The organism is Shewanella sp. 10N.286.48.B5 (assembly GCF_002874355.2).
GTDB lineage: Bacteria > Pseudomonadota > Gammaproteobacteria > Enterobacterales > Shewanellaceae > Shewanella.
In genome coordinates this window covers 1-230,686 of sequence record NZ_MCVG02000002.1, presented here as the reverse complement: position 1 = coordinate 230,686, position 230,686 = coordinate 1, and the positions used below count along the sequence as shown (strand labels likewise).

159 protein-coding genes, 1 tRNA gene, 2 rRNA genes and 1 pseudogene (1 of these 163 cut by a window edge) are annotated in these 230,686 nt (G+C 43.1%); 97 read left to right on the top strand and 66 right to left on the bottom strand.

The window, feature by feature from the left end:
* The 4 genes from BCU57_RS15805 to sfsA form a co-directional block, all read right to left on the bottom strand.
* On the bottom strand, positions 1-1,250 hold the 5' portion of the coding sequence (locus BCU57_RS15805) for a polynucleotide adenylyltransferase PcnB (RefSeq protein ID WP_241903440.1). It extends 88 nt beyond the left edge of the window; only the first 1,250 of its 1,338 coding nucleotides appear in the window; it begins with the start codon at positions 1,248-1,250; the stop codon falls past the left edge of the window.
* 167 nt (positions 1,251-1,417) lie between these two features.
* On the bottom strand, positions 1,418-2,296 hold the full coding sequence (gene gluQRS, locus BCU57_RS15800; protein ID WP_102435718.1) for a tRNA glutamyl-Q(34) synthetase GluQRS: 879 nt from the start codon (positions 2,294-2,296) through the stop codon (positions 1,418-1,420).
* 201 nt (positions 2,297-2,497) lie between these two features.
* Positions 2,498-2,941 (bottom strand): RNA polymerase-binding protein DksA, encoded by a 444-nt coding sequence (gene dksA, locus BCU57_RS15795; protein ID WP_102435720.1) that lies wholly within the window; start codon positions 2,939-2,941, stop codon positions 2,498-2,500.
* A gap of 118 nt (positions 2,942-3,059) precedes the next feature.
* On the bottom strand, positions 3,060-3,764 hold the full coding sequence (gene sfsA, locus BCU57_RS15790; RefSeq protein WP_102435722.1) for a DNA/RNA nuclease SfsA: 705 nt from the start codon (positions 3,762-3,764) through the stop codon (positions 3,060-3,062).
* A 142-nt stretch (positions 3,765-3,906) separates the two neighbouring features.
* Here sfsA and pepB point away from each other — a divergent pair, with 142 nt between their 5' ends.
* Positions 3,907-5,181 carry an aminopeptidase PepB gene (gene pepB, locus BCU57_RS15785; RefSeq protein WP_102435724.1) on the top strand — a complete coding sequence of 425 codons (1,275 nt, stop codon included), beginning with the start codon at positions 3,907-3,909 and terminating at the stop codon, positions 5,179-5,181.
* A gap of 68 nt (positions 5,182-5,249) precedes the next feature.
* On the opposite strand, the gene thpR is transcribed toward pepB, so the two are convergent.
* Positions 5,250-5,801 (bottom strand): RNA 2',3'-cyclic phosphodiesterase, encoded by a 552-nt coding sequence (gene thpR / locus BCU57_RS15780; protein ID WP_157936140.1) that lies wholly within the window; start codon positions 5,799-5,801, stop codon positions 5,250-5,252.
* A 199-nt stretch (positions 5,802-6,000) separates the two neighbouring features.
* Between thpR and BCU57_RS15775 the strand changes: the two genes are divergently transcribed.
* The 3 genes from BCU57_RS15775 (at position 6,001) to mrcB (ending at position 13,481) form a co-directional block, all read left to right on the top strand.
* On the top strand, positions 6,001-8,241 hold the full coding sequence (locus tag BCU57_RS15775; RefSeq protein WP_241903439.1) for an EAL domain-containing protein: 2,241 nt from the start codon (positions 6,001-6,003) through the stop codon (positions 8,239-8,241).
* A gap of 159 nt (positions 8,242-8,400) precedes the next feature.
* A complete protein-coding gene (hrpB, locus tag BCU57_RS15770; protein WP_102435728.1) occupies positions 8,401-11,010 on the top strand; it encodes an ATP-dependent helicase HrpB in 2,610 nt (869 codons plus the stop codon).
* 227 nt (positions 11,011-11,237) lie between these two features.
* Positions 11,238-13,481 carry a penicillin-binding protein 1B gene (gene mrcB, locus BCU57_RS15765; protein ID WP_102435754.1) on the top strand — a complete coding sequence of 748 codons (2,244 nt, stop codon included), beginning with the start codon at positions 11,238-11,240 and terminating at the stop codon, positions 13,479-13,481.
* Between the two features lie 164 nt (positions 13,482-13,645).
* On the opposite strand, the gene BCU57_RS15760 is transcribed toward mrcB, so the two are convergent.
* Positions 13,646-15,835 (bottom strand): TonB-dependent receptor family protein, encoded by a 2,190-nt coding sequence (locus BCU57_RS15760; RefSeq protein WP_102435730.1) that lies wholly within the window; start codon positions 15,833-15,835, stop codon positions 13,646-13,648.
* 312 nt (positions 15,836-16,147) lie between these two features.
* Between BCU57_RS15760 and BCU57_RS15755 the strand changes: the two genes are divergently transcribed.
* Both BCU57_RS15755 and BCU57_RS15750 read left to right on the top strand, forming a co-directional pair.
* Positions 16,148-16,846 carry a DUF3581 domain-containing protein gene (locus BCU57_RS15755; protein ID WP_102435732.1) on the top strand — a complete coding sequence of 233 codons (699 nt, stop codon included), beginning with the start codon at positions 16,148-16,150 and terminating at the stop codon, positions 16,844-16,846.
* A gap of 130 nt (positions 16,847-16,976) precedes the next feature.
* Complete coding sequence (locus BCU57_RS15750; RefSeq protein ID WP_076543163.1) at positions 16,977-17,363, top strand: RNA polymerase subunit sigma; 387 nt, start codon at positions 16,977-16,979, stop codon at positions 17,361-17,363.
* A gap of 83 nt (positions 17,364-17,446) precedes the next feature.
* Here the strand turns inward: BCU57_RS15750 and BCU57_RS15745 are convergent, their stop codons facing one another.
* Both BCU57_RS15745 and BCU57_RS15740 read right to left on the bottom strand, forming a co-directional pair.
* Positions 17,447-18,163, bottom strand: coding sequence for an MliC family protein (locus BCU57_RS15745; RefSeq protein ID WP_102435734.1), 717 nt, complete (start codon positions 18,161-18,163; stop codon positions 17,447-17,449).
* A gap of 112 nt (positions 18,164-18,275) precedes the next feature.
* Positions 18,276-18,461: a cytoplasmic protein gene (locus tag BCU57_RS15740; RefSeq protein WP_076543161.1), complete on the bottom strand. Its 186-nt coding sequence runs from the start codon at positions 18,459-18,461 to the stop codon at positions 18,276-18,278.
* 269 nt (positions 18,462-18,730) lie between these two features.
* Between BCU57_RS15740 and BCU57_RS15735 the strand changes: the two genes are divergently transcribed.
* Both BCU57_RS15735 and chrA read left to right on the top strand, forming a co-directional pair.
* The gene (locus BCU57_RS15735; RefSeq protein ID WP_102435736.1) at positions 18,731-19,174 is read left to right on the top strand and encodes a MarR family winged helix-turn-helix transcriptional regulator; all 444 of its coding nucleotides are present in this window, start codon (positions 18,731-18,733) and stop codon (positions 19,172-19,174) included.
* A 241-nt stretch (positions 19,175-19,415) separates the two neighbouring features.
* Positions 19,416-20,567: a chromate efflux transporter gene (gene chrA / locus BCU57_RS15730; RefSeq protein WP_102435738.1), complete on the top strand. Its 1,152-nt coding sequence runs from the start codon at positions 19,416-19,418 to the stop codon at positions 20,565-20,567.
* A gap of 102 nt (positions 20,568-20,669) precedes the next feature.
* On the opposite strand, the gene fdhF is transcribed toward chrA, so the two are convergent.
* Positions 20,670-24,902 (bottom strand): formate dehydrogenase subunit alpha, encoded by a 4,233-nt coding sequence (fdhF, locus tag BCU57_RS15725; RefSeq protein WP_102435740.1) that lies wholly within the window; start codon positions 24,900-24,902, stop codon positions 20,670-20,672.
* 625 nt (positions 24,903-25,527) lie between these two features.
* On the opposite strand from fdhF, the gene prfB reads away from it, so the two are divergent.
* Both prfB and lysS read left to right on the top strand, forming a co-directional pair.
* Positions 25,528-26,626 (top strand): peptide chain release factor 2 gene (gene prfB / locus BCU57_RS15720; protein WP_198589352.1). Its coding sequence is split into 2 segments (ribosomal slippage): positions 25,528-25,602 and positions 25,604-26,626, totalling 1,098 coding nucleotides; the frame shifts between segments, so codons are not numbered across the junction.
* 12 nt (positions 26,627-26,638) lie between these two features.
* Entirely contained in the window at positions 26,639-28,141 is a 1,503-nt protein-coding gene (gene lysS / locus BCU57_RS15715) for a lysine--tRNA ligase (RefSeq protein ID WP_102435746.1), read from the top strand.
* 92 nt (positions 28,142-28,233) lie between these two features.
* Here lysS and BCU57_RS15710 read toward each other — a convergent pair whose 3' ends face one another.
* Both BCU57_RS15710 and BCU57_RS15705 read right to left on the bottom strand, forming a co-directional pair.
* Complete coding sequence (locus BCU57_RS15710) at positions 28,234-28,989, bottom strand: hypothetical protein (protein WP_102435748.1); 756 nt, start codon at positions 28,987-28,989, stop codon at positions 28,234-28,236.
* Positions 28,990-29,860: 871 nt separating this feature from the next.
* Entirely contained in the window at positions 29,861-30,922 is a 1,062-nt protein-coding gene (locus tag BCU57_RS15705; protein WP_102440269.1) for a PQQ-dependent sugar dehydrogenase, read from the bottom strand.
* Between the two features lie 346 nt (positions 30,923-31,268).
* On the opposite strand from BCU57_RS15705, the gene pyrC reads away from it, so the two are divergent.
* Positions 31,269-32,306 carry a dihydroorotase gene (gene pyrC, locus BCU57_RS15700; protein WP_102440253.1) on the top strand — a complete coding sequence of 346 codons (1,038 nt, stop codon included), beginning with the start codon at positions 31,269-31,271 and terminating at the stop codon, positions 32,304-32,306.
* Positions 32,307-32,400: 94 nt separating this feature from the next.
* Here pyrC and rluF read toward each other — a convergent pair whose 3' ends face one another.
* A complete protein-coding gene (rluF, locus tag BCU57_RS15695; RefSeq protein ID WP_241903584.1) occupies positions 32,401-33,339 on the bottom strand; it encodes a 23S rRNA pseudouridine(2604) synthase RluF in 939 nt (312 codons plus the stop codon).
* Between the two features lie 146 nt (positions 33,340-33,485).
* On the opposite strand from rluF, the gene BCU57_RS15690 reads away from it, so the two are divergent.
* Together BCU57_RS15690 and BCU57_RS15685 are read left to right on the top strand one after the other, a co-directional pair.
* The gene (locus BCU57_RS15690; RefSeq protein WP_102440255.1) at positions 33,486-33,956 is read left to right on the top strand and encodes a GNAT family N-acetyltransferase; all 471 of its coding nucleotides are present in this window, start codon (positions 33,486-33,488) and stop codon (positions 33,954-33,956) included.
* A 195-nt stretch (positions 33,957-34,151) separates the two neighbouring features.
* A complete protein-coding gene (locus tag BCU57_RS15685) occupies positions 34,152-34,586 on the top strand; it encodes a hypothetical protein (RefSeq protein WP_241903585.1) in 435 nt (144 codons plus the stop codon).
* Between the two features lie 98 nt (positions 34,587-34,684).
* Here the strand turns inward: BCU57_RS15685 and BCU57_RS15680 are convergent, their stop codons facing one another.
* Entirely contained in the window at positions 34,685-35,227 is a 543-nt protein-coding gene (locus BCU57_RS15680) for a DUF4287 domain-containing protein (protein ID WP_102440257.1), read from the bottom strand.
* Between the two features lie 257 nt (positions 35,228-35,484).
* Between BCU57_RS15680 and BCU57_RS15675 the strand changes: the two genes are divergently transcribed.
* Both BCU57_RS15675 and BCU57_RS15670 read left to right on the top strand, forming a co-directional pair.
* Positions 35,485-35,628 carry a hypothetical protein gene (locus tag BCU57_RS15675; protein WP_157936457.1) on the top strand — a complete coding sequence of 48 codons (144 nt, stop codon included), beginning with the start codon at positions 35,485-35,487 and terminating at the stop codon, positions 35,626-35,628.
* A 124-nt stretch (positions 35,629-35,752) separates the two neighbouring features.
* Positions 35,753-36,760, top strand: coding sequence for a DUF4382 domain-containing protein (locus BCU57_RS15670; protein WP_102440258.1), 1,008 nt, complete (start codon positions 35,753-35,755; stop codon positions 36,758-36,760).
* Positions 36,761-37,221: 461 nt separating this feature from the next.
* Here BCU57_RS15670 and BCU57_RS15665 read toward each other — a convergent pair whose 3' ends face one another.
* The 3 genes from BCU57_RS15665 to BCU57_RS15655 form a co-directional block, all read right to left on the bottom strand.
* Positions 37,222-37,983, bottom strand: coding sequence for a hypothetical protein (locus BCU57_RS15665; RefSeq protein ID WP_241903586.1), 762 nt, complete (start codon positions 37,981-37,983; stop codon positions 37,222-37,224).
* Between the two features lie 134 nt (positions 37,984-38,117).
* Positions 38,118-40,037 (bottom strand): alkaline phosphatase, encoded by a 1,920-nt coding sequence (locus BCU57_RS15660; protein WP_102440259.1) that lies wholly within the window; start codon positions 40,035-40,037, stop codon positions 38,118-38,120.
* A gap of 12 nt (positions 40,038-40,049) precedes the next feature.
* Positions 40,050-41,633, bottom strand: coding sequence for an alkaline phosphatase (locus tag BCU57_RS15655; RefSeq protein WP_102440260.1), 1,584 nt, complete (start codon positions 41,631-41,633; stop codon positions 40,050-40,052).
* Between the two features lie 278 nt (positions 41,634-41,911).
* Between BCU57_RS15655 and BCU57_RS15650 the strand changes: the two genes are divergently transcribed.
* The 15 genes from BCU57_RS15650 to BCU57_RS15580 all read left to right on the top strand — a co-directional run bounded on the left by BCU57_RS15650 (position 41,912) and on the right by BCU57_RS15580 (position 85,455).
* Positions 41,912-43,144, top strand: a complete 1,233-nt coding sequence (locus tag BCU57_RS15650; RefSeq protein WP_102440261.1) for a DEAD/DEAH box helicase — start codon at positions 41,912-41,914, stop codon at positions 43,142-43,144.
* Positions 43,145-43,191: 47 nt separating this feature from the next.
* On the top strand, positions 43,192-43,575 hold the full coding sequence (locus BCU57_RS15645) for a VOC family protein (protein ID WP_102440262.1): 384 nt from the start codon (positions 43,192-43,194) through the stop codon (positions 43,573-43,575).
* Positions 43,576-43,718: 143 nt separating this feature from the next.
* The gene (locus BCU57_RS15640; RefSeq protein ID WP_198589978.1) at positions 43,719-44,537 is read left to right on the top strand and encodes an ion transporter; all 819 of its coding nucleotides are present in this window, start codon (positions 43,719-43,721) and stop codon (positions 44,535-44,537) included.
* 164 nt (positions 44,538-44,701) lie between these two features.
* Positions 44,702-46,090 (top strand): UDP-N-acetylmuramate:L-alanyl-gamma-D-glutamyl-meso-diaminopimelate ligase, encoded by a 1,389-nt coding sequence (mpl, locus tag BCU57_RS15635; RefSeq protein WP_102440264.1) that lies wholly within the window; start codon positions 44,702-44,704, stop codon positions 46,088-46,090.
* A gap of 88 nt (positions 46,091-46,178) precedes the next feature.
* A complete protein-coding gene (locus tag BCU57_RS15630; RefSeq protein ID WP_102440265.1) occupies positions 46,179-46,850 on the top strand; it encodes a flavin prenyltransferase UbiX in 672 nt (223 codons plus the stop codon).
* A 7-nt stretch (positions 46,851-46,857) separates the two neighbouring features.
* Positions 46,858-47,388, top strand: a complete 531-nt coding sequence (hpt, locus tag BCU57_RS15625) for a hypoxanthine phosphoribosyltransferase (RefSeq protein ID WP_102440266.1) — start codon at positions 46,858-46,860, stop codon at positions 47,386-47,388.
* Between the two features lie 162 nt (positions 47,389-47,550).
* Positions 47,551-48,486 carry an ABC transporter ATP-binding protein gene (locus BCU57_RS15620; protein ID WP_102440267.1) on the top strand — a complete coding sequence of 312 codons (936 nt, stop codon included), beginning with the start codon at positions 47,551-47,553 and terminating at the stop codon, positions 48,484-48,486.
* The gene (locus tag BCU57_RS15615; RefSeq protein WP_102440268.1) at positions 48,486-49,256 is read left to right on the top strand and encodes an ABC transporter permease; all 771 of its coding nucleotides are present in this window, start codon (positions 48,486-48,488) and stop codon (positions 49,254-49,256) included. The genes BCU57_RS15620 and BCU57_RS15615 overlap by 1 nt, the downstream gene beginning before the upstream one ends.
* A gap of 840 nt (positions 49,257-50,096) precedes the next feature.
* A complete protein-coding gene (locus BCU57_RS15610; RefSeq protein WP_413211460.1) occupies positions 50,097-76,181 on the top strand; it encodes a tandem-95 repeat protein in 26,085 nt (8,694 codons plus the stop codon).
* 184 nt (positions 76,182-76,365) lie between these two features.
* Positions 76,366-76,689 (top strand): Hpt domain-containing protein, encoded by a 324-nt coding sequence (locus BCU57_RS15605; protein WP_102438343.1) that lies wholly within the window; start codon positions 76,366-76,368, stop codon positions 76,687-76,689.
* Between the two features lie 43 nt (positions 76,690-76,732).
* Entirely contained in the window at positions 76,733-78,082 is a 1,350-nt protein-coding gene (locus BCU57_RS15600; protein ID WP_102438345.1) for an HlyD family type I secretion periplasmic adaptor subunit, read from the top strand.
* Positions 78,083-78,084: 2 nt separating this feature from the next.
* Positions 78,085-80,316: a response regulator gene (locus BCU57_RS15595; protein ID WP_102438347.1), complete on the top strand. Its 2,232-nt coding sequence runs from the start codon at positions 78,085-78,087 to the stop codon at positions 80,314-80,316.
* Entirely contained in the window at positions 80,313-81,689 is a 1,377-nt protein-coding gene (locus tag BCU57_RS15590) for a TolC family protein (protein ID WP_102438349.1), read from the top strand. Before BCU57_RS15595 ends, BCU57_RS15590 begins: the two co-directional genes overlap by 4 nt.
* Complete coding sequence (locus BCU57_RS15585; RefSeq protein ID WP_198589346.1) at positions 81,682-83,292, top strand: ABC transporter transmembrane domain-containing protein; 1,611 nt, start codon at positions 81,682-81,684, stop codon at positions 83,290-83,292. The genes BCU57_RS15590 and BCU57_RS15585 overlap by 8 nt, the downstream gene beginning before the upstream one ends.
* 3 nt (positions 83,293-83,295) lie before the next feature.
* Positions 83,296-85,455: an ATP-binding cassette domain-containing protein gene (locus BCU57_RS15580; protein ID WP_102438353.1), complete on the top strand. Its 2,160-nt coding sequence runs from the start codon at positions 83,296-83,298 to the stop codon at positions 85,453-85,455.
* A gap of 167 nt (positions 85,456-85,622) precedes the next feature.
* Here BCU57_RS15580 and BCU57_RS15575 read toward each other — a convergent pair whose 3' ends face one another.
* Complete coding sequence (locus BCU57_RS15575; RefSeq protein WP_198589930.1) at positions 85,623-88,037, bottom strand: ATP-binding protein; 2,415 nt, start codon at positions 88,035-88,037, stop codon at positions 85,623-85,625.
* 413 nt (positions 88,038-88,450) lie between these two features.
* Here BCU57_RS15575 and BCU57_RS15570 point away from each other — a divergent pair, with 413 nt between their 5' ends.
* The gene (locus BCU57_RS15570) at positions 88,451-88,900 is read left to right on the top strand and encodes an SMI1/KNR4 family protein (RefSeq protein WP_102438357.1); all 450 of its coding nucleotides are present in this window, start codon (positions 88,451-88,453) and stop codon (positions 88,898-88,900) included.
* 133 nt (positions 88,901-89,033) lie between these two features.
* On the opposite strand, the gene BCU57_RS15565 is transcribed toward BCU57_RS15570, so the two are convergent.
* Positions 89,034-89,261 (bottom strand): hypothetical protein, encoded by a 228-nt coding sequence (locus tag BCU57_RS15565; RefSeq protein WP_133126443.1) that lies wholly within the window; start codon positions 89,259-89,261, stop codon positions 89,034-89,036.
* A 281-nt stretch (positions 89,262-89,542) separates the two neighbouring features.
* Between BCU57_RS15565 and BCU57_RS15560 the strand changes: the two genes are divergently transcribed.
* The 7 genes from BCU57_RS15560 to dbpA all read left to right on the top strand — a co-directional run bounded on the left by BCU57_RS15560 (position 89,543) and on the right by dbpA (position 96,551).
* A complete protein-coding gene (locus BCU57_RS15560) occupies positions 89,543-90,265 on the top strand; it encodes a hypothetical protein (RefSeq protein ID WP_102438359.1) in 723 nt (240 codons plus the stop codon).
* A gap of 222 nt (positions 90,266-90,487) precedes the next feature.
* On the top strand, positions 90,488-91,144 hold the full coding sequence (locus tag BCU57_RS15555; RefSeq protein WP_102438362.1) for a hypothetical protein: 657 nt from the start codon (positions 90,488-90,490) through the stop codon (positions 91,142-91,144).
* Between the two features lie 413 nt (positions 91,145-91,557).
* Entirely contained in the window at positions 91,558-91,917 is a 360-nt protein-coding gene (locus tag BCU57_RS15550; protein ID WP_102438364.1) for a group I truncated hemoglobin, read from the top strand.
* 173 nt (positions 91,918-92,090) lie between these two features.
* Positions 92,091-93,503, top strand: a complete 1,413-nt coding sequence (gene fumC, locus BCU57_RS15545) for a class II fumarate hydratase (protein WP_102438366.1) — start codon at positions 92,091-92,093, stop codon at positions 93,501-93,503.
* A 52-nt stretch (positions 93,504-93,555) separates the two neighbouring features.
* Positions 93,556-93,951: a DUF2391 family protein gene (locus BCU57_RS15540; RefSeq protein WP_102438368.1), complete on the top strand. Its 396-nt coding sequence runs from the start codon at positions 93,556-93,558 to the stop codon at positions 93,949-93,951.
* A 185-nt stretch (positions 93,952-94,136) separates the two neighbouring features.
* Positions 94,137-95,018, top strand: a complete 882-nt coding sequence (locus BCU57_RS15535) for a pirin family protein (RefSeq protein ID WP_102438370.1) — start codon at positions 94,137-94,139, stop codon at positions 95,016-95,018.
* Between the two features lie 129 nt (positions 95,019-95,147).
* Positions 95,148-96,551: an ATP-dependent RNA helicase DbpA gene (dbpA, locus tag BCU57_RS15530; protein ID WP_102438372.1), complete on the top strand. Its 1,404-nt coding sequence runs from the start codon at positions 95,148-95,150 to the stop codon at positions 96,549-96,551.
* A gap of 303 nt (positions 96,552-96,854) precedes the next feature.
* On the opposite strand, the gene BCU57_RS15525 is transcribed toward dbpA, so the two are convergent.
* Entirely contained in the window at positions 96,855-98,270 is a 1,416-nt protein-coding gene (locus BCU57_RS15525; protein WP_102438374.1) for a DEAD/DEAH box helicase, read from the bottom strand.
* Positions 98,271-98,547: 277 nt separating this feature from the next.
* Between BCU57_RS15525 and BCU57_RS15520 the strand changes: the two genes are divergently transcribed.
* A complete protein-coding gene (locus BCU57_RS15520) occupies positions 98,548-99,621 on the top strand; it encodes a DUF3626 domain-containing protein (RefSeq protein ID WP_102438376.1) in 1,074 nt (357 codons plus the stop codon).
* Between the two features lie 43 nt (positions 99,622-99,664).
* Here the strand turns inward: BCU57_RS15520 and BCU57_RS15515 are convergent, their stop codons facing one another.
* Positions 99,665-100,546, bottom strand: coding sequence for a sensor domain-containing diguanylate cyclase (locus tag BCU57_RS15515; protein WP_102438378.1), 882 nt, complete (start codon positions 100,544-100,546; stop codon positions 99,665-99,667).
* Between the two features lie 350 nt (positions 100,547-100,896).
* On the opposite strand from BCU57_RS15515, the gene cydD reads away from it, so the two are divergent.
* Both cydD and cydC read left to right on the top strand, forming a co-directional pair.
* A complete protein-coding gene (gene cydD, locus BCU57_RS15510) occupies positions 100,897-102,777 on the top strand; it encodes a heme ABC transporter permease/ATP-binding protein CydD (protein WP_102438380.1) in 1,881 nt (626 codons plus the stop codon).
* Positions 102,777-104,567 (top strand): heme ABC transporter ATP-binding protein/permease CydC, encoded by a 1,791-nt coding sequence (gene cydC / locus BCU57_RS15505; protein ID WP_102438382.1) that lies wholly within the window; start codon positions 102,777-102,779, stop codon positions 104,565-104,567. Before cydD ends, cydC begins: the two co-directional genes overlap by 1 nt.
* 166 nt (positions 104,568-104,733) lie before the next feature.
* Here cydC and BCU57_RS15500 read toward each other — a convergent pair whose 3' ends face one another.
* Together BCU57_RS15500 and BCU57_RS15495 are read right to left on the bottom strand one after the other, a co-directional pair.
* Positions 104,734-105,603, bottom strand: coding sequence for a collagen-like protein (locus BCU57_RS15500; RefSeq protein WP_198589931.1), 870 nt, complete (start codon positions 105,601-105,603; stop codon positions 104,734-104,736).
* A 1,008-nt stretch (positions 105,604-106,611) separates the two neighbouring features.
* Positions 106,612-107,343, bottom strand: coding sequence for a nucleoside-diphosphate sugar epimerase (locus BCU57_RS15495; RefSeq protein WP_102438384.1), 732 nt, complete (start codon positions 107,341-107,343; stop codon positions 106,612-106,614).
* A 166-nt stretch (positions 107,344-107,509) separates the two neighbouring features.
* Here BCU57_RS15495 and BCU57_RS15490 point away from each other — a divergent pair, with 166 nt between their 5' ends.
* The 3 genes from BCU57_RS15490 to BCU57_RS15480 all read left to right on the top strand — a co-directional run bounded on the left by BCU57_RS15490 (position 107,510) and on the right by BCU57_RS15480 (position 108,947).
* Positions 107,510-107,884 (top strand): PH domain-containing protein, encoded by a 375-nt coding sequence (locus BCU57_RS15490; protein WP_102438386.1) that lies wholly within the window; start codon positions 107,510-107,512, stop codon positions 107,882-107,884.
* A 154-nt stretch (positions 107,885-108,038) separates the two neighbouring features.
* On the top strand, positions 108,039-108,212 hold the full coding sequence (locus BCU57_RS15485; RefSeq protein ID WP_102438387.1) for a YbaM family protein: 174 nt from the start codon (positions 108,039-108,041) through the stop codon (positions 108,210-108,212).
* Between the two features lie 63 nt (positions 108,213-108,275).
* Entirely contained in the window at positions 108,276-108,947 is a 672-nt protein-coding gene (locus BCU57_RS15480) for a nitroreductase family protein (protein ID WP_102438389.1), read from the top strand.
* On the opposite strand, the gene BCU57_RS15475 is transcribed toward BCU57_RS15480, so the two are convergent.
* Positions 108,948-109,163: a TIGR02450 family Trp-rich protein gene (locus BCU57_RS15475; protein ID WP_102438391.1), complete on the bottom strand. Its 216-nt coding sequence runs from the start codon at positions 109,161-109,163 to the stop codon at positions 108,948-108,950.
* 1,313 nt (positions 109,164-110,476) lie between these two features.
* Here BCU57_RS15475 and BCU57_RS15470 point away from each other — a divergent pair.
* From BCU57_RS15470 to BCU57_RS15455, 4 genes are all read left to right on the top strand, one after another.
* On the top strand, positions 110,477-111,343 hold the full coding sequence (locus BCU57_RS15470; RefSeq protein ID WP_102438393.1) for a toll/interleukin-1 receptor domain-containing protein: 867 nt from the start codon (positions 110,477-110,479) through the stop codon (positions 111,341-111,343).
* Between the two features lie 104 nt (positions 111,344-111,447).
* Entirely contained in the window at positions 111,448-111,924 is a 477-nt protein-coding gene (locus BCU57_RS15465; RefSeq protein WP_102438395.1) for an energy transducer TonB, read from the top strand.
* Between the two features lie 132 nt (positions 111,925-112,056).
* Positions 112,057-112,404 (top strand): DUF3024 domain-containing protein, encoded by a 348-nt coding sequence (locus BCU57_RS15460; protein WP_102438467.1) that lies wholly within the window; start codon positions 112,057-112,059, stop codon positions 112,402-112,404.
* A gap of 120 nt (positions 112,405-112,524) precedes the next feature.
* Positions 112,525-112,758, top strand: a complete 234-nt coding sequence (locus BCU57_RS15455; RefSeq protein WP_102438397.1) for a hypothetical protein — start codon at positions 112,525-112,527, stop codon at positions 112,756-112,758.
* Between the two features lie 248 nt (positions 112,759-113,006).
* Here the strand turns inward: BCU57_RS15455 and BCU57_RS15450 are convergent, their stop codons facing one another.
* The 4 genes from BCU57_RS15450 to BCU57_RS15435 form a co-directional block, all read right to left on the bottom strand.
* Positions 113,007-113,990 (bottom strand): hypothetical protein, encoded by a 984-nt coding sequence (locus BCU57_RS15450; protein ID WP_102438399.1) that lies wholly within the window; start codon positions 113,988-113,990, stop codon positions 113,007-113,009.
* Between the two features lie 187 nt (positions 113,991-114,177).
* The gene (locus BCU57_RS15445; protein ID WP_102438401.1) at positions 114,178-114,777 is read right to left on the bottom strand and encodes an HAD family hydrolase; all 600 of its coding nucleotides are present in this window, start codon (positions 114,775-114,777) and stop codon (positions 114,178-114,180) included.
* A 92-nt stretch (positions 114,778-114,869) separates the two neighbouring features.
* Entirely contained in the window at positions 114,870-115,433 is a 564-nt protein-coding gene (locus BCU57_RS15440; protein WP_102438403.1) for a CIA30 family protein, read from the bottom strand.
* A gap of 180 nt (positions 115,434-115,613) precedes the next feature.
* On the bottom strand, positions 115,614-116,990 hold the full coding sequence (locus tag BCU57_RS15435; protein WP_198589932.1) for a DUF4397 domain-containing protein: 1,377 nt from the start codon (positions 116,988-116,990) through the stop codon (positions 115,614-115,616).
* A gap of 212 nt (positions 116,991-117,202) precedes the next feature.
* Here BCU57_RS15435 and BCU57_RS15430 point away from each other — a divergent pair, with 212 nt between their 5' ends.
* Positions 117,203-118,525, top strand: coding sequence for an endonuclease/exonuclease/phosphatase family protein (locus tag BCU57_RS15430; protein ID WP_241903517.1), 1,323 nt, complete (start codon positions 117,203-117,205; stop codon positions 118,523-118,525).
* Between the two features lie 72 nt (positions 118,526-118,597).
* Here the strand turns inward: BCU57_RS15430 and pepN are convergent, their stop codons facing one another.
* The 6 genes from pepN to BCU57_RS15400 all read right to left on the bottom strand — a co-directional run bounded on the left by pepN (position 118,598) and on the right by BCU57_RS15400 (position 125,228).
* On the bottom strand, positions 118,598-121,231 hold the full coding sequence (gene pepN / locus BCU57_RS15425; protein ID WP_102438408.1) for an aminopeptidase N: 2,634 nt from the start codon (positions 121,229-121,231) through the stop codon (positions 118,598-118,600).
* Between the two features lie 97 nt (positions 121,232-121,328).
* Positions 121,329-121,922, bottom strand: a complete 594-nt coding sequence (gene lpoB / locus BCU57_RS15420) for a penicillin-binding protein activator LpoB (RefSeq protein ID WP_175609517.1) — start codon at positions 121,920-121,922, stop codon at positions 121,329-121,331.
* Between the two features lie 68 nt (positions 121,923-121,990).
* Positions 121,991-123,364: a COG3014 family protein gene (locus tag BCU57_RS15415; RefSeq protein ID WP_372002057.1), complete on the bottom strand. Its 1,374-nt coding sequence runs from the start codon at positions 123,362-123,364 to the stop codon at positions 121,991-121,993.
* On the bottom strand, positions 123,358-123,894 hold the full coding sequence (def, locus tag BCU57_RS15410) for a peptide deformylase (protein ID WP_102438412.1): 537 nt from the start codon (positions 123,892-123,894) through the stop codon (positions 123,358-123,360). The genes BCU57_RS15415 and def overlap by 7 nt, the downstream gene beginning before the upstream one ends.
* A gap of 134 nt (positions 123,895-124,028) precedes the next feature.
* On the bottom strand, positions 124,029-124,241 hold the full coding sequence (locus BCU57_RS15405; protein WP_076540726.1) for a SlyX family protein: 213 nt from the start codon (positions 124,239-124,241) through the stop codon (positions 124,029-124,031).
* Between the two features lie 21 nt (positions 124,242-124,262).
* Positions 124,263-125,228 (bottom strand): WD40 repeat domain-containing protein, encoded by a 966-nt coding sequence (locus BCU57_RS15400; protein WP_102438414.1) that lies wholly within the window; start codon positions 125,226-125,228, stop codon positions 124,263-124,265.
* A gap of 150 nt (positions 125,229-125,378) precedes the next feature.
* Between BCU57_RS15400 and fkpA the strand changes: the two genes are divergently transcribed.
* Positions 125,379-126,131, top strand: a complete 753-nt coding sequence (gene fkpA / locus BCU57_RS15395) for an FKBP-type peptidyl-prolyl cis-trans isomerase (RefSeq protein WP_102438416.1) — start codon at positions 125,379-125,381, stop codon at positions 126,129-126,131.
* Between the two features lie 55 nt (positions 126,132-126,186).
* Here fkpA and BCU57_RS15390 read toward each other — a convergent pair whose 3' ends face one another.
* Positions 126,187-127,155 carry a zinc transporter ZntB gene (locus BCU57_RS15390; RefSeq protein WP_102438418.1) on the bottom strand — a complete coding sequence of 323 codons (969 nt, stop codon included), beginning with the start codon at positions 127,153-127,155 and terminating at the stop codon, positions 126,187-126,189.
* 257 nt (positions 127,156-127,412) lie between these two features.
* On the opposite strand from BCU57_RS15390, the gene BCU57_RS15385 reads away from it, so the two are divergent.
* On the top strand, positions 127,413-127,784 hold the full coding sequence (locus BCU57_RS15385; protein ID WP_102438420.1) for a YacL family protein: 372 nt from the start codon (positions 127,413-127,415) through the stop codon (positions 127,782-127,784).
* 137 nt (positions 127,785-127,921) lie between these two features.
* On the opposite strand, the gene BCU57_RS15380 is transcribed toward BCU57_RS15385, so the two are convergent.
* Positions 127,922-128,551, bottom strand: a complete 630-nt coding sequence (locus BCU57_RS15380) for a response regulator (protein WP_102438422.1) — start codon at positions 128,549-128,551, stop codon at positions 127,922-127,924.
* Positions 128,544-130,280 (bottom strand): nitrate/nitrite two-component system sensor histidine kinase NarQ, encoded by a 1,737-nt coding sequence (gene narQ / locus BCU57_RS15375; protein ID WP_102438424.1) that lies wholly within the window; start codon positions 130,278-130,280, stop codon positions 128,544-128,546. Before narQ ends, BCU57_RS15380 begins: the two co-directional genes overlap by 8 nt.
* 249 nt (positions 130,281-130,529) lie before the next feature.
* On the opposite strand from narQ, the gene nrfA reads away from it, so the two are divergent.
* Both nrfA and BCU57_RS15365 read left to right on the top strand, forming a co-directional pair.
* Positions 130,530-131,924: an ammonia-forming nitrite reductase cytochrome c552 subunit gene (gene nrfA / locus BCU57_RS15370; RefSeq protein WP_198589933.1), complete on the top strand. Its 1,395-nt coding sequence runs from the start codon at positions 130,530-130,532 to the stop codon at positions 131,922-131,924.
* A gap of 141 nt (positions 131,925-132,065) precedes the next feature.
* Positions 132,066-132,491: a GFA family protein gene (locus tag BCU57_RS15365; RefSeq protein ID WP_102438428.1), complete on the top strand. Its 426-nt coding sequence runs from the start codon at positions 132,066-132,068 to the stop codon at positions 132,489-132,491.
* A gap of 70 nt (positions 132,492-132,561) precedes the next feature.
* Here BCU57_RS15365 and BCU57_RS15360 read toward each other — a convergent pair whose 3' ends face one another.
* The 4 genes from BCU57_RS15360 to BCU57_RS15345 all read right to left on the bottom strand — a co-directional run bounded on the left by BCU57_RS15360 (position 132,562) and on the right by BCU57_RS15345 (position 137,950).
* Entirely contained in the window at positions 132,562-134,187 is a 1,626-nt protein-coding gene (locus BCU57_RS15360) for a M16 family metallopeptidase (RefSeq protein ID WP_102438430.1), read from the bottom strand.
* Entirely contained in the window at positions 134,184-135,695 is a 1,512-nt protein-coding gene (locus tag BCU57_RS15355) for a M16 family metallopeptidase (protein ID WP_241903519.1), read from the bottom strand. Before BCU57_RS15355 ends, BCU57_RS15360 begins: the two co-directional genes overlap by 4 nt.
* Positions 135,696-135,851: 156 nt before the next feature.
* The gene (locus BCU57_RS15350) at positions 135,852-136,775 is read right to left on the bottom strand and encodes a L,D-transpeptidase family protein (protein WP_372002084.1); all 924 of its coding nucleotides are present in this window, start codon (positions 136,773-136,775) and stop codon (positions 135,852-135,854) included.
* A 248-nt stretch (positions 136,776-137,023) separates the two neighbouring features.
* Positions 137,024-137,950 carry an LpxL/LpxP family Kdo(2)-lipid IV(A) lauroyl/palmitoleoyl acyltransferase gene (locus BCU57_RS15345; RefSeq protein ID WP_102438434.1) on the bottom strand — a complete coding sequence of 309 codons (927 nt, stop codon included), beginning with the start codon at positions 137,948-137,950 and terminating at the stop codon, positions 137,024-137,026.
* A 103-nt stretch (positions 137,951-138,053) separates the two neighbouring features.
* Between BCU57_RS15345 and hldE the strand changes: the two genes are divergently transcribed.
* Positions 138,054-139,484 carry a bifunctional D-glycero-beta-D-manno-heptose-7-phosphate kinase/D-glycero-beta-D-manno-heptose 1-phosphate adenylyltransferase HldE gene (gene hldE, locus BCU57_RS15340; protein WP_102438437.1) on the top strand — a complete coding sequence of 477 codons (1,431 nt, stop codon included), beginning with the start codon at positions 138,054-138,056 and terminating at the stop codon, positions 139,482-139,484.
* Positions 139,485-139,545: 61 nt separating this feature from the next.
* A pseudogene (locus BCU57_RS15335) lies at positions 139,546-139,668 on the top strand (hypothetical protein); the annotation flags it as partial.
* A 1,007-nt stretch (positions 139,669-140,675) separates the two neighbouring features.
* Here BCU57_RS15335 and BCU57_RS15330 read toward each other — a convergent pair.
* The 5 genes from BCU57_RS15330 to BCU57_RS15310 all read right to left on the bottom strand — a co-directional run bounded on the left by BCU57_RS15330 (position 140,676) and on the right by BCU57_RS15310 (position 146,321).
* Complete coding sequence (locus BCU57_RS15330; protein ID WP_102438473.1) at positions 140,676-142,028, bottom strand: MipA/OmpV family protein; 1,353 nt, start codon at positions 142,026-142,028, stop codon at positions 140,676-140,678.
* Positions 142,029-142,241: 213 nt separating this feature from the next.
* Positions 142,242-143,258, bottom strand: coding sequence for a sensor domain-containing diguanylate cyclase (locus tag BCU57_RS15325; RefSeq protein WP_102438439.1), 1,017 nt, complete (start codon positions 143,256-143,258; stop codon positions 142,242-142,244).
* Between the two features lie 203 nt (positions 143,259-143,461).
* On the bottom strand, positions 143,462-144,841 hold the full coding sequence (locus BCU57_RS15320; RefSeq protein ID WP_076540751.1) for an NAD(P)(+) transhydrogenase (Re/Si-specific) subunit beta: 1,380 nt from the start codon (positions 144,839-144,841) through the stop codon (positions 143,462-143,464).
* A 5-nt stretch (positions 144,842-144,846) separates the two neighbouring features.
* The gene (locus tag BCU57_RS15315; RefSeq protein WP_102438475.1) at positions 144,847-145,122 is read right to left on the bottom strand and encodes an NAD(P) transhydrogenase subunit alpha; all 276 of its coding nucleotides are present in this window, start codon (positions 145,120-145,122) and stop codon (positions 144,847-144,849) included.
* 5 nt (positions 145,123-145,127) lie between these two features.
* On the bottom strand, positions 145,128-146,321 hold the full coding sequence (locus BCU57_RS15310) for a Re/Si-specific NAD(P)(+) transhydrogenase subunit alpha (RefSeq protein WP_102438441.1): 1,194 nt from the start codon (positions 146,319-146,321) through the stop codon (positions 145,128-145,130).
* A gap of 341 nt (positions 146,322-146,662) precedes the next feature.
* Between BCU57_RS15310 and BCU57_RS15305 the strand changes: the two genes are divergently transcribed.
* The 4 genes from BCU57_RS15305 (at position 146,663) to BCU57_RS15290 (ending at position 153,465) form a co-directional block, all read left to right on the top strand.
* The gene (locus BCU57_RS15305) at positions 146,663-148,447 is read left to right on the top strand and encodes an assimilatory sulfite reductase (NADPH) flavoprotein subunit (protein ID WP_102438443.1); all 1,785 of its coding nucleotides are present in this window, start codon (positions 146,663-146,665) and stop codon (positions 148,445-148,447) included.
* Positions 148,448-148,547: 100 nt separating this feature from the next.
* The gene (gene cysI / locus BCU57_RS15300; RefSeq protein WP_102438445.1) at positions 148,548-150,239 is read left to right on the top strand and encodes an assimilatory sulfite reductase (NADPH) hemoprotein subunit; all 1,692 of its coding nucleotides are present in this window, start codon (positions 148,548-148,550) and stop codon (positions 150,237-150,239) included.
* Positions 150,232-151,005 carry a phosphoadenylyl-sulfate reductase gene (locus BCU57_RS15295; RefSeq protein WP_102438447.1) on the top strand — a complete coding sequence of 258 codons (774 nt, stop codon included), beginning with the start codon at positions 150,232-150,234 and terminating at the stop codon, positions 151,003-151,005. The genes cysI and BCU57_RS15295 overlap by 8 nt, the downstream gene beginning before the upstream one ends.
* Before the next feature lie 738 nt (positions 151,006-151,743).
* A complete protein-coding gene (locus BCU57_RS15290) occupies positions 151,744-153,465 on the top strand; it encodes a hypothetical protein (protein ID WP_102438449.1) in 1,722 nt (573 codons plus the stop codon).
* A 125-nt stretch (positions 153,466-153,590) separates the two neighbouring features.
* Here the strand turns inward: BCU57_RS15290 and BCU57_RS15285 are convergent, their stop codons facing one another.
* Positions 153,591-154,490 carry a phospholipase A gene (locus BCU57_RS15285; RefSeq protein WP_102438451.1) on the bottom strand — a complete coding sequence of 300 codons (900 nt, stop codon included), beginning with the start codon at positions 154,488-154,490 and terminating at the stop codon, positions 153,591-153,593.
* Positions 154,491-154,728: 238 nt separating this feature from the next.
* Here BCU57_RS15285 and cobA point away from each other — a divergent pair, with 238 nt between their 5' ends.
* The 7 genes from cobA to nqrF all read left to right on the top strand — a co-directional run bounded on the left by cobA (position 154,729) and on the right by nqrF (position 161,941).
* On the top strand, positions 154,729-155,541 hold the full coding sequence (cobA, locus tag BCU57_RS15280) for a uroporphyrinogen-III C-methyltransferase (RefSeq protein ID WP_102438453.1): 813 nt from the start codon (positions 154,729-154,731) through the stop codon (positions 155,539-155,541).
* A gap of 484 nt (positions 155,542-156,025) precedes the next feature.
* Entirely contained in the window at positions 156,026-157,387 is a 1,362-nt protein-coding gene (locus tag BCU57_RS15275) for a Na(+)-translocating NADH-quinone reductase subunit A (RefSeq protein ID WP_102438455.1), read from the top strand.
* Positions 157,387-158,604, top strand: coding sequence for an NADH:ubiquinone reductase (Na(+)-transporting) subunit B (locus BCU57_RS15270; RefSeq protein WP_102438457.1), 1,218 nt, complete (start codon positions 157,387-157,389; stop codon positions 158,602-158,604). The genes BCU57_RS15275 and BCU57_RS15270 overlap by 1 nt, the downstream gene beginning before the upstream one ends.
* Entirely contained in the window at positions 158,594-159,364 is a 771-nt protein-coding gene (locus BCU57_RS15265) for a Na(+)-translocating NADH-quinone reductase subunit C (protein ID WP_102438459.1), read from the top strand. Before BCU57_RS15270 ends, BCU57_RS15265 begins: the two co-directional genes overlap by 11 nt.
* Positions 159,364-159,984, top strand: coding sequence for an NADH:ubiquinone reductase (Na(+)-transporting) subunit D (locus BCU57_RS15260; RefSeq protein ID WP_076540771.1), 621 nt, complete (start codon positions 159,364-159,366; stop codon positions 159,982-159,984). The genes BCU57_RS15265 and BCU57_RS15260 overlap by 1 nt, the downstream gene beginning before the upstream one ends.
* 5 nt (positions 159,985-159,989) lie before the next feature.
* Positions 159,990-160,598 carry an NADH:ubiquinone reductase (Na(+)-transporting) subunit E gene (nqrE, locus tag BCU57_RS15255; protein ID WP_076540866.1) on the top strand — a complete coding sequence of 203 codons (609 nt, stop codon included), beginning with the start codon at positions 159,990-159,992 and terminating at the stop codon, positions 160,596-160,598.
* A gap of 125 nt (positions 160,599-160,723) precedes the next feature.
* Positions 160,724-161,941 (top strand): NADH:ubiquinone reductase (Na(+)-transporting) subunit F, encoded by a 1,218-nt coding sequence (nqrF, locus tag BCU57_RS15250; protein ID WP_102438461.1) that lies wholly within the window; start codon positions 160,724-160,726, stop codon positions 161,939-161,941.
* 132 nt (positions 161,942-162,073) lie between these two features.
* Here nqrF and BCU57_RS15245 read toward each other — a convergent pair whose 3' ends face one another.
* From BCU57_RS15245 to yjjX, 7 genes are all read right to left on the bottom strand, one after another.
* Complete coding sequence (locus tag BCU57_RS15245; RefSeq protein ID WP_133149372.1) at positions 162,074-163,270, bottom strand: hypothetical protein; 1,197 nt, start codon at positions 163,268-163,270, stop codon at positions 162,074-162,076.
* 22 nt (positions 163,271-163,292) lie between these two features.
* Positions 163,293-164,312, bottom strand: coding sequence for an FAD:protein FMN transferase (locus tag BCU57_RS15240; RefSeq protein ID WP_413211459.1), 1,020 nt, complete (start codon positions 164,310-164,312; stop codon positions 163,293-163,295).
* Positions 164,313-165,367: 1,055 nt separating this feature from the next.
* Entirely contained in the window at positions 165,368-166,549 is a 1,182-nt protein-coding gene (locus tag BCU57_RS15235; protein WP_102439724.1) for a membrane dipeptidase, read from the bottom strand.
* A 34-nt stretch (positions 166,550-166,583) separates the two neighbouring features.
* Positions 166,584-167,030 carry a SufE family protein gene (locus BCU57_RS15230; protein WP_102439723.1) on the bottom strand — a complete coding sequence of 149 codons (447 nt, stop codon included), beginning with the start codon at positions 167,028-167,030 and terminating at the stop codon, positions 166,584-166,586.
* Positions 167,031-167,122: 92 nt separating this feature from the next.
* Positions 167,123-168,373, bottom strand: coding sequence for a cysteine desulfurase (locus BCU57_RS15225; protein ID WP_102439722.1), 1,251 nt, complete (start codon positions 168,371-168,373; stop codon positions 167,123-167,125).
* Positions 168,374-168,521: 148 nt separating this feature from the next.
* Complete coding sequence (locus BCU57_RS15220) at positions 168,522-169,562, bottom strand: NADP(H)-dependent aldo-keto reductase (RefSeq protein WP_102439721.1); 1,041 nt, start codon at positions 169,560-169,562, stop codon at positions 168,522-168,524.
* A gap of 81 nt (positions 169,563-169,643) precedes the next feature.
* Positions 169,644-170,201 (bottom strand): inosine/xanthosine triphosphatase, encoded by a 558-nt coding sequence (yjjX, locus tag BCU57_RS15215; RefSeq protein WP_102439720.1) that lies wholly within the window; start codon positions 170,199-170,201, stop codon positions 169,644-169,646.
* Positions 170,202-170,303: 102 nt separating this feature from the next.
* On the opposite strand from yjjX, the gene BCU57_RS15210 reads away from it, so the two are divergent.
* From BCU57_RS15210 to BCU57_RS15200, 3 genes are all read left to right on the top strand, one after another.
* Positions 170,304-171,077, top strand: coding sequence for a ribonuclease H family protein (locus tag BCU57_RS15210; RefSeq protein WP_102439719.1), 774 nt, complete (start codon positions 170,304-170,306; stop codon positions 171,075-171,077).
* A gap of 498 nt (positions 171,078-171,575) precedes the next feature.
* The gene (locus BCU57_RS15205; protein WP_102439718.1) at positions 171,576-172,868 is read left to right on the top strand and encodes a serine/threonine transporter; all 1,293 of its coding nucleotides are present in this window, start codon (positions 171,576-171,578) and stop codon (positions 172,866-172,868) included.
* A gap of 190 nt (positions 172,869-173,058) precedes the next feature.
* Complete coding sequence (locus BCU57_RS15200; protein WP_102439717.1) at positions 173,059-174,426, top strand: L-serine ammonia-lyase; 1,368 nt, start codon at positions 173,059-173,061, stop codon at positions 174,424-174,426.
* Positions 174,427-174,516: 90 nt separating this feature from the next.
* Here BCU57_RS15200 and BCU57_RS15195 read toward each other — a convergent pair whose 3' ends face one another.
* The gene (locus BCU57_RS15195) at positions 174,517-174,972 is read right to left on the bottom strand and encodes a GNAT family N-acetyltransferase (RefSeq protein ID WP_102439716.1); all 456 of its coding nucleotides are present in this window, start codon (positions 174,970-174,972) and stop codon (positions 174,517-174,519) included.
* 98 nt (positions 174,973-175,070) lie between these two features.
* Here BCU57_RS15195 and BCU57_RS15190 point away from each other — a divergent pair, with 98 nt between their 5' ends.
* Both BCU57_RS15190 and BCU57_RS15185 read left to right on the top strand, forming a co-directional pair.
* Positions 175,071-175,469, top strand: coding sequence for a hypothetical protein (locus tag BCU57_RS15190; RefSeq protein WP_133126408.1), 399 nt, complete (start codon positions 175,071-175,073; stop codon positions 175,467-175,469).
* 196 nt (positions 175,470-175,665) lie between these two features.
* The gene (locus tag BCU57_RS15185) at positions 175,666-177,003 is read left to right on the top strand and encodes a dicarboxylate/amino acid:cation symporter (protein ID WP_102439714.1); all 1,338 of its coding nucleotides are present in this window, start codon (positions 175,666-175,668) and stop codon (positions 177,001-177,003) included.
* Positions 177,004-177,074: 71 nt separating this feature from the next.
* On the opposite strand, the gene BCU57_RS15180 is transcribed toward BCU57_RS15185, so the two are convergent.
* Complete coding sequence (locus BCU57_RS15180; protein ID WP_102439713.1) at positions 177,075-177,491, bottom strand: META domain-containing protein; 417 nt, start codon at positions 177,489-177,491, stop codon at positions 177,075-177,077.
* Positions 177,492-177,685: 194 nt separating this feature from the next.
* On the opposite strand from BCU57_RS15180, the gene BCU57_RS15175 reads away from it, so the two are divergent.
* The 3 genes from BCU57_RS15175 to BCU57_RS15165 are packed head-to-tail and all read left to right on the top strand — an operon-like array spanning position 177,686 to position 178,868.
* On the top strand, positions 177,686-177,913 hold the full coding sequence (locus BCU57_RS15175) for a hypothetical protein (RefSeq protein WP_102439712.1): 228 nt from the start codon (positions 177,686-177,688) through the stop codon (positions 177,911-177,913).
* The gene (locus BCU57_RS15170; RefSeq protein WP_102439711.1) at positions 177,910-178,452 is read left to right on the top strand and encodes a GNAT family N-acetyltransferase; all 543 of its coding nucleotides are present in this window, start codon (positions 177,910-177,912) and stop codon (positions 178,450-178,452) included. The genes BCU57_RS15175 and BCU57_RS15170 overlap by 4 nt, the downstream gene beginning before the upstream one ends.
* Positions 178,453-178,502: 50 nt before the next feature.
* Positions 178,503-178,868, top strand: a complete 366-nt coding sequence (locus BCU57_RS15165; protein WP_102439710.1) for a hypothetical protein — start codon at positions 178,503-178,505, stop codon at positions 178,866-178,868.
* 47 nt (positions 178,869-178,915) lie between these two features.
* On the opposite strand, the gene BCU57_RS15160 is transcribed toward BCU57_RS15165, so the two are convergent.
* Positions 178,916-179,506 carry a GNAT family N-acetyltransferase gene (locus BCU57_RS15160; protein WP_157936448.1) on the bottom strand — a complete coding sequence of 197 codons (591 nt, stop codon included), beginning with the start codon at positions 179,504-179,506 and terminating at the stop codon, positions 178,916-178,918.
* 316 nt (positions 179,507-179,822) lie between these two features.
* Here BCU57_RS15160 and BCU57_RS15155 point away from each other — a divergent pair, with 316 nt between their 5' ends.
* Entirely contained in the window at positions 179,823-180,425 is a 603-nt protein-coding gene (locus tag BCU57_RS15155; RefSeq protein ID WP_102439708.1) for a flavin reductase family protein, read from the top strand.
* A 158-nt stretch (positions 180,426-180,583) separates the two neighbouring features.
* Here the strand turns inward: BCU57_RS15155 and metK are convergent, their stop codons facing one another.
* The gene (gene metK / locus BCU57_RS15150) at positions 180,584-181,735 is read right to left on the bottom strand and encodes a methionine adenosyltransferase (RefSeq protein WP_102439707.1); all 1,152 of its coding nucleotides are present in this window, start codon (positions 181,733-181,735) and stop codon (positions 180,584-180,586) included.
* A gap of 782 nt (positions 181,736-182,517) precedes the next feature.
* Here metK and BCU57_RS15145 point away from each other — a divergent pair.
* The 12 genes from BCU57_RS15145 to BCU57_RS15090 all read left to right on the top strand — a co-directional run bounded on the left by BCU57_RS15145 (position 182,518) and on the right by BCU57_RS15090 (position 204,164).
* The gene (locus BCU57_RS15145) at positions 182,518-184,602 is read left to right on the top strand and encodes a winged helix-turn-helix domain-containing protein (protein ID WP_102439706.1); all 2,085 of its coding nucleotides are present in this window, start codon (positions 182,518-182,520) and stop codon (positions 184,600-184,602) included.
* A 206-nt stretch (positions 184,603-184,808) separates the two neighbouring features.
* A complete protein-coding gene (locus BCU57_RS15140) occupies positions 184,809-188,585 on the top strand; it encodes a S8 family serine peptidase (protein WP_157936447.1) in 3,777 nt (1,258 codons plus the stop codon).
* An 83-nt stretch (positions 188,586-188,668) separates the two neighbouring features.
* A complete protein-coding gene (locus tag BCU57_RS15135) occupies positions 188,669-192,265 on the top strand; it encodes a S8 family serine peptidase (RefSeq protein ID WP_102439704.1) in 3,597 nt (1,198 codons plus the stop codon).
* Positions 192,266-192,673: 408 nt separating this feature from the next.
* On the top strand, positions 192,674-194,668 hold the full coding sequence (gene tkt / locus BCU57_RS15130; RefSeq protein WP_102439703.1) for a transketolase: 1,995 nt from the start codon (positions 192,674-192,676) through the stop codon (positions 194,666-194,668).
* Between the two features lie 129 nt (positions 194,669-194,797).
* Positions 194,798-195,820: an erythrose-4-phosphate dehydrogenase gene (epd, locus tag BCU57_RS15125; RefSeq protein ID WP_102439702.1), complete on the top strand. Its 1,023-nt coding sequence runs from the start codon at positions 194,798-194,800 to the stop codon at positions 195,818-195,820.
* 87 nt (positions 195,821-195,907) lie between these two features.
* On the top strand, positions 195,908-197,083 hold the full coding sequence (locus BCU57_RS15120) for a phosphoglycerate kinase (RefSeq protein WP_102439701.1): 1,176 nt from the start codon (positions 195,908-195,910) through the stop codon (positions 197,081-197,083).
* 292 nt (positions 197,084-197,375) lie between these two features.
* Positions 197,376-198,440: a class II fructose-bisphosphate aldolase gene (gene fba / locus BCU57_RS15115; RefSeq protein WP_102439700.1), complete on the top strand. Its 1,065-nt coding sequence runs from the start codon at positions 197,376-197,378 to the stop codon at positions 198,438-198,440.
* 280 nt (positions 198,441-198,720) lie between these two features.
* A complete protein-coding gene (locus tag BCU57_RS15110; RefSeq protein WP_102439699.1) occupies positions 198,721-200,064 on the top strand; it encodes an MATE family efflux transporter in 1,344 nt (447 codons plus the stop codon).
* Between the two features lie 179 nt (positions 200,065-200,243).
* Positions 200,244-200,984, top strand: a complete 741-nt coding sequence (locus BCU57_RS15105) for a DUF481 domain-containing protein (RefSeq protein WP_102439698.1) — start codon at positions 200,244-200,246, stop codon at positions 200,982-200,984.
* Positions 200,985-201,382: 398 nt separating this feature from the next.
* Positions 201,383-202,135, top strand: coding sequence for a hypothetical protein (locus BCU57_RS15100; RefSeq protein ID WP_102439697.1), 753 nt, complete (start codon positions 201,383-201,385; stop codon positions 202,133-202,135).
* A 16-nt stretch (positions 202,136-202,151) separates the two neighbouring features.
* A complete protein-coding gene (locus BCU57_RS15095; protein WP_133126407.1) occupies positions 202,152-202,682 on the top strand; it encodes a hypothetical protein in 531 nt (176 codons plus the stop codon).
* A 90-nt stretch (positions 202,683-202,772) separates the two neighbouring features.
* Positions 202,773-204,164: a hypothetical protein gene (locus BCU57_RS15090; RefSeq protein ID WP_102439695.1), complete on the top strand. Its 1,392-nt coding sequence runs from the start codon at positions 202,773-202,775 to the stop codon at positions 204,162-204,164.
* 56 nt (positions 204,165-204,220) lie between these two features.
* On the opposite strand, the gene BCU57_RS15085 is transcribed toward BCU57_RS15090, so the two are convergent.
* The 6 genes from BCU57_RS15085 to BCU57_RS15060 form a co-directional block, all read right to left on the bottom strand.
* The gene (locus BCU57_RS15085; protein ID WP_102439694.1) at positions 204,221-206,455 is read right to left on the bottom strand and encodes a PAS domain-containing protein; all 2,235 of its coding nucleotides are present in this window, start codon (positions 206,453-206,455) and stop codon (positions 204,221-204,223) included.
* A 168-nt stretch (positions 206,456-206,623) separates the two neighbouring features.
* Complete coding sequence (locus BCU57_RS15080) at positions 206,624-207,265, bottom strand: TatD family nuclease-associated radical SAM protein (protein ID WP_102439726.1); 642 nt, start codon at positions 207,263-207,265, stop codon at positions 206,624-206,626.
* A 175-nt stretch (positions 207,266-207,440) separates the two neighbouring features.
* Positions 207,441-210,581: an efflux RND transporter permease subunit gene (locus BCU57_RS15075; RefSeq protein ID WP_102439725.1), complete on the bottom strand. Its 3,141-nt coding sequence runs from the start codon at positions 210,579-210,581 to the stop codon at positions 207,441-207,443.
* Between the two features lie 38 nt (positions 210,582-210,619).
* Positions 210,620-211,834 carry an efflux RND transporter periplasmic adaptor subunit gene (locus tag BCU57_RS15070; protein ID WP_102439693.1) on the bottom strand — a complete coding sequence of 405 codons (1,215 nt, stop codon included), beginning with the start codon at positions 211,832-211,834 and terminating at the stop codon, positions 210,620-210,622.
* Positions 211,835-212,089: 255 nt separating this feature from the next.
* The gene (gene srmB, locus BCU57_RS15065; RefSeq protein WP_102439692.1) at positions 212,090-213,322 is read right to left on the bottom strand and encodes an ATP-dependent RNA helicase SrmB; all 1,233 of its coding nucleotides are present in this window, start codon (positions 213,320-213,322) and stop codon (positions 212,090-212,092) included.
* An 81-nt stretch (positions 213,323-213,403) separates the two neighbouring features.
* The gene (locus tag BCU57_RS15060) at positions 213,404-214,153 is read right to left on the bottom strand and encodes a tRNA1(Val) (adenine(37)-N6)-methyltransferase (protein ID WP_102439691.1); all 750 of its coding nucleotides are present in this window, start codon (positions 214,151-214,153) and stop codon (positions 213,404-213,406) included.
* A gap of 449 nt (positions 214,154-214,602) precedes the next feature.
* Here BCU57_RS15060 and brnQ point away from each other — a divergent pair, with 449 nt between their 5' ends.
* The 4 genes from brnQ to recJ all read left to right on the top strand — a co-directional run bounded on the left by brnQ (position 214,603) and on the right by recJ (position 219,685).
* Positions 214,603-215,946 carry a branched-chain amino acid transport system II carrier protein gene (brnQ, locus tag BCU57_RS15055; protein WP_198589256.1) on the top strand — a complete coding sequence of 448 codons (1,344 nt, stop codon included), beginning with the start codon at positions 214,603-214,605 and terminating at the stop codon, positions 215,944-215,946.
* 85 nt (positions 215,947-216,031) lie between these two features.
* Positions 216,032-216,934: a site-specific tyrosine recombinase XerD gene (gene xerD, locus BCU57_RS15050; protein WP_102439689.1), complete on the top strand. Its 903-nt coding sequence runs from the start codon at positions 216,032-216,034 to the stop codon at positions 216,932-216,934.
* A 141-nt stretch (positions 216,935-217,075) separates the two neighbouring features.
* Complete coding sequence (dsbC, locus tag BCU57_RS15045; protein WP_102439688.1) at positions 217,076-217,804, top strand: bifunctional protein-disulfide isomerase/oxidoreductase DsbC; 729 nt, start codon at positions 217,076-217,078, stop codon at positions 217,802-217,804.
* A gap of 156 nt (positions 217,805-217,960) precedes the next feature.
* The gene (gene recJ, locus BCU57_RS15040; protein ID WP_102439687.1) at positions 217,961-219,685 is read left to right on the top strand and encodes a single-stranded-DNA-specific exonuclease RecJ; all 1,725 of its coding nucleotides are present in this window, start codon (positions 217,961-217,963) and stop codon (positions 219,683-219,685) included.
* A gap of 280 nt (positions 219,686-219,965) precedes the next feature.
* Here the strand turns inward: recJ and BCU57_RS15035 are convergent.
* A tRNA-Phe gene (locus tag BCU57_RS15035) sits at positions 219,966-220,041 on the bottom strand.
* Positions 220,042-220,223: 182 nt separating this feature from the next.
* On the bottom strand, positions 220,224-220,988 hold the full coding sequence (locus BCU57_RS15030) for an outer membrane protein assembly factor BamD (RefSeq protein WP_102439686.1): 765 nt from the start codon (positions 220,986-220,988) through the stop codon (positions 220,224-220,226).
* 125 nt (positions 220,989-221,113) lie between these two features.
* Here BCU57_RS15030 and rluD point away from each other — a divergent pair, with 125 nt between their 5' ends.
* From rluD to BCU57_RS15010, 4 genes are all read left to right on the top strand, one after another.
* On the top strand, positions 221,114-222,088 hold the full coding sequence (rluD, locus tag BCU57_RS15025) for a 23S rRNA pseudouridine(1911/1915/1917) synthase RluD (RefSeq protein ID WP_076540848.1): 975 nt from the start codon (positions 221,114-221,116) through the stop codon (positions 222,086-222,088).
* A gap of 38 nt (positions 222,089-222,126) precedes the next feature.
* Complete coding sequence (gene pgeF, locus BCU57_RS15020; RefSeq protein ID WP_102439685.1) at positions 222,127-222,861, top strand: peptidoglycan editing factor PgeF; 735 nt, start codon at positions 222,127-222,129, stop codon at positions 222,859-222,861.
* 144 nt (positions 222,862-223,005) lie between these two features.
* Positions 223,006-225,579, top strand: coding sequence for an ATP-dependent chaperone ClpB (gene clpB / locus BCU57_RS15015; protein ID WP_102439684.1), 2,574 nt, complete (start codon positions 223,006-223,008; stop codon positions 225,577-225,579).
* A 260-nt stretch (positions 225,580-225,839) separates the two neighbouring features.
* The gene (locus BCU57_RS15010; protein ID WP_102439683.1) at positions 225,840-226,148 is read left to right on the top strand and encodes a hypothetical protein; all 309 of its coding nucleotides are present in this window, start codon (positions 225,840-225,842) and stop codon (positions 226,146-226,148) included.
* 96 nt (positions 226,149-226,244) lie between these two features.
* Here the strand turns inward: BCU57_RS15010 and BCU57_RS15005 are convergent, their stop codons facing one another.
* Positions 226,245-226,688 (bottom strand): DUF4124 domain-containing protein, encoded by a 444-nt coding sequence (locus tag BCU57_RS15005; protein ID WP_102439682.1) that lies wholly within the window; start codon positions 226,686-226,688, stop codon positions 226,245-226,247.
* Positions 226,689-227,428: 740 nt separating this feature from the next.
* Between BCU57_RS15005 and BCU57_RS15000 the strand changes: the two genes are divergently transcribed.
* A 16S ribosomal RNA gene (locus BCU57_RS15000) occupies positions 227,429-228,971 on the top strand.
* 377 nt (positions 228,972-229,348) lie between these two features.
* Positions 229,349-230,686 (top strand): 23S ribosomal RNA (locus BCU57_RS14995); the annotation flags it as partial.

Here is a 230,686-nt window from a genome sequence, read left to right as displayed (position 1 = left end):
GGGCCATTCTTGTTACCGCTTTTGGCGATATCAGTACGTTGTTGCTCATCGGCTTCAACAAATGACTGCCACCAATTGGCAATTTTACCAATATTGCCCGCTTCGGCTTCGCCGCGCAGTAATAATAAATCATAAGCAGCGCGGAATTTAGGGTGCTCTAATAATTTGAAGGCACGGGTGCCTTGGCTACGTTCTAGACGCAATTGTAGCTGCCAAATATCTTTTGCTGGAGTACTGAAGCGGCGTGGAATGCTAATGGTGCGACATTGCTGCTCCATCACATCACCCATAGCGGCAACATGAGCATCGTAATGACTTAAGCCACTTTCTAAGGCAATATCATCAGCACGTTGCTTGAGTGGATACCACAATAATGCCGCATAAAAGAAGGCGGGCGTTACCGGTTTATCTTGGCTTACGCGTAAGTCGGTACTGGCCATAACTGCCGTTAGCATTTTAGCGGTATTGCCACTGGGTTGCTCTTTGATTAACGCAGCAATTTGCGGAAATAGCGGCGCAAATAAACCAAAATCTTGCATCATGTTGTAGTTAGCTTCTGCTTTGCCAGCAAAAAATAACTTTAGCACTTCTTCGTACATACGCGCTGCAGGGATATCTTTTAATAATGGCGCTAATTCTTTTATTGGCGCAGCCGTTACCGGCTCAATGGTCATATCCAGTTTGGTAGCAAAGCGCACCGCACGTAACATCCGCACCGGATCTTCACGGTAACGAGTTTCAGGATCGCCAATCAGCTTGATGACTCTAGCATCGATATCATGAATACCACCGCCGTAGCTGTGGATAGAGTAGTCGCTAATGTCGTAATACAGGGCGTTAATAGTAAAGTCGCGACGTTCAGCGTCTTCATCTATTTCACCGTAGACATTGTCACGAAGTAGACGACCTTCAGCATTGGATTTGGAAATTTTGTCATCATTTTCATTGTGATGACCACGGAAGGTGGCGACTTCGATAACATCACGGCCAAAAACAATGTGTGCCAATCTAAATCTGCGGCCCACTAAGCGTGAATTTCTAAAGAGCTTTTTAATTTCCTCTGGGGTCGCATTGGTGACCACATCAAAATCTTTCGGCTCCATACCTAATAGAATGTCACGAACACCACCGCCAACTAGGTAAGCTTTATAGCCAGATTTACTGAGTCTATAGAGTACTTTTAACGCATTTTCACTTATTTGGCGTCGAGAAATAGTATGGGCATCTCTGGTGACAATGTCCAAACGCAGGCCGTCATCTTGGCTTTGTGGCTCAATGACAGGAGTGGTTTTATTGTCTTCAAACAGCTGTTTGCAGAATTGACTTATACGGCGAAAAATAATACACCTCGAACGACATTATTAAATGGTTAAAAATCTGGCGGCTATGATATACCAAATGTTACTGAATGAGTATATCACTGCTCAATCAGAATCTCAGATAGTTGTGGAATTTGGCTAATCGCAAATTGCTCTGCGGCCTGTTTTAGCATGACATCGACATCATCAATATCAACTTGTTGTTGCCCAAGAAAGCGCAATGCGGCATTGATGCTGGCTTGGGGACGTTTTCGATCAATGGCATTAGCATAATTTTGCTTTGATAATTTAAACCCTGGCTTGGTGCAGGCTAAAGGTAGATGCAGCCAATTGGGGGAGTTAAAGCCCAAAATATTATTCATGCTTATTTGGCGGCAGCTGGTTTCCAGTAGATCGCAGCCTCTGACTATTTCAGTGATCTGTTGAAAGGCATCATCTAACACCACAGCTAATTGATAGGCGTAAAGGCCATCACTGCGTTTGATGATAAAGTCTTCAGCCGCAAAGCTGTGCTTTACCGTGACACTTCCCATCACTAAATCAGTAAAATGTTCAACCTGGGCGCTATTTCTGATACGAACGGCGCCTTGGGTTAATCGAGGGCGTAGCTGACCACAGCGGCTGTCATAAACGCCGCCCATTTGTTGAATTTTTTTTCGAGTGCAATGGCAAAAATAGCTAAGATCTTCTTTTAAGAGCTGCTCAATATGCTGCTGATAGATATCAAGCCGATGGCTTTGAAATAGCTCAGTATCATCCCAATGCAGGCCATAAGCCTCTAAGGTGGTCAATATATCACTGCTTGCACCAGCCACTTCTCTTGGTGGATCTATATCTTCAATCCTGACGAGCCATTTACCCTGTTGCTGTTTTGCCCGCAGGTAACTGCCAAGGGCTGCAATAAGGGAGCCAAAATGTAACGGGCCAGATGGGGACGGAGCAAAGCGACCAATATAAGCGGATGAGTTCAGCGACATAGCTTTTGCCTCGATTTATTGGTGTCGACATAAAAGGTTACTGCTTTTATGCCATAGCCGATAAACAAGTTCTGTTAATCCTAAAAGTAAAAATCAAAAAATACAAAAGGCGAGAATAATCTCGCCTTTTGGTATCAATACTACCCCGCCTCATAAACAGCAAGCTAGCAGTTTTGCAGTGTGACAAATGTATGGGCTATATTAGCCAGCCATTTGTCTTTCTTTTATTTCAGCAAGCGTCTTACAATCAATACATTGATCAGCAGTAGGACGTGCTTCTAAGCGGCGAATACCGATTTCAACACCACATGAATCACAGAAGCCGAAATCGTCTTCTTCAATTTTTTGTAATGTTTTTTCAATTTTCTTGATCAGCTTACGTTCTCTGTCGCGTGCTCGAAGCTCTAAGCTAAATTCTTCTTCTTGAGCTGCACGGTCAACAGGATCTGGAAAATTAGCAGCTTCATCTTGCATATGGTTCAAGGTGCGATCAACTTCTTCGCGTAACTGATTACGCCAAGCGTCTAAGATGATCTTAAAATGAGAGCGTTGCTCTTCACCCATATACTCCTCGCCAGCTTTCTCCTGGTAAGGTTCTACACCTGCGATAGCGAGTACGCCAAGTTTTTTGGTGCCTTCAGGCATAACGCATCTCCTGTAATAATTAGTGATTTTATGTGCGTCTAAAATTTATGGCCGCTATCTATAGCAGAAACACTAGAGCGTGGCAAATTATTTGATTAGTAAGTTATACTTTTTTGAACTAAACAATGACTTTGCACTTACGAGTAATTTTGCTGGATAGCGCCGACAGTTCGGTTTGATATGCTAACACTTCAACCCCACTGTTAACTGCTTGCTTTAATAATTGTGCATATTGTGGATCGATATGCGCAGCAGCTTGAACGAGATTAATGCCGCTATGTTGGACGACAAAAAGTAATACCGCTCTGTGACCTAGACTAGCCATATGCATTAACTCACGCAAATGCTTTTGTCCACGAGTGGTAACTGAGTCAGGAAAGTAGCCTACTGCTTGCTCTAATAATGTACAGCTCTTTATCTCAACGTAACATAAAGGTTTAGTTTCATCACTGAGTAAAATGTCGATACGACTATTTTCATCACCATATTTCACTTCTCTTTTTAGTGATGCATAACCGCTAAGTTCAGTAATGACACCATTACTAATCGCCTCTTCGGCTAATGCATTGGCGCGGCCGGTATTAATGCCAATTAAATGATTGTCGGGGGTGGCACTGAGCTCCCAAGTATTTGGGTATTTTCTTTTGGGGTTATCTGAGCTGGAAAACCAAACTGTTTCACCGGGAAACAAACAGTTTTTCATCGAACCAGTATTGGGGCAGTGAATGGTGATTTCGCTACCATCATCAAGTTGCACATCGGCCAGAAAACGTTTGTAACGCCTCAATAAAGTACCTTGTTGTAAGGGAGGGCTAAAGTCCATTAAAAAGAATGCTCCTAAAATTATTTATTAACAATTATTTTTACTAAATGATGCTGAATTAGTCACGTTCATTTAGTGATTTACAGTACACTTAGCTTATTGGTTATCTAAGTTACAACGCAAGCATAACAAGGACATTACAATGGAAATTATGACGATTACCCTAACACGAGAAGCGCCACAGAGCCTTTGGGGTAAAGCAGATGTGAGCTTTCAAGGCCATCAAGCGCTGATCCATTTATCTGCAGCAGATGAATTACGTCAAGTACAAATGGCGGCTAGAAAAATTCGTAGTCAGGGTATTAGCAAGGTGCAGCTTGACGGTGAGTTATGGAGCCTTGATTCGCAATGGGCTTTTTCTCAAGGTTTTACCACGGCCAAAGGCCCATTTGAAGTACTCTGGTGTGGTGACGTGAGCACTCAAGCCACTTTATCTCATCGCTTTGAAGCGGCAAGTTTCGCGCGCAAATTAGTTAACGAAACCCCTGAAGAATTGTCTCCGGTTATTCTTGCCGAGCACGCAGCAAACTGGCTCAAAGACATTGGTGGCGACAAGGTCAGTTTTGATATTTTTGAAGGCCAAGAATTACTCGAAAAACAATGGATTGGTTTACATGCGGTTGGCCGTGGCAGTGAGCGTCCGCCAGCGATGCTAGTGCTTGATTTTAATCCACTCGCAGCCGATGCCAAAGTATCCACCGCTCTTGTGGGCAAGGGCATTACCTTTGACTCTGGCGGTTACAGCATTAAGCCTTCAGAGGGCATGCTGGATATGAAATGCGATATGGGCGGCGCGGCAACAGTGACAGCAGCGCTGGGTCTAGCCATGAAAGCCGGTCTGAATAAGCGGGTTAAATTGTTTCTGTGTTGCGCCGAAAACCTCATCAGTGGCCATGCTTACAAGTTAGGTGACATCTTAACTTATAAAAATGGCGTTACCGTTGAAGTGGTTAACACCGATGCTGAAGGGCGTTTAGTGTTAGCTGACGGGCTGCAAGCAGCATCAGATACTGGAGCAGAATTAATTATTGATGCGGCAACACTGACAGGTGCGGCGATTATGGCTGTGGGCAATAATTACAATGCGATATTTTCACCGCAAATGGAAACCTTGCAATTAGCACAACAAAAAGCGGCCACTGTTGCTGAAAATGTCTGGCCATTGCCATTGGATACTTGGCATAAAGATATGTGCCCTTCACCTTATGCAGATACCGCCAATAGTCGCGCAATGAAAGGCGGCGGTGCAGGCGGCGCGTCAAATGCAGCAGGCTTCTTATGGCGCTTTGTGAGCCCAGAAGTTAACTGGTTGCACATGGATTTAGCTGGTGCATATGCATCATCGGCTACGCCATTATGGAGCGCTGGCGCAACAGCTCATGGAGTATTGACCATCGCGGCAATGTTAGAGCGATAAAGCCTATAACTCTTCAGGTTTTAGCTATAGATTCGAGAAACGAAAGCTGCCTAGGCAGCTTTTTTTAGTTATGGCTGTAAAGGCCACTGTTGTAGTGGTTTATATATAAGCCCTTGAGTACTGCTAATGGATTCATAGAGGGTTAAATGGCGGGCTTTTGTGTTTATAGCTTCAGTGAGTGCAGGTAACTTATCTATAAGGGCTGCAGGCTCTGACACAGCTCTAAATAAGCTGATATGGGGTCTAAATTCATGCTGAGTTTGATAAAGGTTCAAGTGTGATGTCATTAATTTTAAGCTGTGGGCAATATGCGCCAACGCTTTTTCGACATCACCCTGAATGCACAAGACTTTCGCTTTAGGCCAGTAAGCAAGTTGTTGCAGTGGTTGTTCAAAAGCGCTGAAATGCTGCTCGGTGATATACCGATCAATCTGCAGCATCTGATCAGAACTAATTTTGCCTAAAAATGCAGCGGTTAGATGTAAATTCTCCCGCTTAACGGCGCTAACCTGTATACTCAGATGCGGCATTAATTGCTGCTGATATTGGCTCAATTGAGTGCGGTTTGACTCTGATAATGCAATGGCAATAAAACAACGTTTATGGTGATTTTTAGTCATGGGTCTCCTTAACGCCATTGATCCTTATCTGTTGTTAGCATTATTTTTTATTATTATGACGTTTATCGTCAAAGACATGTTAGCTTAATCGACGGCAACAGTTTACGGTTAGGTAAATTAACAGCAAGACCAGTGAAGCTCCGTTTAGAGGGATACTGTATAATGACAGCAAAAATGCTGCGAATGAATGAGTCATTGAATGAGCAATAGTGAACTGAAATCAGTATGGGCTAGCCCGCAGTCTGCTGAATTAAATCACTACCTGTGCTGTGATAAGGTTATGGCTGAGATTGATGCATTGCAACTGCAATTAGGCGTCGATGAAATCGTGGTTTTACTATCCCAAACAACTGAAAGTCTAACCAGTGGTAAAGTTTACCATGTCAAGGCGTTGCAAGCTTATCAGCATCAAGATCAATTTCAACAGCATCTTCAGCGCCAACCTAATAACGCACGAATAGGCCAATCACTCGCTGCCTTGCCTGATTTATGTGAACAATTACTCGCACAAGATAGTGCTGATATCAATGCCACAACAAGTCTTTTGCAGCGTCAAATAACTGATTTTGTTCAGTCACGGTCCGAGGTGTTTTCACTCTCTTTGAGTGAAGCGGTGCAAATAGGCAATACCAGGTTGATTTTTTTACCACTAAAATATCAATTAAATTGGCAACTTGAGGCCTCGGATGGTGTCAATTGTCCTATGACAAAGCTTAACGAGGCTAGCCTAAAGCTGGCATCTGAAGCTGAGCTGGCTCGCGTATCGCAATTATTAACAAACAAAGAAGCCCAATACCTTGAGCTTTTTCAGCAACTGCCAGTAGCCTGTTCGCTCATTGATAAGGACAACTGTATTAGCAGTCAAAATCAAGTGGCTAGCCAAATTTTTCCGTCAATCAGTAATCAAAGTTTATATTCATTAATCAATGCAGATGACCACATATTGTTGGATGATTGCCTACACATTGTCAGAGATGGAGCACTGCATCAGTCATGGTGTGAAGTTCCACTGGTTAAAGCGGGTGTGACTCACTGGTATAAACTTAGCTTTTGCCGCGCATTAGACATAGAGCAGCAATTATTGATGATGATTGAAGATGTGTCAGAACGCTATCGTTTAGCCGATGAGCTGTCATTTCAATCCAACTATGATCCGCTCACAGGTCTGCCGAATCGGTTACAGTTTGAGGCAATGCTTGAAGAATTAATTGAGCATAAAGATCGCTTGCCTGTGTGTGTTGCCTTTATGGATCTTGATCAATTTCAAGTGGTTAATGATATCAGTGGTCATCAAGCTGGGGATGAATTGTTACGTCAGGTGTCTAAGCGTCTGAGCTACTTACTGCGTCATGGCGATGTCGTTGCCCGTTTAGGCGGCGATGAATTTGGCATTTTAATGTTCCAAGCGGATAAAGAGTCAGCCGAGCAAGTGGGCAACCGCATTTGCCAGCAATTATCCGAACATGAATTTATTTGGGGCGAAGTCAGCCATAATATTGGCGTTAGTATGGGTATGACTCAACTGGATGCGAAGTCAGAAGACATTTACCGCATTATGAGTCAGGCAGATGCGGCGTGTCGTATCGCCAAAGAAGATGGCCGTAATCGCTGGCATTTTTACAGTAAAAACGATCCCCAAGTACATCATTTATATAATCAAATGCTGGCCTCCGTTGATATCGTCTCGGCACTGGCGCTTAATCAGTTTGAATTATTTTATCAACTCATAGAACCGCTAAATTCTGACGACCGTGGCATTCACATGGAAATCTTATTGCGCATGGTGCAAGAGGATGGCCGTTTTGTATCACCAGGGGTGTTTTTACCTGCAGCAGAGCGCTATAACCTAGCATCAAAAATTGATAGCTGGGTTATCGACAACCTTTTAAAGTGGGGCGCACGCAATAGCGAAATTTGGTCACAATTATCAATGGTGTCGCTAAATTTGTCAGCGCTGTCATTATCCGATAGCAAGTTTATGGACTGGTTAGAAATACGCTTGATGGTTGAGCCCGAACTGGTGTCTAAGTTGTGTTTTGAAATCACCGAAACCGCCGCTATTAGTCAACTCGAACAGGCCACCACCTTGATTGAGCTATTAAAACCTTTAGGTTGCAAGCTGGCTTTGGACGATTTCGGATCGGGCTTTTCAAGTTTTGCTTATTTGAAATGCTTAGATGTGGACTATGTCAAAATTGACGGTCAGTTTGTGGTTAATGTCTGTGACGACCGCAGTGATAAAGCCATTGTCTCGGCTATTTGCCAGCTGGGTAAAGATATGGACTTTGAAGTGATAGGCGAATTTGTTGAAAGCGCTGACATTGGGCGGCAATTAAAACAGCTTGGTGTTAGCTATGGCCAAGGCTACGCGATTGGAAAACCTACCCGCTTGCAGGATTTATCCTCAGGGATCAGAACGCCGTGGTTAATCGATTTATAGGCGATTAGCTTTTTCGTTTCAGTCGTTAATTGTCAATGTGTGCATGCTTCGATTTGCATATGCTTTAATCTGCCCCCGCTTCGATCTGCATAGAGCCGTAGCATCAATAATCGTTTATGAGTAAACTGAAGCCAGATTTTCGCCGTTAAAGTATCTCCTTTGAGCTCATTACCTATTCAAGCCTTATTTGCGCCATTACAACAGGCGCTGGGCGATCATTCGCAAATTATCCTCGAAGCGCCCACGGGTGCCGGTAAATCCACCGCACTACCTCTGGCAATGCTGCAGTGGCCGCAAATTAGCGGCAAAATCCTCATGCTGGAACCAAGGCGGGTTGCTGCTCGCAGTGTGGCGCAATTTATTGCTAAATCCCTAGGGGAAAAAGTCGGTGAGCGAGTGGGCTATCGGGTCAGAGGTGAGAGCCGAGTCGGGGCTAATACCCGCTTAGAAATTGTCACAGAGGGTATTTTAACGCGGATGATCCAGCAAGACCCAGAGCTTGAAGGCATAGAGGTCATTATTTTCGATGAAATCCATGAGCGTCATTTACCCACAGATCTGGGTTTAGCGCTGGCGCTAGAAGTGCAAGACTCGCTGCGCGAAGATCTTAAAATTATTGCCATGTCGGCAACCCTATCGGGCTTACCCTTAAGCCAATTAATGCCTGACGCTGCCACATTAGTAAGCCAAGGTCGAAGCTTTGATGTTGAAACGCTTTACCGACCGGTAATGGGGCAAGTGCAGTGGCTAAGTCATTTAAGCCAAGTGGTTATCGACAGTGTCAGCAGTAGCAACACAGTCCCAAGCGACTACCAACATGGCTCGGTGTTGGTGTTTTTACCCGGCAAAGGGGAAATTAATCAACTGCAGCGATTATTAAGTCAGCGACTAGACCCAAATGAATTTTTACTGTGTCCCTTATACGGTGATTTATCTCCTGCTGAGCAAGATAAAGCCATTTCTCCCGCCCCTAGTGGCAAACGTAAAATCGTCATTGCCACTAATGTTGCTGAGTCGAGCTTAACCATCGATGGCATCACTATTGTGATAGACAGTGGGTATAAGCGTGAGGCAAGCTTTAACCCACGCACAGGTGTTAGTCGATTATCGTTAAGGCGTATAAGCCAAGCCTCGAGTATTCAGCGTGCAGGCCGTGCAGGGCGCTTACAAAAAGGCTGCTGCGTGAGATTGTGGGGCCAAGAAGAACAAAGTCGAATGATGGTGGCTGATGCGCCTGAAATCACCCAAAGCGAGCTGACGTCAATGGCGTTTGATTGTGCCTATTGGGGCGTGAGTGATATTGAGTCCTTACCGCTATTAACCAAGCCGCCAGCGATTCATCAACAGGTGGCGTGGCAATTACTCGCCAAGCTTGAGCTGGTGGATGAGCAACATAAAATCACCGCTCAAGGCCAAGCGGCCTATGAGCTAGGTTGTCACCCGCGTTTAGCGCACATGTTGCTGACTTCGCAAGCCCTTGCTAAATCCCAGCAACAGGCCGACTTAGTGTTACTGGCATGTTTACTTGCTGCGGTACTCGAAGCACGAGGCTTACCTAAAAAAGGCGCTGATATCAGTCAGTACCTGGGTTTAGCGACCCAAGGACAAATGGCAACCCAAGTGAATAAATGGCAGCGGGCGCTATCTGCTAAAGGCGATATCAAGCAAGTGGCTCGCGACGCCGCCAGTCGTGATATTAGTTTATTATTGGCGCTGGCATACCCCGACAGAATTGCCAAAGCCCGCGGTAAACTAGGTTTTGCCCTCAGTAACGGCACAGGGGTTACTATTGATGCTGAAGATGCTATGGCTAATCAAGCTTGGTTAGTGGTGGCCGATTTTCAAGAAACCCAAGGCCGCAATGCAGGACGAGTCTATCTTGCTGCGGCAATCAACCCTGAGCACTTCCAGCAAGAGCTTAAATTTTTAACCCATGAGGTTAAAATTTGTCAGTGGGATGAAACCAAAGGGCGCTTTTTTGCTGAAAAGCAAACCCGAGTGGGTGAGGTTATTATACAGCGCGCTCAAGAAACTCAGGTAGATAATAAATTAATCCAGCAAGCGTTATTGAGTCACATCCGCGCTAAAGGCTTAACTGTGCTGGATTTGGGCGAAAGTTTTTTGCAATTACAATATCGACTGAAGTTAGCCCAGCAATTTGCGCCGCAACATGATTGGCCAAACCTTGATGATGCCAGCATGCTAGCAAGCTTAGAGCAGTGGTTAGCGCCATATTTAGCTGAGGTGAATTCCATTGCCAAATTACAAAAACTTGATATCTTTGGCCATGTGAAAAATCTGCTGACATGGCAGCAACAGCAAACATTGAATGAATTGCTTCCCACTCATTGGCAAATGGCTACCGGCACCCGAGCACCGATTGAGTATCAAGTGGTCGCTGCTCAGGCCGTAGAAAGTGAAGCCGATGGCAGCGATAGTGATAAGCAAAGCATGGAAAATGATGCCGCCGACAGCAATAAGGCCGTCAGCGGTAGAGCGCTATTAAAAGTACGCCTGCAAGAGGCTTTAGGTTTATCACAAAGTCCGCTATTACTTCATGGTAAGCTCACTGTCACCATGGAATTATTGTCGCCAGCCCAGCGACCTATTGCTGTAACCGCAGATTTAGCCAGTTTTTGGCAAGGCCCATATATTGAAGTAAAAAAAGAAATGCGTGGCCGTTATCCCCGCCATTTATGGCCTGACGATCCGGTTAATACAACCGCCACTAAATTTACTAAAAAGAAGACGCCAGGCTTAAATTGCTAATGGCGATAAAGAATTAAAAAAAGATGACAGAAACGACAAAGATGATGGCTCCTCAAGCGCCTAAAAAAAATGTAGCGAAAAAGCCTGCAGAAAAGCAATCGGTTCCTAAAACAGCAGCGCCTAAAACGCCAGCGACCAAAACTGCTGCGACGAAAAAAAACGCCAGCAAAAAAGCGGCGACTAAAAAGCCTAGAGTAAAAAGGGTCATTGCTAAAGCTAAGCCGTCAATGTGGAAAAAACTGTGGTCAATCGGCTGGAAACTCGGCTTGATTGGCATCGTGGTGGTGAGCTCTTACGGCATCTATTTAGATCAAATTATTGCCCGTAAATTTGAAGGGCAAAAATGGCACTTACCCGCACAAGTGTTTAGCCGTTCAATGGCCATTTATCCCGGCGCAGCCATAAACCATCCGCAGCTAATGGCGGAGCTAAAACTGCTTGGCTATCGTAAAGTGGCCACCCCTCGTCAAGTGGGCGAGTTTTCAGCATCTAGTAGTAAAATTGAGCTTTGGCGTCGACCATTTTTACACCCAGAAGGCGATCAAGCAGCTCAGCGGGTGATGATTTCATTTGACTCTCAAGGGGTCAACTCAGTGCAGCGCATGAGTGATAAGCGTCAATTAGCAGTATTCCATTTAGAGCCAGTATTGCTGGATCGCATTTTGGCTTCTGGCGCTGAAGACCGATTATTTGTGCCTACCACAGAAATGCCCCAAGCTATTGTCGATGCCCTGATTTTGGTCGAAGATCGCAGTTTTTATCAGCATCATGGGGTTAATCCATTTGCCATTCTCCGCGCCGCTATCGTCAATGTGACCGCCGGGCGCACAGTTCAAGGTGGTTCAACCTTAACTCAGCAATTAGCCAAAAACTTCTTTTTAACCAGTGAGCGCTCAATTGTGCGTAAAATCCGTGAAGCCTTAATGGCGATCATCATTGATTTTCGATACAGCAAAGAAGAGATACTCGAGGCTTATTTAAATGAAGTGTATATGGGGCAAGACAAGGCGCGTGGCGTTCATGGTATGGGCTTGGCGTCGCAGTTTTACTTCGGCCGTCCTATCGCGGAGCTAACAGTATCCCAACAAGCCTTTTTAATTGCCGCCATTAAAGGGCCATCATACTACAACCCTTGGCGCTCACCTGAGCGGGCGCAAAATCGCCGCGACTTGGTGCTGCGATTACTGATGGAAGATGATCGCTTAACCGTTGAGCAATACAAAGCGGCGGTAGAATCACCACTCGGGCTGCGTGATTTTAATAAATCAGTACATCAAAAACTGCCAGCTTTCTTTGCGGTGGTAAAACAAGAGTTACGAACGCGTTATGGTGATAGCTTACTGCAGCAATCAGGGGTCAAGGTATACACCACCTTAGATCCTATGGCTCAAGATGCCGCCGAAAAAGCCGTATTAAGCACCATGAAGTCACTGGATGAACGCACTAAAAACGTGCAAGTAGGGATGGTGGTAACTGACAAATACACCGATGGCATTGCCGCCATGGTAGGGGATAGAGTGCCAAGCTTTGACGGCTTTAACCGCGCAGTGGAAATTCGCCGCCCGATTGGCTCGTTAGTGAAACCATTTGTGTATGCCACTGCATTGCAACAAGGCAGTAAATATAATTTGGCGACCCCAATAGCTGACAAACCGATCACCTTACAAAATGGTCAAGGTAAAACCTGGTCGCCACAAAATGTGGATCGAAAATTCCGTCAACAGGTGCCATTATTAGATGCATTTAAAAACTCAATGAATGTACCAACGGTGAATATTGGTATTGAATTAGGCGTTGATAATGTCGCTAAAACCATGGCTAATGCGGGTTGGTCCGATGCTATACCTCGCTATCCATCAATGTTGTTAGGGGCCATTAATGGCTCACCTTATATGGTGGCGCAGGCTTATCAAACCATTGCCAATAATGGCCGTTATCGACCGTTAACCTCTATCACCGCAGTATTAGATACTAATAACGAACCGCTTAAGGTTACTCGTGTTAGCGCCAGCCAAGGCCTTGAACCGCAAACGGACTATTTAGTGCAATATGCCATGAATCAAGTGGTGCAAACTGGTACGGCTAAAAGGTTAGGGCAAGCCTTCCCCAATGTGGCCTTAGCGGGTAAAACAGGTACCAGTAACGATAGTCGTGACTCTTGGTTTGCAGGCTTTGATGAGCGTAACGTGGCAGCTATTTGGGTTGGTCAAGACGATAACAGTAAAACGGGTTTATATGGCTCAAGCGGCGCAATGGCAGTGTACCAAGCATTTTTAAAGCAGCGTCCGCCGTTAGGTTTAAGAATGACGCCGGCAGATGGCATAACCCAAGGTTATTTTGATAAAGACACTGGCGTGGCAAAACAAGCCGATTGTGACAATGTGATGGCGCTGCCTGCCACACGTGACAGCTACAAGCCTGCTGCAAACTGTGGTGAGCCCTTGTCTTGGTGGCAAAAAATCATCAATTAACACTCAGCTGAGTCAGCTTTATAATCTCAATGATTAATTAGGCAGAATAAAAAATGGCTACTCGTTTGAGTAGCCATTTTTATTGTGTCGGTATTTAGCGAGCTTACCTTTGGCTTAAGTTTATATCGCTTAACTAAAGCTTAGCTAAATCTTAACCTAAGCGATTAAAACTTATAGTGATAACCGAGTGTTGCCGTTTGCGGCTTACCAGCAAAGATAGAACCATGAATGCGGGTGGTCATATAGGTTTCATCCAATAAGTTATCAACGGTTAAGTAGACTTCAGATGCATCATTAATGAAGTAACGAGCCGATAAATCCACAACGGTTTTATTGGCAATTAATTCTTCTGCAGGGATACCACCTTGATCGGCGACGGTGCGCATATCAGAGGTATAACGACCTGCAATAGTGACTTGCCATGCTTGTGCTTGAACGCCTGCAGATAAGAACAGTTGGTTATCAGGTAAATAAGGCAGTTCATCACCTTTTTCAACGTCGCCCCATGACTCAAAGTCAGAGATGAATGCGTTTTGGAATTCAGCATTGCTGAAGGTGTAAGCCATTTTTACCGGGAAACTAATCTCGCCTGTTTGATTAAATTCATAACCTAAACTTAGTTCAATGCCACTGACTTCAACTTCACCAGCATTGTATTGATTACCGATATTGTCATCATCACAACCTTGAGCCGCGGTGCAGTTACCATGCATATTGCTGTAATCACTGTAAAAGGCGATAGCTTCAGAGTTTAATGCACCAGTGTTGTAACGAACACCTGCTTCATAGTTCCAGCTTTTTTCTTCTTTACCGTCATCATTACCGGGGGCGCTAGGGGCAAAACCTTGCTGAATGCCTGCGAGCACAATTAAGTTATCGGTTATTTGGTAAGTTGCTGCAACTGAAGGTAAAACCACATCAAAGCTGTTGCTGATATCTTCATCTGGTGCACCTTCACGGCCGACGTTAGTTTTACCCCAATCACGACGCTGAGTAGTGACATCTTCATAACGCAGACCGGCAGTAATGGCTAAATCGCCAAAGGTCATTTTATCTTGAACGTAAAAAGCAAACGCTTCAGCGCTATCAATACGGTTAGAGTCAGTGCCAGGAACGCCGCTATTGGTCAGTGACATTACTTGGTTAGCCCCTAATTCATAGGTATCAACCCACTGAAAGCGATCCATTTCATCTTCGTGAAAACGCGCGCCAATGGCTAAATCATGATCGCCGAGTAACCAGTTCAGTTCAGTTTGAATCCCTTGGGATAAATACTCTCGATTATTGGCTTTAACTTGCACATCCATTGGTGACATTGACGTTGGATCTTGATCAAATTCAGCCGCTTTTTTAATACCGCCACTGCCTAAGCTTTCGCCATCAACTTTCGAGGTCTTGTACCAGTTACGGGCAAAATTATTGTAATAAGCCGTGGTCGCAAGTGATACAGTCGAGCTAAAGTCGATGATATGGTTTAACTGAATTTGCTTGTGATCAGTGCTCATTTCATCTTTTTGAGAGGCAGAGTAACGCATATAAGGTGAAGCGTTATAATCATCTTCAGTTAAGCCCATGTAAGTTTCGTTAGACACTTCATCTGAGTACTTTAATTTTAATTCAAGGCGTTGCTGATACTTGGCATCGTCGCTACTATCAATACTGATTTTCGCTAAGGCATCGTTTTTCACAAAACCAGTATCACCACCAACACCATTAATGTCGCGAAAGCCATCAGCTTGATAACGGTAAATTTCTGCTACCGCGCCAACGCGTTCGCCTTGACCGCCTGCATGGGCATGTACTTTAGCAAAGCCGTCTTGTCCTGCGGCCACATCAATACCGCCAGCCAGTTCTTCCACTGGGATTTGACGAGAAAGCATATTGATAATACCACCAGTGGTGCGAGGGCCGTATTTAAGGGTCGAGCCGCCTTTCATGATCTCAACGGTTTGCATTCTACCAGAGGTTGGAAAGTAGTAAGCCGCAGGAGAAGCATAAGGCGCAGGCGCCGCTAATACTCCGTCTTCCATAATGGTGATTTTTTCAGAACGATTTTGACCCGTGCCACGCATACCAATATTTGGACGTAAGCCATAACCATCTTCTTCTTGCAGATACACCCCAGGCACAGACGCTAGGGTGCGCATAATGTCGGTGTATTTGAAGTTTTCAATTTCAGCGTCACCGATAACATGAGCACTACCGGGAACATTATTAACCGGATTGGCACTGCCAAAAATTGAGATTTGCTCCATGGTGGCATTGGTTGCAGGATCTGTATCGGCAGCAGATGCTGAAAAAGCGCTGAATAGGGCAGTGGCTAAAAGACTAATTCGAAGGCTGTGTTGAGTCATGTAAATCTCCAAAGGCGAATTGCAAATATAATGAAAATGGTAATTGTTATCATTTGTATCTGTATTGTGATGGAGTTTACTTAATTAATTACTAAAATCAACATTTGAGTTAATAATGTTAACTCAAATGTTGGAGTTGGATTAGTATGATGTGGTTCGCTTCACAAATAGTGAGGTAAGAGCATAGTGCTGCAGTCGTGACAGCGATTAAGTCATCGGCTGAGTTTATGTGAATTTTTGCTGTAAACTCGATTCACAATAAACCCAACTCAATAAGAGATGGATATCTTTAACGAATAAGAATGGATGTATATGTTTTTGTCACCTTATTACGCTAAGCAAGACCAAAGTGTGTTTATTTCTGCTTTGCAAGCGAGCAATTTCGCCAAGCACGTCGCTGAAGACTTTAATCCTATTCATAATGTTGGCGCTAAACGCTTCTGTGTTCCTGGTGACTTACTGTTTGCTTTAGTGCTTACAGAGTTCGGCTTGAGCAAAAAAATGAAGTTTAAGTTTGCTGGCATGGTCGGTGATGGCGTTGAGTTAATTCTGGATCAGCAAGCCGGTGAACAATTTAGTATTTGTGACAACAAAGGCAAAGAATACCTGCATATCGAACGTGAAGGGGCGCTTTGTCAATGTGATGTACAAAAAGCGGCATTCATCAAAAGTTATGTGGCGTTTTCTGGGCTTAATTTTATTCATGTACTCGTGCCGATGATGAAACAGTACGGCATGATGATTAACCCAGCCAGACCTTTGGTTATTTATGAAAGTATGTCTTTTCAATTAGATACTTTCGATTTCACTGATATGAGCCTTGAATTGGTTGAGCAGGATATGCAAATCAATGGCAAACGCGGTGATGTGACCTTGCAGTTTGCCTTAAAAAGCGCAGGTAAAGTCATAGGCTCAGGTATCAAAACCCTAGTGTTAAGCGGTTTACGCGAATACGATGAGCTGCAAGCGCAGCAAATGTGTCATAGCTATGAAAGCAGTAAATTAGCTTAACTTCTGAAAGTTAAGTTTTAGTTAGCCAGTAGTAAATTAGCATTATTCCATTTTAAAAATGCGATATTCCGTTTTTACATTATGCTTTAGGTAGGATACGTCCATAAGTTGATTATCGCTTGAGGTTTATATGAAAAAATTATTACTGGTTTCGCTTTCTTTTTTAGCATTTTCAGCTAGCGCGAATATTATTTATGATAAAACGGGCGTGAATGAAAAAGATTTTGTTTTCGATCAATATCAATGCCAAGAAATGTCACAGCAAGTTCATAAAAATACTGAATCTCGTGGTGCCATTAGTAGTGGTCTTAAAGGTGCGGCAGTAGGCGCAGCGGGCAGTGCCATTGCTGGTGGTAGTGGTTCACATGGTGCTAAAACCGGCGCCGGTATTGGTGTTGCTGTAGGCTTGCTAGGTGGCGCGAAAGATAGAAGAGCCAATGAAGCCAATTACGAAGCAGAGAAAGAAACAGTAGTGCGTAACTGCATGGCAAATCGCGGCTACAGCATTTTAAACTAATCTAAACCGCTAGCGCTTAGTACTTAGCGTTAGTAAACAATAAACCATGCTTTTTAGCATGGTTTTTTTATTGGACTTTTATCCTATTTTACTCGGCAATCTATATCCGCTTGCCCAAATTGGCTTAGCACGGCTTGTTGCTGGTGAGTCCAGAAACTAACATTCTGCCCTTGGTATTTCGCCCCAGATGCACTTAGCGTCAGTAATGTTAATAGCGGATTTTGCTGCGCTACCGTGACAGCTCTTGAATCTGCAATTGGATCAGCAGTTGGAGCTAAGCTTAGGTTCAATATTGCTGCAGGTATCGCAGTTTGGTTATAAAAATAAACCCTAATACTCATCAGATTGTTGTTCGATGGGGGATCACATTGATATTGTACCGCCTTAGGTACGTCAAATACCGCAGCGGCGATCTGTAATTCGGTTAGCCGTGAAGTATAGGCGTAAATCACGCACTGTTTAATATCGTCAGCCTTCCAACACTCATTACGGCCTTTTATCCAGCCTCGCTGAAAAGCTTTAAGTTGCGCTAATGCATCTACATCTAAATCAGCATCTGCGCCTAGCTGGGAAATTGACTTTTTGAACACTTGATTGAGCTGTATATCAAGCTGTGCCAATTGACTATCTTGGCAAATAAGCTGCTCCACTTCGCCACTTGCTTGCTGGCAATCAAAAGCAGGCGCTAACTTATCAGCTTCAGTGGCTTGAGTATTAGCTAATACCTCATGATCACTCAGTGCAATGGCCTGAGTGCTCGCGCAGTAACTCAGCAATAACAGTAATGCTCTTATAGCCATGATAGACAATCCTATTTTTAAAGGTGCTTAAAAATAAATCATAACCTATCTGGCTAATTTAGCTTAATCGATCATGAGCTTAATCCAACAGCTCAACTCAGCAGTAACAGCTTTAGGCTTTGATATTAATGTTATGGCCTGAGTTACCAACCGGTGGTGGCAGCGCGGCTTCAATTAATTGAAGGGCCATTTCACCTTCAATTTTTTGCTGATCTTTTGCAATTACAGCAACTTTGAGGCTACTACCTGAATCGATATTGGTCGGCATTGATGATGGAGCATTGATGGAAAGTGCCATAATATTATTACTCTAATTAGCGAAACCTAAATGGGTTAATGATTTATCGGCCAAAATAAGGAAAGGTAGATAATATTTTTGTATTAATCTGTATCAGCGCAGTAATGGCTAATGGTCTATCAGTATATTGTATTGTGCGCAATTTAAGTGTGATAAACTGATAATCGCTTTGGCTATGCAGTAGTTGTGATTAAGCTGCACATCAAATACTGAGCGCCATAGATATTAGAATTTTGCGAGAAAGTAAGCCTGTGACTAGGATTTAAGGAATGATTATGAGTGAAAAGTTTGATGCATTGGCATTAGAAAACCAAGTATGTTTTGCGCTTTATAGTGCCACCAATGCGGTCGTGCGCGCTTATCGGCCACTACTTGATGAACTATCACTAACCTATCCGCAATATTTAGTGATGATGGTGCTGTGGAAAGAGCCCGGGATTAGCGTTAAAACCTTAGGTGAAAAATTACATTTGGACTCAGGCACCTTAACACCGTTACTAAAAAGACTGGAAACAAAGCAACTGGTTATCCGAGATCGCAGTAAAGAAGACGAGCGGGTTAGGGTATTACAGTTAACGCCCCAAGGACTGGCTTTAAAACGGCAAGCGAGCCAAATTCCACAATTGATGCGCTGTAAAGTCGGTGGCAGCGCAGATGAATTACAGCAATTAAAGTTACTCAGCGAGAAAGTGTTAGCGCAATTACAAGCCTAACTAGACTCAATGAGCTATCGAGCCTATTGTCATCAAACTGTGCGGTCAGAAAAAGTACGCTGTCATAAAAACGACACCAAAGCGTCATATAATTAATCTAGTGACGGGGTTGATAGCAAGCTGGTATTAATGATCTCGTATCAAACTCTTATTATTTAAAACTAATTATTTAAACCTCATTATTTAAACTTAAGCCAGTGATGCTATCGCCAGCTTATCTCTAAACGGAATTGGACAGCTTATGTGGCAAATATTTACCCGCTTTTTAGCCTTAGGTTTAGTCAGTTTTGGCGGCCCCGCAGCGCATATTGGTTATTTTAGGCAGACCTTTGTTAGCGAGCTTAATTGGCTCGATGAAAAACGCTATGGCAGTTTTGTGGCGCTAAGCCAGTTTATGCCAGGGCCGGGGTCGAGTCAGGTTGGCTTTGCTATTGGTTATCATCGCGGCGGCTTAGCGGGCGCAATTGCTGCGTTTTTGGGTTTTACCTTACCGTCTTTTATATTGCTGTTCTTACTCGCCATAACCAGTGCCAAGTGGCTTGAAGCCGATGCGGTTGTCGGCATAATCCACGGCTTAAAACTGCTGGCAGTAGTGGTCGTTGCTGATGCGACATTGGGAATGTTTAGCCAATTTTGTCAGCGAAAAACCGCCCGGGTTATTATGTTGCTTACCGCAGCTTGCTTGATGTTACTCCCCTCAATGCTGACCCAAATTATCGTATTATTGCTGGCGGCGATAATGGGCGTGGTATTGCTCACCAAAGGCGAAAATATTACCCCAGAAAATAGCCCCATTAAGCTTAACTATGGCTGGTTAGCATTATTTATCATTGGCATAGTGTCGACGTTTTACTTTATTAATCAAACTGGCACCCTAGGCCAAGTATTTGCACAATTTTATCAGGTGGGCAGCTTAGTGTTTGGCGGCGGTCATGTGGTGCTGCCACTACTGGAAGCCAATGTCGGTGAGCTGGTAAGCCCAGATCGATTTCTAACCGGTTATGCACTAGCGCAGGCGATTCCTGGGCCTATGTTCACCTTGGCGACCTTTTTAGGGGCCGATTTATGGTTGGAGCAACCCATTTTAGGCGCGATTGTGGCGACCATTGCCATTTTTGTACCGGGATTTTTACTGATGCTGGTGGGGTTAAAAAGCTGGCATGCTATCAGTGAGCGACCGGTTATATCAGGTGCTATTGCTGGAGTGAATGCCGCAGTGGTGGGGTTATTGTTTGCCGCACTTTATTCGCCAGTGTTTACCTCAGCGGTGCTATTACCTATTGATATGGCATTGGTGTTATTAGGCTTTGGCGTGCTGAAAATCTTTAAGCCCAACATTGTTTTGTTAGTAGCAGGGTTTGCCGCGACAGGGGCTTTGTTAGCCGTGCTTTAACTAAATACGATATCGCGATAAAAAAAGGCAAGCTTGGTGATATACCTAAGCTTGCCTTTTTTATCAGTTTTTACGTCAGTTTTACTTCAGTTAAGCGTGAAATTACACCGCTGTGGCTAACTCCGCTTTAACGGCGCAGACTTTAAACTCAGGTATTTTGGCCACCGGATCGACGGCGTTATTGGTTAACTTATTCGCCGCCGCTTCAGCAAAGTGGAACGGTAAGAATAAAACGCCCGCTTGCGCTCGCTTAGTGACAAAGGCGGCAATTTCAATTTCGCCGCGGCGTGAACTCAGTTTTAAATTATCGCCATTACTCACCCCAAGACGCTCAGCATCAAACACCGACATCATCACTCTTGGGGTACCTAAAGTATCTAAACCGCTGGTTTTTCGGCTTAAGGTACCGGTGTGAAACTGCTCTAATAAGCGACCTGTAGACAATACCAATGGATACTCATCACAGGTAGATTCGGCTGGGGCGCGATAGCTCACGGCGGTGAATATACCTTTGCCTTTAATGGGCTGCTCCTGATGCAGCACGGGCGTTCCCCTATGTTGCTCATCACGGCAAGGCCACTGCAGCCCTTTACTTGGCGTGCCATGTTTATCAGCACTTAAACGATCCCAAGTGATCCCTTGATATTGCGGGGTCACTTGATTGATCTCGTTAGTGATCGCTTGCTCGTTAGCGTAGTGCCAGTTAGCGCCCAGTTTATTGGCAATATCTTGAATGATTTGCCAGTCAGCGCGGGCTTGTCCCGGCGGGGTTAATACTGCTTCTAGGCGCTGCACTCGGCGCTCTGTATTGGTAAAGTGGCCCTGTTTTTCAGCAAATGATGCCGCAGGTAGCACCACATCTGCATACTTGGCGGTTTCAGTTAAGAAGATATCTTGCACCACTAAACACGGCAGCTTCTCCAAAGCTTCAAGCACATGGGCTTGATCTGGGTCGCTCAGCACAGGGTTTTCGCCCATAACGTATAAGGCTTTAACTTTATCTTCGGTAATGGCATGCATCACTTCAGTGGCCGTTAAGCCCTCGGTGGCTGACAGCGGCGTTTGCCACTGCTGCTCAAATTTCTCACGCACCACAGGGTTATCAACCCGCTGATAGCCAGTGTAGTAATTTGGCAGCGCGCCCATATCACACGCACCTTGGACATTACTTTGGCCACGCAGTGGATTAATGCCAGCACCCACTTTACCTAAATTGCCACAGAGCATTTGCAGGTTAGCGATAGCAGTGACATTGTCATGGCCTGAGGTGTGCTGGGTTATGCCCATAGCGTAGTAGACTGCGGTTTTCTCCGCTGTGCCAATATAACGCGCCATTTGGGCAATATCCTCAGCGCTAACCCCACAAATCTTGGTGGCATTTTGCAACTGATATTCAGGCTTAAGCACTTCTTGCATCACTGCATCAAAGCCTTGGGTATGGGCGTTGATATAGTCTTTGTCATGCCAATCATGACGAATGATCTCAGCCATAATCGCATTGAGCAGCACCACATCAGAGCCGGGCTTTTGCGCTACGTATAAACAGGCATCATCAGCAATGGAGACACGTTTTGGGTCGGCAATGATCAAGCGGGCGCCATGGGAGCGAATCGCTTGTTTAATTCTTGAGGCAATTATCGGGTGCGCATTGCAGGTATCTGAGCCTAAGATAAAGATTAAGTCAGACTCTTTGATCCCCGGAATATCATTGGTCATTGCGCCGCTACCCAAACTGAGTTGCAGGGCTGACACAGTACTGGCATGACACAAACGGGCACAATGGTCGATATTATTGGTGCCTAATACGCTGCGAACAAACTTTTGAATGAGGTAGTTATCTTCATTGGTGGCTTTGGCTGAGGCTAAAGTGGCAATGGCATCAGCGCCTGCTTCAGCTTTAACCTTGGCAAAATTATCGGCGATGGTATCTAGCGCTTCATCCCAACTGCAGGGGATCAGCTCGCCCATTTTACGAATAAGCGGTGTGGTTAAGCGTTGCTCGCTTTGAATAAAGTCAAACCCAAAACGGCCCTTAACGCACAACATGCCATCGTTAACATCAGAGTGTTTACTGCCTTCAACATGGCAAATTTTGCCTGTGGTCGGTGACACGCTGACTTCGATACGACAACCCACACCACAGTAAGTACAAATGGTCGAAGTGGTCGTTAACTGCTCTTCATCGCCTTGGCGTTTATCACGGGCATCAACTAGCGCACCAGTTGGGCACACTTGCACGCAGTTACCACATTGCACACAATCACTGTCGGCCATGCTGGCACTAAAGCCAACCCGAGGTGCTTGGCGCTCATCGGTTAATTGATTCGGTAATGCTTGGAAGCTGTCTTTAGTGAACTTAATGGCATTGTGACCACTTTGCTGACCACAAATATCGACGCATTTGCCGCAGCTAATACAGCGGTTGGCATCAAACTGAATAAACGGGCTGGTTTTATCCACCGCAAATTGGCGCGCATTGGTGCTGTCTAATTGCTCCGCTTGCACATGATACTCAGTGGCATAATCACGTAATTTACAATCGGTATTGGCCTGACAAGCACACTCTAAACAGCGGGCGGCTTCTTGCATTGCTTCATCGGGCGCATAGCCTAACTCCACTTCATTGAAATTTAGCTGACGCTCAATGGCGCTAAGCTCAGCCATTTTGTAGCGAGGTTTTGCTGCAATGCGGGGGTATAACTCGGCTGATAATTCAGCGGTTTTAGGCGCTTTCGTTGCATTAAATGGTTTTGGGGTTAAGTCGCAATTGAGCCCCTCGTGTAGCAATTTATTAATGGCTACAGCGGCTTTACGGCCATCACCAATGGCCGCTACTGCTGTCGCTGGGCCGCGGCGAGAGTCACCAATTACAAACAGTTTATCAACCCCTGCAGACATAGTGTGCTCACAGCCGATAAAAGTATTCCAGCGAGTTAGCGCCAGTTCACCTGTGGTGAGGTGACTGGCTGGATCTTCCATAAAGCTCATATCTGGGGTTTGCGACACCGCAGCAATGACAGTATCAAAGGCTTCAATAAAGCTTTCGCCAGTGGCTTTTGGTGAGCGCCGCCCTGATGCATCAGGTTCGCCCAAGGCCATTTTCGCCAGTTCAATGGCGCTGACTTGGCCGTCTTCATTAGCGATATTGTTAAGCGGATTAGTTAAAAAGTGAAACTTAACCCCTTCAACTTCAGCTTCATGAATTTCATAAGGCTCAGCGGGCATATCAGCACGGGTACGGCGATAAATTAAGGTGACATCATGGCCTGCGCGCACAGCGGTGCGGGCGCAATCAATGGCAGTATTACCGCCGCCAATCACCGCGACTTTATGACCGATTTGATAGCTTTGCTCGGTGCAGTAATCTCGTAAGTAATCGACCCCTAAGTAACAGCCTGTTAAATCACTGCCCGGGTAGTTCATCGCCACTGCTTTTTGGGCGCCAATGGCTAAACACACAGCATCGTAATCATCGGTAAGTTGTTTTAGATGAACATCTTCACCAAGGCGGGTATTAGTGACAATGTCTAGGCCATTTTGGCTAAGTAAATCAATTTCTTTATCAAGAATATCTTTAGGTAAGCGATACTCAGGAATGCCATAGCGCAGCCAGCCGCCCGCTTTGGGCATAGACTCAAAAATGCGCACCTGATGGCCTTGGTTTGATAAAAAGTAACCGGCGCTTAAACCAGCAGGGCCACTACCAATAATGGCGACTTTTTTACCAGTAGCTGGCAGCTTTTCAATTTGATAGCTGTGCTCATCGGCAAGGTCTAAATCGGCGGCGTGGCGCTTTAATTGTCTAATAGCCACTGGCTCATCAACCAAGCCACGGCGACATTCGGCTTCACAAAAGGCCGGGCAAACACGGCCAATAGACAGCGGCAAAGGTAAGGTTTGCTTAATGACTTTTACCGCTTCGGTGTGATTACCTTGGGCGATATGAAACAGGTAACTTTGAATATCCACCCCTGCAGGGCAGGCTTGCTGACAGGGCGCTTCACAGTCAGCAAAGTGATCAGACAAAATAGTGGTTAACGCTGCTTGGCGTAACTTGCTTAACTCAGCGGTTTGAGTGGTAATGTGCATGTCACTGGCAACAGGGGTTTCACAGGCTTTTACTTTGCGGCAGCTGCCATCGTGATTTTTGATATCAACCACACAAAGATTACAGGCTTGTTTGCCATGACTGTGTTTACCATCGCTGTGCTGGGTATTGCCGTTTGCAGGATCGCATAAGCTAGGAATGTTTATCCCGCCATCGCGAGCGGCTTGAAGAATATTTTTATCAGCACTGACAGTTAACGCAATGCCATCTATTTTGAGAGTAATCATCACTAGGCCTTGTAGGGGTTATTACAGGCTAAATTTTCGCCCTTTATTAGCTCTACAAAATATACCTATTTTTAGATGAACAGAATCAAGCTGAGTAAGTGGAATAAGCTTTTGTAACCGCCATCACGCTTGAGTGTGGTTTTGTGACTTAATCTGTTTCGCTCTAGCTTTAAGTGGGATTAGGTCGCAAATTTGGGGTTAAATTGATCTTGGTGCTATTGGTAGTTGATCGCTGCCATATTCGAGTGCTGATAAAAGTTTAAAGCTAAGGGGAGTAACGTGCAGATTTGAAAGAGATTGTTGTAGATGTGCTGAATAAAAGGCCCGATTATGTCGCAGGTTAACGTTTTTTTAGCAATTAATTCTAAGCCGGTTACATTACCAGTCAGCGGCTTGATGAACCATTTTTAGCTATAGTAATGCCATGGTTTTGGGCTATTTGCTGACATTTTTAGCCAATAACACAGCTTGTGGTTCAGCTTGCTGATGGGCGGTTTTTTCCTGGTTATCAACAATTCCACTAATGTTTGTTAATAATCGCCTCTGAGCGCTAGGTTTAGTCGCAGTCATGGGGTAAAATGCGCGGTTAATTGTATTGTTTACCGCTAAATTAAGTAGAAAATTCATGTTTGAAGTAAATCCAGTTAAATTCAAAATCAAGGAACTCGCTGACCGCACCGAACTTCTTCGGGGGTATCTTTGACTACGCTGCCAAAAGTGAGCGTTTAGAAGAAGTCAGTAGAGAGCTCGAAAGTGCGGAAGTTTGGAATGATCCAGATAATGCCCAAGCCCTAGGTAAAGAGCGCAGCGCCCTAGAAGCCGTCGTGAAAACGATTGACGATATGGATAGCGGCCTTGAAGATATTGAAGGACTGGTTGAACTTGCCATCGAAGAAGATGATGAAGAAACCTTTAACGATGCCAGCACAGAATTAGATGATCTTGAGAAACGTTTGGAAGAACTTGAATTCCGCCGTATGTTCTCGGGCCCACATGATGCTGCAGACTGCTACTTAGACATTCAATCAGGTTCTGGTGGTACCGAGGCACAAGATTGGGCCAATATGGTACTGCGTATGTATTTACGTTGGGGTGAAGCCCACGATTACAAACCTGAACTAATGGAAGTCACCGACGGCGATGTCGCTGGTATTAAAGGCGCAACCATCAAGTTTAATGGTGAATATGCCTTTGGTTCGCTGCGTACAGAAACCGGTGTTCACCGTTTAGTGCGTAAGTCACCGTTTGATTCGTCAGGTAAGCGTCATACTTCTTTCTGTTCGGTATTCGTTTACCCAGAAATTGACGATTCAATTGAGATTGATATCAATCCATCTGATTTACGTATTGATACCTACCGCGCCTCAGGTGCAGGTGGTCAGCACGTCAACAAAACCGAATCAGCAATACGTATTACCCATTTACCCACTAATACTGTGGTGCAGTGTCAAAATGACCGTTCGCAACATAAGAACCGTGACGCTGCAATGAAACAATTAAAAGCGAAACTGTACGAGTTAGAAATGCTCAAACAGAACGCTGATAAGCAAGCCGCGGAAGATGCCAAATCAGATATTGGTTGGGGCAGCCAAATCCGTTCATACGTGCTTGATGATGCCCGTATTAAAGATTTACGTACCGGTGTTGAAAACCGAAATACCCAAAGCGTCTTAGATGGCGACTTGGACAAGTTTATTGAAGCTAGCCTTAAATCTGGCCTTTAACGAGAGAAGAAGATGACTGAACAAACCCAAGACGAAAACAAGTTAATTGCAGAACGTCGCGCGAAACTAGATCACATCCGCGAAAACTGCCCTGCAAATGGTCACCCAAATAACTTCGATCGCAAACACAAAGCTGCCGATATTCAAGCTGAATATGGTCACTTCACTAAAGAAGAGCTTGAAGGCATGGACGTTAACCGTTCAATTGCTGGGCGTATTATGGCTAAACGTGGCCCATTCTTGGTAATCCAAGATGTATCTGGTCGCATTCAAGCCTACGCGGGTAAAGATGTTCAAAAAGATCTTAAAGCCACATTCCAAGGTTTAGACATTGGTGACATCATCGGTGTGACCGGTAAGTTACACCTTTCTGGTAAAGGCGATTTATATGTGAACATGGAGCAGTACCAATTGCTCACTAAAGCATTGCGTCCACTGCCTGAAAAGTTCCACGGTTTATCAGACCAAGAAACGCGTTACCGTCAACGTTACGTTGACTTAATCGTTAACGAAGAGTCACGTAATGCATTTATTATGCGTTCTAAAGTGGTTTCAGCTATCCGTAACTTCATGATCAAAAAAGAGTTCATGGAAGTTGAAACCCCAATGATGCACAGCATTCCTGGTGGCGCTAGCGCGCGTCCTTTTGAAACGCACCACAATGCACTTGATATGGCGATGTACTTGCGTATCGCACCAGAGCTATACCTTAAGCGTCTAGTGGTTGGTGGTTTTGAGCGAGTATTTGAAGTTAACCGTAACTTCCGTAACGAAGGCTTATCGCCTCGTCATAACCCAGAATTCACTATGATGGAATTCTATATGGCGTACGCTGATTACAAAGATCTAATGGATCTTACTGAAGAAATGCTAAGTTCGATCGCTACTGAGCTTTGTGGTTCTACCAAGCTACCATACGGTGAGCATACTGTTGATTTTGGTGGCCCATATGCACGTTTAAGCATGTTAGACGCTATCAAAAAATACAACCCTGACAACGCAACCATTCAGTCTATGACTTACGAAGAAGTTAAAGACGTTGAGTTCATGCGTGACTTGGCTAAGAGCCTTGGCATGACAATCGAGAAGTTCTGGACTTGTGGTCAACTACTTGAAGAAATCTTTGGTGAAACCGCTGAGCCTCAGTTAATGCAACCTACGTTCATTACTGGTTACCCAGCTGACATTTCACCACTTGCACGTCGTAACGACGACAACCATTTCATCACCGACCGTTTCGAGTTCTTCATTGGCGGCCGTGAAGTGGCTAACGGTTTCTCTGAGCTTAACGATGCACAAGATCAAGACAATCGCTTTAAAGCACAAGTTGATGCTAAAGATGCCGGTGACGATGAAGCGATGTTCTACGATGCCGATTATATTCGCGCACTAGAGCACGGTTTACCACCAACTGCAGGTCAAGGTATTGGTATCGATCGTTTAGTGATGTTATTCACTAACACACACACTATTCGTGACGTGATCTTGTTCCCAGCGATGCGCCCACAAGGGTAATTGTTGGTTAAGCCGTTGGCTTAATAATCACTATTAAAAAACCAGTCTACTTGGAAAAGTGGCTGGTTTTTTTGTGGGTGGTTTTATGTATTTTAGCAATCAAAAGTATGCCATTTCCCTTGGGAGTATCTAATCCCCTTACTATGGGAAATAACCCAAACACCACTGATACCCTTTGGTAGGTTAGGTTGTTTTTTTGGGGCGATCATACTCGATAAAAAATATGACTCAACATTCCAAGGGGCTCCACCTTGAACTATCGGAATGAAAGCATGTTTTTCTATTGCAATTACTTTAGAAAGCTTAATGATAACATCAGTTTGTGAGCTATCTTTCAAAAATAATTCGATCCAATCAACAAGTTCATCTCCACTTTGATTAATAGGTCCTCCGCCACCGTCGAGTGTTATATGGACATCTCCAGAGCCCTTAGTTTCATATCTATGAAAACTTGTTATTTTTACAGCAGACACTAATTTGAATAATTCAGCATTGAATTCACGTAATTCCCAATCAACAGGTGTAAAATCGGTAAGGCTTAATTCTTCACAAATCCTGATAATTTCAGCTATTTGAGATTTAAGAAAATTAATATTTGCAGTGTTCTTAACTGATATTGCCCAGTTGCCATGTGATTTAACTTTTATTGGGCCTTTAGCTGGACCAATATTCCATGTTTCAATGGCTATCCTATCAACCGCTCCAACGCATTCAATTGCATAAGAAATATTTTCATTTGTTCCAATTCGAAGATCGTACATTCCATTCTCAGAACCATCATCATGAACTGAAACTTTAAGGTTTAGTTCTTGCTCAACTATGTGTTTAGCCAAATCTTCAAAGCTCATTTGTACCTCTAACAATTATGGGGCAGAGTAAACAAAACCTATATAATTTTATTTTTACGCTTTATATAATTAATTTATTAACTTACATCATATTATTTATCGATGCTATCGAGGTTTGTGGTTTAAAAGTCGTGGCGCTTCGCCCACACCCGACGAAAGGGAAACAACAGCATTTCCCTTCTCGACATCCCTTGCCGCTCCGGCGAAGTGTTGACCCTCATGCTAAATGAGCGAATTTGCTATCGCCTCAGATTCGCCATCCCTGGCTCAACTGAGGCTATGTCGGCGTCCTGCCTCCATCACGCAAATTAGCTCAACGCATTCGGACACTTCCAACGGAGATTATTGTGCCTGCAGGTTCGTTTGGCTTAACTAGGTTAAAATTAGAAACAATATAGCTTTTGGTGCTTTTGGTGTTTTTGCTCTTATCTGAATGTTCAATTTGAATTGAGGTAAGCAAGAAAATTACGTGAGTCCAGACATGGATGTCTGGCTAGCTTTCGAGGGGAAGGGACGCCCCATCGAATGCGTTAGTGATTTTTGAAGATTACCGAAGCAGCCTACAAACGAAGTTAAAAGCTGGATGATTCTCCGTTGGAAATTTTGCTGTTTAAATTTCGCCGGAGCGGCGAGGGTGATGCAAGAGGGAGTTGCCGTCCACTCCCTTTTGCTCGGGTGTGGGTGGAAAACCCACGACGTTAATCCAAACGAAGTTTGGAAATACAGTGACTCAAATTAATCGAAATCAATAGAGCCATCCATGACGTTAATCCAAACGAAGTTTGGAAATACAGTGACTCAAATTGATCGAAATCAATAGAGTCATCCATGACATTAATCCAAACGAAGTTTGGAAAAAAAATGAACCAGATTAGTTTTCAGAATAACTAATCCGATAAACCGCATTAGCGGCATCATCAGAAACCAGTAGCGAACCATCTGCCATGGTGAGCACCGCGACAGGTCTGCCCCAACTTTGTTCACCCTGCAGCCAGCCGGTGGCAAACGGTTGGTAATCACTTACTTTATTGCCGTCTAACGTCACTTGCATTATGCGATAGCCGACCTTGCTGCTGCGATTCCATGAACCATGTTGGGCGATAAAAATATTCCCTTTATAGCTTTCAGGAAACTGCTCGCCTTGGTAAAACTCCATGCCTAATGCTGCCACATGGGCGCCGAGGTTTAACACGGGTGGGGTATTTAACTTGGCTAATTCGTTATTAGAAAATTCAGGATCGGCGATGTCAGCGTTATGCACATAAGGGAAACCAAAGTGTTGGCCAACTTGGGTGACATGATTAAGCTCGTCATCAGGTAAATCATCGCCCATCATGTCGCGGCCATTATCGGTAAACCATAACTCACCGGTTTCAGAGTGAAAGTCAAAACCGACACTGTTACGCACACCTTTGGCGACGATAGTGGTTTGTTTAGTCTCTACATCGAGCTTTAAAATCGATGCAAAAGGCAGTTCGCTTTCGCAGACATTACAGGGCGCACCCACTGGGATATATAATTTGCCATCTGGGCCAAATTTGATGAACTTCCAGCCGTGATGCGCTTTATTGGGCAACTTATCGTAAACCAGCTCAGGTTTTGGCACATTAGGTAAGTGTTTTTCGATATCACTATAGCGCCAGATTTTATCCACTTCAGCCACATACAAACTGCCATCATGAAAAGCGATGCCTGATGGCATAAATAAGTCCTTGGCTAATACAATTTGTTTGTCAGCTTTCATGTCATTATTGCTATCAATTAGCGCATAGAGGTTGCCCGCGCGGCGGCTACCGACAAACAAGGTGCCGTTATCGCCTAACGCCATTTGACGGGCGTTTTCGACATTATCGGCATACACCTCGATAGTAAAATTGGGTGGTAGCTTAATCTTTTCTATCGGCAGCGCATTTACGCTAAGGGATACCAGCATCGCTGATGATATGGCCGTAGTGTGTTTTAGCTGCTGCCCTAAGAATAGGGGAATGGATTTGATCACAAACATGTCCTTGTTAGTTTTTTATTGATTATGCCGTGGCGACTAATGCTGAGTGGTTATCATACTTGCTAATGCACTTGAGTTGAAACGACAGCTTAACCTCAGTTGGATGTGCTGCTTGTTGGGGCTATTTCCCCGTTTTGCGCGGCAATTTATCATTGTAATTGCCGCTATATTTTTTGCTGTAGCAAAGTCAGCGTTTAAGTTTAGCACCTATCAAAAAAAGCCCTTTTCAGGCACAATAGCGCCAAATTATTGCTATTGATATTAAGGGCTCACAATGACGCAACTGACAATTACTACGCCGGACGATTGGCACTTACATTTCCGTGATGGAGATATGCTAGCTGAAACCGTACCTGCCACTGCGCGTTTATTCCAACGTGCGATTGTGATGCCTAACCTAGTACCGCCTGTTACCGATGCAGCTATGGTGTCAGCTTACCGTGAGCGCATTTTAGCGGCGCGTCCTGCTGGTAGCAGTTTTGAGCCGTTAATGACTTTGTTTTTAACCAATAACACCAGCGCTCAAGACATTATTGATGCCAAAGCGGCGGGCGTTGTGGCAGCAAAATTATATCCAGCAGGAGCCACCACTAACTCTGATGCTGCAGTAAAAGCATTAGATGCATTATTTCCTATCTTTGAAGTGATGGCCGAACAAGGCATGTTATTGCTAGTTCATGGTGAAGTGACTGAATCACACATTGATATTTTTGACCGCGAAAAAATCTTTATCGATCGTTATATGGCGCGCATTGTTGAAGCTATGCCAAATCTTAAAGTGGTGTTTGAGCATATTACCACTAAAGATGCGGCTGAGTTTGTCGCGAGCGCCCCAAACAATATTGCCGCAACCATTACCCCGCAGCATTTATTGCTAAACCGTAATGACTTATTAGTTGGCGGCGTACGCCCACATAACTTCTGCTTACCAGTACTTAAGCGCAATATTCATCAGCAAGCATTGCAAGCGGCTGTTGCAACGGGTTCAAGTAAGTTCTTTTTAGGCACAGATTCTGCGCCCCATGAAAAGCACCGTAAAGAATCAGCCTGTGGTTGTGCGGGTTGTTACAGCGCATGGTCTGCACTAGAGCTTTATGCCCAAGTATTTGATGACTTAGGTGCGTTAGATAAGTTAGAAGGTTTTGCCAGCTTACATGGTGCCGACTTTTATGGCTTGCCGCGCAATACTGGTACAGTGACATTAGTTAAAGAACAGTGGGTTGTTCCTGAGCAAATTATCTTGCCAAATCAGAATCCAATCGTGCCATTCTTTGCCGGCGAAACGGTTAACTGGAAAGTGAAAACTGCTTAACGGCTATTTAAAGGTTTATGACGATTTAAAGGTTTATGACTAACCAATAAAAAAACCAGCAGAAATGCTGGTTTTTTTATTGTTTGTCTAGCTGTTAGCGCTTTGGCTTGCGGCCACCACTTGGCTTACCTTTGCCGCCTTTACCTGCTCCCTTAGCTTGACCTTTAGTTTGGCCTTTACCGCCACCTTTTGCTTGGCCTTTATGCTTGGTGCTGCGGTTGTGCTGCATAAAGTGCTCTGGGCCTTCAATTTTTTCACGGGCTACGGTTTTAACTTTAGGCTGAGACTTTTTCTTTGGGGCTTTTTTGTCTTCTGATGATGAGTCTTTAATCATCTCAAACAATACATCTAGCTCTTGCTTATCTAAATCACGCCATTCACCGATTGGCAGACCTTTGAGGCTGACGTTCATGATTTGTTGGCGTTCAAGCTTGGTGACTTCAAAGCCAAAATGTTCACACATTCTACGAATTTGGCGATTAAGACCTTGAACTAATACGATTTTAAAAGCGTACGGTGATACTTGTTCAACCTTACACTTTTTCGTGACTACCCCTAATATCGGTACCCCAGCGCCCATGCCTTTGATAAAGCTATCGGTAATGGGTTTATTCACCGTGACCACGTATTCTTTATCGTGGTTATTACCCGCGCGGAGGATTTTATTAACTAAGTCACCATTATTGGTTAAAAAGATTAAACCTTGGGAGTCTTTATCTAAACGACCAATAGGGAATATGCGGGTTGAGTGATTGACGAAATCGACGATGTTATCGCGTTCGGTGCCTTCGGTGGTACTGACAATGCCCACGGGTTTATTAAGGGCGATAAAGACTAAATCTTCAGCATCTCTTGGCTCAATATCTTGACCGTTTACTTTTACTTTATCACCAAAGCTAACTTGGTCGCCGACCTGTGCACGCTTACCGTTAATAAACACGTTGCCTTGCTCAATAAAACGGTCGGCATCACGTCTTGAACATATGCCACTTTCACTGATGTATTTATTAAGGCGCATTGATGAATCGGTCACTATGGTTTTCCTGTGAGTAGATATTAATCTGAAGAAAGGTTAGGTTTAAGCCAGACAGTTTATCAATTTTTGGCAATTTTGCATAAGCTTACTGATAAAAGAGCGCGTCGAAATGCAATTAATGGAATGAAAGATGAGAGGGAAGCATGCACTTACAGCTTAGGAATGTATTAGCCACCGATTTAGAACATTTATATCAGTTTCAAGCCGATCCACAGGCTAATGAGATGGCCGATTTTCCGGCGAGAGACCGTAATGCCTTTTTTGAACATTGGCAGAGCAATATTTTGAGTAATGCTGATATCGTGGCGAAAGCGATTATGCTTGATAACGACATTGTCGGCAGCATAGTGTTGTGGCAAAGCGAGCAGCAATGGCTATTGGGATATTGGCTTGGTCGCGAATATTGGGGAAAAGGCATTGCCTCTAATGCGTTGAGAATATTTTTATCTGAACAAACTCAAAGACCTATTATTGCCGAAGTGACCCAAGATAATTTGGGTTCTATTAAAGTGCTTATCAGCAATGGCTTTATTCATGATGCTCAGCTTGATGATGGTCAAACTAATAAAAGCACTGACAATGAGCGAGCCTTATTGCTGTTTCGCCTTGGCTAATAATTAAGTATTAATCCAAGCATTGATTATCCAAGATCACATTGAGGGTTAACAGATAGGGCTAATATGGAGGTATTTACAACAACCTTGGCGGTGAATAAACGCTGTTGTGATCCGCTAATAGCAGTCCTTAATCGCCGTGGCTAAATCAGTCAGGTGATTTACCTGACTCATTCAAATAGTATGGAGGTCATTATGATTTCTAACCCTTCTTTAGTCACCCGCACCGCCGTTGGCAAGCTTATCGGTTTAGCCTTTGGGGTATTGTGCTTTTGGATAGTGCCATGGCTTGCCCCAGAAACCCGTTTATTGTTTTTGTGGGGATTACTGCTGTGGTATATCACTTTTGGCGCCATTATTGGGCTTGCTGGGGTATTTGATTATCATCCGGTGTTAAAAATAGCCATGCCTTGGTGGCTAACCGCAACCATAATGGGCGGCTGGATGAATCTGGTGTTTACCTTTGTGGCCTATGATCAAATTCAAGCCTTAATGGTGGCTATATTTGGTCTTGGCGGTGCATTACAATCACCGTTTTGGTTTGTTGCTGATGGATTAATCGCGGGTTGGATTATTGGCTATTTTGCTACCAAGTTTGGTGGTTATGGTCCAAGTACGGCGGGAAGGTAATGAAAGGCTTTTATCGAGCTTAATGGGTTGGTTTGGCTGCCTAACTGAAATTCTTAACTCATGAATTCAGTTTAAGCAGCTAACCTGTATCACTGCTATTAAACAGATTGATCGTATGCTAAAAGCAACCATTGCTTTACTTCATCATTCACATCCGCAATATCTTTTAATTGTATGCGATGGCTACACATTGCACCAAAAGGCCCAGAATCTTCAAGGCAACCTTGAGGTTGTGTGTCTTTGATTTTTAACCCTAGGTCGATACGGGTTTTGGTCGCAGGTTTAATCAGGGCAAATTGTTTTTTCCTAATGATACTCACTGTCGCTTTTTTAGGGGTTATCACTACGTCTTGGCCAAAGCCGCTCACAATAGCAATAAGCACATCATAGATTGGCGTCAGGGCTTCTTTGCCTTGATATTGTTGAGTGACTAACTCATCAGCTGATTCGTCTTTTTGTTTTGATAAGGTGACGATGGTATTGGCAAACCCATGGCTAACATCATGTTCAGCTTTCAAATATTTTACTGCCATTCCATGCTTTTCAATGTTCTGCTTTGCAAGTATATCGAGCCACTCTGGTAATGACTTGCCTGTTTTTTCTGGCATATTAGCAATCATGGTTTGCAGTGCTTTATCCATTTCGGTCTCCAATCGATGGCAAACATCGTTTATGTTTGTACTTATTAAAGGTAGTCATTTGAAACCAATAATGCACTGGTTTTATTTCAATCTTCATAAGCAAGTGTATGGGAGTTATCTACAAATATTGAAAATGAATATTTAGGTAATATCCACGGTTTAAAATAAAGTTAGGCGGTTAGACACATTATCATCATGCCAGATGAGCTTGTAAGGAATAAACTGAAGTCGATATCACTCTTGCTTGCGGATTTACTATGAACCACTTCGCCATATTCGGTCTGGGCGGTGCATTGCAATCGCCATTTTGGTTTGTTGCCGATGGATTAATCGCGGGTTGGATTATTGGCTATTTTGCTACCAAGTTTGGTGGTTATGGACCAAGCACGGCAGGACATTAACATTGTCATGACCTAAGTGTTATTTGGGCGTAGGTATTGATACGACTGTGCTTTCGTCGAGCTGTGCTGTGACTTGCTATGCTACACTTCAACCTTAGGTTGTAATGATAAAGGTCGATAACCAATGAAACTTTCAAAAATAGCATTTCTTATCGCAACGGCTGGATTATTAACGGCCTGTGGCGGAAGCGATAATGATGACTCTACTCCTGTCATTGAAACTGGCACCTTTAATTTAGGGGTATCAGATAACCCTGCTGATGCAAAAAAAGTCACCATAGCGTTTAAGCAAGTGGTGTTAAAAAATGATGCTGGCAGTATCTCATTTGACGTGTCAGAAGACGGCGAATTAAAGCAAGTCGATTTATTAGAATTTCAAGGCTCAGAGGTTGAAACCTTAGTGAGCGGCCAAGATGTGGTTGTTGGTGAATACCAAATGTGTATTTACATGGAAAACAGTGAAGTGGCCAATGAAGAAAGCTCCTATGTACAAACGATGGACGAAACCATTGCAGGGTTAACCACTAACAGCAATGGCAGTTGTGGCGGGGTTGGCGCTGAAGATGACAATACTGGTCGCTTGTTCTTTAATAAAGCATTCACCATAGCAGCGGGTAACAATAGTTTTGTGGCTGAGTTTAATTTACAAAAAGGCTTACAAGGGCCAAAAGGTAATAAAGACTACTGGACCTTAAAGCCAACATCAGTGCAATTGGTAAATAGTGCAGAAGTTGGCGCCATTAATGGTAGTGTCTCTACTGAGGTGATTGAGCAATGTGAAATGGCAGCTGGGGGCTCAGAGTTTAGCTCGGCAGTGTATTTATACCCTGAAGCCACAGCCCTTGAAAATATGGATGATTTTCGTGATAGCGAAAGTCAGTTCATCATGGTGGCGCCTATTGCAGCAGCCAGAGTTAATCCTGTTTTGGATGCAAACGATGATGTTGTAAGTTATGACTACGAGTTTGGTTTTGTGGTCGCCAATAACTACAGCTTAGGTTATACCTGCGTTGCGCAAAATGATGACCCTGAATTGCCAAATACCCCAGAAGATGATCCGGCTTTTTTCCTCCATGCCGATGAGCAAGAGGTTATTGTGATTAATGGTGAAACCACAGAGCGTAGCTTTTAATTTTAACGGCTATTTTTAACAGCTATTTTAACAGCTAACGTTAAGTTATTAATTCGTTCAAATGCGAATAAACTGAAAGTTGCCGAGTATTCTCTAGGGTCTGTTGATCTTTGCTGGTGGCATTTTGTTCGAGATAAAAACGAATTAAGCGCGGCGAGTGGAGTGCAGCCTAGCAATCTAAGCGCTCTTTGTTTGCAAAAAATTCACTCAACAAAGCGTAATTCGTTTTTAGCCGAATCCTTCGGACAGCGTTTGTTGGCCATTTTTACTTCGTTATCGGCTTATTATGTAGAATAACTACACTGCAAAGCCTCTGCCTTGTATAAATGGCCAACAATTCGCTGCAAAAACAACCGTGAAAGATCAACAGACCCTAGGCACACAGTAACCAATACTGTGTAGCTTAATCAGAAAGTCGGCATTTTTATTGGATTACTTCTACTGCCCTCAATGCTCAATGCTTAATGAGCATGCCCATTACCTGCAAGCGCTTTGCCTTCGGTGTCATAAAACCCAGATGCGCCGTGCTCAACAAACCCCAAAGTTACCATGTTCGTTAAAAACTCATCGCTATGATCGTCGCCAATATCGGCGTAATCGGTCATTTTGTAATGATTAAGCTGTTTGAAAAAAGCAGCGACTTTATCTGCATCATGGCTGAGTTCAGTGAGTTGCCATTGCTCATGTGTTTGATGTTGTCCTTGGCCTTTTGTCCAACTAAAGCGGCTGATAAGTTGTAGTTCAGGTAACCAAACTAGCTCAATTTTACTGTTTGCAGAGGTTTGAGTGAGCACTTGCTGACGCTCACAGCCTTTGCCTGTTTCGGTGCTAAGTGTTAACTGTGAAATAAGCTTGTCAGAGATAAATTGATAACGATATGACCAGTCGTGTTCAGACTTGCCGTGAACCATTTCGCCTGGTTGGTATTCAATACCGCGTTGATAGCCATCAAAAAAACGGGTGGGTTTGATTTGCTTATTATTGAGCAAAAACCATGATTCAGTGATATCAGTTTGCGGGTATTGATGCGCCACGGTATTGCCTTGGCGCCATAAATTAAGGCTGCTTTTATTCTGGTGTTGGCTGACTGGACTATCAGTGGAGGTGAGTTGATAACTTGCCTGTAAGCTTGACGAGGATAAGTCGCATTGGGCGTAACTTGCAGCGGATAAAGTGATAAGCAGACTTGAAAACATGATTGATAAAGGCAGAGGTAACTTCACGGGAACTCCTATGACATTGCTGATAGTGATGCATGTCGATATAAAAAGGTTAAGGCTAAAATAATCAATTAAACCAAGGCTGCAATTAGGTTGCAGCCTTGGCTTTTAGACTCGTTCGCTTACAAGCGAACGGTTTAGTTCGCTATTGCTGCGTTCGCTTTGTTGGTTAAGTCGGCGGCAAAGTCCATGATGTGATAAATCACACTCTGTTCATTGGTGCCGTTAACTAACATTGCCCCTGGGCCGTAAGCATAAATACCGACATCTTCACCCGCATGGGTTTCAGAGCTAGTCGGCACTAAAGACTCCTGGTGAAAACCTGTTGAAGCAGTGTCGATATCGGTTAGGTCAAAACGACCTGCAGTAATATCTTCACCGTATCCAGCATCGGCATCGGTTTCAGTGCCGAGGTTTTTATAGCCGCGACCATTGGTGTAACCCAGTGTGGTGTATGGCATGCCATCTGCCGCAGTTGATGGTTCTTCGCTACCAATGCCAACCACTTTACCTAAGATTGGATTACCGCGTTTAGGGTAACCAGCAATGGTAAATACGTGGCCATGATCGGCGGTGACAATGATTAACGTATCTGACATATCGGTCATTTCAACGGCTTTGGCAATCGCATCAGAAAATGCAATTGTGTCCGTTAGGGCGTTGTATGCACTGCCTGCGTGATGGCCGTGGTCGATACGACCAGACTCAACGGTTAAGAAGAAACCTTCATCATTGTTATCAAGGATATCAATGGCTTTAGCGGTCATTTCTGCAACCGATGGCTCGCCCGCAACATCATTAGTGCGGTCAGCTTCATACTGCATATGAGACTCGTTAAATAAGCCCATTACGCGAGTCGTGCTAGCTGCATCAATGGCATCAAAACCTGCTTGATCCATCACATAAACACCGTCTGCATAAGTGGCTTGCCATTCTGCAGTTAAGTCACGACCATCGGTGCGGTCACCTTCAATTGAACTGACGGCATCTGCTGAGTTATAAGCAGCATCTTTAGGTAAAAAGTGACGACGACCGCCGCCCATTACCACGTCGATACCATCAACATCAATACCGCTAATACGCGCTTCTAGGTTGGCTTCGAAGTTGACTAATTGGTCAGCAATATCTTTACAACCACCGGATACCGCATCTTCTGGCATGTCGGAAATATCTTCCCAGTTGCGATCAGCTGACTTTGCGTAGGTCGCCGCTGGCGTTGCATGAGTAATACGCGCCGTTGAGATAACCCCTGTAGATTTACCCGCGATTTCAGCCAGTTCTAATGCGGTAATTAACTCTGTGCCCGCAACAGTGCTACAGTCGCCGCGCTCAACATGTTCATCAACACCTAAGACACCAGCGTCAGATTTAACGCCGCTCATCATTGCAGTCATAGTGCCTGCTGAGTCAGGGGTTTGTGCATCAACGTTGTAGGTTTTAGCTAAGCCTGCAAATGGGAAGGTATCGAATGAAAGGTTATGCTCTTCACCGTTTTTACCTTGCATTTGGCCTTCTAAAATACGCGCTGCTGTCACCGTTGAAATGCCCATGCCGTCACCGACAAATAAAATCACGTTTTTAGCACTGCCACGTAATTCGTTTAAGGCGCTAGCATTAGTTGCCGCAACAGATGGTACTGATGTTTTAGCGCTGCTCGTTGTAGCCATACTTGGCGTTGTGGCAGCAAGCCAATTTTGGCGTGCTGCGGTGATTTCTTGCTGACCTGCTACAAACCAATCGTTGTTAACGCTGGTTAATATGTCGCTGGTGCTAACGGTTGAATTACCAGGAGCACAGATGTATTCAGTGGCTGTGACTTCAGTGCTTTGCAATTCACCATCGCTGTCGGTATCAATACCTGAGTCAATTTGCACGCCGCTGTTAGGACAGTTTGCATCGCCAATGGCTAAAGCTGTTTGCACGATAAGGCTCGTTGAACCATTTGAACCATTTGAACCGTTCGAACCATCGGCACCGTTTGAACCATCATCACCGTCTGAACAAGCAGATAGACCCATTACAGCAAGGGCGACTAGGGATAGATTTAAGTTTTTCATGTTCATTCCTGCTTATTGCTGAATTAAGTCGAGAGATTGCTCAATAAGGTGAAATACCACGCTTTGCTCAACAACGCCTTGTACCAGTTGTGCGCCTGGACCTTGTGCATGCAAAGTGATGTCTTCACCTGAGTGGGTTTCTGAGCTCATTGGAATTAAGGCTTCCTGGTGGAAACCAGAAGTCGTTGTATCAATATTGGTTAGGTCTTGACGACCCGCGTTAACGTCTTCGCCGTAACCTGCGTCAGCATCGGTTTCATCACCTAAATCGTGGAAGCCATTACCGTTGGTGTAACCTAAAGTGGTGTAAGGTAGGCCATCAGATGCTGTTGAAGGTTCAGTGCTACCGATACCAACAACTTTACCTAAGATAGGGTTGCCGCGTTTTGGGTAACCGGCAATGGTGAACACGTGACCGTGGTCAGCGGTAACCAGAATCAGTGTTTCGCTTGGGTCAGTTTTTGCGACCGCTTCTTTAACGGCATCAGACAATGCAATGGCATCGGTTAACGCGTTATAAGCGCTACCTGCGTGATGACCGTGGTCAATACGGCCTGATTCAACCATTAAGAAGAAACCGTTATCGTTATTATCTAGAATATCGATAGCTTTGCTGGTCATTTGTGCAATTGATGGCTCACCTGCTACATCATTGTCACGGTCAGCTTCATACTGCATATGAGATTCGTTAAATAACCCCATCAGCTGCTTGGTGTTTTCGGTATCAATGGCATCAAATCCTGCTTGATCCATTACATAAACACCTTCGCTGTATTTTGCTTGCCACTCAGCGGTTAAATCTCGTGAATCTGTGCGATCGCCTTCAATCTCACTCACGGCATCTGCGCTGTTAAAGCTAGCATCCTTTGGTAAAAAGTGACGACGACCGCCGCCCATAACCACGTCGATACCATCAATATCAACACCTTTAAAACGGGCTTCGACATTGGCTTCAAAATTCACTAGTTGATCGGCAATATCTTTACAGCCGCCAGTTACCGCATCTTCTGGCATGTCAGAGATATCTTCCCAGTTGCGGTCGGCAGATTTTGCATAAGTTGCAGCGGGTGTAGCGTGGGTAATGCGCGCAGTTGAGACAATACCCGTTGCTAAACCTTTAATTTCAGCAAGCTCAAGCGCTGTGACTACTTCGTTACCAGCAACGGTTGAGCAGTCGCCGCGCACGATGTCTTCATCAACACCTAATACACCAGCATCACTTTTAAGACCCGACATCATTGCTGTCATGGTGCCTGCAGAATCTGGGGTTTGCGCATCAACGTTGTAGGTTTTGACTAAAGCAGTGTGGGGGAATGTTTCAAAGCTTAAGTAGCCTTCTTCACCAGGGTTTCCTGCCAATTGCCCTTGAAGAATGCGTGATGCCGTTAGGGTAGAAACGCCCATGCCATCACCGACAAAAATGATCACGTTTTTAGCTTTGAATTGATTATTGGTATTCAGTTTTGCATCGATTGCGCTTTGTGCATCAGTAAACCAAGCATTTTCAGTTTGGTATGTCGGTAGCACTTCAGCATTTAGGGCACTTGAAATGACTAAAGCAAGCACACCATATGATGCTTTCCAGGTCTTATTCATTATGTTGTCTATCCTATTGACGAGTTGGGTGGGGTAGGCTGCAATTCGTGGCTCAACCCTTGGAAACTTGAAAAGCATAGAGCGGTTATATGAACAAGGTCTTACGCAAAGTTGATGCTTTTGTGATCGAAATGTTTCGCTTTTGTGTCTTGGCAGTTGTATGCACTAATTAATAGCCTACAAATGACATCATCAAGCTGATGGTAATGACAAAACTCTTCCTATTGAGAAAATAACCAGCATGGTAAACTTTGGGGTATCTGTTTTTAGGAGTGTTTATGTCTTTTTCTTCGTTATCGCTGCAAGCTGAGTTAGTTGAGCATTTAGCCCGTTTAGGTTACGAGCAACCTACACCGATCCAGCAACAAGCAATTCCAGTGGTGCTTGCCGGAAAAGACGTATTAGCTGGGGCGCAAACGGGTACGGGTAAAACCGCAGCCTTTGCATTGCCGATAATACAAAAACTCGTTAATACATCGCCTTGTGAGCATCAAGAACGCACTCGCGCGTTAATATTGGTGCCAACACGTGAGTTGGCCCAACAAGTAAACCAAAGCATTCAAACCTATGCCGAGCACACTCAAATTAGCTCGCTAATGGTGTATGGCGGCGTGAGTATTAAAGCGCAGGCTGATGCCATTAAAGCGGGGGCAGATATTATTGTTGCTACGCCGGGCAGGTTATTAGATCACTTACGTAATCGAGTGATGACATTATCAAACGTCAGCCAGTTGGTATTTGATGAAGCCGACCGCATGTTAGACATGGGCTTTAGAGATGAAATTATCGAGGTATTAAAGCGCCTGCCAAAAGAGCGGCAAACCTTATTGTTTTCAGCAACGTTAGATGAGCGTATTTTTAAGTTCAGTAAGCGACTGCTGCAATCGCCTCAAGTGATTGAAACCAGCGAGCGCAATACGACAGCAGCCAAAATTGTTGAGCGGGTGTATAACCTTGATGCCAATAAAAAAATGCCCGCATTGTGTCACTTGATTAACAAAGAAAGTTGGCAACAAGCGTTAATCTTTAGCCGCACCAAGCAAGGGGCGGATAAAGTGGCGGCGCAGATGAAACAAGCTGGGGTCAATGCCGCGGCGTTTCATGCCGACCTGTCACAGGCGGTGCGTGAAAGTGTGTTAGCCCAATTTAAGTCGGGTGACATTAAAGCGCTGGTGGCCACCGATGTTGCTGCCAGAGGGCTAGATATTAATGAGCTAAACTATGTGGTGAACATTGAGCTGCCGTTTCAAAACGAAGACTACATTCACCGCATTGGTCGCACAGGCCGCGCTGGCAAAGCAGGCCAAGCCATTACTTTGTTAAGTGTTGATGATGAGCCGCAATTAATAAAACTGGAAGCCTTTTTAGATAGACGTTTACCACAGCAATGGCTGGTGGGTTTTGAGCCTGATTTAACCCAAGTTGCCCCCGTGACCCGTAAAACGAAAAAGGGATCCCTTAAGCAACAAGCCCGCCAAAAAGCCTTAGCGCAGTCTAAAAAAGGCCGTTAAGCTGACTTACAGCAGTTGCTAATATCACTAACTGAATAGGAAAGGCTATGTTTAAAGGTATTCATCATGTGGCGATCATTTGTGAAGATTATCCGCGCTCAAAACACTTCTACACTGAAGTTTTAGGCTTTAAGGTGTTGGCAGAAAACTACCGTGAAGATCGCCAATCTTACAAGCTTGATTTACAGCTGGCAGATGGCAGTCAGATTGAGCTGTTTTCTATTCCAAACTCGCCTATACGCCCCAGTTATCCTGAGGCTCAAGGACTGCGTCATTTAGCCTTTAAGGTCACCGATATTGATGCGGTCGTGGCGCATTTAACCTCACAAAATGTCGATGTCGAGCCTATTCGAATCGATGAATACACTGGCAAGAAGTTCACTTTCTTTAGCGATCCTGATGATTTACCGCTAGAGATTTATCAAGGCTAGTTGCCAACCTAAGTATTTTATTAACTGTAACATTAGTGATAGCTGAAGCTTTTAATTCTAATTTAAGCATGGTTCAGTAGGCTCTGCTGTCCTCAAAAGTGCGCCTCATTTGGAGAAAACCATTCATTATGCAAGCAACAGGTATGCTCTCAGTACTAAAAAAAATTGACCAAAGCAAAACCTTCCAGGGATTTGTTATTTTTGTGATTATTGTGTCGGCATTATCTATTGGTGCTCACACCTATCATTTGCCTACTTGGCTTGAAAACAGCTTATATGTGTTGGATATTGCCATTACAGTGTTCTTTTTGTTTGAGCTCATTATTCGCTACATGGCCAGTGATGGTATTAAGTCCTTCTTCTCCAAGGGCTGGAATATCTTCGACACCATTATTGTGATTGGCAGTTTAGTACCATTGGGTGGCTCCACCATATTACTGGCGCGACTATTACGTATTTTCAGGGTGTTACGACTGGTGTCTATGGTGCCAGAGCTGAGAATGTTGATTAATGCGCTGCTTAAAGCCATTCCACGCATGGGTTATATTGCATTATTAATGTTTGTAATCTTCTATATTTATGGCGCGATTGGTAGCATGTTTTTTGCCCATGTGAATGACTTTTTATGGGGCGATGTGTCTATTGCGATGCTGACATTGTTCCGTATTTCTACGTTCGAGTCATGGACCTCGATCATGTACGAAACCATGGCAGTGTATCCACTAAGTTGGCTGTATTACTTGACGTTTATTTTCTTAACGACTTTTGTGTTTTTAAACATGATGGTGGGCGCAGTGCTAGATGTGATGGGCGAAGAAACCAAAATAATGCGTGAAGAGCAAGAAGCCAACGATGATAAAAACGTTGAGTCAAAAACAGCGGCAACCGCGGAAGATATTCAGCAGCTGCACGATAAGATAGATAAGTTAACCGCGCTGCTGCAAGCTAAAACGAATACTTAAAACTACAACCAAGGCTTAAGCAGTAATCTAAGCCAAGCTTATGGATAGCCCCTTAAAACAGGCAAGCATTTATGCTTGCCTGTTTTGTTAGCAGCGATAACTGACATTAACCCCCTATTTGCATTAGAATAGCCCCCTGATTATTTTTTAAGTAGAGCAACGGCATGCACGTACATATTCTTGGAATTTGTGGCACTTTTATGGGCGGTTTAGCGTTATTAGCCCGCGGTATGGGACACAAAGTCACCGGTAGTGATGCCAATGTGTATCCACCTATGAGCACCCAGCTAGAACAGCAAGGTATTGAGCTTATTCAAGGCTTCGACCCTGTGCAGCTGGGTAAAGAAGGTGAAAATCAGCCAGATTTAGTGGTCATTGGTAATGCTATGAGCCGTGGTAATCCTTGTGTTGAAGCAGTATTAAACCGTGGCATTAAATACACCTCAGGGCCGCAGTTTTTATCAGAATATATCTTGCCAGAACGCTGGGTACTGGCGGTATCAGGCACCCATGGTAAAACCTCAACCTCCAGTATGTTGGCGTGGGTATTAGAATATTGCGGCTATGAGCCGGGCTTTTTAATTGGTGGCGTACCGCAAAACTTTGGCGTGTCAGCCCGTTTAGGTAACTCGCCTTTTTTTGTGGTTGAGGCCGATGAATATGACAGTGCCTTTTTCGATAAACGCTCTAAGTTTGTGCATTACCGCCCGCGTACTTTAGTGGTTAATAATCTTGAGTTTGATCATGCCGACATATTTGCCGATCTGGCTGCTATTCAGCGCCAATTTAATCATGTTATCCGCACGGTTCCCAGTGAAGGTAAAGTCATTTGGCCTGCTGAAGTAGAGGCGGTAAAACAAGTGATTGAATTAGGTTGTTGGAGCGAGCAAGAGCATTTTTATGCCACTGAGCATAGCGCCACAGGCTGGTATGGTAAAACCATTGCTGCAGACGGTCATGAGTTTGAAGTGAAGTTTAATGGCGAGTCCCAAGGCATATTAAACTGGGGCTTAATCGGTCAGCACAATATTGAAAATGCCATAATGGCCATCGCAGCAGCAAGGCATGTTGGCGTAGCGCCAAGTCATGCTATTGAAGCCTTGAGCCAATTTGCGCCGCCAAAACGTCGTTTAGAGCTATTAGATACCGTTAATGGCATTGCGGTTTATGATGACTTTGCGCATCATCCAACGGCCATTGAAACGACTTTACAAGGCCTGCGCGCCAAAGTGGGCGAGGGCGATTTAGCTACAGGTAAATTAATCGTGGTGCTCGAGCCGCGCTCAAACACCATGAAAAGCGGCGTACATAAAGACACTTTAGCAGCATCTATGGCCTTAGCGGATTGCGCCTTTTTGTATCAAGCGGACAATGTCGGCTGGGATTTAAAAGCCAATATGGCTAGCGCCAGTATTCCTGTTGCCGTGTTTACGGATATCGACGCCATTATTGCTCAAGTTAAAGCTCAAGCACAAAGTGGTGATACCGTAGTGATTATGAGTAATGGCGGCTTTCATGGTATCCATCAACAATTGATAAATGCCCTAAAATAACCTTTTAGATAAGGTTAGATTAGGTTAATAGTCATCAATAAGTCGGTTTTGGCCGTATAAGCGGTAAAGCTTGATTAAAAGAGAACATATGAGTAATTCGAACCACCCGTACGCAAAAAAAGAAAAGGCCATTAGTCTCGCGTGGACTGGCGCTTCTGGTGCGCCCTATGGTTTAAAGTTACTGCAGTGCTTACTGACCGCCGATTACCAAGTGTTTTTGATGATCTCAAGTGCTGCCAGAGTGGTGCTTGCCACTGAAGAAGGTTTGCAACTGAGCGCAAACTCAGAAAAAGCCTGTCAGCAGTTATTAGCCCATTTTAAGATGGATAAAAATGCTGCTGGTGAGCTGGTGGTTTTGGGCAAAGATGAATGGTTTTCGCCACCGGCATCTGGCAGTGCGGCGCCAAAGCAAATGGTGGTTTGCCCCTGCTCAACAGGCACTTTAGCGGCGATTGCCACCGGAATGAGTAATAATTTGTTAGAAAGAGCGGCAGATGTAGTAATAAAAGAGCGCGGTCAATTAATCCTTGTTCCTCGGGAAACTCCTTTTAGTGCCATACACTTAGAGCATATGTTAAGCCTGACTCGCAACGGCGCGACCATCATGCCAGCGGCACCAGGCTTTTATCATTATCCCAAATCGATAGAAGATCTGGTAAACTTCATGGTTTCCCGAATTCTAGATCATTTGGGCATAGAGCACGGGCTGATAAATCGTTGGGGATATGCCAACGACAAGTCCGAAAAAATCGACAATTGAGAGTAATATGAAACACACAACAGAAGTGATGATTTCTGCAGAAGAAATCAGCGAAAAACTGGATATATTAGCTGAAAGGATTAATACCCATTACGCAGACAGCGAACGTTTGCTAATGGTCGGCTTATTGAAAGGGTCTGTGGTTTTTATGGCTGACTTATGTCGCCGTATCAAAGGCCATGTTGAAATCGACTTCATGTCAGTTTCAAGTTATGGCAATGCAATGACAAGCACACGTGACGTGAAGATCCTTAAAGATGTATCATCTGAGATTGCCGGACGTGACGTATTGATTGTTGAAGATTTAATTGATTCAGGTAATACCTTAAATAAAGTACGTGAGATGTTATTACTGCGTGAGCCTAAAAGCTTAGCATTATGTACATTACTCGATAAGCCAGAGCGTCGTGAAGTTAATGTACCAGTCGACTTTATTGGTTTTACCATTCCTGATGAGTTCATCGTCGGCTATGGTATTGACTACGCAGAGCAATATCGTAACTTACCTTACATTGCTAAAGTTGTACCATTAGATTAATCCAATCTGTGGTCGACCAACTCCCGCTATAGGCGGGAGTTTTGTTTTGGGCGTCAGAAAATTTTGCGTGTTAATCATTTACATTAGGTCATTAAGATCATGTAATTAAGACAGTGTAATTAACAGCACGTCATTCGCAATTCATGAACCAGAGGTATCACAATGAGCAACCCCACCAAAGCGTTGGTGATCGAAAACCTGCAAAAAACCTATAAGAGCGGTGTTCAAGCGGTTAAAGGCCTTAGCTTAACCGTAGAGCAGGGCGATTTTTTTGCGCTATTAGGCCCCAATGGTGCGGGTAAATCGACGACTATTGGCGTGATTAGCTCATTAGTGCAAAAGACATCAGGCAGCGTTAAAGTGTTCGATTATGATATCGACAACAACTTAGAGCGCGCCAAAATGTGCATTGGTTTAGTGCCGCAAGAATTTAACTTCAATCAGTTTGAAACCGTGCTGCAAATTGTAGTTAACCAAGCCGGTTACTATGGCGTGACCCGCGCTGTTGCATTACAGCGTGCTGAAAAGTATTTAAGCCAGTTGGATTTATGGGAAAAACGTGACAGCCAAGCACGAGCGTTATCAGGCGGTATGAAGCGCCGTTTAATGATTGCTCGCGCGTTAATGCATGAGCCGAAACTGCTGATCCTTGATGAACCAACAGCAGGGGTAGATATTGAGCTTCGCCGCTCGATGTGGGCGTTCTTAAAGCAAATTAATAGTCAGGGCGTGACCATTATTCTCACCACCCATTACCTTGAAGAAGCGGAAATGCTGTGCCGCAATATCGGCATTATCGATAAAGGCTTATTGGTTGAATGCACTAGCATGAAAAGCCTACTCAGTAAGCTGGATGTGGAAACCTTCATTTTAGATTTACGCCGCGATATTGAAGCTGCGCCAAGCCTAAATAATATGAGTTGCCGTTTGGTCGATGGTCATACGCTGGAAGTAGATTTGGCAAAAGCCAACAATCTCAATGATTTGTTCGGCCAATTAAGCCAGTTAAATATTGAAGTGCTATCAATGCGTAACAAGGCGAATCGCCTTGAAGAGCTATTTGTCGAGTTAGTTAAAAAAACTAAGGACTCAAAATAATGAACAAGCTTTATTGGATTGCCTTTAAAAGTATTTTAATTAAAGAAACCAATCGTTTTACCCGTATTTGGGTACAAACCTTAGTGCCGCCAGCCATTACCATGACCTTGTACTTTTTGATTTTTGGTAACTTAATTGGCAACCGTATTGGTGAAATGGGCGGCGTATCGTACATGGAGTTTATTGCACCAGGTTTAATCATGATGTCGGTTATCACCAACTCCTATTCTAATGTGGCCTCGTCCTTTTTTAGTGCCAAAATGCACGGCAGTATTGAAGAGTTAATGGTGGCACCTGTGCCGCATTATGTGATGATTGCCGGTTTTGTTGGCGGCGGCGTCGCCCGTGGCTTAAGTGTCGGCTTGATTGTGACCTTGGTGGCAATGTTCTTTGTTGATTTAAGCCTGCATCATGTTGGCTTAGTGATTATGACGGTGTTTTTAACCTCGGTGTTATTTGCGTTAGGCGGGTTAATTAACGCGGTATTTGCCAAAAGCTTTGATGACATTAGCATTATCCCCACTTTCATTTTAACGCCACTGACTTATCTTGGTGGGGTGTTTTACTCGCTGTCATTACTACCTGATTTTTGGCAAGGCGTGTCAGCGCTAAACCCTGTGGTATATATGATAAACGTGTTCCGCTACGGCTTTTTAGGCTTTGCTGATATCAGTGTGCCGTTATCAATTGCCATTATGGTAGGCTTTTGTGCCTCGCTATGGTTTGTAGCATACTACCTTATTTCACGTGGCATCGGCCTACGTAGCTAGGTTTAGTTAGCTGTTAAGCTAGCTTGGTTAAACTTCCTTGGTTAAATGTAGCTGAGCAAGATTGTTGAAAGGACTCTAATGAGTCCTTTTTTGTTATTTGGCTGTCGCTTTAACTAAATCGCGACATAACTATGCTGCAATGGTAATTACTGAGAAAAACTTAATTCTTAGCTGTTAATGGAGGAATATCAGCTGATCATTTGCCATTTTAATCCTTTTCGCTTCCATTCTTAAACTTCTCTCATTCACTTAAGGCTTTACGATTGAGTCATTATTGTTTGGCATTAGCAGACTATTGTCGGGGTTAGTATTGGTTGAAGTGTAATAGTTAAATTCAGCTTTGAGCTATTTATTGTTGAAGCGCTACACATCAATATTAATAATTCGTCATATGAATAGTTTTAAAAATACTAATAAAGGGGCTTAGCCTTTTTATATTATTCTTGGATATTACTTTTAATTTGAGTTGATATTAAATCTACTTATAGCTTCATTTAATCTAGTAACGTTATTTATTTAGCCGCTATTTGGGCAACCCCCTCGAATACTCTTCCTCTGTCAACTTGGCATGTTGATTTGTTGTTTTATTGATCTAGATCAAAAAAGTGTGTTTTTTATACACAAACTCAAAACTATAGACTACCGTTAATTATACAGGCTAGTTTAAATCTAAAGGCATAGTTATGTTGAGTTTTAACATGGGTGTGAATAAAAACTAGGGTTTGATTGGCCTTCCGAAATGATTCAAAAAATTTATTAAATGAACAAGAGAGCTGCCCAGTTCTCTTGGGGATTCCGTGCTTTTAAACTCAATTAATTATTTTATAAATAGGCCTTTTTATGTCAAATGATAACCTGTCTAATAATCCTGAAAATGATGCTCTTAATGATGCTGTTGAACAAGTAAACACAGAAGACTCGACGGTTTCATCATCTAAGGCTGAGAATAATCAATCAACAGTCACCAATACTGTTGCGACTGCGACATCATCGGTAGACATACAAACGGCAGAAGAAAGCTTGGCTCCTTCAGGCGGCTCAGAATCATCAACAGATGACTCTCAAACTGATGATGCAGAGGCCGCCAATGCCGAGGCTTCTTCTGCAGCCCCTAGTTCAACAGATTCTCAATCATCCGCTGTTGAAAGCTCAACCTCAGATGCTGATACGGAAGCAGCTAGTAGCTCTGCGGCCGAAGGGGCAGCTAATGCAGCCCCTGAAGAGGCTGTATCTTCAGGCGCCCAAAGTATCGGTGGGGCTGAAGGTGCTTCAACTAGTTCAGGTGCGCCATCTTCGTCAGCAACTGCGTCTGCAGCAACACCATCAAGTGCAAATAGCGAAACTGAAATATCTGATGGCGCCTCATCAACAGATGCAAGCACTGCGACCAACAGTGAGACTTTTGAGGTAAATGTTTCAAGTGATAACAATGCTGATGGTCAGATAGACGCTGATGATCTACCTACCACAGATACGACTACTGACTCGATGAGTTTTAATGTCGATGTGACCGCGGTAAATGATGCTGCCGAGGTAGAAGACCAAGCTTTCTCAATGAATGAAGACGGCGTAATCATCATTACCGATGAGCAGCTGCTGGCAGGTGCTACCGACGTAGATGGTGATGACCTGCTAATTGATTCAGTTACCTACACCGGCACTGACGGTGTCCTTACCGACAACGGTGATGGTACCCATAGCTTTGCACCAAATGAAAACTTCAATGGTGATGTGCAATTAGAGTTTGGTGTCAGTGATGGCACCGTTGTGACCCCAGCCAACATCGACATTGCGGTTGCGGATGTCAACGATGCACCGGTAGCGGGTTCAACCTCATACACAGTCAACGAAGACGGCCAAATCACCATTAGCGCTGAGCAGTTATTAGCGAACTCAAGTGATGTGGATGGCACCGTCAGCCTAGACTCAGTGTCATATTCTGGTACCGACGGTATCCTGGTTCAAAACCAAGATGGCTCAGTGACCTTCTCGCCCAATGAAAACTTCAACGGTGAAATAAGCCTGGATGTCACCATCATCGATGATGACGGCGCCACTGCTGAAACCACCGCAGGCATCACTACACTGGCGGTTAATGACGCACCTGTAGTTGATGGCAATATCGCTTACTCAGTTGACGAAGATGGCTCAATCACCCTCAGCCAGGAGCAATTACTAGCTAATGCAACTGACATCGATGGTGACAGCCTAAGCGCTGAAAACCTATCAGTAGGTGATAACGCCACCGTTGTGGCTAACCCCGATGGCAGCTTTACGATTACCCCAGATGCGGACTTTAATGGCGACTTAGACTTACGCTTTGATGTCTCTGATGGCACCACTACAGTGGCAGCAGGTGTTGACCTCACAGTCAATCCTGTCAATGATGCTGCAGTAGCACCTGACGTTGAATTCACCATGAATGAAGACGGCATTATCATCATTACCGATGAGCAGCTGCTGGCGAATGCGAGCGACATCGATGGTGATAACCTATCTGTTGATACGGTGACGTACAGCGGCACTGACGGTGTGCTTACCGACAACGGTGATGGCACCCATAGCTTTGCACCAAATGAAAACTTCAATGGTGATGTGCAATTAGAGTTTGGCGTCAGTGATGGCACCGTTGTGACCCCAGCCAACATTGACATTGCGGTTGCTGATGTCAACGATGCACCGGTTGCAGGCAGTACAAGTTACACAGTCAACGAAGACGGCCAAATCACCATTAGCGCTGAGCAGTTATTAGCGAACTCAAGTGATGTGGATGGCACTGTCTCACTTGATAGTGTCAGCTACTCAGGCACCGACGGTATTTTGGTGCAAAACCAAGATGGCTCAGTGACCTTCTCACCAAATGAGAACTTCAACGGTGATATCAGCCTGGATGTGGTGGTTATCGATGATGACGGCGCCACTGCTGAAACCACCGCAGGCATTACTACAATGGCGGTTAATGACGCACCTGTAGTTGATGGCAATGTCGCTTACTCAGTGGACGAAGATGGCTCAATTACCCTAAACCAAGAGCAACTGCTGGCGAATGCAACCGATGTTGATGGCGATACATTAACTGCTGAAAACCTATCAGTAGGGGATAACGCCACCGTCGTTGCTAACCCAGATGGCAGCTTTACCATTACCCCAGATGCGGACTTTAATGGCGACTTAGACTTACGCTTTGATGTCTCAGATGGCACCACTACAGTGGCGACAGGCGTTGATTTAACTGTTAACCCAGTCAATGATGCCGCGGTTGCGCCAGATGTCGAATTCACCATGAATGAAGACGGCGTTATCATCATTACCGATGAGCAGCTGCTGGCGAATGCGAGCGACATCGATGGTGATAACCTATCTGTTGATACGGTGACGTACAGCGGCACTGACGGTGTGCTTACCGACAACGGTGATGGTACCCATAGCTTTGCGCCAAATGAAAACTTCAATGGTGATGTGCAATTAGAGTTTGGTGTTAGCGATGGCACCGTTGTGACCCCAGCCAACATTGATATCGCAATCGCAGAAGTGAATGATGCACCAGTAGCGGGTTCTACTTCATACCAAATGAACGAAGATGGCAGTATCACGTTAAGCCCTGAGCAGTTACTTGCCAATGCAATTGATATCGAAGGTGAAGTGGCGCTAGATAGTGTCAGCTATTCAGGCACTGATGGTGTGTTAGTGACCAATCAAGATGGCACGGTTACCTTCTCACCTAATGAAAACTTCAACGGCGATATTAACTTAGATGTGTCTGTTGTGGATGAAGCTGGTGCAATCACTGTTGGTAATGCAGGCATTGAGGTTATCGCAGTCAATGATTTACCGATTGCAGGCCCTGTTTCTTACACTATCGATGAAGACAGTGTGCTGACATTTAATGAAAGCCAAATCTTAGCGAATGCATCAGATATTGAAGGTGATGTCTCATTGGTTGAGATTAGTTATACAGGCCCTGATGGTATTTTCAGTGTTAATGGTGATGGGACTTGTAGCTTTGCCCCTAATGAAAACTTCCATGGCGAAGTGACACTGGATATTGTTATTCAGGACGAAGAGGGCGCAACGGTTACTACACAAATGACAGTGGATGTGTTGCCGATTAACGATGCCCCTGTGTCAGGTAATTTAGCGTATTCGGTTGACGAAGATGGCTCAATTACGCTAAGCCAGGAGCAATTACTAGCTAATGCATCTGACATCGACGGTGACAGCCTAAGCGCTGAAAACCTCAGCGTCGGCGATAATGCAACAGTTGTAGCTAACCCCGATGGCAGCTTCACGGTTACCCCAGACGCGGACTTTAATGGCGACTTAGACTTAAGCTTTGATGTCTCTGATGGCACCACTACAGTGGCAACAGGCGTTGACCTCACAGTTAACCCTGTTAACGATGCCGCGGTTGCGCCAGATGTTGAATTCACCATGAATGAAGACGGCATTATCATCATTACCGATGAGCAGCTGCTGGCAGGTGCGAGCGACATCGATGGTGATAACCTATCTGTTGATACGGTGACGTACAGCGGCACTGACGGTGTCCTTACCGACAACGGTGATGGTACCCATAGCTTTGCACCAAATGAAAACTTCAATGGTGATGTGCAATTAGAGTTTGGTGTCAGTGATGGCACCGTTGTGACCCCAGCCAACATCGACATTGCGGTTGCGGATGTCAACGATGCACCGGTAGCGGGTTCAACCTCATACACAGTCAACGAAGACGGCCAAATCACCATTAGCGCTGAGCAGTTATTAGCGAACTCAAGTGATGTGGATGGCACCGTCAGCCTAGACTCAGTGTCATATTCTGGTACCGACGGTATCCTGGTTCAAAACCAAGATGGCTCAGTGACCTTCTCGCCCAATGAAAACTTCAACGGTGAAATAAGCCTGGATGTCACCATCATCGATGATGACGGCGCCACTGCTGAAACCACCGCAGGCATTACTACACTGACGGTTAATGACGCACCTGTAGTTGATGGCAATATCGCTTACTCAGTGGACGAAGATGGCTCAATCACCCTCAGCCAAGAGCAATTACTGGCTAATGCATCTGACATCGACGGTGACAGCCTAAGCGCTGAAAACCTATCAGTAGGTGATAACGCCACCGTTGTGGCTAACCCCGATGGCAGCTTTACGATTACCCCAGATGCGGACTTTAATGGCGACTTAGACTTACGCTTTGATGTCTCTGATGGCACCACTACAGTGGCAGCAGGTGTTGACCTCACAGTCAATCCTGTCAATGATGCTGCAGTAGCACCTGACGTTGAATTCACCATGAATGAAGACGGCATTATCATCATTACCGATGAGCAGCTGCTGGCGAATGCGAGCGACATCGATGGTGATAACCTATCTGTTGATACGGTGACGTACAGCGGCACTGACGGTGTGCTTACCGACAACGGTGATGGTACCCATAGCTTTGCGCCAAACGAAAACTTCAATGGTGATGTGCAATTAGAGTTTGGTGTAAGTGATGGCACCGTAGTGACCCCAGCCAACATCGATATCGCGGTTGCGGATGTCAACGATGCACCGGTTGCGGGTTCAACCTCATACACAGTCAACGAAGACGGCCAAATCACCATTAGCGCTGAGCAGCTATTAGCGAACTCAAGTGATGTGGATGGCACTGTCTCACTTGATAGTGTCAGCTACTCAGGCACCGACGGTATCCTGGTTCAAAACCAAGATGGCTCAGTGACCTTCTCGCCAAATGAGAACTTCAACGGTGATATCAGCCTGGATGTCACCATCATCGATGATGACGGCGCCACTGCTGAAACCACCGCAGGCATCACTACACTGGCGGTTAATGACGCACCAGTAGTTGATGGTAATATCGCTTACTCAGTGGACGAAGATGGCTCAATTACCCTAAGCCAAGAACAACTGCTGGCGAATGCAACCGATGTTGATGGTGACAGCCTAAGCGCTGAAAACCTCAGCGTCGGCGATAATGCAACAGTTGTAGCTAACCCCGATGGCAGCTTTACGATTACCCCAGATGCAGACTTTAATGGCGACTTAGACTTACGCTTTGATGTCTCAGATGGCACGACTACCGTGGCAGCAGGTGTTGACCTCACAGTCAATCCTGTCAATGATGCTGCAGTAGCACCTGATGTCGAATTCACCATGAATGAAGACGGCGTTATCATCATTACCGATGAGCAGCTGCTGGCGAATGCGAGCGACATCGATGGTGATAACCTATCTGTTGATACGGTGACGTACAGCGGCACTGACGGTGTGCTTACCGACAACGGTGATGGCACCCATAGCTTTGCGCCAAATGAAAACTTCAATGGTGATTTACAGCTCGATTTCGGCGTCAGCGATGGTACGGTAACCACACCAGCGAACATCGACATTGCGGTTACGGATGTCAACGATGCACCGGTAGCGGGCAGCACAAGTTACACAGTCAACGAAGACGGCCAAATCACCATTAGCGCTGAGCAGCTATTAGCGAACTCAAGTGATGTGGATGGCACCGTCAGCCTAGACTCAGTGTCATATTCTGGCACCGACGGTATCCTGGTTCAAAACCAAGATGGCTCAGTGACCTTCTCGCCAAATGAGAACTTTAACGGTGACATCAGTCTTGATGTCACCATCATCGATGATGATGGCGCCACTGCTGAAACCACCGCAGGCATTACTACACTGACGGTTAATGACGCACCTGTAGTTGATGGCAATATCGCTTACTCAGTGGACGAAGATGGCTCAATCACCCTCAGCCAAGAGCAATTACTAGCTAATGCATCTGACATCGACGGTGACAGCCTAAGCGCTGAAAACCTATCAGTAGGTGATAACGCCACCGTTGTGGCTAACCCCGATGGCAGCTTTACGATTACCCCAGATGCGGACTTTAATGGCGACTTAGACTTACGCTTTGATGTCTCTGATGGCACCACTACAGTGGCAGCAGGTGTTGACCTCACAGTCAATCCTGTCAATGATGCTGCAGTAGCGCCAGATGTCGAATTCACCATGAATGAAGACGGCATTATCATCATTACCGATGAGCAGCTGCTGGCGAATGCGAGCGATATCGATGGTGATAACTTATCTGTTGATACGGTGACGTACAGCGGCACTGACGGTGTGCTTACCGACAACGGTGATGGCACCCATAGCTTTGCACCAAATGAAAACTTCAATGGTGATGTGCAATTAGAGTTTGGTGTAAGTGATGGCACCGTTGTGACCCCAGCTAACATTGATATCGCGGTTACGGATGTCAACGATGCACCGGTTGCAGGCAGTACAAGTTACACAGTCAACGAAGACGGCCAAATCACCATTAGCGCTGAGCAGTTATTAGCGAACTCAAGCGATGTGGATGGCACCGTCAGCCTAGACTCAGTGTCTTACTCTGGTACCGACGGTATCCTGGTTCAAAACCAAGATGGCTCAGTGACCTTCTCGCCAAATGAGAACTTTAACGGTGACATCAGTCTTGATGTCACCATCATCGATGATGATGGCGCCACTGCTGAAACCACCGCAGGCATTACTACACTGACGGTTAATGACGCACCTGTAGTTGATGGCAATATCGCTTACTCAGTGGACGAAGATGGCTCAATCACCCTCAGCCAAGAGCAATTACTGGCTAATGCATCTGACATCGACGGTGACAGCCTAAGCGCTGAAAACCTCAGCGTAGGCGATAATGCTACCGTTGTGGCTAACCCCGATGGCAGCTTCACGGTTACCCCTGATGCAGACTTTAATGGCGACTTAGACTTACGCTTTGATGTCTCAGATGGCACGACTACAGTGGCAGCAGGTGTTGACCTCACAGTCAATCCTGTCAATGATGCCGCGGTTGCGCCAGATGTTGAATTCACCATGAATGAAGACGGCATTATCATCATTACCGATGAGCAGCTGCTGGTAGGTGCGAGCGATATCGATGGTGATAACCTATCTGTTGATACGGTGACGTACAGCGGCACTGACGGTGTGCTTACCGACAACGGTGACGGCACCCATAGCTTTGCGCCAAATGAAAACTTCAATGGTGATTTACAGCTCGATTTCGGCGTCAGCGATGGCACGGTAACCACACCAGCTAACATCGACATTGCGGTTACGGATGTCAACGATGCACCGGTAGCGGGCAGCACAAGTTACACAGTCAACGAAGACGGCCAAATCACCATTAGCGCTGAGCAGCTATTAGCGAACTCAAGTGATGTGGATGGCACCGTCAGCCTAGACTCAGTGTCATATTCTGGCACCGACGGTATCCTGGTTCAAAACCAAGATGGCTCAGTGACCTTCTCGCCAAATGAGAACTTTAACGGTGACATCAGCCTGGATGTGGTGGTTATCGATGACGATGGCGCCACTGCTGAAACCACCGCAGGCATTACTACACTGGCGGTTAATGACGCACCTGTAGTTGATGGTAATATCGCTTACTCAGTGGACGAAGATGGCTCAATTACCCTAAGCCAAGAGCAACTGCTGGCGAATGCAACCGATGTTGATGGTGACAGCCTAAGCGCTGAAAACCTCAGCGTAGGCGATAATGCTACCGTGGTGGCTAACCCCGATGGCAGCTTTACGATTACCCCAGATGCAGACTTTAATGGCGACTTAGACTTACGCTTTGATGTCTCAGATGGCACGACTACAGTGGCAGCAGGTGTTGACCTCACAGTCAATCCTGTCAATGATGCTGCAGTAGCACCTGATGTCGAATTCACCATGAATGAAGACGGCGTTATCATCATTACCGATGAGCAGCTGCTGGCGAATGCGAGCGACATCGATGGTGATGACCTATCAATTGATACAGTCACTTACACCGGCACTGACGGTGTGCTTACCGACAACGGTGATGGTACCCATAGCTTTGCGCCAAATGAAAACTTCAATGGTGATTTACAGCTCGATTTCGGCGTCAGCGATGGTACGGTAACCACACCAGCGAACATCGACATTGCGGTTACGGATGTCAACGATGCACCGGTAGCGGGCAGCACAAGTTACACAGTCAACGAAGACGGCCAAATCACCATTAGCGCTGAGCAGCTATTAGCGAACTCAAGCGATGTGGATGGCACCGTCAGCCTAGACTCAGTGTCTTACTCTGGTACCGACGGTATCCTGGTTCAAAACCAAGATGGCTCAGTGACCTTCTCGCCCAATGAGAACTTCAACGGCGAAATCAGTCTTGATGTCACCATCATCGATGATGATGGCGCCACTGCTGAAACCACCGCAGGCATTACTACACTGACGGTTAATGACGCACCTGTAGTTGATGGCAATATCGCTTACTCAGTGGACGAAGATGGCTCAATCACCCTCAGCCAAGAGCAATTACTAGCTAATGCATCTGACATCGACGGTGACAGCCTAAGCGCTGAAAACCTATCAGTAGGTGATAACGCCACCGTTGTGGCTAACCCCGATGGCAGCTTTACGATTACCCCAGATGCGGACTTTAATGGCGACTTAGACTTACGCTTTGATGTCTCTGATGGCACCACTACAGTGGCAGCAGGTGTTGACCTCACAGTCAATCCTGTCAATGATGCTGCAGTAGCGCCAGATGTCGAATTCACCATGAATGAAGACGGCATTATCATCATTACCGATGAGCAGCTGCTGGCAGGTGCGAGCGATATCGATGGTGATAACTTATCTGTTGATACGGTGACGTACAGCGGCACTGACGGTGTGCTTACCGACAACGGTGATGGCACCCATAGCTTTGCACCAAATGAAAACTTCAATGGTGATGTGCAATTAGAGTTTGGTGTAAGTGATGGCACCGTTGTGACCCCAGCTAACATTGATATCGCGGTTACGGATGTCAACGATGCACCGGTTGCAGGCAGTACAAGTTACACAGTCAACGAAGACGGCCAAATCACCATTAGCGCTGAGCAGTTATTAGCGAACTCAAGCGATGTGGATGGCACCGTCAGCCTAGACTCAGTGTCTTACTCTGGTACCGACGGTATCCTGGTTCAAAACCAAGATGGCTCAGTGACCTTCTCGCCAAATGAGAACTTTAACGGTGACATCAGTCTTGATGTCACCATCATCGATGATGATGGCGCCACTGCTGAAACCACCGCAGGCATTACTACACTGACGGTTAATGACGCACCTGTAGTTGATGGCAATATCGCTTACTCAGTGGACGAAGATGGCTCAATCACCCTCAGCCAAGAGCAATTACTGGCTAATGCATCTGACATCGACGGTGACAGCCTAAGCGCTGAAAACCTCAGCGTAGGCGATAATGCTACCGTGGTGGCTAACCCCGATGGCAGCTTCACGATTACCCCAGATGCCGACTTTAATGGCGACTTAGACTTACGCTTTGATGTCTCAGATGGCACGACTACAGTGGCAGCAGGTGTTGACCTCACAGTCAATCCTGTCAATGATGCCGCGGTTGCGCCAGATGTTGAATTCACCATGAATGAAGACGGCATTATCATCATTACCGATGAGCAGCTGCTGGTAGGTGCGAGCGATATCGATGGTGATAACCTATCTGTTGATACGGTGACGTACAGCGGCACTGACGGTGTGCTTACCGACAACGGTGACGGCACCCATAGCTTTGCGCCAAATGAAAACTTCAATGGTGATTTACAGCTCGATTTCGGCGTCAGCGATGGCACGGTAACCACACCAGCTAACATCGACATTGCGGTTACGGATGTCAACGATGCACCGGTAGCGGGCAGCACAAGTTACACAGTCAACGAAGACGGCCAAATCACCATTAGCGCTGAGCAGTTATTAGCGAACTCAAGCGATGTGGATGGCACAGTCAGCCTAGACTCAGTGTCATATTCTGGTACCGACGGTATCCTGGTTCAAAACCAAGATGGCTCAGTGACCTTCTCGCCAAATGAGAACTTCAACGGTGATATCAGCCTGGATGTGGTGGTTATCGATGATGACGGCGCCACTGCTGAAACCACTGCTGGCATTACTACACTGGCGGTTAATGACGCACCTGTAGTTGATGGCAATGTCGCTTACTCAGTGGACGAAGATGGCTCAATTACCCTAAGCCAAGAGCAACTGCTGGCGAATGCAACCGATGTTGATGGCGATACATTAACTGCTGAAAACCTATCAGTAGGGGATAACGCCACCGTCGTTGCTAACCCAGATGGCAGCTTTACGATTACCCCAGATGCGGACTTTAATGGCGACTTAGACTTACGCTTTGATGTCTCTGATGGCACCACTACAGTGGCAGCAGGTGTTGACCTCACAGTCAATCCTGTCAATGATGCTGCAGTAGCACCTGACGTTGAATTCACCATGAATGAAGACGGCATTATCATCATTACCGATGAGCAGCTGCTGGCGAATGCGAGCGATATCGATGGTGATAACTTATCTGTTGATACGGTGACGTACAGCGGCACTGACGGTGTGCTTACCGACAACGGTGATGGCACCCATAGCTTTGCGCCAAATGAAAACTTCAATGGTGATTTACAGCTCGATTTCGGCGTCAGCGATGGTACGGTAACCACACCAGCGAACATCGACATTGCGGTTACGGATGTCAACGATGCACCGGTAGCGGGCAGCACAAGTTACACAGTCAACGAAGACGGCCAAATCACCATTAGCGCTGAGCAGCTATTAGCGAACTCAAGTGATGTGGATGGCACCGTCAGCCTAGACTCAGTGTCATATTCTGGCACCGACGGTATCCTGGTTCAAAACCAAGATGGCTCAGTGACCTTCTCGCCCAATGAGAACTTCAACGGCGAAATCAGTCTTGATGTCACCATCATCGATGATGATGGCGCCACTGCTGAAACCACCGCAGGCATTACTACACTGGCGGTTAATGACGCACCTGTAGTTGATGGCAATATCGCTTACTCAGTGGACGAAGATGGCTCAATCACCCTCAGCCAAGAGCAATTACTGGCTAATGCATCTGACATCGACGGTGACAGCCTAAGCGCTGAAAACCTCAGCGTAGGCGATAATGCTACCGTGGTGGCTAACCCCGATGGCAGCTTCACGGTTACCCCTGATGCAGACTTTAATGGCGACTTAGACTTACGCTTTGATGTCTCAGATGGCACGACTACAGTGGCAGCAGGTGTTGACCTCACAGTCAATCCTGTCAATGATGCTGCAGTAGCACCTGACGTTGAATTCACCATGAATGAAGACGGCATTATCATCATTACCGATGAGCAGCTGCTGGCGAATGCGAGCGACATCGATGGTGATAACCTATCTGTTGATACGGTGACGTACAGCGGCACTGACGGTGTGCTTACCGACAACGGTGATGGTACCCATAGCTTTGCGCCAAACGAAAACTTCAATGGTGATGTGCAATTAGAGTTTGGTGTAAGTGATGGCACCGTAGTGACCCCAGCCAACATCGATATCGCGGTTGCGGATGTCAACGATGCACCGGTTGCGGGTTCAACCTCATACACAGTCAACGAAGACGGCCAAATCACCATTAGCGCTGAGCAGTTATTAGCGAACTCAAGCGATGTGGATGGCACCGTCAGCCTAGACTCAGTGTCATACTCTGGTACCGACGGCATATTAACGAATAATCTTGATGGCTCGGTCACTTTCTTCCCTAATGAGAACTTCAACGGCGAAATCAGTCTTGATGTGGTGGTTATCGATGATGACGGCGCGACCGCTGAAACCACCGCAGGCATCACCACACTCGCGGTCAATGATGTGCCATTGGTTGATGGTAACCTGGCTTACAATGTCGATGAAGATGGCACCATTACTCTCAGCCAAGAACAATTACTTGCCAATGCATCTGATGTAGACGGTGATGATTTAACCGCTGAAGGGCTTAGCGTTGCTGGTAACGCAACAGTTGTGGCGAATGACGATGGCAGCTTTACGATTACCCCAGATGCGGACTTTAATGGCGACTTAGACTTAAGCTTTGATGTCTCAGATGGCACCACCACAGTGGCCACCGGTGTTGATTTAACCGTTAACCCAGTCAACGATGCACCGATTGCGGGTGCCGATATTTATATTCAAGCAGAAGAAGATCAAACCGTTGGCGTTAGTCTTCGTGAAGAGCCTGCTATTCGCCTCGATGCACAACCTGAGTTTGGTATTGTGCAAGCCAATATCAATGATGAATGGGTGACGTTAGAGGTAGGACAAGAATTCGCGCCTGATACTGAAGTACGCTTTGTTGCTGATGAAACCGCAGTTACTGATTCTACTCATACCAGTCAAATCGGTACCTTCGATGATAATGCGACAGTTGATGATTGGGGCACAGAAATAGATTCACATACCCGTGAATTTACTGATGGCGACTTAGTAGTTACCACCCAGAGTACAGATGGGCCGTTAGGCGCTTGGAATGGTAATACTCATATTGGCCATGGTATTGGCGATACCGATAGACAAGGTTTAAGTGGTGATGAGCAGCTAGTTATTAATGTTGAAGGTCAAGATATTAATGAAATCAGCTTCGAACTAGATGGCTTAGGTGGTTGGTTTGTTGAAGGATCTAAAAACTTCACTGAAGTAGAAATTAGGGCTTTTGATGCCGATGGTAACCTCATCGACTCACAAACTTATCATAAAGATGATAATAGTAGTTTCGAGCATACGTATACCCTTACCACGGATGAACCCGTAGCACGATTTGAGTTAGGCACAATTGAAGGTAACGGCACTTATGTGGTGCAGAATATGTCTGTATCGCAGACGTTACCTGATGATGTGGTCTTTACATCGATTGCCGTAGATGGCACTGAAGTAACAGAAACAATTGAGCTGAACCTTCACGCTGGTGATCAAGATATCGATTTATCTGCAGAGCTTCCTGTTGTGACAAGTTCAGAAGGGGCAGATGGTTTTGCTTCTATTGTGATAACCGAGGAGCAGTTGCTTGCACAAGCTTCTGATATTGATAGTGAAAATCTCGATATCATTAATCTTGAGTTAAACGATGAGAATGCAACGCTAACCGACAATGGTGATGGCACTTGGACCCTTACCCCAGATGAGAATTTCTCGGGGGATATTGACCTAACTTATCAAGTGACTGATGGTGAGTTAGTTGATGACAATACTATCCATATCAACTTTGCTGAGGTCAATGATGCACCAATTGCATCTGGACCAATAGTCCTTAGCACTGAAGAAGACAACTCTATTAGCTTCACTGATGCTGATTTACTTGCGAATGCATCTGACATTGAAGGTGATGATTTATCTATTCAAGATGTGAGTTACAGCGGTAATGCCGGTGAGTTAATTACCAATGACGATGGTAGTTACACCTTTGTTCCCAACGAAAATTTCAATGGTGACGTCGACTTAAGTTATGGCATTAGTGATGGTCAAGATGTTACAACCAATAATATTGATTTAACTGTTATCCCTGTTAATGATGTCCCTGTTGCAGGGGCGCCATTAGATTTACAAATGCTCAATGATGGCACCATGACCATTAATGCATCTAGCTTATTGTCAGGTGCAAGTGATGTTGATGGCGATATTCTTCATATTGAAGATTTAGTGCTGACCAATCAGCTGGATGGTACTTTGGTCGACAACGGTGACAATACCTTTAGCTTCACGCCAGCAGAAGGATTTACCGGCAATGTGTCTTTGTCATTCGAGGTTAGTGATGGCCAAGCATCTGCTCCTAGTTCATTAAATATTACCGTTGAAGAATACAACGAAGGCCCTGAAGTCTCTGGCCCAGTTGCGGTAACTGTGGATGAAGACGGCAGTATTACCCTATCTCAAGAAGAATTACTCGCCAATGCCAGTGATGTCGATGGTGATTCTCTGGCCGCAACCAATCTTGTTACCAACGATGAAAATGCGACTGTCGTACAAAATGACAATGGCAGCTTTACGATCACCCCAAGTGAAGATTTCAATGGTGACATCCAATTTACATACGATGTGACTGATGGTATTGAAACGGTTGCCACTGAATTAGATCTAACGGTTACGCCAGTTAATGATGCTCCAGATGTTCCTGATCTTTCATTTAATACCATGGAAGATGAAGCTATAACGGTTACTACCGAGCAGTTACTGGCTCAAGCAACGGATATAGAAGGCGATGAGTTATCTGTTGTTAATGTCACATCGCAAGATCCAAACGTTGAAGTCATTGATAATGGCGATGGGACTTATACGCTAACCCCACAAGCGGAATACAGCGGTACCGCCAGCTTGAGCTTTGATGTCAGTGACGGCACTGATGTGGTTTCGGCCGATATTAGTCTTAATGTTGAGTTTGTAAATGATGTCCCTGAAGCTGGGCCTATTGTTGCTTCTGTAGACGAAGATGGCACAATTTTAGTTACTCAAGAAATGCTACTTGAAAATGCATCAGATCAAGATGGTGATTTCTTAAGAGCCGATGGTTTACAAACTAACGATCCAAATGCGACCGTTGTCGATAATGGCGACGGTACCTTTAGCGTTACGCCTTCTGCTGATTTTAATGGCGATATTGTCTTTAGTTATGATGTTTCGGACGGTGAAACTGACACACCTACAGAGCTGACTCTGACAGTTAATCCAATTAATGACGCGCCTGAAGTGCAGCCGCTTAATTTTGCAATTCAAGAAGATGGAACATTAATCTTCACAGAAGAGCAATTATTGGCACAAGCGACAGATATCGAAGGTGATGAGCTTAGTATTACTGATGTATCTTACAGCGCAGATGAAGGTACATTGACGAATAATGGCGACGGTACTTACAGCTTCACTCCGAATGAACATTTTAGTGGCAATATTGAGGTCGATTTTAGTGTGTCAGATGGCACAGATGAGGTATCACAAAGTATTGGTGTTGCCATCGAAGCCGTTGCTGATGCTCCTGACTTAACAGTAACAACCGGTGATGGCGATGTCGTCACTGATGAAGTGATTGTGGTAGAGCCCGGTTCAACCACGCAACTTAATATTGATGCAAGTCTAGTGGATCAAGACCTTTCTGAAACCCTTACGGTTGAAGTAAATGGTTTACCAGAAGGTTCAGTACTGACCTATGACGGCGAAGCGCTGTTTGACGAACAAAGCAGCGGTATTACCAGTTACGACAATACCGATATTACCGTGACGTTCCAGGGCGAAACTGCCGGATATCAAAATACGGCGGGTTACTATACCGTTGATGAAGAAGGTAATATTACAGGGGTACAAATTGGTTTTGAAAATGCTTCTGAAGTGGGCTCTGGCGGTGAATTAATCCCAGGTGAATCATCCTTCACGTTTGATGTCGAGGCGGGTGAAAGCTTCAATCTATTTGTGATCCCAAATGGTTTCAATCGTAATGACTTTGAGAATATGCAGGACGGTACATTTGAGTTCCGCGATGCCGATGGTAACCCTGCGACTATCGACTCAGTCGACCCGCAATTGGTTCACATTAGTGAAGATGGCGTCGAAACGCCGATTTTAAGTCAATTTGGTGATGCGATTTTCCATGGTGGCAGCAATAGCAATCTTAACGAAGATGGCATAGAGCATACGAGAACCACACTGAATGAAGATGGCGATATTGTTTACGGTGTTGAAGATCTCTTTGGCGGCGGAGATCAAGATTTTGATGACTTCACATTTACCATTGATGTTGGTGAAACAAATAGCCAAATTTTCCAAGGTGAAATTGTTGTTGGTGAAGATGGCAGCGTTGTTATCCCAACCACTGTGTTGGATCAAAACCTTGCAGTTACCTTCCCTGAGGATTACACCGGTTCAGCATCGTTAGAGATCATCGCAACAGCCACTGAACTGTCAAATGACGATCAATCTAGTACTGTTCAAACGATAAACTTTGAAGTTGACCATGCACCTGATTCTGATGCAGTTACCGCACAGGTTGATGAAGATGGCTCAATCACTATTACTCAAGCTGATTTATTAGCGAATGCGACCGATCTTGATGGTGATGATTTAGTTGCCGTTAATGTCAGCTCTGATGATGACAATGTCACATTGGTCGACAATGGTGATGGAACATACACAGTTACCCCTGATGCGGACTTCAACGGTGAAGTATCGTTTAGCTTTGATGTCAGTGATGGCGATCAAATCGTCTCCACTGAATTAAATCTAAGTGTTAACCCTGTTAATGATGCTGCTCTAGCGCAAGATCAAAGCTTTAGCATGAACGAAGACGGCGTGATCATCATTACCGATGAGCAACTGCTTGTTGGTGCCACCGACATTGAAGGTGATAATTTAACTATCGCCGATGTGAGTTACACAGGTACCGATGGTGTGCTCACCGACAACGGTGATGGTACCCATAGCTTCGCGCCAAATGAAAACTTTAATGGTGATGTGCAACTTGAATATGGGGTAAGCGATGGAACTGAAGTAACCCCAGCTAACATTGATATCGCTGTTGCCGATGTTAACGATGCACCGGTAGCGGGTTCAACTTCATACACAGTCAACGAAGATGGCCAAATCACCATTAGCCCTGAGCAGTTACTGGCAAACTCTAGTGATGTTGATGGTAGCGTTAGTTTAGATAGCGTGAGCTACTCAGGCACCGACGGTATTCTGGTTCAAAACTCGGATGGCTCAGTGACCTTCTCGCCAAACGAGAACTTCAATGGTGATATTAGCCTCGATATCTCAGTCATCGATGATGATGGGGCAGTGGCGCAAACCACAGCAGGCATTGAAGTCATTGCGGTGAATGATGCACCCGTTTCGGGTGATCTGGCTTACAGTGTTGATGAAGACGGCAGTATTACCCTGTCTCAAGAGCAATTGTTAGCCAATGCCAGTGATGTAGACGGTGATGACTTAACTGCTGGAAATCTAACTGGCGGTAACAACGTTACTATCACAGAAAACGACGATGGCTCATTTACCCTGACTCCTGATGCAAACTTCCATGGTGAAATGGATATAAGCTTTGATGTCTATGACGGTGGAACCACAGTTCAAGCCAACATTGATCTGACTATTAACCCTATAAATGACACAACAGTAGGAGTGGAAGATCAAGCTTACACTGTCGAAGAAGATGGAACCTTAATCTTCACTGATGAGCAATTGCTTACGGGCGCAACAGACATCGATGGAGACGACTTATCCGTTAGTGGTGTTGAATACAGTGGTACCGAAGGTGTATTCACTGATAATGGCGATGGAACATATAGTTTTGCGCCAAATGAGAACTTTAATGGTCAAGTTGAACTTAGCTTCTCGGTCACTGATGGAAAAGAAACCGTTGGCGCTAATATCGATATTACAGTAACTGATATTAATGATGCACCGGTAGCGGGTTCAACCTCATACACAGTCAACGAAGACGGCCAAATCACCATTAGCGCTGAGCAGTTATTAGCGAACTCAAGTGATGTGGATGGCACCGTCAGCCTAGACTCAGTGTCATATTCTGGCACCGACGGTATCCTGGTTCAAAACCAAGATGGCTCAGTGACCTTCTCGCCCAATGAGAACTTCAACGGTGATATCAGCCTGGATGTGGTGGTTATCGATGATGATGGCGCCACTGCTGAAACCACCGCAGGCATTACTACACTGGCGGTTAATGACGCACCTGTAGTTGATGGTAATGTCGCTTACTCAGTGGACGAAGATGGCTCAATTACCCTAAGCCAAGAGCAACTGCTGGCGAATGCAACCGATGTTGATGGTGACAGCCTAAGCGCTGAAAACCTCAGCGTCGGCGATAATGCAACAGTTGTAGCTAACCCCGATGGCAGCTTTACCATTACCCCAGACGCGGACTTTAATGGCGACTTAGACTTAAGCTTTGATGTCTCTGATGGCACCACTACAGTGGCAACAGGCGTTGACCTCACAGTTAACCCTGTTAACGATGCCGCGGTTGCGCCAGATGTTGAATTCACCATGAATGAAGACGGCATTATCATCATTACCGATGAGCAGCTGCTGGCAGGTGCGAGCGACATCGATGGTGATAACCTATCTGTTGATACGGTGACGTACAGCGGCACTGACGGTGTGCTTACCGACAACGGTGATGGCACCCATAGCTTTGCGCCAAACGAAAACTTCAATGGTGATTTACAGCTCGATTTCGGTGTCAGCGATGGCACGGTAACCACACCAGCTAACATCGACATTGCGGTTGCGGATGTCAACGATGCACCGGTTGCAGGCAGTACAAGTTACACAGTCAACGAAGACGGCCAAATCACCATTAGCGCTGAGCAGTTATTAGCGAACTCAAGCGATGTGGATGGCACCGTCAGCCTAGACTCAGTGTCTTACTCAGGCACCGACGGTATCCTGGTTCAAAACCAAGATGGCTCAGTGACCTTCTCGCCCAATGAAAACTTCAACGGTGACATCAGCCTGGATGTGGTGGTTATCGATGACGATGGCGCCACTGCTGAAACCACCGCAGGCATCACTACACTGGCGGTTAATGACGCACCAGTAGTTGATGGCAATGTCGCTTACTCAGTGGACGAAGATGGCTCAATTACCCTAAGCCAGGAACAACTGCTTGCTAACGCAACCGATGTTGATGGCGATACATTAACTGCTGAAAACCTCAGCGTCGGCGATAATGCCACCGTTGTGGCTAACCCAGATGGCAGCTTTACCATTACCCCAGATGCGGACTTTAATGGCGACTTAGACTTACGCTTTGATGTCTCAGATGGCACGACTACAGTGGCAGCAGGTGTTGACCTCACAGTCAATCCAGTTAACGATGCCGCGGTTGCCCCTGACGTTGAATTCACCATGAATGAAGACGGCATTATCATCATTACCGATGAGCAGCTGCTGGCAGGTGCGAGTGATATCGATGGTGATAACTTATCTGTTGATACGGTGACGTACAGCGGCACTGACGGTGTGCTTACCGACAACGGTGATGGTACCCATAGCTTTGCACCAAATGAAAACTTCAATGGTGATTTACAGCTCGATTTCGGCGTCAGCGATGGTACGGTAACCACACCAGCTAACATCGACATTGCGGTTACGGATGTCAACGATGCACCGGTAGCGGGTTCAACCTCATACACAGTTAACGAAGACGGCCAAATCACCATTAGCACTGAGCAGTTATTAGCGAACTCAAGTGATGTGGATGGCACCGTCAGCCTAGACTCAGTGTCTTACTCTGGTACTGACGGTATCCTGGTTCAAAACCAAGATGGCTCAGTGACCTTCTCGCCCAATGAGAACTTCAACGGCGAAATCAGTCTTGATGTCACCATCATCGATGATGACGGCGCCACTGCTGAAACCACCGCAGGCATTACTACACTGGCGGTTAATGACGCACCCGTAGTTGATGGCAATGTCGCTTACTCAGTGGACGAAGATGGCTCAATTACCCTAAGCCAAGAGCAACTGCTGGCGAATGCAACTGACATCGACGGTGACAGCCTAAGCGCTGAAAACCTCTCAGTAGGCGATAATGCCACCGTTGTGGCTAACCCAGATGGCAGCTTTACGATTACCCCAGATGCCGACTTTAATGGCGACTTAGACTTAAGCTTTGATGTCTCTGATGGCACGACTACCGTGGCGACAGGCGTTGATTTAACCGTTAACCCAGTTAACGATGCCGCGGTTGCGCCAGACGTTGAATTCACCATGAATGAAGACGGCGTTATCATCATTACCGATGAGCAGCTGCTGGCAGGTGCGAGCGACATCGATGGTGATAACCTATCTGTTGATACGGTGACGTACAGCGGCACTGACGGTGTGCTTACCGACAACGGTGATGGCACCCATAGCTTTGCGCCAAATGAAAACTTTAATGGCGATGTGCAATTAGAATTTGGTGTCAGTGATGGCACCGTTGTGACCCCAGCTAACATTGATATCGCGGTTGCGGATGTCAACGATGCACCGGTTGCAGGCAGTACAAGTTACACAGTCAACGAAGACGGCCAAATTACCATCAGCCCTGAGCAGTTATTAGCGAACTCAAGCGATGTGGATGGCACCGTCAGCCTAGACTCAGTGTCTTACTCTGGTACTGACGGTATCCTAGTTCAAAACCAAGATGGCTCAGTGACCTTCTCGCCAAATGAAAACTTCAACGGTGACATCAGCCTGGATGTCACCATCATCGATGATGACGGCGCCACTGCTGAAACCACTGCTGGCATTACTACACTGGCGGTTAATGACGCACCTGTAGTTGATGGCAATGTCGCTTACTCAGTGGACGAAGATGGCTCAATTACCCTAAGCCAAGAGCAACTGCTGGCGAATGCAACCGATGTTGATGGTGACAGCCTAAGCGCTGAAAACCTATCAGTAGGGGATAACGCCACCGTCGTTGCTAACCCAGATGGCAGCTTTACCATTACCCCAGATGCCGACTTTAATGGCGACTTAGACTTACGCTTTGATGTCTCAGATGGCACGACTACAGTGGCAGCAGGTGTTGACCTCACAGTCAATCCAGTTAACGATGCCGCGGTTGCGCCAGATGTTGAATTCACCATGAATGAAGACGGCATTATCATCATTACCGATGAGCAGCTGCTGGCGAATGCGAGCGATATTGATGGTGATAACCTATCTGTTGATACGGTGACGTACAGCGGCACTGACGGTGTGCTTACCGACAACGGTGATGGCACCCATAGCTTTGCGCCAAATGAAAACTTCAATGGTGATGTGCAATTAGAGTTTGGTGTCAGTGATGGCACCGTTGTGACCCCAGCTAACATCGATATCGCGGTTACGGATGTCAACGATGCACCGGTAGCGGGTTCAACCTCATACACAGTCAACGAAGACGGCCAAATCACCATTAGCGCTGAGCAGTTATTAGCGAACTCAAGCGATGTGGATGGCACCGTCAGCCTAGACTCAGTGTCATATTCTGGTACTGACGGTATCCTAGTTCAAAACCAAGATGGCTCAGTGACCTTCTCGCCCAATGAGAACTTCAACGGTGATATCAGCCTGGATGTGGTGGTTATCGATGATGATGGCGCCACTGCTGAAACCACTGCTGGCATTACTACACTGGCGGTTAATGACGCACCTGTAGTTGATGGCAATGTCGCTTACTCAGTGGACGAAGATGGCTCAATTACCCTAAGCCAAGAACAACTGCTGGCGAATGCAACCGATGTTGATGGCGATACATTAACTGCTGAAAACCTATCAGTAGGGGATAACGCCACCGTCGTTGCTAACCCAGATGGCAGCTTTACCATTACCCCAGATGCGGACTTTAATGGCGACTTAGACTTACGCTTTGATGTCTCTGATGGCACCACTACAGTGGCAGCAGGTGTTGACCTCACAGTCAATCCTGTCAATGATGCCGCGGTTGCTCCTGACGTTGAATTCACCATGAATGAAGACGGCATTATCATCATTACCGATGAGCAGCTGCTGGCGAATGCGAGCGACATCGATGGTGATAACCTATCTGTTGATACGGTGACGTACAGCGGCACTGACGGTGTGCTTACCGACAACGGTGATGGTACCCATAGCTTTGCGCCAAATGAAAACTTCAATGGTGATTTACAGCTTGAATTTGGTGTCAGTGATGGCACCGTTGTGACCCCAGCTAACATTGATATCGCGGTTACGGATGTCAACGATGCACCGGTTGCAGGCAGTACAAGTTACACAGTCAACGAAGACGGCCAAATCACCATCAGCCCTGAGCAGCTATTAGCGAACTCAAGTGATGTGGATGGCACCGTCAGCCTAGACTCAGTGTCTTACTCTGGTACTGACGGTATTTTGGTGCAAAACCAAGATGGCTCAGTGACCTTCTCGCCAAATGAGAACTTCAACGGTGACATCAGTCTTGATGTGGTGGTTATCGATGATGATGGCGCCACTGCTGAAACCACTGCTGGCATTACTACACTGGCGGTTAATGACGCACCCGTAGTTGATGGCAATGTCGCTTACTCAGTTGACGAAGATGGCTCAATCACCCTAAGCCAAGAGCAACTGCTGGCGAATGCAACCGATGTTGATGGCGATACATTAACTGCTGAAAACCTATCAGTAGGGGATAACGCCACCGTCGTTGCTAACCCCGATGGCAGCTTTACCATTACCCCAGATGCGGACTTTAATGGCGACTTAGACTTACGCTTTGATGTCTCAGATGGCACCACTACCGTGGCAACAGGCGTTGATTTAACCGTTAACCCAGTCAATGATGCTGCAGTAGCACCTGACGTCGAATTCACCATGAATGAAGACGGCATTATCATCATTACCGATGAGCAGCTGCTGGCAGGTGCTACCGACGTAGATGGTGATGACCTGCTAATTGATTCAGTTACCTACAGCGGCACTGACGGTGTGCTTACCGACAACGGTGATGGCACCCATAGCTTTGCGCCAAATGAAAACTTCAATGGTGATTTACAGCTCGATTTCGGTGTAAGCGATGGTACGGTAACCACACCAGCTAACATTGATATCGCGGTTACGGATGTCAACGATGCACCGGTTGCGGGTTCAACCTCATACACAGTCAACGAAGACGGCCAAATCACCATTAGCGCTGAGCAGCTATTAGCGAACTCAAGTGATGTGGATGGCACTGTCTCACTTGATAGTGTCAGCTACTCAGGCACCGACGGTATTTTGGTGCAAAACCAAGATGGCTCAGTGACCTTCTCACCAAATGAGAACTTCAACGGTGATATCAGCCTGGATGTGGTGGTTATCGATGATGACGGCGCCACTGCTGAAACCACCGCAGGCATTACTACACTGGCGGTTAATGACGCACCTGTAGTTGATGGCAATGTCGCTTACTCAGTGGACGAAGATGGCTCAATTACCCTAAGCCAAGAACAACTGCTGGCGAATGCAACCGATGTTGATGGCGATACATTAACTGCTGAAAACCTCAGCGTAGGCGATAATGCTACCGTGGTGGCTAACCCCGATGGCAGCTTCACGGTTACCCCTGATGCAGACTTTAATGGCGACTTAGACTTAAGCTTTGATGTCTCAGATGGCACCACTACCGTGGCAGCAGGCGTTGATTTAACCGTTAACCCAGTTAACGATGCCGCGGTTGCGCCAGATGTCGAATTCACCATGAATGAAGACGGCATTATCATCATTACCGATGAGCAGCTGCTGGCGAATGCGAGCGACATCGATGGTGATAACCTATCTGTTGATACGGTGACGTACAGCGGCACTGACGGTGTGCTTACCGACAACGGTGATGGTACCCATAGCTTTGCGCCAAATGAAAACTTCAATGGTGATTTACAGCTTGAATTTGGTGTCAGTGATGGCACCGTTGTGACCCCAGCTAACATTGATATCGCGGTTACGGATGTCAACGATGCACCGGTTGCAGGCAGTACAAGTTACACAGTCAACGAAGACGGCCAAATCACCATTAGCGCTGAGCAGCTATTAGCGAACTCAAGCGATGTGGATGGCACCGTCAGCCTAGACTCAGTGTCATATTCTGGCACCGACGGTATCCTGGTTCAAAACCAAGATGGCTCAGTGACCTTCTCGCCAAATGAGAACTTCAACGGTGAAATCAGTCTTGATGTCACCATCATCGATGATGACGGCGCGACTGCTGAAACCACCGCAGGCATTACTACACTGGCGGTTAATGACGCACCTGTAGTTGATGGCAATGTCGCTTACACTATGGATGAAGATGGTGTTATTACGGTCACGCAAGAGCAGTTACTGGCTAATGCCAGTGACATCGATGGTGATGAGTTAACTGCTAGTAATTTAGCTGTTAATGGTAATGGCAGTGTGGTTGATAACGGTAATGGCACATTCTCCATTACACCAGATCCAGATTACAACGGCGATTTAGGGCTGACATTTGATGTTTCAGATGGTGAAGCAACTGTTTCTGCCGCAATGGATTTAACAGTAAATCCAATTAATGATTTACCGACAGCACCTACTATCAATCTAGAGGGTACTGAAGACGTCAGCATAACCATTGACCCTAACTATATCCTTTCACAGGCAAGTGATATCGATGGTGATAATCTGACGTTAGATAATCTATCGGTTCGTCAACCTGCCAACTCATCACTAACACAGAATCAGGATGGTACTTATAACCTCATTACTCCTGAGCACTTCAATGGCTTAATAGAATTAAGTTATACCATTTCTGATGAAACTGGAGAGGAAGTTGAAGGTGAATTGGCAATGGATATCATCCCAGTGGATGATTCACCATTCCAAAATGGTAATGCGCATCTGACTATTCAAGAAGATGGCGACATAACCTTTAGCGAAGCTGATTTATTAGCCTTATTCGGTGATGTTGACAGCTCACTAACCATTTCGAAAGTGGTTACCGCAGATGGTGAGGAGGCTGACGGCAGTATTACTGACAATGGTGATGGAACCTGGACCTTTAGCCCGACAGGTGATTTTGCTGGTACCGCAGGTTTGCAGATCGTCGCAACAGATGGAAATAGTGAAGCAACGGTCGACTTACCTATTTATATTCGACCTGTAGCTGACGGTACTGTTATTACCACAGCTCATGAAGGGCCACTTGTTTTTGCTGAAGATAGCACGGGTCATTTCTCACTTAATGTTGAAATGCTTGATGCATCAGAAACAATGGAAAGTCTTGTGATGACAGGCTACCCAGTAGGCTTCGTAGTGAGTGATGGCACCAATACCATGACTATCACTGAAGAAGGGCAGGTTGTTGATATAACCCAATGGAATCTTGAAGACTTATCAATGACGCCACCAGAAGACTACAACGGTAATTTCTTTGTCACAGTATCTTCAGTCACTTTAGATGTTGGCGATGAAAGTTCAGTAGAGGATGACAGTCCATTATTGAACGATGTGCCACATGAAGAAGCATTTGCCATGAATGATGATGGTTACGTACTTTTAGAGGCCAGCGATTTATTGGAATCTCAAGGTTTAGATTCAGAGGCTGTCAATGTTGAAAGCGTGAGTTATTCAGGTGAAGAAGGAGTATTGATAGACAACGATAATGAGACATGGACATTCTGGTCAGATCCTGATTATCAAGGACCGGTCACTGTCGATTTTACCGTAGATGACGGCACATCTCATTCGGTTGATTTTGAAATATCGGCAATAAACACAGAGGCAGCAGTAGATAATATTGCCGAGGCAAGTATCGAAGCGCCAGCTGCAACAATCGTAACTGTTGATGAGTTACTTGAAAATGTAGAAGGTATAGAAGGTGATAATTTAACTGTTTCAAACGTGCAGGCAGAAAATGCAGTCGTTATCGATTTACTTGATGGTAGCTATAGTGTTGAGCAAGATACTGATTCACAAGGTTCTTTAGACTTAACTTACAGTGTCAGTAATGGCACAGATACAGTCGATAGCTCAATAACCCTTGGCTCTGCAGTAGGGAATGAATCTGAAGATTATGACTATACAGCAGCACCTGGTGGCAGTGTAAATGTATTCATACCAACAGATATCAGCTCAAACAGTGAAGTCGACCATGTGATTATTTCTGGTTTACCAGAAGGTGTTTCGCCTCAGTCAGGTATAGAGCAAGGAGACAGTGAATACTTAATTGCTGGGGACTTATGTCAACCAGTCAAGCTAGAAATACCAGAAAACTTTAGCGGTGATATTAATATGGACATGAGTGGTGTTAATAGCATGGATCAACCAATTGATGGAGCAGCAACGTCTATTACCATTGACGTTAATTCCTCTTATGAAATGGATGGCTCAAGTGCTGATACGCAACAATTAATCACAGGCTCTGATGATAGTAATGCAGGTGATTGGACTTCAGGTGATAACACCGATCTCGGTATTGACGTTATGGATGACAGCGCCAGCTTTGATGATAGCGCTCATACAACAACAGAGGATGACTCAACGACATTGGCTGATTCAATATAAACCACGATTAAATATTTACAGTGATAAGACGTTAAAGTGCAGGTATCTTTATAAAATATATGTTTTTTATAGAGATATCTGGATTTTAAACTAAAGTTATTATTAGGGATTATTAAATCGTAATTACACAGTACCTAAGTCGTCAATTTAGGTGGTGTTAACCAAGTCAAAATGAGTTTTAAATATGATAAATATAACAGCGTTAAGTGACATGTTTGATGGTGATACAGAGTGCGTAAAAGAGCTATTAGGTTTGTATTTAGAGTGCAATGCTGATGCCGCAACAACCATTGAGGCGCATTATAGTACTCAGGATACAGAGGCGCTTTTTCATGTTTTTCATACTTTATCAGGTTCTTTGTCTAACTTGTGCGAAGAAGATGCTGTTCCATTGATTAGGGAGGCCGAGGGGATAAGTAAAAAGGGCGAAATGCCAAGCAGGCAGCAAATAGATGTAATACAGCAACACCTATCAAAAATTGCTGAGCAGGTTAGCCTTTCCGTTTAAAAAAATTTATTTCATTGACATAACAAGGTAGTGATGGAGATAAATGAAAGGTAAAGATAATCTTGAGCAAAACTTTGAAGACATCATCGAGGAGTCTATTAACAGTGTTCATTCTGATAGCTCTAGCGTATTAATAGCTAAAAACAGCAGTAATAGTTCACAAAAAGTTTCCTCGGTTGCATTTGTCTTTTTCTTTATTTTATTGATATGGGGCTCACAAGCAGAGCTTGAAATTACTGTGGCCACAAGAGGGGAAATACTTCTAAACTCAGATATCGAAAAAGTGCAACACTTAGAAGGAGGGATACTTGAAAAACTCTATGTCGCCCCTGGCGATATTGTTTACAAAGGCCAAAAAATTGCACAATTAAGATCAAAAGATAAGCTTGGTGATCTTGCTGTTAATCTTTTTGAAATCAATCAGCTTAGGATAGAGCTAATAAAATACGAATCTTTAATATCCCAACAAGAACCCGACTTTTCAGCCTTTAAAGACTATCCACAAACGCTCAAAATACAGCAAGAGCAATGGCGAGAAGAGAATAGCAAAAATGTAACCAGTGATGATTTAATGGAGCATGATATTGCCCATAAAACGGTGATCATCGACTCTATGAAACAGCGAATACTTTCTTCTACAGCCCAGTTAAACATAATTAAAAAGCAACTCGCCATAAAAGAGCAATTGTATAAAGAAGAAATGGCGTCATATACCGACGTGCTTAATATGCAAGTGCAAGAAATGAATATGCTGCGTGAAATTGAAAATTTAGAGGAGTCAGTAGTTAATGAAGGTTTTTTATTAACTCGTCTCACCAAGCAACTGGAAAACACCAAGTTTATTAGGGATAGCGAATATCGAACCAAGGTTGTTGCGCTAGACAAAGAGCTTTCAATAAAGTCAAAAATGCTGCCATCGATTTCAGATAAAGTGGATCGCTTGTTTGTTTATTCACCGGTAGACGGTACAGTAGATAAGCTTAATTATAATTATATCTCTGCCATTATATCGCCAGGGGATAGCATTGCTGATATCACGCCGTTAAATAATGCTTTACGAGCTGAGATAAAAATAGCCCGCAAAGACATAGGTTTTATCGTTAAAGGCCAAAAAGTAAAACTAAAGCTTGATGCCTATAATTTTGCTAAATACGGTGTTATCGATGCGGTGATTTCATCTATCTCGAGAGGATCATACGAAGAAAAAGAAGAAGAATTTTTTCTAGCCGAACTCACAATCAATAAAAATTATCTAGAAAATAAAGGGGTTAAGTACCACTTAGCACCATATATGGAATTTACTGCAGATGTAAAAACAGGCAGTAGAAAAATTATTGATTATGCTCTTAAACCTATAATGGCTGCGTTAGAAGAGTCGTTTAATGAGCGTTAAACATGAATGTAAAATATAATAATAATGCGCTAAAAATTAAAATTGCTTTTGCTATTGTGCTGATATTAACTCTCGGCCAGGTGGTTTATTCACTAAAAAATACCGTTTCTGGTCAGAAGCCTGCCGTCACGGCTAATCAAGATGCACTCATTAACACCTCAAACAATATCGTCGATCAACTTGAAATATTAAATGCCACCCTCTCCTTATGCGAAGTAGGGCGCTCACCATGTAATAAGGCTCAAATTTCTGTTTTGACGCAGCAAATTGCTAAAGACGTACAGTCTTTCATTTCTATCGCATCTACTGAAAAAAAACTTATATCCCTTGCTGGTCTGTTAAAGTTTGACTACGTTAACTTATATGTAAAAAAGTATAATGATCATAAAGATATCAATACATTAAAACTTGATATCGAAGGAAGTTTAGCAGAAGTTAGTGATATTTCAGCTAACCTAAATCAAAAATTAGCAGCTGATATAAAGCAAAATTCACAATCCCAAATGGCGATATTTTTTGCCATCAATACCGCCACATTTGGTTTTTTTGTGTTTGGCTGGTACCTGATAAGGAAGCAAATTCGATACACAGTAAAAGAAAAGAGCAGATTATCGCAGTCGTTTCATCATATTTTAGGTGACGTTAAAACCCTCAATCATAGTTCTCTAAAGCATCGCTTATCAGATATTGACTCAAGCTCAGATGAAAAAAAAATCTACTCCATGCTGCTGTTTAGTTTTGAAAAGTTAGAGCAGCAAATGAGTAAAACTGACTTATACCAAAGGCTGTATAACTTATTAGGTTATGAAATTAGAGGCATAACTAACACCATACACGGGGGCATTGATCTACTGGTCAATAAAGAGAATGTTCAAGAGGTTTTACAGGCCAAAGAGATCACCACTGCGACCAGAACATTAGAAAACCTTGCTGAAAATTTTAATTTACTTTCAACAGTTGAGTCATCTTCTAGCACAAAGTTGGTCGATTTTTACAATTTAATTAGTGAATTAGTAGTACTACTATCAACAAAATCTAAGCAACAAAATAAACTTATAGAATGTTACGTCGCAAATACTATTCCCTTATCCTTTTATGGTCATCATACTGGTTTATTTTGGCTTTTGCTGATGCAAATTTCCGAAACAATCTCCAGTTCCAACTGTCGTAACGTACTGTTTTCTTTAAGTTGCAGCTCGGCAACAAGGGTTGAGAAGTTACAGATTAATATTGATCTATACCTCTATGATCAAGATATACCCTCCATGGAGCATATCGAAAATTTAGCTTGGGGTGTCGTACCTAAAAAAGACATAACCAACAAGGCATTGGTTAAAACATTACTCAATCAAATAAAAAAATATCATGTCATTCAAAAAAATATTGATGACATATCAAGAGTGCGGATCTCTTTTGATGTCACCCCTGTTGATTATCAGACTGAAAATAACCAGCTCTACGGCAGAACGCTGCTAATTTGTGGTGCATCTTATATGCAAGTTGATGTGATTGAACAAATGCTAACAGATCAAGGGGCTAAAGTGATTATTGCCCGCACCGGCAATGAATTATTTCAATCTATAAAGGAGCTTTCACCCCAAGATGGCATCATCTTAACCAATACTATTCAGGGGGTAAATTTACAGTCATTTTGTAAAATATTAAAGGCGAGGCTGAATAAGAAAGTGATCAAAATATTCTTGTCGTTATCATCCTCAAATATCGATGAGAAGCTCTACGAACATGTTGATCATGTCTTTTATCACCCTTGTCCACCCAGTGATTTTATCGCCCATATTGTTGAGCATATAAATAAAGACGAAGACGCAGCGGTAGATGAAAAATCAGAAAAAATATTAATCGTTGAAGATGATAGGTTGCAGCAATTTATCTTGAAGAAAATACTCACTGATTTAGGTTTTGATTGTGATACGGCTAATGATGGTAAAGAAGCCATTGAGTCAGTCAAAGTGGGCGATTATAAAACGGTGTTTATGGATTGTATTATGCCTAATCTTGATGGTTTAGAGGCGACATCAAGGATCAGACAGAGTGACAATGAAAATAATCTGCCTGACAGGGTCATCATCGGTGCGACCGCTTTAACCAGTAACGATGAACATCAAAAATGTATCAGTGCGGGCATGGATTATGTCATCCATAAGCCCTATAAAAAAGATGAGATTTTTAATGTATTAAGAAAGTATCTAGCAATTAATAAGGCGAATAAATGAAGATTATTAAATTCGCTTTAATACTGTTGTGTGTTGTTAATGCTGCTTCTACAAGGGCATCAGAGCTATCTTTGTTAATTGATCAGGCATTGAGGAATAATTATCAGATTATCAGTTCTGAGTTTGAATTAGTGTCTTCAGAATATGATCTACAAAAAGGGACTTCGCCTTTCTTACCAACCGTGAATATTCAGGCAAATTCCACTTGGAATGAATCTAAAACCACCTATCCTAACCCTGATGACGGTAGTCGTACCGATAATGACTATAACAGTAATGGTTACAGTTTATCCTTGTCACAGGTATTACTGGATTACTCTATCGTATATGACTACGACTTGAGCAAGTTAGAGTTACAAATAAATGAAATAAAACATAATAAAATTCTCAATGATATTATCATCAAGGTGGTTGAAAATTATTTCTCTTATTTAAAATTCAAAGCGCAGCATAAAGCCACCAAAGCGGAGCTAAAGTCATCTCAAGCACGCCTAGAGCAAATTAGTAGAAACAATGAGCTGGGTAATGTGGCCAAAACAGATGTTTATGAGGCCTATGCTAAGAAGGAGCAAAATGCAAAAAGCTTGGCAAGCATTGAAAAAGACATCAGGATTTCTCTAATCAAGCTCAATTCTACAACCCAAACAAAGCTCGAACCTAAGTTTGATATCCAATTAAATCAGCACTATCAACAGATCCCATCAAGAAGCAAAAGTAAGCTTAAAAAAAACTTAGCCCATAAAAACTACGACATTATTATTTCACAATACAATATCAAAAAATCAGAAACCACATTGGATAAAACCAAATCAGGCTTTTACCCCACCATTTCAGCGTCGGCAAATTATAGTGTCAATGATAGCAATAATAATGTTGAAACCTATAACGATGATATCAGCTACTCTTTAAATATAAATGTTCCCATAATGAGTGGTGGCTCCACTTATTATGAATATCAAAAAAATAAGAATAAAATATTCCAGAGTATCGCTAACCATAGGCAATCAATTGATGACGCAGGAGTTGAATTTGATGAGTTGATTTATCAAATTAATGACAATGTCACATCAATTAATTTGTTGCGGAAAATTATTATATCGAACTACTCAGTTTATAAAGGAACGCAAAAAGCTTATAAAATCGGAACTAAAACATTAACGGATTTACTTTCTTCAGAGTCAAATTTATACAACAGTATTCGTGATTTTTATTCTAATCAATATGATTACATCATCAATATGACTAAGTTTGACGCCTTACTCGGCCCAGTTGACCTTAATATTCTTAGTGCATTATCAAATAGTATGGTGCCGATACAGAATAATTTTGATTTGGAAGTGCTTGAAAAGTTGAAAAAGGAAGCTGATGAATAAATTATCCTATATTCCTAAACTGTCGATAATCGACTTAGTTTTTCTATTCACTTCAAGTATTCTGACGACCTTACTTGGGTTGGTGCTACCATTTGCAATTTTGATTATCTTTGACCGGGTACTGCCAAATCAAGCAACTTCCACTTTGTATTTTATCTATTCAATTATTTTAATAGCGATAATTTTAGATTACAAAGTGAAAGCATTAGAAGAAACCCTTATTGCTGATATTGGTAATAAGTTTGAAAGAAAAATCACCAATCAACTGTTTCAGGCGGTATGTCATGCCAATATCACCCGTTTTAAAAAGCTTGAAGTCGGTGAATACTTAGAACGACTCAATACGATCCCCAGCTTAAAATCCTATTTTAGTGGCGACTTAGTGTCATCTTTTATCAATATATTTACTTGTATTGTGACCATAGTCGTACTGGCGGTCATTAATCTGAATACCGGTATTATCATCAGTGTAGCGTCATTATTTCTATTTATTATTGCCTATTTTTCAACAAGTAAAAAAGTGCAGTTATTAGAAACCAAGTCGACTATTGAGGGGATTACAAACTCTAAAATAATCGAGATTGTGTCATATCCACTGGATATTAAAAGTCGCACCATGGAATACCGAGTTGAAAACTTGATGAATAACATGATCGAACAACGAGAGCATTTCAGTACTAAATTTGAAAGACAGGAATCAAATTTTGCCTTAATTCTTTCTTTGGTGCAGCAGCTTTCAGTGGCGGTAGTGGTAATTAATGGTGCCCTTAGCGTGATCGCAACAGAAATGAGCCAAGGGGTGATGGCGGCTATTATTTTATTAACTAACCGCTATTTTGGCCCGTATCAGCAAGCGATGAGAACTATGGGACAATGGAAAATCAATAAAATTTATATTGATCGCTTGAATGAAATGTTGCTGATGGAAAATACCAATAAAGCGGCTTGCACCTCGCCTGAGTCTGCTGCCGGGCAAGAGCCTAACACTAGCTCTGGTTCAAGTGTGTTGGCCAGTGATAAAGCTAACGAAGCGTTATTAGCCTACAACAGTAGGATCCCCAAGATAATTTTTAATAATCGAGAAATCTCTTTTACTAAGGGAAAAATAACCCTACTAAAAGGCAAGTCGGGTAGTGGTAAAACCCGGTTAATTGAGCGCATTGTACAAAAATCTCAAGAAGAGAATATCGATGCTAACCTTGTTGTAACTATAGATAAAAACAGCAGTTTTATTGAAGGGACTATCATAGATAATATCACTTGTTTTAGGCCGCAATTACATAAGGCGGCATATTCTCTTTGTGAAGCTTTATCAATAAAAGAAGATATCGACCAACTCAAACTCGGTTTTTTTACTGAGCTCAGTAGCGGTAATAGTAAAGTATTTTCTCGTCAGGTTTCTTTTTTATTACTTATTGTAAGAGCACTATTAAATAACAAGTTGGTTATTATTATTGATGATTTTGATCTTGTTTACGATAAAGAAGTGGCCATTAATTTGCTCTCTTGTTTGAGGCCCCGCACCGGAAAATACTCCTTTGTCATAGTGAGTAATAAAATCACCAATACTGACACCCTGGTTGAAACGATTACATTGGGTTAAAAAATGGATACTTTAATAGCATTTGATGAGCTTAACGAAAGACTAGAGCACTTTAAGCATGGTGAGTATCAGCAGCGCTTTGAACAAACGCCATTATTAAATGGCATAGCCTATGCGTTGATTGCATTAGAGTGGGAAGGGACCCCCAGTATTTTATCCGATGTCTTTATTCATCATGACAACCACCTTAGCGCATTTAAAGCCACATTAACCAGAGTTGGCTATGAGTGTCTAAGCATTGATATAAAAACAAAAGATCAATTACACGAGGTCACATGTCCGGCCTTTATTTCGCTAAAACATCAAAATTATATTTTACTCAGTTATAACGATAAAACCTGCTTCTTATATGATTATGAAAATGACAATATTTTCGAATATGTGTTTGATCCCAGCGGCGAGTTTGTCGCATCGATCTGTTACATATCAAGTTACTCTCGGTTATTTCGAGAGCCGCCGCCAGAGTCTCAAGATAAAAAGAATTGGATTAAATATTCGTTTTATCGATATAACGCAGAATTTAAAGATCTCATTAAACTGAGTTTAGGGATCAACTTGTTGGGCGCCCTGCAGCCTTTTTTTATTATGAGTGTATATAATTTTGCCTTAAGTGCAGGCTCGATTTCTACCTTATTGTGGCTTTCAGCAGGGGCTGTGATGGTCGCTTGTTTCGAATATATTTTGAAAAAGCAGCGTATGGAAATTCTAGCAACCTCAGGCAAAGAGCTCTCTTGTTATATTTCTTACAGTGTTTTGTCTAAACTGCTGTGGCTGCCCTATGCGATGACATCAAGTGCTGGTACATCTTCACAGTTAGCCAGACTCAAAGATATTGACCAATTTAGGCAGTTAGTGACAGCTGAATCAAGCTTAAGCTACTTTGATTTACCTTTTATCTTTATTTTTATCATTGCCATAGTCATCATGTCTGGCACCGCGGCGATAACCGTAATATCTGGTATTTTAGTCATGGTGGGCTTTTGTGTGTATGGCCGCTACATCTATTCAAAATCGGCTTCTCAAAGTTCTAGAGCCAATGCGATGGTTTCTTATCAGTGGAATGAAATATTATCCAATACCTCCTCAATTCAAGGGTTACCATTAATTTCGGTATTAAAATCACGTTTTAATTCAGCGTTAATACAACGATTAAGCGATTCACACCAAGTTAGTACCACTAACAGCAAAGTGCAGAGTATGGGTGGTAGTTTGATTCAAATTATCGGCATCACCAGTATTGTCACCGCGGTGTCAGGCGTGATGGAAGGCACGACAGATGCAGGTGCTATGTTGGCGATTATCATTTTAGTGTGGAAGGCACTAACGCCAATTATGGGGATTTATAATTCCTTAGCCAAAATAGATACTATTAAAGCTTCAACGGGGCAAATTAATGCGCTAATGTCACTAGATGATGACCGCAATAAAATGGAGAAAAGCTCGCCATTAAATCAATTTCAGGGACAGTTAGAAGTCACCGGGCTAACCCATCGTTATACGGGGCTTTCAAAAGGGTTAACTAACTTATCTTTTCGTGTTGGCAAAGGCCAGAAAGTGTCAGTTTGTGCGCCTTCTGGGGTAGGTAAAACCACGTTAATGAACCTTTTAGGGGGGATTGAAACCCGTTTTCAAGGTCAAATCACGCTAGATAATTATAATATTACCCAGTTTAATAGCTTCAAATATAGAAATAGCATCTGCTATATCCCCTTTGACTTTCATTTATACCAAGGGTCAATTCTGGCTAATTATCGGCTTTATAATGGCTATGTTGATGAAGACCATATCGATAAAATGATCAGCTTTTTTCATTTAGAAAAATACTTGCCAGAAGGTAAGTCAACACTGATCACCAGCGGATTAATCAAAAGCTTACCAGATGGTATTTTAAGAAAAATAAAGCTGATGATTGGTATTGGTAGTTGTCAGCAAAAATTTCTTATTATTGATGAGCCATTTGTCGGCTCAGAAAAAGAAAATAGCCATTATTTAACTTCGCTTTTTTCTAGCTATTTAAAGAAATGCACAGTGATCTATACCAGCAATGAGAAGGCCATGGTGGCAACATCAGATCTGTGTTTACTGCTGGATGAAGAGGGGGCGCAGAAGTTTTTTGGTACGCCTGATAAGGTCTTATCAGCGGCGTCTAAAATATTGTATTAAAGGCCGTAGCCTTTGCAGATGGTATTCGCTTCAACAGGGTCTAAGGAGGCTACTTTTAATCCCCCTTTTTCATCAGTCAAATTTGGTAGTGTATTCTTGTAGTGGGCTTTTAATTGAGCTTAGCTGTGAATTGAGTTTCGCTATAAATAAAGCACAGATAAAAGACATCAAATAAATTTAGTGAGCTTTTCTACCAGAATTTCGCGTCTAAAGGGTTTAGGTAAATAATCGTTCATGCCCACATCGTAACACTTTTGAATATCATCATCTAAAATTGAAGCGGTTAAGGCTATGATAACCACAGGCTCTGAGCCTTCTACCTTTTCAAAAGCGCGTATGGCCTCAGTGGCTTCAAAGCCTGTCATAACTGGCATCATACAATCCATCAGTATCAATTCGATGTTTTTATGGTGACGTTTATATATTTCTAGCGCTTCGCCACCATGGTTGGCAATTTTGTAATTTATTCCTAATTTTTTTAAGTTAATTTCAACCACTTTCTGATTAATTTTATTATCTTCCACCAGCAAAATAAGTTTGTCACTCTTCATCGTCGCTTGAGTGCTTTCAATGTCAGCAGTAACTGATCTTGTGACGGTTTTCAGTAAGGTATCTAATCTAAGCCCTAACAATGGGATTGTGACGTAGCCAGAAATGGATTCGCCAAAGTCATCCTTGCTATCATTGTTATGACGAGATAGCACCACAGGCAAGTTTGGGTAAGCTTTAGTTATGTTAATGATGTCAGAGGCTTTAGTCGTGGGAGTTTGCTTGAGCAGTAATACTGCACTGTCTGATATTGATTCAGGCAGCTCATCAAAGGCCTTAAGTAAGATGACAGGGTAGTTAAATTCATCCAAATTTTGCAGTAATAGGGTTTCATGCTCGTTAGCACAGTAATAAATGGTTTGAGCTGGCTTAGCAGGGGCTGTATGGGCCTGCTTGTCTAAAATCAAATTGAAATAAAACTCTGAGCCGACTCCTTTGGTTGAGTTGATTTCAATTTTACTGCCCATCATTTGAACCATTTTTGCTGAAATAGCCAGCCCTAAACCTGTGCCACCAAATTCAGTAGAGGTGCTATTGCTTTCTTGTTTAAATTCTTCAAATACCTGACTTTGTTTGTCCTCATCTATTCCAATACCAGTATCTCTTACTGAGAAATATAAATTAACCTTATGGTCTTGGGCGCTTTTTAATGGCTGTTGTCGCAAGGTAAATTGCACTGAACCTGAGCTGGTAAACTTAATCGCATTTGATGCCAGATTCATCAAAATTTGTCTTAGCTTTTGCTCATCGGCACGGATTAACGTCGGTATTTGTGCATCCATATCGATACGCAATTCGATATCTTTTTGCTGTGCCTTGGGGGCGATAAGGGCTGCTGTATCGTAGATAACTTCTTTTATGGCGCAAGTGTGAACATTAATATCAAACTTGCCCGATTCAATTTTGGAGAGGTCTAAAATATCATTGATAAGCATTAATAGTGTTTGAGAGGATGCATTTATCGTCGCTAAATAGTCTTTTTGCATGGCGTTTAAATTAGAGTCTGTGAGGATCTCGGTCATGCCAATAATGCCATTTAACGGAGTACGTATTTCGTGGGACATATTCGCGAGAAACGAGCTTTTAGCCCGATTGGCCTTTATTTCATCTTGCTTAGCGTCAATCAGTTCTTCTTCAAGTTGATGGCTGGCAATGTTGACCGTATATAAGGTTATAAAGATAAGTAAGCATAATAATAAGGCAAGCAGATAGTCATACAATAAGTAATTTTTAATTTTCTCATCTATCATGCTTGGAAGTTGATTAAATAACCCATCAAGCTCCTCTTCAACCTGTTGAATCGAGGCGCGAAGCTCACCTTGTAGCCCTGATTTATAGTCGTAGCCAAGCTTTTGATGTTCAGTTTGTAGCGTGAAAAATGCGTTTTTATAGGCTTCTAAATGGCGAGTAATGGATTTATCGATATTATTTCGGCCCAGAAGTGAGCCAAGCGTGTCAAATTGCAGCGTAATTTGTTCAAGCTGCTTTGGGTCAAAGCTGGAGAAAAACTCGAAAGTCTGCTGCTGAATATCAAGCAGTACCAGGTTTAATTCAGCATCATGACGCTGCAAAGCATCTTGCTCAAATGCCAGCTCCGCAAGCTTAAATCTGCCTTGATAACCAGGTTCAAGGTCATCTCCGTCAATCAAAAAGGTTTGCTTGCTAAGTTCGTTAAAGGTGTTGGTATAGCGGGCGACACTCTTGATACTGTCAAGGCCGTTAAAGTCTATTTGTAAGTCATGGGATATCAATATGCTATTGATATCCAGCAGTTGTTGCTCTAATAATCTTTCGCTGTAATTAAGCTGGGTGATGTATTGCTCTTCACGTCTTAGGATAAAATCCTTTTCCAATCGGCGAAGTTGTAAAAGGGTATTGGAGGCAAGCGATATCTTATTTTGAAACACTCCGAGCTCGTGTCGCTGTTGAATAGTTTTTTGATTGGCGATTAAAAAAAGTATCAAAATAATAAATATTGAAACCGCACCAACAGCCATTAACTGCTTAAGATTAAGTCGTGCAAAAGTTTTCATATCCATAAACCTTTAGTAATCCATTATCATTGCCAATCCTATCTAATAACTATAGTTGTAAATCATATTAATATCAGAAAACAAACAGAAAAAGATTGATAAAACACTGATAAAATCAAGCCATAGGTTAAGTTTATCAGTCACAGTACAAACAAAATGCAGCAGGTTTAGCTTACTCATACCTGCATTGTTTCAGGCTGACATGGGTAAGGCTTGAATATAATGAAAAACCTTGCCGTTTTTGGGGAAGCACATAGCGTGATACAGATTGCTAATCATCCAAAGCTTCAAGATACAAGTGGTCAACTAATATTAATTACAGTTAAACCGCGGACTTTTTGGGTTTCTCTGGTATTTTAGTCACAATTTTTTGGCCAGTATTCTGGCTTTAGTTGTTTTGGGAATATGTAGGCATGAATAGCATCGATCTATTTGTAAAAAACTGGGGCAGTAAAAATGCCATGGTGCCAATAAAGAGTCAGTTTATCGCTGAACTTGAAGCAAAACTGACGGCAGTGCTGCCAGACTCATATAAGTATTTAATCTCAACCTATGGCTTGGTGCACACCCCTAATGTATTGACAAAAATTTGCGATTTAGGTGTAGATATTTCTGAAGTGCAGGACTTTTTAAGCCTTGAAGATGTGGCGTTACTGTCCAACTTATATGAGATGAGCGGCATGCCAAAAGGGCATATTTTGTTTGCCTCTGATTGTAAGGGCAACATGTTTTGCTTTAAGCAAACCGAGTGTCAAACTCAGCAGCAAGATGTGGCTGTGTGGTTTTATAATCAAGGTAGGGGGACGGTTGAAAAGGTGTCTAATTCGTTCAGTGAATGGCTACAGCAGTTCAATGATCTTTAAAGCGGATTTATCACTAGCTAAGTTACTTATTGTATAGCTTCCAGTAGGTTAACTGTCTAAGTATATTGATTTTAAGTGTAAGTTTCTGTTAGTGAAAAAACCGGCTTAAGTAATTAAGCCGGTTTTTTATGGATTATTTTTGTTTGCGTAACCAGTTCATTTGGTAAATAACAAAACTGATAAATACCATAAAAATGATTAAGAATGTTTTTTGCAATAAAGGGTCTTCTAATGATGTCACTATGGGGTCATCCATAGGGAAACGGGTCATAATCTCGGTGGCAGTAGGGATCAAATGAAATAGTATGGTTGCCGAAAAACAGAGGTTAACTAGATATTTATTCCACGATTCAAACAGCACTGTTTTCTCAAGTACGATGCCAATAACAGCCGCTAATATGGTTAATGTAAGGCTCGAAGTATAAGACTCGAAGTTTAATTTGGGGGCATTTTTTGGCCACTGTGTTAATTCAGGCTAATTCATCCAAGGACTCGATATCGAGTCCTTTTTTGTTGGTTTTTAGTCAGAATATTACTTTACATAAGCGGTATCGCAAAGCTATGTTTAAGCTATTGTTTGCTTGAAATTTAAACTGCACAGGCCTTGAGTTTAATTCAGATGACGCGATGCAAGGAGTGGTTGTGGACATAAAATTGAATATCAAATTATCTACATTCTGTATTACTCAGTTCTCAATAGTCACCCTGTTGGTTCTTGCTGGGCTCGCTGCCTATATTTATGCTCATATCACTGGACATGAATATGTATTGGGTTTCTTGCCGTTATTTGACGTAGGTAATGAGCAAAGCTTTCCGACTTATTTCTCGGTATTAAATTTACTATTAGCGTCAATATTGTTTTTTGTTTTATATCTATTTGAAAAAGCCAATCATCATAAAGGCTTTAATTATTGGTTATATTTAGCAGTGTTATTTTTATTATTATCCTGTGATGAGAGCGTAGGGGTACACGAAAATTTTTCAAATATTCATGATTACCTTGCTGCGAAAGACATCATACCGGCCTTAATTAGCTCACACACATGGTTACCTTTTGGGGGGGTGTTTGTGTTTTTTGTAGGCGTCTCGCTAGTGCCATTTTTAAGGTCATTATCAAAACAAAGCGCTTTTTATTTTGTACTTTCAGGGGGGATTTTTCTTACCGGGGCTATTGGTTTTGAATATCTAGGTGCTGTGATGTTAGAGCACGGATTAGTCGATTCCAAGGCTGACTTATTGTACAAACTGCGCCGAGTATTTGAAGAGGCGTTTGAAATGTATGGCATCGCAATATTAAACTGTGCTTTATATCGAGAGATGCTTAATAGAAAGCTTTGTTTGGCTATTCATCGCTCAGAATCATAAGCTATGATCTTCGCCGTAGAGTTGCACAGACTTTACCGGATTATAGTAAGAAAACTGTGAAAGCAGATTGATCGCTATAGGGTTTTTCCATTCATTCAAGTCACAAGAACACACAGCTAAAACCCCAAGCGCTAAAGTTTACTATCACCCAAGTTACGACTATAACTTAAATAGTCGACTCTAATGGGTGAGCCTGCCAAAACGTTTAGGAAAAGTTTAAACATGAACATGCAGATAGTTTCTCAGGCTAAAAATCTCACCGGTTTCTTCTTTCTTCTCTATTTTTTACCCCTTGCCTTATTGCTATTTGTTATCCTCGCCAGTACCACAATGGATTTACCTTTTGGCATTTTTACCCGTGATCTCGCTGCGACGGCAGAAGTGAATCCTTTAACTGGGGTGACATCAAATGTTGGCGCTTTATTGTGGGCAGCTGCTGCGACCATATGCTTTTTAACTTGGGAGGTTTTTCGTCATCAGCCTAAAGAAAAGTGGTTCGCTGTATTTATGTTGTGTTCAGGCCTATTAACCACGCTGCTATTATGTGACGACTTTTTTATGCTGCACGATTATATTTTTCCGCGTTATTTAGCTATCAAAGAGAAGTTTTTTCTATTGGCTTACTTCAGTTTAATGTTTTGCTGGATGGTGGTTTTCAGAAAGTGCATCCTAAAAACGCAGTATCTAATTCTGCTGCTCGCCTTTGTTTTTTTTGCTTTGTCAGTGTTGGTTGATCAGTTTCAAACTCCAATCGAGGCCTTTATTGGCGACTCACGTATTTTGTTTGAGGATGGCTTTAAGCTGATTGGTATTGTTAGTTGGCTTGGCTATTTTTTTAAATGCTGTTTATTGAAAATAAACGAAAATATACTCGAGTAAGGGGGTTAATTAATTTCTTTGGCAGATTGGATTGATCTCTTAAGGTATTATGCAAGATGCAATTTTTATCAGCAGCTAACGTTGGCGCTTTAGGCTAAAACTAGCACCAAAACCTAGGCTGAAAACTAGCACTAAATCTTAGTGCTAAATCTTAGTGTTAATATAAAGTCTCAACGCGCTCTCTCAAAGCTCACCTAAAAGCTAGAAGTAAACCTAATTGAGTTTTGCCAACCTTTAACCTTGCTCAATCAATAGTCCTATTTATTGAGTCGCAGCCCTCTCATTTCGCCATTTTAGCCTACAATTTATCAGTGCCCTTTAGGGCGAGTGGCGTGATATTTCTTCGTAATAAACTCGCTGTTAAATATTAAACGCCAATGTGATTCACCTGAATCAAAGCAAGGATATAGTTTATGAGTAATTCACTGTATGAACGTCTTGGCGGCAGTGCTGGCATTGAGAGTATTGCAAATGACTTGGTCGATTTGCATATGGCCAACCCGACAATCTCCCCAAGATTTGCCAAATCAGATCCCGTAGCGCTAAAAAATGCCGCGGCGACATTTTTCATTGCAGGAACTGGCGGCCCAAGTGTGTATAAAGGCCAAGATATGCTCTCGGTACATAAAGGCATGAACATATCGGCGGCTGAATTTATGGCGGTACTGGATGATGCATTGCAGGCATTTGAAATGAATAATATTAGCCAGCGGGATCAAGAACAAGCGCTGTATATTTTGTACAGCATGCGATCTGATATCGTGTTGGTTTAGCTTGTTACTGCCCTAAAAGGCTCACTTAACCCCGAGAGTAGGCTAAGTTAACCAGTTATTCAGGATCGACTTAGTCTCTTATCACTAGTCTCTTATCACTAATCTGTTAACGCAGACTTCAAACCAGCTCTATAGCTTGTGTCATCAATAGCTCGGCTGCAAAGGATAACCTTATGGGCACATTTCGCACAGAAACGGATTCATTTGGGCCATTAAAGGTGCCTGCGGATAAATACTATGGCGCTCAGTCGGCGCGCAGCTTAATCAATTTCGCTATTGGGGTCGAGACGATGCCCAAGCCATTAATTCATGCTTTGGGAATGGTGAAGCAATGTGCGGCCAAGGTGAATATGGAGTTTGGCATTCTCGATACTGATATTGGTCAAGCGATTGAACAGGCCGCTGGCGAGGTGATGCAAGGCAAACTGGATGAACACTTTCCGTTGTCGGTATGGCAAACTGGCTCGGGCACTCACACCAATATGAATATCAATGAGGTGATTGCTAATCGCGCCATTGAATTGCTTGGCGGCGTGCTTGGCAGTAAAACCCCCGTGCACCCAAATGATCATTGTAATTTAGGCCAGTCATCAAACGACTGCTTTCCCACTGCAATGCACATCGCAGCAGTACTGGAGTTACACCAGCAATTGTTGCCCGCATTAAGGCATTTACAGCAGCAGCTAGCGATAAAATCGGTAGCATTTAATCATATTATAAAAATCGGTCGAACCCATATTCAAGATGCCACTCCGCTGACCTTAGGTCAGGAGTTTTCAGGTTATAGTGCCCAAATGAGTCATGGCATTGCTCGAGTTGAAGCGGTAATGCCTGCGTTATTACAGTTGGCTCAGGGCGGCACTGCTGTGGGGACCGGCATGAACTCAATTAAAGGCTTTGATATAAGCTTTGCTCAGCAAGTTGCCAAGCTGACTAAATTGCCCTTTATTACTGCGACCAATAAATTTGAGGCCATAGCGAGCCATGATGCCATTGTTGAAGCCAGTGGCGCATTAAATACCGTGGCCGTCAGTGTGATGAAAATTGCTAACGATATCCGCTTTTTGGCCTCTGGGCCGCGCTGTGGATTAGGGGAAATTAATCTGCCTGCAAATGAGCCCGGCTCATCGATAATGCCCGCTAAAGTGAACCCGAGCCAATGTGAAGCGTTAACTATGATAGCGGCGCAGGTTATGGGAAATCATACAACCATTTCAGTGGCAGGCAGCAATGGCCATTTTGAGCTCAATGCCTTTAAGCCAGTGATGATTTATAACCTACTGCAATCAATTGCTTTACTGGCAGATGGTTGTAGCAGTTTTACTGATAAATGTATTTGCGGTATTAGTGCCAATGAAGCACAACTTGCTAAGTTTTGTGATGAGTCATTAATGCTGGTAACCGCGCTTAATGACTACCTTGGTTATGATAATGCCGCCAGCATCGCTAAAAAAGCTCATCAAGATGGCTCGACACTACTAGTGGCAGCCCTTGCCCTTGGATTACTCACCGAAGCGCAGTTTAAGCAGTGGGTCGTGGTAGAGAAGATGCTAGCGCCCCATGATGTACCTAAAGGCAAACCTTAAATAAACGATCGAATGATCTCGCTTAAAACACCGTCTAAGTAAAGAGTTGCTTATGAAACTTAATTTTAATATGGAAGATGCCAGCCAAATATTTGTCGGCGCTTTTGCTTTAGCTGTACCGATTTCTTTTTCTGAAGAAGCGTGGAAACTGGGTGAGACTTTACCCTTAATCAACGTCATGATGCTGTTTGTGTTGTCGGTGGTGTTTTTGGGGTTATTTACCTATCACAGCGTGTTTCAACATGATGTTAAATCACGGGTTATTGTGTTTATATTTCGGATCGTTATCGCTTATTTGATGGCGGCCTTGGTAGTGAGCTTGGTGTTATTATGCCTTAATAAATTACCCTTATTAGACGATCCCATAACCTCATTACGGCGGATTATTATCATTACTATGCCAGCCTCTATGGGCGCCATAGTGGTGGATAGCTTTGATAAAGAGTAAGCCTTAAAAGAGTAACCTGTAAAATAACCTTGCCTCTTTAGCTATAAGTATTCAGCTATGACCGTTCAATTTGGCCGCTAATAACTATCCGATTAAATCGACTAAAAGTAGCGTTTTATTACAATATTTATTCGATTAGTTGCTTGTTAAGCTAAGGCTATTAATCACTCATAGAGTAGAACATCATGAAAGTATTAGGCCGTTTTAGCGCTCGACCAGCAATGGATGGTGACGGGGTTAACATTAAGCGGGTTGCGGATTTTATCAATACCCGCTTTGATCCTTATTTAATGATTGATGAGATCAAATCAGATGATCAGCAAGATTTCATTGGTGGTTTTCCACCGCATCCTCATCGCGGTATTGAAACCTTTACCTATATTCGTAAGGGTGGCTTTGAACACCGCGATCAATTAGGTAATGTTAAAGCCATACGCGCTGGCGATGTGCAGTGGATGAGTACTGGCAGTGGGGTGATTCATTCTGAAATGCCATTAGCCGATGCTGAAGATGGCCTACATGGCTTTCAAATTTGGCTCAATATGCCCGCTAAAGACAAAATGCGTCCGGCGATCTATCAAGATACCTCAGAAAAGGCTAATCCAACGGGTACTAACCAAGACGGTGCGCAGTTAAAGGCGCTTGCTGGCCATTGGCAATTTGCTGGCAATGATAGGGACAATGACGCTGAGGAATTAGTCTCGAGTATTCAAGGCTTGGCGGGCAATGGTGCCATTGCGGATTTAACGCTCGCAGCTAATGGCCACGCCAGAATTGATTTATCCAGCCATGAGGTGGTTCATGCCTATATCTATCAAGGTGAGCTTGAATATATCGCCGCCAATGGAGACTTGATGACGGCCAGCGCCGGACAGTTATTGTTATTGTCAGCTGAGCTAAGTCATTTTAACAATGCTATCTCTGCCGAGACAGGGTTATTGTTACTGGCAGGTTCGCCCATTAATGAAAAAATAGTCCATATGGGCCCCTTTGTGATGAATAGCCAAGCGGAAATAGATCAAGCAGTAGATGATTACCAACAAGGGCGCTTTGGTAAGATCATTTAGCAAAGATATATCTGCCATGTGCGGATAAAATTGCTACAATATGCAATTAGGCCAAGGTATAAATATCTTGGCTGTTTTGTTTGCACTCGTTTTGTTTCAGTACCCGTTTTATATCAGAGGATATTCGCCTTGAGTCAGTCTACTCAACAAGCCGCTAATACGGCTTTCGCATCACTAAATCTTAAACCTGATTTGCTTGAAAATCTCAAAACCATGGGATTCGAGTCAATGACTCAAATTCAAGCTGAGAGCTTACCAGCAATCCTTGCAGGTGATGACGTGATTGGCCAAGGAAAAACCGGCTCAGGTAAAACTGCAGCATTTGGTTTGGGCTTACTAAACAAGTTAGATGTGAAACGTTTTCGCATCCAAACCATGGTGTTGTGCCCAACACGTGAACTCGCCGACCAAGTGGCAAAAGAGATCCGTACTCTAGCTCGCGGCATTCATAACGTGAAAGTACTAACATTGTGTGGCGGCGTACCAATGGGACCACAAATTGGTTCATTGGAACATGGCGCGCACATTATTGTTGGCACCCCAGGACGTATTGTTGATCATCTTGATCGCAATCGCTTAGATTTAAGCAACGTTAACATGCTGATTTTAGATGAAGCCGATCGCATGTTAGAAATGGGCTTTCAGCAGCAATTAGACCAAATTATTGAAGACACGCCGCGTGAGCGTCAAACCTTGCTATTTAGCGCGACCTTCCCAGAGCAAATTAAGCAGGTTGCTGATCAAATCATGTATAAGCCATTAATGGTTAAGGTTGAAGCGACGCACGACAACCTCACTATCGATCAGCATTTTTATCTAACCGAAGACAATCATGCACGTATGGAGGCTTTACAGTTATTGTTACTGGATAAGCAGCCTGAAAGTGCGGTGGTGTTTTGTAACACCCGCCGTGAAACTCAAAAAGTGGCGGATACGTTAGCTGAACAAGGTTTTAGCGTACTAGCCTTACATGGCGACTTAGAGCAGCGCGAGCGCGATCAAATGTTACTGCGTTTTGCCAACAAAAGTGCCCGCGTATTAGTGGCAACCGATGTGGCGTCTCGTGGTTTAGATATCGAAGACTTAGACGCGGTATTTAACTATCACATTGCCTACGATACCGAAGTACACATTCACCGTATTGGCCGTACCGGTCGTGCGGGCAGTACTGGCGCAGCTTACACTTTCTATAGTCATGAAGATGGTCATCGTATGGTTGAAATCGGTGAGCTAATTGGCCGCGAAATCGACGGTGAAGCATTACCAGCCATGAGTGCGTTAACGAAAATGCCACTTGAAGCTGAGATGGTTACCATTCAAATCGATGCAGGTAAGAAGCATAAGGTTCGCCCTGGCGATATCGTTGGTGGTTTAACTGGCGAAAATGGCATTGATGGCGCAGACATTGGCAAAATTAAAGTGACCGATATCCGTTCATTTGTGGCAGTGAAACGCACCGCGTCTAAAAAGGCACTTAACAAGATCACTAAAGGCCGCTTAAAAGGTAAAACTTACCGCGCTTGGTTCTTGTAGATATTATTTTGAGTCGGTAGCGCTAGCGTTACTCACTGAATTGAAAGCGAGTTTAGTTAATACTAAACTCGCTTTTTTATATCTATTTATGGCTCAGTGCTGTTGATGTAAAGCTCAGTACTGTTGATTCTATGTAGCTGTCGCTTGACCGTTATCGACTCCGGATAGCATATTAATCAGTGTCGCTCTTCCCCTAGTATCGTAGTGCTCAACAAAAAATCCCAAAAAAAAGGTATAAAAACTATTGTCTTCATACCTTTTTTATTGAGCTAATTCATCGAGAACTCGCTTTAGCGATTAGCATTAGTCACGGGACTTAGGTCTTGCATTAGCGTAAGGATTCACACTGCCAGAAGCTGCGCTATTGGCGCTATTGTTACCTTGGCGGCGACGTTGTGGCTTTTTAGCCGCTGTTGAATTTGCCGAGGCATCAGCGCGCGAATTCTGGCGCGAGCTATGTCTAGATTCTGGTTTACCTGATCTATCACTGCTGTTTTGGCTCGCATGCTTACGGCGATTTGGGTTCGGCTTTTTATGGTTGCTGTTGTGGCCACCAGCGCGATTCAAATTCGGCTCAGGCAAAGTATGACATGCTTCATAACCGGCAATCTGTTTACGTTCAATTACGCGCTTAATAAGACGCTCAATATCATGCAGTAATTTGACTTCTTCATCACTCACTAATGATACCGCTTGACCAGATGCACCCGCACGGCCAGTACGGCCAATACGATGCACATAATCTTCAGGCACATTCGGTAAGTCAAAGTTAACCACAAATGGCAGTTGGTCAATATCGATACCACGGGCAGCGATATCGGTGGCCACCATCACTTGTGCAGTGCCCGCTTTAAAGTCAGCTAAAGCTTTAGTACGAGCGCTTTGACTCTTGTTACCATGAATAGCAACCGCTTTAATGCCATCAGCTTCTAGGTTTTTTGCTAAGCGGTTGGCGCCATGTTTGGTGCGTGAAAAAACTAACACTTGATGCCAATCATTTTCTTTAATTAGCTTGGTTAGAATTTTAGCTTTACGGCTTTTATCAATGGCGTATACCGCTTGATCAACCGTGTTCGCTGTTGCGTTACGTGGCGTTACTGAAATTTCAACTGGGTTATTCACTAAGCCTTTAGCCAGCTCGCGAATTTCATCTGAGAAGGTGGCTGAGAACATTAAGTTCTGACGTTGCTTTGGCAACATGGCTAAGATTTTCTTAATGTCACGAATAAAGCCCATATCCAGCATTCTGTCGGCTTCATCCAAAATAAGCACTTCAAGCTGACTAAAGCTCAATACTTTTTGTTGGCATAAATCTAATAATCGACCCGGTGTCGCCACCAAAACATCAACGCCATTTCTTAGTGCTGCAATTTGCGGGTTAATAGATACGCCCCCAAATACCACTGCAGATTTTAGCGGTAAGTTTGCGCCATACGTTGACACGCTTTCAGCAACTTGAGCGGCTAATTCACGTGTTGGAGTTAATACCAAGGCTCTAACTTGTCCGCGCTGTGCACGTTGACCTTTTGAAAGTAATTCTAGTAGTGGCAGGGTAAAACCTGCTGTCTTGCCGGTGCCGGTTTGTGCTGCAGCCATAACATCTTTGCCTTCAAGTACAGCAGGGATCGCTTGTGCTTGAATAGCGGAAGGCGTGTCATAGCCTTGTTTTTCAACAGCTTTTAAAATTGCTGCACTTAAGCCAAGGGAGGCAAAACTCATAGAATGATCTCTTTGGTCAACGCTAACGTTGTTTACAATAAATGGGAGCCAGAATGTGGCGGGCGTGAAGCTTACCTGAATAGGTGCATAAGTGCTAATAAATCGCCAATTTAACCCTTGGCCTTAGGGCATGGCATCCACAGCTAACGCTGGTGTTAGCGGTACTTTCACTCAGCACAATGGCCGAAATCGATGAATAAGGATTAATCTTTGATGGCAAAGTCGGCTATTTAACATACAATGAAATACAATCACTTACCGAATGGAGTCGCGATAAATGAAACCGCAGTTTGCCGCGCAAGTTCATATTGAAAAAACGCTGGCTTGCCTTCGTGAACAAGCCTGTTCGGTGATTAAAAATATTTTGCTGATGTCTAATATTTCCAGCCAAGATGTGCAGCAGGGAATGAAAAAGTTACATGCCCACGGCCAAGTGGCACTGCATTTTCATCCCGATCGCATTGATAGTCGCGGGCTCAGTGTGGCTGCTGGGCTATTAAAAGATGGCTATTATAAAACCCAGTTTGAGACTCATATCTCCAATGGCCAGTTATCACCTGAATTAGGTGGCCCTCGAGATCATTGGGAGAACCAACTGTTTGGTCAATGCTACTCTGGGGTAAAACATCGGCCTAAATATGGCGCTTTAGATTTAGGTTTTTGCCCACTAGGCCCAGCACCCCGTTTTGGTAGTTGTTACTTCATTACAAAGCCCCAAGTGTTATCTCGCTGCAGTTTTAGTTATATGGATTCATATCGCTTGCCAAAAGAAAAGGGCACGCTGCAGTGTTTTGAAGTGATTTTAGCGGCGTTACTTAGTGAAAGTTTTGAGCGCCATTATGCGCTGGGGCTGGCTAATATCAAACCGGCGCAGATTATTACGCATTTACAGCAGCTGCCTATGGAAGTTAATGTACGCTTTGCTCGCCAGCCCTTAGGTAATCTTGATCATTATATCGAAGCGCAGATCCACGGTGATGTATCACTGGATGATGATATTGCTTATCTGGTGGCAGACCCAAGTTTTAAACTCACTGAAGTGGGGGATTGCATGCAAGCCCTGTGTGAGGAATATGACATCAGATTGCTGTGGCATCAGGGTTATCAATTAACAGTTGATAGCGTGCCAAAAGATTTTCGTGGCCCTGATATGCCAGTACTTGCTCAAGCAATTGCGAAAGACGGCTTAATCACCGCACAATTAATTGGCAAAGCGGCAATGGATCTCACCTTAAAGCCAATGTTATGGAGTGAGCGCGGTAAGCAAGCACAGCAGTTACAGCAGTTGAAGTTAATCTGGCATGTGTTAGTGAAATTTGGTGCGATTGCGCCAACTGAGCCAACGGCTTAAGCGACTTGCTAAAGCCAGTAGCTAAATCAGCAGCCTGATAAGGCTAGCTAAAACGATAGGTTGCTCCGCCTTGGCGCTTGGATTTGTACATGGCAAAGTCAGTTGATTTAATCAAACTATCAAAGCATTCACCCGAATCAGGGTAAGTGGCGATACCAATACTGCAATTAACGTTTACCGATTGTTCGCCCAATTGAAAGGGCTTATATAAACATGCAATTAAGGTATCTGCCACAGCGGCAATGTCGTTGTTGTCGTGAATGCCTTCAATCATTAAGACAAACTCATCACCACCCATTCTAGCAATGGTGTCAGCATCTCTGACTTGGGCATTTAACCTGCGGCCCACTTCTATTAGCACTTGATCACCTTCGTTATGACCAAGGCTGTCATTGACCTTTTTAAAGTCGTCTAAATCAATATAAAACAGACAAAAACGACTGTTATTGCGTTTGGCTCTTTCGATATATTGTCCGACTCTGTCAGTGAGTAAGTGACGATTGGGCATTTGGGTGAGTTGATCGTAATAGGCAAGGTTTAATAACCGCTGGGCATCTTCAATGCGTTTGGTGATATCGCGGTTGATGCCGAGTGCGCCGAGAAACTGCTGTTGCTCATCAAACAGCGGGATACACATGGACTCAATCCAGCCTATGGTGCCATCTTGATGTTTAAAGCGAATTTCACCGCTCCACTTGCCATGCTTGGCCACTGCAGACATCACTTGTTCGGTGATAGATTCAGTATCCTCCGGCGAATGCAAAATACTGACGTGTTGACCCAGTATCTCGGCTTTACTATAGCCATATAAAGATTGAGAACCTGCGTTCCAATCGATCACAACACCTTCAGTGTCGGTGACCACCACAGCATCAAATAAATAATCAAATGCTTGGGCCCGCAGCGCAGGAAGATCAAATTGCATTCAATTGCATCTCCACAGTGAATTTTTAGTCATTAAAAAGGACTAACTAAATGTGGGTAGAATTAGGGTATTTGTCAATGGTTAATATTTGAACGTAGCAATGTTTATGGTTTTAGTCATGGGGAGTTTTTATGGCTCTGGTCATCAAAGCCGCTGTGGTTTTTAAGCAGATCTTTTAACCCTCTAAACAAGGTTAATAAGCTTTACCTACTATAATTTTTATTAGTATTGTGTGAGTCAGTTAACACTTCTAAGGTGGCGGCTGTAATCTAGGGCTTTAGCTTGCGATACTGCGGCAATTTTCCACACTTTACTGCGCCAATCTAGGCGTATTTCTCTTCAGGAATCTAATGGATAAAACTTTAGAAAAGTCCCTCACTCACTGGCTTAAATCGCAGAAATCATCTTGTGGTATTTTCCTTAAATTAGCCATTTTTACCGGGGCCGCTAATGGGGTGGCAATTGTTGCCCAAGCTTACTTGTTGGCGACCATCCTCCATGGGGTGATCATGCTGGAATTACCCATGGGCAGTTTTACGCTGCAATTTGGCGCTTTAATTAGTTTAATTCTAGTCAGAGCGGTGCTGGCATATGCTAGAGAGCGTTTGAGTTTTGAAGCGGGTAAACGCCTTCGTGGCGACATTCGTGAAGCTGTGCTCAATAAGCTCACCGATTTAGGTCCAGCTTTTATTAAAGGTAAACCAGCAGGGGCATGGGCCAGTGTGGTTCTTGAGCAAGTTGAAGATCTGCACGATTTTTATGCTAAATATTTACCGCAAATGATGCTGGCAGCGTTTATTCCGCTAATTATTTTAGTGGCGGTATTTCCGCTCAATTGGGCCTCAGGGCTGATCTTACTGGCCACAGCGCCGTTGATCCCCATGTTTATGATTTTAGTGGGCATGGGCGCCGCCGATGCTAATCGTAAAAACTTCAGCGCGCTGTCACGTTTAAGCGGCCATTTTATGGATCGCTTAAAGGGCATAAGTACCCTCAAGCTGTTTCACCGCGCAGAAGCTGAAGTAAAGCAAATCGAAACTGGCTCAGAAGACTTTAGGCAACGCACTATGTCAGTGCTGAGAATGGCATTTTTAAGTTCGGCGGTACTGGAGTTTTTTGCCGCGCTATCTATCGCTGTGCTGGCGGTGTATTTTGGCTTTAGCTACCTAGAGCACCTTAATTTTGGTCATTATGGGGTTAAAATTAGTTTATTTACCGGTATGTTTGTGCTGATTTTAGCGCCAGAGTTTTTTCAGCCATTACGTGATTTAGGCACCCATTACCATGCTAAAGCACAAGCCATTGGTGCAGCAGAAGCCTTGGTAGTACTTCTTGAACATCCTAATCCATTAAAGCAAGTTGACGAAAACTTTAGCGAGCAAACTGGCCAGCTGCGAAACACCGATCTCAGTAAAATTGTGATCACCGCAACAGATCTTGAAGTGCTCACCTTAGAGGGAAAACCCTTATTAGGGCCGATTTCATTTAGCATTAAAGCCGGCGAACATATTGCTATTGTTGGCCCAAGTGGCGCCGGTAAAACCAGTTTATTAAATGCCTTGCTGGGCTTTTTACCTTACAGAGGTTCACTGCAAATTAATGCCGCTGAGCTGAGTTTACTTGATAAAAACTATTGGCGCTCAAGGCTTGCTTGGTTAGGTCAAGACCCGCAGTTGTTCCATGGCTCTATCCGCGATAATGTCAGCCTAGGCAACGCACAGCTCAGCGATGCTGAGATTATGGCGTTACTGCAACAAGCCAATATTGCTGATTTTGTTCAGGCTCATCCCCAAGGGCTTGATGCCATTATTAGTGACCAATCAGCGGGTATTTCAGTGGGACAAGCTCAGCGTATTGCCCTTGCGCGGGCGTTGTCGCAACCTGCGAGCTTATTCTTGTTGGATGAGCCCACCGCCAGTCTTGATAACCAAAGTGAGCAACTGGTTAGCGCCGCCCTTAATCAAGCCAAGTTGCAGCAAACCAGCTTGATGATCACCCATCGATTAGACCAGCTACAAGATATGGATAATATTTTAGTGATTGATAATGGCAACCTTGTGCAACAAGGCGACTATAAAACCCTCAGCCAGCAACCGGGTTTATTCAAATCAATGCAGCAACAAGATGATGGTTTATCACTGTTTATTACTGCTGAATCTGATACTGACGCGGCAAACGTAAATAACCAAGCCGAAATGGCGCAGAGCATTGGCACTAAGGAGGATAAATAATGCAAGTTTTATATCCGTTCCTTAAATTGTTTAAACGCCAATGGCTGATGATGGCCATTGGCTTGTTTCTTACCTGTACTACTATCCTTGCGGGTATCGGTTTATTGTCATTATCGGGCTGGTTTTTATCCGCAACCGCCATCGCGGGTTTAACTGCAGCCACGGCATTAGCCTTTAACTTTTTTACTCCTGCTGGTGGGGTGCGTTTTTTCTCTATTGCCCGCACCGCAAGTCGTTATGGTGAGCGCTTAGCTACCCATGAGGCGACCTTTAAATTACTTACGGATTTACGGGTTTGGTCTTGGAAAAAGCTGTTTCCGCTTAGTGCCAGTAATCTGCAAGGGTTACGACAAGGCGACATGCTTAACCGTCTTGTGGCCGATATCGATACCTTAGATCATTTGTATTTACGCTTACTGGTGCCAATGACAGCGTCGTTATTGACCATCATTGCCTTGTATGCATTTTTATCTTGGTTTGATTTAACCCTAGCGTTAAGCCTATGTGGTTTGTTGCTGAGTGTATGGATAGTGCTGCCATTGATATTCTATCGCTTAGGCAGAAAACCTGGTGAGGCTGTGGTAGATGCTAAGCGCCACTTTAGAGTGTTAATCCTTGATGTTATTCAGGGACAAGCTGAATTAAGCATTTTTGCAGCTAATGATCGTTATAGACAAAAATTACGTGATGCTGAAACAGCCTTATTTAACAGCCAAACAGCCATGGCCAATATTACTGGTTTTAGCCAAGGGCTATTGATTGCGGTGAACGGTTTTGCTGTGGTAATGATGTTATATCTTGCTGGACAAGGCGTTGGTGCGCAGGTGCCGCCAGGCCCCTTAATGGCGACAATGGTGTTTGCTACTATGGCGTCAATTGAAATGATGATGCCAATCTCTGGGGCGTTTCAGCATTTATCTAGCTGTGTGTTATCGGCTAAACGTATTACTGAAATTACCGATCAGCAAGGGGATATTCAGTACGGTGAGCGCCAATTTCAAGGGGGTGAATTAGCTGCTACAGAACTTGAGTTAAACGACATTCACTTTGGCTATCAAGCTGAGCGGTCAATTTTAACCGGGGTTAATTTACATATAACCCAAGGCCAAAAAGTGGCCTTACTTGGGCCAACGGGCTGTGGTAAATCAAGCTTGCTTGCACTGATCACCCGTGAGTGGATGCCGCAACAAGGTCAAATCAGATTATCAGGTCATGATATTGCTGACTATGACGAAGTGTCATTACGCAACGCGATGACAGTGGTGAGTCAGCGGGTGCATTTATTTGCTGGCACAGTACGCGATAACTTAACCATTGCCTTACCTTATGTTGAGGGGCAAAAGAAAAAGGCCAATGATCAGCGCTTAATCGCAGTGTTAAAGCAAGTGGGCTTAGGCACGTTACTTGAGTCCGTAACGGCTACAGATCGCGGTGAAGAAATTGGTTTAGACAGCTGGATTGGTGACGGCGGGCGTCAGTTATCAGGTGGCGAACAGCGCCGAATTGGGGTGGCTCGTGCATTACTGCGTGATGCGCCTATTTTATTGCTTGATGAGCCAACCGAAGGGCTTGATAAACGCACCGAACGGGAAATTTTACGCTTACTGTTTACGTTTGCTGAAGGTAAAACCTTACTGATGATCAGCCACAGACTCACCGCCATGGCTGAAATGGATCAAATTCATATGCTGGATAATGGGCTGATTGCCGCCAGTGGCACCCATGAAGAGTTAATGAAGGATTGCGCTGAATACCAAGGTTTATATAAGCATTTAGCCAAAGAAGCTTAATAGGACTGTTATTGTTTGAAAGGTATTGAAAAGCTCTTTTGAAACGATAATGGCAACAAAAAAACGCTAATCGACTTGGGATTGAACCAAGCGATTAGCGTTTTTTTGTTTTAGCTCAAATCGAGCTGGTTTTTTTCCATTTAAGCAACTTGTTAAGTGTTCGTTGTTATGGACACGTAGCTGCCCAGAGAGTGTTGCCACCTAGAGTTAACTTACATTGCTCTTCTGCGGTAAAACCTGGGACATCAATACCGCAAGCTCGCTCATATTTTCCGGCGGTATCTGAATGGTAAAATAAACGGCAGGAGAAAGATTCTGATGTTTTATAAACAGCGACAGAACCAATACAGTTTGAATCAGCCTCACAGTCCTTAAAGCATTGCTTATCGAGAATCCCAGCATTTCTTGTCATAACTTCATCACTAACGATATAGCCACCCTCTACCTCAAACCAACCTTGCTTAACGGTGTTACCATCTGGGTTCACGAAATCTCTAAGGCTTATGCTTAGCAACCCATTGTTCGGGCTATCGCCACAGCTTTGAAGTCTATTCCCTGTACCATCATTAAAAAAGGTATTTCTTGTCATATTTGTTAATGTGCCAGTGGGGACTGTATGAATAGCGGATGGACAGCCTACTGGATATACAGATATAGCCGCTAAAGCCTCGCACATATGCTGATGATTCAGTTCTATTGTCTTGTTTTGTGCAGAACTAGCGGCGACAGCACAATCATGTGCATCCCATAGACCATCTTTATTGACGTCTTCATCGGCATCGTCAACTCTATCACCATCTAGATCCCAGCAATTAATGCCAGCAACTCCGTCTACACCTTGTTGCCCAGTAGCTCCTGTTTCCCCTGTAGCTCCCGTTTCCCCTGTAGCTCCTGTAGCTCCTGTTTCCCCTGTAGCTCCTATTTCTCCTGTAGCTCCTGTTTCTCCTGTTCCTCCAGTATTTCCGCTATCACCTTCTAAAGGACACCCAGAAAGTAACGTCATCAAAGTTAGCGTTATAAATATTTTTGTTTTCATGAAAATTCCTTAGATAGTTAGATAGTTAGATAGTTAGATAGTTAAAACTATAGCAGAACGAAACTTAGCGCCCCACTAAGAGGCTTTTAATAGTTGGTTATAATGTGAAGCGAAGCGGAACCTAACCAACTGTTAAAAGTCCTGCTTGAGTGGCTTGTGTACGCCCAGCATAGGCATGAACTAATGAGGTGAAAGTCCTCTGTAGGAAGGTAACAGTTTGTTATTATGTTGTTATTGAATATTGACTACTAGCTAATGGCAAGTAAATAATTGGGTCAGAGTAAACTTTATAAGGGAGTTTATTGGCGCATGTTATTAAATGGCTTTTTCTTCCTTAAATGGCATACTCGATGCATGTATTCGAGGCTAACCAATTCTCTCCTTAAGTGGTTATACTTGAATATGGCTTATGGTCTTAATTAATTGTTTTGCTTGGTTTTTATTGGGTAGGTTATCGAAGGTTATCACTTTCATCTAATCCATTGCCTGCCGCAGGCTTATGTGCAGATACAACTGCGAGACGCTGCAAGTACATCCCTGTAAGCTCTGCCAAAACATCCATGTTTTGGAAGCTCGCTGCTGCATCTACACTGGGTTTATTGTCTCTTCGATTTGACTGTATTCGTCACTAATAGACACAAAACAAAACTTTCAGACTCCATTTGAATTGAACATTCAGGCCTAAGAATAATTTCAGGAAATAATTGTGGATACAAATGAATCTGCGGGTACAAAGAACCCCATTGAAATTGCTGAAATGCGTTGAAGAAAATAGCGTAAGCCTGACAGGACGTCAGGCTAACTTTAGTTGGGCATGGATGGCCTATCTAAAGCGTTAGCTATTTTCGAATAAGCATGAGGCTTGCTCGCTTTTAAGAGCAATTTTGTAGGGGCGGCAAGGGATATCGAAAAGGGAAATGCTGTTGTTTCCCTTTCGTCTGGTGTGGGCGAAGCGCCACGACCTTGATTTAGATTTTTTCAAAATTTGAAATAACCTTGGGGTAAAACTCAGTTAACCAGTCGATGCATCTGTTTATTATCAATAATCCTAACAGCTTTGCTCTCTAACGATGCATCACTTACTAGCTCTTTATCTTGTATTGCAATAGCCAACATATTGTCTGCCACAAGCTTGCCCGTAATGGGTTTGTACTTGGCTAAAGGGCCGATAAATACCCCAGAGGCAATAGCAAAAAACTTCTGGCCTATATCTTCTAAGGTTCGTTGATGCGCCCGATGTCCTAATAACAAGCTTGGCTGAAATATGTAGAGTTTGGACAATGGAATTAAGCTTAAGTCTCGTTGTACTTGGCCTTTTACCCGATTGTAAAACACAGTCGATTTTTCATTGGCATCTAAGGCTGTCACAACAAATAATTTCACCCCAGCTTGGTTATGATTTGGGCTTTGATTTAGGCTTTGATTTAGGGCTATGAGTTTGGCAAAGTCGATGACGGCAGTGTGGTCAACTTTGATAAAGTTTTCCTGGCTCCCCGCTTGTTTAATGGTGGTGCCTAAACAGCAAAATGCATGATCGATATCGATCGGAATGGATAAACAGGGGATCTCTTCGAGCTGGCATTGAATAAAGCTGAGCTTGTCGATGCCAAGAGAATCTTTTGCTAGCAATGGATGTCGTCTGCCTAAAACGAGCACCTTGTGGTAGCGGTCATCAGCCAGTAATCCTGCTAAGACATTTGCACCAATAAGTCCTGTTGCACCGATTATTACAGCATTCATATTTTTTCCTAAAGTACCAAGCCAGCATGTTGACTCTTTTTTATAAGCAGAGATTTTAGCATGGAATAAGCTTGTTAATATCATCAAGATAGCGCAGTATTTTGTGGCATAAATATAATGAATAAGCTGACCATTCAGTTTGAAAACATAAAAACAGGGAGACGTTATGGGATTATTTGATGCGATATTAGGTAACTCGTCAGAAGTTGATTTAGCAGAATTAGAGCAAGAGCTTGCGCCAATTTTGGCTGACAATGAGTCAGTGCATCTGGGTTATAAATTGATCCGCGATATGTTTGTGTTCACCGACAAACGGCTTATTTTAATCGACAAACAAGGCATGACGGGCAAAAAGGTGAGTTATCATTCAATTGCTTATAAATCGATGACTCACTTTATTGTTGAAACCGCAGGTACCTTTGATATGGATGCCGAGCTGAAAATTTATATTTCAGGCACAGAGCAACCCATAGTTAAAGAGCTAAAAAAAGGCACTGATGTGGTGGGCATTCAAAAAGCCATTGCTAACTTTTCACTTTAATTGCGAGTTAATGTGTTTTATAACAAAGCTGCCAGCTAACGGCTTACAAGAAACCGCAGGCCAACAACAATTACTGAGTTAACATATTGGCTGAGCCTTAACGCAATCATTATGTGCGTATGGTTAGGCCTACTTTACATATTGGATAACGCAAATGACCACAGATAACCCGCAACCATCACCTCTGAATGATGCCCCTAAATCCATTCAACTTGCGGTCGATTTAATTCAGTTACTCGAAGAAAATAAAATAGATACCACAACGGCGATTGAAGCATTACAAATCACCTTAGCTGATTTCAAAAAAAAGCAGCAACAGGGCACGTAATTGCCCGGAGTAACGGCTTGAGAACCACTCACATGGTCGAACTAAAATAATCAAGGAACAGATATGACCGAAGCTCACTTACCACTGACTGATTTCATCGAATATAGCCAAGCAGAGATGATTGAACGGGCGCAGCAAAACTATCAAAATGTAAAACGCCGTCATTCGATACGTAAGTTCTCTGATAGAGCGGTTCCTCAGCAGGTCATTGAGCAATGTATTTTAGCGGCAGGGACAGCGCCAAATGGCGCGAATCATCAGCCGTGGCACTTTGTCGCCATCAGTAACCCTGAGATTAAAGCGCAAATTCGCCAGCAAGCAGAGGCCATTGAACAAGCGTTTTATGCCGGTCGCGGCGGTGAAGAGTGGCTCGATAATTTAAAGCCATTAGGCACTAATGCCAGCAAACCTTATCTAGAAACCGCCCCTTGGTTAATTGCGGTGTTTTCTAAAAAACGCAGCGAAGATAATGGTGAGCAAAAGCAGAATTATTACGTGCATGAGTCGGTAGGCATCGCCACAGGTTTTTTAATTCAGGCGCTGCACAATGCAGGCCTTGGCACCTTAACTCACACTCCCAAACCTATGTCGTTTTTAAGTAAAGTATGTGGCCGAGATAATGACAATGAGCGCCCCTATATGCTGATTGTGGCTGGTTATCCTGATGAGAATGCTACGGTACCAGAGCATGCTTTACACAAGAAACCGTTAACTGAGATTTGTGATTTTTTATGATTACTTCCAGCCTTGTAACCACTGGCTGGTTTGTTTTAACTCGCGCCAATTTATAGCAAATTCTTGACCGTTTAGCTCAGCTCTAATCAAGCATTCAATCACGTTTTGTTGTTCATCAAAACTGACTTTAGTGACCGAAAAGTGTTTTAGTTTTTCGGTCACATTGACCTTTGTCCATTTACTATGAAGTAACTTTTTTGGGTGTAATGGGTTCATTCATTTTTCCTAGTTGGCGGTCTATATCTCATCTGATTGTTTATTTACCTCATTACGTTATTACGTTGAATCGGGTTAAAAGGTTCAGCTATAGAAGGGTTCTGCTTCCAAATTCTGTTTGGATTAACATTGTGGTTTTTTCACATTCACACTTGCCCTCAATTTATTTTGCCATGTAAAAATCAAAGTCGTGGCGCTTCGCCCACACCAGAGTCAAGGGGGAAACTGCTTGTCCCCCTTAACAATCCCTCAGCCCCCGACGAAAAATGCTGAAAAGCGCATAATTTTCGACGGGGATTGATCCAGCTTCTGACTTCGTTTGTTGCTAACTTCGGCCCCTGTTTATTATAAATAGTGAAAATGCTAACGCTTCCGATGGTGAGTCTGAAGTAAATGGATTTACAAATGTCACGGTGGCATGGATGCTAAGGAGTGACCCTGCACCGCGAAAGCTATGCTCACATCCATGTGAGTACACGCTATTTTCTCTGCGTCCTCAATTCAAATTGAGTCGGAGGCAAATAGATCTTCAACTCTTTAGCTTTTACTTGCCGCAATATATGAGGCTAAATCGAAGATATGAAAATTCCGGTGTAAGCGCAGCTGTGACCGTCCATGACATGGCGAAGTTTCACAGTGTGAAACGTTCTGAGCGAGAGGCATGGATGCCGAACTGGCCGTTTAACAAGGATGTTATTTGTTTTGGCAGAGCTTTCAGGGACCTTTTGATTTATATAAAGAATGCAGCGTGTCACAGTAGTGCTTGCACATAAGGTCGCTCTTTCACATCTGACCCATAGGGATTTGGGAAATGTCATGATGATGTCGGGAACATCATTGACCATGTGATCGCGACATTTGTATATCCTATACATCACCTGCGGCAGGCAATTGGTTAGATTGAAGTAATGGCCTGCTGTAACGGGGCCAATATAAATGAAGTTTAAAGCTTAATATCACTGTGTATTAACGCAGTTATATTAATCCTCTAAGAATTTTTCATTATTATCGAAGCCAAAATCAGGTCAATTGGCATCGATAAATTTGAGGTTGAAAGTTTAACTAATATATTTCATGGGTTTATGTTATTCATATTGAGTAACAATGGACCCGATAAATGTTCAGGCTCAACTTTGCGGAGTGATTAACCTTAATGCGGCCAATAAAGTAGGTATTAGTTCTTTTACATCAGTAAGTTACATGATAAATTTAATTCAAAATTAATTATAAGCAGGGATTTATCCGAGACGCTGGATAATAAGCTGTTATGCTTCTTTCGTATTTTGTTCCTAAATTAATTATGAGTATTATATATGCCAGTATTTATTAGCTATTCACATGAAAATAAAGAATTCGTTGACCAATTGGCAATGCAATTGGTACAACAAAATGTACACATCTGGCTTGATCGTTGGGAATTAAGTTTAGGTGATTCAATTATTGATAAAGTCCAAGATGCGGCTGATGGAGCAAGTGCTTTATTAGTTATTTTATCAAATGCCTCAGTGGCTTCTGAATGGTGTAAAAAAGAACTTTCAGCTGGATTACTACGTGAACTTGAAGAAAAACGAGTTGTTGTAATGCCTGTTTTGTTGGAAGACTGTAAAGTTCCGCTTTTTGCTCGCGGTAAGCTTTATGCTGATTTCCGCTCAAATTTTGATGATGGTTTAAAAACAGTTATTGATGGCATTGCAAAAGTTACTAACCCTTTTCTGAATCGTATTAGTGAACCTGAATATCATACTGATTGGTCTATAGATTGGGGTGATGTGAATGGTAATTTTGCATTAATCATTAACTTTGTAGAACAAGCAAAGGATCAACCATTTACGGTATTAACAAATATTGAGCTACTAGCATCTCCTGCAGCGACGCTAAAGTATCATCAGATATCTCAAGCTGAAAATGAAGAAGTTGCACGGGCTTCAATTATTACAACCGTCCATAATTATTTGTCACGTAAAACCGATCTAAAACCTAGATTGTCTTCAGAACATGAAGATGTTGAAAGGCTTGAAATACCTGGTGATGAGATACATGAAATTTATTCTCTACGAATTGGCACAAGACGCTTAGGAGAGGATACGGGTAAGGATATTTTAGTGAATGTATCAAACCTTATTTCCCAAGCTCATGAGCACATGACTAGCGTGTTGAAAAGTCCCGTAACAGAAGCGTAACAAGTTGCTTAAACGGAATAAAAACAGTTGGTTATCGCTCCGCGATTTTAACCAACTATTTTTATCCGCTTAGCAAGGCGTTAGGAATACAAAAGGAGTTTGGAATGAATCGCTATATTTTGGGAATAGTAGGGACACTTGTTTTAGTTGGTTGTAAAACGACGCCTACGGAGCAATATCAAGGTTTGCAGTTAACGGAAGCTGAATTGCTTTCGGAAAAATGGGAAAAATTAGAACGTTTTCCTCCTTTATATCCTATCGAAGATGCGAGAGCAGGAAAAGAAGGCTGTGCTTCTGTAGAGTATGTTATTACTCCGGATAACGAAGTCAAAGATATCAAAATCGTTTCCTCCACTAGCAAGCATTTTGCTAAACAAGCAAAACTTAATGTTAAAAAGTGGAAATGGTCTGCCTTACCTAAAAGCATTATCCAAGAGCCTATTAAAACAAATACTCAATTTCAGTTTTGCTTAGAAACTGGGGATGGACATTGCTCGGAAATAAGCGCTATTAAAAATAACCAGTGCATTGGAGAGGATGTTATTTATTCAACAGGTTATAGAATGAGGCGTGGCGGGTAAGTATTCCTAACAAGAAAATAAACAAGGACACGTAACAGTTGGCTACGTTTCGCTTCGCTACACAATTTTAGCCAACCATTACTTAGCCTGTTATTTAGGCGTTATACGTCATTCAGAGAGATGAGTTTTATCATGGCAATCAGTGAGTTTGAAATAAAGCGTTGTGAGAAAGAGTTAGATAAGTTTATTGATGAGCATCGGCCTCCTGTTCATGTAAGAGACCAGCTTGATATTAGTTATCAAATTGAAAATCAAAGCGTTGTGCTATTTGAAATTAGAGCTAACTTTAGAAATCCATCGGAAAAATTAGATATTCCGATTGCGAAAGCTACATATGTGAAAACGCAAAAAGTGTGGAAGATCTATTGGCAAAAATCTGATCTTAAATGGCATGTATATGAACCTGTAGCAACAGTCAAACATCTAGAAGATTTCTTGAATGTTGTTGGTCAAAATGAGTACGATTGCTTTTTTAGTTAAACGTATAGCAAGGTAGTTATAACGGAACTAAAACAGTGGGTTACGCTTCGCTTTGCTACACATGTTAACCCGCAATTTTAGTCCGATTATTGCGGCGTTACACGTACATTCGGAGTTGCCATGATCAAAACTGAAAGCATACAGATTCAATGTCCACAGTGTGGTGAAACTGAATTTGAACAACCTGATAATGTACAAGATGATGACTTTGTTAAATGTAATCATTGTAAATTTGAAATGATGCTGGCAGACCTTAAAGAGGTAGGTATTGAGCAAGCTAAGGAAGTCATTATTCCAGAAGCTAAAAAAGAAATTGAAAATATGTTAAAGAAAGCGTTCAAGGGGTTTAAATAAATGAGCAAATACGAAATTATAAGTAGTCTTGTTTCATTACTGGCTATAGTGGTTTCTTCAGCAGGAAAAAGGTGCCACCCATTGTTAATGTTTTATGTAGTGGCCAGACTTTATTAGCCACTGCACCCCAAATGAGTTAGCAAGGCTGAAAGCTTGTTGTTGGCAGGTAATCTACACAAACAGTTATGCTTATGGAGTGTCAAAGCATAACTGTTTGCTGAATAGGGCGAGTAACCGAGGTTTTAAAGTTATTTCACTTCATATCTAAGTAGGACTTCATTATCCAATACAACGTTGGTTGACCAGATGAAGCTTGCTCCAGCACCACTGAATTTATCAATGAAGTTCATGTAAGACTTTTTGTTGTTTACACCGATTTCATCTTCTGAATATTGTGTTGCTTGAGGCCATGAGGTTGCGTCAAACTCTTGTTCCATCCAGCTACTTGGGGTTTCCCAGTGGGCGGCATAAGCATTCTCACCATTATCTGTACCTTCCGTTGTACAGGTGGCTGATAAGCGTTTTCCATCAGCTTCGCTTAAACAGGATAAATCATAGATAGGAGCGGTATAAAACGTTTGTGCTTGCCAGTTTGCCCCTGTCACAGTGCCATCGCTAAAGCTTGCGATAAAGCCACCATCTCCAGGGTGGTATGCTTTGCCACGGTTGTCTTCAGTACCCAAGCCTAAGTTCTCTTCCCAATCAATGACCTTTACAGCAATCGTATAAGGTTTGTTAACCTTGAACTTTACGATGCTAGAGTTAAATGGCGTGAATGGTACGGTGTCTACTGCTACAAGCTGACCATTAATGTATAACTCAAAGTAATTGTCAGCAAAAATGTAACCGGTGATCTCTTCTCCGTCTGCATCAATAACTGCAACAGGTACTGAGTCCTCATCCACGTCCGCAATGCCTTGAGGAGTTATGTTGTTACACTCTTCATATAGGTCGATTGCTTTTGTTGCGGTAGTAAAATGATTTTCGGCAGGAACAATCCAAACCTTACCGTCAACATCAATTACTTCACCAATGCCAGCAACACGGCTTCTGCCATTCTTACACTCAAAAAGATTAGCCTCTATTGTGTTTGCAAGACCTTGGGTAATACTGGCTGAACCGCTGTAATCGCTGATGCTTTCGCTAACAGTTAGGTCGGCTGTTGGGGAGCAACCAGCCAACAATAAGGCGATTGATGAAAGGGCGAAAACTCGATTATTTGCAGTAATCATAGATGAAAATCCAGTAATAAGTATGAATCTTAAGTGTAGTTTTTAATTTATGTAGAGCAATGAGTTGAATTAGTTTTCTTAACAAGGCGGATATATTAGCCGATGCATTGTAAATGAACGTAAACTCATTTTTTCCAAAAACGAGTTACAAACCAATCCCAACTACGCCCCTAAAGTAGCGAGTTAACTAGCTATTAGACGCCATAATCGCGTGTTGTAATTGCAGTAAATCATTCACAATAAAATCTGCCTGAGATTGATAATCAGGCTGCTTATTATGATTAATAAAAACCGACTTCATCCCCGCATTTTTCGCCGCTTGAATATCATATAAATAATCGCCCACATAAATCAGTGACGCAGGGTCTAAATCCCAAGTGGTGGCGATGGCCAGCAGTGCATCTGGGGCGGGTTTGGCGGGATAACATTCGCGGGTTAATACCAGTTCTAGATTGATATTATTTTGCCTAAGCTTGGTGGCCGTGGCCGCTTTACTGTTGCGGGTAACAATGGCGCTGGGCAAACTTAACTGTTCAATGCTGCTGAGTAATTCATGCATATGCGGCAAGGCTTTGGCATTCGTGGCATCTTGTGTTTCATGGGCCAAGATAATTTGGTTGGCTCTATCTCGCAAAGGCGGATGGGTAATATCGGCGACAAAATCCAGTAGGTCAACATCGCATGGGCAACCTAATTCCTGTTTTATTTGGCTAAAATCCAGTGCTGATTCAACCAAGGTGCCATCTAAATCAAAAATGACGCCTTTAATGCCGGCCAAACTTTTCATTGCTAATCCTTGCAGTCAAAAATAGGGTGTTGATGGGCGATAGCCTTTCGCGCTCATGCTCTGATTCTACTCAGCTTGTGCTTAGCTTTTGCTTATATGTGGCTATCAAATACCAGCGTATCTAAGGTAATACTAAATGGGCCTTGCTGCTTGGCGGCGATCAGTAAACCAATGCGGCTGATATCAGCAAATTTTAACGCTGGCGCGCTGATATTTCTACCCCGAAAACGTGGCTGAAAATCTGTCACAGTAAATGTGTGTTCACTCCATTGCCCCGCTTGCGTATCAAAGTCGGCGGCATAAGCTTCACCAAAACTCAGTTTGGCGGTTTTTAGGCGTAATTGATAGCGTTTACCGTCACCAAAGACCCTAAGGGTAATACGGTCACTATAAGGGGCTGTTTGACGTAATTGAAACTCTATCGAGGCAAAGCCGCCATTATTATCTAGCGAGACATTACCGCTAAATACGGCATTTTGGCCTTGTTGAGAGTCAAGCTGACTTGCCGATAATCCGCCCATTACCGTGTCATTACTTATTCTGCCCTCTTTGACATGATTGGGGTTATCAAACTGAATTTCCATGGCGAAAGCCTTTATGCTGAGTAAATGAAATAACACCAAAGTGACAATATAAAGCGGAAATAACTTTAGCATAATGCTGTGCCTCAAGGTTGTTTAGCTGGCATTTAAGTTGAGTTATGGTTTTGATTGATGATTTTAGTAAAAAAAGCGACTTATCTGGGTGAGGAATAAGTCGCAAAAGGTAACGCAGGGACGGGTAAATCGTGTTTAATCAATACTCATACTGGGTAGATATCAGTATTGAATTGGTTGTTACTCTTCTTCGGCAACAAAGTCATCCATTAGAATAACTGAAAACATAGAAGTGTCATTTTCTGCATCCACTGCAGCAACGCTGTATAGCCCATTTGCAGCTAAGCTCACTGGCAGTGGACCAATGGCAACAGTTTTAGTACCTGTTACAGTGACGCTTACGGTGTAATCACCTGGGGCAACACTTAAACTACCTGACGCTGCTTTAAATGGTACATCTGTTAGCGCCGGCTCTGATGCACTGATGTCGGCTGTAGGGGTGAGGTAAACATCGACATTACCCGCTGAGTACGAAGCGTGGATGACGTTTAATCTAGCTTCAGTTGCAATGCGGCGAGTGTGCTCGGCAAAGGCCCAAGGGCTAATGTCGTTGTCAGATAAAGAGCCGACTGCGAGCACTGAGTAGCTGGCACCTAGCATTAAATCGACTTCGGCATCTTTAATCACTTCAACTGAGTTATCAGCATCAGCTGCCACAGTGACTGTGTGCATGCCTTCAGGGATGTTGACGTAACCTGCAAATTGACCAAACGATAGCATGTCAATGGCGGGAGTCATGCTGCCATCAAGAAACACATCAACAGCAGGTGCGTCTGCTACGGCATGGACTACACGGATGTCGCTACCACTGCTCACATCATTTAAAAGTACTTGTGCATCTGGTAATGCCACTAACAGCGCGACAGGTGAGTCTCCTGACCATTCATTTGGGATTGCCGAAATGAAGTAATCATTACCTGCGGCTAAATTGACTGTGCCTGAATCAAACACCACGGTTTTGTCACCATTTGGGGTAATTCGAATTTGATAATCAGCGGTCGGCACTTCAAGCTGATCACTGTTATCCATGTAATTGGCCGATAAGGTTGGCTCCATCATGGCGATGTCTGCCATTGGCTCGGTGACGTAAATATCCACTAAACCCACATCAGGAGCAGCATGTAATACTTGCACTCGGGCATTGTCTGCGGTGATGTCGGCTTTTTCATTGGCAACCAACTTGAGCATCAAGTTTTCATCGCTGACGTTACCTAAAGCAACGGCGGTATATTCCATATCAGCAGCGGCGGCTAAGTCGGCTGACAATACCGTTGTAGTGGTGCCATCTGCAAGCTTTGCATCTACGGTAATGGCGTAGGTTGAGGCTTCAACTTCTAACAAACCACTTGAAACGGCGTAATCGACATCGGCTAATAACTGAGCGCCATCGGCAGTGACATTAACCATAGGCGCATCGCTTGATGCGTGAATAACTCGTACTTGGGCATATTCAATATTGGGGGTTTCTTCAATAACAATTTTGTCATCGTCATCATCTGAACAAGCGGTTAGGGCGATTAGTGAAAAGCACAGACCAAGGGAGTATTTCCGTTTCATCTTTATATCCTCAAATTCATTTTGTCGTATTGTCATGTCGATGGGTAATACGGCACTTGCTAATTTAGGATCATGTTTTTATTTAATCTTTAAACACAATTGTTGGTTTTAGAGATTCTAATAGGGTGATTTTTAGTCGGTATGACAAACATCGACATAGGGGTGAATAGGGGATAATCTGTAGTCTTAATCGGTGTTGTAAGGTGTCGCGTGTGAGTTTAAAAAGCCGTCAAAATACTCTGAATAAAGCTCTTAAAAATAGTCTAGAAAAAGATCTGCAAAAGGATCAAAATAATGATCTGTTACTGCCAATAGCGGCAGATGTCGCTGCTGAAATCAAATCTAAAGTCGAACCTGAAATTGCTCCTAGCGTTGCCGCTAAAATTGAACAAAAAACTGAGCGCCAGTTTCGGGTGGCCTCGTTTAATTTATTCAACTTCATCGAGCCGCCTGCGGCTTATTATGATTTTGAAAACATCTATTCCCATCAGCAATGGCAAAAAAAGTGTCGCTGGTTAACTGACTATGTCACTGAGCAGCAACCTGACATGATTGGCTTTCAAGAAGTCTTTAGCCCCGATGCTTTAAAAGCGTTATTGCTTACTTTAGGCTATGACTATTTTGCAGTATTAGATGAACCCACCTTAGTCAGTGACTATGTTTATCAAAGCCCAGTGGTGGCGCTGGCCTCTAAGTTTCCGATCACCGAAACCGTCTTAATTAGCGTTGATGATTCACTGCTGCCACTGATGGGCATTGCCAGTGATTTTAGCTTTAGCCGCCAACCGTTACTGGCAAGGGTAAACATACCTCACTTTGGTGAGTGTGAGTGTTATGTGGTGCATTTAAAGTCTAAACGCAGTGGCATGGGTATTGACACCTTAGCCGATACTGGCATGACTGGTGGCGCGGATATTATGGCCAGACAAGCCCTTGGTACGTGGGCATCGAATATGCAGCGGGGCAGTGAAGCGGCGTTATTATTTTATGAAATTGCTAAACGCCGCCAGGCTAATCAGCTGCCGGTGTTATTAATGGGTGATTTTAATGATTCTATTCAAAGCACTGCGCTGGAGGCTTTTAGGGCTAACAGCAAGCGAGTGTTTAGAAGCGATATTATCGATCCAAACCTTAAAGTATTGAATGACGTTAATCTTAAAGCTGAGTTTGAACGCTTTAGTTTATTTGATAGTTATGAATTGTTTCAAGCAGGGCAAAAGCTCAATGCCACCTTAGCCCAAGATGAATATGAATCTAGTGTTAATGCAGATGAATCGACTAGCGACATTGATGATGCACCAGCGCCTGATTTACATAAGCATGATAGGCCAGCAACCCATTATTATGGCAATACTGGCTCGGTATTAGATTATATTTTGGCAAGCTGTGAGTTTGATGCCGCTCACCCACGCAATTTAGCGGAAGTGAGTGGTTATCAAACTTACGATAGGCACTTAGTTAGGCCAGAATATGAGCGTGACAGTGATAGTACTGATCACGCGCCTATTATGATGACCTTTAGGGTTAGGCGCTAGGCTAACGTGAGTTCAAAAAGCTAGCGCTAGTTCAAAAAGCTAGTGCTAGTTCAAAAAGCTAGCGCTCGCTTATTATCTTGCTAAGGCCTCACTCATGCTGACACAGGTTTGTTCCTGTTGGCGGGCTTCTAACAGTGCCCGCCGAGTCATTTTCGATAATCCCGTTTGGGTATTTAACACTTCAGATAAAGCTTCAATATTGGCATTGGTGCAGTCCATGGGGATTAATGCTCGGTTGTAAGCGCGCATAAATACCGGGCCTTTTTTATCAATCTCACTTAGCGTATCTAAACGCTGCTCCGCAGTAGCGGCGCTCAGTAATTTTTGTTCGCTTGGGTAAAGATGAACCATGGCGATACGGGCTTTGGCAAAGGGCAATTGGCTGTCATGTTGTATCTTGTGTAGCCATTGACGTTTAAGGCTGGCTTGGGGACGTGACACTTCTGCGGCAATGGCAGATTTTTGGCCACTGTCGCTGTTATCTTGTTGTTTTTCGTTTGCCAGCAACGCCGCGCTATTAGGGTAATCATAGCGATTTAATTGAATGATTATTTTCCAGCGTAAATCCTGACTGATAGTTAACCCTTTAATCGGCGCAATGCCAGCCAAGATATCGGCTAAGTGCCCAAGGGCGGCATTGTCGCTGGCTAAGCTAATATAAGCATCAAACCAACGGCGCTGAAAATCAGCATCGTCGTGGTGCTCCATGGTCATGCGTAAACTCATTTGTGTTAGCGCTTTGCTGACTTTAGTGGCATAAGATTTATGGTTAGGCGCCATGCTATGAAGGTTTTTTTGCACCTCTGTTAAGTAGCCAATGACTTGGCCTAAAATGGTGTAGTCTTTTTCTAATGGGGCATTAACTAAGGCGACATTAATAAACTGCTTTAATGAGGTGTGGCCATCGCTAACACTGTCCCACATGCTTTGCCATAACATTGACCGCAGTAATGGGTCACTGACCTTAGCTAACTGCTGCTTTACCGTGTTAAACGAGCGCTGATCTAACTCAACCTTTACAAAGCCCCAATCATCAAAATTTGGGTAAACCAAGTCTGGGCAATACTCGCCTACAAGTTCAGGTACCTCGGTAATGGCGCCTTTATAAGTGACCGCTACCGTGGTGCTATGGTGAATAAAATGCCGCGCTGCTCTAAATAATGCCACTTGTACTTTTTGTTCTCGCAGGGTGGCAAAGTCTTCACTTGGGGCGCTTTGTAGCAATGAAAACTTGCTGATGCGATGGTCTTTACATTGGTATTGGGCTGTTAAGGTGTTAACCCCAGCTTGGTACAGCCACTCTTGTGTCCACTGGCTTAAGTCGCGATTACTGGCTTTGGCAAGGCTATTAATAAAATCCGCTAACTGGGCATTTTGATAACTGTATGTTTTAAGGTATTGCTGCACACCTTGTTGGAATGTCTCAGCGCCCAGTAAATGGCGTAATTGCATTAACACCGACGCGCCTTTTGAATAGGTAATAGCATCAATATTATCAAAGGCATTATTGCTACTGGCCACAGGAACTTCGATGGGGTGAGTGGTCACTAGGCTATCTTGCTGATACGCCTTTAGCTTGCCACTGGCGTAAAAGCTGCGCCAAGCGTGGTTAAATTCGGTGGCTTCGCTGGTGGCCAAGGTGCCCATAAAGGAGGCAAAGCTTTCGTTGAGCCATAAGCCATTCCACCATTTCATGGTCACTAAATTGCCAAACCACTGGTGCGCCATTTCATGCATGATAACCCCAGCTAACCGCTGCCTTTGGGCGGCGGTCATGGTGTCTTTTACCATAAAGCGGCTTTCTGAGTAGGTAATAGCGCCAGCATTCTCCATCGCGCCATAGAGAAAATCAGGCACTAATAATTGGTCGTACTTTTTAAAAGGGTAGTCAATACCAAAGTAATCATCGAAGAAGCTGAGGCCTTGCTTGGTGTAAGTAAACCAATCTTGATAGTTAACTTGCTCAGCCACAGATTGGCGGGCAAATAAACGCATGGGGTATTTGCCGGAGTTATCTTGCCACACATGATAAGGCCCAGCATGCATTGAGAAGTTATAAGGGCTCAGTTTTGGCGTCGCTGGGAAAGTCCAAATTTTGCTGTCGCCAAGATCTTCAATATGGGTTTCAGCCATGGTGCTTATCACCTGCCAGCTTGGCGGCGCTTCAACAGTAATTTGAAAGCTGGCTTTTAAATCGGGTTGGTCAAACACGGCAAACATTTGCTGGGCAGCAGCGGGTTCAAAATGGGAATACAAATATACCTTGCCATCAACGGGGTCTTCAAAGCGATGCAAGCCCTCGCCATTGGTACTGTGCTCGCGGCTGTAGCTTATCTCAATGGTGTTTTTGCCACTTGATAAAAGCAGCGGGTTAATGGTGAGGTATGCGCCATTGTAGTTAGGGTAAAGGCTTTTGCCATTAATCAATAATTTGCTGATATTGGCTTGGTTTAAGTCGATGGTTAATGCTTCCGCTGTGCTTGCAAGGCTAAAATCTATTTTGCTAATGGCCTCAAAACGGGTTTCACCAGTGAGGGTAAAACTGAGTTGGTAATCTACCTCTGACACCACATTTGAGCGAGCTTTAGCTTGGCCCTGAGTGATGTTCTCGCTGCCATCTCGGGGTTTGATATTGGGCGCGGTGGCATTACAGGCAAATAAACTGGAGCAGACCAGTGCAATAAGCGCAGACTTAAACGAGTTCACAAATTCTTCCCTAACCTAATTTGATGTTTTTATTATTGTTATTTTTGCTATAAAAAAGCCGACGTGACGTCGGCTTATGATTGTAAATCGAATAGGCTTACATGCCTAAGAAAGACTTCGATTTTACTTTACGGATTTCTTTTTCATCAGACCATTCAATTAAGCCTGTTTCAAGATCCATAAGACGCATGGTCATTTTATAGTAAACATCTTTAGTGCTGCCATCTTGTTTTACTATGCTAGAAAGATTGCCGTATAGCATGTATTGCGCGCCCACTTGGCGGCCAAACTTAATCGCAGTTGATGGGTCGACCATGCCAGCATTGTTTTGGTAATCAAGCTGCTTGCGCACTGAATCGACTTTGGTCATGTCAATAAAGCGGAACTTACCTGAGCGTAATAGCTTGTTACTGATGGTGTCAGTGACTGATTCAGTGTCGATGTGCTCTGAGGTTTTATTTTTAATTTTATCAACGAAAATAATTGGGCGATCGTTTTGGGTCATTACGATCACTGGTGGGAAGGTTAACATGCTGTCGACCATTTTGGCGGCAATGACTTGTAGATCCGTTGAACCGAAGTTTTCATTCACGGTTTCTACTTCTGTGGCATCGCCATACTCAACCTTAGATTGACACGCTGATAGCCCAATAACCGCAGCTAAAACAAAAATCAGTTTAAAATGTTTCATAGTAAGTTCCATGTTAGATAAAAGGTAAAGTTGTTGTTTTTAAAAAGTCGCGTTAAATAGGAGTCGTATTAAATTATTATTGAATAAAAACGGGTTTGATTGCCAGTTTCTATTACCCAAATTAAGGTGGCCCGATTAGCGTGAACATTAATGGTCGCAGCTGGGCTGTTACCTAGGCTGACTTGATAGGCGCCTGGCTCAATATATTGGCGCGCTATTTGCGCTTGCCTTGGCAGCGTTAGCCAACTTCTTCTGTCGGCTTGCTCTGTTACTACATTGAAAATTTGCATTAATATGGCGGCGGCATCGGCTTCATTATTACGGCGTTTACTGCCACTTTCGACGCTGCGAGTAAACTCTGATTTAGTATAGACCCGCGCGGCTTGTCGAACCAATGCGCCGGGTAAATCTTCTTTTAAGGCATTAATGGCTAAGGCATCGATATTGGCAATGGGCTCAGCTTTTAGCACTGTGCCAAAACCTTGAATAATTGAGGGCGGGATCACTTGGTTATAGGGCTGGTAAGTGGCTAATGACACCGTTTGCCAGTTGCCATGAATTGTAAACGGCACGGTCAGGCTTTGTTTTTCGGGGACAAAGCCACGTTCAACCACCATCACCACCTGACCTTGGCCTTGTTTAGGTAAAATGGCATCTCCCCAACGGCGTTTGAATTCATCATATTGCGGCATTGAAAGTTGCTTGGCTAACCTGACTAAATCTTGTTGGAGGTATTTATTATTCGGGCTTATTTGAGCCGCTTTACGGTAATCAATATAGGCATCATTGGGCTCGCCGAGTAATTCATGTAGTAAACCTGTGGTGTAATAGCTGTAGGCATTTAAAAAGGAGCTGGTGACAGTGCCAGCCGCTGAGCCTAATTTATTTAATTCGCTATCAATGGTGCCATTAGCCATGGCTTGCACTGATTTTTGCGATTTTTGGTAGCGCGCCTGCTCACTGCTTTGCAGCTCATTACTGCGGCGCACTTCAATTAACGCCCCTTGGGGATCGCCGGCAAATAAATAGTTAAAGGCTTGGTATTGATGCACCATAATGCGCTCATAGCCTGGGCCGCGATATGGAATGGCATTGTCGTTTAATACTAGGCTACTGGCGGTGGCGGTTAAGTCTGAGGCGCTAATAACGGCTCTGTCATCAAAGGCTTGATAGGCTTTGATGGCTTGTTGGTAATAATTTTTACTGGCATCAAAATCACCCGATATTTGCGCTACTCGGCCAGCTTCTTGGGCGTAAAGTAGGCCATCATTGGTATCAATTTCACCGGCCAACTCATTAAGTTTGGCGCTGGGTGTTGGGCCACTGAGTTGCTGTTTAATCGGCGCAATTTGAGAAGGGTAGTTAATCAGCACACTATTATAAGCGCAGCCTGATAACAGGATTGGCAATAGGAAAATACTGCTCAGTGCTTTCATTAGCATACGTCCTGCAACCGTGATTTTTCTTGGTCGAAGGCCTGTTGCTGATCTGGCATATTTATCCTTTCTAGCAAAGTAATACCTTGTAAATGATCAAATTCATGTTGAAAAATGCGGGCATCAAAGCCGCTCAACTGTTGTGTTACCCACTTACCGCTTAAGGTTTGGTATTCCACGTTAATGTGTTTATGCCGATAGACGCTAACACGCTGGTTATCGATTGATAAGCATCCCTCTGTAGCCGCTTCCACCTCTAACGAACTGCTAATTATTTGTGGGTTGATAACTATGGTTGCTTGGCTTGTGGGTATTGAGGGATAGCGCGCATTTGGCCTTGAATGCATAATAAATACCGCTTTATTACTAAACACTTGTGGCGCAGCGATCCCGACTCCATTGGCTGCCAGCATGGTGGCCATCATATCGTCGGTTAGCTGAACCAGAGCTTGATCAAAAGTAACAACGGGCTGAGTTTGGTGAGTTAAAATAGCGGCACCGGTTTTAGCAATCGTTAGAATGTTACTTTCTAGCATATAATCCCTTACTGAAAATTCAGCTTGATAACATCAAGCGAATTCTTGACTCTTTAATGTTAATAATAAAGCGACCACGTTATCTAAAAGCTAGCTCATAGCGGCTTAGCTCATCATGGCTTATATAGCATAGATTAATAATGTGGCGGTGGTGTTTCATCTGCTTGAGAAGCCATATTACTGGGTTCAATCGCTTGTAGTTTATTGACGATTAATGACAATTGATGTTGCTGAAACGCAACAAGGTCATTTAATTTAATCACTTCTTGATTGAGATCTTCAATGGTTGCTTCTTGAAAAGCGACTTTCATTTCTAAATCATCAATTTTTTGATGTACATCTTGCATTAATCTTCTCCAAACATGGCACTATTTTAAGTTGCCCCATGTTTCTACTAAACCTTGATTACTGATACTGATGATGTTTTGATTTTCATCACTTGCAATAGAGTATACAACGGCACCTCTATTTTGGCTGTTTTTCGTCAGCTGAATTTGCCTTGTTGTTTGTTTTTTACCAGTTTTTGTATCCCATAATATAATTTCTTTAGAAGGTGAGCCTGTTATTAGCTGTTTATCTTGATGAATAAACCTGGCACTACTAAAGGTCATTTGGCGTCGGTTTATGGCCAATTGCGATTGCTGTGCGCCAGTGTCATTGTGATAGATATAGGCATGACCTTTAATATCACTGACAAAACTCAAGCTGCCGCGCTGATTCAATTGTACTTTACTAAGGCGTGACTCAAGTTGCCATTGCTGAATCGGTTGGCCTGTTTGTGCTTGCCACAAGATAACAGAGCCATCATTGGAGCCTGTTAGTGCCCGCTGGCCATCAGCGGAAATTGACACGCTTGAAACGCGCTCATTATGGCCCAAAAATTTAATCAGATTTTTTTCTGGTGCCAATGACATTACTGAGCCATCAATTAATCCCACTAGGGTTTGGGCATTATTAGCAATCGCCACCGATTGTGCTGATGCGGGCAAGGACCACCAGCCAATGGATTTACCACTTTGGATATTCCAAATCACTAATGAGCTATTAGATAATGTCGCGGCATAATGCGCATTGGCAGAGATCGCTGTATCAAAGACGCTATTATCGCTTTCGCTAGCACTATTGCCATGCTGCCAATGGTATTTTAGCTGGTTAGCCTTGAGATCCCACCATAAAATCCCATTACTTGCTGTACTAACAAGTGCATATTGGCCATCTTCAGATAAGCTGGCGCTGTAACTGGCATCATCAGTGACGCTAAAGACGTGTGTGGCAGAGGGATGACAACCTATGAGTAAGCAAATGCAAAATATCAGCATTATGATCCTAACCATGAACTTACTCCCATAAATGTTGTCTTATTGGCGTTGATATGACTTACGGCCATTGCTAAAAACACTTTAATTAGTATAAAGTGGCCAAATATATACAAATTTTACATTTAAAGGTTATTGTAACCGCTCAAGAGTGCTGAGGAAGCTTTAATGAAATCTATTTACAAATTATCGTTAGTTGCATTGGCTGTAGTTGGTCTAACTGCGTGTAATCAAGAGCAAGAAGTTGTTGCTAAAAAAGTTGAATTAACAACGGATGCACAAAAAGAAGCTTACAGTGTTGGTGGTTCTATTGGCCGTTACATGGCGGGTCATATTACTGAACAAGAAGAGTTAGGGTTTGCAGTTGATAGAACTTTAGTTATCCAAGGTTTTAGCGATGGTTTAGCTGATACGCTAGAGTTAACTGAAGAAGAGATGCAAGTGGTTCTTCAAGGTTTAGACACTAAATTAAACGAAAAGCGTACTGAGCAAGCTGCATTATTAGCCAGCAAAGCGGTTGAAGAAGGTAAAAAGTTCCTTGAAACCAACAAAGCTAAAGAAGGCGTAGTAACCACAGAATCTGGTTTACAGTACGAAGTACTTGAAGCGGGTGCAGGTGACACTCCAGTTGCTGAAGACACGGTTGAAGTACACTATAAAGGTACTTTGATTGACGGTACTGAGTTTGATAGCTCATACAGCCGTGGTGAGCCAGCTAAGTTCCCACTAAACCGCGTTATTCCTGGTTGGACTGAAGGTGTTCAATTAATGCCTGTTGGTGCTAAGTACAAGTTCGTTATCCCATCAGAACTTGCTTACGGCGAACGTGATACTGGTACTATCCCAGCTAATTCAACCTTAGTATTTGAAGTTGAATTGCTGTCTATCGAAAAAGCACAAGCGGCACCAGCTGCGCAGTAATTTTTCGAATAATAAAAAAGGACGCCAAGCGTCCTTTTTTATTGTCTGAAAATCACTACAACCATTTAAAGCGATAAAATAGCCACATTTGCAGCGCAATAATGGCAAACAGTCCTGCACAAAATAAGCTGAACGCTAAATGGCTATCAGTACCAGGTATGCCGCCAATATTGACCCCAAGCAAGCCCGTTAAAAAGCCCAATGGTAAAAATATTGCTGAGATCAGTGACAGAAAATAAAGCCGTTTATTAAGCTGCTCAGATTGCACTGATTGCAGCTGCTCTTGAGTGACGCTGGCTCTATCACACACCGCATCTAAATCCTCAATGACCCGAATGAGCACTTCATTAATTTCTCTAATGCGAAGCTTATGCTCAGTATTAAAGAGCAAGTGGCTGTCATTAAGTAGCCGCGAAAAAGCATCCCGTTGGGGCGAAAAGTATCGCCGTAAAATAACCGTTTGCTTACGCAGCTCAGCAATATCGGAGCGTAAAGTTTGGCTGTTATGCTCAGACACCTGCTCATCAAGATTATCTAGTTCATCTTCAAGATTATGGATGAGTTCTACTTTTCTGTGGGTTAAACGTTCACATAAAGAGATAAGAAAATCAGCACTAGAATCAATAGAACCAGGTGAGCTTATTATCTGTTGAGCAATATCTTTTACCGATTGTAGTGGCCGTTCACAGGTAGAGATTATCCGCTGTGGCTGGGCGAAAACGCGCATCGACACCATGTCTTCTGGCGCTGAATTGGGGTTAAGGTTAACTCCGCGTAAAGCCATTAATATACCATCTGCAGTGCTAAGAGCCCTTGGGCGAGTGTGCTCTGCCAGTAGGGTGTCTGTTTCAGTGGCGGGTAATTGGGCGTTGTTAATCCACGCTATGGCATCGGCTGCGCTATAACGCAGATGTAGCCACAATAAACCATCTGCAGGCTGCCATTGGTTAACTTGCTCAGGTGTTAAACTTTGACCAGGATTAGGACCTGATAATAATAAGCAATATATAAAACCTGATTCCATATGATTCCTTATACCTAGGCGGTATGGTGTATGGTTTAAAAGCGGATTTATCTTGTTGGTAATGCCTATCCTATCACTTAGCATTAAATATACCGCTAACTATTTAACCTACTTGCTAATGCCTTATTAAGGCATTTTAGATGCTGTAAGTTTAAATACCATTCGGGGTATTTTTAATTATTTACTGGCTGTAATTAAGCAGTTTGCATCAATATCAGTTAAAATAGACTTAATGCCTTATTTAATTGAGCTTTACCATGGAATATGAATTTCGCCGTAATAGTCTAGACGGCACCGTGTTTGCAGAATTCAGTATGGAGCATGCGATACTCGGACGATTTTTTGCTGAGCAACTTGGTACTGATAAATCCCAATGCCACGATATTTTGCAGCAAATTGAACAAATTAGGGCCAGCAAAAAAGCAGGCTGGTCGTGGCAAAGTAACGATTTGTCTATCGCGATTGACAGTGAGCAGGTGCGGATTTATACCAATGCCATTGATTTTGATGAAGACTTTGACTTGGAAGAGTCAATGAATATGTATGATGCAGAGTCAGAAGCCTTTTGTGGTTTAGAAGACTTTGAAAGTGCCTTAAAGAGTTGGGTTGAGTTTATCGCCAGAGCCTAGTTGATGTTTCGTCAGGCATCTTGACCTTATAGCTGTTTATTATTGCTTTAGAGATAAAAATGGATGATAGCCAGTGGCTGTCATCCATTTTTTATGGCCTAAACACTTTCAATGGGCACAAGTAGCTGCGACTGAAGTTAGTGGTTTAAGTATCTTACCGCCATTTCAGTTCTTGATTTAGCATTGGCTTTACGTAATAAGTTTTTCACGTGAACTTTTACCGTACCTTCACTGATATGTAAATCTTCAGCGACCACGCGGTTGCTTTTACCTTCGGCAAGCTCTTTGAGAATTTGTAATTCACGTGGGGTTAACGAGGCTATCCAAGTTTCATCATTATCAGCATTTTTCAGCTCATAAATGTATTCTTCGACCTCATCACTAATAACGCGATGGCCAAGCATGGCTTTTTTAAGCTGCTCTAATAATAAATCTGGCTCAGTATCTTTAAGTAAATAGCCGTCAGCGCCAGCGCGTAATAGCCGCACCACATCTTGTTTAGCATCAGACACGGTCAAGATCACAATACGAGCAGTGACTCCTTCTTGACGCATAGCATTTAAGGTATCTAAGCCTGACATGCCTTTCATATTAAGGTCGAGCAAAATAATATCAGGTTCGTCTTCACCTATTGCGGTTAATGCATCTAACCCCGTTCCGGCTTCACCAAATAGTTTAAAATCGCTATCTGAGGTTATTAACTGACAGATGCCACGCCGAAGTAGAGGGTGGTCATCAACTACGAGTACAGAATAAGGTTTACCCATTTAAAGGCTCCTGCTGGGGTGGAAATACGAGGGAAACAGTTGTGCCGCCCTGCGGATTATTGTCAAACTTTACCGTGCCGTGCAATTTAGTTGCACGCTCATGCATGATGCCGATGCCAAAATGTTGATCCCGCTCTTTTAAGTGAGAGACACCAATGCCGTCATCTTTTATGTTGATTTGTATCATACCAGAGTCTGCTAAAAAACAATCAATAACTATTTTATTTGGCTTGGCATGTTTTATGGCATTAATGGTTGCTTCACGCATTAAATGTAGCACATGAATATGCTGGCTTGAGGCAAATAGGTGCTGCGAAAGGCTATATTTAAGCTCAATGTTAATGCCAGATTGCTTACGTAACTCACTAATCATGACTTCAATGGCTTGGTTTAAATTAGGCTCTTTAATGGTTAAGCGGAAGGTGGATAATAGTTCTCGTAATTGACCGTATGCTACGCTAACACCTTCATTAATATCAGCTAATTGTGATGCTACTTTCTCAGTTTTATGTGCTGGTTGAATTTGTTTTCCTAATAAACTCACCTGAATTTTTAAATATGATAATAGCTGACCTAGAGAGTCGTGTAGCTCTCTGGCAATCACGGCGCGCTCTTCCATTAAAGCTAATTGCTGGCGCTCTTCGGTGGCATTATGGATCACAATAGAGCGGGTTAGCATCATAGCGAAATTGACAAATAACATGTTATTGATCGGCTTTAGAGAAATAACTTCCAGATAACCTAAGGTTTTATTTTCCAGTTTAAGGTCAAACTTAACAGGGATTAGTTTGCTTTCTTTATTTAGGATATGTTCAGGTGATGGCCAGCCTGTATCAGCCTCAATGGTATCGATTGAATGGTCATCATGTTCGATAACAAGGCGTAAAAAATCAAGACTTTCAAATTGCTGCAGCTGGTTTAATGCTAAGCCCAATGCTTTGTAATCCAGTCTGTCAGCATGAAGCATAATTAAGTTGTCATATAAAAAACTCAACTCATTATTGGCGCGAGTTAAGGCAGTGGTTTTTTCATTTACTTGGCCTTCTAAGTCTTGATATAGCCTATCAAGCTCGGCGGCGGTCTTTTTGAAAGCGACCCCTAATGAGTGCAGCTCTATATAGTCTGTGGCTGGCACCTCAACGTTAAATTTTCCTTTAGATATTGAATTGGCCACATCCATTAATTGCAGTATCGGTTGCACCATCTTTTTGCGGGTATAGCGGGTCGCAAAACTTGCCACTATTAGCATTAAAAATAAACCGATTACTTGGCTTATAACTAATGCTCTGAGCTTAAATGCCGCAAATCGCTCCATTTCTAGAACCAGTAAATCAATAGTATCAACAAAGTCTTTTAGGGCAGCGGTATAGAGTGGTTTTTCATTATTTTCAATGAAATAACGCATTTGTTGCCATTTATCAATGACCAATAAATATTGGTCTGAAAGTTCTTTCGGGCTATACCAAGCATTGGAGCGCTGTAGTGCTTCAGAGTCTAGGGTTTCTTCAAACTGATTTATTTTTTCATTCAATAACTGTGGTTCTCGCTCTAAAAATAACTTTAAGCGGTAACTTTGCATTCTTAATGAACCAGAGGCATTAATGGCTCGGGCATCGCCAATACTAAATGAAAGATTAATAATTGAGTACACAGCTAGGCTGGAAGAAATAAATATTAGTACTAACATTAGTCTTAATATTGTTGATGTGAGACTGCCTCGCTGCGCCATGAGTTACCCAACTTAAGTATATTATTGAACACAAAGCACTCAATTTTTTCATTGAGAGTCTTGTCATTATGTTAACAGAATAGCAAATATGTGACATACAACATATTAACACTTTGATCTAGCGCAAGCTTATTGCTTAATACTCATTAAGGGGTATTCTTAATTGAACCTTAAATGTATAAGTTTGCCAATAGAGATGTCGTGATTATTCAAATATAAAATGTAACACGGAGATGAACGGTGATGAAGATGAAAGGAAAGATTGTTGCACTAAGTGCATTATTAGCAAGCAGTTTTATGATGACTAGTGCAATGGCTAGTGATAAAACAGAACCTAGAAATGAAGTATATAAAGATAAGTACAAGCTTCAATATGAAACTTGGCATGCTACCTCAGAAAGTGATGAAATTGTTGATGTGTTAGCTCAAGATCCAAACCTTGTTGTGTTATGGGCAGGTTACGGCTTTGCTAAGGATTACAATAAAGCACGTGGTCACCATTATACCGTGACTGACTTACGTAATACATTACGTACTGGCGCACCAACAGGACCTGATGACGGCCCAATGCCTATGGCATGTTGGAGCTGTAAAAGCCCTGATGTACCTCGCATGATCGAAGAGCAAGGCGAAGACGGTTACTTCAAAGGTAAATGGGCTAAAGGCGGTCCTGAAATCGTTAACAGTCTTGGCTGTGGCGATTGTCATGAAAAAGGTTCACCAAAACTACGTATTTCTCGTCCATATGTTGATCGCGCTCTAGTAGCAATTGATAAGCCATTTGATAAAGCTTCTCGTAAAGACAAGCAATCTATGGTTTGTGGTCAATGTCACGTTGAGTACTACTTCGAGAAAACAGCAGACCGTAAAGGTTTCGTAAAATTCCCTTGGGATAACGGTACAACAGTTGAAGAAATGGAAGTGTACTACGATGCCATCAACTTCTCTGATTGGACTCATGCTGTGTCTAAAACCCCGATGCTCAAAGCACAACATCCAGGTTATGAAACTTGGCAGTTAGGTATGCACGGTAAGAACAACGTAAGTTGTACTGACTGTCACATGCCACGTGTTGCTAAAGCAAATGGTAAAGGTAAGTTTACCGATCATAAAGTGGGTAACCCATTTGATCGTTTCGAAGAAACTTGTGCAACTTGTCATAAAGGCAAGACTAAAGAGTTCATGATGGAAGTAACACATGCTAATCAAAAAAGTGTTACAGAAATCAAGCTAAGAGCTGAAACTCAACTTGTACACGCTCACTTCGAAGCGGGTGCTGCATGGGACGCTGGTGCAACTGAAGCTGAAATGAAGCCTATCCTAATGGATATCCGTCACAGCCAGTGGCGTTGGGACTTTGCAACTGCATCTCACGGTGTTGCTGCACATGCTCCAGCTGAAGCATTACGTATTTTAGGTGGCGCTGTTGATAAAGCCGCTGATGCACGTATCAAGCTGGCTCAATTACTTGCTGCTAAAGGCGTTAAAATGCCTATCGCTATCCCTGATATCTCAACTAAAGCAAAAGCACAACAAGCATTAGGTATGGATATGGATAAGATGAATGCGGATAAGCAAAAGTTCTTAAAAGATCTTGTGCCACAGTGGGATGCTGAAGCTGAAAAGCGCGAAGCGACTTATTAATTAGCACTAGAACTTAGCACTAGAACTTAGCACTAGAGCTTAGGTCATTATGTCTTGTAAAAGCCCTCTTTTGAGGGCTTTTTTATTGGGGTAAATTTATGCTTTAATTAAGGTTTACAGGCTTAACAATTGAAGGTTTATATGGATGATAAATCAACTGAGCAGGCAGCTATGCTCACGGGTGGTTGTTTGTGCGGCGCAATTCGCTATCAAGTCAGTGCTGCGCCGTTTGATGCCGATTATTGCCATTGTGTGCAGTGTCAAAAATCATCTGGGGCAGTGTTTCAAGCTTGGATGGACTTTAAGTTTGAGCAGATAAGCTGGATCGCTGGCGCAGTGACTGAATATGCCTCTTCTGAGCATATACTAAGGGGCTTTTGCGCTCAGTGTGGCTGTACTATGAGTTATCGAGACCGCCGCTATCCTGATTATTACACTTTAACCATCGCATCCCTTGATAAGCCAAGTTCAGTGAAACCCAATTACCACATTTATACTCAAAATCAGGTTAGCTGGCTTAATATTGTCGACGATTGTCAGCGTTATCAATATGAAAGAAGCAGTTGATTGATTTTGAACGACTTCAGCTGCTGTTCATTGTTGCTTCAAATACAGTTAATTTTCGCTTCAAATACAGTTAATCAGGTTCTAAATGCCTAAGCTGCCAAGTGGGCAGTTTTTGCTGTAAGTCAGTGCGGATTTTGTCGGCATCACCGCGCAGCACTACGATAGGCGTGGTTAGGCTCAAGGTGTTGGCCTGTTGCAATAATTGCATCGGAGTCAGTTGTTGAAGTTGCTTCATCCCTTGGCTAAATTCAGCCGTGGTTTGGCCGCTTAATAATTGACGGATGTAGAGGCTTTCTTTACCAAATGGGCTATCAAGGCTAAGTTGCTGCTTACCTTGTAAGTAGGTCACAGTGGCATTGATTTCGTTTTGTGAGGCGGTTTGCTCAGTGATAAGACTTAAATGATCCAGCATCCCTTTTATAAAAGCGCTTGAGTTTTCTAATGCGGTGCTGCCATAAAAATACATATATTGACTCAATGGCGCATTGACGCAGCGGCCATAAACCCCATAGCTTAAGCCGCGCACTTCACGTAAATCATAAAATAACCGCCCTGAATAGCCCCTACCTAATAGCGCGGCAATCATCTGACAAGTATTGGCATCTTGCACTGTCGCATCAGCTGTAGCTGTGACGAGTCCAATTCTGACTTGGGTCTGCACAGTGTCTGGCGCATCAATGATATAAAGGATTTTATCCTTTGCAGTGCTGGTTTCAACAGTGCTTGAATTTATAGTGCTTGCTTTAGCACTTGTTTGAGCGCTTGTTTGAGCGCTTGAATCGAAAGCTGAATGACTTGAATCTGGCTTTTCTGTTAATAGCCAACTCGGCACCGATGTGACGTGCTGAGCTATTTGAGTCTTTGAGCTATTCGTTTTTAAGCTATTCGTTTTTAAGGTATTTGCTTTTAAGGTCTGCGCTTTTGTATTGGTTAATTGCGGGCTAAATTGTGGCGCAAACAAGTGCCACTGCAGCTGTTGTCGCAGCTCAGTGTGCAATGCAGATAAGCTGGAATGGGTTAACTCATCAATCACAGCGTTATTATTGATGTTTTGGTTGTAAGGGTGTTGGCTGCCCAGTAATTGCTTTCTAAAGGCGAGATCTATTTCGCTACCAGTGAAAGCGCCTATGTGCTTATTCAATTTAAGATTGCGTTTGATAGTGGCAATATTGACCTCATTCACCGCTTGGTTATCCCAAAACTGCCACAGTAGTTCCGATTTAAGCTTTGTGGTTGCCATACAATTAATACTGATGCCGATACTGTGCAGGCTGGCCCTAAAGCGCATGCTGTCATAACAGGCTGCTTGCACGGCGGTTAGCACTTGAGTATTGGCCATGTGTTTTTGCCGTTGTTTGAAGGCTGCGATAATAATATCGGGGTTAGCAATGGCAGTCTGAGTTGATATGCCGACTAAGTATAGCTGATGTCCTTGCTGGGCAAAGGAGTCAGCAGTTAATGACCATTGATGTAAAAAACTATTTGTAGTCAATGACATGGTTTGCGGCGAGAGTATTGCGCTTAATGGCAATTGTACTTTTTCACTACCGAATACCGGCAAATCGTTATAATTTGCTAAATTGGGCGGCTGTGCAGGGGTGAAACTAATAGGTGCATGCTGACAAGCCTGTTGTGAGCAGATAAAGACAGCTAAGCCGATTATTTTTGCCCAGAGAATTGAATGCGACTTTTTCATAATGCCCACTCTTCTAAAGATTCAGCCATCCCTTGGGGTAACCATTCAAGTAAGGTTTTGCCCCAGCGAATGTACCAAGGCGGCAGTAAATCAAGGCGAACTTGTTTGCCGATAAAGTATTGCTGGGTGACAGCTTTAATATCATCGCTAGTGACTTGGTTTATGCGCTGCCATGGCTGAGTGAGCGGCAAGAATTTATCGCGACTGGCGGTATTTGATAAATGAATAGCCAATTGTTGACTATCAGTAAAGTTAATTAGCGTGTCATTAAGGGCAATACTTTTAAGTTGGCACAATACATTGGGCTCAATACCTTGGCTGGCGACTTGCTTAAGGATAGTACTGACTAGTTGATTAAGTTCATCTAATGAGGTGTTGGCTCTGGGGACCAATACCAGATTAGTGACGCCGTGATTGTCCATGGTTAATGGCACTGAATAACTGAGCATATGGGGCGGGTTGGCAAGGCTTGCTTTGGTTAATGCATTGGCGATATTTTGAAAAAGATAGCTTTGCAGTAATGAAATTGCCTCAAAATCGCGATCTTGTCTGCCTACCGTATGCCAAGCCAGCAATAATGCAGGCCATGGGCCGCGAGTATCGATGATTTCAGCGTGGATAGCGTTAGTCTTTGTACCTAGATCGATTTTGCTAAATTTATCTTGCGGATGAGTGGGAGCTTGCCAGTGGCCAAAGTACTTTGTTAGCCAGTCAGCACTTCGGTCATTGAGTTGGCCAACCAAGGATATTTGCATGGCATCTGGGCGGTAATAGCGCTGATGAAATGCCATGAGTTCAGCGGCACTGGCGCCTTGAACATCTTGCTTACTGCCAATGATGGCATGACCATATTGGCTGCCTTTGACTTGCGATAATAGAAACTCCATTGCCTTTCGAATGTAGGGTTGGTTATCAATGCTGGTGGCCATTTCTTCTAACACCGCGCCTTGCTGATTTTTGACCGTGGTTTCTGACAGTTGCGGTTGAATAAATCTGTCGGACTCTAAAAACAGGCTCTGCTCTAAGGCTTGAGCTGGAATAGTGACATAATAATTGGTGTAGTCGAAGTGGGTACTGGCGTTAAAACGTGCTCCAAGGGCGCTCATTTGTTGTGGGTAGCTTTCATCGGGGGCATTTTTACTGCCTTTAAACAGTAAATGCTCAAATAAATGCGCATAACCCGTTTGCCCTGTTTGCTCATTACGGGAGCCCACATTAAATTGCGAGGCAATGGCCACCGTATTGAGGTGAGGTTGATTCACTTGGCGAATAATCAAACCATTATCAAGCTCACTGAGGGCGATCTGCTGTTCAAGTAATTTAAGCTTAGTTATACCGTCAGAGAGGTCACACTGCTGGGTTATTGATCTTGATTCGGTAAATGACGCTGATTTAGATGTAGATAATGATATGGGGGAACTGGCAATAGCTGGGCTGATGAAGCCACTCAAGGTTATTGATAGCAAGGTTACTGATAGTAAAGCAGAAATGGCAGTGATGGCTTTCAATCTATTACCCAGTGTATAAAGTGAACCCTTGATTTAGGTTACTGAGTATTGATAAAGAGCTCAAGCACTTATCAATGAAATATTCATATGGTAAGTGCTTGAATATAGGTGTTTAACAAAATAACTTATTGTTATTCGCTGCTGGCTATTGAGCGGCTATTCTGAATCGACAGGGTTAACCATGTCTTGGTTTTTTGCCTGTTGCATGCTGTTAATTCGAGTAGGTATACCGGTGCGCTGCTCTAGTAAGCGCTTTAGTACAAATGAGTCAGTGTCAGCATTAGCTACAACAGCAGTAATTTTTTTATTTAAGGTCAATGGAAGTGGCTCAGATGAATCAAATTGCTCTTGGGTCTCAGATAATGGCTGATGCACTTCTAAATAACGATTACCATCGGGCTCAACCGTGGCTTTAATCGGTTGATTAACAAATTGCACTCGGGTGCCAACTGGCACTGTGTTAAATAGATGCTCAATATCATCTTCACGTAACCTGACGCAGCCTTGACTGACGCGCAGGCCAATACCGAAAGAGGCATTCGTGCCATGTATCGCAAATAAATTACCTACATATAAGGCAAACAACCCCATTGGGTTATCTGGACCTGCTGGCCACACATCGGGAAGGGTCTCGCCTCTGGCTGCATAAATTTCGCGGGTACGCTTAGTGGGAGTCCAGGTTGGGTTAGCCCGCTTACGGTAAACCTGAGTCACCCAATTTTCAGGGGTGTCACGGCCTACTTGACCAATACCAATTGGGAGTACTTCAACAATATTGGTGCCTTTTTTATAGTGATATAGGCGCATTTCAGCACTGTTAATCACGATGCCTTTACGCGGTGCATCCGGTAGGATCAACTGATGGGGGATCACTAAGGTGCTACCTGGTTTAGGTAAGTATGGGTCAACGCCTGGGTTGGCTTCAAGCATATTGCTCAGTCCGAGTTGGAACTGATCTGCAATGGCTTCTAGGGTTAATTTACCTTCAGGTACAACATAATATTGATTTTCACCAATTAAACGACTGTCTTTAGCGGGTAAAGCATATTCTACCGCCACCACTTGGACGCTAAACAGCATGGTAGAAACAACAATCAATTTGGCGCAAAAAGACTTAATCATAAGGTGGATGTTTTCCTATGTGAGTGATGATCACAATGGCTTTGGTGAGTGTTATCAGTGCTCCTGCAGAATAAATCTCAACATCTGATGAAAACTTAAACTAAAGTTTCGCTATTTTTATCACTGGATACTTGATCATTTTTGCGCTTATTTCAAGCTATGGTCGTTATCCAGTGATATTTTACAGTTAATATTAACTCTGCTGGCTATTTGTATAAAGAGGGGGTTTCTTTGGTTGGCCGAGTTTTAAAGCGGCGATGTAGCCACATATATTGATTACGGTTACGATCAATTAATTGTTCAATGATCTTATTGCCACGAATAGCATCTTCGAGCTCATTTTCACCGGGGAAGTTATCAAGCGGCGCTAAAATTTCCATATTGTAACCCGTGTCATCATCATTACGTTCGACAAAAAAGGGTAATACTTTGGCGCGGCCTAATTTCGCTAAGGTGGTAGCGCCAGTAATAGTCGCTGCATCGGGTACGGCATATAGCGGGATAAATACTGCACTTGAGCGACCAAAATCTTGGTCGGCGGTATACCAGATCACATCTGGGTTTCTTAAACTTTTTACCATCTTACGTAAATCACGTTTTGGTACTAAGCCTTTATTCGAGCGCAGGCGGCCTTTGACTTGTAAGTATTCCATCACGGGATTGTTGTGAGGGCGGTAAACGCCTATCCCCGGTTGGAACTGGCCAAACATTCTCGCGCCCATTTCTAACGGTAAGCAATGCACTGCAAACAGTATGACGCCTTGACCATTATCTAGGGTATTGCGCACATGCTCATCGCCTTTAATGGTCATATGCTGCTGCACTTTTTCATCAGACCACCACCAAGCGTTGATGGTATCGAATAGGGCTTTACCGGTTTCTTCGAAGTTTCTCTTAAGCAGTGCCTCGCGTTCTTGTGCTGGCATATAAGGAAAACACAGCTGAAAATTGCGCTCTGCAGTATGTCTGCGACTCGCAGCAAGTTTTAAAACCAAACGGCCTAAACCCTTGCCAAGTGTCATTTGCCAGCGAAGCGGTAATAGCTGGGTCAGCTTCATAAGAGCAACACCAAACCATAATGGCCAATGCTTTGGGTGCAATAAATGCGAGGAAAATTGTGCTTTATCTACCACGAGGAACTCATCCAAAAATCAAAATTAGTTGCTATTCTAACTTAATTTTAGAGCAAAATTAGGTACAATCACGGTTTAATATCAGCAAAAGAATAAGTTTACTATGAAGGTATCTCTTCCTGCATTCGAAAAAGCCCGTGTTTTAGTGGTCGGCGATGTCATGCTTGACCGTAATTGGGTTGGCCCTACTGGTCGAATCTCACCAGAAGCGCCAGTACCTGTAGTTAACATCAATCAAATAGAAGACCGTCCCGGCGGCGCTGCTAACGTGGCATTAAATATTGCTGCCCTTGGCGGTCAAGTTGAGCTTGCTGGTATTGTCGGTAATGACGAAAATGCTAAAGCGTTAACCCTTGGTGTTCAAGCCCAAGGGGTTGAACCTCGCTGGTTAACCGTTGCTGATAAACCAACGATTACCAAATTAAGAGTGTTTTCTCGCAATCAACAACTTATCCGCTTAGATTTTGAAGAAAAATACCCTAAAGCTGATAGCGAAAGTTTATTAAATAGCAGTGAAGCGCTGTTAGATAACGTCGATGTATTGGTGTTATCTGACTATGCCAAAGGTGCGATTGACTCGCCAATCGACTTTATTGCTAAAGCCCGCGCTAAAGGCGTAAAGGTGCTGGTAGATCCTAAAGGCAGTGATTTTTCACGCTATCGCGGTGCGACGTTAATCACCCCTAATATGAGCGAGTTTGAAGCGGTTGTGGGCCCAGTAACCAGTGAAGCTGACTTAATCGAAAAAGCCAAAAAGCTGATTAAAGATAACGATTTTACTGCTATTTTGGTGACCCGCTCTGAAAAAGGCATGACGCTGATTAGTCATGATGATGCTGAACTGCATATCCCAACAGTTGCCCGTGAAGTCTATGACGTGACAGGTGCTGGAGATACGGTTATTTCAGCATTAGCAAGTTCGCTGGCAGCGGGTAGCTCGTTAGCACAGGCTTGTTCTATCGCTAATATTGCTGCAGGCGTGGTGGTGGCTAAGTTAGGTACCGCAACAGTAACCCGAATTGAACTCATTGGGGCCTTAGCTTTAAATCAAGGCGAGTCAGGCTTTGGCGTGGTGACTGAAGATCAATTAGCTTACGCCATTGAGCAAGCGCGTCTTCGCGGCGAAAAGGTAGTCATGACCAATGGCTGTTTTGATATTTTACATGCAGGCCACGTAAGCTATCTGCAGCAAGCAAAAGAATTGGGCCATCGTTTAATTGTTGCCGTTAATGATGATGCTTCAGTGAAGCGTTTAAAAGGTGATGGTCGCCCAGTGAATCAAGTTGATCGCCGTATGGCTGTTTTAGCGGGATTAGCGTCAGTTGATTGGGTTATTCCTTTCAGTGAAGATACTCCGCAGCGCGTCATTAGCCGCTTATTACCGGATTTGTTGGTAAAAGGCGGGGACTATAAAGTCGAACAAGTGGCCGGTGGTAAAGAGGTGATGGCTGCTGGTGGTAGTGTCGAAATTCTTGGGTTTGAAGACGGCGTCTCTACTACGGCTATTATTGAAAATATCATGGCTAACAAGTAGTGAATAGGCGGGCACTGTACTTAATGGCCAGTGCTGTTTTAAAGAGTGCCGTTTTAATCCGTGCTATTTTAATCCGTGCTATTTTAGACAGTGCCGTTTTAATCCGTGCTATTTTAGACAGTGCCGTTTTAAAGAGAGCATTTCTAATCAGTACCCTAGTGATCAGTCAGTCATTGCTGGCTGATACTCACTTGCCTTTTCAGATAAAAAACGCACTCGCCCCCACCATCTCCCCCTATTATTCAAGCTCATTTAGTTGGATGCCTATTAGTAACAAGCAGGCAATTGTGTGCGATGAAAGTCGTTACCCGAGTTGCTTGAATGCGTTACCTATTGAAGTCGTGAGCCAATTACCGAAAGACACGCAAATCAGCTCTCATTTAGGGGGTAAAACCGCAATGGTGTTAGCGGTTAATCACCATGATATCGCCGGCATTATTATTGTCAGCGCTAAGCAGCCCCTTACCCAAACGATAACCTCAATCAATGGGCATACCTATCAGTTAGCGCTGTTAGAACAATTTAAATTAACTCTATGGCATGAGGTGGGGCATTTAGAGAATATTGCCTTGGTCGGCGATGTACTTCCCAGTCCCCTTTCTGCCTATCAGCATGAATGGTTGGCGGACATGTATTTAGTGTGGCGTATTGCCCAAACGCACCCCGATTTGAATTTAGCTTGGCAGCAGTTTCATCGCCGTAATATGGATTTGATTAACAATAGACATAATATGAGCCATTGGAGCTCACCGCAGTTACACTGGTTATTGAGCCAATATCAATTTAAAGACATACAAGGCTTTGACCACTACAGTGAGTTTATTGCCACAATATTTCCGCAGCTAGCGCTATTTGATGACACTGAAATTGCTGAAATCTCCAGCCTAGTGCAACGCACATTTGGCCGAGGTGCAACGCTGGCGCTACCTAAATATATATTTTGGCGACAACAACGACTTATTGAGGTTATTTCCCCGACATTAGTCATGTTAATGGGCGAGGATAAGGCCCATAAGTGGTTGGTTGAGCAATTCTCTGAGGCGGCGCAATTAGTCAACAAAGAGGCTGGGCACAATAAGTTATAACTCTGATTAGTACTGTAACCTCGAGCTTAAACGTTATAAAAAAGCGACTAATTAAGTCGCTTTTAAATGTACTAACAATCTGTTTTTTTATGGCAATGTTTTTAAGTTAAAAATGCCACTGCAGATAAACCGAGTTGTAATTGCTGCCACCTTTGATGCGGCCAAAAGCTGAGCTGGTTTCAAAAATCCCTGATCTATGATGAATACTATAACCTAGCCATGCGTTTTTCATTGGGGCGTGGTTGAACACATCTCCCAAGTTAACATCAAATGAAAAGTCTAAGTAATTTAATAGTTTTGAGGGTCGATAATCTTTTTCGTCAAGTTCGCTGCCTTCAATGTAGGTGACATCAGAGACATAAGATAACCCTTCAGCAACCCCGATCCGAAAACGCCAGCCTAAATCTATGGTGTAAAAGGCTTTAACTGCAAGTACACCTTCAGCTAAGTTATCTTGTACTTCAGAGTCATGATGCCAAACAGCACCTGTTGTTAAGTATAAATCAATGGGTAAGTTGAATAAGCTATTACTGAGTGGGATACCATAGAAAAGGGAGGTCATTTGATTGTTGTAACGATCGCCTTTGGCATTCCCGGTTAAAATGTCATTCAAGCTTGAAGGCGTTGCCCAGCCGTGTGCGACTCTTAAAAATTCGCCACTTTCTTTAGGGACTGGATTGGTATTGGGCCTTTTATTATCAGGGAAAAAGCCAAAGCCTAAGAAGGACTCAAATTGATATTGATTTTCAATGGTGGGCAAGTGATAAATATCATCTTCAAGGCGGGTTACCCCAAAGTTACCCAATAGGTATAAATTACTGGCAAGGTGATAGCGAGCATTAACCCCTGCTGAAAAAGCCAATCCAGCACCGGGATCGGCTAGCTCTAAGCCATAGTAATGTTCATTGAAATCGTTGCTTTTCCATTGGAATTCGGCATAAGGATTTAATTGCCAATCACCGCCTTGCCAGTGGTATTGAGTACGAGTGTAACCATACATGCGCTTGTTACCATCACTCATGATGGCAACATCAGCTTCTAGGCCGTCTTTTTGAAAGCGGTATTGAAAACCAAAATCAAAGGCGTCAGATTGGGTTTGATTTTGATATTCTTTAGGGATGTCAACGAACCGAAAACGACTATAAACATTGACTTGATGTTCATCATTTTTCCATAAATGAACCCCGCCCTCTAAGCCATTTAAATAAAAATAATCATTTTCAAATTCAATCAATGGCATGACGTCATAGACATCATCATTTTCAGTGGCATAAGGAATATCAGCTTTACGCACACCAATGCCAACTCCCCAGGTTGATGGGAAGTATTCTACATCTGCATGAGACTCAGCTTTGCTTGGTGGATTAACCGTTTTGGTTTGGTCATTGTCAGCGATGACAGAAAAAGAGCATGTGCTTAAGCAAACAAATGCGGTAAGTAAAGAGGACGTTTTAGGCATAGAGGGCTTACCGTTAATCATTATTAGAATAATTGTTCATACCTAGCAGGATAAGAGGCTGTAAAAAAGCTAAGTAAGCGCTAATTTTTATTTTCAGGATTATAGCATGTAGATATTGTCAAAAATGAAAATCGTCGCTGTTGTAGCAATTTTTTAACTTTAGCGGCAGCTGAACTTTGGTGTTCCATATTGATCTCGACACATCAACAACCCCTAGCCAATGTGCTGAACTTTTGGCTCTAAACATGGCTGGGAAAATGAATAATTATGTTTACCCGATTGTTTTATGCCGTACATGGCATTATCCGCTTGCTTACAAACTTGGGTAAATGAGTCTTGCTGATCAAAGCCTCTAATACCAATGCTTAACCCTAGTGATACTGATTTTTCTTCGATTGTTTGTAATCGGGTAAAGTGCTTGATTAATTGCTGGGCCAGCAGGCTGATAGTCGCGAAATCAGCAGTTGAGGTAATAATCACAAATTCATCACCACCGAGCCTAGCGATGCTGACGTTATTATTTGAGATTAAGGTTTGGCAATAATGATTAAGAGTATTACTGATTTCGACTAGGACTAAATCACCAAAATGATGACCATATTTGTCGTTAACGCCTTTAAAATTATCAACATCGATAAATAATAAACTACCTGAGTTAAAGTCTTTCTCTTGCTGCATCTGCAAGTAAGCTTTTTCAATAGCTGCGCGGTTTAGTAAGTCAGTGAGAGGGTCTTGGTGGGCAAGGCGGGCTAAGTCGAGTTCATAGCGTTTTTCTTGGGTAATATCGATATGGGTGCCCATGATCCTTAAGGGGTGTCCATCTGAGGTGTATTCCACGATACGGCCCCGATCTGAAACCCAGCTGGTGGTGCCATTTTTATGGATCATTCGATGAACGGCGCGATAAACCTCTTCTTTACCTGTGAGGTGATCTTCAAAAGCTTTGATGACCCAGTCTTTATCTTCAGGATGTAAATGGCTTTTCCAGCTAGAAATATTTGCCGCTCGCTCTTCGAGGGTATAACCCAGCAATGCGCCCCATTCTTGATTGAAAATGGTCAGATCGCCAGAAGGGATATGTTGCTCCCACAGACACAAGCCTGTGCCATCGAGTGTTGCTGAGAGCTTCTCTTCACACAGCTTTAGTTTCTGCTTAAGTAAATCATTCTCTTGGGTGAGTTGATTTAACTGAGCTGTGAGCTGTTGAATTTGTGAAGCCAATGGGTCCATCTGAGAAAATCATCCTTGTGTTAAAACGAGCTAAAGCTTGAAAAGCAATCGGTATATCCTTTGTACATTTTACTCATAAATTCGTCAAGAATGAGAATGTATGATTATTGATAACTTATTCTCCCAATGATAGAAATGAAGCGCTTATTAATAAAAAGGCCGCTAAGCGGCCTTTTTAGGGGGTATATCTAACATGTTGAAAATTAATCAGCTTCTTTTAAGCTTTGCGTCAGCTCAACAATGCCTTTTTTACCATCACCGAATAACATAAGTGCATTATCCATGGCAAATAATGGGTTAGGTAAACCTGCAAACCCTGGGCTTAATGAACGCTTAATTACCACCACGGTGCGGGCTTTATCGACGTTTAGAATTGGCATACCATAGATGGGGCTACCTTTATCTTCACGTGCCATTGGGTTGGTGACATCATTGGCACCAATGACAATCGCCACATCCGTTTGCGCAAATTGTGGATTAATCTCATCCATTTCAACTAACTGTTCATAAGGCACTTCAGCTTCTGCAAGTAGCACGTTCATGTGGCCAGGCATACGGCCAGCAACAGGGTGAATCGCGTACTTCACATCTACTCCACGCTCTTGTAAAACGTTAGCGAGCTCACGTACTGCATGCTGTGCTTGCGCCATGGCTAAACCGTAACCTGGGACAATAACCACACGTTCAGCGGTTTCTAGCATCATGGCAATTTCATCTGGCGAAGTTGATTTTACTTTACCTGCGTAAATTTCATCTGCATCGACTTTCTCGCCGCCTTCAGCCATCACACCGAATAAGACGTTAAATAATGAACGGTTCATGGCTTTACACATGATTTGTGTGAGGATAATTCCTGATGCACCAACCAGTGAACCTGAGATAATCAATACCGTATTACCTGTAATGAAACCAGTCGTTGCCGCGGCGATACCAGAATAGGAGTTCAGTAGTGCAATAACAACCGGCATATCAGCGCCGCCAATTGGCACCACTAATAACACACCCAAGACCACTGCCACAGCCACTAAAGCATACATTAAGCTGACGTTAGCAGGGTTAATGACTAGCGCAATGGCTAAGCCAAACGCAGTGATCAGCAGCAGCGCGTTAAGGATTTTATTACCTGGGACTTTGATTGGATTACCTGAAATAAGCTCTTGCAGCTTAGCAAAAGCCACAAATGAACCTGAAAGGGTAACTGCACCAATAATAATGGTCGCTCCGATAGAAATTAACGCCACCATGCTAGTAGCTGCAGTCGGGTCAAGGAAACTTGCCGCAGCAATGGCCAGTGAAGCACCACCACCAAAACCATTCAACAGTGCAACCATTTGCGGCATGTCGGTGACTTTAATTTTAGTCGCCATCACTGCACCAATGGTGCCACCTAATAGTACGCCGGCAATGATCCACTCATAGCTAAGAATGCTTTGGTCAAATAGGGTTACCACCACAGCAATAAACATACCCATGGCTGATAATTGGTTGCCACGAACCGCTGTTTTAGGTTTTGTCAGTCCTTTAATACCAAGAATAAACAGGACTGCGGCAACAAGGTAAGCCAAATAAATAATTGTTGTCATTGAGTCTATTTCCTCTTGAACATAGCTAGCATACGGTTGGTGACCATGTAACCACCGACCACATTGATGGTAGCCAGCACTACGGCGATAAAGCCAAGTACATTCACTATCATGCCACCGCCAGAACCTGCTGACAGTAGGGCGCCTACCAGTGAAATACCTGAAATAGCATTCGAACCAGACATTAATGGCGTGTGCAGTGTCGGTGGCACTTTAGTGATCAGCTCAACACCTAAAAATACTGCGACGACAAAAAGCGTCAGTAATAATAGTAAGGTCATATCCATTATGCTTTTTCCTCTACACTGGTGTCAGCTTCAGGCGTTGCTAAAGGCGCAAGACCCAATAAATCTCTTAGGCGAGCACTGGTGACTTCTTTGCCATGGGCAACAACAGTGTCTCTGACGATTTCGTCTTCAAAATCAAGAACCAGTTCACCCTCTTTACTGACGATTAAGTTCAGTAAGTTCTCGACATTTTTACCATACATTTGGCTGGCATGATTCGCTGCAGTGCTAGGTACGTTAGATGGCCCTAAGATCATCACGCCGTTGTGCATAATAACTTCATCAACGCGGGTTAATTCACAGTTACCACCTGATTCAGCCGCTAAATCAACAATGATGGTGCCGTTTTTCATGCCATCAACCATTTCTTTAGTGATAAGCACAGGGGCTTTACGGCCTGGAATGGCTGCAGTGGTAATCACAATATCTTGTTGTGCTAACACATTCGCCATCGCTTGTTGTTGACGCTTTAAAAAGTCATCACTTTGCTCGGTGGCATAACCGCCTTTGGTTTCAGTGTTTTCGGCTTCAATATCAAGCTCAACCGGTTTTGCACCAACAGAAATAATCTGCTCGCGCGCCGCAGGGCGAATATCATAGGCTTCGACAACGGCGCCAAGACGCTTAGCTGTGGCGCAGGCCTGAAGTCCCGCAACACCCACACCCATAATAAAGGCGCGAGTGGGTTTTAATGTCCCAGCAGCTGTCATCATCATTGGGAATAAACGCGGCGCTTTATGGGCGGCGAGTAACACAGCTTTATAGCCTGAAATCGTTGCCATTGATGACAACACATCCATACTTTGGGCACGGGTAATACGTGGAATAAGTTCTAAGGCAATCGCGCTGGCACCCGTGTCAGCAATTGCTTGGGCATTTTGCGGGTTAATCAGCGGGTCCATCATGCCAATCAGCAGTTGCTGAGGCTTGATTAGCGCTTTAATTTCATCGAATTGCTCACCCTTACAGTTCACCACGGTAATGATGTCAGCTTCATTCAGTAGCGCTGCTCGTGATGAAGCAATAGTGGCGCCTACCTTGACATAATCGTCGTCGGTAAAGCCTGCGTTTTGTCCAGCGCCTGATTCTACGATCACTTGTAGCTGTTTTTTTAATAATGCGGTCACATTGGCAGGGATTAACGCAACGCGTAACTCACCTGGGTGACTCTCTTTCGGTAGACCTAATTTCAAAAGGACAACCTCTTAGTTAGTGTAAATAGGGAAGGGTCGGGTCGTGTGAGTATTTAATACAACTTTGTTTTAAATACTCATTTTTTCTAAGTGCCTTTTTATGGTGCACATTTTTTTAGGTGCTTCATTCTGGCAATTATTAGGTTTGAAACAAGTAAATAATGCGCTAAATCACATTTTTACCGAGTTCAGACCCAAAAGTTTGCACTAGACCACACTTTTGTAGCTTAAAAATGCAGCTTTGCATATTCCTTAATGGAATAAAGAATTAACTTTTAGTCTTTTTTGGTTTTAAAGAATCGGAGTAATCTGATGATATTAAACTGTTATAGGGCTCTCCAATGTTGTTAAAAGAACTTTCTTCATTCGCATCGCCATTGTCTCAAGGACAAGTCGACAAGCTAAAACAGCTCACTTCTGAATTATCTGCGGTGCAATTAGCTTGGGTTAGTGGCTATTTGGCTGCATCTTCAAATCAAGGGCAAACAGCAAGTGCGCCAGAGGCTAGTGCAGCGCAAACTGTGACAATTTTATTTGGTAGTCAAACGGGTAATGGTCAAGGTATCGCTAAAGAGTTAGCTGCAAAGGCATCCGCTAAAGGCTTTACGGTTAATTTAAGCTCGATGGCTGATTACAATGTGCGTCAGTTAAAGCAAGAAACCATTTTAATCGCGGTGGTGAGTACCCACGGTGAGGGTGAAGCGCCAGATGATGCTATTGAATTACATAAGTTCCTTGCTTCAAAAAGAGCGCCTAAGTTAGATCAACTTAACTTTTCAATTTTGGCCTTGGGTGACTCAAGCTATGAGTTTTATTGTCAAACCGGTAAAGACTTCAGCGAACGCTTATCTGCTTTAGGTGCAACAGAGTTATTGCCGTTAGTTGAGTGTGATGTTGATTACGAAGAAGCTTCAGAGCAATGGCTTGAGTCGGTAATAACAGCGGTTGAGCCATTAGTTGAAACTAGCAGTGCCAGCGTGGTGTCAATTGATAGCGCCAAAGCGGCGGGTGAAAGCGAATTTACCAAGCAAAATCCTTATGAAGCAGAAGTGTTATTAAGTCAAAAGCTTACTGGTCGTGATTCTGATCGTGATGTTCGCCACGTGGAAATCGATTTAGGCGAATCTGGTATCAGTTATCAAGTGGGTGACGCCTTAGGTATTTGGTTTACCAATAACGAGGCTTTAGTCACTGAAGTGATTAGCGGTTTAGGATTAGACCCGTCAACTGAAGTTGTGGTCAGTAAAAATACCTTATCGCTACAACAAGCATTAACAGATAAAAAAGAGCTAACCCAACTTTACCCGGGTCTTGTGACGGCATGGGCAGAGCTTGCGGGGAATGCAGAGCTTAGCGCGATTGCTGCAGATAAAGAGCAAACTCGCCAGTTTGTATTAGGTCATCAATTAGCTGATTTAATCAGTTTGTATCCAGTAAAAATCGATGCCGCAACCTTAGTAAGTTTATTACGCCCATTAACACCGCGTTTATATTCAATTGCCTCTAGCCAAGCGGAAGTGGAAAACGAAGTGCATTTAACCGTGGCACTGGTTGAAGATGAGCGTGCGGGTCAAGCGCGTTTTGGCGGCGCTTCGCACTTCTTAGCATCTGCAGAAGAAGGTCAGCAAGTTAAGGTTTACGTTGAACCGAATAAGCATTTTCGTTTGCCAGAAAATAGCGACACTCCAGTTATTATGGTTGGCCCTGGCACTGGTGTGGCGCCTTTTAGAGCCTTCATGCAACAACGTGCAGCAGACGGCGTTAACAGCGATAGCTGGTTATTTTTCGGTAATCCGCATTTTGAGCAAGACTTTTTATACCAAGTTGAGTGGCAACAGTACCTAAAAGCGGGTGATTTATCGCGCCTCGATGTGGCTTTCTCACGTGATCAACAACATAAAATTTATGTGCAACACCGGATTGCAGAGCAAGGTGAAGCGATTTGGGCATGGCTACAAAATGGCGCGCATTTTTATATCTGTGGCGATGCAGAGCGCATGGCAAAAGATGTCCATCAAGCCTTACTAGATGTCGCAGTTAAGTATGGTGGTTTAGATGCGCAGGGCGCTGAGGATTACCTTGAAGGGTTGCGCAGTGCGAAACGTTATCAAAAAGACGTTTACTAAATGAATACCGCATGAGTTCGAAATAAGCATAACGAAAATAATATACACGCTGGTGATTTGATATCACCAGCGTCATAAAAGCATCGATAGAGGCCACAGGATGAGTGAGCAAAAGTTAGCAGTAAATGAATATTTAAAAACCGACAGTGATTACCTGCGCGGCACCATTAAAGAAGGCTTAGACACCCAAGTTACCGGTTCGTTTAGTGATGGCGATCAGCAGTTGATCAAATTCCACGGCTTTTATCAGCAAGACGATCGTGATTTACGTAATGAGCGTAAAGAACAAAAACTAGAGCCTTTATACAGTTTCATGTTACGAGCCCGTGTACCAGGTGGTATTTGTAGTCCTGAGCAATGGTTGGATGTGGATAAAATCTCATCAACGCTAACGACATCAAACAGTATTCGTTTAACCACCCGTCAAACCTTTCAATATCACGGCATTCCAAAGCGTAATTTAAAAACGCTGATCCAAGGCCTTGATAGAGCGGCGTTAGATTCTATTGCGGCCTGTGGTGACGTTAACCGTAACGTAATGTGTAACCCAAACCCTGTTGAATCTAAGTTACATCAACAGGCTTATGCAGTGGCTAAAGAGTTGTCAGATCATTTATTGCCTCATACTCACGCCTATGCTGAAATTTGGTTAGATAAAGAAAAGCTGCTTGATACTGAAACTAACGAACCTGTGTACGGTAAAACCTACTTGCCACGTAAATTTAAAATGGCTGTAGCAGTACCCCCAGACAATGATGTTGATGTTTATACCAATGACTTAGGTTTTATTGCCATCGCTGAAGCGGGTGAGTTAGTCGGATTTAATTTAGTTGCTGGTGGCGGTATGGGCTCAACTCATGGTGAAGTGGAAACCTTCCCACGTCTAGCGGATGATTTTGGCTTTATTAAAACTGACGATGTGATTAAATTCGCTGAAGCTGTTATGACAGTTCAGCGTGACTGGGGTAACCGTGTCAATCGTAAGCGTTCACGTTTGAAGTACACCATTGTCGATCATGGCGTTGCAGAATTTAAAGCAGAAGTTGAAAAGCGTGCAGGGGTGAGTTTTGAACCTAAACGTGAGGTAGTGATTGGCGATCGCGGCGACCGTTATGGTTGGGTTCAAGGCTTAGATAACAACTGGCATTTAACCTTGTTCATTGAAAGTGGTCGTATTAAAGATGAGCCAGGTCAGACGCTGCAAACAGGCTTAAGAGAAATCGCCAAAATCCATAAAGGTGATTTTAGAATGACCTCTAACCAGAACATGATTATTGCTGGGGTTGCAGAAGAAGATAAAGCTGCGATTGAAGATTTAGCCCGTAAGCATGGCTTTTTTGGCAAGGTTATCAGTCAAACCCGCGGCCATTCAATTGCCTGCGTGGCGCTGCCTACCTGTCCATTAGCCATGGCCGAAGCGGAGCGATATTTCCCAGAGTTTATTGACCATATTGATGCGCTGCAAGCTAAGCATGGTATTAGCGAGCAAGCCATTGTGGTGAGAATGACAGGTTGCCCTAATGGCTGTGCGAGACCGTTCGCAGCCGAAATTGGTTTAGTAGGTAAAGCGCCGGGACGTTATAACTTGTATTTAGGTGCAAGCTTTGAAGGCACACGCCTTAATAAAATGTACAAAGAGAATATTCAAGAAGCTGAAATTTTAGCTGAGTTAGACAGATTATTCGGCTTGTATGTACTTGAGCGTGATGCAGGTGAAACCTTCGGTAACTTTACAGTTCGCTTTGGCATAATTAAAGCCGTGAACGATGCCGCTGTAGATTTTCATGGCTAACGGGTTAGCAACAGAGGTCATTACGATGATTAATCACAATGAGTTGCAAGCACTATTATCAGCTCCCAAGTCTGAGCAAAAAATAGTGCTAGAAAAAGTGAATCGCTTTTTAGCCGATTTAACCGCGCAAGAGCGAGTCACTTGGGGATTAGCTTTTTTGCCTGGCGAACATGCTTTATCGTCAAGTTTTGGTATTCAAGCGGCGGTTATGTTGCATATGGTAAGCCAAGCGCAGACAGATATTCCGGTGATATTGACGGATACAGGATACTTGTTTGCTGAAACCTATCAATTTATTGATGAGTTAACCCAAAGACTAGATTTAAATCTACAGGTATTTCGCGCCCAGCAGTCATCTGCATGGCAAGAAGCCCGTTACGGTAAGCTTTGGGAGCAAGATCTCGAAGGCTTAGAAAAGTATAATCGCATCAATAAAGTGGAGCCTATGCAACGTGCTTTGGCTGAGCTAAATGTCGGCACTTGGTTTGCCGGGCTACGTCGCTCGCAAGCCAGTACCCGTGAAGCGCTGCCCATTTTAGCTATCCATGGTGATAAATATAAGTTGCTGCCCATTATTGAGTGGAGCAACAAGGATGTGCATGAGTACCTCACTGAGCATCAATTACCTTATCATCCACTTTGGGAGCAAGGGTACGTGTCTGTGGGTGATACTCACTCAAGCAAGCCGCTTGAGCTTGGCATGAGCGAAGAAGAAACCCGTTTTAATGGCTTGAAGCGTGAATGTGGATTACATTACGAAATTTAGCCAATTGCAGGTTAGTCATTTGGTTATAAAAAATATCAGTCCAATGAGGCTGATATTTTTTTGAGTTTAATATTTTTGGGATTCAATAAAAGTGTCAATAGGGATGTTGAACGCAACATATGGGTCGCTAAGGTTAATATTTACTGCTAATGCGAGCGCTTATTATTAATAGCTAACATTGCTTTCGACCAAAGTATTAAAACCAATGACTGATATTTACCTCTGTTGCTTTATATCGTGATATTTAGCCAAAAACAATTAGGCATTTGTTAATTCTATAGTCTAAATTTAGAAGTTCCCGTAGATGGTTTTGTCGACACTTTAGGCATGTTTTTGCACGCCACGTACCTCCAAAGCCTCGCTCGTAAAACGAGTGTGTAGTGATTGGCTTGCTAGCGTAAGCATAATCCATTTGGTTATCTCGGTTAGCCATCATTGGCTAGCCGAGAAACCAACCTTTCATCGATATCGCTATCTTCATGGTTTATTTATCCTATCTTTTTGGCACCTGCTTAACCTTTTATTAGACTTTTAAACCTTATAAACAATTGCTTAACTCGGTTATTGCTTATCAAACCCCAAGCCACTTTTATCGAGGCATTATTTTATTTGCAAATTAAAAGTGTGCTAAGTTATCGCTATGCTTGATCAAATTGAGTTATCGGCATTAACTAAGCATTTACTCTCAAGGAAGAGTGACTTGTTATTACTTACATGTGAATTATGGAGCACAAATAAATGAAAAAACTGGCTATCGCAGTTGCCATTGCCGCTGCTGGTGCAGGCGCATACATGCTATCGAACAACGATGGTGTCACCACAACTGATAACGACATGCTCGCGTATATCCCAGCAGATACCTTACTTTTTTCAGGACAACTCACCCCGTTTCCGTTAGAAGATTATTTGTATTCAATGCCTATGGGGCAAAACGGTGCTGCCCAACTAGAGCAAATTGAGCAGGCTGGCCCATATTCAAGTGCCCAAGAGGGATTTTTTGTCAGTTTATATAAAAGTTATTTAACTAGCCTTGAAGACCCTGAACTGTTTTTAACAACCTTTGGTTTGCCTGCCAAGATTGAGTCATATACCTACACGCTAGGGGCGTTGCCTGTTTTTAAGGTGCAAGTCACTGATGAACAGGCTATTTGGAAAGTATTGGACAAAGCGTCAGAAGAAAGCGGTTTAGCCCACACCACGGCAACCATTGAAGGCCTTGAGTATCGTGCTTATTCACTTATTGATGACGATGAATCGATTGATTTAGTTGTTGCCCAGCAAGATGGCTGGTTAACAGTAACCTTAAATACCTCCTTCAATAAACCAGAATTATTAGCAACGGCGCTGGGATTATCCAAAGTTGATAATCCAATTAGTGACAGTGGCATTGTTGAAGATATCATTAAGACTCATGGTTTTTTAAACGACAGTATAAGCTTTATAAACCATGTGGAATTAGTGAAAGGATTAACCTCAACTGATGGCAATATGCTGGCTAAACAGTTATCTAAATTAGGCGAGTTAGATGGCACTGGCAGTGATCCTTTTGCAGAGTTTAAAACGGCTGAGTGTCAAACAGAGCTTGATGCTATCGCTGCAAATTGGCCGCGCACGGTTATGGGCTTAAAAGCATTTAATGTTAGCCGTAAACAAGCGCAGTTTGATGCCCAAATGGTGGTTGAATCTAACAACCAAGTGATATTAGGTGCATTTAATAAAATGCGCGGTTTTATTCCTAGTTTCACTAATAGCCTAACTGACAATGCCATGTCCATAGCACTGGGGCTTGATGCGGCGCAATTAGCACCAGCATTAACTGAAATTTGGCAAGATTTACAAACGCCCAGTTATCAGTGTGAAGCACTAGCGCAAATGCAATATGAAATCAGCGGCCAAAATCCGGCAATGCTTGGCATGATGACAGGCATGGCCAATGGGGTTAAGGGCATGAGTGCCACCATAGTCGACTTTTCGTTAACTGACGAAAATGGTGAGCCTGGCTTTAAGCACCTAGATGCACTGATTAGCTTATCGGCTGAAAACCCAGAAATGCTATTAAACATGATTAAGCCATTTGTGCCTCAGTTAGCCCAAGTTCAACTGGAGACTAATGGTGATCCCATCGATGTGTCTTCATTGCTAATGCTGCCACCTTCAATGGGGGTAAGCGCTCAAATGGCCATTAAAGATCAACACATTGTTATTTACAGTGGCGATAAAGGTGAAGACTTAGCTAATAAACTGGCAAAAGAACCACTGGTCGCCAATGGCTTAGCGAATATGTCGATTGATTATCAAAAAGTGCTGAAACCGGTATTTTCACTCATTGAAGAAAGCGGTGAGCAAGTGCCAGAAGAACTAGAAATGCTCAAAGATTATGACATGCGCATGCAGGTAAACTTGGATATTACCGATAAAGGTATTTCAATCTCTACTCGCGGTGATAGTAAAGCTTACTAAGTTGCTAACAAGCTAGTCGGGTATTGATAACAAAAAAGGTGAACTGTATATAACTGCAGCTTCACCTTTTTTATTCTTTTTATTGTTTTTTTTATGGTTGTTTTTATTGTTTGTGATGGCCTATTTTAAAGAATATCACCAATCGAAACCCCGATCCCAATGCGCTGATTATGATGATTATAGTCAATCATACTTTCGCCATAGCCATTAAAGTACTGGGTATATAAGCGTAAATTGCCTAATATCGGATAGCTCCAAGTAAACTCAATGGAGCCTTTATTTGGGTGTTGTAAATTATTGCGCCCCATTAAGGTAAACATATGCTCATCAAGGCCATAGACGGCTGTTAACTCAAAGTTGCCCATATAGTCTTCAATATCGGGGTTGTCATCACCCTCAGGCGAGCTGGGTGTTGCTTTTTCATCTTCAGGGATCCGCCACCACGCCTTTAGACCTAATGCAAAAGGGCCTCTATCAAATACCATGGTGCCGTAAATTCGATTCCAACTGCGTGAAAGTGAACCAGATTGACCATTAGATTGATGCACAGCCCCTACACCCCAAAACGAATTTGTTAACCCTGCCACTTGCCAGTCATTATTGAATAGCATGAACATTTCCGGTTCATGATTAGTTTCTCTAAAAGGGGAGGAAATTTCTTTATTATAGACTTGCCAGTAAGACTGGTTGGTATAGGCGAAATAGAGGTGGCCATTGTCGCCAAAAACGTTATACCACAGCGGGAATTTAAAGCTTATCTGAAACTTAGCCTCAGCGTTATCGATGACTTCTTCATTGTCGTCATTGGTTGTAAAGTTTGTATATGGGTCAGTGTTAGGGTTGTCATTATAGGTGTATGGCAAAATGTAATTAACTTTATGGGGGGTAATGACAAAGCGCTCCTCTGAAGTTTTAAGCTCGTCTTTTACTCTTTCATCAACGAGTGAGTCTTCAGCTAAAGCCACTTGGCTTACTCCTAAACCAATGGCTGCGCTAAACCATAATCGGATCCATGTTGGTTTCATTAAAAGCTCCCTTTAATTATATTTTTCTAGACTAACACTATGGTTAAAAATGAAAAGTACTGATGATTTGAGCTTGGGCTTTGTATGGTAACTGTGCAGCTAGTTTACCAAGGTTTTTAAATGCCACTTAATAGGTCTCATATAACTAAATGGAATAAAAGCTAAGTATTATCTATTATGTATGGAATATATAAAGGGCTATATTTGATGCTAAGTAAACATTGTGGGGTTTTGAAAAATGGAATTGGTTTCGATACCGGGTCAAGGAGCCAAAGGGAAAGTCTGGATAGTCGGTGCAGGGCCTGGAGATGTTGAGCTGCTCACCCTCAAAGCTTATCGGGTGTTAAAGCAAGCCGATGCTGTCCTGTACGATGCCCTCGTTAGCCAAGACATCTTAGATTTAATCCCACAAAGCGCTGAAAAAATTGCTGTGGGTAAACGTGCTGGCAAGCATAGTGCTGGGCAAGATGAAATAAATCAGTTACTGGTGACAAAAGCTTACACTCGCAAAAACGTGGTACGCCTTAAAGGTGGTGATCCGTTTATTTTTGGTCGTGGCGGTGAGGAGCTGCAAACCTTAGCAGAAACAGGGGTTGCTTTTGAGGTTGTCCCCGGTATTACTGCTGCTAGTGGCACAGCTGCTTATGCTGGCATTCCATTAACCCACCGAGATTTTGCTCAAGGAGTGACGTTTATTACTGGTCATTGCCAATTACAAAGTCGGCCGATGGACTGGCAAGGTTATGCAAATCCAAATAATACCTTAGTGGTTTATATGGGCATTTTGAACGCAGAGATTATCCGTGATGGATTAATGAGTAGTGGCCGTGATGGTGATACGCCTGTGGCTATTGTTTCTAAGGCGACGACCGCATCTCAACAGCGCTTTATCGGTAAGTTAAGTGAGTTATCGCAGCTGGCTGCAGATCCTGCTTTGCAAATGCCAGCATTGATGATTATCGGTGAGGTGGTGTCATTGGCAGACAGCCTCAATTGGTTTAATCCTCAAGAGTACTCAGCTGCACCAATTCAGTCTCAAGTGAGTATTTAGCGGATTTGATCTTAAGCTATATTTACCGATAATTTTGACCGCATGAATTTAAATGGCGAAGACGACAGTCTTGGCCATTTTTTGTTTTTAGCTGCTCAGGCTTGCCATTAACATGTTCATTTCATACTTATCCCATATTTGTCATTCTTATTGCTGCAAACTTAATTATTATCTCAGTGCTTACCTAGCAAATTTTGATTTCTGTAATTCTTATACAGCTTTTATTGAGATTAATGTGAACTGTGTCTATGTTAAATTGTGATACATGGGGTAGTTCAGCATTGGGTAGCGTTTTAGATGCTGTTTTTTGTGCTTTAGTTCCTGTTTTGAAATTGAATATCGGTCTTGGTTCAAGTTTTTGGTCGAATTTAGGTGTTATTAGTACATTTATTTCACAATTTATTTAAAAGGTGTGACCTCAATGGCGGATTTAGGTCACAAATCTATTTATTATGTGGTATCTGAATTTTAAAGGTTACAAGTAATGGCTGGATCCTCAAATCAGGTTATAACAATTAAACGGGGCCTCGATGTGCCTATCGCGGGTGAGCCGCAACAAATAATCGACGTCACAGCAAAGCCAACCAGAGTTGCCATATTAGGCGAAGAGTATGTTGGTTTAAAGCCGACTATGTTGGTTGAAGAAGGTGATATCGTTAAAAAAGGCCAAGCGCTTTTTCAAGATAAAAAGATTGCCGGAGTGACCTTTACTGCCCCTGCGAGTGGCGAAGTGATTGCCATAAACAGGGGCGAAAAACGGGTGCTATTATCAGTGGTGATCCGTTGCGAAGGCGATGAAGCCGTGAGTTTTGCTACTAGCGATGATGTTTTGGCATTATCCCGCGAAGCGGTGCAAACCAATCTGGTTAACAGTGGGTTATGGACGGCATTAAGAACCCGCCCTTTCTCAAAAATTCCCGCGTTAGATACTAGGCCATCGGCAATCTTTGTGACCGCCATGGACAGTAATCCGTTAGCGGCCGATCCTCGCGTGATTATCGCTGAGCAGCCACAAGCATTTGCTGTGGGAATGCAGGCACTAACCCGGTTAACCGATGGTAAAGTGATGCTGTGTCATGATCAAGGTGAGGCGTTACCCGGCCATGATTTAGCTCAAGTTGAGTCATATCAATTTGGCGGCGTTCATCCCGCTGGGCTGGTGGGTACTCATATCCATCTGCTGCATCCAGTAAGTGTTGAGCGGGTAGTTTGGCATATTGGCTATCAAGATGTGATTGCCGTTGGCAAGCTGTTTCAAACCGGTGAGCTATTTAATGAGCGAGTGGTGTCATTTGCTGGACCCAATGTGTTAAAACCAAGGTTACTGCGGACCCAATTAGGGGCAGACTTGGGTGAGCTAGTCGAAAATGAAATTGAAGATATTCACTCACGGGTGGTATCGGGCTCCGTACTTTGTGGCCATACCGCAGTTGGGGTTTATAACTATTTAGGTCGTTATCATAATCAAGTTTGTGTACTAACTGAAAACGCCCGTCACGAGTTATTACCTTGGGTGCGCCGTAATAAAGAAAAGTTCTCACTGACAGGTATCATGATGTCAGGTTTTAGCCGTACTAAAAAACTGTTTGATTTTACCACCCATGCAGGTGGCTCTCCTCGTGCGATGATGGCTTTTGGTCAGCTTGCCCGCGTTATGCCTTTGGATATTTTACCGACCTTGTTGGTGAGAGATCTGGTGGTGCGAGATACCGATGAAGCACAGCTATTAGGCGCTTTAGAATTAGACGAAGAAGATTTAGCACTTTGTACCTTTGTTTGTCCCGGAAAGTATGACTTTGGTAAAGAGTTACGTGCTTGCCTAGATATCATCGAGAGGGAAGGTTAATGAGTCAGCAACAAAAGAAACCGGATCATCAAGATCGCTATTATGCTCATGGCGACTCGATGAAAAGTTACTTGCGATCCTTGTGGATTGCTCGTGGCCGCAGTACCAAAGGTAAAGTGCATGTTCGTGATGCCATTGATGTAAAACGTACCATGCATATTGTGGGTATGTGTTTACTGCCCGCCATATTTTTTGGGATGTACAACCTAGGCTTACAAGCGCAAATTGCCATCATGGCTGGGGCAACTCAACCTGAGGCTTGGCAGGCTGGCTTGTTTTCAATGCTGTTTGGCCAGTTAACCGAACAATCAGGTTTTGTCAGCTTAATGGCTTATGGTGCGAGTTATTATGTGCCAATTTACCTAATGACCTTGTTTGTCTGTTTAGTGTGGGAAGTGGTTTTTGCCAAAGTGCGGCGCCAAGAATTACATGAAGGCTTCTTTATTACAGCATTACTGTTTTCTATCATAGTGCCGGTATCGACACCCTTATGGATTATTGCTGTAGGAGTGACCTTTGGGGTTATCGTAGCCAAAGAAATGTTTGGCGGCATGGGTTATAACTTTTTAAACCCAGCGTTAGCCGGTTATGCCTTTATCTATTTTGCCTACCCCACAGAAGTCGCAGCCTTAAGCCAATTTGTTGCTGCTGATGGTTTTTCAGGTGCCACCACCTTAACCCAAGCTGCAGCCAGTCGCGCGAATATGTTTGCCGATGTTAGCTGGATTAGCGCCTTATCAGATCCTGCATGGATGGATGCATTTTTAGGCTTCACTCCAGGCTCTATTGGTGAAACCAGCACCTTAGCTATTTTGATTGGCGGCGGTGTATTGCTGCTAACTCGAGTGGCAGATTGGCGAGTGGTTGCTGGGGTTATGTTCGGCATGATCGCTACAGCAATATTGTTTAACTTAGTTGGACCTGCGAAAAGCTCTATGGCTTCTATGCCGTGGACATGGCATTTAGTTACCGGTGGTTTTGCACTGGGGATGATGTTTATGGCAACCGATCCTGTGACCGCCTCATATACCCGCAGTGGTCGATACGCCTATGGCGCGTTAATTGGCTTTATGACCATACTCATTCGAGTGTTGAATGTGAAATTGCCTGAAGGGATCATGTTGGCGATATTGTTCGCAAATCTATGGGCGCCATTATTCGATTATCTGGTGGCTCGTGCCAACATTAAACGGAGACTAAAACGCCATGGCCTTTAAGAAAGATAGCATAGCTGGCACGATGATTTTTATCATCAGCCTGAGTTTGGTCTGTTCGTTTATGATCACCGGTACCGCTGAAATTTTAAAAGAACGTAAGCTGGTTAAAAAGCGTGATGAAGTGCAGCAGTTTGTATTACGGGCCGCCAATATTGATATCAGCAGCGGCGATTTTAGGGAATTATTTGAACAAAGAGTAAGCCCTAAAATGGTCAATCTAGAGTCGGGTGAGTTTGTTGATCATGACAATCTACTTGATTTTGATGAGCGTATGGCAGCGATAAACCCAGATACATCATCAAAACCTAAAAAAGATACCGCCAAAATTAAAAGCCGTGCGGATAATATCCGCGTATTTGAAGTCTTTGACGCTAATGGTCAATTATCCAGTGTGGTGATGCCCATTTATGGTAAAGGACTGTGGTCGATGATTTATGGTTATTTAGCCCTTAAGCCTGATTTAAATACCGTTGAGAATATTATTTTCTACGAACACGGTGAAACCCCTGGTATTGCTGATTTTGTAACAGATCCCCAGTGGACTGACTTATGGAAAGGTAAGCAGCTATTTGATGATAAAGGAAAAATTTCCATCAAGGTTATCAAAGGCGGTGCTAAAGCTGGCGATATTCACGGTGTTGATGGCGTTAGTGGCGCAACCCGAACGGGCATGGGCATTCAACGTGCGGTTGAATTTTGGTTTGGTGTAGAAGGTTATCAAACCTTTCTTAACCAGTTTGCCACTACGGAGGCGAAATAATGAGTACGACTATCTCAACTAAACAAATTCTGACCTCACCGATTTTTGCCAATAACCCAGTGGCGATGCAAGTGCTAGGGGTCTGCTCTGCACTGGCTGTGAGTAATTCAATGCAAACCGCATTGGTAATGACACTGGCGGTGACCTTTGTTTTAGTGTGCTCCAATGTGATCATTTCGAGCATTCGCAATTTTATCCCTAGCAGCGTGCGTATTATTGCGCAAATGACCGTGATTGCCTCTTTGGTAATTATCGTTGATATGGTGTTGCAGGACGTGGCTTATGAGCTTTCAAAGCAGTTATCTGTATTTGTCAGTTTGATTATTACCAACTGTATCATCATGGGCCGCGCAGAAGCCTTTGCGATGAAATACCCACCGCATTTGGCATTTGTTGATGCGCTAGGTAATGCCATGGGCTACGGGGTGATTTTATTAAGTGTCGCCTTTGTGCGTGAGCTACTAGGACGCGGAACCTTATTTGGCAAAGAGATATTTACCACTATCGAAAACGGTGGTTGGTATCTTGCCAATGAAATGTTCACCTTGCCACCAAGCGCATTCTTTTTGATCGGCGTGATGATTTGGGCGATCAATGTTGTGCAGCGTAAGAGAGGATAATGGCAATGGAACACTATATTAATTTATTTATTCAAGCGGCCTTTATCGACAACATGGCACTGTCTTTTTTCTTAGGCATGTGTACCTTCCTCGCGGTGTCTAAAAAGGTCTCAACCTCATTTGGTTTGGGCATTGCAGTGATTGTGGTGATGGTATTAGCCGTACCGGTAAATCAGCTGATTTACGTGAATATCCTTGCGCCAGGTGCACTGGCATGGGCAGGCTTCCCTGAGCTTAACTTAAGCTACTTACAGTTAATTACCTTTATTGGGGTGATTGCCGCTTTAGTGCAGATTTTGGAGATGTTTTTAGAAAGATACATTCCAACTCTGTATCAATCTTTAGGTATTTTCTTACCGCTACTAACGGTGAACTGTGCCATTTTTGCTGGGGTTATTTTCATGGCCAACCGTGATTATAACTTAGGCGAATCTGTGGTGTTTGCAGCAGGTAGTGCAGTGGGCTGGGCGATGGCCATTGTCTTACTCGCCGGGCTGCGTGAACGGATGAAATTTCATGCTATCCCACTAGGGCTGCAAGGAATTGGCATTACCTTTATTACTACAGGTTTAATGGCATTAGGTTTTATGTCATTTGCTGGCATCACTTTGTAAGGCGTGAAAATGCAAACAAATTTGAATTCGCTTATAGATGACTCACTCATGCTTGAATCAGTGGTTTTGGTAAAACTGACCCATGAGACTGCTTGTTATCAGCAACTGTTGAGAAGGTGCATTTAATGGAAATGGCAATTGGCATAGGCATGTTTACCATAGTGGTAAGTTTGCTGGTAATGATAATTTTATTCGCCAAAAGCAAATTGGTGGGTACGGGTGATGTCACCATCGGCATTAATGGTGATGCAGACAAAAGTGTGTGCACACCTGCTGGTGATAAACTGCTTGGCGCACTGGCGAGCAACAGTATTTTTATTCCATCGGCCTGTGGCGGTGGCGGCACCTGTGGCCAATGTCGGGTCACAGTGAAATCAGGTGGCGGTGATATCTTAGCCACAGAGCTTGACCACATCACCAAAAAAGAAGCCAAAGAAGGCTGCCGGTTAGCGTGTCAGGTTGCGGTGCGAACCGACATGGAACTAGAAGTGGATGAAGAGATCTTTGGGGTTAAAAAGTGGCAATGTGAGGTAGTTTCTAATGACAACCAAGCGACCTTTATTAAAGAGCTGCTGCTGAAAGTCCCTGAAGGGGAGGATGTTCATTTCAAAGCCGGTGGTTATATTCAAATTGAAGCCCCTGCCCATGAGGTGAAATACGCTGATTTTGATATTCCTGAGCAATATCGTGATGACTGGGATAAGTACGACTTATTTAGCCTAGTTTCAACCGTTGATGAAGATGTATTACGTGCTTATTCAATGGCGAACTACCCTGATGAAAAAGGCACCATCATGCTGAATGTGCGTATTGCTACGCCGCCAAGCAATGATTTACCACCAGGGCAAATGTCGTCATATATCTTTAATCTAAAGACTGGCGATAAGGTGACTATTTCAGGGCCCTTCGGTGAGTTTTTTGTCAAAGAAACAGACGCTGAAATGGTGTTTGTTGGTGGTGGCGCAGGTATGGCGCCGATGCGTTCGCATATTTTTGATCAACTTAAGAGTAAGCAAACAAAACGTAAAATGTCATTTTGGTATGGAGCGCGTTCAGCGCGAGAGATTTTTTATCAAGATGATTTTGATACCTTAGCCGCTGAAAATGACAACTTTGAATGGCATGTAGCTTTGTCAGAGCCTTTAGCTGAAGATAACTGGACCGGCTATACCGGCTTTATTCATACGGTATTATTGGAAAACTATCTTAAGAATCACAAAGCGCCAGAAGATTGTGAGTTCTACATGTGTGGCCCTCCAATCATGAACTCCTCTGTGATCAGCATGCTAGAAAGCTTAGGTGTTGAAGAAGAAAATATCTTGCTAGATGACTTTGGTGGCTAGTGTTTAGTTTGAAAGGCTTGGCGTTAATTAAAGATAAACAAGCTAACTAAAAATGAGCTACTAAAAGTAAGTTTTCAAAAATAAAAAAAGCTGAAACCTAGGTTTCAGCTTTTTTATATCGCAATGTGTGAATTATCCTAGAGGAATAATACCTTCAACTTTAATCACTAATGAACAAGAACCAACGTTTGTCCAGTCAACATCCGATGGAGTAAAGTCTTCTCCAGCACCAAGTCCTGGAACTTCAGTAACCCAGTCAAATCCTTTTAGTGCTGTACGCTCGTAATCAATAGTACCTAAAATTCGAGCACCCATATTACGATCAGGCTTACTTGATAGCATTGGTGAGTATTCGTAATATGCCAATCGAACGTCACCATGCATAACTGCATTATAACAAGTGTTATTCTTACCAATATTCATCGAGGCGTAATAGTTACCATTATCTTCTAGTTTCATGCCGTAGCCGAAAATAGCAACATTAGGCAATTCAACTTCTTCAGTTGTTTCTTCATCAGTAAATTTACTAACAGTGGAAATTAATTTAGAACCCATTTGGTTATTAAAGCCGTTTAGTTTGTACTCTTTACCGTCGTTAGGGTACATGTCTTTAATAAATTCACGATTTTCTAAACCACAAGCTGTTTTCAATGTCTTAGCGGTATTTTCACCACTTTCTGTGGCTTCTACCCACTCGTAGTTGTAAATACTACCATTGAGTCTTTGTGCTAAATAGTCAGCGTTTAGGAATGAAGAGCTGCCGTAGTAGAAAGAACCCGATGCCCCAGTTTTTCCATCAACGAGACTGTCGTCTGGTTCAGGTTGTGGGAACGTTGGATCCTGTGGATTACCCGGATCAACAGGTGGTGTTTCATTGTGGCCATCATGACAATTACTACAACTTCCAAAATTTCCATGAGGAATCTCAACGGGATCATCATTGTCGTAAGTGTGGCAACTAGAACACTCATTAGCTGCCATCGCTGAAGCAAAGGCGGACATTTGCGGAGCTTCTTCTGCTGGCGCATTCGGGTCAATATAATCAAACATTACGCCTTCTTCAGCGCATTGTTGGTTGAAAGTAGAAATGTAGCCTACTGCTTTATCCTGAAGTTCTTCAGTTTTAGTTGTTAAATTAGCATTGTCTTCTGCTAATGATTCATTTTTTGAACTTAATTCTGTATTTTGAGAGTTTAATTCAGCATTTTGTTGTTCAAGCTGTTTTATTTGGCTTTCAAGCCCAGATGTATCTTTATCATCATCACTACAGGCAGTCATACCTAATACAGCAATACATAATACACTTAGTTTAAATTTATTCTTCATCATTTTTCCTGTTAATAGTTTAAAACTATTCTTTAATATATTTTTCAAAGCTTTCTGAATGGTGAGTAATCAACTCTCCAAACTTATCCTCAATGATCATGATTGGGATATTGTGTTCATTGGCAACAGCCAATGATTCCTCAACAGTGAGCACCATAAAGGCGGTAGCCAATGCATCAGCTGTCATAGAATTTTTTTCAATTACCGTGACTGAAACAACGGTATGAGATACGGGTTTTCCTGTTCTAGGGTCAATTAAATGCGAGTAGTAGTGGCCATTTTTTTCGAAATATTTACGGTAGTTCCCCGATGTCGCGACGGCGGAGTCCCCAGGGGTGATAATTTCCATTTGTCCTGTTGAATAAGCAAAGGGTTTATCAACTCCCACCTTCCAAGCCTGTTGGCTAGCATTTAATCCCTTAATTCTTAACTCCCCGCCAATATCAACTAGATAGTCATGAATATCATTGCGTTCCAATACGTCAGCTACGACATCGACACCGTAACCTTTTGCTATAGCTGAAAGGTCAATTTTTAGATTGGCCGCGTTTTTTGTGAGATACTGATTCTTAAGGGTTATATTGCTAATTCCGGTGGATTTTATGGCTGCTTCGATTGCTTGTTCTGATGGTAAGTCAGTGACTTGGCCATCAGGGCCAAACCCCCATAAATTAACTAAAGGCCCAACTGTGATATCCAGTGCATTATTAGTGAGTTGAGCAACATGAATAGCATTAGTTATGACGTGATTCATGTCATAACTAATGCGTATGGGTGTAGCTTTAGGTGAGTTGTTTATTTTATTGATTTCAGAGTCTTTACGCCAAGTTGACATTGATTGATTCACATCATCTAGACGTTGTTCTATTTGACTTCTAATATCAGCCATTCTTTTTGCAGATATTTTAGTTTCTAACCAAGTAACTTTATATTTATTACCCATAGTCTCTCCCCGAAGGCTTTTCATATCCTGGGCAGATGCAACTGAATTTATAATGATATAAGTAAATAGAAAGATAGAAATGTTAAAAATTATTTTTTTCATAATTTAGTAATCTAAAAATTAGATTTATAGATTACATTGTCATGAAGGGATGTAAACTTTACTACTACTTTTATTATTCGGATTTGAGATTGAAGTCATATTTATTCTAAAGTTATATTACAGGTCAATTTAGATATTCATTAATTAGTATATGTTTAACTATTATATATTTTAATGAAGAAGAGTTTTTATTATTAATAATAACTTTTATAACAGGGGTAATTGTGAACTACTCGCCAGAAATACAATAAGAACTAAGCTTTTTGTATTTTTACTGTTGACGTTTTTAAATTCTATTTTCTGCATAATTAATTTCTATAATATGCAATTCTGTCGTTGTTTTTATCACACAAAGCTAACATTGATTTTGATATATCCAAGACACGCCGCAAACGCATCCATGTGGGCTTTGCGAAAACAAATAACATCCATGTTAAACGGCCAGTTCGGCATCCATGCCTCTCGCTCAGAGCGTTTCACACTGTGAAACTTCGCCATGTTTTGGTCATATTTGTTCCCGATAAATAATGACATTCCCGCCATCCTTGGCAGTCAGAAGTTCGCTGCTGCATCTACACTTACACTGGGATTATTGCTTCTTCGATTTGACTGTATTCGTGCCAAGTAAAAGATTAAAAAGATTAAAAAGATATAAAGCTAAAAATCCAAAAGACTCAATTTGAATTGAGGACGTTGAAGAAAATAGCGTGATGCTCACATGGATGTGAGCATAGCTTTCGCGGTGCAGGGATGCACCATCGGAAGCGTTAGCATTTTCGAATAAGACCGAAGCAGTCTACAAACGAAGTTAAAAGCCGGATCAATCCCCATCGAAAACTATGCGCTTTTCAGCATTTTTCGTTAGGGGCGCTGAGGGTTTGTTAAGGGGGACAAGCGCTTTCCCCCTTGACTCTGGTGTGGGCGAAGCGCCACGACGTTAATCCAAACGGAGTTTGGAAATATTTAAAAAAATAAATCAGGTGTGAACGAAGCGCCACAATGTTAATCCAAACGGAGTTTGGAAATAAAGGATGTAGGTCTAAATCCGATGTAAATTAAACCAACACTTGTTTAAGCACTCTTTGCCAGTTACCACCTAAAAAGCGGTCTCTATCGCTCGACTTATAACGTGCTTTGGCCAGTGCATCGTCAATACGGCTCATTCTGTCGATATGGTTAAGTTCTGGGATAACCACATGCTCAGGGGTATGGTCAAAGCCTAATACATTTTTATCAGCAAGACTTTGCCACCAACCCAGGTATTGTTTTACCCCTTCGGCGTTATTGTTATTTAACGCCAGTAAGTTTTCTTGGCCCCGCAGTGGGAAATCATTGGCAATGGCTACTGCATCCATGCCGCCCAGTCTAGCGACTCTATCAAGTTGACGAATATAATCATCAATGGTCGGCACAGGCTTATTGGTGAGCCAAAAGCTCATCATGAAAATACCAAACACACCGCCAGTGTCGGCAATAGCGCGGATCACTTCATCGGGTGAGCAGCGAGCATTATTGACGATGGAGCGCACAGCGCCATGGCTTTGCACTATGGGTTTAGTGGAGACTTTAGCGGTATCCAGTGCGGTTTGCGGACTTGAGTGACTGACATCGATAAGAATATTGTGACGATTAAGCTCGGCGATTAATGCCTTACCATCAGCGGTCAGTGGCTTATTGAGGCTTTGAAAGCCATCATTGTCTAATGCGCCACCGGCAAAGCGGTTGCCGTAGTGGTGGGTTAATTGCAGCACCCGTAAACCATGTTTGTGAAATTGGTCTAGTTGTGGCCAAGGCTTATCGCCACTGTTAGCGTTATCGGCATCGGCTTCAACACAGTCAGCGCCTTGGATTTGAAAGTACACCGCGGTGCGCTGCTCATTTCTGGCTTTGGCAATGTCGTTGCCTGTTAGCCCTTGTAATAAAACTGAAGGGTTATCATCGACCACTTTTTTAGCTTGTTTTATACTTTCAATACAGGCTTGGTAGGTGCGTTTGTAATTGGTGGTGCCATCGGGCTGTGTAATAGTTTCGATAGCGGAGATATCACAGATGTAAGCATCAAGTTTTGATTCGCGAACATCTGCTAGGTTTTCGGGCAGAAATGATAAACCATCAATATAGAGGCGCTTTTTGGAGGCGGCAAACACAGAAGTGCTATACAGCGGGCAAAGTAAGCTGGTTGCAGCGATCCCTTTAAGTAGGGTTCTTCTGTTTTGGTTACAAGCGCTTTCAGACATTGTTATTCCTTTTAACGCTCGTAATCATTATTGATTAGTTTGCGGCGTATTGCTTAATAGCATTGGCGAGTGCGGTAAGCCCATTGGTACGAGAGGGGCTTAATTGGCCGCTAAGTCCTAATTGTTCAAAATACTCAGTTAAGTCAAATGCACTAATGGCGGCACTGGTTTTTGTATGAGTTGCATATAACAGTATAGCAATTAGACCCTTAACTATACGTGAATCACTGTCGGCACAAAAAAAATGTTTGCCATCAATCGCTTTATGGTAAAGCCACGCTTGGCTTTCGCAGCCTTTTACTTGGGCTGACTCTAGCTTAAAGGCATCATCAAGTGTCGGTAGGGCTTTACCAACCAGCATGATTTGACGGTATTTATCTTGCCAGTTGCTTGCTGACTCAATCGCGCTGACGGCTTGTGCGACCTTATTATCTAGCGGTTTAAAACAGTGCTCTTGGGGTTGTGGTAATTGGTTAGTCATTTTCTCAATTTACTATCAGGTGGTGGAGAGTATTTGCAGCTATAAAGCTAAGGTTAAAAAGCCTGGCTAAAACATCAGGCTATAACTTAAGGTTATAACAGTAGATCTTTAACATTACCCAGCGCCGCGATAAACAGGTCAATGTCTTGCTTATTAGTATAGAGGCCAATGGATGCTCGGCAACAACCTTTAATGTTTAACTGCTGCATTAATGGCATGGCGCAGTGGTGGCCACAACGAACGGCTATGCCTTGTTGATCAAGTAGTATCCCAACATCTTGATGATGCTCTTGTGCCAAGTTAAACGCAACCACGCCAATATTATGCGGCGTTGCACCAATAAGGGTTATATCGCCTAAGTTTCTGAGTTCATTTTGCAAATAGTTCAGTAAGCTTTGCTCATGGGCCAGTAACTCAGCTTTTGGCAGTCCATTGATAAAACTAATTGCTGCGCCTAAACCGATAACCGCTGAAATCGCTGGGGTGCCCGCTTCTAATTTATTGGGCAGTTCCCCAAAGGTGGTAGCTTCAAAACTCACCGACTTTATCATTTCGCCGCCTGTTAGCAGCGGTTCAAGCTTATCGAGCTCGGCATAACGACCGTATAAGATCCCAACGCCAGTGGGGCCATACATTTTATGGCCTGAAAACACATAAAAGTCGCAGTTAATTTGTTGTACATCGACATCGATATGGGCGATGGCCTGAGCGCCATCAACAAGAGTGAGTGCACCTACTTGCTGGGCAAGCTCAACTAATTGGCTGACATCATTTACCGACCCCAGCGCATTGGTCACATGGCTTATGGCCACAAGCTTAGGTTTTAAACTAAGCAGTGCTGAATAGGCATTGATATCAATGGATAAATGCTCATTCAGTGGAATGGGTTTAACCACAGCGCCGGTATTTTTGGCCAATTGTTGCCATGGTACTAAGTTGGCGTGATGGGCGGCGCTATCAACTAAAATAATATCATTAGCTTTAAGCTGTTTGCTTAAGCCTGCAGCGACCATGTTGATCGATTCAGTGGTGCCGTGAGTGAAAATAACTTCTTCAGTTTGGCTAGCATTAATAAATTGCTTAACTTGATGACGAACGTGTTCATAGTTGGCTGTGGCTCTGGCTGATAACTGATGGGCGGCGCGATGCACATTAGCGTTATCATGCTGATAATACTGAGTCATTGCCTCAATGACACTAACAGGCTTTTGGCTGGTGGCTGCCGTATCTAAATAACACAATGGATTATCATCTAGCTGTTGATCCAATATTGGAAACTGAGATCGAATAGCTTGGTGATCAAAGGCATTATTAATTAAAACGGTATCCACAGGCACTGTCATTGAAAGCTCGTTAAGTTAATGATGAATCGCTGAAGTTATCGCTTCAGCATAAGAAAAGCGCTACGATCTTCATAGATTGTAGCGCTTATTGCAAGCATCAATATGCTGATTGGCAAAAGGTCTTATTAACCCCTGTTATTCACACTTGTTATGGGCAAGGCAAGCGATAAAGGTTAGACAGCTCGTTGATGCGGCCAATAAGCTCTGCGGACAAACTAACATCAAGGCTATCGATATTTTCTTTTAACTGTTCAAGATTGGTAGCGCCAATAATGTTTGAAGCGACAAAGCGTCTTGAATTAACAAAGGCTAAGGCCATTTGGGTTGGCGACAAACCAAACTCACGGGCTAAATCCACATAAGCTTGAGTAGCTTCAATTGCCATTGCTGTGCTGTTATAGCGGGCAAAGCGCTTAAATAACGTTAATCTAGCGTTTTCAGGCCACTGATTATTTTCATATTTACCTGTTAATGCGCCAAAAGCTAAAGGCGAGTAGGCCAGCAAAGGCAATTCTTCACGGTGGCTGATTTCAGACATGCCCACCTCAAAGCTGCGATTAAGCAAACTATAAGGATTTTGCACACTGACGATGCGGGGTAAGCCATGCTTTTCAGCTAATCGAAGGTATTGCATTAAGCCCCAAGGGGTTTCATTGGACACGCCGATATAGCGCACTTTTCCTTGGCGGATGACTTCAGCTAATGCTTCTAAGGTTTCTAAAATAGGGGTTTGATGTTCATCATCCAGTTGGTCGTAAAGTAGCTCACCGAAGTAATTACAGTGTCTATCAGGCCAGTGCAGCTGATATAAGTCGATGGTATCAACCTGTAATCGTTCAAGTGATGCATCAACTGCTTGGTGGATGTTGACCCAATCTAAGGCCATGTTTGGTCTAACAAAATCACTTTTAGGGCCTGCGGCTGACACTTTTGATGCAATGACTAAATTATCGCGATTACCTCTTTGTTTAAGGTAGTGACCAATAATGCGCTCAGTTTCACCTTGGGTGTCAGCACTGGGTGGCACAGGATACATTTCAGCGGTATCAATAAAGTTAATTCCACGACCAATGGCGTAATCCATTTGTGCAAAAGCTTGGGCTTGGGTATTTTGTTCGCCCCATGTCATGGTACCAAGACAAATCTTGCTAACATCAAGGCTAGAATGCGCTATGCGTTGATATTCCATTTAATTCTCCTATGGAAACGAGTTACTTCGAAGTTAGCAATCTTTATCCATAAAACAAAGTAACTTATTCCTATGGGCAAACTAATTGTTGAAAAATTCAGCATTCATAAAAGGCGCCATCGCTAAAATAATCGCTTGGGTGTAAATGCTTTCGCGGGTTGCTAAGCCGTGAGTGAGTAATCCAATTGCGCCGCCTTTTTGCTTAATGTTGTGGGTATTAAAGAGTTTATCCATAACATGGCCCAGCTCTTCACCTTGCTCTAGCGCTTGGTAAACTTGAGTGGGTAATGGCAGTAGCGCGCTGCGACCAACTGATAGTTGTTGGTTATGAATGATGGCCATATAAGCAAATGTCGCAGGGCCATGGTCAAAATTATCAACACCGCCTTCCATCGCGATAAAAAAGTCAGCCTCTTGGGCATTTGATTGGTATTGCGACTGGCAAAACTGGGCGCGATTAATGGCCCCTAATTTGGTTTCTGCATCTGTCATGGGTTGATCGGCCACTAACGAGGGCGCATGCATGCCGCTGCAATTGATTTTACGATCAGGAAAATACTGACTGATGGCCACTTTGGCTGCATTGATTTTTACGGGGTTATTTGAGCCGACAATAATCGTTAATGGTGCTTGAGGCATAAATTAGTATCCAAGTTTTACTGAACAGTTGGTGATTTTGCTACGTCATACGCTAAACTGGTGCGCATTGAGTATCTTAAGCGATTTTATAGAGAAGTCATTATGGCGAAGAAGTTTTATGTGGTTTGGGCAGGGCGTGAGACCGGCATTTTTACCAGTTGGGATTATACCAAGAAGCAGGTGGATAAATTTCCCCAAGCAAAATACAAATCTTTCCCGACTGAAGCAGAGGCTAAAGCGGCATTTGGCGCATCGGCAAGTAAAAGTATAGGTAAAGCGGCTTTTAGCGCGAAAAGTAAAGCTAGCACTGCGACTAAAACAACATCGACCAGCAAAGCTAAGATTGATTTATCCACTCATGAGGTGATGATATTCACTGATGGCGGCTGTGAGCCCAACCCTGGTAAAGCGGGCTCAGGCATGGCGATTTACCGTAATGGTGCAGTCGCTGAGTTGTGGTTTGGTTTATATAATCCCAATGGCACCAATAATAGCGCCGAATTGAATGCGCTTTATCAAGCGATATTAGTGGCACAAAAGGCCATTAAGGCTAATCAAACGGTTAAAATACTCAGTGACTCCCAATATTCGATTAATTGCATCACTAATTGGGCTTATGGCTGGAAGTCAAAAGGCTGGAAACGCAAGACTGCCGGTGATATCGCCAATCTTGAAGTCATTAAGCAGGCTCATGAACTTTATGATGCCATTAAAGATGATATGGAGATTGAACACGTTGCCGCTCATGTGGGGATTGAAGGCAATGAATTGGCCGACCGTATGTCGATTTATGCCATTGATCAAAAACTGACTGGGTTTGTCAAATATGACAAGGCGCTGGATGTCGCCGCCATATTAAGTTTAAGAACGGGCTAGCGATATTGTTATATCGTATATAACTTCAGTTGAGTCGAATTTACCGCTGTAAAAATGTAAATTCGACGCTTTGCTGGGTGAATATTAACTTTGCTTTTAGCTTACTTATCTATTTCCAGCTAACTTTCTTTTTCAAGCTAATCTTCTATTTCAAGCTAACCTTCTCGTTTCCCTTTCGACAGTGATAAGGCTATTTTATCATCGAAAAACCTTGAGTTACTTGATTGAAATAGTCAAGTATTCACTAGGTTATTAGTGTTTAAACCCCTTTGGCTTGTGACTTTGCAGTACATTCGCAGTTGATCATTTGTATCTAATGTTGGCAATTAAATTAATTGTTGTTAATGAAGCTGTATTAGTAACCAAGTTAATATTTGATCATGCGCACATTGCGCCTCTCTTATTGCTGTGTGGGATCAAAAAAATGAACTAGGTCACTATTCTCAAATAAGAACACTGTATTCTCCGCGCCAAATTAGTTACCTCAAAGGTTATTCCATGCAAAGAGATTCAATCAGTGCGCAGGATGTTGCTGTAGCAACTCAAGGTGAGCAAACTCAAGTTAAAGGCTGGAGTCGTCAAGATACCACTTGGATGTTAAGTCTATTTGGCACCGCTGTTGGCGCCGGTATTTTGTTTTTACCTATTAACGCGGGTATGGGCGGTTTTTGGCCTTTAGTCATGATGGCCGTTTTTATTGGACCTATGACTTACCTTGCTCATCGCGGTTTATCTCGCTTTGTGTGCTCTTCTAAGAATCCGGGTAGTGATATTACTCAAGTGGTAGAAGAGCACTTTGGCGTTAATGCGGGTAAAGCGATCACGCTGTTATACTTCTTTGCTATTTTTCCTATTGTGCTTATCTATGGTGTTGGTATTACTAACACAGTTGATAGCTTTATTGTTCACCAGCTTGGCTTTGCCTCACCGCCACGTTTTTTATTATCGGCATTACTTATTATTGGCATGATGTCAGTGATGGTTGCGGGTGAAAAATTCATGCTGAAAGTGACGCAATTTTTAGTCTACCCACTGGTTGCGATTTTGGCATTTATGTCATTTTACTTAATTCCTGACTGGAAAATGGATGCTTTGCAAGTGGTGCCATCGGCAGGTGAGTTTTTTGGTACTGTTTGGTTAACTATTCCAGTATTGATCTTTGCTTTTAACCATTCTCCTGCAATTTCACAATTCTCTGTGTCACTTAAGCGTGAGCATGGCAACAATGCAGCTAAAAAAGCAGATGTGATTTTACGTAACACCTCAATGATGCTTGTAGGCTTCGTGATGCTGTTCGTGTTCTCTTGTGTTTTATCATTAAGCCCAGCGCAACTTGCTGAAGCAAAGAGTGAAAACTTAGCTATTTTGTCTTACTTAGCCAATGTTCACTCAAGTGGTTTTGTGAGCTACTTTGGCCCTATTATTGCGTTTATTGCGATTATTTCTTCTTTCTTTGGCCACTACTTAGGGGCGACTGAAGGTTTAAAAGGCATGATCACTAAGCAATTACGTAGCAGTAATAAAGAAGTATCAGAGGCTAAGCTAAATAAATTCATTTTGGCTTTCATGTTCTTCAGCATCTGGATTGTTGCGGTTATTAACCCAAGCATTTTAGGCATGATTGAAGCGTTGGGCGGTCCGATTATTGCTGCAATCCTTTATCTAATGCCTATGTATGCTGTCCATAAAGTACCTGCGCTAAAAGCTTACCGTGGCCGCATTAGTAATGTGTTTGTGGTTATTGCTGGTTTACTGGCTATGACAGCGATTCTATTTGGCTTAATGAGCTAAATTAATTCAAGTTTTGCTGTAGTAGAGGAGTATCTTTGATGCTCCTCTTTTCTGTTTTATCTTTGCTGTTTTAGTGTGTTGTTTTGGTCCAAGTGAATTAAGTTAACTCAACTGATTAACTACAATCGATGTTGATTTGACATGATAGCCAAAACCGCGCGCTTAGATACAAAAGTGTTGAGGTACATCTATGTTTAGTGCATTTGAAATCTTTAAGATTGGTATTGGGCCATCAAGCTCGCATACCGTAGGCCCAATGAAAGCGGCTAATCGGTTTGTTGATGATTTAATTGAACAAGGACAGCTAACACAAATTACTAAATTTACCGTGGATGTTTATGGTTCTCTTTCACTAACGGGAAAGGGTCATCATACTGATATCGCTATTATTATGGGTTTAGCCGGTAATGAGCCTGAAACTGTGGATATTGAAGCTATTGAACATTTCATTGCTCAAGTGGCTAAAACCGAAGAAATTATCATTGGTGATGCGATTCATCATGTGGCGTTCCCAACTGATGCATTAGTGTTTCATCCTGAAACGCTGCCATTACATGAAAATGCGATGAAGTTGCATGCTTGGATTGGTGATGAGCGTGTTTACTCAAATACCTACTATTCAATCGGTGGTGGCTTTATTGTTGATGAAGCTGAGTTTAATCAAACACACTCTAATGGGGTAAAAGTACCTTATCACTTTAATTTTGCTGATGAACTCATGGCGCACTGCAAAGAGTCAGGTTTAAGCATCAGCGGTTTGATGAAGCAAAATGAGCTGTGTTTTCGCACTGAAGAAGAGATGTACACTGGCTTTAGTTTAGTATGGAAAACCATGCAAAACGCCATTGAAAAGGGCTGTCATACTGAAGGGGTGTTAGCGGGGCCGCTAAAAGTGTCACGTCGAGCGCCAGCGTTACATCGTGAGTTATTACGCTGTGAGCGTTTAAGTAATGATCCAATGGAAATAATTGATTGGGTTAACTTATTTGCCTTAGCTGTGAGCGAAGAAAATGCTGCTGGTGGCCGCGTGGTGACGTCACCAACCAATGGCGCTGCTGGGATTATTCCTGCGGTATTAGCTTACTATAATAAGTTTATTCAAAAGGTTGGCCCTAAAGAATGCAGTCGTTATTTTTTAGCAGCAGCGGCAGTCGGCTCGCTTTATAAACGTAATGCGTCAATCTCTGGTGCTGAAGTGGGCTGTCAGGGTGAAGTGGGTGTGGCGTGTTCTATGGCGGCGGCGGGCTTAGCTGAGTTAATGGGCGGCTCACCTTCACAAGTGTGTATGGCGGCTGAAATTGGCATGGAGCATAACCTTGGCTTAACTTGCGATCCAGTCGCAGGTCAAGTGCAGGTGCCTTGTATTGAGCGTAATGCCATAGCATCGGTTAAAGCGATTAATGCCTCACGTATGGCGCTTCGTCGTAATTCAGAGCCTAGAGTAAGCTTAGATAAAGTGATCGCGACTATGTATGAGACTGGCAAAGACATGCACTCTAAATACCGTGAAACCAGTCAAGGCGGCTTAGCCATTAAAGTGACTAACCTTTGTGCTTAATTTTTAGTTTGAGATAACAGCTTGAACTCAATAAAAAAGGCTTTCATTTGAAAGCCTTTTTTATTGAGATTTTTTGATAGTTGACGCTGATTAGTGAGCTTCTGGAAGCTGTTCAAACATCAAATAATGGCTTTGCTCCATGCCGAGTGCCTTATAGGTTTGCTGGGCGGCATGATTATCATGCTCTACATATAATCTGAAACTGGCCGCGCCGCCCATGTCCTCAGCCATTGCTTTAACTTGCTGATAAAGTTTGCCATATATTCCTTGGCGGCGGTTTTGCGGGCGTATATACACACTTTGGATCCAGCAATAGTTAGTTGCGCGCCAATCACTCCATTCAAGGGTGACCATTAATGAACCCACGATGTCACCATCTATCTCAGCCACTAAATAAAAGCCTTTTTCTGGGCTGCTTAGCATAGTGCTCACCCCTTTAGTGAGCTGTTCATTATCCAAGTGAAGCTGCTCAGTTTCCATTGCCATGGCTTGGTTAAATTCAACTAATGCTGATAAATCTGATAGTTGGCCTTTTCTTATTTTCATTGTGGCTCCTTGATATAAAAATAGTGCTAATTTTTATTCGACTAAAGTCTAAGCTGCTATGCTTAATAATTATACTTGTTTTGTTTTTGGGGGCAGTTATGGCAAAGCCACATGCTCAATGTCAATCAGGATTAAATTCTACGGTTCAGGCTAATAAAGCTGTCAGCTCATCGATTTACCGACGCTATCAATTTAGGGTTAGGCGATATTTTAGCCACCCTAATAGGATTCACTTAGCTCATGCTACTACAGTCAGATCGCTTACACAGCCTTCGATTAATCATTTGTTGCATTTTTTGCTCACCATAGTCACCTTTGGCTGTTGGGGCATGGTCTGGTGGTGGTTAATCTTAAAATCACGTGGCGAGGGCAATAATTTTCTCGCGGGATTTGATGATGATTACTGGAGTTACTTAATTGAAAGGGAGCGACCTCCGGCAGCACTTTATACTCTAAAGGTCGGTACTGATGAGGCTGAAACTGTTTTTGAAGCTTAATGCGCTTAAACCCTGTAATTTATAGTGTATAGACCTTATAAGGTGACCTAGATCATCTAATGTAGTTGAGGTGTCATGCTAGTATGCGTCGCCGATTTTTATCGTGATATATGCCACCTTTAGCGGTGCATTCGTTAGTCATATCATAAGCAGCGTACTTAATTACTCAACTATCAATTTTACAGGGTTTTAAATCATGTCAAAACATGCTCCTTCACTTCTTGGTCGGGCCTGGTCTCGCTGGATGTCAGTTCCTTTGTGGTTACAAATCCTCATAGGTATGGTGCTAGGTATTATTACTGGGGTAAGCCTAGGTGAAGATGCCAACTATTTAAAACCCATTGGTACTTTGTTTGTAAATACCATCAAAATGTTAATTATTCCTTTGGTATTTTGCTCGCTCATTGTTGGTGTGACCTCGATGCAGGATACGGCGAAAATGGGCCGAATTGGCTTTAAGTCTTTTGCCTTTTATTTAGGTACCACTTCGATTGCTATCAGTATTGGCCTGCTTGTCGGTTATATCATGCAGCCTGGTGCAGGTCTTGGTCTTAAAGGGGCTGCAGCTGCAGCCGATGTAAAGCAAGCGCCAAGCTTAATGGATACCTTGATTAATATTGTGCCGACTAACCCTGTCGCGGCACTAGCCAGTGGTCAAATTCTGCAGGTAATTGTATTTGCTGTGGCATTAGGTATTTCACTGGTGTTAATCGGCGAGCGTGGCAAGCCTGCGATTAAGCTATTTGAAAGCTTAGCAGAAGCCATGTACAAGCTGACTGACATGGTGATGAAGTTAGCACCTTATGGCGTGTTTGGCCTGATGGCTTGGGTTGCAGGTGAGTATGGCTTAGAGATGTTGTTGCCGCTAATTAAAGTCATTGTAGCGGTTTATTTGGGGTGTGCATTACATATTCTTGGTTTTTACAGCTTAGTATTAACTGTGTTTGGCAAACTCAATCCGCTGCAGTTTTTTAAAGGCATTGCTAATGCGATGGCGGTGGCATTTACCACTTCAAGTTCAGCAGGAACCCTGCCTGCGAGCATGAAGTGTGCCAGTGAAAACTTAGGTGTGAATAAAAAGATTTCAAGCTTTGTATTGCCACTGGGAACCACCATTAATATGGATGGCACAGCGCTTTATCAGGGCGTGACTGCGTTATTTGTTGCTCAGGCATTTGGGGTGGATTTAACTTGGGTTGAATACATAACGATTATTCTTACCGCGACTTTAGCCTCAATTGGCACTGCGGGTGTGCCTGGCGCTGGTTTAGTGATGTTGACCTTGGTGTTAACAACGGTAGGCTTACCACTTGAAGGTGTGGCAATTATTGCCGGTATCGACCGAATATTAGATATGGCGCGAACAGTGGTTAACGTTTCAGGAGACTTAGTGGCAACGACTATGATTGCTCGCTCTGAAGATGAACTTGATGTTGAGCATTATAATGCGGATATGGAGCAGTCTGCGATGATTGTGCAGCAGGCAGAAACTGAATTACAACAAACTGAGTCACAGGTAAAAATACCTAGCTAGCATCATGCTGTGAGCGATTGATACAAAAAGAGTGAAGCCATGGCTTCACTCTTTTTTTGTTTAATCGCAAGCTAATCTTGTTTAGCCAATACCAATAAGGTGGCGCCATCTTGAGATTTTAGTAATAGCTTACCCGATTTCGCTTGTTTGATATTGGTGACTAACGTCATTGCTTTCATAATACTTTGCTCTTGCTGCATCAATACTTCAACACAGGCCATTCTGGTAGTGCCTGCAGGCGTTAAGCTTAGCTTATCTTGTTGCTGGCTATAATCACCAAAGAAGCGGTTACAGCTGTTGTTGCCAGATAATTTACCTTCTTCAGCAAAGGTAATTTGTGCAGGGCTATTATCAATCACAGGATTTGATAGCGCGGTTTCAATATGCCAACTGCCAAGTAGATTGACTTGTTCAACTGGAGGCGGCGCACTTTGACAAGCACTGAGTCCAAAAATAATACAACACGCGCCGAGGAGAGGTTTGAACATGAGAGGCATTTCCAAATAGGGTCGTTAATAGCCATAGTATATACTGAGTCACATTGATTTTTTTCATCTTGAATAATAATTAATGATAATTTACTGATTTTATTACCGCCTTATTTAATCAATAAATGTTAAATCAGCCGAATCTGCCCGATAAGGCGATACAATAAGGCTATTAGCCAAAAAGAGTGAGTTTAATGAGTAACATTTTTAAAATTTTGCATGCCGTTGGATTGATTTTTGTCGCCGTCGGCGCTGGTTTGTATTTATTCACTGAAGTGGCTAGTCAAGTCTCTGGCATGTTAGTCGTGGCGTGTTTAATTGGGCTTGGGTTTGTCATCATGGCGCCTTATCCGGTAGCCCTGGTTTTTAGTTGGGCGCAAAAACAAGCCGTAAACTCAACTGATGATGAGCAAGATAAATGAAAGTTAGTTATCGATTAGCCCAACGAGATGATGCCGCTGAAATTGCTCAGCTTGAGCTAACTCATATGCATGATGAGCTAGGGGCAAATGGACAGGGGATGGCAGGGCAACACTTTTCGGAGCCGCAAATTACCAGCTTAATTAATCAAGGCTGGATAATGCTGGCTTGCTGCGATAGCAAGATTATTGGTTATGTTATTGCTGGCCCTTGGTCCCTATTTAAATCTTGGTCTATCTATCAAGCGATATTAAAGCGCTTACCCAGTATCGAAATGGGTTATAGCCGTTTATCTGAGAGTAACAGTTGCCAATATGGTCCTATTTGGATCCATAGTAATCATCGCGGCCAAGGTATTTTTGAACAACTGGTTAGTCAGTTAGCAAGGCATGTAGGCAAAAAGCTACCTTATATGGTCACCTTCATTGCTGAAGATAATGCATTATCTTTTGCCGCACATACCCGTAAGGCATCGATGGAAGTGGTCGATTATTTTGGCTTTCAGCAGCGTGATTATTATTTACTGGTGTTAGCTAATTAGTATCGTACTCTCATCGAAAAAGACATCAAGATGAGGTTTAAGAGGTCACTATGGAACAAAATACAACTCAGCTGTTTAATGAGTTATTTGCATCTTATTTGTCGTTAAGACTATCAGCATTCGAGAATTTAAAAATTGTAGTGGGTGTGCTTGCGGCTAATGATTTGGATTGTGAAGCATTTGAGCTTAATAAGCAGCCGACAACCAGCGGGAATGCTCAGTCAATATATGCAGTAAAATGGCAAGACCAATGGATTTTATGCGGGCGTTCAAATGGTTATCAAGAGCAAATTGTGCTGAGTACTGACAATCACCTACTTGATACTGACAATGGTCGAGTGATGAATGTACCAGTTTTATCATTACAGCAGATTTCCTTTATGTGTGTCGAAACTGCGCATTTTGATCACTGTTAACGAAACGATTATTAACGCGAAGTTTTTAACAAGCGGTTGCTTTTAAACTATTTTCTAGAAGAAAGTTGAGTCTGCAGCTGCATTAGCACCAATGGTTTTTGTGGTGAATGATGTTTTAGATAAAGTTGTTGAATATCATTTGTCGCCAGTTTTACCTCATTGAAGCCATGCTCTTGATAAAGTTGGGTTAAATGGGGTAAGGAAAATACAAAACATTGCTCGCATTTTAGTTTTTCAGCAATGAATGCTAGCAATGTATGGGCAAGTCCACCGCCTCTATACTCACTAGCAACGACAAGGCCGGTTACCAACTGATATTGGCCAATGGGCTTTATTCTTACTACCGCAATAATACTATTGTCAGGATTATTGCGACTCTTTCCTTTAGCAATAGCGGCACTAGAAACTGTATTAACAGGTTCATTCATTTCTTTATCAATATTCGACCGCTGTAACTGAGTATCTTGAGCCATGATCACCGCTATATCTTCTTTCATTGTTGGCTTTGAATAAGGCATCTGTTGTTTGTAAAACTGTTTCAGCATTGACCAGCACTTTTGTTGCCCGGCTGTCATCGCTGGTGCTATTGACGTTTTGAATTGAGTGACATCATCAAATAACCATTGGGTTTTACGCATTAAATTTTTACCTATTGAGTATGTAGAGCGATAAAGTTCTGAAAGGTGAAAGCTCATTCTTTTGTTATTGGATGGCACAATTTTAATGTTTAATTGATGGCTTAGATAGAAAAGACTCGCTTCATTACTCCCTTGTTAGAATTGAGCAATTGTCATTCTGAACAGCGGTTTGATATCTTGCAAAGGAGTTTCATCTTTAACCGATCAAAATGTGTTGGGTTAACATATTTTTAAAACCTATACAGCGTACATATCTGGCATAGTACTGTTAAAGTTGAATGTGATTTACCCTATTAAGAATATTTGCGAGAGCCTAATGTTATTGTCGCCACAACAGTTAAGTAAGCAACAAATATATAAGTTATTGATTGGTGGAGTAACGCCTAGACCCATCGCATGGGTTTCCACTATTTCTGTTGATGGGGTGGCCAATTTAGCACCTTTTTCGTTTTTTACTGTGGCCAGCGCTAACCCGCCAGTGCTGTGTTTCAACCCTATGGGCATGGATGATGGTCAGGAAAAGGATACGTTAACTAATATTCGCCAACAGGGTGAATTTGTCATCAATACAGTGAGCTATCCTGATTTAGCGGTGATGAATGAAACTTGCCATCATATTCCTGCGGATATAGATGAATTTGAGTATGCCAACATTGAAAAAGCCCCAGCATCTATAGTTAAGCCGAGTCTCGTTAAGCAAGCGCTAATTAGCTTTGAGTGCCAGCTTAATCAGATTATTGATTTGGGCAATGAACCGTTATCAGGCCATTTAATATTAGGTAATGTCGTCGCTATTCATGTTAAAGATGACATCATTGAGGATTTTAGAATCGATAGTGACAAATTAGATGCCATAGGAAGAATGGCCGGCAGTGATTACTGCTTAACCAGAGAGAAGGTTAAGCTTACTCGTAAGTAGTGACCGTTTATGTGCTCTGCAGAACTGTAGCGAAATAAAACTATAGCGAAATAAAACTATAGCGAAATAGTCCAAGTTGAATCAATCAGCAAATTATAGATATAAAAAAACCGTCAATTGACGGTTTTTTTAGTTTTACATACTGTAATGAGGGCTAATTATAGACCGGCATCAGCACGTAAGATTTCAGCTTTATCAGTCGCTTCCCATGGGAATTCGTTACGGCCGAAGTGACCATAAGCAGCAGTTTGTTGGTAAATTGGACGAGCCAAATCCAACATCGCTGTTAGGCCGTAAGGGCGCAGTTCGAAGTGTTGACGAACTAACTTAATTAATACGTCTTCTGATACTTTACCGGTACCAAATGTTTCGATGCTAATTGAGGTAGGCTCTGCTACACCGATTGCATAAGAAACTTGGATTTCACAACGATCTGCAAGACCTGCAGCGACGATGTTCTTCGCTACATAACGTGCTGCGTATGCAGCACTACGGTCAACTTTTGATGGGTCTTTACCTGAGAAAGCACCACCACCATGACGCGCCATGCCGCCATAGGTATCAACGATGATTTTACGACCGGTTAAACCACAGTCACCTACAGGGCCACCAATAACAAAACGGCCAGTTGGGTTGATGAAGTACTTAGTATCTTTGTTTAACCACTGTGATGGTAAAACTGGCTTAATGATGGTTTCCATTACGCCTTCGATTAAGTCTTCCTGACTAACATCTTCACGATGTTGAGTTGATAGAACGATTGCATCGATACCAACAATTTTACCTTCATCATAAGCAAAGGTAACTTGGCTTTTTGCATCTGGGCGAAGCCAAGGTAAGGTGCCATCTTTACGTACTTCAGATTGACGTTTCACAAGTTTGTGAGCGTAAGTAATAGGAGCAGGCATTAATACGTCAGTTTCGTTGCTGGCATAACCAAACATTAAACCTTGGTCACCAGCGCCTTGTTCTGCAGGATCACTGCGGTCAACACCTTGGTTGATATCAGGAGACTGCTTACCAATGGCATTTAAAATGGCGCAAGAATCAGCATCAAAACCCATATCAGAATGAGTGTAACCAATTTCACGCACTGTTTTACGCGTGATTTCTTCGATATCAACCCATGCAGAAGTTGTGACTTCACCACCGACTAATACCATGCCTGTTTTTACGTAAGTTTCACAAGCAACACGCGCTTTAGGGTCTTGCTCTAAAATTGCGTCTAATACTGCATCAGAAATCTGATCAGCGATTTTATCTGGATGACCTTCTGAGACCGACTCAGAGGTGAACAAGTGGTTTGCCATAATGGGAAATCTCGTCTTTTTGAATTTGAACGTGTAGAGGTATCTACATCTAGACGTCTATTTTAGTCGAATTTAAAAATGATAACACCCCCCAATACGATAATAAGTCAAAAATTGTGCAATGCCGCAAATAATTAAATTCAACCTAAAAGCTTGTTTAGGAATTAGTTGTGCTTATCTTTATGATTGTATTAGTTTAATGTGTTTTTTGTGGTGATATTTTTTAAGGCTGTATGCTAAATTAAACAATTTATTTAGCCAGTGGATCTGGGCTTATCAATAGAGGCCCCCTTATTGACTTACTAGAAATATGGTCATTAAGCCTTATGTAAACCAGCAAGATTCCACTTTATTGCACCTATACAGAGTTTGATAAGCCTTAAGAGAGGCTAAGCTCTGAAAAAATACTGTGGTTAACCTCGTGTCTTTATTGAATAAAATCAGACAAGTAAGTTGTATTTTAAATAATGCTGCTGTGCCTTTAGCATTTATCACTAAAAAAAGCGCTAATATCAACACAAATCGCTTGTTAAATGAATGTAAACGTAATTGTTAGCTGGTACGCTATTTTGTATACTACCAAGCTATAACTCATAATATTTATTTATATAAAGTGACTGTTTATATTTCGATACAAGTTGTAACACTGGTTAATTCCTATATTAACAGTGGCTTAATTAATTTTGTATCAAACAACTTGTGCGTAGAATGGTTTTTATTTGATTTATATTTATGATGACTAGTGAAAATAATAATAATAACAAATTACTAGGTGAGACTTGATGGCATTACTTCAGTATCAAATAGGGCCGTGTACGTTAGATTGCAGCATAATGACCTTAAGCTGTGGTGATAAGACAATTAAGTTGTCGGCTAAAGTGTTTGAGTTGCTGAAACTGTTTATTGATAGTCCAGATCATATTGTTTCTCGCCAAACAGCAATTGATACCATCTGGGATGGTAACCAAGCTGTTGGTGAAAAAGGTTTCACTAATTCAGTATGGCTAATACGAAAATCCTTTAAAGATTTACATATTGAAGCTGATTTACTGCTGACATTACCAAAACTTGGTTACCAATTAGTGTTACCGATTTCATTAATTTCTTCAGCTAATGAGGAGACGAGTCTTTCAGATATCACTCACAAAAAGGCAGGCCGTAAACATACCGTGTTGGCAGTTTTTGTGCTCGCATTTGTGATACTACTCAGTTATTCCGCTTATCAATTTATCAAATCTTTTACAGAGCCTGAAGCCGCAGCCGCTTTGGCGTCACCAATAAAAAGTAAAGTGACCAATTTTGAAGGGGTTGAAGAGCATATTGCCGTGTCCAATGATGGCAAATACCTTGCGATGCAATGGCGTAATGGTCAGCAACCGGGCAAAATTTATATTAAAGAGCTTAATAACAATGACTCGCCACTGAAATTAATTTCGTTTGTCGATAGTGAAGAAGCTTCTCCCGCTTGGTCGCCGTCCGATCAAAAACTGGCTTACGTGCGAGTTTTAGCTAGTGGTGTTTGCCAAGTAAGAGTAAGGCATTTACAGCAAAATACCGATGATCTTGTGACTGAGGGCTGTTTTTATTTGCCATTTAAACGAGTACTGAGCTGGTCAAAAAATGATGAAGATACACTTATTTTTGCGAAGCAATTAACTGATAGAGTGGCTTTGTTTTCATATTCGATGTCGACAAAGCAAAGTACACAATTAACCAAGCCCGGTAAAAACGAGGTAGACTTTTCGCCTCATCAATTGATCAATAATGATGAAATTGCGTTTATCAGAGAAAAAAGTTCATCACTTCAAATGAGCCTGCTATTAAAACGTGGTGAAAGTGATGTTGTTGATTTAATAGCGAATAGTGTCAGTATTATTGACTATGACTTTAGTTATCAAAATGACAGCTTTTATGTGAATCATATTGAAGGATCAAATTTAGTGATCTCTAAAATTGATCTGTTAGGTAATGTTCAGCATACCATTCCATTTACTGGCTTAATCAGTAGCGTCACTTATTCCGATGTGACCGAGACGCTATTTATTAGCGAGCACATTTCAAAAGAGTATATTGCACAACTGAGCTATCAAAACCAAAAAGTACTGCGAAAAATCTCCTCATCTTCACGAGACATGTATGCCCGTTATTCAAAAAAGACTGGTGATATTTTATTTTTGTCAAATCGTTCAAAATTGTGGTCCACCTGGAAAAATAACCAAGTCACTAGTAAAAACCTGACTAAAAGCATGGGGAATGCAGGGGTCGTGGGGGTATCGCCCACCAGTGAGATGTTTGCCGTCACCATCAACCGAAATGATAAACAAACCTTATATTTAGGTAATATTCAGTCGGAACTATTTGAAAGAGTTGATATTGGCGATCTTGCAGCCGAAAACATCAGTTGGTCTAAAGATGGCAAGGCTATCTATTTTAAAGGCACTGAAAATGAGAGTAGTGGCATTTATCGTTATTCACTTGATGATAAATTACAGCCAATTAAGTTTGGCCAAGGGAATTATGCTGTTGAAGGTGAGTCCCCAGATATACTGTATATGTCGAAGTTTAATTTAAATGGTATTTGGCGTTTTGATGCCAATACTAATGAAGTTAGCCAGATTACCGATCGTTTAGCTAAATATGATTTTGGCTCATTTTACTATGAAGATGGCTTTGTATATTTCGTCGAACGCACAGTAAAACAAGACCTGATCCAACGAATCAACGCTGCTGGCGAGATACAAACTGTGATGTCATTTCCAGCGAATACAGTGCGCAAGTTTTTTGGTTTATCAAGCGCTGATGAACAGTCTTTATTGTTAACATTAAAGGTTGCTAACGAGGCCGATGTTGTTGGTTATCGCCTCTAACTAGTGTTGTTAGTGTTATGTTTTGCGTAGTTAACTGTCTGTATTTAAATAAAAAAGATAATTAAAAGATATAAGCTAGACAAGCGCAGATATAAATATGAGTATTAAATGAATCTGAGGTTGTTGTGACAATGTTCCTTGCACGTTATTAATTGGTTAGAGCCTGAAAAAGGCCGAATAACAAAAAATAACGTGAAGGAATGGAAATGAAATTTAATAAATGCACGCTCGCATTATGCGTCTCAACCGCCATTCTGTCGGGTGCTCTACATGCGAATGCTCAGACCGAATCAGTATCAGCATATGGTAGCGCTCAGCAGCAAGAACGCGCGACCTATACTCTATATTTAACAAATGCCGCAGCTATCGAGCGCCAAGGTGATAAACGCGATTACACGCAACGCCTTGCTGAAGTTAGCAAATTACAAGATCAAGTATTCAACCAAATTAAAGCCATTGATCCGCAGGCAATATTAACAGCGCGTTCAGGGTTAGTTGCGAATATAATCAATGTTGAACTGCAAAGCGGCTCAGTTGCTCAAGTTAAGGCGCTTGATGCAGTGCAACGTATTTTCAGTGCCAGCAATACTAGCAGCGTTAAGCAAACTGAAGCGACTCAGTCTGTTCAGCAAAATGCTACGGTAATGGCCGATGAAGAAGTCGCCTTACTGACTCCATATACTGGCAATGAATCGGCTGGTGCTGGTGTTAGCGTTGCAATCATTTCTACCGGTATTGATTACACTTTACCAATATTTGGTGGTTCAGGTGTTTATGGCGAAAATAATGACTCTGAAACGCCTCCACCGGCTGGCAGTTATTTAGAAGCCTTAGAAAATGGCGCTATTGAATATAGCGGCTTCCCTACAGCGGTAGTTGCAGGTGGTTGGGATTTTTCAAGCGAAAACTACGGTAATGACGCTAACCCAATCGATCAAAACCTTAGCTATGAGTCTTGGAATGGCTGGGTATACCCTACAGGCATGGGGACTGAGCTTGCGAGTATCGTGCATCAACTTGCACCTGGTGCATCACTTCATGCTTATAAAGTCTATAACGTATCGGGCGCAAGTTGGGACCCTACTTATATTACGGCGTCAGGACCTTCATTAGATAAACTTGTTCAAGCCTTTGAGCATGCTCTTGACCCTAACCAAGATGGTGATATTAGTGACCGTATCGATATTGCATTACTAGAGGCTTCTGGCGCGGGTGCATTTTTTGATATCGATGGTAATGCCTCGGTAAGCTTACTGCAATTGATGATTGAACGTGTATCAGCTCAAGGTATGACTGTCGTCACTCATGCTGGAGATTTAGCTGAGTACTCACTTTATGGTGACGCTGAAGCTAAACACCGTAACTGGATTTCAGCTGAAGGTAGTGCGACTTCGGCAATTACTGTTGGTGCAGTAAACTATGCTGACGATGGTGAAACACTTGTTGTACCTGAATGGGCTGCAATGGGCCCAGTGCGTGGCTCACAAACGTTAAAGCCTGAAATTGTCACTTTCACTGACAATCAGCCAGTGGTGCATATTTCCAATGCAGATGAAACTGCAGCTAAGTACGGTATGCGCTCTGGCTCTATGGCAGGTGCTGCAAGAATTGCTGCTGCTGCTGCGGTGATTAAAAGTCAGTTCCCAGGTTTTGGTCCTGCTGAAATTAAAGCTGTTTTAGCTAACACTGCTAATATCGATAGTATTTTAGAAAGTGATGAAATTACCCCTGCTGAAATCTATTCTATTGGTCATGGTGTTGAAGATTTAGATGCTGCAATCAGCTCGCCTTTAGTGGCTTGGGAAAGCGCTTCAAATCAACCTTACGTTCAATTTGGTATGCATGAAATTGCAGATACTAAAACAGTTCATAAGAATATCACTGTTCGCAATGTCTCAGATACCGCTCAGACCTACAGCTTATCGTTTAAAATGGTCGGTGATAAAGCTGCCCATGAAGCATTAACACTTAACTTGCCTGAATCAGTGAATATCCCTGCTAATTCAAGTGTGGTTATTCCTGTGTCTATGATAGTTGATGCTAATAAACTGCCACAATGGCCGTTGATGAGCACTGCGGATCATACTGACGCTAACTTAAAAGCAACTGAGCTAAATGGTTACATTAGCTTAATGTCTGAAGGTAAGCCTGAGCTTAACCTTGGTTGGATGGTAAAAGCGCGTCACAGCACCTCGATTACTAAACGCCCAAACGCGATTGAGTTTCCGACTTATCTAGGTTGGAACCCAGACACTTTCCAAACAGAATGGAATCACTTAGCTTGGGGGCGTGAATTATACCCTGATGATGAGTTTGGTAATGGCAGTTATCAAAGTTATGTCGCTTCATTCATTAATGATTCTAAGACTGAAACAACCTTTCAAGCTTATCCGTTAATTTTACAAAACCGTACCGTTAGACCTGATTTAGAAAATGTCAAAGGTCATAAAATTAAAGCTGTCGGTGGCGCTATTTTTGATGATGCCATGTGTACGGTTTCAGGTAAGAAACTCAATATTGCGGTGAGCTTATTTGACCGCGCAGATGTGGCACTGGCTAATTTTCAAGAACGCGGCCCACAGCTATTTGCTTACGACCTATTTTTTGAATCTGTTGTTTTAGAAAATGGTTGGAATGAGAGTTTTTCAGATGGCACGATTTGGGATGAAGCGCAGCAGGTCAATCAACCACGTATTGCGTTAAATGCCAAAGGTCAACCAGCGACATATGTAATTGATTACAGCGTTGCTTATGACTACACCAACCCAAATGGTCGTATGAAAGAATCTACCCTACCAACGTATTTTACCAATAATGGCAAAAATATCGTTTCTCAGGTTTGTCTTGAAGACCTATATCACCACGAGCTTGATAGCGTAGAAGATTTTGACCAAAACTTTGGTTTCCATATTCAAACCGACCGCCACACAGGTAAAGAGCAATACGAACCTATTGCACAATTTAACCCGATTAAAGGTGGTAATTATGCTGTTGAAGAGTCTTGTTACTTTGATTGGTTTACCGGCATGGATGTGTGTACCGATATAGCAAATGACCGCTCTGTTCATGTTGGTTTTGCGGCAATGGGTCAAGATGCTGAAGTTGGCGAGCTAGCGTTTTCACCAACCTATACCGCTCAACCAGGTGAAGAGGTTTATATCGCTTCAGTGGGCGCATCTGATTTAGGTGGTATCGGCCAGATCCCTGCACCGAAAGATTTCATGGTTGTTAGTGTAAACGATGACTTTATGCAAATTGGCTATAACGCAATGGTAGATGATGATGGTTCTATTGTTGCAAGAGCACAGGCTAACCAAGTCTTTAGCGTTGCAGAAGGCGCTGAAATGAATACTGTTTTAGGAAAGATTGAGCTGGATACTCAGGGCTTCTTTACTTACGGTTCAACAGACTTTGAGCCGCTTGAATTGCATATCGTTAATTCAGTTACAGGTACGCCTTTTGCGATTGACCAAGAAACTCATGAGTTATACGTGGTTAATCCATCAGCGCTTGATTTTGAGAATAACCAAGAATTTGAACTTAAAATCCTTGCTCAAAAAGGCAACACAGTTGGTGAAACCGAAAGCATTAAGGTGATGGTCACGGACGTGAATGATATTGCGCCAGAAGTTGATGAAGACGTTGCCGCTGCTATGCCGACTCCTCAATTGACCTTCAAAAAAGGCGATTCAGCAAGCTTTACCATGGATATCGATGGACTGTTTATGGATGTCGAAGGTAACAGCTTAAGCTACACAGTTGAAGGTTCAGGCTTTACTGCACTGGCTATCGCTGGCACTCAAATCACGGGTGAACTTGATAGTGAAGGTAGTCATCAACTAACTGTTACGGCTTCTGACGGTGTGAATGAAGTGAGCCATACGTTAACTGTAGAGTCAACGTATGAAAAAGACAGTGGTGGTAGCTTAGGTATGTTATCTCTGCTGTTCGCAGGTCTTATCGCACTGCGTCGTCGTTTCTAACTGGCTAAACACTTGCTTGTTTAACCCTGGTAGGGAAAGCCGAATTCGGCTTTCCCTTTATAAAAAGAATAATAGGTTATCAAATGAAATTAAGTAGTAGATATTTGGTTCTTAGTGCTGTGAGTTCAGTATTGGCATTTTCTAGCCATGCTGATTCAGGCAAACCGCTTAACAGCATCAATCCTGGCCAAGAAAAAATAAAACTAGAACGTGCCGGAAAAATGCGTACTGACGGACTGTACTTTGTCCGTTTAAAAGATAGCGCGCTAGCAAGTTACGATGGCTCGGTTTCAGGCTATGCCGCAACCAGCATCAAAAGTAATCAAAGTAACAAAACTACAGCGGGCGTATTAAATCTTAAATCTCAAGCCAGTGTGAGCTATAAACGCTACCTTGAGTCAAAGCAGACACAAATTACCCAAAGGTTAAGCGGTAAACTTAACCGTACTTTAAAGCCAACACAACAATATCAAGTAGTTGCTAATGCATTTGCACTGCAGCTTGATGCCAGTGAAGTTAAAACCATCCAAAAAGATCAAGATGTATACAGTGTTGAACCTGTCGGTATGCATTATATTCAGACTTCTACAGGACCTGAATTTATCGGAGCCAAAAAAGTTTGGCAAGGTGCCAATGATATCCCTGGTACCAAAGGTGAAGGGATTATTGTAGGTATTATGGATACCGGCATTAACGCTACGCATCCCTCATTCAAAGAAGTGGGCGATGATGGCCATGTATTTGTTAATCCAAATGGCGAAAATCAATACTTTGGCGATTGTCAGCAATACCCTAAATTTTGTAACAACAAACTGATTGGTATTGTGAGTTATCCAGAGCTTGTTGATTATCGGGCAAGTGTTGCAGATAACCTAGATGACCCAAGTTATGATGACCTAGCGGATAAAGCTAAAGTGGGTTATGACTTCCACGGACATGGCTCACATGTGGCATCTACGGCAGCAGGTAACGTCGTTCAAAACGTTAATTATTACCTTCAAGTGGAAGAAGAAGATGGCAATATCATTGCCGAAAAAAGTGCCTTTGAGTTTCCTGCGATTAGTGGCGTGGCCCCCCATGCCAATATCGTCTCTTACCAAGTGTGTGACGATGTAGGCTCTTGTTACCCTGAATTTACGATTCAAGCTCTTGAGCATGCCATTGAAAATGGCGTGCAAGTACTTAACTATTCAGTTGGCGGTTCTGCAACTGACCCGTGGGATTCTGTAAGCGCTGAGGCATTCTTAAATGCGCGTGAAGCCGGTATTCATGTGGCAACAGCAGCTGGTAACGCAGGACCTACAGCGAGCACAATTGGCTCTCCTGGTAATGCGCCTTGGGTAACAACCGTAGCAGCTTATAGCCATAACCTTAGTTTTGACGAGAAAGGTTTGACTGATTTCACCTCTGTTGGTGGCACTTCTCTGGCTGATTTATCGGGCCGTGGTGTTACCAAAGGCTTTACCGGTAAGGTGGTTCAGGCTAAAGATTATGATGAAGCCAATGCTATGTGTACTGAGCCTTTTGAAGCAGACACATTTACTAGCGATCAAATTGTTGTCTGTGAACGTGGCCTTAACGCTCGTGTACGTAAAGGTATTATTGTCAGAGACGCCGGTGCGGGTGGCATGATTTTGATTAACCTGGAAGGTGGTGCAGATACGGTAAATGATGATAACCACGTACTTCCAGCTATTCATTTAAATGATGTTGACGGCCAATTATTGACTGACTGGTTAGCAACTGGGACTGATCACCAAGCAGCAATAGCTGCCAGTGTAACCAGCACTGATGATAGTTTGGGTGATATTGCCGGCGCATTTACTTCTCGCGGACCAAACCTGCCATATCCGAATATTTTTGCTCCTGATATTGCTGGACCGGGTGTGGATATCTATGCTGCAAATGCAGAGGACAGAGTATTTGAAGGTGAGATTGGCCATATTCCTTATGTGTCATTCTCTGGGACATCCATGGCAAGCCCGCATGTTGCTGGCGCACTTGCCTTGATCAAATCAGCTTATCCTCTATGGACGCCTGCGCAAGCGCAAATGGCTATTATGTCTACAGCTTATCAGGTGACTTACCAAGATGATGACTATGACGGTGTTAAACAGCGCTCTGATTTCTTCACTCAAGGTGCCGGTAGTATCCGTATTAATGATGCCCTAAAAGCGGGTTTATTAATGGATATCAATAAAGAAGAATATCTTGCAGCTAACCCATCGATTGACGGTAACCCAGGTGATTTGAATACAAGCTCGATGGTTAACAATGAGTGTATTTCAAATTGTACTTGGACACGTATAGTCACAGCGACGAAAAGCAGTAACTGGACAGTGGATTATGAGTACTTAAATGATGGCTTTACTTTTGAAGTTTCACCTTCATCTTTTGCACTTAACGCTGGTGAGTCTCAAGTATTGACGATCAAGGCTATCGCTAATGCAGAGTTAGTTGATGAATGGGTGCATGGCTACATTAATCTAAAGAATTCAGCTGATGACATGAGTGATACTCACTTACAGGCCACTATTGGCTTTAAAGCGGGGCAAATCGTAGATAGCGTTTCAGCTAAGTTAAACAACCTAGATAATACAATCGAGATCAATGACATCGTTACATCTGGTAGTAATGATCTGCAAGTGAAGGGCTTTGGTTTATTTAAATCACAAAGTTTTAGCGGCACAGCGATTGGTGCATCTAATGATGTTGAGCGTAACAGCCCTGCATACAATCAAGAGGTGTTATTTACCACAACGACAGTTGTTAAACCCTATACCAAACGTTTAGTGGTTGAAATCACAGATACAACTTCACCTGACATGGACTTATATGTGGGTATTGATGAGAACAATGATGGTAAAGCGGATGCAAGCGAACTGTATTACTCATTAGTGTGTATCAGTGGTGAAATTGACTCTAACGAACAGTGTATTATTCCAACACCTACCACAGGTAATTACTGGATACTTGCGCATAACTATGAAGGCACAGTCGCTGATGAGCCTGATGACGTTACAGTGCGAGTGACTCATGTTAATTATTCTTCTCAAGCCAGTTTCGACATTGATGCGCCAAGTACTGTTGCCCAAGACGAAGAGTTTGATGTCAGCATGACAGTTAATGGCTATCTTGATGACAGTCAAACCTTAACTCCGCTAGAAGAAGGTGAGGTTTACTACGGCTTACTAGAACTGGGGACAACGTCAAGCTTAGTGCGTAACATTGGTGGCACACTGATTAAAGTTGAAGGTTTGGCTCCAGTTGAAGTACCTGTTAATACCGCTCCAACAGTGGCTAATCCACTTAGCGATGTTGAAACTGAGCTTACTGACTCAGGCAGTGTTGCATTCAGTGTTGATTTAACCGATGTGTTTGCTGATGCCGAAAATGACACTCTGACTTATAGCGTGTCTGGCCCAGATACATTAAGCATTGATGGCATGAGCTTATCTGGCAGCTTGACTGAAGCGGGAACATTTGAAATTAAAGTGACAGCAACGGATGGTGAGTTATCAGCATTTAGCATGTTCACACTCACGGTTGCCGCAGCGCCAGAGGTTATACCTCCGGTAATCGAAGAACCAACTAAAAGCAGTGGTGGTGCTTTGGGTTTGGGTTGGATGATGTTGCTGATGATGGCATGTATTCGCCAGCGTAAACGTGTTCAGAAATAGCTTAAAAACTAACTGTAAACTCGCTGTTAATATCAGCCCGATGAATTATCAAGTCATATAATTAATCGGGTTTGTGGCAGTACTTCTTATTGTTTAATTACCTTTATAAGGCCAACAAGGATGTTGGCCTTTTTTTCCTTCCCGTTATCATTTCAGCTATTGCCTCCCCAACGCATCCAAAGTTCAACTTTTACAAAATGTTAATTATTGGTGTAAATGTGATTTAAATGTTACCGATAACATGGTATAAATCGAGCCATTAATAATATCGTCAGGTGTAAGCAGTATTGCTCGGGATAAAAAATTGCTACTTATATTTAATTATAATTTGCGTCCCATCGCTGAGTAGGGGAAAATATGTCCCCACAATTGCCCGCTAGACCTCATCATCAACAAGCAGGAGAGAGCATGTCATCTCGTAAAGAACTCGCCAACGCAATCCGTGCGTTAAGTATGGATGCCGTTCAAAAAGCAAATTCTGGACACCCAGGCGCACCAATGGGTATGGCAGATATTGCTGAAGTGTTATGGAATGATTTTTTAAAGCATAACCCAACCAATCCTAACTGGGCCGATCGCGACCGTTTCATCTTATCAAATGGTCATGGTTCAATGCTTATCTACTCTTTACTGCATTTATCGGGTTACGAACTTCCGATTGAAGAACTTAAACAGTTCCGTCAGCTGCATTCTAAAACGCCGGGTCACCCGGAATTTGGTTACACACCAGGTGTTGAAACCACAACCGGTCCATTAGGCGCGGGTATCAGTAACGCTGTCGGTATGGCGATTGCTGAAAAAACCTTAGCAGCACAATTTAACCGTCCAGGTCACGACATTGTTGATCACAACACTTATTGTTTCTTAGGCGATGGCTGTTTAATGGAAGGTATCTCCCATGAAGCATGTTCATTAGCGGGAACGTTAGGTCTTGGTAAGCTAGTTGCATTCTGGGATGACAACGGTATTTCTATCGATGGTCACGTAGAAGGCTGGTTCACTGACGATACCCCTAAGCGTTTTGAGTCATACGGCTGGCATGTTATTGCGGGTGTTGATGGTCACGACAGTGATGCTATTCGCGCAGCAATCGCAGAAGCTAAATCAGTAACAGACAAGCCAACAATGATTTGTTGTAAAACTGTCATTGGTTTTGGTTCGCCAAACAAGTCTGGTAGCCATGATTGTCACGGCGCACCACTGGGTGATGCTGAGATCGCTGCAGCACGTGAATTCCTTGGTTGGCCACATGCGCCATTTGAAATTCCTGCTGATGTTTATCAAGGTTGGGATGCTAAAGAAGTTGGTGTTGCTAATGAAAAAGCATGGGATGACAAATTTGCAGCATATAAAGCAGCAGAGCCAACGCTTGCCGCTGAATTTGAGCGCCGAGTATTAAATGGTGACTTACCTGCAGATTTCGAAGCTAAAGCACAAGCATTTATCCAAGAATCTCAAGATAAAGCTGAAGGCATTGCTAGTCGTAAAGCATCGCAAAATTCAATTGGTTTCTTCGGTGAAATGCTCCCTGAGTTATTAGGTGGTAGTGCTGACTTAGCGGGTTCAAACTTAACCCTTTGGTCTGGTTCAAAAGGTATTCAAGACGATCCTGCTGGTAACTACATTTACTACGGTGTACGTGAATTTGGTATGAGTGGCATCATGAATGGTGCATCATTACATGGCGGCTTTATCAATTATGGTGCAACTTTCATGATGTTCATGGAATATGCACGTAATGCGGTACGTATGTCAGCACTGATGGGCATTCAAAATATCTTTGTTTACACCCATGATTCAATTGGCCAAGGTGAAGATGGTCCTACTCACCAACCTGTTGAGCAATTAGCTAACTTACGCATGACGCCAAACATGACGGTATGGCGTCCATGTGATGCTGCTGAAACAGCAGTATCTTGGAAATCTGCGATTGAAACTCGCAAGTCGCCAACCTCATTAATCTTTAGCCGCCAAGGCCTAAAAGCCCAGGCTCGAACAGCTGAGCAGTTAGCCAATGTTGCTAAAGGTGGTTACGTACTGTCTGATTGTGAAGGTACTGCTGACGTTATCTTGATTGCCACAGGTAGTGAAGTACAACTTGCCATGGACTCTGCTGCTGTATTGACTGAAAAAGGTCAAAAGGTTCGCGTTGTGTCTATGCCATCTACGAACGTATTTGATAAGCAAGATGCAGCGTATAAAGAGTCTGTATTACCTTCATCAGTACTTAAGCGTGTTGCGATTGAAGCTGCACACGTTGATTTCTGGCATAAGTATGTTGGTTTCAATGGCGCAGTTGTGGGTATGTCTACCTTTGGTGAATCAGCACCTGGTGGCGACTTACTTAAACACTTCGGCTTTACTGTTGAGAATGTCGTTAATACGGTTAACTCATTAGGTTAATCCCTAAGCGACTCAATTAAAGGGTAAACTTTTAGCCTTTTAATCTGTATAATGGCGGCCTGCAATCACTTGCAGGCCGTTTTTTTTCTAAATTCTGCTGAGTACTGTTAAGAGGAAGCTTAACCCTCAATGATCCGAGTTGCTATCAATGGTTATGGCCGAATAGGCCGTTCAATCTTACGTGCCTTATACGAATCGGGTAAACGTCAACAGATCCAAATTGTTGCCATTAACGAGCTTGCTAAACCTGCTGCTATCAGTCATTTAACCCAATATGACACCACCCATGGCCGCTTTCAAAACAGCGTTAAATTGCATGAAGACCAATTACATATTGGTGATGATGTCATCCAATTATTTCACCAAGCTGACGCCAGTAAATTACCTTGGGCCGAATTAGACATCGATATAGTGTATGAGTGCAGTGGCAGCTTAATTGAAAGGCAAGCCTGTGAAGCCCACATCTATGCAGGGGCCAAACAAGTGTTAATAAGTCACCCATCTTCTGCAGATGTTGATGGCACTATCGTATTTGGGGTTAATGACCACTTACTTCAGCCGCATCATACTGTGGTGTCAAATGCATCTTGCACCACCAATTGCATCGTGCCAATCATCGATGTACTGGATAAGCACTTTGAAGTAAAAAGCGGCGCAATTACAACAATTCATTCAGCGATGAACGATCAGCAAGTGATTGATGCCTACCATGATGATTTACGTAGAACCCGCGCAGCAGGTCAGTCAATTATACCGGTTGATACTAAACTTGCCCGTGGCATCGAGCGGATTTTACCGCACATGAAAGACAAGTTTGAAGCGATCTCAGTGCGTGTTCCAACCATCAATGTGACCGCAATCGACTTATCAGTCACCGTTGATAAACTGGTTGATATTGCCAGTGTAAATCATGTGCTAGAGCATGCCGCCAGCGGTCGTTTTAATGCTATTTTGGGTTATACTGATGAACCATTAGTATCGTGTGATTTTAACCACGATCCCCGTTCCAGTATCGTCGATGGTACCCAAACACGCGTCAGCGCAGGGCATTTAGTGAAGCTATTACTGTGGTGTGACAATGAATGGGGCTTTGCTAATCGAATGCTTGATACCAGTTTAGCGATGATTTGCGCTAAAAATAACGGTAATTAATTTATATTAATTGAGCGCTTTATCTTATGAGGTAAAGCGCTCAATTGTAACAGCAGCTTTGTTTTTAAATTAAAAGGAAATATCTCCATGGCTATTATCAATATGAGTGAGTTGGATTTGACCAATAAGCGTGTGCTTATTCGTGAAGATCTTAACGTGCCAGTCAGTGACGGTGTTGTGACCAGTGATGCACGTTTACGCGCTGCTTTACCGACAATTAAGCTGGCCCTTGAAAAAGGCGCCGCAGTGATGGTGATGTCTCACCTTGGGCGCCCAACAGAAGGCGAATTCAACGCTGAATTTTCTATGCAACCAGTGGTTAACTACTTACAAGCGGCATTAGACTGCCCAGTGACTTTAGCTGCTGATTACCTTGATGGTGTTGCTGCGAACATTGGCGAAGTGGTTGTGTTTGAGAACGTGCGCTTTAATATCGGCGAAAAGAAAAACGATGAAGCATTAGCTAAAAAATTGGCTGCATTATGTGATGTATACGTAATGGACGCCTTCGGCACCGCTCATCGCGCACAAGCATCAACCCATGGCGTTGGTTTATATGCGCCTATTGCTTGTGCTGGCCCGCTACTTGCAGGTGAACTAGCTGCATTAGGTAAAGCACTTGATAATCCAGCTCGTCCAATGGTGGCCATTGTGGGTGGCTCAAAAGTATCAACTAAGCTAACGGTACTTGAAAGCTTATCAACTAAAGTTGATCAGTTAGTTGTAGGCGGTGGTATTGCTAATACTTTCGTTGCGGCAGCAGGCCATGAAGTTGGTAAATCACTCTTTGAAGCTGACTTAGTGGATGAGGCTAAGCGTTTAGTGGCCAATGCACAAAGCCGTGGCGGCGATATCCCTGTCCCTACAGATGTTGTTGTTGCCAGTGAGTTTAGCCCGACTGCAGCGGCAACCTTAAAGTCAGTGGCGGATGTTGCTGACACAGATATGATTTTTGATATCGGCCCCGATAGCGCTGAAGCATTAGCAAAAATCATTGAAGCTGCAGGCACTGTAGTATGGAATGGCCCAGTGGGCGTATTTGAATTTGATCAGTTTGGCGCAGGGACTAAGCGTATCGCTCAAGCGATTGCCGATTCAAGTGCATTTTCAATTGCGGGTGGTGGTGATACTTTAGCGGCAGTGGATAAATACGATATAGCAGACAAAGTCTCTTATATCTCAACAGGTGGCGGCGCGTTCTTGGAATTCCTTGAAGGTAAAGAGTTACCAGCCGTTGCTATGCTCGAACAACGCGGCAAATAATAAGCACTAATAGCTTAAGCGGCGAATTTAATCGCGATTATCAGAGTTATCTCGGCACAACTGAGTCAAGATGAGTCGTGGTTTATCGCGAATAACGAGTAAAAATTGTAGTACGAAACCGATAATAATTAGAAAAAAACCGCTCTTATACTTGCTAGTTTACTGTTTGAGTGCTTGCTGACATAAGTTAACAAGCACTTTTACATCGGATATTAGCAAGATGTAAGGGTATAAAAATCAATCCAAGCGATAGCGACCTAGGTGAGTAATCACCCTATTTTTGGAGTAAAAAATGGCCTTAATATCTCTACGACAAATGCTAGATCATGCTGCAGAACACGGTTACGGTGTTCCAGCATTTAACGTAAATAACTTAGAACAAATGCGTGCAATTATGCAAGCTGCTGAAGCGACTGACAGTCCTGTCATCGTTCAAGCATCTGCTGGTGCGCGTAAGTATGCTCGTCCACAGTTTCTTAAATATTTGATGGCTGCAGCGCTTGAGCAGTATCCAGATATTCCAGTATGTATTCATCAAGATCACGGTACTGATCCTGATATTTGTCAGCGTTCAATCCAGTTAGGTATGTCATCAGTGATGATGGACGGCTCTTTGATGGCAGATGGTAAAACACCAGCGTCATACGATTACAACGTTGATGTTACTCGTCGTACGGTTGCTTTTGCACATGCTTGTGGTGTGTCAGTTGAAGGCGAAATCGGTTGTTTAGGCAGTTTAGAAACTGGCGAAGCAGGCGAAGAAGATGGTATCGGTGCTGCGGGTATCCTAACGATGGATCAAATGCTAACTACGCCTGAAGAAGCAGCGCGTTTTGTTTCTGACACTCATGTAGATGCACTTGCGATTGCGATTGGTACTAGCCATGGTGCTTATAAGTTCAGCCAACGTCCAACGGGTGATGTGCTGCGTATTGACCGTATCAAAGAGATCCACGCCCGTATTCCTAACACTCACTTAGTTATGCACGGTTCATCTTCAGTACCACAAGAGTGGCTGCAGATAATTAACCAGTACGGCGGTGAAATCCCAGAAACTTACGGTGTACCTTTAGAGGAAATCGTTGAAGGGATTAAGCATGGTGTTCGTAAAGTGAATATCGATACTGATTTACGTTTAGCATCAACAGGTGCAGTACGTAAGTTCTTAGCTGAAAACCCTGCTGAATTTGATCCACGTAAATTCTTGAAAGCGTCAATGGAAGCAATGGCTGACATTTGTACTACACGTTATGAAGCATTTGGTTGTGCTGGCATGGGTTCTAAAATTAAGCCTAAGTCACTACAAGCAATGTACAAAGCTTATCAATCAGGTGAGTTAGATCCGCAAGTTAACTAATTTACTCAATAGTGTATACAAATAGTCCAATATTTTTTTACTGTGGCTTGATGTGTAACTGATTGATTAATAATAGTACTAAAAACCCAACCCTAAGTGTTGGGTTTTTTTATGGTTTTTCTTCTAAAACTACTTGTATCCCTTAGGTAAATAGCGCAATATCGCCGCCCTTAAAAACGGACTTAATTTCATATTGACAATAAGTTAGGCGAAATCTCATAAATTATTGTTAAGCTTTAGAAGGAACTGACTAACCTTTAACCTATATTGAATATGACTTATGCACGCTAAACCCAATGCCCCGTTATCGCTTTTCTCCCTCACTTGGCCATTATTTTTTGACTTTGCGTTGCACTTTTTGACCGCAGCTTTAAATACATTAATGATTAGCCGAGTTTCTTATCAAGGGGTTGCCGCACTGTCAGTGGGCAACATGGTATTTGAGCTATCGATTACGCTTTTTAGCTTCGTCAGTATTGGCGCCAGTGTGGTGATCACTCAATATCTCGGTGCCAATAATAAGGCAACGGCTAGCGACGTTGTTTACTCGTCGATAGGGTTTAATTTATTAGTGGGTGTGGTTGCGGCATTAGGGGTATTTAGTGGTGCAGGATTAATTCTACATCTAATGAATTTACCTGCTGAGCTGATCCCAGATGGTAAACTTTACCTGCAAATTGTCGGTATTTGTTTAATACCTGAGGCGATGGCAATGTGTCTTGCTGCAGGGATGCGAGCCCATGGCTTTACCCAACAAGCCATGTGGGTCACTTTACTGATGAATGTGATTACCTTTTGCGGCAACTTGCTGTTACTTTACGGCTGGTTTGGTTTGCCGCAAATGGGCGTTGCAGGTGTGGCTATTAGCACGGTTGTAGGGCGCTTAGTTGGCATGACATTAATGGCTTACTTATTTGTTAAGTACACCAAAATCCAACTTAAACTGCTTGAAATTATCAAACCTAAAAAGCAGCTTCTTAATAAAGTTTTTCATATCGGACTGCCTGCAGCGGGAGAAAATATTTCTTGGATGCTGCAATTTATGGTGGTGACCGCCTTTGTGGGATTAATGGGCGATAAAGCCCTCGCCGCACAAGCTTTGTACTTCCAAATTTGTATGTTTATCTTGTTATTCGGCTTATCTATTGGCATTGGTAATGAGATTATTATTGGTCATATGATAGGCGCCAAACAATATCAAGCTGCTGAAGCACAAATGTATAAAGCACTCAAGATAGGGCTAATCGTCACCACTATAGTGGCGGCATTAGCTGCTGCTTTTGGCGAGCATTTAGTGGCCTTTTTTACCAAGGACCAAGATATCCTTACTATGGTTGGTCAGCTATTTATTCTAACTCTATTAATGGAACCTGGTCGGACATTTAATCTGGTCGTCATTAATGCCTTAAGAGCCAGTGGCGACGCTCGTTTCCCATTTTTTATCGGCCTTTTATCTATGTGGTGTATTGCTGTGCCTGGGGCATACTTTTTAGGAGTACATTTAGATTTAGGCTTAGTAGGCATTTGGTGCGCTTTGGCTGTGGACGAGTGGGTTAGGGGCTTATTGATGTTATGGCGCTGGCGCAGTGGGCGTTGGCAGCAAAAGTGCCTAGTGATGGCTTAGTGATAATTTGGCAGCGCTAAGCTGATGCAGCACAAGAGATTATAGAAAATGGTTTTTAGGGTTTTGTATTAATCGCTTTAATAGGTGAGTAGTTTTTTCATTTTCGCTATCAAAGTGTTAGAATTCGGTTCGATTTTTGGGGTGAGTTTGAAACTATTGTAATTAAAGGACTTGATGACATGAAAAAATTGCTACTTGCTGCAGCTGTAACTTTAGCTATGCCGTTTGCTGCCCATGCTGGTGCAGACTTTGTTGAAGGTGATAAAACCTTCGCTGGTGAGGCTGAATTAGGCGCAACACTAACAACGGGTAATACCGATACTTCTTCAGTTAAAGCGCGTTTAGGTTTGAAACAAGAATTAGGCAATTGGGAGAATGCATACCTGCTAGAAGGTTTGTATAAAGAAGATTCTGGTGAAAATACTGCTAAACGTTACTATGCCGGTGTTCAAGGCAACTATCAGTTCGACGAAAAAAGCTATATGTATATCACCGCAAACTATGAAGCCGATCCTTTTACTGGTTTTGATTACAAAATGATTGCTTCAGCGGGTTATGGTTACAAGTTTATTGATAATGAAAGAGCTTTTTTGAGTGCAGAAATCGGTCCAGGTTATATCTATAAGCAATTAGATGATGAGCAATCATTGGCATTAGGTTATGACACTGAGGACAGTGTTGTTGCTCATGGTATGATGAACTTTACCTATAAAATTACCGATAGCTCAACTTTTAGCCAACTGTTTGTTGCCGATTACGGTGACAACTTAGAAGGCCGCTCTGAAACTGCGCTAACGGCTAATATCATTGGTGCATTGGCAATGAAGTTTGCTGTTATTGTGCGTTATAACGATGCACCACTTGAAGATAAAAAGAGTACTGATACTGAAACCAATATGACTTTGTTGTATGCATTCTAATTAGTTTTTGGGGCAAGCGCCCTTAAAAAAATCGTCATATCAGAAACCGAGCTATGCTCGGTTTTTTTTGCTTAATAATACAGCTTTATTGATACAAAATTAGCGCAAAAAAAAGCTCGCCAACTATTGAAAATGATTTTTATGTTCGCTAGGGGTGGTGGGTGGTGTTACTAAGTATCGGTTGATGTTGATCTGTGTTGGTTTAGGTGTGATTTTGATGCAACTTGTTTAACAGTTGTATGCTTTTGCGGGCCGTTGGAGTTGATTTATGTCGAAATTTCGCGGCGTAGTTCACGAATTTTAATCTTGTCTGACTATCAGTTGTGTGGATCACAAATAACTATTTACTGCTCCGCTATAATCTAATGATATATAGAGCAATATGAGATGGACTAGGCATGCAAATTGGGTGTTGTTGGTTTGATGATAAGCAAAAAGTGCTTAGCAACCAATCCAAAGCTACCACATGGCAGCTCAATAATAACGAATTCTGGGTGTTGAGCTTATTAGCAAAACATCGCGGACAAGTTGTGCCTATCGAAAGCCTCTCTTTCCCCACTGATGGCCAGCATCAGCAGCAAATTTCAGAAGAAGATTTACAACAAATAATTGTGTTGTTTCAGGATTATTTAGGCGCTTCTCATAGCAGGCTAATAGAGTTAATCCCCAATCAGGGTGTCATTCTTTATACTAAAGTCGTTTCTGGTAAGAATAGCCTATTTGATTCACCTAATAAGGTGATTTCTTATGGTCAGTATATTGTGATTATTTTGCTAACGTTAATCGCACTATTTTTTGTTCATTCACACCTTAATAATCAAGAATCGGTGAAGCCGGATGCTAGCCGAGAGTTTTTAACTCAACAAGGCAATGTTTCTAACCTGTATTTATATGCCTCTAAAGCCAGTGAAATCGATTTAGATTTAAGCAGTATTGCAGACCGTATCTCTAATCAGTTAAGAAATTGCCCCATCATGCCTTGGGATGCTATTTCCGCCACTTTGGCTGAAGATAATAAAGCCGTCAGCATCGTAATGAAAAAACGCCTACCCGATCGCTGGCGTTTTTATAATATCAAGGTTTTGAGGGATCAAGCCCAGCATAGCTTTGTAACGCCTGCGTGGCTAAAAAAGGTAAATATTTGTGGTTAAAGCAGTAACAGATTTTTTGTTAACTAGAATTGGTCGTGTTGTTTTTACTGTCTGTTTCATCGTAGTCTCTTGTATTTCGGTGTTAATGTTAGAGCAGTTTGCTGATACAAGAGATATATGGGCCTTTGATTGCCAGAGTGATTTATATGAATTTAGCGCTGACAAAGAGCATACAATCGAGCTTGATCATGGACCACTATTTTTAGCATTAACAGTTAAAAATAAGCAAATTCAGTTGAATTATTACAATGCCAAAGGTTCAAAAAACCATGAATATGCAACATTCGATGGCGATTTGACTGAACTAGAGGTTGGTGACATGACCTATAAATTAGATTTAGTGTTAACCGATGCTCAGTTTAACCAAAATAATTCCTATTTGAGAAAGTACCTCGCCAAAGAGCTTAAAACCACAGCGGCTCAGTTGCAAACTCAAACACAGCTGCATATAGCTGTTCAAGTCTTAGAAATGGATATTGATAATAAATATATCTTAATGAAATTTAAGCCCTACAATATGCTTTGGGCATGCCGTTTACATGAATAATGGTATAGTTTTAGTTATTTACGCCTCCTTTATCTGCTGAAATTCGTTATAGTTAAGGCAAGGCAAACTCTGAGATAAAATACTTCCATAGTGGCTAAAGTCAAAGTAAAGAAAGAAGAATCATTATCGATTAAATTCAGCCATCAAATGGAGGCTGGGCAGCAGCGCAGCTTTGATTTATATTTTTACTTACCCACAGAAATGGGGGTTGGCGAAAAAACCCTAGACGAAGAAGAGTATTACCACAGCGCAATGCTTGGGCGGCGGTCTTATTACTCTCAAGGGTTACACCTACCATTAGTACAAAACCGTTTTGCCAGTATTAATAAACGCACTAAAGAAGAGTTCCGTTTATACCTCAACTTATTTGCCTATCAATTTGCCGTAGCCATTGAGACTGATGCAAAAGAATTGCGTCTTATCACTGATCCTGACGACTTTTATCCCGCATTAACTGAATTAGGTGAGTCGGTCACGCAGTTACTTAAAAAGTTTCGCCGTAACGAGCCCAGCGATGAAAAGCTCAAATCCTACTTCAATAATGCTGACAATTACCTGTCCTGGTTTTGTGAACAACAACTGTTAAAAACCTTAGCTTATCGGCCGCGTAGTGCTGAATATAGTGATGTTAAAGATCAACTGGTGGCGTTATGCCGCGCTGAGCATCATTACCGTGAAGAGGAAAGAAAGTATAACTCATCCGGCACCAAGCAAGATGCTAATCGTATTTCAAATAAGATGCTGTTATTAAGGCGCTTAATACAACAAGGTGTGGTATTAAAGGAGGAGCTAAAACCTTTAGGCATAGGCTTGAAAAAGTTCGTGACGGGATTAGCTACGGGGTTAGTGATGATGGTGGTATCAGCACTGATCATTAAGGCCCAAGGGGTGTTTAGCGGCTTAACCATGAGTTTGGTGGTTACCTTAGCGGTGATATACGGTTTTCGTGAAATTTTTAAAGAAGATGTACGGGTTGCGATGTGGCGTTATATTCAGCGAGGACGTCCACGCTGGAGTCAGATTTTAAGGGATACCACCACCCAAGCCGTGATTGCTAAGCAGTTCGTATGGCTGGATTTTATCCGCACCCAGGATATTCCCGCTGCAGTCGCTGAGATAATGAAACAGCGGCATAGGCAAAATAAAGTCGATGCCGTGGTGCTGCATTACCGTATTGCTTCAAAGGTGACCAACAAAGAATTTGAAGCTGGCTACTCCAAAATCCAAGAGCAAGTAAACTTTAGCTTGGTGCCATTTGCCCGTCACTTAGAGCGTGGTAAGGCAAAAATCTATAGTGAACAAGATGGCAAAGTCAGTAACGAATCAGTAGAAAGGCGCTATCAAGTCAACCTTGTTGCAGTGCTAAAAGATGGCAAAGGCCCACTTGAATATGCCCGTTACAAAGTTATTATGAGCCGCTCTAGTATCATTGAAATTACTCAAAGCAAACTGCCAGGTGGGCTGTTAGAAATTGGCGAATAAGTTGCTTATTCGCCAATTAGACTTTAGCTGTAGTGATGATATAAGGCTGGCTATGATTAGCGAGCCTTCCGGGTAAAGGCTTGGCAAATATTTTGGTTACCGGTTTGCTTTGCACGCCTTAATGCTACCTCTGCATTACTGAGATAATGTTCAAAAGACTGCTGCTCTAGATACCCAGAAATACCGATATTAATCCCTTCATTTAATTCATTTTGCTCCAATCTATCCATAATGCTCATGGCGTATTTGTGTGCTTGAACGGAATCACTTAGTGGCAGCAATATCACCAAAGAGCCTAGACGCCAATGGGCGATTTGAAAGCCTGTGGGTAAATCGATGAGTAACTGCATTTCAATGTCTTTTTGGCGTTGCTCTAAATGGTCTATATCACTGATGTGACTTATGAGCCCCTCAGGGTTAATGTCCATGATCAATAAGCAGGTTTGTTCACGGCTAGACTCTGTTAGGGTATTAAAATGTAGTTCTAATTCTGAAAGCTGCAATACCATTGAACTCAGTGGCGTTTGCTGATTAGGTAATTGTTTTAGCGCTGTTTGCGGCAATAGATTTTCAAAAGTACAGATAAAATACTCGTGTTCACCGTCGACAGAATGCTCCGAGCGAATATTGGCTTTTAAGCTAGTGGCAAAAGGGGTTTCACTGCTGGCGATTACTTGGCCCTTCCATTTCCCTTGCAAGCTGATGCGGCTATTGATATCGGCCCATTGTTTGGTGATGTCTTTACCTAACAGGCTTAAGATATTGACATTGCTGTCAGCAGCGAGGGCCATTAAGTTTTTAAATTTAAGGTTATATTTGAGTAATTGACCGCTGGAATCCGTTAATGCCGTGGCTACCGCGCTCTCAGATAATAACTGGTAACGGTATGCTTGATGCTTTGCTTGGGTAAGTTCGGTGATGTTTTCAAAGGTCACCAGCCAGTATTGCTCACTGTGTTTATTTTTATAGCTGGGCTGACAACATAGTGAAATAGTGCAGTTGTCATTATTTAAATTGACCACCTGCTTCCAAGTGACATTGTCACGCATGGCTTCAGTGAGCTGTTTATATTGCTCATCTTCTAATGACAATACGCGCTGTAAACTGCGCTCAAACAGTGATTCAATACTGGTTGATAGGGTATTAGCTGCTTGTAAATTGGCTTTGATGATGCGACCGCTAGTATTCACTATTAAGCAATTTTGATTACTGTTAAATAATACGCTGGCTAAATTAATACTATTGCTATTGGCGGTGCTTTCTAAATAGAAGCGATGCTTTAACACCAATAAACTGGAGGCTAACGCGGTAATGATCAAAGAGAAGCAAATTAACATATAGCGCCAGTGATCAAACTTTGCAGCGATATCCTCATGGCGAATATAAGACAGTAGATAGTATTCTCTTACCTCTGCATCTTGAGGTGCTACTTCAACCTTTAAAAACACAAAAGTGCCACTGTCAGTATGAAATTGACCAAAATGGGTGTTGGCCATGTGTTGCCATAATTCTGGGTATGACTGAATAATACTGCTGCCCAATGTATTAGGTAGTCTTTTCATGGGAAACTGCTGATTACCGCCCGCATAGAGCACGCCTTTAGAGCCAATAAGCAGTAATGGTGAGTTATGGTTAAAAAATGCCGGTTTGATGGATTCGAGTATTTCAGAAACCGAGTTGTAGGTCACTAAGTAACCGCGAATACTTTGGTCGTTATTTTCAATCCATGCCAACTGGTAAACATAAGGGGTTAACTTGCCATTTATTGGCACAAATTGAATATTGGAGTAGTAAGTGTCATTGCCTCCCATTGTATTGGAAGCTTCTAGAATAAATTCAGGGATAGTGACGTTACTAAAAGCATCTGTTGAGCTTATGCGTGGATTACCTTGGGGATCAAACAGGGTTAAACCTAATAACTCCGGAATATTGTTAAGCAATATGTCCCAGTTTTCTTCTAGCTTATGACGTTGCGCCTCAGATGGATTGGCTAAATATTGTTTCACAAGCTCTGCTTTCGCGAAAGCTTGGGTGCGAAATTGAAGGAAGTTAATTTTATCCGATGCGAGGGTGCCTACTGTTTGTATTTCACTATAACGCTTATCTGCCCAATCTTCTTGTAGGCGCCTTTCGCCTAACTTAAGCAGTAGCACAGTCAAAATGACAATACTTAACAGCATAACCAATAATTGACTAGACAGCGCTAATACATGTTGTCGCGCCCATTGAATATCTTGGGTGGAGATTAAAACAGACTTTGAGACGTTTTTATTAGTATATCTCTTAAACATTCACTTACTTATTTTTAACAGTCCCGGTAAGTGAATGTTAGCACGAATGCCCCATAAGGTTGACCTTAGAGACTGAGTTTTTCAGTAATTTTTTGTTCAAAGGTAAAAGTTACCATAAGGGCAAGTGGAGCCAATAATAAAGCTTAATCCAGAAGCCTCTTGGTTTAGTTAGCCAACAATATCCAGTTGACGACATTTAAAGGTTGCGCCTCGTTGCTCAACTAATATTTTACAACGGGCAATATCAACCCCTTCAAGGCCATTGATTGCCGACACCTGTACATCACTTATAAAAGTGGGCGCCATTTCGATAAAGCTGAGTACAGCAGCAAATGCGTGTTTCAATTTGGGCTGACAATGCTGAATATACAGGGCTTCAGTATCGGCATTGAGCGATATTGACAAGCTATCAATACAAGATGCAAGCTCGGGTAATATATTGCGCCGATGAAATAAATTTCCCAACCCATCGGTATTTAAACGTACTTTCGCGCCAGTTTGCTTAAGTTGTTTTGCGACAACTAACAATGTGTCAAGGTTCAGGGTCGGCTCGCCATAACCGCAAAATACATACTCATCAAAATCTGCAGTGTTACCTAATAAAGGGATGATATCTTCAGGTTTCACTTGTCTGTCCAGAGATAACTCATATTGATGGACTTGTTTTGAGCCATTATGTTTTGGGCAGAATTGGCACTTTAACGTGCAGCGGCCAGTAATATTAAGGTAGCGACTGCCGCGAATATCATAGACTAAGGTGTTGGCTGCGGTATCATTTGTCGCCGTTGCTGTGGTATTCGTTTTTGACATTGTGGTTTCAGGCTTCATCTGAATATCATTATTGCAGTGTGATTAAATGATATTAACCTAAGCCAATATTGATATCTGTTTGTGAGTTCGCATTATTTGCTAAAGCGCCAATTTCATGAGCTTTAGGCATAAAAAAGGGAGCTAAGCTCCCTTGTTAATGTACTTGGACTAGGCGCTAATAATAAGCTTCATCGTCTTCTTTTTTCGGCTGCCACCACCAGTTAAATATCCGCCGCGTTAACTGCTTCACATCATCTAAAATGATGTACAGCACAGGCACTAAAATCAGCGTTACTACAGTGGAAAACAAAATACCAAAGGCTAATGATGTTGCCATCGGAATGACGATTTTAGCTTGCAGGCTTTTTTCTAACAAAATAGGTACTAAGCCAACAAAGGTCGTCATTGAGGTTAAGATTATTGCTCTGAAGCGATAACAGCCCGAGTCGATGGCTGACTCCATTAACGAGAAGCCTTTGCGGCGGGCGCGGTTAACAAAGTCCACCAAAATCAGTGAGTCATTGACCACAACCCCAGCCAAGGCAACAATGCCACAAAGGCTTAATACACTCATGGATATCCCAAGAATGAAGTGACCCACCAAAGCGCCAATCATGCCAAATGGGATCACCGACATAATGATTAATGGCTGGCTATAAGACTTTAATGGAATCGCCATCAAAGCATATATGGTAAACATGGCAAAAAAGAACCCTTGCAAAAGGCCCAGCATGGCATCTTGTTCATCTTGACTGCCACCATCTAATGCGGCGTTGACCTCTTTGTAGCGCTCAGTCAATTGCGGTATAAATTCTTCTTGGATTTCACCAACCACTTTTGATGGCTCAACGGTGTTTTTGTTCACATTAGCGCTAATGGTAATCGCTCGGCGACCATCAACACGAGTAATTGATGCAAAGGATTCACCTAGCTCAATATCTGCCACCGTTGAAAAAGGCACAGCAACACCTTGTGGGGTGCGAATTAACATGTTTTCAAGGTGACCAATGGTGCGGCGCTGCTCTAATGGGTAGCGCACCATCACTTTGATCTCTTCTTTGTTACGAAGAATTCGCTGGGCTTCATAACCATAAAAGCCATAACGCACCTGACGGGCTAGATCTGACAGGGTTAACCCTAGTGCTTCGGCTTCTGGGCGAATGTTGAGTCTGATCTCTTGGCTACCAGATGAAAAGTTATCCGAGATATCGAACACACCTTCATAGGTGGCAAGTTTGGCTTTTAACTCTTTTGAGGCTTGGGCTAGTTGCTCTAAGTTACTTGAGGTTAATCTAAACGAAATATCGCCGCCGGCATCATTGGTACTGGCAGAAATATTAAGCTTTTTCACTGATAATAATTCAGGTAGCTGTTTACGCCACTCTTCAGCTATTGTGACACCGTCAATTTCACGATCTTCACCTTTTGACAGCTCAGCAAAGATAAACCCAGAGCTACTGGAATTTATCGCGATAAAGCTGTGCTTTAACACGTCAGAGCCAGTCTCTTCGACAAACTTTTCATTCATGGCGTACAGCGCTTCTTCAACTTGCTGTACCACATATAAGGTATTGAGCTCGGAGCTGCCTTCTTCCATCTCAAGGTTGACTTGAATAAAGTCCGACGGAATATCAGGGAAAAATACCCAACGAACTTTGCCACTGGCAACCAGTGCGATAGATAAAATCAGTACCCCGACAAACACCGCCACAACGTTGTAGCGATTTTTAATACAAGTACCTAAAAAGTTGCGATAATTGTTGTGAATAAAGTATTGCAGCTTCTCATTAATCCACAGTTTAAATTTTGAGAATATGTTAGTTGGCGGGCGCTTTTTCTTCACTTTCATATGAGCTAAATGCGCCGGTAAAATCAATTTTGATTCGATAAGTGAAAACGCTAACGCTAGGATCACCACCATACCGATGGACTTCCAAATTATCCCCATAGGTCCTGACACCATGATCATCGGTATAAAGGCGGCAATTGTGGTGAGTACGCCGAAGGTTGCGGGCATGGCGACCTTTTGCACCCCTTTAATGACATTCTCTAAGGAGTGACCGTTGTTTTCTACTTCTGTGTAGGCACTTTCGCCGATGACAATGGCGTCATCCACCACGATTCCCAACACCAGAATAAAGGCGAATAGGGTTAACATGTTGATTGACATGTTAAAGGGCTCTAATGGCATCAATAATAAAGTGCCAAGAAAACACACGGGTAAGCCGACCATAACCCAAAATGCCAGCTTCAAGTCGAGAAACAAGGCTAAGATCATAAACACCAATAATGCACCATAAAACATGTTTGATAACATCATGTTTAAGCGGCCTTCAAGGTAATGGGTTAAATCTCCCCAGGTATCTAGCTCGACATTGGCGGGTAGGGTGGTTTTCTTATCGGCGATATAGCTTTTAACTTGCTCTGAAATCGTCAGCGCGTTTTGATCGTCAATGCTGGTGATTTCAATAATCGCGGCAGGTTTACCATTAAAGCGGGTGTATTCAATGCGCTCTTCGAAACCATCTTTAATGGTGGCAACATCGGGTAGCATGATACGGCTGCCATCTGGGCGGGTGGAAACCACAATGTTGGCAAAATCGGCTCCAGTATAGGCCTGGCCTTTAGTGCGCAGCAAGATATCACCATCTTGGGCTCTAATTGAGCCACCGGGTAAATCTATCGAAGAGTTTTGTACCGCTTGTGCGACTTGAGTGAAGGTTATTTCATATTCACGCAGCTTATCTTCTGATAACTCAATGCCTATTTCATAATCTAGCACGCCATTAACTTGGGCACGTGTGACAGCAGGTAAATCGGTAATATCATCACGGATGCTTTTAGCCATTTCTTTCATCTCATGGAGACTTAAGTCGCCATAGACAGAGACCCAGATGACATTGTTTTCAGGTTTTATTTGGAAAATATTCGGCTTTTCTATGTTGTCAGGAAAGGTTGAAATCGCATCGATACGCAGCTTAGCCTCATCTAAAACTTGCTGAACATCATAACCGTCTTCAACCTCAATGGTGACTGTTCCTACGCTATCACTGGCAACTGAGGTGACCTTGGTAATACCATTAATATCTTGAATGGCCTCTTCGATTTTAATATTAATCCCTTCCTCAATCTCTTGAGGTGCAGCGCCAGGGTAGGCTACTGAGATCGTCAGCAAATTAAGTTCAAAGCTAGGGAAAACTTCCTTATTAATTAATTTGGCGCTGAATAAACCACCAATGAGCAGGGCTGCCATAAGTAAGTTAGCGGCAACACTATTGCGAGCAAACCAAGCAATAATGCCTTTGTTGTAATCGATATCGTTATTGGAGGCTGAGTTTGAATTAGTGTTATCCATTACAGATCACCTGCTATGGTTATTTCATCACTGTTTTCTGCTGGCGCTTCTAGTTCCTCATCTGGCGCGTCAGCTTCTTCACCTAACAATTTCACTTTCTGGCCTGAGGTCATATTATTGATATCGGTGATCGATACGCGCTCACCACTTTTCAGGCTACCCTTAATATAGACATGTTCAATATCGGTGCGCACGATATTAACTGGGCGTATTTCAATGGTATTGTCGTCTTTAACAATGGCAACTTGATTGTCTCTTACCACATAGCGGGGTAGCTTCACTATGCCATCGACAGTGCGACCGGTGATAACGGCAGTCACAAAGCTGCCATATTTAAGTGGGAGTTCATTTTCGCCGCGCTGCTGTCTTAGGTAAGGATCTTTAACTTCTGCGACTAAGTAAACCATACGGTTTTGCTCATCAATGACGTTTTCACTGCGGACAATATTACCTTGCCAAGTAAATGAATTACCCGCCAAAGAAGCGCTTAAAGTGACTGAGGTATCAGGGTTATCCACCGACTCTAAGTAAGCTAAATCATTGTTGCTTAACGGTAAGCGAACTTCAGCAATGCTGATATCGTATAGCTCACCTAAATTTGTCCCTAAAGAGACATATTGGCCTAAATCGACGTTACGCGCTTTAATGAGGCCATCAAATGGGGCTCTTATCACTGTGCGCTCTAAATTTCGCTGAGCACGGGCAAGTGCGGCTTTAGCGTATTTGACATTGGCTTGTTCTTTTTTCAGTTGCGGTATACGCAGGCCTAACTCTGGCGGTAGGCCATCATCAAAATCTTTAAATTCAATTTTAGCGACTTCACCACGGGCGACTTCTTCATTAAGCGCTGCATAGGCTTGGGCAAGGCTAGCTTCTGCTTGGATAAAATCAGCTTCATAATCTGAAGGTTCAATTTGTGCTAAAGCTTGACCTTGTTTGACTATACCGCCGGCGACAAAACTTGGATCTAGGCTAACTAAACGGCCTTGTACTTCGGTGACTAACTGGGTTTTGTATTTAGGGCTGACAACACCATACGAAGGCAGATTTAACGAGACTGTTTGTAGCTCGACGTCAATGACATCAACAATAGCAATTTTAGCTTGTTCTTGTTTTTGCTCAGGAGCTTCTTTGGTACTTAGCAGCACAAAAGCTAAGCCTGCGAAAATGATCAGGATAAATAAAGGCGATAGGATTCTTAAGATTCGTTTCATTGGTAACTGTATCCATACAAAATATTACATCAGAGAGTAACTCTATTTTTTTCATGACTTTTAGAGTCTTATACCCGCTAAATTAGCAGAGTTCGTCAGCGAGCTAAAGCGATAGATGTAAATTAAATGTTTCATAAGATTTTTTCATCTTTATTTAGGGTTTTACACTATAAAACTGATTTTTAGATAAAAAAAAGCCCTGAAGCATTATATTGATTCAGGGCTTAAACAGTTTTTTAATCGCGAGAGAAAGGCTTACTTTTTCTTTTTCGCTTTTGCTTTTTTAGATTTTTTCTTCGCAGCGATTTTCACTTTGTCTTTTTTCTTGCCAGGCACTTTCGCTTCTTTGTGCGTTGGTCGTAAACCGTCGATGTAACGACGTTTTAGTGGCTGCTCAATATAGCGCTCAATTTTATTAACGATGCGCATATCATGGGCTTCAATTAATGAAATTGCCGTGCCTTTCGCGCCTGCGCGTGCAGTACGTCCAATACGGTGAACATAGGCGTCGGCTGAGCGAGGCATATCAAAGTTAATCACGTGGGTGATACCTTCAATATCAATACCACGGGCTGCAACATCGGTTGCCAGCAAGATATTGACTTCGCCTTTACTGAATTTACTTAAGGCTTGGAAGCGCTTTTTCTGCTCCATATCACCACGTAAGAAAGCGCAAGGAATTCCGGCTTTAAGCAGCTGGCCTTCAAGGCTTGCTACAATCTCACGGGTTTTTACGAATACGATAGTGCGCTTAACTGACTCTTGCTGAAGAATGTTGCATAGCAAGGCAAACTTATGGGCTTGATTATCGGCAAGGTGAGCCCATTGGTGAATTTTGGCTTTTTCACTGCGAGGTGAGTCAACGTCAATCGTGACCGGGTCATTCAATAGCACTTGCGCGAAGCGCGATACACCGCTGCCTTCAAGGGTGGCAGAAAATAACATATTCTGCTTACGGCCTTGGGCCTCAATGGCGATAGTTTCTACCACTGACGAGAATCCCATATCTAACATACGGTCAGCTTCATCAATGATCAGGATTTCAACTTCTGTTGCTTCAAACTGGCCTTTATCAAGATATTCAACTAGGCGACCGGGAGTGGCAATCAATAAATCGACATTGTCTTCAAGTTGTTCTTCTTGGGGGCCGTATGGCACACCACCGGTGATAATACCAATATCGAGATCTAAATCGGTGGCAAGGTGGCAAGCGTAACGATGAATTTGGCTAGCAAGCTCACGTGTTGGGGTTAGGACTAACACACGGGCTTGACCATTGAATCGTCTTGGGAAATCAATCAAGTGTTGTAATGCCGGCAGCAAAAAGCTGGCCGTTTTACCGGTACCTGTTGGCGCTTTAGCTAAAATATCCCGTTGTTCCATCGCCATTGGCAATGTTTGTTGTTGAACAGTCGTTGGGGTTAAATGTCCCATCGCTTTTAACGAATCTAAAAGCATCGGGTCTAGGTCAAAATCTTCAAATAGCATGCGCTGTAGGTCTCACTGATTGATAGCCGAGCATTATAACCTAAGAAGCTCAACTCAGCGAGAGCGATATCTATACAAAGCTTAAAGTTTTAGATAGAACTCACGACAAAGGGTGATCATTTGTTGACTATATTGGCCACTGTTATCGCTTATCACTAAACTTGAGTGCTCAATAGTATCAATATTCGGCTGATGTTTAAGCTCAAGCAGCAATCGTCTAGCGGGTTTATTGATCACCGTTGAGATGCTGACTCGCTTAGATATGGCCAAAGACGTTTGTGTTAATGCGTCGGTAAAGCGCGCTTCACTTTCAACTGGAAGAATTAAGCTCGCCGCGCCATTTGGCGCCAGTAATAGCGCGATATTTTTCAGTAACTCGCTAAAGCTTAAGCTCTCGGTATGTCTTGCGGTTGCTCGCTGCTGCTGCTTTGATTGCGGCCCATTGTCAAAATAGGGCGGGTTACAAATTATGCTATCAAATAATGGGCTTAGCTTAGCTTTATACTGAACTAAGTGCTGGGCACTAAAGTCTTGTATTGCCCCATGGTGAAACTCAATCATCTCAGCCCAAGGGCAATTGGCGATATTGTGTAAACAATCTTGGGCAGCTAAATCATCGAGCTCAACAGCGACAATTTTAATCGCTGAGCTTGCTTGTTGATGGGCTCGCTGGGCTGCCATGAGGGTTAATAGTCCACTGCCGGCACCGATATCCAAAATCGTTCGGCTATGTTCGATATTAGCCCAAGCGCCTAACATCACCCCGTCAGTACTTACCGGCATACCACAGCGGCTATCATCAATATGAAATTGTTTGAAACTAAAAGGCATAGGACTATAGATTGAGAAATGGCCGATTATGGTAACTGTTTTTGCAATTTTTCCCAAACGGATAGTAGGTTGATTTATTGTTGCTAATATACTGGCGACTTAGGTGCTTGTGTTGTTATTGTAGCGCTAATGTTTGGCTGTTTTTAAGCTTGTTTTCAGATGATGGTTGTTTTTGCTTTATGCGGGTTTTGCGCTTGTGTATCTAAGTGCTATTTGCTATTAGTTCCTACCCGTTTGAGCACATTATTGCGGTTTAAATGGGAAAAATGAAATCAGCTTCACAAATCGGCATAGGTATTACGAAAATACGCTGAATTTATCAGCAATATTGCAGTGATTTTAGTGAGCTTAAGTGTAATTTAAAGTTTACAGGTTTGTCGGGAGGTTAGATTAGCGATAGCTAATTGGTGACTATTCCCTTAAGTTTGTAAAAAAAACAAAACAACAAGATGGGGCAATGTGTGCAAAACAATAATATGAGTATTGGCGATACGATAGGCTTAGGCTTTATGACGTTCGCATTTTTCTTAGGTGCTGGTAACCTAATTTTTCCACCGTTTGCAGGTATGTTAGCTGGTGAGAACATGACACTAGCAATGTTAGGCTTTCTTATTACTGCCGTGGGTTTACCCCTTGCTGGACTTATTGCGATTGCAAAAGCAAATGGTAAGGTCATGGCGATGTTACCGGCATTTGCGGCAACTGCTTTAGCGATTTCTATCTATATTATTATCGGCCCAGCCTTTGCTGCTCCGCGTACTGGCTTGGTGGCTTTTGAAATTGGTGCTCGTCCATTTTTAGATAATGCCGATGCAATCATCCAACTTGGTGCACTGTCACTTAATAAAGCACAATTGTTTTATACCATTGGCTTTTTTGCCATTGCGATGTTGTTGTCGTTATTCCCAGGTAAATTATTAGACAGCGTTGGTAAAGTATTAACCCCTATTCTGATTTTCCTATTAGTCGGTTTAGCGTTATCTGTGATCATTACCCCTAGCGCTGCAATTCAAGCTGCAAGCGGTGATTACATTAATAGCCCACTTTCTAAAGGTATTTTAGAGGGTTATAACACTATGGATACGCTAGCTTCATTGATTTTCGGTATGTTAATCATTGATATTTTGCGTAAAAAAGGCATCACTGATTCAAAAGCGCAAACTCGCTATTTAGTACGCGCTGCTATCATTGCTGCATCGGGTTTAGCTTTTGTTTATGTGTCATTATTCTATTTAGGCGCTACCGCTGGTGATATTGCTTTGGGCGCTGAAAATGGTGGCCAAATTCTAACAAACTATGTGACTCATGAGTTTGGCACTATGGGGACTATCTTATTAGCAACGGTAGTGAGCATTGCCTGTTTAACAACTGCAGTTGGGTTAATTACCGCCTGTTCAGAGTTTTTCAATGAGCTATTGCCTAAGATCTCATACAAAGCGTTTGTGATTTTCTTCAGTTTGGTTTGTGCCACGGTTGCCAATGTGGGCTTAACGCAGTTAATTAACATCAGTATTCCTGTGTTAATGACTATTTACCCAGTGGCAATTGCATTGGTAGCGATTACTTTCTTAACTGAGCGTTTCCCTCGTCCTGAATTTTCACATCGTTTAGTGTTATCTGTTGCTTTGTTCTTTGGTATTTTTGATGGTCTTCAAGTTGCTGGCGTAGATACAAGTTTCCTAAGCTTTATGCCACTTCATGCTGAAGGCATGGCATGGTTATTACCAGTAGGGCTTGCGATTGTTGCTTGTTTATTTGTTCCTGCCAAGGATCAAGCTTTAGCTGCAAGCTAGGTAACCTTTGTCAAACTAAGCTAACTTTAGTTACACTAACGGCGTTATTTCATCTTGAAATAACGCCGTTTTTTTAGGAATTCATGTGACAGATAAGTATCAAGCCGATCCCATTATCGATGCATTTTTAGATGACCTTTGGTCTACGAAAGGACTTAGTGACAATACACTGGCTTCCTATCGTACTGATCTACGCCATTTTGAACGTTTTGTGCTAACGAAAAAACGCCAGTTGATTAATGTCGATCAGTTGCTGATCCGCGATTACTTAGCCTTTCGAGTGGAACAAAATTTTGCAAAAAGCAGTACTGCGCGGTTATTGAGTAGCTTGCGGCGTTTGTATGGTTATTTGTTGGTTAATGAGCAGATAGCTGTTGATCCCACCGCGCTGGTTGAGTCCCCTCAATTAGTTAGGCAATTACCCGAGGCACTCAGTGAAGCCCAAATAAACAGCTTACTGGATGAGCCCAATGTTGATGATCCGCTAGAGTGCCGAGATAAAGCCATGTTGGAGTTACTTTATGCCACTGGGCTGCGGGTAACCGAACTGGTTAGCTTAACCCTTGAGCAAATAAGCTTACGCCAAGGCTTAGTGAGAATTGTCGGTAAGGGCGGTAAAGAGCGCTTAGTTCCCTTAGGTGAGTTAGCGGTGACAGAAGTAGATCAATACCTTGTTGCGGCAAGAGCTGAGCTACTGGGTAATAAGCAAAGTGATGTACTGTTTCCATCAAAGCGCGGTCAAATGATGACAAGGCAGACCTTTTGGCACCGAATTAAGCTATATGCGTTACGGGCAGGAATACACAGCCATTTGTCGCCCCACACTTTGCGCCATGCTTTTGCGACCCATTTATTAAATCACGGCGCAGACTTACGGGTAGTGCAGTTGCTACTGGGCCACAGTGATTTATCGACTACGCAAATTTACACCCATGTAGCTAAAGCGAGGCTGCAACAGTTGCATAGTGAGCACCATCCAAGAGGTTAGTGCAAAATGAATGTTTATTATTGCTTACACAAAATGAGCGCTGTGTAGTTGCTTTCATGAAATATTGTCTGTAACTTTTGCGCTGATGAGCGGGTCTATATAGTGAGTAGACTAATACAGATTGACCAAATAGGATTTTAAATGAAGTTAACCAAAGCATTCTCTTTAGCGATAACGCTTGCAGTAGCCCCGTTATTACATGCCGCTTCTGCCTCTGATATCCCTAATGAAGCAGAACTCAAAAAACAAGTTTCAGATACCTTAGGTGTGAATGTTTTGAGCATTGAGGCATCGCCAATTGATGGTCTTTATCAAGCGCTTACTGACCGTGGTCTGCTATATGTGTCTCCAGATGGCAGTAAGTTACTTCACGGTAATATGTATGATTTACAAAAGGGCATGAAAAACTTAACCGAGGCAGCACTAGCAGGCCCTCGCATTGATATGCTAAAACCTTTTGAAAAGGATATGTTGGTTTATAAAGCCAAAAATGAAAAACATGTGGTGACTATTTTTACCGATGTTGATTGTGGCTATTGTCGTAAGTTGCATCAGCAAATGGATGGCTATAACGATTTAGGAATTACCGTAAGATATTTAGCTTATCCTCGTGCGGGTATTCCGTCAGCGAATGCCGATGAAATGGAAGCTGTGTGGTGTGCTAAAGATCCACTACAAGCGATGACCGATGCCAAAACTGGTCGTAATGTAAAAGCGGCAAAATGTGATGCTAATATCGAAGGTCAATACCGCTTAGGTGGCTCATTTGGTATTAACGGTACCCCAGCAATTGTGTTAGAAAATGGCGTATTAGTACCAGGCTATCAACCGCCTGAAGCATTATTAAATACCATTAAAACCAATCTTTAATCTACAGTGAGTTAACGGATTTAGCCGCTAAAGCGCGTTAAAAGACGTTAATTTATAACAAAAGGTGAGCCCAAAGCTCGCCTTTTTTGTTATGGTAAATTCAGTTTCAATGATTCATTCCCACTTCATAATTCGATATTTTCTTAAGGTGTTTTTGTGGCCCATAAAATTGTTCGCCGACCTCTAGTAGACGATAGTCATTTACCAGCTAGTATTCCTGCTATTTTAAAGCAATTGTATGCCCGTCGAGGCGTCGACCTTTTGGGCTGTGATCTGAGTCTTTCAAAGCTATTACGCCCAGATTCTATGATGGGCTTGGCTGAAGCTGCGCGTATTATTGCCGATGCTATTATGGCGAAAAAGTCCATTTTGATTGTGGGCGACTTTGACGCAGATGGCGCTACCTCAACCAGTGTGTGTTTGTTGGCATTACGGATGATGGGTGCTCAGCATGTGGATTATCTTATTCCTAATCGATTTGATTATGGCTATGGCTTAAGCCCAGAAATTGTAGCTGTGGCGCAGTCAAAAGGCGCTGAGGTATTAATTACCGTAGATAATGGTATTTCATCCATAGAAGGCGTAGCAGCGGCTAAAGCGCTGGGGATGACCGTAGTGGTGACAGATCACCATCTACCGGGTAAATCATTGCCCATAGCCGATGTCATTGTTAATCCAAATCAAGCTGGCTGTGAGTTTGCCAGTAAATCTATTGCAGGTGTGGGCGTGGCATTTTATTTGATGTCTGTACTGCGCAGTGAATTACGCGCCCGCGATTGGTATCAGCTTAATCAATTAGCCGAGCCGAACTTAGGCAGTTTATTGGACATTGTTGCACTGGGGACTGTGGCTGATGTGGTTTCCCTTGATAGTAATAACCGCATTTTAGTGCAAGCTGGCTTACAAAGAGTACGTAGTGGTCGCTGCCGTGTTGGGATCACAGCTCTGCTTGAAGTCGCTAAGCGAAACCCGCAGCGCATTGTCGCATCAGATTTTGGTTTTGCAGTAGGCCCAAGACTTAATGCCGCAGGACGCTTAGATGAAATGGCCTTAGGGGTCGAAACCCTACTTTGTGAAGATATGATGCTCGCCAGACGCATGGCAGGTGAGCTTGATGGTCTGAATGCTGAGCGCCGCGAATTAGAAACCGGTATGCAGCAAGAAGCCCTAAAAAGCTTACAAAAACTCAGCTTGGATGAAACTAAATTACCTTGGGGATTAGCCATTTTTCAAGAAGATTGGCATCAGGGCGTGATTGGTATTTTAGCATCACGCATTAAAGATAAATATCATCGCCCCGTGATTGCTTTTGCCGATGCGGGTAACGGTGAGATTAAAGGCTCCGCTCGCTCGATTAAGGGCTTACACATGCGTGACTTATTGGAGCTAATTAATAGCCGTCACCCTGGGATGATCCTTAAGTTTGGCGGACATGCGATGGCAGCAGGACTATCCCTAAAAGCTGATGCCTTTAGCGAGTTTGAACAAGCCTATGACAAAGCGGTGCGTGAAATATTAAAACCTGAGCAGCTTACCGGTGAGATTTTATCTGATGGTGAATTGCCAGTCGCGCTGATGAACCTCGATACTGCCTATTTGTTAAGAGATGCAGGCCCATGGGGGCAAGCATTTGAAGAGCCATTATTTGATGGTTATTTCAGTGTCATTCAACAGCGCATTGTCGGTGAAAAGCACCTAAAGCTGGTGTTAGAGTCTCAGTGTGGCGCTGTAATGATGGATGCGATTGCATTTAATGTTGATTTAACCACTTGGCCTGATGCAAGCATAAAACATGCTCGTGTGGCTTATAAACTGGATGTGAATGAGTTTAGAGGTAATCAAACCGTACAAATGCTGGTGGATTACATTGAGCCAGCTTAATGGGTATTGTCTGTGAGGTTAACTTAAGCCAAGGGTGACTTTGTGTTAGTTAGCTGCGGCGCTAATAAGTTGCGCTTTAATGAGCTGGTATTACTCAGGTGTGCTTGCTCAAGAGGCTAGTACAAGGAGCTAGTAAATGAGTCAGAGTACTGACTCAAAGTCGTTAAGGCGCTTTATTGATGCAATGGTTACCGCATGAATGATAAATGACAGAAACAAAAAAGCCTCGCATTGCGAGGCTTTTTTGTTATTTGGTCGCGTTAGCCACCAAATCTAAATATGGTGCCCGAACCCGGAATCGAACCAGGGACACGAGGATTTTCAATCCTCTGCTCTACCGACTGAGCTATTCGGGCGACGGGATGCAATTTAAGGTTTTAAGCCGTTTGAGTCAACCGTTTTTTTAGCATTTAAGCTGAAAATGTGTCAACTGCATATCTTTTGTACCTTTTGTGATGTTTTATTCTACATGGCGTATAAATAAAAAATGCCTTCAAATTGAAGGCATTCTAGCGTAGTTAAGCAGTAAGGCTAAACATTAGTTACTGACTAACTCATTATTCGGGAAATTCGCCGCCATCACGGTTACCACGTTTTGCTTTAGCTGCTCTTGACCTAATTCTTCGTAAGCCTGAGCCATGATTTCAAGGGCATGTTCAGTTGATGGTGTTCCTGGGAATTGCTCCATCACAGTTTGTGCTCTTACCGCTGCAGCGCTCCAAGCGCCCATTTTAATATAATACTCAGCTACTTTGATTGAGTATTTTGCTAAACGGTTTTTTAGGTATTGCATACGATGTTGTGCATCTGCTGCATACTTACTATCTGGGTAGCTTTTGATTAAACGATCAAAATCTTTAAAAGCATCTTGGGCATTTTTAGGATCGCGATCGGTGCGGTCAATATTCATCATATCGTGAAAAAGATAATTATCAGCCTGCATATTAGTCAAACCACGCATATAATAGACATAATCAATATCTGGATGGGTTGGGTTTAAGCGTAAAAAGCGGTCAATGTTAGCAATACCTGATGCGACATCATCCATCTTATAATAGGCAAAAATCATGTCCAATTGGACTTGAGTTTTGTGGGGGCCGAACGGGTAACGCGAGTCTAACGCTTCTAGGGTTCTAACGGCTTTTGAGTAGTTCCCAAGTTCCATTGAGGTTCGTGCCTGAGCATAAAGTGCTTCTGGCGACTTGTTACTGACAACTTCTTCTTCAAAACCTTTAGAGGTGCTACAAGCCGTTAAAGTCAATGAAAACAATACTAGGGCGGCGCCTTTGGCAAAATTATGCATATGTAAATTCAATTCTTTTATAAGTTATTGTTAAGAATTTTTCCATTTCACTGTAAAATAGAAAACAATCCGATTGTAACAGATAGTTCATTCACTTTGGACCCCAAAAAAGGGGTACGGTTCCTATGACACAAGAGATTAATCTAAAAAGCGAAATCACAGCAAGTCAAACGGGTCTAAGATTAGACCAAGCTTTGGCTGAATTGTTCCCTGATTATTCCCGTACACGCATCAAAGAATGGATTTTATCTGGTGCAGTTTCAGTTGATGATACTGTCGTCGATATACCTCGTGAGAAGGTACTAGAGTCGCAGTTAATTGCTGTAGAAGCAACGCTTGAAGAAGAAGTTAAAGATAAAGCGCAGAAAATCCCACTAGATATCGTCTACGAAGATGACCATATTTTAGTGGTAAACAAGCAAGCGGGCTTGGTTGTGCATCCTGGTGCAGGTAATGCTGATGGCACATTATTAAATGCGTTATTACATCATTGTCCTGAAATCGAACATGTACCACGTGCTGGTATTGTGCATCGTTTAGATAAAGACACCACAGGTTTAATGGTGGTGGCTAAAACGGTTGAAGCACAAACTCACCTTGTTGCGGCGCTTCAAGCCCGTGATATCGTGCGTGAATACGAAGCAATTGTGATTGGTACTATGACAGCTGGTGGCACGGTTGATGAACCTATTGAACGCCATGAAACTCGTCGTACTCAAATGGCAGTGATTATGGGGGGCCGTCCTTCAGTCACTCATTATCGCGTTGCTGAAAAATTTAGAGCCCATACTCGTTTAAGACTGCGTCTTGAAACAGGTCGTACTCACCAAATTCGTGTTCATATGGCTTATATTGGCCACGTGCTAGTTGGTGATCCTGTTTATGGTGGTCGTCCACGTCCGCCTAAAAAAGCAAGCAAAGCGTTTTTTGAACTTTTAAAAGGCTTTGAGCGTCAGGCGTTACATGCGGTGCGTTTGGAGCTTGCACATCCGTTTACCCAAGAAATTATGACTTGGCATGCTCCTATCCCTGAGGATATGAAGATGCTAACCAAAGCATTGCGCGAAGACACAGAACTAAATCCAATAGAATACCTATAGGCGTTAGTCTTGCGTAAGCAATGGCATAAGGATTGATTGTGTTTAAAGCCAGTTGGCCATTACCTGATAATGTTGCTATCGCCATGACAAATCGTCATGGCGGTGTCAGCAAACCACCTTATGACAGCCTGAATTTAGGCTTGCATGTGGGGGATGTTGTAGCAGATGTCATGGCCAATCGGGCTTTATTACAAACAGCGCATTCAATCCAGTCGCCACTTGTTTGGCTTGAGCAAGTGCATGGCACTGACATCATTGATTGCTCTAGACTGACGACAGCTGATATTGCATCTCCTCTCATTGGCGATGGTAGTTATACCAACTCCCCCAATACTGCACTGGCGATTATGACCGCAGATTGCCTTCCTGTATTACTGTGTAATAATGCGGGCACTGAAGTTGCTGCAGTCCATGCCGGCTGGCGTGGCTTATGTGATGGCATAATTGAAGCCGCAGTTAGCAAATTTTCCTCTCCAACGACTGAACTCATCGCTTATTTAGGTCCTGCAATTGGCCCTGGTGCGTTTGAAGTTGGCGCAGAAGTACTTCAATATTTTACCGAAAAGCATCCTCAAGCGACTGACTACTTTAAACCGCAAGCTGAAAAGTATTTAGCAGATTTAGCGGGCTTAGCTCAAATGAGACTGGCGTTATTAGGTATTCCCCAAATATATTGCGCTAATCGCTGCACTTTTAGCGATAGTGATTACTTTTCTTATCGCCGCGAACAACAAACTGGCCGCATGGCGTCGCTTATCTGGCTTAAGTCCTAATCTGTTTTTTAGATTTGATCTACATCATTTAACCTAACGGTTTATTTTTAAATTCGCCTCATTAGATTGAAAAATCCATAAACACCCCCATATTTTACTTATCAAAAACATTCCCGTTTTTAAATTAATTGTTTAGGAGGCCGTATGAGACTCGATCGTATGACCAATAAGTTTCAAATCGCCATTTCAGATGCACAGTCACTGGCGTTAGGACGAGATCATCAGTTTATTGAACCTATTCATTTGATGATGGCTTTGTTAAATCAAGATTCAGGTTCAATTCACCCATTACTGACCCAAGCGGGCATTAATGTCAGTGCGCTGCGTTCGTCAATAAGCCAAGAGCTGGAACGAGTATCGCAAGTGCAAGGCACTGGTGGTGATGTTCAGTTGTCACAAACCCTGATCCGCTTGCTGAACTTATGCGATAAATTAGCCCAAAAGCGAAAAGACAAATACATTTCGTCAGAGTTGTTTGTATTAGCGGCGTTAGAAGGCAATGACCCGTTAGCTAAAAGCCTTAAAGCGGCGGGTGCCACCAAAGAAGTCTTGGAGTCGACCATAGATCAAATCCGTGGCGGACAAAATGTCGATGATCCCAATGCCGAAGATCAACGCCAAGCGCTAAAGAAATTTACCGTCGATCTTACTGAGCGAGCAGAGCAAGGTAAATTAGATCCGGTTATTGGCCGCGACGAAGAAATTCGCCGTACCATCCAAGTACTGCAGCGCCGTAGTAAAAACAATCCAGTATTGATTGGCGAGCCCGGTGTGGGTAAAACTGCCATCGTTGAAGGCTTAGCTCAACGGATTGTCAATGGCGAAGTACCTGAAGGTATTAAAAACAAACGGGTACTTTCCCTTGATATGGGCTCGTTAATTGCGGGCGCAAAATATCGCGGTGAATTTGAAGAGCGCCTCAAAGCAGTATTAAGTGAGTTAGCCCAAGAAGAAGGCCAAGTCATCCTGTTTATCGATGAGCTGCACACTATGGTTGGTGCAGGTAAAGGCGAAGGGGCGATGGATGCAGGTAATATGCTTAAACCCGCTCTTGCTCGAGGCGATTTACATTGTGTTGGCGCTACCACGCTTGATGAATACCGTCAATATATTGAAAAGGATGCCGCACTTGAGCGTCGTTTCCAAAAAGTGCTGGTTGATGAGCCAAGTGTGATAGATACCATTGCGATATTACGGGGTTTAAAAGAACGCTATGAGCTGCATCACCATGTGGAAATTACCGATCCTGCTATTGTAGCCGCAGCCACTATGTCACACCGCTATGTCTCTGACAGAAAGTTACCTGATAAAGCTATCGATTTGATTGATGAAGCAGCCTCAAGTATCCGTATGCAAATTGACTCAAAGCCAGAGTCATTAGATAGGTTAGAGCGTCGCGCAATTCAACTTAAGCTAGAAGAACAAGCACTAGCGAAAGAAGAAGATGAAGCCAGTCGCAAACGTCTGAGTGATTTACAGGCTGAGCTTGCTCAAGTTGAAATTAAAGCCAACGAGCTAAACGAAATTTGGCGCACTGAAAAAGCCGCATTGGCTGGCACTCAACATATTAAAGCCGATTTAGAACAATCGCGCATGGATATGGACGTGGCGAGAAGGGCAGGCGATTTAACGCGAATGTCTGAACTGCAATATGGCCGTATTCCTGAACTTGAAAAGCAATTAGATTTAGCTTCTCAGGCTGAAATGCAAGACATGACCTTATTACGCAATAAAGTCACCGATATTGAAATTGCAGAAGTGTTGTCAAAAGCCACCGGTATACCAGTGAGTAAAATGCTCGAAGGTGAGCGTGACAAGTTATTGCAAATGGAAGACGCACTACATCAAAGAGTGATTGGTCAAAATGAAGCGATAGAAGCGGTATCAAATGCGATTCGTAGAAGCCGCGCAGGTCTAGCTGATCCAAACCGCCCTATAGGTTCTTTCCTCTTTTTAGGCCCAACTGGTGTGGGTAAAACCGAACTATGTAAATCATTAGCGACATTCCTATTTGATACTGAATCCTCCATGGTGCGTATCGATATGTCAGAGTTTATGGAAAAGCATACCGTGTCACGGCTGGTGGGTGCGCCTCCTGGTTATGTCGGCTATGAAGAGGGCGGTTACTTAACAGAAGCCGTTCGTCGTAAGCCTTATTCTGTCATCTTGCTCGATGAAGTTGAAAAAGCCCATCCTGATGTATTCAATATCTTACTGCAAATATTGGACGATGGTAGATTAACTGACGGCCAAGGCCGAACGGTCGACTTTAGAAATACCGTTATTATCATGACCTCAAATTTAGGCTCTGACATTATCCAGCAAGGTTTTGAAACCCAAAACTATGCTCAGATGAAGGCATCGGTAATGGAAGTCGTTACCCAAAGCTTTAGGCCTGAGTTTTTAAACCGTATCGATGAAACTGTGGTGTTCCATCCACTATCAGCTGAACATATTGCCTATATCGCAGAAATCCAGTTAGAGAACTTAAAAGCGCGCTTAGCAGAAAAAGACTTTAGCTTAACGATCTCTAAAGCTGCACTGGCATTAATTGCTGAAGCAGGATTTGATCCTATATATGGAGCAAGACCACTCAAGCGTGCCTTGCAGCAGGAAGTTGAAAACCCATTAGCTAATCACTTACTAAAAGGTGATTTACTACCAGGTAAAGCAATCAACGTAGATGTGAAAGATGGTTTGCTAACATTTAGCCAATAATCTACTTCGTCATTAATCAACTTAGTGCATGGCTAATCAATTGAGTGAAGCAATTAAAGGGGCATAGTAGTTAACTATGCCCCTTTTGTGTTTTTGGCGAGGTGAGACTGATCAATAGAAACTATCCAAAATAAATAACCCTTTTGACGAATTCGTAAACCCAGTGTCGGCAAGCTATCTTGCGAGTATCAAATTTATAAACTAGCTTGAAAGTAGACTGTTTAACTCAACCACTGTGATTTTAGTCAAAAGGATATAGCATGAATAAATTAGTTGTAATAAGTAGCGCACTCATAGCAATAGCCCTAACAGGCTGTAGCTCTGCCCCCCAAACCAATGGCGAAATCCCAGTTATTAAGGTTGGTAATGTTGATTACGACAGTATTTATCATTATGGCTATAACCGTGGCTGTCAAAGTGCACTATTGCAAAGCACATCAAGTGAATCACTCGACGGAATGAAAGATAAAACCTTAAATGGGATAAATGCATTTGAAAAAGGTTGGCGCTCAGGTACCCAAACCTGTAATGGTGGCGAGTTTAAATCAATGTACACTGTTGGCAATTAATCATGCCCAATCGACAAAACTTATAGCAAAAGGGGCCAATAGGCCCCTTAATATCACAATGTCATGCTATTGCTTAATATTGTAGCTAATACAATATTACTGGCAAAACAGTTTTATTCTTTCTTCATTGGTTTCAATTTGAGCAAGTCTCTCTTCTTCGGTTACCTGTACGGCTTCACCGGTGGTGGGATCTTTGCGGTGTAATCGTTGATAAGTATTTAATACATTTAGGCTGTGTTTAGCGCTTTCACAAATAGACGCTGCTTGTTCAGCATCTCTAGCCTTAATGGTTTCGGCATTCTTTTCTGCATCCGATGGTTTATTTGCACTTGATGATGCATTAGCAATAACAGGTAAGTAACCCACTTGTGCAGGCTCAATGTCTTCACTATAGAGTTTTTCAGAATTAACTTCATTCGGTGGCTGTTGACTATAATGCTTTACCCCTTTCTCATCGACCCAAGAATAAATCACGGTAGCATTGGCAACTTGTATCAAACTACAACAGCCTATTAAACACAATAAACGTAAACTAAGCATATATATTCCTAAATGGTGTATACCAACTTTCCTTATTAAAAATAAAATAGGCGATTTGAACCTTAAAACCAATAGTTATTATCGAGTTTATTGAAGACTTAGTTCCAATACTTGAGCTATTGAAGGTAAACAAGCAGCCTAGAATTGGCAGTCAACAACAAAATAGGGTGGTTTTAGGTGATAAAAACCACGAATTGTTTAGCTTTTGCGCATTCAGTTTGTGTTGCAGATAAAAAATGCCAAAAGCCCTTGCGCTAAATCTTAACTTGCCTATAATGCGCATCCACTGACACGGCGACAGACCAATAGCCTCAAGGTGTTAGCGTTAATTAAGCTGCTTTTAAAGCGTCATAATTAACCGGTTGAAAAGCATTTTAAATTAACGTTAAAAATGACTTGACGCCAACAACGGGAAGTGTAGAATACGCATCCCTAAGCCAACGACCTAGCGTCAAATGGCTGCTGATATGAAAGATTATTTCTTACATAATTAGCAACGCTCTTTAACAAATCAAACAAGAAATCTGTGTGGACACTCACAGGTGTTGAGTTAATCGAAATTGCTCATTCTTTCTCGTAAAGAGTGAAGCAATCAAAATTATTATCAATGTAACGATGAGTGTTCATAGCAATATGTAACAAACGTTTTAGAGATTCTTCCGAGTCTTTAAATCGAAATCAGAATTCATTGAGCCGAAACGAAGCTTTTATTTATAAGAGTGGTTGTTTCAACAAAACTTTAATTGAAGAGTTTGATCATGGCTCAGATTGAACGCTGGCGGCAGGCCTAACACATGCAAGTCGAGCGGTAACAGGAATTAGCTTGCTAATTCGCTGACGAGCGGCGGACGGGTGAGTAATGCCTAGGGATCTGCCCAGTCGAGGGGGATAACAGTTGGAAACGACTGCTAATACCGCATACGCCCTACGGGGGAAAGGAGGGGACCTTCGGGCCTTTCGCGATTGGATGAACCTAGGTGGGATTAGCTAGTTGGTGAGGTAATGGCTCACCAAGGCGACGATCCCTAGCTGTTCTGAGAGGATGATCAGCCACACTGGGACTGAGACACGGCCCAGACTCCTACGGGAGGCAGCAGTGGGGAATATTGCACAATGGGCGAAAGCCTGATGCAGCCATGCCGCGTGTGTGAAGAAGGCCTTCGGGTTGTAAAGCACTTTCAGTAGGGAGGAAAGGTTAACGGTTAATAACCGTTAGCTGTGACGTTACCTACAGAAGAAGGACCGGCTAACTTCGTGCCAGCAGCCGCGGTAATACGAGGGGTCCAAGCGTTAATCGGAATTACTGGGCGTAAAGCGTACGCAGGCGGTTCATTAAGCCAGATGTGAAATCCCCGGGCTCAACCTGGGAATTGCATTTGGAACTGGTGAACTAGAGTCTTGTAGAGGGGGGTAGAATTTCAGGTGTAGCGGTGAAATGCGTAGAGATCTGAAGGAATACCGGTGGCGAAGGCGGCCCCCTGGACAAAGACTGACGCTCATGTACGAAAGCGTGGGGAGCAAACAGGATTAGATACCCTGGTAGTCCACGCCGTAAACGATGTCTACTCGGAGTTTGGTGCCTTGAGCACTGGGCTCCCAAGCTAACGCATTAAGTAGACCGCCTGGGGAGTACGGCCGCAAGGTTAAAACTCAAATGAATTGACGGGGGCCCGCACAAGCGGTGGAGCATGTGGTTTAATTCGATGCAACGCGAAGAACCTTACCTACTCTTGACATCCAGAGAATTCGCTAGAGATAGCTTAGTGCCTTCGGGAACTCTGAGACAGGTGCTGCATGGCTGTCGTCAGCTCGTGTTGTGAAATGTTGGGTTAAGTCCCGCAACGAGCGCAACCCCTATCCTTATTTGCCAGCGCGTAATGGCGGGAACTCTAGGGAGACTGCCGGTGATAAACCGGAGGAAGGTGGGGACGACGTCAAGTCATCATGGCCCTTACGAGTAGGGCTACACACGTGCTACAATGGCGTATACAGAGGGTTGCAAAGCCGCAAGGTCTAGCTAATCTCACAAAGTACGTCGTAGTCCGGATTGGAGTCTGCAACTCGACTCCATGAAGTCGGAATCGCTAGTAATCGTAGATCAGAATGCTACGGTGAATACGTTCCCGGGCCTTGTACACACCGCCCGTCACACCATGGGAGTGGGCTGCACCAGAAGTAGATAGTCTAACCTTCGGGAGGACGTTTACCACGGTGTGGTTCATGACTGGGGTGAAGTCGTAACAAGGTAGCCCTAGGGGAACCTGGGGCTGGATCACCTCCTTACCTATACGACTAACTTAATGTTTGTTGAGTGTTCACACAGATTGCTTGTTAACTTCTTCGGAAGTTGAGCGAAATGCGCCGCTGGCCGGTTAGCATTGTTCTTTAACAATTTGGAAAGCTGATAGTATTTAATACGATGATGTCTGTCGTTGTATTAATTACAAATCGTATTATTGGGAAATTAATCCTTTTCTGATAATACATTGAGTTCTCAAAACACTTTATTAAGTGTCTTGAATATTCTAAAAACTAAGGCGAATTTGTGTACTCGTAAGAGATGCAAATTATGTAATAAACCAGCTAGTTACGATACAGCTGTTAGGGCTACCCGCTCTGACAACGATTAAGTTTCCTTGTGAAACTCATTTGGGTTGTATGGTTAAGTGACTAAGCGTATACGGTGGATGCCTTGGCAGTCAGAGGCGATGAAGGACGTAGTAACTTGCGAAAAGCGTTGGCGAGCTAGTAACAAGCATTTGAGCTAACGATGTCCGAATGGGGAAACCCGGCCACATAAGTGGTCATCATAACGTGAATACATAGCGTTATGAGGCGAACCTGGGGAACTGAAACATCTAAGTACCCAGAGGAAAAGAAATCAACCGAGATTCCCCTAGTAGCGGCGAGCGAACGGGGATTAGCCCTTAAGTCTATGGGGTGTTAGTGGAATGAGTTGGAAAGCTCAACGGTACAGGGTGATAGTCCCGTACATGAGAAAACTAACCATAGATGAAAACGAGTAAGGCGGGACACGTGACATCCTGTTTGAATATGGGGGGACCATCCTCCAAGGCTAAATACTCCTGACTGACCGATAGTGAACCAGTACCGTGAGGGAAAGGCGAAAAGAACCCCTGTGAGGGGAGTGAAATAGAACCTGAAACCGTGTACGTACAAGCAGTGGGAGCGGTTCTTGAGACCGTGACTGCGTACCTTTTGTATAATGGGTCAGCGACTTACGTTTTGTAGCGAGGTTAAGCGAATAGCGGAGCCGTAGGGAAACCGAGTGTTAACTGCGCGTTTAGTTGCAAGGCGTAGACCCGAAACCGAGTGATCTAGCCATGGGCAGGTTGAAGGTTGAGTAACATCAACTGGAGGACCGAACCGACTAATGTTGAAAAATTAGCGGATGACTTGTGGCTGGGGGTGAAAGGCCAATCAAACTCGGAGATATCTGGTTCTCCTCGAAAGCTATTTAGGTAGCGCCTCGAGCGAATACCACTGGGGGTAGAGCACTGTTAAGGCTAGGGGGTCATCCCGACTTACCAACCCTTTGCAAACTCCGAATACCAGTGAGTACTACTCGGGAGACAGACGGCGGGTGCTAACGTCCGTCGTCAAAAGGGAAACAACCCAGACCATCAGCTAAGGTCCCAAAGTTATTGCTAAGTGGGAAACGATGTGGGAAGGCTTAGACAGCTAGGATGTTGGCTTAGAAGCAGCCATCATTTAAAGAAAGCGTAATAGCTCACTAGTCGAGTCGGCCTGCGCGGAAGATTTAACGGGGCTAAGCAATACACCGAAGCTATGGGTTTGCTCTTATGAGCAAGCGGTAGAGGAGCGTTCTGTAAGCGGTTGAAGGTGAAGGGGTAACCCACACTGGACGTATCAGAAGTGCGAATGCTGACATGAGTAACGATAAAGGGAGTGAAAACTCCCTCGCCGAAAGACCAAGGGTTCCTGTCCAACGTTAATCGGGGCAGGGTGAGTCGACC

Excerpts from the sequence above, each read along its gene's own strand:
- hpt (WP_102440266.1), top strand. The coding sequence starts at position 46,858 with ATGAAACACACAACAGAAGTGATGATTTCTGCAGAAGAAATCAGCGAA.
- BCU57_RS15225 (WP_102439722.1), bottom strand. The coding sequence starts at position 168,373 with ATGACAGTGCCTGTGGATACCGTTTTAATTAATAATGCCTTTGATCAC.
- BCU57_RS15620 (WP_102440267.1), top strand. The coding sequence starts at position 47,551 with ATGAGCAACCCCACCAAAGCGTTGGTGATCGAAAACCTGCAAAAAACC.
- BCU57_RS15775 (WP_241903439.1), top strand. The coding sequence starts at position 6,001 with ATGAGCAATAGTGAACTGAAATCAGTATGGGCTAGCCCGCAGTCTGCT.
- BCU57_RS15465 (WP_102438395.1), top strand. The coding sequence starts at position 111,448 with ATGAATCGCTATATTTTGGGAATAGTAGGGACACTTGTTTTAGTTGGT.
- BCU57_RS15140 (WP_157936447.1), top strand. The coding sequence starts at position 184,809 with ATGAAATTTAATAAATGCACGCTCGCATTATGCGTCTCAACCGCCATT.
- cydD (WP_102438380.1), top strand. The coding sequence starts at position 100,897 with ATGGATAAAACTTTAGAAAAGTCCCTCACTCACTGGCTTAAATCGCAG.
- BCU57_RS15205 (WP_102439718.1), top strand. The coding sequence starts at position 171,576 with ATGCAAAGAGATTCAATCAGTGCGCAGGATGTTGCTGTAGCAACTCAA.
- BCU57_RS15155 (WP_102439708.1), top strand. The coding sequence starts at position 179,823 with ATGTTATTGTCGCCACAACAGTTAAGTAAGCAACAAATATATAAGTTA.
- BCU57_RS15440 (WP_102438403.1), bottom strand. The coding sequence starts at position 115,433 with ATGCTAAAGTTATTTCCGCTTTATATTGTCACTTTGGTGTTATTTCAT.
- BCU57_RS15555 (WP_102438362.1), top strand. The coding sequence starts at position 90,488 with ATGAACATGCAGATAGTTTCTCAGGCTAAAAATCTCACCGGTTTCTTC.
- BCU57_RS15660 (WP_102440259.1), bottom strand. The coding sequence starts at position 40,037 with ATGAAAAACTTAAATCTATCCCTAGTCGCCCTTGCTGTAATGGGTCTA.
- BCU57_RS15230 (WP_102439723.1), bottom strand. The coding sequence starts at position 167,030 with ATGACTAACCAATTACCACAACCCCAAGAGCACTGTTTTAAACCGCTA.
- yjjX (WP_102439720.1), bottom strand. The coding sequence starts at position 170,201 with ATGCCTCAAGCACCATTAACGATTATTGTCGGCTCAAATAACCCCGTA.
- BCU57_RS15685 (WP_241903585.1), top strand. The coding sequence starts at position 34,152 with ATGATTTCTAACCCTTCTTTAGTCACCCGCACCGCCGTTGGCAAGCTT.
- dksA (WP_102435720.1), bottom strand. The coding sequence starts at position 2,941 with ATGCCTGAAGGCACCAAAAAACTTGGCGTACTCGCTATCGCAGGTGTA.
- BCU57_RS15070 (WP_102439693.1), bottom strand. The coding sequence starts at position 211,834 with ATGAAACGAATCTTAAGAATCCTATCGCCTTTATTTATCCTGATCATT.
- BCU57_RS15165 (WP_102439710.1), top strand. The coding sequence starts at position 178,503 with ATGGAACAAAATACAACTCAGCTGTTTAATGAGTTATTTGCATCTTAT.
- BCU57_RS15325 (WP_102438439.1), bottom strand. The coding sequence starts at position 143,258 with ATGGACCCATTGGCTTCACAAATTCAACAGCTCACAGCTCAGTTAAAT.
- BCU57_RS15655 (WP_102440260.1), bottom strand. The coding sequence starts at position 41,633 with ATGAATAAGACCTGGAAAGCATCATATGGTGTGCTTGCTTTAGTCATT.
- BCU57_RS15745 (WP_102435734.1), bottom strand. The coding sequence starts at position 18,163 with ATGGCTATAAGAGCATTACTGTTATTGCTGAGTTACTGCGCGAGCACT.
- BCU57_RS15220 (WP_102439721.1), bottom strand. The coding sequence starts at position 169,562 with ATGGAATATCAACGCATAGCGCATTCTAGCCTTGATGTTAGCAAGATT.
- BCU57_RS15645 (WP_102440262.1), top strand. The coding sequence starts at position 43,192 with ATGTTTAAAGGTATTCATCATGTGGCGATCATTTGTGAAGATTATCCG.
- BCU57_RS15615 (WP_102440268.1), top strand. The coding sequence starts at position 48,486 with ATGAACAAGCTTTATTGGATTGCCTTTAAAAGTATTTTAATTAAAGAA.
- BCU57_RS15650 (WP_102440261.1), top strand. The coding sequence starts at position 41,912 with ATGTCTTTTTCTTCGTTATCGCTGCAAGCTGAGTTAGTTGAGCATTTA.
- BCU57_RS15010 (WP_102439683.1), top strand. The coding sequence starts at position 225,840 with ATGAATAAATTAGTTGTAATAAGTAGCGCACTCATAGCAATAGCCCTA.
- BCU57_RS15160 (WP_157936448.1), bottom strand. The coding sequence starts at position 179,506 with ATGCGTAAAACCCAATGGTTATTTGATGATGTCACTCAATTCAAAACG.
- BCU57_RS15415 (WP_372002057.1), bottom strand. The coding sequence starts at position 123,364 with ATGCTAATGAAAGCACTGAGCAGTATTTTCCTATTGCCAATCCTGTTA.
- BCU57_RS15005 (WP_102439682.1), bottom strand. The coding sequence starts at position 226,688 with ATGCTTAGTTTACGTTTATTGTGTTTAATAGGCTGTTGTAGTTTGATA.
- BCU57_RS15600 (WP_102438345.1), top strand. The coding sequence starts at position 76,733 with ATGAAAGGTAAAGATAATCTTGAGCAAAACTTTGAAGACATCATCGAG.
- BCU57_RS15385 (WP_102438420.1), top strand. The coding sequence starts at position 127,413 with ATGGAATATGAATTTCGCCGTAATAGTCTAGACGGCACCGTGTTTGCA.
- BCU57_RS15245 (WP_133149372.1), bottom strand. The coding sequence starts at position 163,270 with ATGATGAAGAATAAATTTAAACTAAGTGTATTATGTATTGCTGTATTA.
- BCU57_RS15485 (WP_102438387.1), top strand. The coding sequence starts at position 108,039 with ATGACCACAGATAACCCGCAACCATCACCTCTGAATGATGCCCCTAAA.
- srmB (WP_102439692.1), bottom strand. The coding sequence starts at position 213,322 with ATGCTATTTGAAGATTTTGACCTAGACCCGATGCTTTTAGATTCGTTA.
- BCU57_RS15470 (WP_102438393.1), top strand. The coding sequence starts at position 110,477 with ATGCCAGTATTTATTAGCTATTCACATGAAAATAAAGAATTCGTTGAC.
- BCU57_RS15500 (WP_198589931.1), bottom strand. The coding sequence starts at position 105,603 with ATGAAAACAAAAATATTTATAACGCTAACTTTGATGACGTTACTTTCT.
- thpR (WP_157936140.1), bottom strand. The coding sequence starts at position 5,801 with ATGACTAAAAATCACCATAAACGTTGTTTTATTGCCATTGCATTATCA.
- BCU57_RS15405 (WP_076540726.1), bottom strand. The coding sequence starts at position 124,241 with ATGCAAGATGTACATCAAAAAATTGATGATTTAGAAATGAAAGTCGCT.
- nrfA (WP_198589933.1), top strand. The coding sequence starts at position 130,530 with ATGAAAGGAAAGATTGTTGCACTAAGTGCATTATTAGCAAGCAGTTTT.
- BCU57_RS15400 (WP_102438414.1), bottom strand. The coding sequence starts at position 125,228 with ATGGTTAGGATCATAATGCTGATATTTTGCATTTGCTTACTCATAGGT.
- BCU57_RS15030 (WP_102439686.1), bottom strand. The coding sequence starts at position 220,988 with ATGCATAATTTTGCCAAAGGCGCCGCCCTAGTATTGTTTTCATTGACT.
- BCU57_RS15710 (WP_102435748.1), bottom strand. The coding sequence starts at position 28,989 with ATGAGCTTTGAAGATTTGGCTAAACACATAGTTGAGCAAGAACTAAAC.
- BCU57_RS15740 (WP_076543161.1), bottom strand. The coding sequence starts at position 18,461 with ATGGCACTTTCCATCAATGCTCCATCATCAATGCCGACCAATATCGAT.
- fkpA (WP_102438416.1), top strand. The coding sequence starts at position 125,379 with ATGAAATCTATTTACAAATTATCGTTAGTTGCATTGGCTGTAGTTGGT.
- gluQRS (WP_102435718.1), bottom strand. The coding sequence starts at position 2,296 with ATGTCGCTGAACTCATCCGCTTATATTGGTCGCTTTGCTCCGTCCCCA.
- BCU57_RS15175 (WP_102439712.1), top strand. The coding sequence starts at position 177,686 with ATGAGTAACATTTTTAAAATTTTGCATGCCGTTGGATTGATTTTTGTC.
- clpB (WP_102439684.1), top strand. The coding sequence starts at position 223,006 with ATGAGACTCGATCGTATGACCAATAAGTTTCAAATCGCCATTTCAGAT.
- pepB (WP_102435724.1), top strand. The coding sequence starts at position 3,907 with ATGGAAATTATGACGATTACCCTAACACGAGAAGCGCCACAGAGCCTT.
- mrcB (WP_102435754.1), top strand. The coding sequence starts at position 11,238 with ATGTGGAAAAAACTGTGGTCAATCGGCTGGAAACTCGGCTTGATTGGC.
- chrA (WP_102435738.1), top strand. The coding sequence starts at position 19,416 with ATGTGGCAAATATTTACCCGCTTTTTAGCCTTAGGTTTAGTCAGTTTT.
- dsbC (WP_102439688.1), top strand. The coding sequence starts at position 217,076 with ATGAAGTTAACCAAAGCATTCTCTTTAGCGATAACGCTTGCAGTAGCC.
- BCU57_RS15180 (WP_102439713.1), bottom strand. The coding sequence starts at position 177,491 with ATGTTCAAACCTCTCCTCGGCGCGTGTTGTATTATTTTTGGACTCAGT.
- narQ (WP_102438424.1), bottom strand. The coding sequence starts at position 130,280 with ATGGCGCAGCGAGGCAGTCTCACATCAACAATATTAAGACTAATGTTA.
- BCU57_RS15640 (WP_198589978.1), top strand. The coding sequence starts at position 43,719 with ATGCTCTCAGTACTAAAAAAAATTGACCAAAGCAAAACCTTCCAGGGA.
- def (WP_102438412.1), bottom strand. The coding sequence starts at position 123,894 with ATGCTAGAAAGTAACATTCTAACGATTGCTAAAACCGGTGCCGCTATT.
- BCU57_RS15185 (WP_102439714.1), top strand. The coding sequence starts at position 175,666 with ATGTCAAAACATGCTCCTTCACTTCTTGGTCGGGCCTGGTCTCGCTGG.
- BCU57_RS15360 (WP_102438430.1), bottom strand. The coding sequence starts at position 134,187 with ATGAAAAAGTCGCATTCAATTCTCTGGGCAAAAATAATCGGCTTAGCT.
- cobA (WP_102438453.1), top strand. The coding sequence starts at position 154,729 with ATGGAATTGGTTTCGATACCGGGTCAAGGAGCCAAAGGGAAAGTCTGG.
- BCU57_RS15170 (WP_102439711.1), top strand. The coding sequence starts at position 177,910 with ATGAAAGTTAGTTATCGATTAGCCCAACGAGATGATGCCGCTGAAATT.
- BCU57_RS15110 (WP_102439699.1), top strand. The coding sequence starts at position 198,721 with ATGCACGCTAAACCCAATGCCCCGTTATCGCTTTTCTCCCTCACTTGG.
- metK (WP_102439707.1), bottom strand. The coding sequence starts at position 181,735 with ATGGCAAACCACTTGTTCACCTCTGAGTCGGTCTCAGAAGGTCATCCA.
- sfsA (WP_102435722.1), bottom strand. The coding sequence starts at position 3,764 with ATGGACTTTAGCCCTCCCTTACAACAAGGTACTTTATTGAGGCGTTAC.
- BCU57_RS15570 (WP_102438357.1), top strand. The coding sequence starts at position 88,451 with ATGAATAGCATCGATCTATTTGTAAAAAACTGGGGCAGTAAAAATGCC.
- cydC (WP_102438382.1), top strand. The coding sequence starts at position 102,777 with ATGCAAGTTTTATATCCGTTCCTTAAATTGTTTAAACGCCAATGGCTG.
- BCU57_RS15105 (WP_102439698.1), top strand. The coding sequence starts at position 200,244 with ATGAAAAAATTGCTACTTGCTGCAGCTGTAACTTTAGCTATGCCGTTT.
- BCU57_RS15750 (WP_076543163.1), top strand. The coding sequence starts at position 16,977 with ATGAAAAAATTATTACTGGTTTCGCTTTCTTTTTTAGCATTTTCAGCT.
- fdhF (WP_102435740.1), bottom strand. The coding sequence starts at position 24,902 with ATGATTACTCTCAAAATAGATGGCATTGCGTTAACTGTCAGTGCTGAT.
- BCU57_RS15480 (WP_102438389.1), top strand. The coding sequence starts at position 108,276 with ATGACCGAAGCTCACTTACCACTGACTGATTTCATCGAATATAGCCAA.
- mpl (WP_102440264.1), top strand. The coding sequence starts at position 44,702 with ATGCACGTACATATTCTTGGAATTTGTGGCACTTTTATGGGCGGTTTA.
- BCU57_RS15285 (WP_102438451.1), bottom strand. The coding sequence starts at position 154,490 with ATGAAACCAACATGGATCCGATTATGGTTTAGCGCAGCCATTGGTTTA.
- BCU57_RS15450 (WP_102438399.1), bottom strand. The coding sequence starts at position 113,990 with ATGATTACTGCAAATAATCGAGTTTTCGCCCTTTCATCAATCGCCTTA.
- BCU57_RS15365 (WP_102438428.1), top strand. The coding sequence starts at position 132,066 with ATGGATGATAAATCAACTGAGCAGGCAGCTATGCTCACGGGTGGTTGT.
- cysI (WP_102438445.1), top strand. The coding sequence starts at position 148,548 with ATGAGTGAGCAAAAGTTAGCAGTAAATGAATATTTAAAAACCGACAGT.
- BCU57_RS15760 (WP_102435730.1), bottom strand. The coding sequence starts at position 15,835 with ATGACTCAACACAGCCTTCGAATTAGTCTTTTAGCCACTGCCCTATTC.
- BCU57_RS15675 (WP_157936457.1), top strand. The coding sequence starts at position 35,485 with ATGAACCACTTCGCCATATTCGGTCTGGGCGGTGCATTGCAATCGCCA.
- BCU57_RS15210 (WP_102439719.1), top strand. The coding sequence starts at position 170,304 with ATGGCGAAGAAGTTTTATGTGGTTTGGGCAGGGCGTGAGACCGGCATT.
- BCU57_RS15540 (WP_102438368.1), top strand. The coding sequence starts at position 93,556 with ATGAAACTTAATTTTAATATGGAAGATGCCAGCCAAATATTTGTCGGC.
- BCU57_RS15330 (WP_102438473.1), bottom strand. The coding sequence starts at position 142,028 with ATGCCTAAAACGTCCTCTTTACTTACCGCATTTGTTTGCTTAAGCACA.
- BCU57_RS15515 (WP_102438378.1), bottom strand. The coding sequence starts at position 100,546 with ATGCAATTTGATCTTCCTGCGCTGCGGGCCCAAGCATTTGATTATTTA.
- BCU57_RS15350 (WP_372002084.1), bottom strand. The coding sequence starts at position 136,775 with ATGCTGTTTAGCGTCCAAGTGGTGGCGGTAGAATATGCTTTACCCGCT.
- BCU57_RS15605 (WP_102438343.1), top strand. The coding sequence starts at position 76,366 with ATGATAAATATAACAGCGTTAAGTGACATGTTTGATGGTGATACAGAG.
- BCU57_RS15270 (WP_102438457.1), top strand. The coding sequence starts at position 157,387 with ATGAGTCAGCAACAAAAGAAACCGGATCATCAAGATCGCTATTATGCT.
- BCU57_RS15435 (WP_198589932.1), bottom strand. The coding sequence starts at position 116,990 with ATGAAACGGAAATACTCCCTTGGTCTGTGCTTTTCACTAATCGCCCTA.
- lysS (WP_102435746.1), top strand. The coding sequence starts at position 26,639 with ATGACTGAACAAACCCAAGACGAAAACAAGTTAATTGCAGAACGTCGC.
- BCU57_RS15305 (WP_102438443.1), top strand. The coding sequence starts at position 146,663 with ATGTTGTTAAAAGAACTTTCTTCATTCGCATCGCCATTGTCTCAAGGA.
- pyrC (WP_102440253.1), top strand. The coding sequence starts at position 31,269 with ATGACGCAACTGACAATTACTACGCCGGACGATTGGCACTTACATTTC.
- nqrE (WP_076540866.1), top strand. The coding sequence starts at position 159,990 with ATGGAACACTATATTAATTTATTTATTCAAGCGGCCTTTATCGACAAC.
- BCU57_RS15390 (WP_102438418.1), bottom strand. The coding sequence starts at position 127,155 with ATGGAATCAGGTTTTATATATTGCTTATTATTATCAGGTCCTAATCCT.
- BCU57_RS15595 (WP_102438347.1), top strand. The coding sequence starts at position 78,085 with ATGAATGTAAAATATAATAATAATGCGCTAAAAATTAAAATTGCTTTT.
- BCU57_RS15080 (WP_102439726.1), bottom strand. The coding sequence starts at position 207,265 with ATGTCAAAAACGAATACCACAGCAACGGCGACAAATGATACCGCAGCC.
- BCU57_RS15475 (WP_102438391.1), bottom strand. The coding sequence starts at position 109,163 with ATGAACCCATTACACCCAAAAAAGTTACTTCATAGTAAATGGACAAAG.
- BCU57_RS15580 (WP_102438353.1), top strand. The coding sequence starts at position 83,296 with ATGGATACTTTAATAGCATTTGATGAGCTTAACGAAAGACTAGAGCAC.
- BCU57_RS15735 (WP_102435736.1), top strand. The coding sequence starts at position 18,731 with ATGATTATGAGTGAAAAGTTTGATGCATTGGCATTAGAAAACCAAGTA.
- BCU57_RS15320 (WP_076540751.1), bottom strand. The coding sequence starts at position 144,841 with ATGACAACAATTATTTATTTGGCTTACCTTGTTGCCGCAGTCCTGTTT.
- fba (WP_102439700.1), top strand. The coding sequence starts at position 197,376 with ATGGCCTTAATATCTCTACGACAAATGCTAGATCATGCTGCAGAACAC.
- hldE (WP_102438437.1), top strand. The coding sequence starts at position 138,054 with ATGAAGGTATCTCTTCCTGCATTCGAAAAAGCCCGTGTTTTAGTGGTC.
- BCU57_RS15260 (WP_076540771.1), top strand. The coding sequence starts at position 159,364 with ATGAGTACGACTATCTCAACTAAACAAATTCTGACCTCACCGATTTTT.
- BCU57_RS15460 (WP_102438467.1), top strand. The coding sequence starts at position 112,057 with ATGGCAATCAGTGAGTTTGAAATAAAGCGTTGTGAGAAAGAGTTAGAT.
- BCU57_RS15705 (WP_102440269.1), bottom strand. The coding sequence starts at position 30,922 with ATGCTGGTATCCCTTAGCGTAAATGCGCTGCCGATAGAAAAGATTAAG.
- BCU57_RS15135 (WP_102439704.1), top strand. The coding sequence starts at position 188,669 with ATGAAATTAAGTAGTAGATATTTGGTTCTTAGTGCTGTGAGTTCAGTA.
- epd (WP_102439702.1), top strand. The coding sequence starts at position 194,798 with ATGATCCGAGTTGCTATCAATGGTTATGGCCGAATAGGCCGTTCAATC.
- BCU57_RS15455 (WP_102438397.1), top strand. The coding sequence starts at position 112,525 with ATGATCAAAACTGAAAGCATACAGATTCAATGTCCACAGTGTGGTGAA.
- BCU57_RS15610 (WP_413211460.1), top strand. The coding sequence starts at position 50,097 with ATGTCAAATGATAACCTGTCTAATAATCCTGAAAATGATGCTCTTAAT.
- BCU57_RS15190 (WP_133126408.1), top strand. The coding sequence starts at position 175,071 with ATGGCAAAGCCACATGCTCAATGTCAATCAGGATTAAATTCTACGGTT.
- BCU57_RS15265 (WP_102438459.1), top strand. The coding sequence starts at position 158,594 with ATGGCCTTTAAGAAAGATAGCATAGCTGGCACGATGATTTTTATCATC.
- BCU57_RS15290 (WP_102438449.1), top strand. The coding sequence starts at position 151,744 with ATGAAAAAACTGGCTATCGCAGTTGCCATTGCCGCTGCTGGTGCAGGC.
- BCU57_RS15235 (WP_102439724.1), bottom strand. The coding sequence starts at position 166,549 with ATGTCTGAAAGCGCTTGTAACCAAAACAGAAGAACCCTACTTAAAGGG.
- BCU57_RS15535 (WP_102438370.1), top strand. The coding sequence starts at position 94,137 with ATGAAAGTATTAGGCCGTTTTAGCGCTCGACCAGCAATGGATGGTGAC.
- rluD (WP_076540848.1), top strand. The coding sequence starts at position 221,114 with ATGACACAAGAGATTAATCTAAAAAGCGAAATCACAGCAAGTCAAACG.
- lpoB (WP_175609517.1), bottom strand. The coding sequence starts at position 121,922 with ATGAAACATTTTAAACTGATTTTTGTTTTAGCTGCGGTTATTGGGCTA.
- BCU57_RS15680 (WP_102440257.1), bottom strand. The coding sequence starts at position 35,227 with ATGGATAAAGCACTGCAAACCATGATTGCTAATATGCCAGAAAAAACA.
- BCU57_RS15295 (WP_102438447.1), top strand. The coding sequence starts at position 150,232 with ATGGCTAACGGGTTAGCAACAGAGGTCATTACGATGATTAATCACAAT.
- BCU57_RS15690 (WP_102440255.1), top strand. The coding sequence starts at position 33,486 with ATGCACTTACAGCTTAGGAATGTATTAGCCACCGATTTAGAACATTTA.
- BCU57_RS15085 (WP_102439694.1), bottom strand. The coding sequence starts at position 206,455 with ATGTTTAAGAGATATACTAATAAAAACGTCTCAAAGTCTGTTTTAATC.
- BCU57_RS15200 (WP_102439717.1), top strand. The coding sequence starts at position 173,059 with ATGTTTAGTGCATTTGAAATCTTTAAGATTGGTATTGGGCCATCAAGC.
- BCU57_RS15495 (WP_102438384.1), bottom strand. The coding sequence starts at position 107,343 with ATGAATGCTGTAATAATCGGTGCAACAGGACTTATTGGTGCAAATGTC.
- BCU57_RS15275 (WP_102438455.1), top strand. The coding sequence starts at position 156,026 with ATGGCTGGATCCTCAAATCAGGTTATAACAATTAAACGGGGCCTCGAT.
- BCU57_RS15550 (WP_102438364.1), top strand. The coding sequence starts at position 91,558 with ATGAGTAATTCACTGTATGAACGTCTTGGCGGCAGTGCTGGCATTGAG.
- tkt (WP_102439703.1), top strand. The coding sequence starts at position 192,674 with ATGTCATCTCGTAAAGAACTCGCCAACGCAATCCGTGCGTTAAGTATG.
- BCU57_RS15490 (WP_102438386.1), top strand. The coding sequence starts at position 107,510 with ATGGGATTATTTGATGCGATATTAGGTAACTCGTCAGAAGTTGATTTA.
- BCU57_RS15670 (WP_102440258.1), top strand. The coding sequence starts at position 35,753 with ATGAAACTTTCAAAAATAGCATTTCTTATCGCAACGGCTGGATTATTA.
- BCU57_RS15120 (WP_102439701.1), top strand. The coding sequence starts at position 195,908 with ATGGCTATTATCAATATGAGTGAGTTGGATTTGACCAATAAGCGTGTG.
- BCU57_RS15380 (WP_102438422.1), bottom strand. The coding sequence starts at position 128,551 with ATGGGTAAACCTTATTCTGTACTCGTAGTTGATGACCACCCTCTACTT.
- BCU57_RS15100 (WP_102439697.1), top strand. The coding sequence starts at position 201,383 with ATGCAAATTGGGTGTTGTTGGTTTGATGATAAGCAAAAAGTGCTTAGC.
- BCU57_RS15575 (WP_198589930.1), bottom strand. The coding sequence starts at position 88,037 with ATGAAAACTTTTGCACGACTTAATCTTAAGCAGTTAATGGCTGTTGGT.
- BCU57_RS15145 (WP_102439706.1), top strand. The coding sequence starts at position 182,518 with ATGGCATTACTTCAGTATCAAATAGGGCCGTGTACGTTAGATTGCAGC.
- BCU57_RS15445 (WP_102438401.1), bottom strand. The coding sequence starts at position 114,777 with ATGAAAAGTTTGGCCGGCATTAAAGGCGTCATTTTTGATTTAGATGGC.
- BCU57_RS15755 (WP_102435732.1), top strand. The coding sequence starts at position 16,148 with ATGTTTTTGTCACCTTATTACGCTAAGCAAGACCAAAGTGTGTTTATT.
- nqrF (WP_102438461.1), top strand. The coding sequence starts at position 160,724 with ATGGAAATGGCAATTGGCATAGGCATGTTTACCATAGTGGTAAGTTTG.
- BCU57_RS15240 (WP_413211459.1), bottom strand. The coding sequence starts at position 164,312 with ATGAAAAAAATAATTTTTAACATTTCTATCTTTCTATTTACTTATATC.
- BCU57_RS15315 (WP_102438475.1), bottom strand. The coding sequence starts at position 145,122 with ATGACCTTACTATTATTACTGACGCTTTTTGTCGTCGCAGTATTTTTA.
- BCU57_RS15195 (WP_102439716.1), bottom strand. The coding sequence starts at position 174,972 with ATGAAAATAAGAAAAGGCCAACTATCAGATTTATCAGCATTAGTTGAA.
- BCU57_RS15630 (WP_102440265.1), top strand. The coding sequence starts at position 46,179 with ATGAGTAATTCGAACCACCCGTACGCAAAAAAAGAAAAGGCCATTAGT.
- BCU57_RS15060 (WP_102439691.1), bottom strand. The coding sequence starts at position 214,153 with ATGCCTTTTAGTTTCAAACAATTTCATATTGATGATAGCCGCTGTGGT.
- fumC (WP_102438366.1), top strand. The coding sequence starts at position 92,091 with ATGGGCACATTTCGCACAGAAACGGATTCATTTGGGCCATTAAAGGTG.
- BCU57_RS15525 (WP_102438374.1), bottom strand. The coding sequence starts at position 98,270 with ATGAGTTTTGCCTCCCTTGGCTTAAGTGCAGCAATTTTAAAAGCTGTT.
- BCU57_RS15590 (WP_102438349.1), top strand. The coding sequence starts at position 80,313 with ATGAAGATTATTAAATTCGCTTTAATACTGTTGTGTGTTGTTAATGCT.
- BCU57_RS15585 (WP_198589346.1), top strand. The coding sequence starts at position 81,682 with ATGAATAAATTATCCTATATTCCTAAACTGTCGATAATCGACTTAGTT.
- brnQ (WP_198589256.1), top strand. The coding sequence starts at position 214,603 with ATGGGGCAATGTGTGCAAAACAATAATATGAGTATTGGCGATACGATA.
- BCU57_RS15520 (WP_102438376.1), top strand. The coding sequence starts at position 98,548 with ATGAAACCGCAGTTTGCCGCGCAAGTTCATATTGAAAAAACGCTGGCT.